A 230,686-nucleotide genomic window follows, 5' to 3' on the forward strand; every position below is an offset into this window, starting at 1 on the left:
CGCCTTATGGGTCTGCTGTTGTAGATACTGTATCTGTTCGCTGATTTTGCCTACATTGGTTTCTCCAATTCGGTCCAGACCAGGATGAATCTCTGCAATCTGGTCAAGCAATGGTTGATATAGATCGGCGAACGCTTGTTGAACTCTCCCAAACTGTTCATCCACCTGGAAGGTCTCCTGCAGTGCCAGCCATTGCTTCTTCCTATCTTCCATATGATATTGAACGTCCTGGAAAGAAAGACCGTACTGCTCCATATGTTTGCGATGAACATCTTCCAAAATGGTAAAGGACAAGCGCGGCAGCAAAATAGGCATCTGCAATCCGAACTGCCGGAACGCTTCACGCGTCAATCCCCAATAGGCAATCTCCCCCTGACCCAAAATAACAGCCGCTACAGGCAATATGGAGTCTTGCATCAATGGCCGTGTCAATACATTGTTGCTAAACCGCTCGGGATGTTCAGCCAACTCCTGAAGCAGTCGCTCTTCTGTAAACGAAACCAGACCTTTACGGTCGCTGTACAAGCCGTCTTTCAACATCAGAAGCAACCGTGCCCCATCATGTATGTAAAACAGATTGGCCCCATCTTCCGCGACTTCAGCTGGCATGGCATATCCGGCTTGTTCCAACGCGGAGGCACCTTGTGCATATGCTTGCCGTAAGGTCCCATTTTCACGAATCAAACGCTCAAATACAGGCTGCTCAAGCCTGCGCAAGTCTGGATCTGCGGCATCCATCAGAACAAGTCCAGTGCTGCCAAACAAGGCTGAAATTAATCGGGCAAATGCATCACTTAGGTTCGAGCTGGATTGATGTATCTCGGTAATCAGCTTCATTAAACCTGGTTTGTGTATTGTATCCGGTAACAACTGCTCCACCTGCTCCAGCACAGTCATCCATTGTTCCGTTTCCACACGGACATAACTCACGGAATCCCTGCCTGCAAACCGCCCTTGTAACTTGATCTTCTTCATGTCCCCGCTGGCGTCAGGCAAGTATGTGTGGTTCACTTCATCCCAGTCATGGTCTTCTCCTGCAATCCAAAAAACGGGAACGACTGGCCGTTGTAGCCTGTTCTCCGCTTCCCGCGCAGCTGCAACCACACTTGCTGCTTTGTAAATTACAAACAACGGACCTGTAAGCAGGCCGCTTTGCTGTCCTCCCGTAACAACCAACGCATCTTGTTCCGCGAGACGAGTGATGGACTCATGTACTGCACTATGATCGTTCACCCGCTTATTATATATACGTAGATATTCTGCCAGGCTTTGACGGGGTATGCGTGTGTTTTCCGATTGGTCCAGCCACTCGGCACGTGTATGCAGCCCCGATTCCCAGCGTATATCATATTCGTAAAGGCCACGCGCAGCATCCCTTGAACAGACATAGTCTTCTGCAAGTCGCGTTCCGCTGCGGAGTGCCTCGGTCATACCTTTCATGAGGTCTGCCTCCTATCTGCTTCAAAGAGCCTTTCTTGATTGTACCGAATGAGTGCCCTCTTCGTCAAAAGAAAGTGCATCAAAAAATAAAAAACCACCGAACAAAGTCGGCGGTTTGATATTTATGGATAAGTCCAAATGAAAATTGTACTTTTTATACGTAAGGTTCTGCAACCCAGTGACCTTTGGAAACCTCAATCAATTGAGCATTCTGCAGGTTGTAAGGATCATTTGCAGGACCACCAGATCCATTTTTATTTGCTTGTTCTTCCGGCAGCAGAATGCGACGTTTGCTCGCTTCTACTTCCGGATCAGGTACAGGGATCGCAGACAGCAATGTTTTGGTGTAAGGGTGAATCGGATTAGCATACAGTTCTTCACTTTCTGCCAACTCCACCACTTTACCCATGTACATTACAGCTACACGGTCACTGATATGCTTAACCATGGACAAGTCATGCGCAATGAACAGGTATGTCAAGCCGAGGCGCTGCTGAAGTTCTTCCAGCAAATTAACGACCTGAGCCTGAATGGACACGTCCAATGCAGATAATGGCTCATCACAGATGATGAATTTAGGGTCTACAGCCAATGCACGGGCAATCCCGATCCGTTGTCTTTGACCACCTGAGAATTCATGTGGATAACGGAGTGCATGGCTAGGATTCAGACCTACAAGATCAAGCAGTTCTTCAACACGTCTCTTCCGCTCTGTCCGGCTTGACGCCAGACCATGAATATCGAGGGATTCACCGATAATATCCATAACATTGAAACGTGGATTCAAAGACGCATATGGATCCTGGAAAATCATTTGCATATCTTTACGCATTTCTTTCATTTTGCGTGGGGACAGCTTATAGATATCTGTTCCGTTAAAGTTAACGTTTCCGCCTGTTGGCTCATAAAGGCGAAGAATCGTACGGCCAGTTGTGGATTTACCACAGCCAGACTCCCCTACAACTCCAAGTGTTTCGCCTTCAAAAATATCAAAGCTAACATCATTAACCGCTTTGAGAATGTTGCCTTTACCCAAATTGAAGTATTGTTTCAGGTTCTTCACTTGAACCAGCGGCTTGTTGGCACCTTTGATAATACCAACTGGAGTAGGCTTTTCTTTCTTAGGCTCGTCCAGACGAGGAAGAGCATTCAGCAATTTAATTGTGTAAGGATGCTGAGGGTTACTGAAGATTTCAGCAGTTGTCCCTGTTTCAACAACTTCGCCTTCCTTCATAACGACAACACGGTCACACATTCCTGCAACTACTCCAAGGTCATGCGTGATAAGCATGATCGAAGTTCCCAGCTTTTGCTGCATGTCCTTCATCACATCCAAGATTTGTGCCTGGATCGTTACGTCGAGTGCAGTTGTTGGTTCATCCGCAATCAGAAGGGATGGACGGCATGCCAGGGCAATCGCAATCATAGCACGCTGACGCATACCACCGGAAAATTGGTGCGGATAATGGTTCATACGTGCTTCCGCATTTTTGATGCCTACAAGTTCAAGCATTTCCAATGCACTTTTTTCAGCTTCTTTTTTGGACATATTCTGATGCTTGCGCAATACTTCGGTAATTTGTTTACCAATTTTGATGGTAGGATTCAAAGAAGTCATTGGATCCTGGAAGATCATGCCGATATCTTTACCACGGATGGCTTCCATCTGTTTATCTGTCTTATTCAGCAGGTCCTGCCCGTGAAAAGTAATTTCTCCGCTTTTGACCTTCGAAGGCGGGGAGGGAATCAATTTCATGATGGTTTGGGCAGTAACACTCTTACCACTACCAGATTCACCTACGATCCCCAGCGTCTCTCCTTTGCCAAGTTCAAAACTCACATTTTTAACGGCATCAAATTCACCAGAACGCGTTGTAAATGACACACTCAGATCTTTGACTGTTAAAATCGGCTCCATAATCCCACCTCCTATTTCTATTTACGTAATTTCGGATCAAGCGCGTCGCGCAAGCCGTCACCAAGCAAGTTAAATGCGAGCATTGTCATAACCATCAGACCTGCAGGGAACCACATCCGCCAAGGATACAGCGTCCAGCCTGTTAAAGCGTCATTGATCATTGACCCAAGTGAAGATCTTGGTGCCGAAACACCCAAGCCCAGGAAGCTCAGAAACGCTTCTGCAAAGATGGCATTTGGAATTGACAACGTCAATGTAACGAGAATGGGTCCGACAGCATTTGGCAACAAATGACGGAAAAGCTGACGTCCTGTGCTTGCGCCCATGGAACGAGCCGCAAGAATAAAGTCTCTGTTTTTGAGTTGCATAATCTCACCACGTACAATCCAGGACATGCTGATCCAGCCTGTAATGGTAAGGGCGATAATAATGGTCGTTAAACTTGGCTCCAATACAACCAGCAACAGGATAACAACGAGCATGTAAGGCAGGGAGTACAAGATCTCGGAGAACTTGTTCATGATACCATCAACACGTCCACCGTAGAAGCCCATAATTGCCCCATAAATTACACCGATGACAAGGTCAATTAAAGCAGCGGCTAAACCTACAGTAAGAGACACACGTGCACCTACCCAGGTTCTTACCCATACATCACGACCCAATTCATCTGTTCCAAACCAGTGTTCAGCACTCGGTGCAGCGTTGGCATTCAATAGATCATTGGAATAATAATTATAGCTTGAGAATAACGAAGTTGGACCAATCATTGAGAAAATGACAACAAGGACTAGAACAGCCAAACTAATCATAGCGGCCTTGTTGGTTGCAAGTCTGTACATAGCGTCTTTGAATAGCGATACACTCTCTTGCGATTTCAACGCTGCCTGACTATCCAGGCCTGTGTTCGCTGTTTCTTTATTGTTGTTATTCGTGCCAGACAACGTTATGCCCCCTTCCGGCTTTCTAGCTTAATTCTAGGATCGATCAAAACGTAAGCAATATCTGTCAGGAAACGTGCAAGCATCAAGAGGATACCATAGAAAATTGTAATCCCCATAATCATCGTATAATCACGATTCGTAATACTCTCTACGAATACTTTACCAATTCCACCAATATTAAAGATCTGCTCAATAACTACGGAACCTGTAATAATATTCGCTGTCATCGGACCAACATAAGTAACGACTGGCAGAATTCCGTTCCGTAAAACGTGTTTAAACATGATAGCAGGCCATTTCAAACCTTTGGCTTTGGCTGTCTTGATGTAGTCTGCATGCAACACTTCCAACATGCTTGAACGCGTCAAACGCGCGATAAAGGCAATTGGAGATGCGGACAGGGCTGCAACCGGAAGCACATAGTCGAGTGGACCATCGAAGCCCATAACGTTAAACCAGCCGAACTTAAAGGCGAAGACGTATTGGAGCAACGAAGCGAGCAAGAAGCTCGGAACTGCAATACCAATAACAGCTAAAATCATTGTTACATCATCAATCAGCTTGCGATGGTAAACTGCGGCAAGAAGTCCCAGCAGAACACCCACAATAATTGAGATAATGATCGCAAAGATTCCCAGCTTCAATGATGCTGTAAACGTTTGAGTGATCATGTCAGATACATCCTGATTCAGGTATTTCATCGAAACCCCGAAATCACCTTTGATGATTCCGCCCATATACTTCAGGTATTGTTCATACATCGGTTTGTCTAAACCATACTTCACTTCCAAAAGTGCCCGAATTTCGGGTGATACTTTTTTCTCGGATGTAAAAGGGTCACCCGGAATGGCCTTCATCAGGAAGAAGGTTGCTGATGCGAGTATGAAAAGTGATAGCAGCATAAATAGCAGTTTTTTCAAAACGTACTTAACCAACCCTTGCACACCTCCACAAACAATATTTTGTATACAAATCGATTGTAGATTTAGACAGAAATAAAGTCCAATCCATTTATCGGAAATTTCAAGAATTATAAGGAAAATCGGTGTACATACAAAAAAATCGGGATATATATGGAATTCCACATATATATCCCGAAGCAATCATATTAGACTTCAGAACAACTTATTTCTCTTCCAGATATGCACGAGTGAAGTCAATAGCTCCACTGAAATCAAGTTGTACGCCTTTCAGATAAGGCTTAGTCAAAGATACGTTAGTGTAGTAGTAGATCGGCAATACGCCCATTTCGTCTTGAACCAGAATTTTCTCAGCATCAGCAAATGCAGCCATACGTGTTGCTGGATCAGCAGATTTTACAGTTTCTTTAACATCTTTGTCATACTGTTCGTTGCTGAATTTGGAATCATTGTTTGTGTTTCCAGTAGTCCACATTTCCAAGAAGTTGTACGGATCGTTATAGTCAGCAGACCAGCCCGCACGAGCGATTTGGAAGTTTTGGTTTTGACGGTTCTCAAGGAATACGCCCCACTCTTGGTTTTCCGTTTTCACGTCAACACCAAGGTTCTTCTTCCACATGTCAGCAACAGCAAGCGCGATTTTCGCATGATTGTCACTAGTGTTGTAGATCAAAGTTACTGCAGGCAACGTTGTGTAGCCTTCTTCTTTCATACCTTCAGCAAGCAATTTTTTAGCTTCGTCCACATTTTCAGTGAAGTAGTCGTCTTTGTGCTCATCACGGAACTCGCCGTTTTCACCGCGGATACCTGGAGGTACAAAGCCGAATGCAGGAATTTGTCCACCTTGTGTTACTTTATCAACGATCAACTGACGCTCGATAGACATTGCAAATGCTTTACGAATTTTAGCGTTGTTGAATGGAGCTTCATTAACGTTGAACTGGTAGTAGTACGTACTTGCAATACCAGTAGCTTTAAACTCGTCCGGCAATTCTGCTTTTACAGAAGGAATTTGGTCTGTTGGAATCTCACCATTTGGATTACCTGTGTAGTCCAGTTGTCCAGACTTATAAGCTTGCAGTTCGGAAGCACTGCTGCTTGTCAAAGACATGTTGATTTCAGACAACTTGATATCGGAAGCTGCATGGTAGCCTTCGTTTTTCTTAACAACGATTTTTTGACCTTTAGCGTACTGATCCATTGTGAATGGTCCGTTAACGATCATATTTTTGTAATCAGTGAAGAATTTATCATTGGTATCAGCAGACTTGTGTACTGGGTAGTACGTGTAGAATGCTGTCAGACCCAAGAAGTAAGGTGTTGGGTTTTCCAACGTTACTTCCAGCGTGTGCTCGTCAGTAGCTTTAACACCTACTTGAGAGAAATCTGTGATTTTAGTACCTTTATATTTTTCGTCTTTGCTCAGGTTGTAACCCTCAGCACCTTTGATGTAGTACAATTGGTAAGCATATGGAGAAGCTGTTTCCGGTTTCAAAGCGCGTTCCCAAGAACGTACAAAGTCTTCGGCAGTGATTGCATCACCGTTGCTCCATTTTGCTTCAGGGTCCAGGTTAAACGTGTATTTCAGACCATCTGGAGAAATTACCCAGTCTTTTGCAACGCCCGGAGCTTCTTTACCATCAGCGTCGATACGAACAAGACCTTCATACAAGAATTTCAGAACCGTGTTGGTTTGGCTGTCTTTAGCTTGAGCCGGGTCCAACGTAGGAGGTTCAGCTGTCAGGTTAATTTTCAGCACTTGATCTTTCGCAAGACCATTGCTCTCGCCTGCAGAACCAGTATCGGTGTTACCTGTGCCTTCGTTTTTCGATCCGCACGCTGCAAGTACGGTACCGAACGCCAAAATTAGCGTCAAAAGGACTAATAGACTTTTCCTTTTCATCTAACACTTTCCCCCTAAATTGATATGGTTTATGTTTATAGATTATACAACCACCGGTCAAAAAAATCTACATTACTTTTTCAGAAAGTAATGTTTTTTTCAGTATTCGACAAAATCGACACATTTTTTAGCCCTCTTGCGTTATGTATCCTCACATCTGTTTCATGAAGTATCTAAATAATCCAAATATAGTAAACAAAATGTACCCAAAACTCATCATTACAAAAGCCATGCGCCAAACGGCCCGGAACATTCTACCCCCATCGACCTTTCCTTTTAGGCGATTTTGAGCCCCTCCGATAAATCCAAGGGCTATTAGTATGAGTATAAGCGTTAAATAAAATCCGAAATTCGAATCAAATGTTAAGTTGAATAACGCCGAAACGGAGAAAATAAGAAATACGGTTGTCACATCCATCGCGGATCGTAACGCTGCTCGCTTATCTTTCTTCCACCCGTACATGATCCAGTAAACAAGTAAAAACGGAAAAAACGGCAGTATGCTCAGCACAATAAAAAATCCCATCAACTCACTCCTTCCGGTTGCATGCCTTCAATCAGATGAAGCAGTAATTCATGCATCGGAGCAGTCAAACCACACCGACGTGCCATGCTTACAATTTGCCCGTTAATGGATCGGACCTCTGTCTGTCTTCCATTCAAAACATCCGATAACATGGAGGAAGTATTTGAGGCAGTAGAATGACAGACAGAGAGGATTTGCTCCCATACATCCACGTCCAAAACGATTCCGCTTGCTTCATATGTCATCATTGCCTCGTCATATAGCTGACGCATCAACACGATCCGTTCCTTCTTCGTGATTAACTCACCGTTGGGTATACGCCACAGGGCAGTAAGAGGGTTAATGACAGCGTTAATCAAAAGTTTTCTGTATATCAGCTTATCGATTTCATTCGACACTGTACAGTCAAATCCTGCCTGCTGCAAAAGTCCCGTTAAATGAATTAACTCATTCTGATCCGCCGGAGTTTGAGATGCAGGACATACATTTGCACTTTTGCCCAACCAAGTCTCTCCCCTGCCTGCCCTGATGACCCTATCTTGCTCACGTTTTGCACCCTCTGTGGTTATGACACTCCATATATTGCAATGCGGCATACTCCATTGTAAGTCCTCCAAATGCCCCATACCGTTTTGAAAACATGCTATATTCAGGGGCTTGGTCTTCAAGGCCTTTATTTCACGAATGACATCATGTACCGCCGTCTGCTTCACCATTAAAAGCAGCCATTCCCCAGGTAACTGTTCAGGTTGTGCTTGTCTTCGGGATAAGGCTTTAATCTCATCGGCTTGAATCAGGCTAGGAGGAATCTGTTTGATTCTTCCCCCCTCGATCACTTTAAAGCCTTCTCTATTCAGTTTCTCTGCCTGTTCAGCCGTTCTGGTCCAGAATCGAACCTCGTAACCAGCAGCAAGAAGTTTCCCTCCATATAAAAGACCCAGCGACCCTGCTCCTACAACGTCAATGATCATGCAGCATCCCTACCTCTGCTCAAAAAGTTCTTTCATATATAATAGAACAAAAACAGCAAACAAAAAACCCGTCATCCCTGCCGTTATATAACGAAGGTGTGACGGGCTTGATCTAAACAGAGAATCAAACACATTTTTTTGTTATTCAATTCGTTCCAGGTTTCCGTTGGCATCCATTTTGAATCTTGTTTTGAGTTCTTCTTCCTCTTCCGTCAAAAATGCAAGTCTGCGAGCGCGATCCATAATCTGAATCAGCGCTTTATAATCGTCGTTCACCACACGATAGTCTGTCTGCACTTCATTTACTTCCTTGGACAGCCGATCATTTTCGCAGCGGAGTTCATGAAGTTCATCCTCTTTTTCCCGCAGCTCCTTCTCAAGCATCTTAAGCTGGCGACTATTCTCCTGGGCTGTCCCCTTCCATTGACGCAAGAAACGAATTACGGCATCAATGGAAAGAGAGTCTTCCGAGATTCCATCTGTCTTGTACAGATTATCCTCTGTATCCAGTGTGGACAATGCTGCCACCTGTGGTCCAAGCAAAGCTGGCTGCTTGCGAAGATAGCTCCGTTTTTGACGTTGAGCCTTGGCATTGCTAATAGCAGACTCATACTTCTTACGAACACAACTGTTCCAGCGAAAACCGCAAGCGGCTGAAGTTCTGCCTATTTTTTCGCCTACCTCTTCAAAAGCAGCCAGTTGTGTGCTCCCTTCCCGAATATGACGCAAAGTAACCTCTGCCAAAATCAAATCGTCCTCTGTACTCCAAGCATCCTGTCTCACTGCAGTCATGCTATAATACCCTCCTAACAACATCCTAAAATAACCGTCCCCATGACCGATTTCCGGCCTGTGAATTAGGTATAAAAGCTGCTTCATTCATTCTTATGCCTCTCATAGAGTTCATAGAATTGATTTCATACTAAAATGTATTTCCACATTTAAGTCTACTCATACGTGACATATGCAAAACAGGCCATACTTTAATTCATTTCAACAAAAAAAGAATTCGCTTTCATATCCAATTTTGTTTACACCTTTTTCCTTTCCCGGTATAATGTTGTGTAGACAATCTATGATCGTACATAGGAGAGGAGGACTTACCGTGGCGCGCATGTTTCGGGTACTCGGGTTCTTCACGCTTGCGATTGGCCTGATGGCTTTTGCGGGAGACCTAGTCGAAATGGCTTTGCTTTTTTTCCTGCAGACTGCGTTTTTTGTCATTTTGGGATATTTGAAATTTACCGAACGAACGTACATATTGCTCTTCTGGGGTTATATGATCGTGACATTCACAGGGTTCAGCTACTGGACCGTATTCCAAATGGATTTGCCGCTCTAATCCGCCAGCAGCATCAAAGCGATCCGGCTACAGTCGGATTGCTTTTTTGTTATTCCAGATTAAATGATTGTTCTTTTATGTTATGTAACCACTAAGGATATTTCACATATTTGTTTCATATATTGTCTGAAAGAGATAGCCTGTACCTGAGATATTAACCGAGAGGAGAATGATTGGTGAAACACCGATACGGCATTCCTGCCTTCATCGTATGTATTATATTATTTATCCAACTGCCATCGACATATGCCTATGGAGAGTCTTCACCTCAGGATACTCATGAGATATTGCAAAAAAGTCTATCCATCGTTGAAATCGATCATGAAATCGAGCGGATTGGAGAAAGACAAAAACAGCTGGATGAACAGCGCCAAGCGTTGTCCTTACAGCTTCAGGAACAGGAAGAACAGATACATATTCAGCAAGATCGGGCAGGTGCTGTGGTAAGGTCCTACTATACTGGAGAGCGAGACAGTCTCTTGATGACTGTACTCGGAGCAAGATCTTTCAAAGACCTGTTTATTCTATTCGACTACTATCAGATCATCATGGGAAGGGATCAGGCTGTACTGGACAAGTACCAGGATCGATACCGCAGCTTGCAACAAACGTCCTCACAGATTAGTCAGACCCGTTCAGAATTGTCTGAACTAAAAATCAATCTTCAGCATCAACGGGAACGTGTACTTGTATTGCAGAAAGAGGTAGATGGAAAAGTAGCCGCCAGCGGGGATGCTGCGGTCATGCAAAAATTGATGGATGAGCTAACCAGCTATTGGGAGAATATCGGCATATATGAGGTCAAGCGCTACTTCAAAGCATTGGCAGCTGCCATGCAGAACCTGCCACAGTTCATTCAGGAGCAGAACGGAGGAATCTCAACTACCGGAAAGACGTACACGATTCGAATTGGGCAAGATGAACTAAACACGTTTCTGCGTTCCCAGAATCCCATCTTTGAAGACTTCGCCTTTGAGTTTGAAAAGGATCGAATTACGGCCTCTGGTCAGCGTGATCAGCTGCAATTAAGTATTGAAGGCCATTATACGGTAGAGAATGAACCGCAAAACTCCATTCGTTTTCATGTAGATAAACTTGTATTTAATCAGTTGGAACTACCCGATACTACACGCCATATGCTGGAGCGGGAATTCGATCTCGGATTTTACCCACAGAAAATTCTATCCTTTGTTAAAGCCACAGAGGTATCCACAAGTGAAGGTATACTTGAAGTGAAGCTCGCCATTTCATTTTGACGAGATCTGCAAGGCAATAATGCTTTTTACGTATTGATTAGCCGTAATCTCACCCACGAGAAGTTGTTGGATCTTCTTTTGAAAAGCAGAAGTCAGTATAAGGCTTTCCGTCATTACAGCCTGTGAAGATTCAGCTGGAAACCAGGATTTCACATCAGTCGTATCATATTTCGTTATTAGTTTCTGTGACTCAAGATCTAGTTCCTGTTGCTTTGCGGGTAAATACTTAGCCTGTTGGTACCACTCCGATTGCACGGAAGAGGAAGTCATACCTTCAATCCAGCGGCTGGCCTCTTCCGCCTCAAGTGAGCCAGCTGCGATAACAAGACTTCTTGATCTTAGAGGTTCCAACGCACTGAATGCTATCCTGTCTGTTGAAGCCTTTTCTCCTGCCACGCCTTGATTTCCACTCAACAAACGGGACAGCAACGTGACTAGCATAGGAGCACCCGTTTGCTCACCAGAAGCAGAGATCGTCGGATTTGTTGATTCTACCGTAATATGCGACTGGATTTGGTCCAGTAGCTGTATGATCTGTTGGTACGCCTCCGTTTGCGAAGAAGTTTGCGCTTTCTTAATTCTGTTGGGGGCCATGCCTGGCTCAAACTGATTCAGCCACGCACTTACCGCATGAAGATCATTTAAGTTTATTCTTATCAAATCCGTTCCATCTTGCGTTGCCTGTTGTACAAGTTTGATCCACTGGTCCTTGTTTTCGGGTAAACCTGCCAAGCCAGCTTCGTCCAGGAATGGAGAGCGAGCTGCGAGTACGTAGGCGTCAAAGTCAAACGGCATACCCCATTGGTAACCATTCCACTCTGTCATTTCTCTCAAGCCGACCACGGTTTCTCCCAAAGACTTGGACAGCGTTGTACCATTTAACGGATACAGATGTCCTTTTTTGGCATGATATTGAACTTCCGCACTATCCAGAAGAATGATATCCCCGCTCTCCCCTACCGAAAATTGATTATCAAGCACTCGTTTATATGTATTTGGCTCCAAATTACGAAGACTTATTTCCACATGTTGAGAAGCTGCTGCTTCATTAGCCAATCTTTCAAACGACTGGAAGTCTGTCTTTGACATGGAGACTACAATCTCTAGTGGGGCATGTTGGTCCTCGCTGCGCGATGATGTGTTGGGAAATGCATCTTTCTCCTGGTCTCGTTCCTGATTCAGCTGTGAACCTCTAAAGTCAAAACTGGGAGACAGAATCGTTAACGAAAGCAGCAGTACTGCGAACAAAATAACCTGGTGCCCACGCTTCATTAACTTCTCCTCCTTGCTCCCTAATTTTTTCCTGCAACACTCATTGTAACAAATAAGTAGTGCTCTTGTCCTATCCTGCCAAAAAACAGTTTTCCGATATTTTGCATACTTCGAGCATATCGAGTTCTGTGCAATAACTGATTTTTATTTTTTCAGCAAAAAAACCGGCTCCAAGAGCCGGTTCTTTAGAAACATTTTCCGGGAAATAAACTCTTCTCAACCTTACAATAAATCCGCTGCAAGCTGAGCCAATTTGGAGCGTTCTCCTTTTTCCAGCATAATGTGTCCGCTGATTCCCTCCTGCTTGAATCGCTCCACAATATACGTCAGACCATTACTTGCTGAATCCAGGTAAGGATGGTCAATTTGCTCAGGGTCACCCATCAGAATAATTTTACTGCCCTCACCGACCCTTGATACAATGGTCTTCACTTCATGACGAGACAGGTTTTGGGCTTCATCAATAATGATGAACTGTCCTGGAATGGACCGTCCACGAATATAGGTCAAGGCTTCAACCTGAATACTGCCAAGCCCCATCAAAATTTTATCAATGTCGCCTGCTTTTTTGGTATCAAACAAAAATTCCAGATTATCATAAATCGGTTGCATCCACGGTCGGAGTTTTTCTTCCTTCTCCCCAGGAAGATAACCAATATCTTTTCCCATCGGAACGACAGGACGGGCGATCAATAATTTTTTGTACTTGTGATCATCCTCCACCTTAAGCAAACCTGCAGCAAGCGCCAGCAAAGTTTTCCCTGTTCCCGCCTTTCCTGTAATCGTAACAAGGGGAATATCATCATTCAGCAGCAGCTCCAGGGCCATTCGCTGTTGCGCATTACGTGCGCCAATGCCCCACACATTATCATTGCTCAGGAAAAGCGGCTCCAGTTTCGTCCCCTCTGTATTCACTTTGAGCAAAGCCGATTTATTAGTTCCCATCTCATCCTTGAGAATTACAAATTCATTCGGGTAAAGTGAATAAGACAACTGTAATGGTTTGATTGGCAGAAAACGATATGTGTAAAACTCATCAATAACCGAAGGGTGGACTTTCAGGGCCGTATAGCCCGGGTACAACTCACTCAGTCCTGCGGTCCGATCTGATAAGTAATCCTGCGTAAACAGCCCAAGTACATCCGCTTTGATACGAACAAGTACATCCTTGCTGACCAGTACAACCTGACGTTCAACGATCTCTTTTTCATTTTCCTCAATTTGATAATTTAAGGCCACGGCCAAAATTCGATTATCATTCGATACCTCACCAAACATTTCCTGAACTTTCACAAAGCTGCGATGATTCAGTTCCACTTTCAGATTGCCTCCATTAGCCAAAGGTACACCACTGTGCAAATGTCCTAATTCACGCAATCCATCAAGAAGTCTCGATACATTACGGGCATTCCGGCCAATTTCATCGGCATTCCTTTTTTTGGAGTCGATCTCCTCCAGTACAACCGCGGGAATGATTACCTCATGTTCTTCAAAGGCAAATATGGCATTGGGGTCATGCAGAAGCACGTTGGTATCCAATACAAAAATCTTTTTCATTCAATCCCCTCCAAAGCGGCGTCGTTAAAGGCATGGGCTAGAACGTGAACTCAGGAATGCCAGATTATACAATTGTATCACCATGCATGGGCAGTCCTTTTTTCTTTCCCGAGTTCGTTTTTGATCGTGTGATCTTCAGCAGCGGCATGGACAATCATGCTCCCATACATAAATGTATTCGACTAGGACAAAATAATTGTCAACCATTCTGAAAAACTCCAAGAAAGGATGAACATTTATGAAAATATGGGTGTGCACGCTGCTTATGATCTTTATACTTACAGGCTGCAACACAACTCGTAACGCTTCGCCGAATCAGGGGACACATGCGAAAGGATACGGAGGAAATGTAACAACTCGGCAAGATCAACGGAAAGGATCTCACATGCTCAATACACAGGCAGATCGGATGCACCCTTCTGCTGTGGACCACCTGACCGAAAATACAGGTGAGGTTCATGAGAAAAACGTCATGGACAACACCCAGGCTGGGCGGATGCCAAACGAAAAAAGGGTCACCCACCTCAAAACACTTGCCAAGCAAGTGGAAGGTGTCAAAGATGCCAACTGTGTCATCCTTGGCAATACAGCCGTCGTTGGCATTGATGTGGATGGTGAACTGGAACGTGCACAAGTCGGTACGATCAAATATGCTGTAGCCGAAGCCCTTCGCAAAGATCCGGAAGGTTTGGATTCCATTGTAACCGCAGATGCCGATGTTACCGAACGTATTAAGGAAGTTGGTGAACATATTCGTCAAGGACACCCGATATCCGGCTTTGCTTCAGAGCTCGCCGACATGGTGGGACGAATTATCCCTCAACTGCCGAAAGATGTCAAAGTCCGTCAAAATCCAGATGAACATAAGCAACAAATGCAGCAGCTGCATTCATCTGACAAAAGACAACAAAAAGCCCAGTGATCTCTCACTAGGCTTTTTTCATGGCAGTAAACACCTGCTCATCTAATTTCTCAGCAGCACGCTGATCATATATTTTGACATATTGCGGCACAGAGGACAGTTGGGCTCCATAAAAAAGGGCATTCCTTACCGCCTCAATGGAAATGTCGAAGCAGCACATGTTAAAGGGAACATCCTGTAACGGATTTTGTCGTACCGAAGCACGTCCGTTTACAGCATACACCATTTCTTCTCCAAATATGGTGACGGTAATAGCCGGATTCTCAATCATATTGTTCACGAGACGTGAACGATGATCAATCGCCACACGAAGGGTGGAAGCATTCTCCGCATAGATCCAGGAGATTGCCGTTGATGTCGGACCTCCAGATTCAATGTCCACGGTGCTCAGGAGCACAAATGTTTCGTTCTTGAATTGCTGTAGAAGAGATTCAGTCAATTGTGTGACGGCTTCGGACATCCAACCAGCCCCCTAATCTTCTTTATGCAATTCTTGATGCGTTATTGATGTTATTATAACATACCACCAATCTTGCTTCCAATCCCAAAAGAAAAACGATATTACTCCGCTGATGGAGAAGTTGTTACTTTACCTGATAGGGTATCCTGCAACGCCTGCTTGGCGTTAGCCAATTCCGTTTCGTTGATATATACATATGGACTTCTCCACTCTCCGGTTACTGGTGTGTAATGTACATCCGATTTGGAAATATTCCAGTAAGTAGCAATAAAGTTTTTCATCTGCTCCGATTCAACGTCTGTCGTCATATTTTTATCAACCGCGCCAATCACTTTGCTAATCTTCGTAACACCGCCCAGTGATTTCAACTGATCCAGCATGGAATTCAGCACTTGGTTCTGACGTTTGTTGCGGTCAAAGTCATTGGACTCGGCTGTTTTCGGATTACAGTTCGATTTACGGTAACGAACGAAATCGAGTGCTTCTTTGCCATCCAGATGCTGCGCTCCGGTCACCAGATTAATATCCGTGCCATCGGCTGTATCTTTGTAACACATGTTTTTGTCCACGGTCACATCCACGCCACCTACGGCATTGACAGCATCACGAAATGCCTGGAAATTCAGAACGGTGGTATAGTTGATATCCACATCCAGATATTTACCCATCATTTCTTTCATTTGATCTTCTGCATTCTTGCCAGAGGTTTTTTCCTGCGCTTTAAATTTTGGATAATAAGAGTTCAATTTATTCGCCTTGTACCCATCCAGCTGAATACGTGTATCCCGAGGTAATGATACTATAGTTGCCGACTTGGTTTCCGGATTCAGTGCAGCTACCATGACCACATCGGAGAGATACGTGCCTGTTTCAGGACGGTTATCTGTACCTAGCAACAACATCGTAATGGGTTTGGTTTTGGCTGACATACCAGGTGGTACCGGCTTGTCGATGCCTGTATCAGCTACCTGATTATATACCCAATAGATATATCCCCCGCCTACCAAAATAGCAATAGCCAATAAACTTAAAACCAGTCTGCCAAAGGTTCGCATCCGTTTCTTCTTCTTTGGTTGCTTACCCTTTCCATTCTTCGATCCAGAAGCACCGGATGAAGCAGGTGCCTGTCTCCGTGGAGGCAGTCCATTCGAATTTGAGTTCATATCTTCAACACCTTTATCACATCTGTTTTGGCCTATATATAAGACAACCGCTTTCCCTAAGGAAAACGGATGGTCTATACAAGGACAGAGTTTATGAGTTTCGAGCGGCAGCTTCTGCCTTTTTCTTTTGACGACCTTCAATGAAATAGCGCACTCGCACTAACAGCATCAAACCGACAGCGACCAACAAACATTGAATGATGGGCAGTTTGTCGATCTGAAAAATAAGAAGCATGAATGTGCCCATCGCCATCAATACATAGAGAACGATTTCCTTACCAAGCGGCAATTTCTGACGTACCCGAAACACCTTGTTATATACGTAAGTAATCAATACAAAGATGACGATGTAGGCTACGATCGGGTTTGATGCGAACCATGCTTGCATGCACAGCCAACTCCTTTCGTGTTCATGCTAGATATAAGTTAATTGGTTGATGGAGCACACCAACAACATTAATTACAAAGCTCTGCATGTGACCGTTTCGGATTCGGATCGTTCTTTTGGTCGCTGTTATCCCCAGATTTTTTTGATCCATTTCTTAATGGTAAAATCCGGGGATAAAGGCGAACGCTTCGCTCCTACAGAATCGATTCCGTATCCTCCACTACTTTAGTGGGTTGTAATCAACGCCGATGGTGCATATGTGTTCCATCAAACGTTAACTTATATATTTTATTTTGTTGTAATTAGGCTTTAGAAGCCATTTTACGTTGTTTCTCTGCACGTTCACGCTCGGATTTGTTCAGGATCTTCTTACGAAGACGAATAGATTTCGGTGTAATCTCACAATATTCATCTTCATTCAGATATTCAAGCGCCTGTTCCAACGAGAAGATAATCGGAGTTTTAATTTTAACCGTGTCATCTTTACCGGAAGAACGAACGTTAGTCAGTTGTTTTTCTTTGCAGATGTTGACAACGATATCATTGTCTCGTGTATGCTCACCAACGATCATACCTTCGTAAATTTCTGTTCCAGGCTCCAGGAAGAGCGTACCACGATCCTCAACGCCCATCATTCCATAGAACGTAGATGTACCCGTTTCAGTTGAGATCAGTACACCTTGGTGACGTCCACCCACTTGACCGGATACTACTGGAGCGTAGCTGTCAAATGCATGGTTCATTACGCCATAACCACGAGTCAATGTCAGGAAGTTGGTGCTGTATCCAATCAGACCACGTGCAGGAATCAGGAACTCCAGACGTACTTGACCGCTACCTGTGTTGATCATGTTAACCATCTCTGCTTTACGTGCGCCCAGGCTCTCCATTACGGAACCCATGCTCTCTTCAGGGATATCAATCAACAAGCGCTCAACAGGTTCCATTTTCTTACCGTCAACTTCTTTGATGATAACTTCTGGTTTGGATACTTGAAGCTCATATCCTTCACGACGCATATTTTCAATCAGGATACCCAAGTGAAGCTCACCACGTCCGGAAACGATAAATGCATCCGGGCTTTCCGTTTCGTCAACACGAAGGGAAACGTCTGTTTCCAGCTCTTTGAACAAACGCTCACGAAGTTTACGGGAAGTTACCCATTTACCTTCACGGCCTGCGAATGGACTGTTGTTCACGAGGAACGTCATTTGCAATGTAGGCTCATCAATTTTCAGAACTGGCAAAGCTTCAGGTTGGTTAGGGTCAGCGATGGTTTCACCAATGTTGATGTCCTTGATCCCTGCAATGGCAACGATATCGCCTGCTCCTGCTTCTTCTGTCTCAACACGTTTGAGACCTTGGAAACCAAACAGTTTCTCGATACGAGCGGTTTTGCTTTTGCCATCTCGCATAATAACCGTAACGGATTGTCCTTGACGGATTACACCGCGGTTTACACGACCGATCGCAATACGGCCAAGGTATTCATTGTAGTCCATCAAAGTAACGAGGAATTGAAGTGGTTCTTCAACATTCTCAGTAGGGTGTGGGATGTGGCTGACGATGGTATTGTAGATCGCCATCATGTTGTCATCTTGTTTCGCAGGGTCATCTTCCATGCTGGATGTTCCGTTCAATGCGGAAGCGTACACAACAGGGAATTCAAGTTGTTGATCGTTGGCGCCCAGTTCAATGAACAGGTCCAATACTTCATCAATAACCTCAGACGGACGAGCCGCTGGACGATCAATTTTGTTTACGACAACGATTGGTGTCAGGTTGTGCTCCAATGCTTTACGCAATACGAATTTCGTTTGCGGCATGCAGCCCTCGTAAGCATCAACAACGAGCAATACACCGTCAACCATTTTCATGATACGTTCCACTTCACCACCAAAGTCGGCGTGTCCTGGTGTATCCACGATATTGATCAGGTAATCTTTATAGGTAATAGCTGTGTTTTTGGCCAGAATCGTAATACCGCGTTCACGCTCCAAATCGTTGGAGTCCATTGCGCGCTCCTGTACCGTTTCGTGATCACGGAAAGTACCGGATTGCTGGAGCAACTTGTCGACGAGTGTTGTTTTCCCGTGGTCGACGTGGGCAATAATCGCAATATTGCGAATGTGTTCTCTTGAATGCATGGTTTGTATCCATATCCTTTCCAATTTCAATTCTTATCTACTAAACTTCCCGCAATTTCGCAGGTTACTCACCCAAAATAAGCGTCGGTGATATCCCGACGCATGTCTATATCCCTTATATTATAGTTGATCATAGGTAAAAATCAAGATATTTCGCTTGAAAGACCATTGGGAATGTTACCAGCCTCTCCCTCGACGTCCACGACCAAGCAACAACCACATCCCGCCTACAATCAAAAGTACTGCCAGTACGTAGATAATACCCGTGTGAAGCAGTGTAAATCCGAATAAAATTATTGAAAGGATTCCCACGCCCGCTGCAACCGGAAGTACCCATTCAGGTCTTCGGTGATCGACCATTGCATATTCAAGCAAACCAATTGCAATTCCCAGCAAAAATGCAGGCCATAGATTACTCATCAATCCACCGCCCCATGTATTCGTGATTCCGAACAACAGACCATAGACCGTTAACGTGCCTGCTGGAACGAGTGACCATGATGGCGTAAGCCTTGCATAGTATAATGCATGAAGAGCAATACCAGGCAACAATATGAGCAAAGGCCAGAAGTGCCGTCCAATGAAGCCAAACACACCAAGTTTGCCAAGTAAAATAATTAAACCCGCAACTACAATGAAAATCCCAATTGCTTTTTCGTTTCTCATCCTCATCTACAATCACCTCTTATACATTTGGCTATGTACCCCGAAATCTAAACTGAAAGCATTCGATGATGACTGACTGTTTCCAGCCTGCTTCTAGTGTAGCCGATGTGTATGCAAAAAACTACACTTTATGTCGCACTTCGCCTCTCTCCATATCCTTTATTACCCTAAAATGCCTTTGCTATTACTTCTCCAAGGTAGCTCTATTCTTCACAACCGCAGACAACATATGAATACAGCAAAAAACTGCCCTTGAACGGGCAGTTGCCAGCAAAACTTACATTTCACCTGTTTACATCTAACCTACATATTTCGACGAACAAACTTGTGCGCTCCCCCAACCGCGATCACAAGACAGGCCATAGCGGCAGGTAACAAGGTGTGCGCCTCAGCAGCCATGCCGCCAAGCCACTGTCCCAGCTTCGGATCATTCATCACCATCTCACCTGCTGTGAAGGCCAGAATACCCGAACCTGCGAACACCAGAATCGGGAATCGTTTCAACAAACCGACAATTAACCCGCTGCCCCATACCACAATCGGAATACTTATGGCGATACCAATCACCGTCAATGCGAGATCCCCATCCGCTAGAGCAGCAATTGCGAGAACGTTATCCAGACTCATGACAAAGTCAGCAATCAAAATCGTTTGAATGGCTTTCCAGGTCGTAGAAGCTTCCCGAATATGTACTTCATCTTCATTTTGAAGCAGAAGCTTAACGGCAATCCAGAGCAGCAGCAGCCCGCCTGCCGCCTGGATAAAAGGAATACCCAACAACAAAACGGCTGCAAAGGTTAATACACAACGCAAGACAACCGCGCCAAATGCCCCCCACCACACCGCTTTCTTGCGCTGTCGTGCTGGTAAATCCTTGCTTGCTAGTGCGATGACAACCGCATTATCTCCACTTAGAACCAGATTGATCATTAAGATTTCGGTCAACAGCCATAGCGTATCCATGCTTCTCATCCCCCCACTCTAACTTGTATGTCAAAGTTGTCCATGCTATTCTTAAACGTTGAACAAGCTTTCTAAGGTTTGGATAAATAGAAGGAGTGACATCGTATGGAGCTGTTTAGCCCCGCTTTTTGGCTGGCGTTGTTGAACGTTGTATTTATTGATCTAATTCTGGCTGGCGATAATGCCATCGTGATTGGTCTCGCAGCTCGAAATTTGCACCCCTCTGTGCAGAAAAGGGCCATTCTCTACGGAACAGGCGGCGCACTATTGATACGTATTGTGGCCACCGTAATTGTGTTATGGCTGCTGAAAGTGCCTTGGTTGCTTCTTGTGGGGGGATTACTTCTGATCTGGATCGCTTACAAGCTATTGGCAGATCAAGGAGAGGAACATTCGGACATCAAGGCAGGCAGCTCTCTCTGGGTAGCCGTGCGAACAATTGTAATCGCAGATGCAGCCATGGGTCTAGATAATGTTATTGCCGTTGCTGGAGCTGCACAGCAGCATTTGGTACTTGTCATACTTGGACTCCTGATCAGTGTGCCAATTATTGTTTGGGGCAGCACGTTGTTTATCAAATTAATCAACCGTTTCCCTTGGATCATTTACCTTGGCGCCATCGTTCTGGGTTATACGGCTTCCAACATGATTACAGAGGAGCACCGTCTCGTGCCTTTCTTTACCGAACATCCGGCATTGCGGATCTTGTTTATTGTTCTGGTTACGGCTGGTGTTGTGTTTGCCGGATATCGCAAACGCGCAAATAGCAATAAGCCAGGCGGGGAGCGTCAACACTCCTATTCATAAAAGTTAAAAGTCTGCCACTTTAACCATAGGACATATACAAAAGGACTGACCGATAGGAATTCGGCCAGTCCTTTTGTATAAGGGGTAACATAGTCGTTATTATGTCATTCGGTCCTGAAGATGAATGATCAGAACCATTCTTCCTTCATTTCGTTATCCTGATCCTGCTGATTAGTCAGCATAGCGGTTTCACCTGCATGCAAGGTAATCGTTTCTGTTTGCTCCACCGCCTGATCCACCCATTCAGGCAGCTGGCTCATGGTCGCTTCGATTTTATCCACAATGCGCAGATTCGGATTCGTTGTTGGGGATTTCGGTACAAATAGAGTGCAGCAATCCTCATATGGCAGAATCGATATATCATACGTTCCGATCTGTTTAGATAACGTTATAATTTCCTGTTTGTCCATCATGACAAGCGGTCGCAGTAGCGGCAGATCCGTCGCACGTCCAATGACATTCATGCTCGGCAGCGTTTGGCTTGCCACCTGACCTAGGCTATCTCCCGTAATCAGTGCAAGTGCACGCTCGCGTTCAGCCAGCTTGGTCGCGATCCGTAACATCGAGCGCCGCATCAATGTAATGATCAGATTATCCTGTCCCAGTTGGGTAAATGCCGTTTGAATTTCCGTAAATGGAACCAGATGCAGCTTGATTGTGCCCGCATGATCAGCAAGCGCCCGCGCCAAATCAATGACCTTTTCTTTGGCACGCTGGCTTGTGAATGGGTAGCTGTAGAAATGTACACATTCCACTTCAAGCCCTCTACGCATCGAAGACCATGCAGCTACCGGGCTGTCAATGCCACCTGATAATAAGAGCATCGCTTTGCCATTCGTCCCCAAAGGAAATCCACCTACAGCTGGAATGACTTCACTGAAAATATACGTGCCTTGATCCCTGATTTCCACACGCAGTTCTATGTCTGGTTGACGCACATCTACACTTAACTGCTGGAATTTCCGAAGAATCGGAGAACCCACCAGATGATTCATTTCATGCGAAGAATGAGGAAACTCTTTCCACACACGACGTGCATTAACCTTGAATGTGGTACCTTCTTTGAATTCAGACTCTCTCTCATCCATAAAAGCAACAGCCGTCTCCACGATATCATCCGGCCTCGATGGCGTAACTTTAACCGGACTGATCGACATCACTCCGAACACTCGTTTAAGTACAGCAATCAGTTCCGTATGAGATTCGCCGCCCAGATCCACATACAACCGTCCAAATTCCTTCCGCAGACTTGCGCCTGGATAAGGTTTGAGAAGAGAACGAACCTGGGTGATAATCGTTTTTTCGAACCGGGCGCGATTTTTCCCTTTTAACATAAACTCTCCGAAACGGAGAAGCAGCATATCATATTTCATCTAAAATCACATCCGCCTTTCCATCGGGCGCAGCTGCGCCACCATCTGATGTAACGCCTGCTCCAGCAGAGCCACATCTTCTTCTGTATGTTCATCTCCAAGACTAATACGCAATCCGCCAGCAGCACAAGCATTATCCCTGCCCATGGCAAGCAATACCCGGCTGGGTTCAGCTGATCGCGAAGAGCAGGCAGATTGTGTAGAAATGGTCACTCCAAGTTGCTCCAGGGTATGCAGCGCCACTTCTGCCTTCATTCCAGGATAGGAAAAGTGAACAATGTGCGGTGCACCTTCTTTACGGCTATTTAGCACAAGTTCGGGAATCGTATCTATGACCTCCATAATACGGTCTCGCAAAATCGTTGTACGCCGCGCAAAGTCAGCCTGACGTTCCGCTGCGAGACGCATCGCCTTCGCCATACCCACAAGCAAAGGTACATTTTCGGTACCCGCTCTCAACCCCTGCTCCTGTGAGCCCCCTGATAGCAATGGTGTAAGCTCCACCCCACTTCGTACATAAAGGAGACCTGCCCCTTTGGGACCACGAATCTTATGAGCAGACAAACTATACAGATCGGCGCCCCACATCGCAGGTTTAGCCTCAATCTTTCCAAACCCCTGTACACCATCCACATGAAAAAGTACTCTTGGTACTTCCTTCTTGAGACGTTCACCAATGTCCGCAATAGGATGAATCGCTCCGGTTTCATTGTTCACATGCATTAGACTTACAATCACTGTGTCGGGTCTGATCGCATCCATAACCTGTTGGGCGCTCACCAGGCCGTTGGAATCCACGGACAACCAGGTGACATCCCATCCCCATTGCTGCATTTGCTTAAAACTCTCATACACCGAAGCATGTTCCGTTGCAGTAGTAATCATGTGTTTGCCCCGAGATTGATAGCGTAATGCCGCCCCTTTAATGGCAAGGTTATTGCTTTCGGTTGCGCCTGAGGTAAATACGATTTCTTCTGGTTTCACCCCAATAGCTGCAGCACAACCGGTTCGTGCTCGGCGCAATAATTGGTGGGCACGCTCACCATAACCATGAATCGATGAAGGGTTCCCATATTGCGCCTCCATAATCTCGGCCATTGTACGAACGACATCTGGATAAGGAGGCGTCGTTGCTGCATAATCAAAGTATTTCAAACGAGGTTCCCCTCCTAGTCTTCGTTGTGGAATCTACTGTGAGCATTGTATCATGATCTCCGTTCAACACAAAAAGACCAAACAGGAACGGAGCTCATAGGAGCTCTGCTGTTCCCGCGTTTGATCTCTTCCTGCATTACGTTTGTATTTCCATACCTATCGTTTATACCCTAAATTTCGACTGTGCCTTCTCCACCTTGGAGATATAAGCCTGTGTTTCGGAAGGCAGACGGTTGAGTACACTCATCAGTTCAGCGTCACTGGATACGCCGAGGCTCGAAACCCGTCCTGGCCCGGCATTATATGCAGCAAGTGCCATCTTCACCTCGCCACCAAAACGCTGGAGCTGAAGAGAAAGATATTTGGTTCCGCCATCTATATTTTGAGCAGGATCATAAGCGTTGCTTACCCCCAAACCTGCTGCCGTCCCATCCATGAGCTGCATCAATCCTTTGGCACCTGCGGATGATACCACATTCGGATCGAAACCGGATTCTGTATCAATGACAGCTTTAATCAAAGATTCAGGCACACCGTATTTCGCACTCGCTGAAGCAATCAAAGATTCAAAATCCGTTGGTACAGATGCTCCGGAATCCACTAATCCTTTATTTAACAGCGAAGATAAAGAGCCTACATCACTATTTGAAGTTGAAACAGAACTTGCATCCGGGTTATACATGCTACCAAGTTGCAACCATAACAGACCGTCACTGGAACGTTTGGAGAGCGCAGCAGAGTCTACAGTTTCCCCTACGGTATTATTCAAAGAATTTGAATTCGTACCGAGAAGCCCATCCATGACACTGGCAAAATCCACTGTTGAACCAGAAGTTGCATCTGATGCATTCGTTTCGTTAGTACTATTGGACAATTGCAGTTCCAGCAACTGCCGCGACCCGCGCGGATCAATCTGCATGAGTTATACCCACTCCCGTATATTGTAAACGTATATTATGACTTTATTCTACATCGTTTTACATGAAGGTTCCATTGTTTTCAAAAAAATAATTCTTATTTGTATACTTCTTGCATATGTACGAAAAAAACCTTCTTCAATCACCCGTTAACTACGGGGAAAGTAGAAGGCTTAGATCAGGCCATTATTCTCTGTTCAGAATATCTGGTTCGTGCACTTCTTTAGTTTAGTCTTACTTTATTAACGTGCAAACGGAATCATGAAAAAGTAACTGAGTGTTGCCACGGCGCCAAGTCCGATTGACCATGCACCTGCTGTTTTCCGGCCATTCACATAGGCATAATAACCAAGCACCGCCGCAGCAGGACCAAGGACAATGGACCACATGAATAAGGACGCTATGCCAAATGCTAACCCCATATATCCCGAGATTCGACCTGTAGATTTCATTACACCGTCATCTTCATGCTTCACTGGTGTATGATCTTTTCTTTCAGTCGACTCTGTGCGAATGGAACCTGTTGGTGGGGCTACCTCAGCACCATACTCTTCCCTGTGACTTCGTCTTGGATAATCTACACGTTTGCGCTGTTCTTCTTCGAAGGAAGTCGTTTTTTGACGTTGCAACGGATGATCCTCTTTACGGTCATTATTCAATGCAAAGCACCTCCATATGAATGGGAATGACTGCTCATTTGGGTCTGAATGTGTGGCAACATGTGGCAGAAGAAGTACGGGCATGGTCATGATGATCGGAATCAAAGGTCTCTCCGGCAAATTCCTCATGTAAACGGCGAGTGGCATGTTGGTCAATGTCAATCATGATGGCATCGGCCTGGCAGAAATTGTTTTCTCCCCAAAAGTGACAATTCGAAACACTGCATTTTACAATTGGCTTCTCATGGCTCATTTTTTTATCACCTCGACACCTATTGTCCCCGCTGTTCAAATCGACTATTCCCTGCGTAAATACCAGATGATGACATCCTTTTGAGTAATTCAGGATTAAAAATAAAGTAAAAAAAACCGCCACAAGGGCGGTTTTGTCCAATTCGCATATAAGTTGAAAACGTTAATTAAGCGTGATTGCGTTGATTTTGCATCCGACGCTGCGTTAGGTAGTCACTTTCATAAAAGGCCAGATCATCACGCAGTTCTTCATAGGTTTTTGACACCTCAAGAATAACATCCCTTACTGCACGGATTGGCTTATCACGGAAGCGGATTGCATCCTGACCCGTGTAAGCATATCTACCGTCTTCAGAATAACATTCATTTTTGGGATAGAAAAAGCTGTTTACGCATTGGTGATACGTGTTATAGAGAGCCTTTTCGGCAAAATCAACATCAAAATTGGCACGACGCAGCACAACGCCAAGTTTTTCGTAAGAAACTTCAGAAAAAACGAGCAAATGACGAAGATCCGAAAGAAATCCTTTGTAGAAGGTTGTTGATTCCTCTGTCTGATTCTGATCCAGTTCAGGCAAGGCATTTTCATTCAAAAATTGTTCGATCCGATCGATAGCCGGTTTTAACTTTTCCCTAGTTGACTCACATGTTTTCTGTACATTGGCTGCTGACATAAAGGTAGCTCCCCCTTAAATAAGTCCTTACATATAGATCGGCCATAGGGATGTTCTCCCTAGCCTTGAATTCTCAGGTACTATCCTACCATAAAAAGATGACGAGCGGTATCCCTTAATCAGGCTTTCCCTTTCTGCTACTGAACATGCTTGCAGACGGATTCAACCTTATGGTCAGTTGCATAAAAAAATGCCCTTTTCCTAACGATAGATATAACCAGTGACAATGATGAAGTCAGAACACGGTTACGAATGATTGTCAAAATAATTGAGGAGGTTCCATCCCTTATGTCCAGACCGAAATGGGTTAACTGGGCCATCGCCGCTGGGGCGGGCGCACTTGCCCTGACGCTGCTGCTTCCAACGTCCAATCGCCCTGTCCCAACCCCAAGTGCCATGCCTGATTCTCCACACAAAGAGCAAGCAAGCAAGCAACGTCTCAAAGTCCAGGATGTAAAAGCAACCGATTTGCTGACACGTATGGATGCCAAACAGCATCTCAGCATCTTGCTTGAGAAAACCTCCAATATGACTGATTCGCAAATCAAACGCTACATCAACGAATTACAACAAACACATGATCATATTTGCTCCATCGATGTGATGAGTACCGATGGAGCAAACCGACGGCACTTCGAAAAAAAATCAGCAAAAGGAAGCAAGCTGGAACAGCAAAAACTTGAACATTCTCTTACCCTTGCGAAGAAAGCCGTCAGCAAACGTCAAAGTTTCGAATCCTCTTCTTTCCCTCTGGGTAAAGAAAAGTATTTTGTGATGGGACAGCCCTCCAAGGATGGGAAACGAGCGGTCATTGCACTATTTAGCCAGAATGTGCTGAACTCCGTAGAGCAGCATCAACGCAAAAATCTGCGCATGATTCCCTATCCGCGTGAAGGTAAATTCAAAATTGAGTCGGTGCACCCTGATACCCTCAGAGAAATCACAGTGAAAACAGGTCATGATAACGCTAATGCCAGTCACTTTTACGAAAATGAGATTGTCATCCGTTTCCGGCAGGACCCGGGTGAGCGAGACTTACGCATCATTAAATCTGATCTGCGTACTCAATCAGCACGCAAGCTGGGATATACGTATGTTTTCCGGTCTGAAACCATGAATTATGAGCAATTGCATGCTTATTTTGAACGTAAATGGAATCCGTTATATATGGAACCCCACTACTTGTATTTAACCAATGAAACCGTATCTGAACAAACAGATGTAACTGTGCCCAATGATATTTTATTCTCTGACTATCAGTGGAATCTGCCCGCAATTGAGACCAACCGTGGTTGGAATATTACAAAGGGCAACAAGGATGTTATCGTCGCCGTAGTGGACACCGGTGTCGATCTGACCCATCCCGATCTGAAGGGCAAACTGCTGAATGGTTACAATGTCGTCGATCCCGAAAGCAAACCGCTTGACGATGTAGGCCACGGTACACACGTCGCAGGGATTATCGGCGCTGTTGTGAATAACAATGAAGGTGTGGCGGGCATGAGCTGGTACAACAAGGTACTTCCTGTTAAGGTACTGGACAATTCAGGTTCAGGGACAACCTATGCTGTTGCAGAAGGCATCATCTGGGCAGCCGATCATGGAGCCAAAGTCATCAATATGAGTCTAGGCAATTACGCCGACGCCCAATTTCTTCATGATGCGATCAAATACGCGTTTGACCGGGATATCGTTTTGATTGCAGCGACCGGTAACGATAATACAGAGCGACCGGGATACCCTGCAGCTTATCCGGAAGTGTTCGCCGTATCTGCTACAGATCCGGATATGAACAAAGCTTCCTACTCCAACTATGGGGATTACGTAGACGTTACGGCACCAGGTTCCAGCATTGCAAGCACGTATCCGAAAAACCAGTATGCGGCCTTGTCCGGTACGTCAATGGCAAGCCCCCATGTAGCTGCACTTGCGGGTTTGATCCGCTCATTAAATCCGGATCTGACCAACACGGAGGTTATGGATTTGATGCGCCAAAGCGTTATTGACCTTGGCGATCCCGGCCATGACAAATATTATGGATATGGGCAGATCGACGTGTTTAAAGCTTTGGAGGCGGCATCAGGGAATAGCGCACCACTTCAGTTCTGGCCACAGCATGTGAGACAGCAAATGGACAATACGATGAAAAGGTACACCAAATAATGACTGTAAGCTCTCCATATAAAAACAAAAGCAGCTGCGCCCCGGGGCGTATGCTGCTCTTTGGTATATTTACCTATTCCCCCGGGGCACCCGCTGCGACTAGCGTTTGCGAGAAGTTGTGCGGGACTTGCCTGATTTTTTCACGGATTTTTTCTTGGCGTTGTAGCTTGAAATATAACAAGGATCTTCTTCTTTGACTACGACAGGATACATATGATGATGAATTGGCACACAGTGATGTTTTTTGATGACTTCGATGGGGTGAATTACAGGTACGATTTGTGGAATGTAGTAATCTTCAACAACCTGGATCGGGTCACAAACTATCGGGCAAAGCGGCGGACAGAAATGGTTCATTTCAAACCAACTCCCTTTCAAGTGATACTATAACCTATTGCACATGGACCATTGTGGATTGGATGTATGTCCATTTTTGAAAAATTAAATAAGCGGTAGCCTGTCCGCCGTTGCCCCGCCTTTTTGGGGTGTAACATTTTCAATGACCCTGCACAATACACGCAGCCCCTCACATAATAGCTCCTGATTCGTTACCGTAAAGCAAATCCGCAGACTCGCCGTATCCGTTTCCCCTACATAACAGGCGGAACCCGGCAAAAATGAAACACCTGCAGCAAGGGCCTGGCGGTGCAGCTCTCGCATATCCAAACCATCAGGCAATTGAAGCCATAAGTTCAATCCTCCATCAGGCAAAGTCCAGTACATCCCCGGTGGGGCATATTCCTCCAAAACCTCCGAGGCGGCACAAAGACGGGAATATAACTCTTCCCTCAGACGAGCTGTATACGAACTATAATGATGTTGAATATACGATTGCAATGCCTTCTGCGTGAGCAGGGGGCTCCCCAGGTCCGCAGTGGATTTGGCAGCAACAAGCCGGGTGAGCACACTTCCATCTGCAACTGCACAGGCCACACGGCAACCAGGAGACAGCACCTTGCTAAAACTTTTGATATATACCACATGTCCTGTTCCATCCATGGATTTAATCGATGCGGGCGGCGAATCATGGAAATACAGATCAGCGAACGGATCATCCTCCAGGATGAGACAGTGATAACTCTGAGCAAGATTCAGCAGTTGAGCGCGGCGCTGTGCAGTCATCGTAATGCCTGTAGGATTGTGGAATGTGGGAATGGTGTATATCAATTTGGGAGGGTATGTATCACACAAACGGGTTAACAGATCAATGCGCATCCCTTCATCATCCATGGGTACCGTAATTATCTTCGCTCCCCTGCTTGTAAACACATCGATCGCACCGGTGTAGCTTGGTGCCTCCATGTACACCACGTCACCAGGCCCGACGAAGGTCCGGGCGACAAGATCAATTCCTTGTTGGGTCCCGCTTGTAATCAGCATCCGTTCAGGTGGTACTCTAAGCCCTCTTTCTGCAAAATGCCCTGCAAACGTCTGCCGAAGTTCACGGTCTCCCTGAAAAGAGCCGTAAGCCGCCATCCGTTGTGGGTGATCTAAGGAGAGGCGGTAAGCACTGTCGATAATCTCCTGCGTTGGCAACAATTCAGGCTGAATGGCCGACATATGCAGCTCATATTGTACTTGAGGAGACGCGTCAAAATGTCGCCAGAGCTGTGCACGGGGCAAATAATCGACAAGAGCCATCTGCCAGTTCCAGGGTGTGCTTGATTCAGTCCTCGGATGCGTCCGGTGAGTTCTCTCCATGTCTTCTGTTGTCTCCAGCTCCTGTCCTCCGCGTACATAGCATCCTTTTCCTTGAGAACAGGTGATCAGTTGAATGGCTTCCAGTTCGGCATATGCTTTGGACACGGTCACCAGGCTGACGCCCAGATCCGCAGTCATTTTTCGAACAGAGGGAAGACGGGTTCCAGGCTCAATTAGCCCAGACCTTATCCGGTCCGCAAGGGTTAGGGCAATCTGGATATATAATTTGGTGCTGCTCCCCCGTTTCAGTTCAATATGCATACATGTGCCTCCCAACTGTTATGATCCGCATTTTACTGTTATAATGCATTTCGTCTATTATAGTTAATAACATCAGTATAACAGTGAATAACAGGAGATGAGAATAATATGAATATCCCTTGGTCCAAAATGGCACAAAACACCCCTTCCTCTGTCGTTCGCGACATGCTTCAGGCTGCACAGGCACCTGGAATGATTTCGCTTGCCGGAGGTTTACCCGCCCAGACATCGTTCCCTCTTGAGGCCATCCGTGAAGCATATGATAAGGTATTTATGGGCGGCGCAGCGGCTCTTCAATATGCAGAAACGGAAGGTTATCGACCGTTACGTGCCAAGATTGCCGAACGTCTTGAAACCAAGGGCATTCCCGCTTCACCTGATCATATGCTCCTGACCACCGGATCTCAGCAATCCATTGACCTGGTGTGCAGAATTTTGCTTGATCCGGGCGACAGCGTATTGGTTGAATCCCCAACCTACCTGGCTGCCCTTCAAGTGATCCATTCCTATCAGGCGGAAGCGCATGGAGTCGCCTGTGATGATGAAGGCATGTTGCCTGAATCGCTGGAAGAACAGCTTCAGCAGCGTCATCCGAAACTCGTTTACATCAACCCTACTTTCTCCAACCCATCGGGCAAAGTATGGAGTCGTGCCAGACGTCAGCAAGCTGTGGACCTGTGTCGTAAATATGGAGTATTGATTCTGGAAGACGATCCTTATGGGGAAATTCGCTTTAATCCGGAACAGCTGGACGCTCCTGCACTGGCACAACTGGATGCAGAATCCTATGAGGGTCCATCCAATGTCATTTACACCAGCACGTTCTCCAAAACCGTAGCCCCCGGCCTACGCACTGGCTGGATTTTGGCCGCACCCGATGTAGTCAAAATTGCTGCCCGCGCCAAACAGGGTGCAGATCTGCATTCCAGCAGCATCGACCAAAGAGCACTTCATGCACTGCTGGAATCATTTGACTTGGACGGGCATATTCGCAATATCTCACAGGATTATGAACAACGGATGAAAAAATTGACCGCGCTCATGGAAGCAAAATCATGGGAAGGTATCTCCTGGAACTCCCCGCAAGGCGGAATGTTCCTTTGGCTGCAGCTGCCTGAGGGTATGCTGGCAAGCAACCTGTTTACCTATGGAATTCAGGAAAAAGTGTGCATTGTACCAGGTGATTCCTTCTATGCAGGTTCACCGGAGCTGAACCGTATGCGGATCAACTTTACCCATACCGATCCAGACCTGCTGCCTGAAGCTGTAGAGCGTATGGATCGCGCCATTCAACGGTGGCATGCATCATTACAGTCGGACAGTGTAGTGACACTGTAACGAACTGTCATCAACTGTATCATTAGAAACCATTCCTCAGTCACACTGTAGAACAAAAATAAGGCGGCAGACCGAGAAAACTCGGAGTCTGCCGCCTTATTTATATAACCTGATTGAACAGGTATCTTTTGTAGTAGTTGATGATGCGATGGCGTCTTTCTGATCAGCCAGGATCAGATTCAATCACTCTGGTTCTCCTCGACTGATAGTAGACCACACTGTATTGCTGTTGTGTTGTAGTTAGGAAAGCTTACCGTAAGCCGGGTTCTGTGCTCTTCGTGGTTCAGACGGGAACTACCCTCCCACCACAAGCGACAATCATCTATCTAGGCCATACATTGCTGCACAGCTCAAGCGACCAACCTAGACACACCTCGGGCTAAGGCTGCCTTCTCCGAAGAGTCGACTGTGTCCCATTAGGTCTTGCTCCAGATGGGGTTTACCAGGAACGAAGTCACCAGCGTTCCTCGGGGTCTCTTACACCTCGGTTCCATCCTTGCCTGTGCCGGAAAAATCCGGCCATCGGCGGTCCATTTCTGTGGCACTATCCTTCAACTCGCGCTGACTGGACGTTATCCAGCATCCTGCCCTGTGGAGCCCGGACTTTCCTCTCGTGGCAACGAAGGCCACCAGCGATTGTCTGTCAAGCTTTCCGAACAACATTACATAGTATACAGGCATTTGAGTTTACAAACAAGCTTAATTATTTACAGGCAACAACGAACTTACATGTTTTTCTAGATAAACTGAAACACTTCCGTGTTCACCTCAGATGCAGTTACTTGTGTGTCATAACGTTTTTCTTCCAAACGGGAACGCAGCCAGTCCGCAGTTTTGGGCTTCATGATTTTCTCAGCATTATGACCGGCATCAATGATACACATGCCTGCCATCAGTGCATCGTGAGCCGTATGATAATCAATATCCCCGGTCACGATGACATCAGCACCTTTGAAGCGTGCGGGAAGGGTATAACGGCTGCCTGAGCCGCCAAGTACTGCTGCTTTTTTGATCTGCCGGTTGAGATCGCCTACTACCCGAACGTATGGCACATCCAGTTTGGCCTTCACGACCTCCACCAGCTCACCGAGTGTCTTGGGTTGCTTAAGCGGTCCTAAGCGTCCCAGACCCAGCGTACGGCCTTTTAAATCGATTGCATAGAGGTCATAGGCCACTTCCTCATAAGGATGAGCCTTAAGCATGGCTTGAATAACTTTGCTGCGCAGACTTTGCGGTACAAGGGTCTCGATTCGCATTTCCTCTACACGCTCCATCTGTCCCTCTGTTCCGATGAAAGGCTGTGTCCCCTCTCCCGGTACAAAAGTACCTGTGCCTTTCGTATTGAAGCTGCACTTGTTGTATTGACCAATACTGCCAGCACCTGCTTCAAGGATCGCCTGAAGTACCTGCTCATGGTGTGTGCGGGGTACAAATACAGCCAGTTTGAACAATTGATCTGTATGTACATCCTCAAGTGATTCCTTGCTCTCAATTCCGATGGCCTCGGCCATCCAATCATTCATTCCGCCTTCGGCCACATCCAGATTGGTATGGCTAATGTACACCGCAATATCATGCTTAATCAGCTTCTCGTACAGTTTCCCCATGGGTGTGTCGGTATTCAATGATTTGACTGGGCGGAAAATGATAGCATGGTGTGCAATAATCAGATTCGCTCCTATCCGAATGGCCTCGTCTACAACTTCGTTTGTAACATCAAGCGCGATAAGAACGTGCGTAATTTCCTTTTGCAAACTGCCAAGTTGAAGACCAATTCGATCATCCGGCACGGCCAGATGTTTGGGAGCAAGCTGCTCCATCCATTGAATTACCGTTTGACCTTTGGCAAACATGAGAGTACCTCCTTCAAGTTCACAATTAAATGCTCCACCTCAGCTGCCTTGTCCCGTGAAGATTCCTGATCGGATTTGGAGATCGACTGCACAACACTTTCCAGCTTGACGATTTCGCTCTCCCATTTGGCAAAAAACACATCTGTTGGACGGTCTGTTAAATAAGGCCCCATGCGCAGCAGCAAATCGGATGTCAATTCCACTCCGCCTTCAAGCGGACGTGCTCGATACACTTCCTCGTTGGCGATCGGACTGAGGGCTTGCGGCATTGCTGTAATAATCTCGTATACTTTGCCATCTTCTTCAAGCAGCTGCTCTGCAACTACAACCCATTGATGCTCCAACAGCCACCTTCTGAGGATATCCTCACCCACATTAGGTTGCAAAATAAGCAGTTTGACCTCATCAAGTTTGGAAAGACCACGATCCAGAATGGAGGCAATTAGCGCCCCTCCCATACCAGCAATCGTGATAACATCCACTTCTCCTGCTGCGATGACATCCAAGCCATCTCCACGTCGTACTGTAATTTGCTCTTTCAGGCCAGCATCGCTAACTTGCTTGCGTGCAGCTTCGTAAGGACCCGGGTTAACTTCTCCGGCTACTGCACCTTCCGCTTTCCCACTGCGTACGGCCGCTACCGGAAGCAAAGCATGGTCTGAACCAATGTCAGCCAAGCGGCTGCCTTCGGGAATTTGATCATGTATTCGTTGTAATCGATTCGAAAGTTTCATGAAGCACCTACACCATTCATTTAATTTATTGATTTGCATTGAACAACAAAAAGCGATAAAATGAAATCCAATAAAACATTTCAAGGATGAATTACCAAAACTAAGAAATTTAGATGCTCAATTTAAACATAAAGGAGACCCCGCCGCCGCTTAAGCGGCTTGCGGAAAGTCTCCCATAGTGCTGTTATTCGAGGAAATCTTTAAGCCGTTTACTGCGGCTAGGGTGACGCAATTTACGAAGAGCCTTGGCTTCAATTTGACGAATACGCTCACGCGTAACACCAAATACCTTGCCCACTTCTTCCAGCGTTCTTGTACGTCCATCGTCCAGACCAAAACGCAGACGAAGCACGTTCTCTTCACGCTCAGTCAAGGTATCCAGGACATCTTCGAGCTGTTCTTTCAGCAGCTCATAAGCAGCAGCATCCGCCGGAGCCAGTGCTTCCTGATCCTCGATGAAATCACCCAGATGGGAATCATCTTCCTCACCAATCGGTGTTTCCAGGGAAACCGGTTCCTGAGCAATCTTCGTAATCTCACGAACTTTCTCCACACTCAGGTCCATCTCGGCAGCGATCTCTTCCGGTGTCGGTTCACGCCCAAGTTCCTGCAACAGCTGACGGGATACCCGGATCAGCTTATTAATCGTCTCCACCATGTGTACAGGGATACGAATGGTACGCGCCTGGTCCGCAATCGCACGGGTGATCGCCTGGCGAATCCACCATGTTGCATACGTACTGAATTTATAACCCTTTTTGTGGTCGAACTTCTCAACCGCTTTGATCAGACCCATATTACCTTCCTGAATCAGATCCAGGAACAACATGCCACGACCAACATAACGCTTGGCGATACTGACCACGAGACGAAGGTTAGCCTCAGCCAAACGACGTTTCGCTTCTTCATCCCCATTTTCAATCCGTTTCGCCAGTTCTACTTCGTCATCCGCAGACAGCAAAGGTACTCGACCGATTTCTTTGAGATACATCCGAACTGGGTCATTGATTTTGATTCCTGGTGGAAGGCTCAGATCGTCATCAAAGTGGAATTCATCGTCTCCCTCTCTGGTGTTGTTCTCGGAATCTTCACTAGGGCGAAGGGTTACCTCTTCATCATTTTCGTTCACGACATCAATACCCAGGTCGCTCAGTTGCTCATAGAACTCATCCATCTGTTCTGCATCTTGCTCAAATGGGGAGAGCTTCTCTATAATTTCCTTGTAGTTCAACGAAGCTCTTTTCTTGCCTGATTCAATCAATTGATCCTTAACCTGATCCAGCGTCAATTCTGTTTCTAGTTCAGTATGCTGATCATTCGCCATAACTCGACTCCCTCCTCCCTAGAAACATCCAACATTCAGACGTTCACTGTCTCTCTAGGGCAATCATTTCAATTGCAATTTGTGCCGCGCGTACAGAATCACCTGCCCGCTCTGCAGCAATCATTTCTTCTTTTTTCAAATCGTACTCTTTCTTGCGCGGATATTTCAGCACTTCCCTGATGCAATCATCGAGTATTTGAACACTCCATTCACCCGGACCATCCATCATCGAGATTGAACTAACCGTCTTTTCCAGTCGGTCGTCATGCAGTGAAGACATAAAACGGCTTGTATCCGACGGTTTGCCTTGCGCATAATAGGCATATAGATAAGCAGCAATAGCTGCATGATCATCTAAGTTAAAAGCTTCACCAAGATGCTCATTCACGTACTGGGCAGCCTCCTCATCCTGAAGCATCCAGGCCAGCAGTTTGCGTTCAGCAACGTGATAAGCCGGCAACAGATTGGGCGTAGGTACCTGCCTATTTTGTTGCCTACCATTATTCCACCTTTTAGGGTTATTATCCCCATACTGAAGGTTATTTTTCATAGCCTCCCGTTCTTCGTTACACTCCTGCTTCAGTGTTTCAAATGATACATCGACTTCCGCAGCCAGTTCCCGAAGATATACTTCCCGCTCCGTAGGAGAAGACAATGGAGCAATAAGTTTCACCGCTTCCTTGGAGTAAGCGATTTGTCCGCCACCTTCTAGCAGTATATGGTTTTTTTTTAGGTTTATAAGCTTAAATTTTGTAGTCGTTACGGCGCCGTCCACAATCTGGTTTCGGAACCGCTCGCCACCGTGCTTGCGGATAAAATCATCCGGGTCGAGCCCATCCGGTATCAGAGCAATTTTGACGTGCAATCCTGCTTCCTCTAGAATAGGGAAGTTTTTAAGTGCCGCAGCCTGTCCTGCTCGATCACCGTCATAACATACAATGACTTCATCACACATGCCTTTAAGCATCAGTGCCTGATTCTCAGTGAGCGCAGTCCCCATTGCCGCTACACCATTTTGTATATCCTGATCCCAGGCGGAGATAACATCGCCATATCCTTCGAACAATATGGCCTGCCTTTGTTTGCGAATCGCATTTTTGGCATGATGCAGATTGTAGAGAACACGGCTTTTGTTAAATAACCGGGTTTCCGGTGAATTTAGGTACTTTGGTTGCCCGTCTCCCAAAATGCGACCTGCAAATGCAATCGGCTTACCACTCCTGCCATTAATCGGAAACATGACCCTGTCTCGGAAACGGTCAACATACCCCTGACCTTCGTTTCTCGGTGACAGTAAACCACCTTTCTCCATCTCCGCAAGCGGAAATTCGCGCTTTTCCAAAAATTGCACCAAGGTATCCCAGCGATTCGGCGCGTAGCCAATCTGGAACTGGTCAATAAGCTTGTCGCTAAACCCGCGTGAGCGTAAATATTCCATAGCCGCTTTACCATGCTCTGTATTTTTCAATAAGAAATGATACAGCTTCGCGGTAAGCTCATATGCTTCCAATAAACGTTCAGTCTCAGGATTAACATGAGCCGATTCACGCCCTTGCCAGTCACCCATTGAAATGTGGCTTTCTTCTGCCATCGTCTTGACAGCCTCGGGAAAGGATAACCCTTCGATTTCCATCCTGAATTTGATGGCATTTCCACCCGTGCCGCAACCGTAGCAATAGAAAATTTGTTTCTCAGGCGTAACTGTGAACGAAGGCGTCTTCTCCGAATGAAAAGGACAGAGGCCTTTCATGTACTTCCCCTGCTTGGTCAGATGCACAAATCGGCTCACCGTATCGACGATATCATGCTGCTGTAACACCGATTCAATAATAGTTTCGGGTATACCGCCTTGTCCGGTACTCATCTTGGGCCACCTTCATCTCTTAACACGTAAATATTATTCGATAAACTTACACATTCTCCTGCAAATCTTTCAAAAGTTTTGTCAGTTTATGTTGAAACTTTTCCCGATCCTGCTCTGTGAACGGCTTTGGGCCTTTTCCATAATGTCCTCTTTTTCGTGCTTTGGCCGCAGTATGACGGGAATCCAGCATGAAATCAATGTCACGATCATTAAACTCACGACCACGAAATGATAATACATAACAACGTTTGCCAAGTGCGAGCGCCGCCAGTCCATAATCCTGTGTAATGACCACATCGTATGGCTTAATGTGATTGGCAATGTACAGATCGGCACTTTGATCACTTCGATCAACCTGAACAGTGCGCACTCCTTCTCCACCCTGAAGAAAATGGTCAAATGAAGAAACCATCAATACAGGTACGTTGAATCGAAGAGCTGTTTCTGCGATCTCGGCCTTGACCGGGCAAGCATCACCATCCACAACAATGTGGCGTACATTCAACTCACTCAAACCCAGACCACCCGGTTTCATAAAATAGCTGCATATTGTAATATACGACCCAAGCAAGCCAAAATCCTTCTGACGAGTCTATGGAAATCAAAGGCTAAAATACGGAACGGCTGTAAATATAAATTTCTCACAATCCGTTCCGTATATTTATACCCTCATATATCCTTCTTTAATACTGAATTTATGCATTGCCGCAGATCATCTGTCCTTCTGGAGCAAAAATGAACTCCATTACCAAACGAGTTTGGAGAAATCAGCAAATGCTTTCAGATCACGGTCAATGGCTGCAAGCAATGCTAAGCGATTTGCACGGACAGCCTCGTCTTCAGCCATAACCATAACCGAATCAAAGAATATGGTGATCGCTTCCTTCCAAGACGATGCAATCGCGAGCGCTTCAGCAGCAGCATGCTTAGATAGTACCTGTCGGTACTCCTCATTGGTTTGGCTCCATGCCTCATGCAGTTGACGTTCTCCTTCTTCTGTGAAAAGTTCCGAATGTACCGACGCATTGGATGCTTTGGCAGCCAGATTACCTACACGGTTGAAGGATTCTACGGTTGTTTTGAAGGCATCTCCAGTTTGGACAGCTGCCATCAGTGCCTCACCTTTTGGAACGACAGCGCTAATATCATCAAATCCGGAAGAAATCACTGCATCCACCACATCATAACGGACAGTCTCGGACAACAGTTTCTTCACGCGGAGACCAAAGAAGTCCTGCAAATCTTTACGAACCTCTTCATCCGCACGTTTCAACAGGTTCATTTGGGCATGCACTTGAAGTGCAACCCCAAACACGTCGGACAAGGTCAGTGGAAGATTGTGATCCAGCAAAATTTGAACGATACCTGCTGCCTGACGGCGCAGCGCATAAGGGTCCTGAGATCCCGTTGGAATGATATTGATGGAGAAGCAGCCAACGATCGTATCCATTTTATCCGCAGCACTTACAATGGCACCAACGAGCGAAGCAGGAGACTGATCGCCGGCGAAGCGTGGTTGATAGTGCTCAAATACCGCTTTGGCCACGTCTTCTTTCTCACCAGCTTTTCGTGCATAATCCTCACCCATTACTCCTTGCAGTTCAGGGAATTCGCCCACCATAAGTGTAACAAGGTCGAATTTGCAGATATCCGCAGAACGACTCACCGCTTCAGCCACATCAGCAGATACGTGCAGCTTGGCAGCCAAGCCATCCGCAATTTTGCGAATGCGGCGAACCTTATCTCCAACCGTACCGAGCTCTTCCTGGAAGACAATACTCTCCAGCTTCGATAATGCGTCCTTGATCTCCAGTTTCTGGTCTTCCTCGTAAAAGAACTTGGCATCAGACAGACGTGCACGAAGTACCTTTTCGTTTCCTTTTGCAATGACATCCAATGAATCGTTACCGCCGTTACGAACCGTAACGAAGTATGGCAACAATTGTCCATCGTTATCAAGCACAGGGAAATAACGTTGATGCTCGCGCATCGAAGTAATGAGTACTTCTTGAGGAATATTCAAAAATGAAGACTCGAATGTTCCGAACAGCACCGTTGGTGTCTCCACCAGGAACAAGACTTCTTCCAGCAGATCTTCCTTAATCGCAATATCCCATTTCTTCTCGGCAGCCAGTGCCTGGATCTGGGCTACAATCATCTGCTCACGTTCTTTGATATCCGCAATAACGTTCTCGGAACGAAGCACTTCCACATACGAAGCAGGATCTGATATGACCGCCTCTTTCCCGAGAAAACGATGTCCACGTGTTACATTGCCAGACTTTACTCCTGCAACTTCCAACTTAATAACATCGCTGCCCAGCAGAGCGACAATCCAGCGAATCGGACGTACAAATTTGAAATCATACGAAGCCCAGCGCATGAATTTCGGGAACGTCATGGCATGTAGTATAGCCAGCAAACCTTGACCGATTACAGAGGATGTTTCTACACCTTTGCTGCTCTTGGTCGCATAGATATATTCCACGCCGCTCAGTTCCTTGAATGTGAACTGATCCGGTTCAACACCCTGACTACGGGCAAATCCAAGTGCGGCTTTACTCCAGTTACCACTGTCATCCAGTGCAATTTTGCGTGAAGGTCCTTTTACTTCTTCCTCCACGTCCTCCTGTTTCTCGGCAACATCCTTAATCAAAACAGCCAGTCGGCGAGGTGTGGCATAGGCGTTCACTTCACCATAAGCAATACGTGATCCATCCAGCCATTTCACGACACGATCCTGCAGCTGTTCAATTGCTGCTCGCATGAAGCGTGCAGGCACTTCTTCCAGACCAATTTCAAATAACAGATCCTTAGACATGCTCAGCTCCCCCTTTCTTAATCAGCGGGAAGCCGAGCTTCTCACGCTCTTCCACATATGTTGCAGCCACTTGACGGGCCAGATTACGCACACGGGTGATGTATCCGGTACGCTCCGTTACACTGATTGCTCCGCGTGCATCAAGCAAGTTGAACGTATGTGAACATTTCAACACATAGTCATAGGCCGGGAAAACCAGATGCTGAGCCATCGCCTTGTTCGCTTCTTCCTCATGCATGTTGAAGAGAGTAAACAGCATTTTGACATCAGATACTTCAAACGTATATTTGGAATGTTCGAATTCAGGCTGGCGGAACACATCGCCGTATGTAATACCGTCGACCCATTCCAGCTCGAACACATTCTCTTTTTCCTGAATGTATGAAGCAAGACGCTCCATACCATACGTAATCTCAACCGCTACCGGATTCGTCTCGATCCCGCCAACTTGTTGGAAATACGTAAATTGGGTGATTTCCATACCGTCCAGCCATACTTCCCAGCCAAGACCAGCACAGCCGAGGGATGGGTTCTCCCAGTTGTCTTCAACAAACCGAATATCGTGTTTGAGCGGATCAATGCCCAACTGTTTCAGACTTTCCAGGTAAATCTCCTGAATATTGTCCGGAGAAGGCTTGATAATAACCTGGAATTGATGATGCTGATAGAGACGGTTTGGATTTTCTCCGTAACGACCATCCGAAGGACGGCGGGACGGCTCTACATAAGCTACTTTCCAAGGCTCGGGTCCAAGCGAACGCAAAAAGGTCATTGGGTTCATTGTACCTGCCCCTTTTTCCGTATCATATGGTTGGACAATAATACAGTTGTGCTCGGCCCAGAATTGTTGCAGCGTGAGAATCATCTGCTGAAAATTCATAATCATGCTCCTTTTCGATGGTTTGTGATGAACAAGCCCAGAACGGTACAGACACTAAAAAGCCCCCGTCCTACGCCTGTTATACAGACATAGGGACGAGAGCTGTTCCCGCGGTTCCACCCTACTTGGCTAAGATACAAACAGAAAATCCTGTTCATTCAAGCCCACTTTTCCGTGTCCAATCATGCTCCCGAGTGCCATTTCACAGACCGATTCAACCCGGCTCCCACCATCCCCGGCTCGCTCATACAAGATTTAGCAAGTCAACCGACCTGTTCTCTTGAATGTAATAAATCAAGTCTCCTACTTTCTCGTTCAATGCATGTCTCCAAAAGAGAAATTATAGTTCATAATATATAAAAATAAGTACGAAGTCAAGATATATTACTTATTTCACAACAAGACGACTCAAATCCCGTACTTTTCCATTTGATCAAGAAAAGAACGGGATTTCAGATTCAATCCAAGCTGATGATCCATAAAGGCCCGCATAATCTTTTTGATCTCATCTCGAGTGCCTTCACTCACGGATATATTACCAAGTCTTTGCAGATCCAACTGCGCAAACAAACGCAACAGCTTCAATGCCTTTGGGCTCACGGACATCGCCGGAGGGTCGAAGTGTTTGCAAGCACGGCACAGAACGCCTCCAAGCCTTGGACTCACAAATAATTGTTCATCCGGTCGCTCCTGACCACAAGAGATGCAATCATCAAGCTGAGGTCCATATCCGGCTGCCTGTAATATTTTCATTTCATACAAGCTTGTGATGACCACCGGGTCCTTCTCTTCCTTTAACGCCTGGAGACAGGCTTTTAACTGTTTGAACCAGAATGTGCCTGTCTCTTCATCCTGCAACACCCGATCCAGCAGTTCACAAGCATAAGATGCATAGGAAGCCTTAACCAGATCTTCGCGCAGCTCATGGTAAGACTCGATGATCTCACCGGCGTTTAGTGTCCCCAGACCGGTGTTGCGAAAATATACATACTGACCGTACGTAAATGGCTGCACCAGTGCAGCATGTCGGCTTTTGGGCTTTTTTGCACCACGAACGAGTACCCCTACTTTCCCGCCGCTTTCGGTGCAAAGCGTAATGATTTTGTTTCCCTCGCCGTAATCCATGCTGCGGATGACAATCCCTTCCACCCTGTATAGCATGCCTCGTCACCTAACCATTCCCGAATCAGCCAATTATCCTTCGGCTTCTTCATCTTCGATCACTTCCCTTGCCGTATCCGACTCCTGTGCCAACGAGCCACATGCCTGGGCATATAACAGATAGGACTCCAAATCCCCCGTCATTGCAAAAACCTTCCACGAAAAATCTCGCATCGGAATTTCATCCTCTCTTCAGAAATGACGTCTGCTTCTACCAGATAGGATGGAGTCTTGCAAGGTAAACTATGTGTTGCAATTACTGGATAATGAATGTATTATTCGCGGCCAAAGCCAAGATCCCGCAGTACACGCTCCTGGTTTCTCCAATCTTTTTTCACTTTGACCCACAAGTCCATGAAAATTTTGGAACCCAACAGGTTTTGAATATCCTGACGTGCCCGCTTCCCGACTTCCTTGAGCAAAGCACCCTGTTTTCCGATAATGATTCCTTTTTGCGAATCACGCTCCACAAAAATGACGGCTGAAATATAAACGACGCCGTTATCCTGTACTTTCATATCCTCAATCGTTACCGCAATGGAGTGTGGTACTTCTTCGCGCGTCATTTGCAATATTTTCTCCCGAATCAACTCGGCGCAAACGAACTGCTCCGGATGGTCAGTTACCTGGTCGTCTGGGTAGTACTGTGGACCTTCCGGCAAATATTTGCCCAGTTGCTCCAGCAAAGTGCTAACATTGCTGCCAAGCATGGCCGAAACAGGAACGATTTCCGCGAAATCGTGCAGCTTGCGATATTCCTCAATCAAAGGAAGCAAGGCTTCCGGCTCAATTTTATCAATTTTGTTCATGACAAGAATGACAGGCGTCCGCACATTTTTCAATTGTTCAGCAATATAACGATCACCACCACCCATGCCTTCCGAAGCATCAATCAGGAACAAAGCAGCTTCCACTTCTCCGAGGGTATTCAAAGCGGTCTGGTTCATGTAATCGCCGAGCTTGGATTGACGTTTGTGAATCCCAGGTGTATCCAGGAAAACGATTTGTTGTTGTTCCGAAGTATATACACCATGAATTTTATTTCGTGTCGTCTGTGGTTTGTCCGACATGATCGCAATTTTTTGTCCAATGACTTGGTTCATCAGTGTGGATTTACCTACATTGGGACGTCCAATAATGGCTACAAAGCCGGATTTGAATGCTTGTTTTTTCATATGTTCCTCCTCAGGCGCCTAGGCCTGGAATGTATTGGTTTTTACTTTTTGGCAGAGTTCAGATCTGACGGTCCAAAAGCCCATGGCAATAGCTCGGCAACGGTAGTTTCCTGCAGATCACCTTTCATGTTTCCCAGAATGACCTTCATATCCGGATCACACAGTTCGTACATCACTTGACGACATACGCCGCACGGAGCAATCGGGCCGTCCGTATCTCCTACAATTGCAATGGCCTTGAAACTGCGCGGCTGCTGTCCACCGGCAATTGCACTGAACATGGCTGTACGCTCAGCGCAATTACCTGGCGTGTAAGCAGCATTCTCAATATTACAACCATGATGCACATGTCCTTCACTGTCAAGCAAAGCTGCGCCTACACCAAAATGTGAGTAAGGAGTATACGCCTTCGTACGTGCCTTAATTGCTTCCTGCATCAACAAACCATCATCCATAATTAATCTCTCCCTCTGGGGTGTACTATAAAGTTAACTAGTGCATTTACACTGAACACTCCGTTGCCAGAACAACCTTCCGAGCGCTGTTATCCCCAGATTTTTATGATTCACTTTTTTCAAAGTGAAAATCCGGGGATAAAGGCGCACACTTCGTTTCTTCAGGTTTATTCTGACCCCTCCGTTATCGTGTTTGCATCAAGTAACTATACAATTGTGTGTAATTTTAAAACAAAATCAAAGCAAACCCAGCCAGCTCATCACTGGCTTGATGAAAACGATACACCCAATGATGACGGCGAACACCGCAGCCAGTAAAACTGCACCGGCCGCGGTGTCCTTCGCCGCTTTTGCCAGCGGATGTATATGCGGATGCGCGAGATCCACAGCAGCTTCAACTGCTGTATTCATCAGCTCCGTCACAAGAACAAGAAAGACGGCTGTCAGTACAAACATCCAGTCTGTTCTCGAAATCCCGAAAAAAAAGCCGGCTGCACACATCAAAATGGCGACTCCTGTATGAACTCTTACATTCCGCTGAGTCCGCAGCCCGTATACGATTCCTTCCGCAGCATTGCGGAATACCATCCCCCAGGAGCGCCTTTTCATTATCGTGTCAACCCGGCTTGGGCCAATACCGCTTCCTGTTTGCCCATCATTTCGGCTTCGCTGGCTTCGTCCTGATGATCATATCCGAGCAGGTGCAAGAAACCATGAACAAACAGGAACCCGAGCTCACGTTCAAATGAATGCCCATATTCTTCACTCTGTAGAATCGTCCGGGGAACAGAGATAATAATATCTCCCAAAACATCCGGCATTTCTTCCATTTCTTCGTCCTCATCCAGCTCGTAGATAATATCAAGCTCCTCATCCACCGTCTCATTCATCGCAAAAGACAACACATCGGTTGGACGATCAATGCCGCGATAGTCACGGTTCAACTCATGGATCTGTTCATCATCCACAAAAGTCAGAGCTACTTCCCCGTCTGCAACGCCTTCCGCTTCTCCGGCAAGGTTCAGCAGTTGCTCCAGCATTGCAATCATCGGTTCAGTAATTTCTTTATTCTGTTGTTCATTATTCCACGCTAGGTTAAGACTCATTCTTTCATACTCCTGTCTGCTCATATTAGCGAATCAACCCGCCTCTGGCGAGGTTGGTTTCGGTTTCTTCATTTCTTCCGGATATTCGATCCTGGAGTGGAATATGCCCATGACGGTTTCTTTAAGGGTCTTGGCGACGATATCCAGTTCACGCATCGTCAGATCACAATCGTTAAACTGGTGATCGTCCAGCCGACCTTTAATTATTTTTTCAATCATGGATTCCACTTGTTCAACAGTAGGCTTCCGCAAGGAACGGACCGCAGCTTCCACGCTGTCAGCGATGCCAACAATCGCCGACTCTTTGGACTGAGCCTTGGGACCCGGATAACGGAAGTCCTCTTCCGTGAAATCAGGTTCCACTCCAGCTTCCTCCGCCTGACGAAGCGCTTTGTGATAGAAATAATGCAGGAAGGTTGTTCCATGATGCTGCTCGGCAATGTCCCGGATAGGTCTCGGCAACTTGTAGTCCTTCTGCATTTCCACACCATCCCGTGCGTGAGCTACGATAATGGACTTGCTCAGCTTGGGATCAATCGAATCATGCGGATTTTCCATATTGTTCTGATTTTCAATAAAATAAATGGGTCTTTTGGTCTTGCCAATATCATGGTAATAGGAACCTACCCGACATAACAGCCCGTTGGCACCGATCGCCTCTGCTGCGGCTTCTGACAGGTTACCTACCATGACACTGTGATGATACGTGCCCGGTGTCTCCGTTAGCAACTTGCGCAGTAGCGGATGATTCGGATTAGACAGTTCCACCAGTTTCAGCGCAGACAAGATCCCGAATGAGGTTTCGAAAAACGGCATCAGTCCAATAACCAATATGGCAGTCAGTACACCTCCGGCAAACGCAAATCCAATACCATACAACGTTGTTGTCCGGTTCCAGTCACCCGAATCAATTAAAGCGAGCGTGAAGACCGCAATCGACCCGAACAGGCAGACCATAATCGCACCTTTCAGGATGGTAGAGCGCTGACTCGCCCGATGGGTGGCGAAGATCGCAACAAACGATACCAACACCGCGAAGAAACCAAGTTCAAAGTCAAAAATCTGACCCTGATGTGTGTTCAAAATAATGCTCGACAACATGCCAATAATGATCGAGCAGACAAAGGCAAGCGATGTATCCAGCAGCAATGCAATCAACATTGCGCCTACGGCAACAGGTGCAAGAAAGCCTACGTATGAATTCTCACTGGTCTGGAGGATCGCTGTAACATGCATAACCACAATGGTAATAATAAATATAATAACAAGCATCAGCAACTGCGCATTGTTATATTTGAAATGCGTTCCGCTGAACTGCTGAATATACATTAGAATCGCTGCAGACAACAGGCAGGAAAACATAAGTAATCCAAGCTGTGGCCAGTAGTTCACTTCGTTTTTCAGCAAATCATTCTCACCCAGAAGGGTGTACATCTCAGGAGTAATTAACTCCCCTTTGGCTACAAGCGTGTCCCCTTGCTTGATAAAGACCGTTTGCGTATTCTCACGAGCCTGCACTTTGGCTTCCTTCGTTCCCTCTTCATCATAGAAACGATTGGACGTCACCACAAGACGAGCGAGTTCCTGTACAACCTCACGCTGTGTTCGTTTGCTTAGTGAGCTTACACTCACCATCTCGGCCACTTTCGCACGTGCTGTTGTTGCATCGCTAATCTGGTCTGTCATTAATCTGGAGACGATATCCCGGGCAACGGCTTTCATCTCCTGAATATCATCTGAGGTCAGACGTGAGATTTTAATGTATGTCTCTTCCGGGATACGATAGCTTTGCTCCTGTACCACATTTCTGATCTCTTCCAAAAGAGTTTCGGAGTATGTACCCGCTTTCCGGTTGTTGTTGATAAAATTGGCCACAAAGTCCTTCTGACGCTGCGGTATTTCATCACGATAGATGTCAATCTTGTCCTGACTTGAAATCTGATCATCCTGATTCAGTCGATCAATACGGTCAAGCAGAGTCGTCATCAGATTTTCGTTCCGCATTTGCACGATCTGAAACATTGGCTGTACACGTTCTGCCGCTTCTTCTTGCGCTTTCAGTGTAGCTTTCGTATTTGGAATTTGCATGGGCGCAGCAATATCCACTTCGCTCCGTGTGCCTTCCTGAATATCATACCGCTCAGGGAGCAGCTTGGAAGCAAGGCCTACGTAGAAGAGGATCACCAGAAACAAAAACAGAAGATAGCGTGCCCACACGCTATACTTCCATCCTGTAGCTCTATTCTGAAAAGATTTGCCTTTTGACAGTTCCTTCGAGGTCATCGAGACAATCCCTTTCTATTCTTGATTTTCTGCGGCGTGGTTATAGGCAACGATAATTTTCTGGACGAGGGAGTGCCTTACAACATCCTGTTCGGCAAAGTAAACGAATCCAATCTCTTCCACTTGACCCAATATCGTATTTGCCTCCACAAGACCCGACTTTTTGCCGCGGGGTAAATCAATTTGTGTCACATCACCCGTAATGACCATTTTGGAACCAAAACCAAGACGGGTTAGAAACATTTTCATTTGTTCCGGTGTCGTATTTTGGGCTTCATCCAGAATAATGAATGAATCGTCCAGTGTACGTCCCCGCATATAGGCCAGAGGCGCAATTTCAATCAAGCCACGTTCCAGGGCCTTGGCGGTCTGCTCTTGTCCCATAACATCGTATAAAGCATCATACAAGGGACGCAAGTAAGGGTCCACCTTTTCCTGAAGATCACCAGGCAAGAAGCCCAGGCTCTCTCCTGCTTCAACGGCAGGCCTTGTGAGCACGATTCGTTTGACGCTGCCTTCCTTGAGTGCTGCTACAGCCAATACAACCGCCAGATAGGTTTTACCTGTACCGGCAGGACCGATACCAAATACAACATCACGTTTTTTAATTGTAGTTACATAGTGTTTCTGTCCAATCGTTTTAACCCGGATCGGCTTTCCGCGGTATGTCGTTGTAATCTCGCCTTTGAACAGATCCAGAAGCTGGTCTGCACGCAGTTCCTTGGCAAGCTCAATAGCATACTTGACGTCCCTTTCGGTTAACACATACCCGTTACGTACCAATTGCAACAACACATCAAATAATTGTTCAAGTGATTCCACATGCTGTATGCTGCCATGGATCACAATCTCCGCTTCACGGGAAGCAATCTGGGCTGGAATCTCGGATTCAATCAGTTTTAGAAAAATATCTTGGGGTCCAAAAAGAGATTGACCCTCTCCCGCACTTTGGAGGGAGATTTGTATGCTGCGTGTTTGCTCTGACAAATAGCCTCATTCTCCTTGACTATGGACTAACGGAAGTTCTTCCGCAATGCTTTCTTCCACTTCAAATAATACTTTCATATAAACTTTACCATTCTCTTTCTTCTCATGCAAAATTTTTTCACTTAAAATTTTGGTTCCTTTGCCGTTTTTGGCAAATATATCGTTTCTTGCTCCTTCCAGCCCTTTCGTTCTGGCCCATTCAATCGTGTGCTGCTCCTCTTGTTCCGTCGTTTCCAAATCTTTCTCTGTCAGCCATCCCATAGGAAGTGTGAAGGATCGCCAGGTTAGTGGTTTATGATCACTAGCGGTGTCAAATGAGGTGAAAGGCGTACTCCCGTATCCCCAAAGTTGTATCGCCCATTTCCCCAGAACAATGTAAAAACGTTCCTTGCTCTCCCCGGTCATCGTGTTATGTTTCTGAACAAGTGGCACTTCCACCTGATATTCACGCCATACCAGTCCGCGAACTTCGCCTTTGGCTACGATGGTCTTTGTGTTCTCTTCATCCCCCAAAATACCCGATATTAATACTTGCCCTTTTTTGACACGCATGTTCTTCTGGACGACAGGGCGCCCCTGCTCTGCGTAGATTTGCGTGATCACGGCATCCGATTTACTGACCAGATGTCTCGGGTTCAGCAGCGGTTCACGTTTGGGTTGTGCCGACTCCACGACCTGAATGGTGATGGTGGTCCCTTCTTTGGTCACTCCAATCCAGGTTACATCCGGCAGAGCGAGTGCGAGCTGTCTGGAGAGCTTGTCCTGGCTTTGAAGACGGAACCCCCATTGAAATGGGTAGATACCTTCTTTTTTCGCAGCCGCAAGCACTTCATCCGTCGGAATGGTCACATTTCCTTTGACTTCCACATCCCAAACCATGGATGACAAAGCAAACAGAGCTGCTATAAAAAACAGCATACCTCCAAGAAAGAACTTTCTTTTCAACAACCGGGCTGCAAAAAATGGAAATCCGCTCCGATGTGTCACCTTCACCCGGCAGCCTGTCCGTTTCACCAAAGGACGCAGCCTGAAGAAATGCGGTAGCAGAATGTTCATCTCTGCCATGCGTCCGTCATGGGCACGCAGGTCCCACACTTCCAGTCCCTGCTCTGCCACCATGTTGATTAATGCTTCAATATCCCCCCCAGTGACCGTGATACGGACTGCTCCTCGCAGTTTGTACAGACTGGGCTGCTTCATGCGTTCCCCTCCGCTCCATTTATATGAATATCCAGAATCGTTCCTTCAACCGCTACTTCATCCGGCAAAATATTGCGAATCATCAAGTCAAATCCTTTGATCTCCAGTTGACCTTGAGAGAGTGCAAGGACGATGCGATCCGGTGTGAAATGGATGACACCACGATGATTCTCTATATACAATTGCTTTGTGCCGATCAGGGTTAACCGTGGCATATCGTAAAGCACATCCTGCGGCAAATCCAGCACCTCGCTGGTCCATCTGCGCAGCTTGCGGCTGATCCGGGTCATTCGAAGGTCTTCCCCCTTCCTCTACAGTTCAACTTATGCGCAGATTCTTGAAATTATGAAAACTACGGACCGTGTTAGATGCGAAAATAAAAAGAGGCCGAGACAGAAAAAAGCCGTCGTCTGGATTCATGCTCACCAGAGACGGCTTATCACTTATAAAAATGTATAAAGTTACAGTTTGCCTCGTGTTCCAAAAGGCTGTTTAGAGCGCGGAGAACCGAGAACTTCTGCCCACAACACACCCGTACGAATGTCTTCTCGTCGAAGCTGGGACTGCTCAAACTCGCCAGTTGAAACTTCATCCCAACCGGAATCAGACACAACCGGTGTATTGGCAGTAGAAATACGGTCCAGTCGCTCGCGAATTTCGCGTTGCCGTTGCTCCATGACTTTCATCTGTTCTTCAAGGGAATTTTCCATTCCACCCAGAGAACTTTGTCCTCCAAAATCATTATTAACGGAACGGGCAGATGTCGTCGCCGGCTCCGAATAGGGTTGATCATATCGATCATCATACGGATCGTCATCATCGTACCGTTCGTCATACTGCTCGTCATAGCGGGGATCTGGAGGACCCGATGACTGCTGCGGTGCGGTATTCCCACGCGAGCGATTATCCCGGTCCGATTCACCGCTTCCTCCAAATGTTGGCATCCCATTATTAGGACGCTTTTTGTTCGGATCAGCCGACTTGGATACTTTTCCAAGGAAGGAAAAGAGTGCAAAAGCGACGACTGCTACAATATACAGATTGTTAAAAATCCATTCAAATAGGCCCATATGCACTCACCGCCTATCTTCCGTTTTTGGAATCACCCTGATCGTTGGAGTTTGTACTTTCACCAGGTTTTCCTAATGTGTTGCGCATTTGAGTATCCGCTTCAATGTTTTTCAGGTTCATGTAGTCCATTACGCCAATTTTACCACTACGAAGTGCTTCAGACATTGCCAGAGGTACTTGGGATTCAGACTCAACCACACGTGCTCTCATTTCCACTACGCGTGCTTTCATCTCTTGTTCTTGAGCTACGGCCATCGCACGACGCTCTTCCGCTTTTGCTTGTGCGATACGTTTATCAGCTTCTGCCTGTTCCGTTTGCAGGAAGGCACCGATGTTTTTACCTACATCCACGTCCGCGATATCAATGGACAGGATTTCAAAAGCTGTACCTGCATCCAAACCTTTGGACAATACCGTGCGGGAGATCAGATCCGGATTTTCCAGGACGTCTTTATGGGAATTGGAGGAACCGTTCGTACTTACGATACCTTCGCCGACACGGGCAATAATCGTCTCTTCACCCGCACCACCGACGAGACGGTCAATATTGGCACGAACTGTAACCCGCGCTCTTACTTTAACTTCGATACCATCTTTGGCTACCGCAGAAACAATCGGCGTTTCAATAACACGTGGGTTTACACTCATCTGTACGGCTTGCAATACGTCACGACCTGCAAGGTCAATCGCAGCAGCACGTTCAAATTCAAGTGGAATGTTCGCACGTTGCGCAGCAATCAGGGCGTTAACAACACGGTCAACGTTACCACCGGCCAAGAAGTGACTTTCCAGTTGGTTCATTGTCAACTGAAGTCCAGCTTTGGTTGCTTTAATCAGTGGATTTACGATCCGGCTAGGTGTTACACGTCTTAGTCTCATCGCTACCAACGTGATAATACCCACACGTACGCCGGAAGCAAGAGCTGAGATCCAGAGCATTACCGGGAAAAAGCTGAAAAATACGCTCAATACGATAATCGCAACTACCGCAATGAGCAAAACCGTAATCAAGGTTGGTTCCATAGTCAAAATTCCTCCATTTGCAATTTAATTTGTGAAAAAAACGTATTAACAGACCATGTGGTGGAACTTCGCTGCTGTTCATTGATTTACACCACTCCACTCGCAGCTTCTGTAGAATGGTTATGTACATTGCCGAAGCTGAATCAAGCTCCGGCAAAAAGCGGGTTATACCGGCAAAGCCTGTTGAACGACAATCCGGGTACCTTCCGCTTTAATCACAATAATCGGCGTATCAATCGGAATGAAGTCTCCATCAGACACCACATCGACCCGCTCCCCGTTAAACATCGCTGTTCCCGAAGGACGAAGCGGAGTCAGACTAATTCCTTGCAAGCCGATCAACTCTTTGCGTTCTGTTGCAGAAGAGTAACCACGATCAGCAGACAGTTTGTCGCTTAATATGAATCGATTCCATATGCCTCGATCCTTGAACAGGATAACGACGATTGCAATGACCACCAGAGCTGCACCAAAAGCAATACCTAATGATATAAATGCATCACTTGTATCATAAGCAGCTCGCACAACACCAGCCACAAGTGCAATCGATCCCAAAATTCCCAAAATGCCAAAGCTTGGGATAAACATCTCCAGAATCATCATGATCAGTCCGACAGTGAATAATACCCATGTCTCTGCTCCGGCAAAACCGGCAATATAATTCCCTGAGAAATAAAGCACAAAGCACACGATACCAACGATACCAGGCACTCCGAATCCAGGCACAATCAACTCAATAACCACACCGGCTATTCCAAGGAATAGCAGTATCGTCATGATGACAGGATTGGTCAGAAATGTAGATATGTTCTCTGCTGCGGTTCTTTGAACAGTGAACACATCATCCTGATTGTATCCGAGCCAGGCTGCAGCTTCTTCCGGCGTGCTGCTGATATGGTCCGCAAAGCCCACTTTCAGCGCTTCCTCGGCCGAGAGAGCAATAATTTCACCTTTTTCTTTGGTTTTATTAATCTCCGGCATCTCCACGACCATGTTAACATCTGTCATTCCAGCTGCAATTTTGCCGTTACGGCCACTTTTCTCAGCCGCTCCCTGCATTTTGCTCTTCCAGAACGCAACCAGCTTCGGATCGTCCACATGTTTACCCGTGCTGTCCACCATCGCTGCCGCACCGATCATGCTGCCTGGCGACATTACGATCTTATCTGCATTCAAAGCCAGAAAACTTCCGGCCGATGCAGCATCTCCACGAACGAATGCAACGGTTTCAACAGGACTTTCCTTAATCAGGTTACCTAAATCCTCTGCCGTGTCGACACGCCCACCCGGCGTATTAATATCCAGAACGATCAGGCCAGCATTCATCTCTTCTGCTTCCTTGAAGCCGCGTTCCATAAACTTGCCAAGCCCCTGCTCGATTGGTTTATCCACCGGAATGATATATACGGCGCCACTTTTCTCAGCTGCATGCGCTGACGGTGACCCAATCCAGACAGGAATCAGCAGCGTCAGCAGCATCAAGAGCAACAATGGCCCCATAAGCTTCTTCCGGCGCTTTCCCTTCACAATAGTCCCCCCTTTTCCATTAATGTTATACTGTCCAGCTTATGGTATTTATTACGTACAATGCAACATTTCGTTTCAAAATCTTAAAATTATATTTGAAACCCAGACCAATTGCAACAAATAAAATCCATATTCATGTTCATTAACCATTTAAAAGCAATATTTGTGAACGCACAAAGAATAATCCCGCATGTTATTCGCATTAGCTCACTCAACATTCCGTGATCCCTTTCAATCAAACCCATGCTGAATAGTAAAACGGAAACGGAAAAAACACCCCCTGACAAGTCAGGAGGTGTTCATTGATTTGCTTTATTGCAGAAATTGTTGAACTGCTTGATTTACCAGTTTGCCGTCCGCTTTGCCTTTGACTTTCGGCATAAGGGCAGACATGACTTTCCCCATCTCGGCTTTCGAAGAAGCACCGGTTTCCTGGATGGTCTGCTGTACAATAACTTTAATTTCTTCTTCGGTAAGCTGTGCGGGAAGGTACTGACTGAGTATTTCAATTTCCGCTTTTGCATTTGCCGCGAGGTCTTCACGGCCCGCTTTGTCAAATTCTTGGAGGGCATCTTTGCGCTGTTTGATTTCACGACTCAGAATATCAAGCACTTCGTTATCATCCAAATCTCTTTTCAAATCTATTTCAAGATTCTTGATCGTCGAACGAATCAACCGAATGTTGGAGAGCTTGAACTTGTCCTTACTCTTCATCGCTTGCTTCATATCTTCGTTCAATCGTTCGCTAAGATTCATGTAGTTAAAATCCTCCTAAAACTTTCTCTTACGAGCAGCCTCGGACTTTTTCTTGCGCTTTACGCTTGGCTTCTCATAATGCTTACGTTTCTTCACCTCAGCCAATACGCCATCTTTTGCGATGGAACGTTTAAACCGACGAAGTGCAGCATCAATAGTCTCGTTTTTGCGAACTTTAGTTTCAGACACCAGTTTTCCCTCCCTCCGACCAGACCGTCCAAGAGCAATAACACGGTTCATCACCTTTCATTATAGGCGAAAGGTAATAAACGTGTCAACCTTAACGTAATGATCATTTATTTTATGTGAACTTCAACCCCATATTCATGCTTATTCATGCATTATGGACAAGTCCTGAACTAAAGTAACAACGCTCATTTATTTGTGTGAGTCGGACAAGCTGGTCAACACGCCAAGTCGGGTACCGCCAAGCAAATGATAATGCAGATGATGTACGGTTTGTTCCCCGTCCTTGCCGCAGTTATTAATCAGTCGGTAACCTGTCTCTTCCACACCAAGACGTTTGGCCGCTTCCTGCGCAGCCAAATGAATCTCACCAATTAACGGCAGATCTTCTGCAGTTACTTCATTCATGGAAGCAATATGTTTCTTTGGAATAACAAGTACATGGGTCGGTGCAGCGGGCTGGATGTCATGAAAGACAACGACATGGTCATTCTCCAGTACCTTATTGGAGGGAATGCTGCCCTCTACAATTTTGCAAAACAAGCAATCCATTGTTCATACCCTCCTTTGAATTTAAAATTATGTATACCCTTCTATCATACCGGAACTGAAAAGGGACGTCCAATCTAACATGTTCAGTTATCATATTTATAATCACAATAATAGACATAAAAACCTTTCACATCTTAGTGAACTACTGAGCGTACACCAAAGATGAAAAAGGTCATATTTGCATTACACGCATTACTCCATCACGAAACTTTGTTAATAATAAGGCAATAAAGATAAGGCAGCGAGGCCAAACAGAGGAAGTATCAGCCTATTGAAACGTCTGCGACCGTAACCGTAATAAGGGTACGGGTAGCCATAGCCCGGAAAAAAGCCGCGTGCATGAGCAGGATAAGTAACTGGCATCATATTTGGTCCCCAGTTCGCGTGATTAGCCATAGCTTCATGTCCTACGGGAACAGCCAAATAAATCATGTCATCATCCACATTTTCCACAATGCCATCATAATGGGTACCGTCAAGCATTTGTACACACACATAGCGATGCATGTGTTCCTTACATAGTTTCTTCGCTTCCATCTTTTCCACGTTTCATCGCCTCCAGATATGTCTGCTCTTCATCACCCTTTCATGGTATTCAGATCTGGGCGAAATGACACTATATGAATGACAAGAGTTTCAGGATTATGGCCGTTTCTAGGTAAAGTCGTGTACATGATGCACCTGTGAAGGAGGAGTAAACGCTGAAAAATAAAAAAGAAGCACCCCGTTGCAGCTTCCATGTGGAAGCCTGCAATTGCGGATGTCTATCCAGGAGCGTTCCTGATCAGACGTCCGCCGGGGTACTTAACATAAAGTTTGTCGGCTTAACTGTAGTATAACAACAGGATGAACCTGTATCTGTGATCTAACTCACTTAACTGTTTCAACGGAATATATAAATAAAATTCAAACACATATTCCTCAATTCGTTCGTGGAGACCCCATCAGATCCATTTTGTAGGACTGGTTAAAAGCTGGGTTCTTCCTATCAACTCATTCAACCACGGAACACTTCCGTACCTATAATGTTTCCAGCACCACACGAGACCCGGCGCCAGCCTCCCCTGCTGGAATGACTACAAGTTTGCGTGGCAAGCGTGCTCTCAGCTCCGGAACGTGGCTAATGATGCCGACAGCAAGGCGGTCATCATGCAATTTTTCCAGCGATGTAATGACCGTATCCAACAGTTCAGGGTCCAGTGTACCGAACCCTTCGTCCAGGAAGAAGAATTGCAGCGGATACTGGCCACGCAGCTGAATTTGGGCAGATAATGCCAATGCCAGTGACAACGAGGTCAGGAAGGTCTCCCCACCGGACAGGGTGGACACTGGTCGTTTAACTCCACCGTTTGCATCATCACAGATGACAAAGCCACCACCCGAATCCACCTCAAGTGAATAGCGTTGTTTGGTAAGGAAGCGCAGGCGCTGTGAAGCAGCCTGACTCACCTGCATCAGCTGTTCTTCTGCAATATATTCAACAAATGCGTTACCTCTGAAAGCCGCTTGCAGTTTGCTAAGCATCTCCCCTTGACGACTAACCTCCACCCGTTTGTTCTCCAACTCGGTCCAGCGAACATGTCGCTGCTGAACATCCTCCAGATCACGTTCTGCGCGTGCCTTTGCCCGGAGGGCCGCTTCATCCTCTGAACGGGATCGTTGCAGCCGTTCTGTGCAAGCTGACCACTGTTCCTCGGATACAATTGCTCCGCCCAATTTTTGTTCCAGTTCACGAAGTTGGGATGCAAGCTCACGATCACGTTCCCGATGCTGCTGAATTTCCGCTGCCAGTCGCTCAGCTTGTTCGGAAGGAATCGCCGCCTCAACAACGTCCTCTTCCGTAACAAACGGGGATTGCTCCAGCAATTGCCTCCAGCGCTCCTGTGCCTGTTGGAAATGCTCTGCTGCCGAGGCTGCTGCCTGCTGGGCCATGACGTCTTTCTTGGCCGATTCCTGCTTCAACGCATCGGCTTCCTTGAAGCGCTGTGCCGAATCTGCAGCAGCTTTGCGCAGTTCATCCAGTCGTGTCTGGGCAGCAGCAATTAAATCCTCGACCCGTTGCTCGCCAACCCATTGGCGTAAACGTTCTTCCTTCTCCGCAAGCTGTTTGTTGTTGCCTTGCCATTCCGTCTGCCATTGGATCAGCTGTTTGTCCAATTCAACCAGCTTCTGCTGGAGAGACTGTACCAGCTGTTCCTTTTCTTCAAGGAACGTTACACTTTTATTCAACCGTTCCTTGATGTCTTCTGCGCGCGCGTCGCGCTCCTGCATCGCCTGGTGGAGGGCCATAGCCTCCTCCAGAGCGATGCCTGGCAATTCCGCGGCCCAGCGGCCGTGCAATGCGGCAGCGACGGCCTCGCTCTCGGCCAGCCTGCGCTCCGCCTGGGCGAGCCCGGCTTGGCCGGCCTCTTGCGCAGCTGCCGCTTCCATGCGGCGCTGCTGTGCGCCCAAAGCCGCCTGCTGCAACGCGGCGGCTTCCGCTTGCAGCGGCGCTGCGGCAGCGGCCAGCGCCCGCGCGGCTTCGCGCAGTGCGGCGGCACGTCCCGCCCAGTCCGCCGGGGAGCGCCCGTGTGCGGGCGACCCGGCGGACTCCGGCTCCGCAGCCGCAGGCGCGGCCTCGGCTGCGGCCGGAGCTTCGCCGGCCGCGGCGCCAAGCTGCGTCAGCAGGCTGCGACGTTCGTGCAGCTGCTGGCGCAGCCCAAAGCGCAGCTCCTGCAGCTCAGCATGCAGGCTGCGCAGCAGTTCCAGGTCCGCCTCGCCTGCGGGCGGACCTTCTCCCGACGGCGCAGCCGGGAGCGGATGGTGTGCGGAGCCGCACACCGGGCATGGCTCGCCGTCGCGCAGTTCGGCGCGCAAGGCGGAGGAGAGTCGGTGCAACTCCTGCTCTCGCATCGTTCCGCGCAGCTGCTCCTCCGCACTGGCCAGCAGGCTCTGTTCGCGACCAATGTCCTGCTCACAGGCAAGCAAGGCCTCAAGACCCGCTGCCGCCTGCTCGATCAGATGCTGTCGCAGTTCACTCAGACGGCTCTCTTCCGCGGCCGCCATCTTCAGCCTGTCGGCCCCCTGTGCAGCTGCTTGCGTATAGGTTTCCACCTCCGCCTTATTCTGGCGCACTTGCTCCGCTGCAATATCCAGACGGTGCTTCAATTCGAGTGCAGCCTGCAGCTGCCTGCGTTCTTCCGACTTCACTTCATTCGGCTTGAGGCTTTCCTGCAATTCTTCCCGGCGCTTGCGTCCTCGCTGCTGCAGTTCTTTTTCCTTCTCCAGCTGCTGCCCGATGACATTCTGTTCACCCTGTCCTTTGTCCAAAAACTGCTTGAGACGAATACCGTCCTCTCGGAGCCCGTCCCGTTCCCGCTGCAACTCTTTGGCCTGCTCCAACTGTTCCAGCCGAAGAAGCAACTTGGGTTCTTCCTCAGACATCTGTGCACGGGCATTTTCGGCCTTCTCGGCCTCCAGAACAGCTATCCGTTCATGTTCCACCGCTTGCTGATGTGCCATTCCGGCCACGTCCTGACGCAACTTCTGCTGCGCAGCTGCATCTCGCATCGTCTGCAATGAAGGGAGTATCGCATCTGCCGCCCCGGCCTGCTTCAACCGCAGCTCATTGGCCTTGATCTGTGGCTCCAGTGCTTGCAGCTTGCGATGCTCCTCCATACGAGCCTGACGTTCATGGCTTAATTCCCGTACTTTACCGAGCTGTTCGGCTTCCTTCATCGCTTCATCAAGCGCTTGGCGTGACACTTCCGACTGCTTCACTGCAGCTTTTAGAAGGAGCTCCGTTTCCGCCAATGTCTCTTTGCTGGCATTGCCAAGTCCTTGCTGCTCCGCTGCCAGTGACTGATGAACCATATCATTGTCCTTCACCCGTCGGCTGAGCTTGATGGCCAGCTGATCTCCATACTTCTCCAGATGGAACAAACGTTGCAGCATCTGGCGTCGTTCACTGCCTTTCAGCGACAGAAACTCGGCAAACTTCCCTTGCGGAAGAACAACAGCCCGCGTAAAGTCATCCATTTTCAACCCAATGACATCTTCAACGCAGCGATTCACGTCTGCCAGCTTATCAGCCAGCACCTGTTCCTCTCCATTGACGGTCTCAATGAATTTACTGATGGTATTGCTCACCGAAACCTCATTGTTTCGTTTGAAACGACGCTCGACCCGAAACCGTCTTGTTCCCTCTGCCGACACGAGTTCAAAGGTAAATGCAACAGACAAGGAATCCTCGGCATGATTCATGATCCCCTGGGTACCGTTAACCGCTCGTTCCACTTTTCCGTACATCGCCAGCGTAATCGCATCAAGCAAGGAAGATTTACCGCTGCCTGTTGGACCAAAAATGCCGAATAATCCTGTTTCCGTCAGAACGGTAAAATCAATCTCCTGGGTCTCCCGATAACTTTGCAGACCTGCAACTTTCAATAGAATCGGCTTCACTGTCCTTCGACCTCCTCACGCACACCCGGCTCATCCTCATCGACAAGTTCCAGGAACAGTTGTACCAGACTGTCTTCAGGCAATGCTCCACCTGTCTGACGCTGATAAAATTTGCGGAAGAGCTCATGTACCGGAAGCTCGGATCGTTGCTCCAAAAGCCCTGCGGCTGCCATCTCGGGATACACCGGGCGAATATGGATGATCCCGTCATGCGACTTGCGGAGCTGCTGGATTTCTTTCAGGGACATGGCGTCATCCAGCCACACTTCCATATCGATAAAAGCCTGGGGATCGCGTCCTTCATCCAGCCAACGATAGATCTCAGCCAGACCGCCGCGTGCCTTCCAGCGCACAAGTGGACGTCCGGAGGTCAACAGCACTTCTTCCACATTAGCGGCCGCTCCCGGTGCCAGGTCAACCATTGTGACGGACTTGCTCTGCCCCGCTTCGGAGAAACTGTAGGCCAGCGGAGAACCACTATACCGAATCACACCTTCTCCTTTCACCGCCTGCGCACGATGGAGATGCCCCAGCGCTGTATATTGCGCCCCTGTCGACAATGCAGACGGATCAACCGTATACGCGCCTCCAACCTGAATCGGACGCTCCGAATCACTTTCAACCCCACCCAGGACATAAATATGGCTCATAGCCAAATTCACTGTATCTGGACGAAAAGAAGCCGCCAGACGCTGCATCAACATCCCCACCCGGCGGCTGTATGCCTGACGAAGCACATTTTCATCCCCGTCCGTTGTCAACAGTTCATTCAACCGCGCTTCCGAGGGATAGGGCAAAGCGGCAATCTGTGCAGTCTCTCCAGTTCGGTTTGTATGGATAGTTACGACTTCTGAAGTAGGCATGCCTACAAGCGTGATTCCCTGTCTATTCACAAGTGGGGTCACCGAAGCCACTCGCTCCGGCTGATCATGATTTCCGGCAATGACTACAAGTGGTCTCCCATTTTCCGTCAGACGCGCAGCCGCTTCGTAAAACAGCTGTTCCGCCGATGCAGGCGGATTCACAGAGTCATAGACATCTCCGGCCATTAGAATGGCATCTGCTTGCTGCTCATTCGCCAGTCTGACAAGCTCATCCACAAAGTCCTCCTGCTCCCGCAGCCGACTCCGTCCCTCCAACGTTTTACCGAGATGCCAGTCCCCTGTGTGCAAAATACGCATTGTCCGCTCAACCCCTCTCTCCTGTTAAATCAATGTCACGAATCTCATCCAGGCTCTTTATCATTTCATTTTATTTCATAGTTTCACAGCATGTCCGTTATCAAAAAAGTACAGCCATTTCCGGTCGACTTTCCGACCCAGAATATCTTCAATAGCCCGACCATACAGCTCTAGCTGAAAACGATAGTTTTCTGTCAGTTTGTCCAATCCGCCGCGATGCTCCAACACGCGATCTGTCTTGTAATCTAGCAAAACTAGATCGCCATTCACCTCATACAGGCAGTCGATAATCCCCTGTACCAGCACGGTCTCATTTGTAAGAGATGCTTGCATCTTTCCGTCTTCTTCCAACGTCTGCATGCCCGCATTTGGTGAAAGTTCATGGAGCCACTCGGCAGGAGAATGATGGGCAGGAAGTCCATATATAAATGGAATCTCCCGCTTCACCCAATCCGCGCGCAGCAATTCTGCCCCAGGTTCTGTATTGAAGAAATCCGCCAGTTGTTCAGACTCAATAATGTCAGCCTGATGCGGAAGCATGATTTGAAGCTCCACTAACCGTTGAATGGTCTCTTCCACGATTTGCGAATCAACGGGTGATCCATCCAAAGGAAGATGCTGCATCAACGTATGATACACTGTTCCCCGCTCGGCCCCGGTCAATTGTTTCTCCTCCATAAATTGAGGACGACGCAAATGCAATTTAAAGGACGAAGCCTCCTCCGAACCTTGCTCATACATGCCTTCTTTTGGAGTTAACACATCTTTCCTTATCGACTCATTTGTTAACGTCTCGTCTGAGGTTAATCCTTCCCGCATCTCATACATCGCAGATGCCTCAGATTGCTCTAGCATTTCTTCCATGACCTGAACCGACGAATGGCCCTGCATGGCAAGCCATGTTTTCAGCTCGGTAACCGATGTACTCGCAGCCACCTGGGTTGCTGCGTGATGAGCATATGTCCAGGATAACCTTCTATCTACCTCACGTTCGACTTCGTGTATTAGCTGTACACCCTCTTGCGCGCCTGGTGTGCCCCCCTGTTCAATCGGACTATCTCGCAGGATGGCATCTTGTTCATCCTCGTGCATCTCTTTTTCAACTGAGGAAGGTAACAAGTCCACAGGCTGAACTGCTTTTAGGGCAGCAACACGATGTTTCCGTACTTCGGTTATGCCGCCTTCCTCACCATGCACCTGATCCACGAACAGGTCTCGGGATACGTGATCAGCCGAGATGACAGATATATTCCAGCGTGATTCATCATCCACAAGGCAGGCAGCAAACGAATCACTTCCTCCTGCAAGTTCACGTAGCAAAACCGCGTCCGGGTGTCTCATCAGGGATGGACCAATCCAGTCCAAATAACTACGTCCTGCTGCAAGCAGGTAATCAGGCAATATCCGTTCCGGACTGTCCTTAATCTGAGACCAGGCCACTGCCTTTTTAACCACATCTTTCACCGTACCGACCAAAATCATTTTCTCCTTCGGACGGGTCAGAGCCACATAGAGCACCCGCATCTCTTCGGCAAGCAGCTCAAACTGGGCACGACGGCGAATCGCCAGATTCGCCAAGGTTGGATAGGCAACCCGATTCTCACGATCCACAAACCTCGGGCCAAACCCCAGCTCCTTATGCATCAGAAACGGCGAGTTCAGATCCTGCTGATTGAACATCTTGGATATGCCGCCGACAAAAACGATTGGGAATTCCAAGCCCTTACTCCGGTGAATCGTCATGATGCGTACTGCGTTATCCTGCTCTCCCGAACCACCAGCTACGGTCCCGAGATCTCCCCCGTTCTCACGTAATCTGGACACATAGGTCAGGAAGCGAAACAAGCCACGATTGGCCGTTGCCTCCTCATATTGTCGTGCCCGATCATACAGAGCCTTCAGATTGCTTTGACGCTGCATGCCTCCAGGAAGGCCGCCTACCCAGTCCAAATAACCTGTTTCCCTGTACATGCGCCAAATCAGTTCGCTCAGACTGCCTTGTCTGGCTTCAAGCCGCCACTGTTCCAGTTGACGCATAAAGCGAATTAGCTTTTGTTGCAGCTCTGTGCCGGTACCGTTCTCCCCTTCCACATCCTCGCTTATACGTTCAACCGTACTTGCACGTACAGCAGCATCAATGACTCCATCTTCTGCATTCGCTCCCACATCGGGTTCACGCATACGTTCGATGATGTCTGCCTCAACGGATACTGCCGACTCCCGCAGCCCTTGTTCCATTTCTGACCAGACTTCCGGCCATTGCAGCTGGATTGCAGATGAATCAGGGTCTGATGTCTGCCCGGCATGCTGCCTGTAGCCGTTCAACGAGTCAGGGAAACCTCCTGCGGCCGATACAACAGCATCATAGAAAGACTGTCTCTTGCCCCCAAGACGAATCTGAGCCAGTTCCTCTTCATCCAGTCCTACAATCGGCGAACGAAGCACGGAAGCAAGTGGAATATCCTGCCTTGGATTATCCACAATTTGCAGCAGGGACAACATCACTTCAACTTCCGTCGCCTGAAAATACCCTTTGCTCTGCTCTCCTCCAGCAGGAATACCCTGTTGTCTGAATTCCTCGATCATGAGTGGAGCCCACATCAGGGCAGAACGCAGCAAAATGACAATGTCTCCGTAACACGCAGGTCGCATGGATTGAAGGGCTTTATCATAAACATGAAGGGCTGGTTTATCCGTATCTCCGACCATTTCACGAATACGGCGAGCCATGGCCCTAGCTTCCAGTTGAGCGGTTTCGAGCTCGGCACTCTCCAGCTCGGCAGAAGGCAACGCATCCCCATTCTCGTCCGTGCTTTCCATGAGATCAGGTCCTCCGCCTTGACGATCAATCAGCATGAGTTCAGGCGTGTAAGCCTCATCTCCAAGCGTCTCTGCCGGGAAAGTAGCCCCATAAGCAAGCTGCGCCCGTTCATCATAGGCAATCTCGGCGACCCCTTCGTTCATGAGCTGCTTGAATAACATATTGACTGAATGGACTACTTCTGCACGACTACGGAAGTTGCGTGCAAGATCAATGCGTCTTCCTGCCCGCAAAGAAACGCCCTCTCCGACTTCACCCGTAACCGAATTCGATGCATATTGACGGTACTTGTTCAAAAACAGACCAGGTTCAGCCAAACGAAAACGGTAAATGCTCTGTTTTACATCACCGACCATAAAGCGATTCCCCGGATTTTCTCTGGAGATCAATCTGACGATATCTTCCTGTACCGTATTGGTATCCTGATATTCATCCAGCAGCACTTCATCGAAACGTGCCTGGTATTCCATGGCTGCATCTGAAGGCATGGACAATTCAGGCGTAGAATCCTCATGACGCAAAATATGAAGACAGTAATGCTCCAGATCACTGAAATCGACCTGACCGCGCTCCTGTTTGGCTTGTCGATATCGTTCTCCAAATGCACTGACCAGCTTGGACAGTTCCTGCATTAGTGGTGCCGCCTGGTCCAGCTCCTGCCAGAAAGAAAACGCACTTCTTCCAAACAATGACCCTTTCAGATCCGTCACGGCTTTTTTCGCAGCCTCACGCAGTTCCTTGACCTGTTCCTGTAACCCCGGGTCCGTCTGGTCTTTTTTGCAAGGCTTCAGCTTGCCAAAAGCTGCTGGTTGAAACACTTCAGGCAATCTTTCCCACGGTATGATCTCAACAGCTGACAGAAGCTCTTCCACCATCGCCAAATCTTCTTTTAACGTATCTGCATAAGGTTTCGGGCCTTCTGGCTGCATCGATATGCTAATCCCTTGACGCAGCAGACCAGCCGCACCACTGAGGGAAAGAGCGGCATCGCGCAAAATACTCTGAACCCATGCAGAATGACCAAGCGCCTCGACACTTTCCACCTGAAAAGCAGCTGCCATCTCAGCCAGCCAGTGATCTGGCCAGGAATGACTGCGTGAGAAATCATACAAACGCTGCACAAGTCGATGCATGGCATCATCGTTTCGTTCCCCACTGAACCAATCCACCAATTCGCGGAATGTGCTGCCTTCATCTTCTTCGCCGTACTTCTCTTCAAACAGTTCCTCCAACAATTCCTGACGCATTATTTCTGCTTCATTTTCATTTAAAATCCGGAAAGCCGGGTTCAGTGGAATTTGCTGATAGTAACGGCGAATGACTTCCATACAGAATGAATGCAGCGTTGTAATAGACGCCCGTCCAAGCAGAGAAAGTTGTTTGCGCAGATGATCTTCCGCAGGCTGTTCTTCAAGCGCACGTTCCAGCGCTTCCCTAATCCGCTGCTTCATTTCGGCAGCAGCCGCTTTGGTAAACGTAGCGACCAGCAGGCGGTCTACGCTGAATCCCTGGGAAGGGTCTGCAATCTTGCGAATAATCCGTTCAACCAATACGGCTGTCTTTCCTGATCCGGCTGCAGCGGCGACCAGGATGTCTTCCCCGCTCTGCGAGATGGCACTCCACTGGTCATCACTCCAGAAGCTTCCCTCCGGTTTTGGCATATTCGTCATGAGTTTTCCCCTCCCTTTTGGTGAGACAGCATGTCCCAGATTTGCTGTTTGCCTGGTTTGGACAGCAGATTATATTCGTTACCTTCGATAGTTTCATCAAATTGACAGACGGATTTGTACGGACAAAAGGTGCATGCAACCTCCTGCTGGATACGATAAGGTTCAATCGCTACATCCCCATCCGTAATCCGGGTGCCAATCTCGCGTATGTTGCTGCGCACGGAAGCAAGCAACGTATCCCATTGCTCCGGCGTAGCTACAGCTGCACTGCTGTAAAAGCTGCCATCCGCCTTAAGGGCAACCGGAATAATGGCTGAATAGCCCTTGTCCAGGGTATTATCCATTTGAGCGATCGCATCACGGTCCGCCAGCAGCAAGCCTTTCATTTTAAACCGTTTCAACAGTTCTTGTCCTGCCTGCTCCGATGTCATGCCGTTTGCGGATTGCAGCAGCGGGTTATGCACATGGAAATACAATGTACCTCCAGGCATAGCCGATTCTCCAAGCCACTCCTCGGCAGCGCTAAGCAGCACCTCCAGGTACGTGAGCATCTGTAATGACAGGCCATAATACACCTCATGCAGTTTGAGATCAGTCTGGCTGGATTTGTAATCAATGACTCGCAGCAGCAGACCGTTCTCTCCTTCAGCTACATCCACACGGTCAATCCGACCCACGATCTCCATCACGCAGCCGTTTTCCAGTTCAAAACGCAGCGGTGGCAGGGGTTTATCCGGTCCAAAATCAAGCTCCAGCCCAATCGGTTCAAAACTTCCGCGTCTGGACTGCTCACCCAGAATAACCGATGCCCGACTAACAATATCCTTTAACTTGCGGAAAATGTAGCCGTACCGCTTCGTGCTGAGCAGGATTTCTCCCTGCAACTGTGGTGCGATCTGCTCCACGGTGTGCTCCGCTTCCTTTCGGCATTCCTCTGGAGACAGACTGCCCCAACTGCGATTTTCCTCTCGCAAACGTATCGCAAGCTGACTCAAGGCTGCATGGAACAGTTGTCCGATGTCCGGAGCCTGTAAGCGGTATAGTTGGCGCTCTTTCAGCCGCAGTCCATGGGATGCAAAATGGGAGAACGGACATGCCACAAAACGCTCCATTCGCGAGACACTGGTCCTTACCTCTGTGCCATATAATCTGCGGCTGGTAGCGGTACGAAGGGGTAGCGCCCGATTGCGATAAAAGATCGATCCAAGCAGCTGCTCCAGCTGAGGTCTGCTCGTCTCCCGAGAGACATGCCAGTTGTATACCGCCCACCACATTTCAGGAATATCTTCTCCACGACGCCATCTGCGCAATTGTCCAATCAGATAAGAGAGGCTTTGACCCGAATGAATAATGTAAGACCAGTGAGACTCTTCTGAACCCGCAACAGGAGGCTGAGCCAGTAGTGGCTGCTCGTGCAAACCAAACATCTTGCGTATATGCCGAACAATTTCTGAAGGAAGAAGTGCCTTCCCTTCATCATCTGCGACAGGATAACTCAGCCATAACTGCTTGCTCGCCGCTGTCAGGGCCGTATAGATCAGAAAGCGCTCATCCAGCATTTGTCTTGTTGCCCCCGGTCCAAGCCCCAAACCTCTTTCCGTCAACAGCTGTCGTTCCTGCTCGGTTAATACACCATCATCCTGAGGGACAGCGGGCAGTTCACCATCAACCGCACCCAGAATAAATACATACTTGATATCCTGAAGCCGTGTACGATCCATCGACCCAACCAATACCTGATCAAGCGCTGGAGGAACAAGGCCCAATTTCAGTTCGGTCAATCCGGTCTCCATTAACCCGGCAAACAGATCCATATCCAGCCGTTCGGCCCCCATCATATCGACCATTTGGTCCAATAGATCCAGGACAGCACCCCACATTTGGCGATGCTCTCTTGAACGTTCGGGGTCCCCCTGCCCCTTGGCTTCTGCAGACATGTGATCCAGCTTCCAGGGAATCTCGGCATCCTCCAGCAACCTGAAAAGCGCCGCGCATTGATCTTTGGCTGTCTTTGCCTTTAGCATTCGTTTCTCAAAAGCACCCAGTGGATCAACAATCACCGATCGACATTTCTCCATTAAAGAAAGCATCTGTTCCCGTCCCCGACTGGGACCCTCCTGACCGTTGTCTTCCAAGGAGAGGCTGGGTACATACTTCCATGGCTTACCATCTGTCCAGCGATATCCGTGAATCCCGCAAGCCAATATATAATTTTCGAGCTGATCCATATCTTCACGTGTGATGGAGCCATCACGCGGAAGCAGCAGATCCGTTTTGACACAGCGAAATACATCCTCGTAACGCCAGCGGCGACGAACGATATCCAGTGCGGAACGAATAAATTCAGATAGTGGATGATGCAGTTCATTTCTTCTCCGATCCAGAAAAACAGGAACGTCATAGTCTCTGAATAGGGGCTCAGCAATGTCGGCGTATGTATCCAGCTGACGAACGAGTACTGCCATATCCCGATAACGCGCACCTTCATCTTGCGCCAGACGACGCATCTCACGCAGTGCCCCTTCCATCTCCGCCCGACGGTTCTCAGCTGCATAAATTCTGACACCCGCATCACGCCCCTCACTCTTCCACCGAACCCGGCGATCGAATCCAGCTTCCAAGTGAGCGAGTCCAGGACTGCCTTCAAATCTTGGCAAAACTTCCGGTTGAAGCACAGTGGTCTCATGAAGGACACCCAGATCCTCAGCCATGCCTTTGAGGCGCGTGTATGCACTCGCTGTGGGATGGAACAGTTCCAGTTCCTCAGGAAGTGCGCCGTGGTCATAGGCACGATCCAACGTCAGTGTAATCGTCACGGAAGAGGCTTGCATCATCAGTCTTCCAATAACGCTCATTTCCTGCGGGGTAAATCCTTGAAATCCATCGATCCAGATCTGTGCATCTTGCAGCAACGCGCTCTCTGACAACCGCTCTGTCAGTTCAGTCAACGTGTCTTCATCGTCAATATATAGTCCAGTCAGTTCCTTTTCATAATCACGGTATATTAAAAGTAAGTCATGCAGCTTCTCCCCCAGAATCGGTGCAGACGAGGATGAGGTATTCCATGCGGAAAATCCTTCTTCCAGTGAAGTGGGGTTAAGTTCATAACGTTTAAACTCACTGTATAAATCATTTAAGTCTCCTATAAATCCCAGCTGGCTGCCTGATGCTCCAAACAGCTTCAATTCTTCTTTGCGACGCTGGAGCACTTTATAGAGCAACATTTTTTTTCCTTCAGCCCCAATGGGAATACGTGCAGAACCACCTGCCTCCTGCATTACCCGATAGGCCAATCGGCGAAAGCCAAGCACTTCAGCACGCACGGTACCTTTAACAGCCCCTGAAGACACCAATGACTGCTCGGTTCGAAACGTACTTTGTTCCGGGACCAGCAGAATAAGTGGTTTGCCTTGCGGTTCCTTTTGAAGCAAGGATGTGATTTCCTGGGTAATCAGCGCACTCTTGCCGCTGCCTGCCCGGCCAATAATAAAGCGTACAGACATGTTTAATCCTCCAAACCATCACGAACAAGATTTTAATTCCCAGTATAACATATCTGGCTTGGTTCGGAACATACGTTTGCCACTATCAGGTAATTTCATAGACCCTCAGCAGCGCACAACAAAAAGTCCACAGTTTATCCAAACTGTGGACTCTTTGCCTGAATATATATCGATATGTTCGATCCACAATTGAAATCGCACGATTAGTTCTTTTTACTGCGCACTTCAAAAATGGCGAATTTCAGATAATGACCTTCGTCTACACCCAAAATTTGCGGGTGATCCTTGCCAGCTGCTTTCCAGTCAATCAGACGCAGCACTTTGCCTGCATCCTCGGCTGCATCCGCAATCGTTTCCAGGAAGAGGTCTGGACGCATGTGGTAAGAACAGCTTGCCGTTACCAGATACCCTCCCTCGTTCACCAGTTTCATCCCTTGCAGGTTGATGTCTTTATATCCGCGGCATGCACCTTTGACCGCTGATTTCGTTTTGGCAAATGCCGGCGGATCAAGGATGACCACATCGAACGTTTTACCACCGGCTGCAAGCGCTTTGGAAGTATCCACTTTCTGTTCTCCGGCACGCGCACGTGCATTACGGTCATCGAGGCCTTTGACCTGCTCACGTAAGTATTGGAATGCATCCGCAACGACAAATTCGACCCTGTCAGTGAAACCGTTCAGCTCTACGTTGATTCGTGCACTTTCAATCGCATGCTCTGAGATATCAAGGCATGTTACTTTTTTGGCTCCATATTTACAGGCGTTCAACGTGAAGCTGCCTGTGTGTGAGAAACATTCCAGCACCGTTGCCCCGTCCCAATAAGGGAACGTCACTACCTTGCCGCTTTTGTTCACAGGAAGCCATTGCTCCGAACCATCCTGCTCAGTCTGTTGGAGCGTAATGCCACTCTTGTAGCCCCACCCCTTCATAAGAGGTTCGATCGCTGCACGATTCTCGCGCTGGTCGAAGAAGTACCCAGTCTTCTGGCCTTCCACGATATCGACCTTAATGAGCAATCCATTCTCAGTTACCGTGACATGACGCGGGCAATCCCCATATAGAGGTCCCTTCGTCTGCTCCAAACCTTCCAGTTCACGAATGGGAACATCACTGCGTTCATAGATCCCCTCAGGCTGCATCACTTCAACGAGAGCTTGTACGATCGCTTCACGACAACGGTCCATGCCCAGTGTGAGCAACTGTACAACAAGAATACTGCCAAAGCGGTCAACAATCAGACCTGGCAGAAAATCAGCTTCCCCATAAACGAGACGATACGCCTCTCCATCCCGGATAAAACGCTCCCTGTGGCGCAAGCAATCACGAAAACGCGCTGCAAAAAAAGAAGTGTCCATCTGTTCAAATCCCAAAGGCTGATAGGCTACGACTCTAACGGTAATTTGAGATGCTGGGTTATAGTAACCCGTCGCTAAATAGCGACCTTGATGATTCAATACGTTGACCAACTGTCCCGGCTCGGGGTTTCCTTCAACAGAGGCGATTTCATTGTTAAATATCCATGGATGAGCATGTTCAAGCCGCTTTTTGCGACTGCGTTCCAGTGTAACGGATGGCAAGATCGATTCACTTCTTTCATAGTTAGTTGAAAAGATAGGTTTGGTGCAAAGGAGACCGCTGCGGGAATGGATTGGACTTTCGATCGCTGTTGTCTCCAGATTTTTCTGATTCCCTTTCTCAAAAGGGAAAATCCAGAGACAAAGGCGAACGTTTCGCTTCTTCAGTTCCAATTCCATCCCCTCCGCTACGTTTGCAGAATCTCCGTATCTTTCGAATAGGGGGGCGGTAATTGGGGTGACCATTGTCGGGGTGGATCGGACTTTCGATCGCTTTTGCGTCGTACAGATGAATCTCAAATTCCACACTTGCCACTGCAATGACAGAACAACCTTCCGATCGCTGTTACCCTCAGATTTTTTTGATTCCTTTTTCACTATAGGAAAAATCCGAGGAAAAAGGCGAGCGCTTCGCTTCTTCAGTTCCAATTCCATCCCCTCCGCTCCGTTTGCAGAATCTCCGTATCTTTTGAATAGGGGTTCGGTAATTGGGGTGACCGCTTCGGGCATGGATCGGGCTTTTGATCACTGCTGTCTCCAGAATTCCGTTAGCTGTCATGGTTGTCCTTGCTTTCTCATAGGATGAGATAAGGACATGCACGGAAGGAATGATTATCTTATGTTCAGAGACGTTGTGTTGCCCCTGTTATACGGGCTTCTTATCTTTTTTGGCGGGATGAAGCTGATGGAAACCGCCTTGCAACGGATGGCAGGGCCGATGTTGGTTGGCTGGCTGGACCGGGCTACCTCTGCTCCCTGGAAAGGCATGGCTTTCAGCGCAGGTGCCACAGCGGTACTGCAAAGCAGCACTGCTGTCACGGTACTCACCATTGGACTGGCTAATGCCCGATTGATTACGTACGGACGCACACTTGGCATTATCCTCGGCACGAACATCGGGACGTGCCTGACGACGGAACTGGTTGGACTGCAGATCGGGCGTGCTTCCCTGCCTCTGCTTGCCCTGTCCCTGACGGGATGGGCTGTCTTTGTTGTGCTTGGTGAACGCAATCAGGCAGCTCCAGAGCGCATGCGCCGGACTCTGTTCAACATGCAATACAGTTTCCTCGCAGCTGCCGGATTTGCTCTCGTCATGACAGGCATACAAGTAATGCAGTCCATAGCCGTACCGCTGCGAAGCATGGGCGTATTTCAGTGGTTTCTGGACCGCTCAGCCGACAGTTTGTGGTGGGGCTTCCTGGCCGGCGCGTGTCTGACGGCGCTCATTCATAGCAGCGCCGCCGTCATCAGCATGGCGATTACGCTTGCAGCCACAGGGGTATTACCTGTGGAAATCGGCATCGCCATTGTGATCGGGTCCAACGTGGGGACCTGCATCACCGCCGTGATTGCTTCCGCTGGCGGAGCATCCGCAGGCAAATTTGTCGCAGCCTCCCATGTCGTATTAAACATCGCGGGGGCGCTGCTATTTATGCCGCTGATCGGCCAGCTGCATGCAGCTTCGGCCTGGCTGTCAGCGGATAACGGGGCACAGATTGCGCATGCCCAGACCCTTTTTAACGTTACCAGTTCCCTGCTTGCGCTGCCATTCTGTTACTTGCCCATCTGGCACAAAAAACCACCGGTCTCCACCCCAGTGGCGAAGTCACCCGTGGCCTGATGTATTGAACCCTATCGACAAGCTGTAGCCATACGTGCCACAACCAAGAAAATAGGTCTGTTATTTCATTACACGTTAAAGCCCAATTTATTCAGTGCCTCACGTAAAATGTCATCGTTATTATCGTACCCGCTTTGCTGCTGTCTGGACCATGCTTCTTCCGGAGCATACCAATCCACACCTTTGATTTCTTCAATCTGAGGCTGGAGATCGCCGCTTTCCGCTTCAACGAGATAATAATGAACTTCCTTGTCCACTGGACCAAACTCTGCATGCTGGTACGTATAGGCGATGATATCAACCGGCTCTACAATCCGGCCCACCATACCCGTCTCTTCCAGAATCTCGCGCAGAGCCGTTTGTTCGATGGTTTCTCCATCTTCCATTTTGCCCTTGGCAAGAGTCGTTTTGCCATAACGATCTACAATCAATTGAATTTGAAGCTTTCCGTCTTCCCCAGTACGGTACACAACGCCGCCTGCCGAAATTTCCTTTTTGTTCATCTTGCTCTCCCCCAATAACGGAATAGTCTTCATCTTTTTCGGAAAAAGAAGGACCTCATCTCCCGGGTATACGTTCCCCAAGGAAATGAAATCCTTGTTACCAACGCTCGATTACATCGCTGCGGACTTCAGATTTTCTTCCAACACTCGAACCAGCGTTGCCTGGCTCTCATTCACACCTGCCTCGGTCACTTTGACTCGGCACACTTTACCGACCATATCCAGGGATCCATCGAAGACCAGTTGAATGTAGTTGTCACTGTATCCGTGCAGTTTGCCACTACCCTCGCGGCCCTTGGCCTCGCCTTCAGGTATGACATCCAGTACCTGTCCCACAAACTGCTTGGCGTATGCCAGCTGCATTTGCTCCGACAGATCAATCAGTTCATGTACGCGGGCATTTTTGACATCCTCGTCCACCTGATCCTCCATTCTTGCGGCCGGTGTACCGGTCCGTTTGGAGTAAGGGAATACGTGCATCTCGGAAAAACCGATTTTCTTCATCAGCTCATAACCGTTACGGAACATCTCATCCGTTTCACCCGGAAAACCAACAATGACGTCGGTCGTAATCGCTACATCCGGCATCGCTTCCCGAATGCGAAGCATTTTATTATAAAACTCTTCGGTCGTATATTTGCGGCGCATACGCTTCAGCACCGTGTCATCGCCCGCTTGCAGCGGAATATGGAAGTGGCGAACGAGCTTATCGGAACGTTTGATGACATCCAGCATCCGGTCATCAATCTGGCTTGCTTCGATCGAACTGATCCGAATACGCTCCAAACCTTCTACTTTATCCAGATCCCATAGCAGATCCGTCAGATCGTAGTTCTCCATGTCATCCCCGTATCCACCCGTATGAATACCTGTCAGAACAATCTCCTTGTATCCGGCATGCACGAGCTGATGAGCCTGTTGAATGATGCTGTTCGCTTCCCGGCTACGGGAGAGTCCACGCGACCACGGAATAATACAGAATGTGCAGAAGTTATTGCAGCCATCCTGAATTTTCAGGAATGCGCGTGTACGATCAGCAAAATCCGGTACGTCCATCTCTTCAAATACCCGTGTCTTCATAATGTTGCGCACTGCGTTAACAGGCTGTCGGGATTCCTGAATTTCCTTGACATATGGCAAAATTTTGTCCCGATCCTGTGTACCGATGACCAGATCCACACCAGGGATGTCCAGAATCTCTGCCGGAGAAGTCTGCGCGTAGCAGCCGGTTACGGCTACAATCGCATCCGGGTTGCGCCGAATGGCACGACGGATAATTTGACGGCTCTTTTTGTCGCCGGTATTGGTTACTGTACAAGTATTAATCAAGTATACATCCGCTGTCTGTTCGTCGAAGTCTACCTGCTCGTATCCTTCGTTTTTGAACAATTGCCAAATCGCCTCTGTATCATAAAAGTTAACTTTGCAGCCCAAGGTGTAAAACGCCACGGATGGCATAATTACATCCCCCCCATTTCTCCGGATTCATATAACACACAAGTGAGCGCAGCCATTCCAGCTGTCTCTGCCCGCAGAATGCGTTTGCCCAATCCTACGGAAACCGCGCCCGCCTGATCGGCTTCAAGCGTCTCCTTTTCGGAGAATCCACCTTCAGGTCCAACAACGATCAACACTTCGGCCCTTGCATCAGGTGCAAGCTGCTCCACAAACGGCTTCAATGCATCTCTTAATTGCTTGCCGTTTTCTTTTTCATAACAATAACATACCAAATTGTAGGCCTCAAAAGAAGATAGCAGCCCTTTCCAGGAAAGTGGCTGCTCGACGGATGGGATGCGGTTCCGATGACTCTGCTCAGCGGCTTCCTTGGCGATTTTCCGCCACCGATCCAACCGTTTGCCCTCTTTCTTGGCGTCATATTGCACAATCGTACGTTCCGAAAGGAAGGGAACAAAGGAGACAGCCCCAATTTCGGTACATCTCTGGATAACCGTCTCCATCTTGTCGCCTTTCGGCAAACTTTGGGCCACCGTAACACGAATACGTGCTTCATGGTCCATCTCAAGCGGCTCCACAATGGTCGCTGTTACTTGCTGAGCTTCGATGCTTTCAATCTCTACCAAAGCTTCTTTGGAGTTTCCGTCACTGACAATCAGTTTATCTCCAGGTTTACCACGCATCACCTTTCCAATATGGCGCGCATCATCACCCGTGATGACCACGGAATGTTCATTAAACTGTTCTGCAGATACAAAATAACGCTGCATAAGTCTGTCCACCCATTCTATCCTGTTATGATTGAAATTCACCCCGCCTAACGGCAGGCGTGAATCCAATCGCCACAGATGATCATACAACTTTTATGTCCTTCTGACCAGTATTTCAGTCCCATACACTATACGTTTCTAACGATATAAACCGATGATTAACCTTGCCAGATCCACATACATATTCTGGGCAAATTGATATAATGGTTGAATCGTCGCATTTTGCAATGGAGGAATGACAAGGATCAAAAGGAAAATAAATATGGACCATTGCTCTACCCCCTGCAGCTTCCGGCTGATTGAAGGCGGCAGAATATCCTCCAGAATTCGATATCCGTCCAATGGCGGCAACGGAATCAGGTTAAAGAGAAACAGGAAAAAGTTCGTTAGGTTAAATATGGAGAAAAACATGGTAATTGCTGTAAGCAAACGCTCATTTTCAATGCCACCCAGTGCTCCCGAACCAACCAACGAAGCATAGATGATCGTACCGATGATGGCCAGCAGCAAATTGCTTACAGGCCCAGCAACGGATACAATAACACCCATTAGTCTTGGTTTGTCAAAATTGGCCCGATTGACCGGAACCGGACGGGCCCAGCCGAAACCTGCAATAACGAGCAGCAGTACACCGAACAAGTCAAAGTGTACGACCGGATTCAGTGTGACTCGACCTAGAAGCTTGGCCGTCGGATCACCAAACTTGTTGGCAAAATATGCATGAGAGAATTCATGCACGGTAAAAGCGATCAGGATGGTCAACAGGAAAAAGGGAAGCTGATCCAGCGGGTAACGAAAAAATGATTCCAAATTCATCGGTTACCTCTTTCTGGCTACAAACGCGATCCAGTCCTCATCGCGGTGTACCGAACTGATTTCAAAGCCGGATGCAACCAGCGCATCATGCACCACCTGCTCTTTATTTTTCCAGATGCCAGAAGTAATATAAACGCCTCCAGACTCAAGCGCATGATAGACATCATCCACAAACAGCATAATAACCTCGGCCAAAATGTTCGCAACGATGATTTTCACCGGAAGCTTCACGCCTAGCGCAGGGTCCTGACTGCCCAGAACAGAGAGCAAATCGCTTTCTTTAACCGTAATTTGCTGGTTCAATCCATTCAATTCCACGTTCTCCTTGGCACTGGCTACCGCAACCGGATCAAGGTCCAGGGCCAGCACATGCTTGGCCCCAAGCTGAATAGCGCCGATAGCGAGAATGCCTGATCCTGTGCCTACGTCAATAATTTCCTCGCCACCCTGAATGGCCGATTCCAGTGCACGCAAGCAAAGTGAAGTGGTTGGATGTGTTCCCGTACCAAACGCCATGCCTGGATCGAGCTCAATTATTTTCTCATCCGGACCTTGCGGCGTATACTCTTCCCATGTCGGTTTGATGGTCAGACGTTCCGAGACACGCACCGGCTTGAAATATTGTTTCCAGGCATTCGCCCAGTCATTTTCATCCACTGTTCGCATCTCAAAACGTATTTCTCCGGCATCAATATCGAATTCTGAAAGCTGCTCAATCCGAGGACTAACCTCAGATTGCAGGGCCTCCATGTCCGTTCCTTCGGAAAAGTATCCTTTGATCACTGCAAAGCCTTCAGGGATATCATTCAAAGGAAATTCGTACAACTCGCCATACGTCGTATCCCGTTTTTTATTTAAAGTACCGGACTCTTCAATTGAGACCCCTCCAGCACCCGCTTCATGTAAAAAATTCGAAATCATCTCCACAGCTTCTTCTGTGGTATGTATTGTTAGTTCATGCCATAACATACTTCATTTTTCCTCCTCATTTTTCAAACATCCCAACTATTGTACTACACAAGCAAGCAGGTGTACAAAACCGCGCCAGTAAAAGAAACAACAAAAACAGGATACTCGCAGTCTAACTGCTTGAATATCCTGTCTTCAATCGATTTAAACCCTTTAAATTGTTGTTCAGCAAAAACGTCCACCATTCTGAGTAATCATCTCTGCAGCTTGCGGGAGAGATTCACTGGATACAGAAACAATCAACAAAATTTCGTGCCTCGGCCTGTGTGAAGAACCATTTTCTACCTCTTCATATACCTGGCCACCTGACAAGATTTCAGTCTTATCGCTAATGAGCGAAAGTACATTCAACTCACCACTGAATCCTCCGACAATAGCTGTAGGAGAACTGTAACTGGCATCAGGCGTTTCACGATTCGAGGGAGTTGCTTCATTCTGAAGGCTTTCGATACTTAGCTGATTCGGGTGCAGCAATGCCAGAGCTCTCCGTGCAGATTCGGCCTCGGACCAGCTTGTAAACACGGCCTCAATGACCACTGCGGAGCGATCTTCAGTCATGAAGCTCCCGTCCCTGACGTCGATCAGCTGCTTCACTGCGGCGCAGAGCCTCTATATCTTCATGGTCCGCAGCTTCGGCGCTAAATTCCACATCCTCATTTTTGGCGGACTGCATTCGTTTCATCTTTTCTGTTTTCGTCAAAATCTTGCCTGGACGTTCATGTTCTGCCATCGTTATGTTCCTCCTTCAAATTGTAAAAGTCCAACTAAGTGTATTTACACTGGCACTCCGATGACAGAACAACCTTCCGATCGCTGTTATCCCCAGATTTTTTTGATTCCCTCCCTTAAAAGGGAAAATCCAGGGATAGCGTATGCTTCCGAAGTAGCTTTCTTGCGAAAGCTTTCAGGCTAACGCTTCGCTTCTCCAGTTTTTTTCTGTCCTCTCCGTTATCGTGTAAATGTTTTAGGTGAAACTTACATGGATTTTAAAACTAAATCATACCGCCAGCTTGTTCGATAATGGATAGTGCGCGGTGATGCACCGCCTCGTCTACGACGACAGTCAGTAATACATCTCTGCCTGTCGGTCCCTCTTGTCCGCCGTCACTCATACCGCTTGCAGAGGGGTCTGCTGCAGCCATGATTCCGGCACTGGCATTCGTGCCTAGTGCACTAGGCACCCAGGAAGAAAAACTGCCGGAAACACCCGACGTATAGGAAGCCCCACTTGGCCCTACACCTGCATAACGACTGAATCGATTGATTGACAGGTCCTCCACTCGTAATGCCTCCAGTTTTTTGGCTGCCCCTTCCGCTTGCTCCGGGCTATGGAAATAAGCCAAAATATTTTTTTCGGTCATCCGGTTCACCTGCTTCCCTAGTTTTCGGCACATCAGTAACCACTGAATGCTCATGTCTGGTATCTTTCCGCAACCGTGCCCATATTATGCAAAAAAGGACACCCTGCGGAAAAACCGCTGTGGTGTCCTTTTACATTCATGATAAGACTCAGTCTCCACGGAAAGCCCGTTTCACCCGGTCAAAGAAGGATTGCTCGTGTTCATGCGTTTGTTCTCCATCCAGCGCAGCAATTTGACGAAGCAGATCTTTCTGCTCGTCATTCAGCTTGCTTGGTGTAACTACAACCACTTTTACATGCTGGTCGCCTTGCCCCATACCACGCAGACGTGGTACGCCTTTGCCTTTAAGACGGAAATACGTTCCCGTTTGTGTACCGGCAGGTACTTTCAACTTCACTTTCTCGCTCAACGTTGGGATTTCAATCTCATCTCCCAATGCCGCCTGAGCAAACGTGAGCGGAATTTCGCAATAGATATCATCGCCTTCACGCTCAAAGAAATCATGTGATTTCACACGGATGACAATATACAGATCTCCTGCTGGTCCGCCACGCAAACCACCTTCACCTTCACCGGTCATACGCAGTTGAGCGCCATCATCTACACCCGCTGGAATGCGAACATGAATTTTGCGTTGTTTGCGCACTTTACCACTGCCGCTGCACGTTGTACATTTTTCTTTAATGATTTGTCCTGATCCGTTACAGTTCGAACAAGCACGGCGGTTGACCATCCGGCCAAACGGTGTATTCTGGACTACTTCCTGTTGACCGCTACCTTGACAGACGGAACAAGTTTCGGGCTTGGTTCCCGGTTTGGCACCTGAGCCATGACAAGTATCACAGCCTTCAGTGCGTGGAATGGTAATGTCGGTTTCTTTGCCAAATACCGCTTCCTTGAACTCAATCGTCATAGTGTATTGCAGATCGTTCCCCCGTTGCGGAGCATTCGGATCACGTCGTCCACCGCCACCGCCAAAGAACATATCGAAGATGTCGCCAAAGCCGCCGCCGCCAAAATCGCCACCGCCGCCGAATCCGCCCTGATTTGGATCAACATGACCGTATTGGTCATACTGTGCCCGCTTCTGGCCGTCACTGACCACATCATAAGCTTCTTTAACTTCCTTAAACTTGGCTTCCGCGTCAGCAGCCTTGTTTACGTCAGGGTGATACTGACGGGCAAGCTTGCGGTATGCCTTTTTGATTTCCTCGTCGCTGGCATTTTTGCTGACGCCGAGTACCTCATAATAATCACGTTTTTCAGCCACTCTTCCACCCCCATATCATTCACCATATCGCACATCGTGACAAAAGGAAAGCCAAAGCACGGGAGCCCCGGCTATGACTTTCCCCTCGTTCCGAACGTCACCGATGATTAATTCACCAAGAATCGTGAATTAGTTTTGTTTTTTATCTTCATCCACAACTTCGTAATCAGCGTCTACAACGTTGTCACGTTTCGCGGAACCTTGTTGCTCTTCAGCACCTTGAGCTGCTTGCTCTTGAGCTTGTGCTTGCTCGTACAGTTTAACAGACAGTTGTTGAACGATCTCTGTCAGTTCTTCTGTAGCAGCTTTGATGTCTTCCAGGTTATCGGAACCCAGGACGCCTTGCAGTTTTTCTTTTGCCGCGTTGGCTTTTTCAACTTCACCAGCGTCTGCTTTTTCGCCAAGATCTTTAATCGTTTTGTCAACAGAGTAGATCAGTTGATCTGCGCTGTTTTTCGCTTCAACGAGTTCTTTGCGCTTTTTGTCTTCTTCTGCATGCAGCTCAGCGTCTTTCATCATTTGCTCAACTTCAGCATCGCTCAGACCACTGGAAGAAGTGATGGTGATTTTTTGAGTTTTGTTTGTACCTTTGTCTGTTGCAGATACGTTAACGATACCGTTGGCATCAATATCGAAGCTAACTTCGATTTGTGGAACGCCACGTGGCGCTGGAGGAATATCTCCGAGCATGAAACGTCCAAGCGATTTGTTACCCGCTGCCATCTCGCGCTCACCTTGCAGGACGTGAATCTCAACGCTTGGTTGGTTGTCTGCGTAAGTGGAGAATACTTGGGATTTGCTTGTAGGGATCGTTGTATTGCGCTCGATCATTTTAGTGAATACGCCACCCGCTGTTTCGATACCCAGGGACAATGGAGTTACGTCAAGCAATACAACGTCTTTCACGTCACCTGTCAGTACGCCCGCTTGTACAGCAGCACCCAAAGCTACAACTTCATCCGGGTTAACGCCTTTGTGAGGCTCTTTACCAGTCAGCTTTTTGATCGCTTCTTGTACTGCAGGAATACGAGTGGAACCACCAACCAATACGATTTTGTCGATATCGTTAGCAGTCATTCCCGCGTCGCTCAGTGCACGGCGAGTTGGTTCAAGCGTACGCTCAACCAGACCTGCAGAGATTTCTTCGAATTTCGCGCGGCTCAGGTTCAATTCCAAATGTTGAGGAACGCCATCAGCCACAGTGATGAATGGCAGGGAAATCGTTGTAGTCAACACGCCGGAAAGTTCTTTTTTTGCTTTTTCCGCTGCATCTTTCAAACGTTGAACTGCTGCTTTATCTTTACTCAAGTCAATGCCTTGATCTTTTTTGAATTCACTTACGAGATAATCAATAATTACTTGGTCGAAGTCATCGCCACCCAGTTGGTTATCACCGCTGGTCGCTTTAACTTCGAAGAAGCCGTCACCCAGTTCAAGGATGGATACGTCGAATGTACCGCCACCCAAGTCATATACGAGAATCGTTTGGTCTTCGGATTTCTCCATACCGTATGCCAAAGCTGCTGCTGTTGGCTCGTTGACGATACGCAGAACTTCCAGACCTGCGATTTTACCTGCATCTTTGGTTGCTTGACGCTGGCTGTCATTAAAGTAAGCAGGTACCGTGATAACCGCTTGAGTTACCGTTTGACCCAGATACGCTTCAGCATCTGTTTTCAGTTTTTGCAGGATGATTGCAGAGATCTCTTGTGGGGAGTAGTCTTTGCTGTCAATTGTTTCTTTGTGGGATGTACCCATATGACGCTTGATCGAGATGATCGTACGATCCGGATTTGTGATCGCTTGGCGTTTGGCAGTTTCACCAACAACCCGTTCTCCGTCTTTTTTGAAACCTACTACGGATGGTGTGGTACGAGCGCCTTCCGGGTTTGGAATTACGACAGCCTCGCCGCCTTCCATAACCGCTACGCATGAGTTTGTTGTTCCTAAGTCAATACCGATTACTTTACTCATTGGAAAATATCCTCCCTCGACAATTTAAATGGATCAGATTGATCCTTATTTTATTTTTTCACTAGTCGTGCTCTATGTGTGTACAAACCTTTATATTAAGCTTCGCTGGCCTCGTACAATCATGCAGTAAACCCATTGCATTCTGCTACAGAAATTATGAGCTCACTTTAACCATAGCCGGACGAAGCACTTTATCCTTCAGCATGTAGCCTTTTTGGACTTCCTCAACAACGGTACCTTCTTCATACTCGTCGCTTTCCACTTGCATGATCGCTTGGTGGAATTCAGGATTAAACGGTTGTCCTACCGTATCCATTGCAGTCAGACCTTCATTATTCAGCACCGTTTCCAGCTGACGGAAGATCATTTGTATGCCTTTGGAAAAAGATTCAACTTCAGTACCTTCCGGTACAGTAGCCATGGCACGCTCGAAGTTATCAATAACGGGTACCAATTCGTTGACCAGCTTCATCGAAGCGTATTTCGCCAGTTCTTCTTTCTCCTTCTGCGTACGACGACGGAAATTGTCAAAATCAGCTTGCGCACGGACAAAACGCTGTTGTTGTTCCTCTGCTTCTGCCTTCAAACGCGCAATCTCATCTTGCTCCTGATCTGCCATCTCTTCCGCCTGTGCTTCTGCAGCTCCGGCTTCGTTGACAGGTTCCTGTTCCGCTGCTGTAGTCGATTGCTGCTCCTGTTCTTCTGCTGCGAATGATTGCTCCTCTTTCAAGATGTTCACCTCCTTATAAGAATGAAATGCTCTTGGATTCATTCCCTTATTTGAAACGATGCGTTAGCATGGCCGTCAAATCACGGGATAATGTATTTAAAATATGAATGACACGTGCGTAATCCATTCGCGTAGGTCCCAAAATTCCGATAGAGCCCAAAGCTTCTCCATCCAAAGAATAGGATGCCGTTATCAGGCTGCAATTGGCGAAGGCTTCATGATCATTCTCGGTACCAATTCGCACCTGAATACCAGATCCACCCTGCACGGGCATCATCAATTTCATGAGTGTTGGTGTCTCATCCAACAGATCCAATATATCTTTTACTTTTTCAATATCCTTAAATTCAGGTTGGGTCAACATATTGGTTGCACCACTGAGGAACAGACGATTGTCATGTTCATTGTCAAAGGCACTGTTCAGCACCTGCATGACTTCCTCATAACGTGTAATATGCCGTTCCATCTCTTGTCCAAGCTCTGTATAGAGACGAGACTTCAACTTGTAAATCGGCACACCAACCAGCTTACTGTTCAACAAACGAACCACTTTCTCCATCTCGGCAACCGAGATTTCAGGCGGAATCTGAACGGTCTTGTTCTCCACCTGGCCCGTATTCGTTACAATGATTGCAACGGCTTCGCTTTCGTTAAGCGGAAGCAGTTGAAAATGACGAAGTGACGTATGAAAGACTTCCGGTCCAAGCAGGATCGAAGTATAATTCGTCATATGTGACAAAATAACTGAGGCATGCTGAATAACTTGTTCCATCACGTTCAGCTTTTCCGCGAAGAAAGACTTTAAGTCATCCAGTTCTTGCGGTTCCACTTGATTCCAAGGAACCAGATGATCGACATAATATCGATAGCCTTTATGCGAAGGAATGCGACCAGCCGATGTATGTGGCTGTTCCAGAAAACCCATGTCTTCAAGATCTGCCATTTCATTACGGATCGTAGCCGGACTGTATCCAACATCTCCCCTTTTGGAAATGCTTCGGGACCCTACGGGCTCAGCTGAACGGATATAGTCATCCACTATAGCGTTCAGAATCATTCGTTGACGCTCAGTTAACATGGTGAGTATTCCCTCCTTCTGACTGTACTGTCCCATGTCGTTAGCACTCCGGTTAGATGAGTGCTAAGCGGTAATACAAAAATACCAAACTGACGTGATCGTTGTCAAGTGAGTTTGATGAGTACGCTCATCTATTTATAGTATAGACCAATATATGCAAGTCCTAACAACTTTGCTGCACATCTAATCTAATGAATTAAAAAGAACCGCATCTGATTGAGTGTACTGCTCGATCCATGCGGTTCATTATTTATTAGGCGGAAACGTTCAACTCTTTCAATACGGCAATCTCATCACAGCAATCCTGTTTACTGCAATAAACACAGTCGGTCCATACTTTTTCCGGGAAAATCTCCTTTTCCACAACAGCGAAGCCATTTTTCAAGAAAAAAGAGACCTCATATGTCAACGCCATGACCTTGGGAATCTGTTGTTTCTCCGCTTCTTCTACGAGCCGGTCCAGCAGCAGTGAGCCAATGCCCATGCCTTTGTGACCTTCCGAGATGCCGAGGGACCTGACTTCCACCAAATCATTCCCCAGACGGCAAAGGGATCCACATCCTACAACTTCACCATTCACTTCAGCTACAACAAAGTGCTCCAGTTGCCGATGCAGTACTTCTCTTGAACGCGGAAGCATGATTCCACGCTCTGCATAGCCCTTAATCATTTCAAATAATGGTTCAACATCTTCCGGTACGGCTTTTCTGCATATGGCCGACATCCAGCTCTCCTCCTAATAAGAAGCTTTCCAGAGGAAAGCCAACTTCGTAGTTGTATAAATCACACGCTCTGTAAAATCAATATGAATAAATATACAACAGAGCGTATATAATTTCAAGCTACGAATTCAGCGATATCGACCCGATAAACTCGGCAAAAACGTCATTTCCGAACAGGATGCCCTGCTCACTAAGCCTGAAGCCGTCTGGCGTCTTCTCAAGCAGTCCTGCATTCAACATTTTGCTTAAAGGCTTCGCAAACACTTCCTCCATCGACTCCCCGAACTGTTCGCTGAACCGCGATGATGAAGCCCCTTCCAGCATTCTCAGCCCAACCATCAGGTAATCCTCCATCGCCTCAGCACGGCTGATCTCAAAATGATCGAGACGCGGGAGCCCTGCTCTGGAAGCTTCAACATAAGGGTTTATACCTTTAATATTCATATGACGTTCACGGCCCACATACCCATGCGCACCTGCACCCAGACCATAATAGTCCTCATTCCGCCAGTACGTTATATTGTGACGACTCTCGAAGCCAGGTTTGGCAAAGTTACTGATCTCGTATTGTCCGTAGCCCGCTTCTTTCATGCGCTTCATTAATAGAAGATACATTTGCAGCTCGTCATCTTCATGAGGAAGGGGAAGTTGATTTTTCTGATACAACGTATGGAAAAGGGTATTCTCTTCCACCTTCAGACTATATATGGAATAGTGAGGGAGGTCCAGTTCCAGCGCTTTGTCGATACTCTCGTTCAGCATCTCAACCGTCTGGTTTGGCAAACCAAACATGAGGTCAATAGACAAGTTATGCAATCCGGCAGCTCGGGCATTCTCCAGACTGCGGTATACATCATCTGTATTATGAATGCGGCCAATGCCTGTTAGCAGATCATTTTGAAAAGCCTGTACCCCAAAACTGACGCGGTTAACTCCGCCTTCCTTCATGACTGCAAGCTTCTCTGCATCAGTCGTCCCAGGGTTTGCTTCCATCGAAAATTCGATATCGTCTGCCCAGTTCGGGAAGTAGGTCTTAACTGATTTCAGGAATACGGCCATTTCGTCCGGCTTCAGTGCAGTCGGCGTGCCGCCGCCCACAAATATGGTTTTTATCTCTCCCGGCGGATTCGCCTGAACCGTATGTTCCATCTCCCGTTCCAGCGCTTCAAGATATTGCATAACAGGCTGGTCCTTCAATACATAGGAGTTAAAATCGCAATAAAAACATTTATTTGTGCAAAAGGGAATGTGAAGATACACCGCTTGGGGTGCACCTGTTTTCCGGCTGTGTGCTGCCAATGTCATGGCAAGTCCCCCTCTATTTGAAAAAAGGAAAGCCATCCGGCTTCCCTTTCAGCTTGGTTTATTTTTTATTCTGTGTTGTACCCAAATGAATTCTCTTTAATCTAGTTTGAATGAATACACACACTCTGTGTTGTACCTCAAATTAGATTATTTAAACGCATTCTCCAATACACAAAATTTGGTGTCCCTGGAGATTGCGTTCTTAATCATCAATTTTCAGCACCGCCATAAACGCTTCCTGCGGTACCTCTACGTTACCGACCTGCTTCATCCGCTTCTTACCTTCCTTCTGCTTCTCAAGCAGTTTCCGTTTCCGCGAGATGTCACCGCCATAACACTTGGCAAGTACGTTTTTACGCATCGCTTTTACCGTTTCACGAGCTACAACCTTGGTACCTACAGATGCCTGGATCGGCACCTCGAACATTTGCCGTGGAATCAGCTCGCGCAGCTTCTCACAGATAATGCGTCCGCGGTTATACGCACGGTCACGGTGAACGATGAAGGACAAGGCATCGACTTGCTCACCATTGAGCAAGATGTCCATTTTCGCCAAATTGGACTGACGATAACCGGATAGTTCATAGTCAAACGATGCATATCCTTTGGTGCTTGATTTCAACTGGTCGAAGAAGTCATATACAATCTCGGACAACGGGATCTCATACGTAATGGTAACCCGAGTTGTGTCCAGATATTCCATATTCACATATTCACCGCGTTTATTCTGACAAAGCTCCATGATTGTACCCACATAATCATTCGGTACGATTATAGAAGCTTTCACATACGGTTCCTCAACAAAATCAATTCTGCCCACTTCTGGATAGTTGGATGGGTTGTCAATTTGCATGACTTCACCGTTAGTCAACGTCACGTGGTAGATTACACTTGGTGCGGTCGTGATCAACGGAATGTTGAACTCACGTTCAATCCGCTCCTGGATAACATCCATGTGAAGCAGTCCAAGGAATCCGCAACGGAATCCAAAACCGAGTGCACTGGAAGTCTCCGGCTCAAAGCTGAGCGACGCATCGTTCAACTGTAATTTCTCCAACGCTTCACGCAGGTCCACATAATCCGATGTTTCGATCGGATAGAGACCGCAGTAAACCATTGGATTGATTTTACGGTAACCCGGTAAAGGTTCCAATGTTGGATTTTTGGCGTCTGTTACCGTATCACCGACTTGGGTATCACCGACATGCCGGATACCTGCAACAACAAAACCAACATCACCCACGTTCAGCTCGTCCACAATAGTCATGCGTGGTTTAAACGCGCCCACTTCGATAACTTCAAATGATTTTCCCGTTGCCATCATTTTGATTTTGGAACCGGACTTGATTTTACCATCAATGACACGGATATATACGATGACACCTTTGTATGGGTCATAGTGCGAGTCAAAAATCAGCGCTTTTAATGGCTGGTCCGGATCCCCCTGTGGTGCAGGCACACTTTGTACCACTTGCTCCAGAATCTCTTTGATCCCGATGCCCGCTTTGGCTGAAGCCAGTACCGCATTGCTTGTGTCCAATCCAATGACATCTTCCACTTCCTGCTTCACCCGATCAGGATCAGCGCTCGGAAGGTCGATCTTGTTGATGACCGGTAAAATTTCGAGATCATTATCTAATGCCAGGTACACGTTAGCCAGTGTCTGGGCTTCAATCCCCTGGGCCGCATCCACAACCAGCAGAGCACCTTCACATGCTGCAAGGCTGCGGGACACTTCATACGTGAAGTCTACGTGTCCAGGTGTATCAATCAGATTCAAAAGATACTCTTCGCCGTCATCGGCTTTGTAAGTCAGCGCTACCGCCTGCAGCTTGATCGTAATACCACGCTCACGTTCAAGTTCCATTTGGTCCAATACTTGTTCTTGCATTTCCCGTGTAGTAAGCGCACCTGTGTACTCCAAGATCCGGTCCGCAAGTGTTGATTTGCCGTGATCTATATGTGCAATAATTGAAAAGTTACGAATTTTACGTTGTCTTGCCCGAATGTCAGTCATTCCTTACCCCCAGAAACAGCCTAGTGTCAATCACTTCATTATAACAGTTGATGCAAGGAGCATCAATCCCGCGTTTCCTCAACTTTATCATAACCGTTACAACGGCAATCTCCCAAGGGTTTAGTTTGCCTGTATTTCAGGGCGTTTTATTCAGCTACACCGCTAAATAAGGAAACGACCCACTTCATTCCGTTATGGGACAGATTTTGGAGAAGCCCTGCCGTTTTGTCGGCAAGCACGTCGACAGGAGCTTTATTCTGTTCTGCACCAAGTACCTGGCTCGGAGAGAGAACAGGTACAACAGGCGCTTCCTTGACCTCCTGTTGTACAGGCTTGACTGGAACAGATTCGGCTGTCGGTGACACAGCTGTTTTTACAACTGCCGGGCTGCCTCCCGAATCATTACCCATATGAAAGTTGCTGCCAGCCAGTTGCATTCCGAACAGAACACCCAGCAGCATTAATACGCAGATGGAAAATAATCTTTTACCGAATCTGGACACCATCTTCGCCTCCTGTCTTTATTTCTAGTTCTTACATATTAAAATGAATTAGCTCCCTTTTGACGTTTTAACTGCGCTCGCTTTGTCCACTTTCTGTTCCTCCCAATACACTTGCGCAATCATGTCGGCAAGCACTTTTGAGGTTCGTTCCAATTCAGCAGCTGTATTGTCGATGCCACCAATTTCGATCAGAATGCTATTGGGTGAGAGCGTCTGGTTATATTCGCCATTGTTTGCCCCGCCGCCATCCTTACCCCAGACGCCCCGAGACACCCCTGGATACTTCGCTTCCAGTTTCTTATGAATTTTGGCCGCAAAGGCTTCATTCTGCTGCCAGTTTGGATTTTCATGTCCAATGATAAAATATACTTTGGCGTAGCCCAACTTATTAATAGTTGTTGTGGTTTTATTATGACGTTGTGAGTCACGGTGAATATCAATCAGATACGTAAGATCTTCATTTTGAGCCAGCGCAGCTTTTACGGTCTGACGGGAATATTTATAAGAATAGTTCCAGTTGTAATCCTTAACTTTCGTAGGATAATCTTCTTTGGCATGTTCCACTCCGATCCCCAGCTTTTCGAGACTGTCAGACAAGTAGGTACCTACTTGAAAAACGTTTCCTGTAGATTTACCAGAGGACGGATTGTCACTCTTCGTGCCAAGAAGCGGATTATACCCTTCACGCGGATGAGAATGGTAGACAAGCACTGCCTTTTTTCCTGTCGTCGGTGTGCTTGGATCATCCTTCTCGCCACTCTTCGGTGGCGGATCTTCCTTCACTTCGCCATCACCAGACCCCTGCGGATCAGATGGCTCGGTATGATCTTGACCTGGAGGAACATGCTGTTCGCCGCCCGACTTCCCTCCACCTGCTGATGCAGTATCCGTGAGTCCAGGACCCGGCTGGTAGTCTTCCGGCGCTTCCCCTTTTTCATTTCCCGAACCAGGTCGCAGCAATACGGGCTGATTCGAACCCATACCCGGCATTTCTCTAGCAATCAGGCTCTTCGGGTCCTGCGGATTCACATTCGTCAGCAACTGGAATACAAAGGAAGTCAGGTTCTCACCGGAAAACGCAGAGGTCTGTTCCTTCTGGGTGAGGTGAGGCATTTCCATGCCAAGCATGTCCACAAAAAAACGGCTTGATACAGCGCCCGCAAATCCTTTCATGGAGGAAACCGGTGAGTTATTCAAACGTTTTTCTGCCATTCCCCCTAGACCGAGTATTACAAAAAACAAGGCAGATATGATCATAAGCAACAACAACGTACGGCCCATGGCCAGCACGTGCAGACATCTTTTTTTCCATTTACCAATATTCCAGGCCAATATTTTGTTCATGCCTCTGTCTCCTTCCCTGCTGGACAACGCTTATACTTCAACTCTATGAGCCTGCCAGATTTGATAGAACAGGAAAAAGAAGATTGCACCCCAAAAAAAAGAAAGTCCGATAGATTCGAACCTTCTTCTTAAGAGTTTCAGACATATAAAATTCAATATCAAACCTAAATCAATGGGTGTAGGCAGCTACATTCTCAGCATTAACCGCATCATGGAGCGCAGCGTTCAGTCCTGTTGCAATAATGTTGGCAATATCCTCGACAAATTCATCGATTTCCTTGGGGGTAACGATCAGATCATGTCCCAGTGGTTCCAACACCTCTTTTACCAAGCTGAGGCGGTCATTCTCGCTTATGTCGTCCAGCATGCCCATAATCTGTTTCGTCTGATCCGTCTCCTGCCGAAAATGGGTACGCATCATTTCGATAACGTTATTCACGATGGTCGATGCATAACATACCGTAGGCACCCCAATCGCAATGCAGGGTACACCCAATATCTCCCGTGTCAATCCGCGTCGCTTGTTACCGATGCCTGAGCCAGGATGGATACCGATGTCCGCGACCTGAATCGTTGTGTTGACACGCTCCAGGGAACGTGAAGCCAAGGCATCAATGGCAATGATCGCATCCGGCTTGGTACGGTCCACGATCGCCTGCACGATGTCACTGGACTCGATGCCTGTTGTACCCAGCACCCCCGGGGCAATCGCACTGACTTCCCGATAGCCAGGGGCCACCTGATCCGGTACCAATTCAAAATACTGACGGGTAACCATCAGATTTTCTACCACCAACGGACCGAGGGAATCTGGTGTTACGTTTAGGTTGCCGAGTCCCACAATCAGTATCTTGGACGTCTTGTTAATGCCCGCCTTGGCCAAAAAATCTTCCATTTCCCGTGTGAATTCTGCTGCAACCCGCTCCTGAAGCTCGGTATCCCCGTTACGAAGCGAGGGGACCTCCAATGTGACGTAGTGCCCTTTCACACGCCCAATGGCTGTGGCAGCAGCATCATTCAGCACATCAATACGCGTAATGGTGATCCCGTCTTTTTGATCCACATCTTCCCGCAGCCCGGGAATCGTCTGTTTCTGTTTACCCTGAGCCATTTCCTTGGAGTCAATGGCCAAGTCTGTACGAATTGTATAGTTTTGCAAATCCAGTGTCATCTGTCCCTGCCTCCCTTACCGCATTTGAGCATATTGTGTGGGAAAATGATGTGCTTTATGCAGCACTGTCGAACTTCATAGGAAAATTGGTTGCAATTTGCATGCTAGCGTGCTAGAATATTTTAAGTTGTGAAACGTTTGTATTCATGCAAATGCCTTACAGGAGGTGAATGTAATGCCAAACATCAAATCCGCTGTTAAACGCGTAAAAACGAGCGACAAGCGCCGCGCACTCAACGCTTCCCAGAAATCTGCACTCCGTACAGCTGTTAAAGCTGCTGATGCTGCTCTGGTAAGTAACGAAGTTGATACTGCAAAAGCTGCGATTCAAGCTGCTTCCAAAAAGCTGGACAAGGCTGTAACTAAAGGTCTGGTTCATAAAAATGCTGCAGCCCGCAAAAAGTCTCGCTTGGCGAAAAAACTGAACGCTCTTTCCGCACAAGCGTAAGAAGCGTTACTTATACGATCTAATGGAAAAATCCTGAACAGCACGAGCTTTCAGGATTTTTTAGTATCTGATTCTATAAGCAATCAAATAAAGCGGCCTCTCATTCGAAGATCTCACCATCAACGAATGAGAGGCCGTTTTGTTGTATCGTTTGCCTTTTATGCCCCAAGCCTTAACAGGAACAGCTCAAGTCCCAGCACTTTATCCACTGCGCCCGTCTTCATCTGATAATCCAGCTCACTGAGATGGCTCAGAATCAGCCTCAACCGTTCGGCCTGAAATTTGCGAGCCTGTTCACCAGCAATTTTGACAGCATACGGATGCAGACCAAGCTGGCTGGCAATTTGCTGTTGGGAATAACTCTGCTGCCCCAACTCTTTCACTTGGATCATGATCCGAAACTGACGGGCGATCAACGCTGCAATTTTGATAGGTTCTTCACGCTGTTTGAGCAACTCATAAAAGAGACCCAAAGCCTTCTCCAGGCGCAAGTTAGCCAGCTCCTCCACCAGTGCAAACACATTCTGCTCGGTGCTTCGCGCCACCAATGACTCAATATCCGCGCGTTTGATTGTACCCCCGTTGCCCGCAAACAAACATAATTTGTCCACTTCCGCAGATAATGTCTGCAGACCTGTCCCTGCATAACTTACAAGCGTATCCGCTGCTCCAGCCTCAAATGATACATCCCGCTGCTTGGCCAGCTTCAGAATCCAATGAATCAGCTCCTCACCACTTAACGGAGCGAATGCCAGTACAACCGCTTGTTTCTTGGCTGCCTTCACAAGTTTTTTACGCTCATCCAGCTTATCCCCTTGAGCCAGAAAAACAATAATACTATAATCTGCCGGATTGTCCATATATGTAAGCAGTCGGTCAATCTGGTGATCAATCTTGGAATCCTTGCCAGCTGTGAACAGATTGGCATCACGAACGATAATAAGTTTACGCGGGACAAGAAAAGGAACCGTCTCCGCTTCTTCAATAACCACCTCCACAGCTGTTTCAGACAGATCATACGGAATGATCGCAAATTCACGGTGCTCTTCTTCAATCACCTGTTGTTTTAGCATATCCGTAAATTGCTGTATCTGGTACTTCTCCGTTCCGTACAGCACATATATCGGAGCCGTTTCTCCGTTACGTATTGCCTTTGTCGCACTCTTTACATCCATCACGGTGCCCCCTTATCCCTCTTATCCTACCAGAAAACGTGATAGACAACAAAGGGGCCTTACATCCGATTAACGGATATAAGGCCCCTGTCCTACATCTATATAAACGCGGACACCAACGATTCTAGAAAAGGCTGGTGCGCGGTCATACGACGTCAGTTGTTCCAACTGAGATAGGACGTTTTGGTTCATTCCATTATATTCTTGTCATACCTGGAGTGTTCGGCAAATCTATAGGGTAAACATCTGATATACAGCCTATTTGCCAGAAGTTCCGTTAGAAGCAGTAGACACATTAAACGATTTCTTTATAGTTGTCCCATTTTGATCTGTCTCATAACTGAATACGGTACTGTCATTGGACCAGCTTGCAGATTTCAGTGTGCCCTCCATATTGCGCTGTTCAACCAGATTGAGTTCATCCGTGTCAGCGGCAGATTTGGAGTAGATGCTGATTTGGTCACCGATCAGCATGACCAGGTAGGTTCCATCCGGTGATTTCCATTCTTTTGGAGCCGTGGTGGTCGCTGCACCCTGATCTGTGGCGGCAAATCCTTTATTCCCGCCAGACGCATCCATTCCCGTCTCCGAATCCGGTGTCGTCGTTGCACTCTCTGTCGGATCTTCTACCTTCAGATCAGGCATATCCTGAGAAGTGAATACTTCCGAATCACTTGGTTCCGGCTCTGTTGTTTTACGGTCCTCAGAAACTGCCGGAGGTACGGTCCCAGCTGTAGGATCCTGGTTTTTCTGTTGATTTGCATTCTTTGAGCTATCCCCGGACTTGGAACTTGAAGGGGTATCTTTTGTTTCACTGCTCTTGTTCGATTCTGAACCAACAGCTGGCTGCTTAGGAGTGATGTCTTCCTTGCTTTCAGGCTCTTTCACCTGTTCCGAGCCATCGGCTTCAGGAGCAGCATCCTGGGCTTGCTCATCTTCAATCGACGACTGGTTATCTGAACGGTCAGCCCCCATACTGTCATTGCTCTCTGGGGAAGGAGATCCTTCATTGTTGATCTCTCTGCTCAGCGGATTTTGATCCGTGTTCCCGCTTTCTTGGCTACTTCCTGTGCTCATCATCATTTCAGCATTTTCTATCTTCTCTGGCTGATATCCGAAGATTGCAACGCCCAGAACAACAGCTGCGGCAGCAGCACCCACGGACATTCGGCCTGCCATGGAATTGAGCCATTTTTGCTTCGGTTTTCGCTCACTTGATCGCTGTAAATTCTCAAATGCAGCAGGGACAGGACTCATTTCCTGTAATGTACTGCTCTGTTCCCTCTTCGCTTCGTCGATTGCATCCAGTTGCGGCATAATGGCATCAACCAGACTGAATCTCGGGGTTACCTGCGGCAAATCTTCCAGTTCTCTGGAGAGAGCTCTGAGCAAACTAAAATTTTCGGCGCACTCCGGACACTTCGCCACATGCTGTAGCATCTGCTCGGTTTCCGCCTCGCCCAGATCATGATCCAGATACCGGTGCATCCATTCCACCACCTCTTCGCATTTCATCCTGTCACACCACCTTTCTGATACTCCTGTAGTAGATTTTGTAATTGCTGTCTGGCTCTAAATAAATAAGATTTAACCGTATTTAACGGAAGATCAAGGCAATCCGCAATTTCGTTATAGGATAAGTCCTGCAAATATCTTAGAACAATAACGGTACGATGATGCTCAGGCAGCTTGTTGATCGCATCCTGAATATCCTTTGCCACATATGTGGACATGACTTCGAATTCAACATCCTGATTGTCCTGAAAAACCATCTCATGCTCGTCAATGGAGACGGAGGGCTTGGTTCTTCTGAATTTATCAATACAGATATTCGTGACGATGCGCTGGACCCACGTCTTAAACTGGGCCTTTTCCTCATACGAATTAATCTTGGTGTAAATTCGGATCAACGCTTCCTGAGCAGCATCCAAAGCGTCCTGTTCATTATTTAGAATGTAATATGCGGTCCGATAAACATGCTGTTCAATGTCCCGCAATAGGGTAATTAGAGCGTCGCGATCGCCCGATTGAGCGGCTCTGATGAGTTCCGGCTCTACCACAAAGGATCCCCCTCTCCCTGCAACCTTACAGACGTGACCATCAATAAAATTGTTGCAAAGTTAAGTATTTTTTTTATATTGCCATAACAAAATAACGGCTTATGTATTAGGGCCGCTGAAATCTTCTCTTAGAATAACAGAAATTGCATAACGAGTCACCAAGCCAATCTCAAAAGTCATTCCATTACTTACACGACTCAATTTAATTACAATGGCATACATTATAGCTAACAACATTTGTGGCATTGAAAATTAGAAAAATTCAAGTTTTGTTCAAATTTTGTCCGAATTTAAGCTCATTTTAATGTAATTTTCATGAAAATAGTTTATTGTAAATTTACATTCATAACACGAGGTGATGAGCATGCCAGCTCTTGCAAAAATTCAAGCGTTAAAAGAACAAATGCCCAAAGAATATCAAAGCATATCCCATTTTGTGGAACATGCACTGCAGTCTATTGATACCCTGGTTGAGGAACATCGAAAATATACCGCTGCACAAGCATTGTACGGCGATAAAATCGTCGGGTCGGAAGAACGCTTGTACAGGGAAACCGTCTTGGACGTAAGAGCACAGCTCCTGCTTACGCTTGAGAAAACCGTAGAGGATCTGTTGCATAAAGGCGACAAACATTGGAGTAAACATTTCAAAGACGGCGTTGAATAATTCTTTTATTTCCAAAAGTTTAAAAAATGGCCCGCTTTCCGGTATTCTCCCCGAGGAGTTTAACGGAAAGCGGGCTTTTGGTTTCATTCTACGAGCAAATGATACACTTCATACATAAAATTAATAAATGACAATCAGTTTTCCTCCAACAAAACCTAAAGCACGTATACCTGCCGAGCTGCCATATACCCACACTTCAATCTTCCCCTTCGAACTCATCTCCTGGCTTATACTTGTTGGATCTCCCCAGGCCAAACGAGCCTGTGTTGTAGTCATCCCCAAGTCTACTTCCCCAGCGATAATCTTATTCCACGTGGATTGGGACCATTTATATTTCTGATAAGGATCATTTGCGAAGAATTGATTGGTATCTGACAGCATCTCCGTCACCTTAGCTGCAGTACCTCCTGCATAAGCAACAACCGTTTTTCCTTTGGCATTACGGAATACAACAGAGTAGCTCTTATCTCCAGAGTCAGACTTCTCAATCTTAATGTCTGTTATGGTCACTTTGCTGAAACGTCGTCCAAGATCCGTATAATCATTGATCCAATAGGACTTACCAATCAACCGACTAAGGCTGCCCAGTTCTTTTTTCTTGATTAAAGCGAATGTATCCTTCGATTCAACATTAATGGATGACTTTCCAACCAAAACTTTTGCCTGTTTTAACTCTGAATCCCATTGAACTTGAATTCCCGCCGTTTGACTTAACAGATTCGCAGGAAATACTGTTTGTCCGCCAAAGGTTTGCACTTTACCTTTCATCTCGAGATCCTTGTTGTTAAAGCGTGCAATTGCACTTCCTTTTTTCAAAGTTATTTTTTCGTCTCCGAATTGAATCTCAAAAGATGAACCTTTAACATCAACTTTAGCTCCCAGTGTCTTAAAAACGGACTGCACTGGTAAATATACAGTTCCGTCCAACAATGTAGCGCCTGTCAACTTTTGCTGTGATTCAACGTTCAGTTGAAGGCTCGAAGTCAGATCACCTATCTTTAAAGTTATTTGGGTTGTCCCCATACCGCTAACCTTTAGTTTCCCGCCTTGAATTTGTGCCACTTGAGGTTGCTCTACTATAATTTCTTCCGGCAAAGGTGTGCGCTTGGTTTTGAACCCGTTGCTATAGTTCTCCTGAACAGTAAGTGTAATCTCATCTCCAATAACTGCTTCTTTGGAAGATGCAGTCAATGTTACTTTATTTAAAGTAGGAGCTACGAGCGGGGTTATTTTCCCATTGTTATAAATGACCCAAGATCCGTCTTGTAACTGGGCATATAATTCATCCAGATCATACGAATGTACAAGCCTATTCACATTAGTTAATCCTGGCAATTGTTCTGACTTGTATTTGGCGGTTCGATCATAACTCCATACGGTCCCATCATTCTTCACCGTGAGCAGCTTATGTGTACTTCCCCACCAGATCATGGATTGCACATCACTAGCAATAGTTACCTGTTCGTCCTCGTACAACACACTTACAATAACAACAGATCCATCGTTCTTCAATACTGCTGCATAAGCGCTGTTTAGTGCGATAGCTTTACCATTAGGTACATTGCCTGCTTTGCGCACTTTGTTTCGATAGTCGGCGTAATACACGTCTCCAGACGAAGATAATGCGCTATAAAAATATTCCCGACTTCCCACATATGGCCCAACATCAATGATGGATTCCAAGCCTTTAATTGGTTCCCCTTTAGTATGAAGTGTTCCATCTTGAAGAAGAACCAACCCATGTCCATATACCTTCACTATTCCATTGTATTGGTTAAACTCTGGTTTATCTGCATTATCCTTATCCCATTGAATGACCTGCCCGTTCGCATTCCAGCCGAAAATCGAGTGGGTGTCGGCGTTGGAGATACCGATCAGGTTTCGACTTTGCGTCCAGATACCACTGGTGCTCCCTTTGGACCAGATGGTACCATTGTCCAGCATATAGTTATTCCGATCCAGCACGGAAATGATTGAACCGTTTGAGCTGGATGCTGCAATCGCAGAGGACTGGCCCACCAGCAAACCAATAAATAGAAGTCCAACCCACAACGCTACTGTTATTCTGATCCATTTAAATCTATTCTTCCGTGTAACATTGCCGTTCTGTTGTGCTGTTTTTACAAGCTCCATTTTTTCTTGATTCCCTTCTCATTATGTAATGTTGCTATCTCTAGCCCCTCAAACCTGAGCCTACATAATATTCGGTAAAAATAACCATTATCCTGCACTGTACAAAAATTCATCAATCTTCCCTGATCAATTTGTAGCGCACATCAATCTTCCCATCTTTGATCTTCATCTGAACCTCACCCATTTGGTCTGTTCGATAGATATCCGCACCCGTGGCCTCCAGCCGTCCAAGCACTCCCGGATTGGGATGACCGTATGTATTATTAACGCCAGCGGATATTACGGCGGTTTTGGCATTCCAGTACTGTAACCACGCTTCTGTGGACGAGGTTTTGCTGCCATGGTGGGCAATTTTTAATACATCAATGGAGACAGGCATACTAATATTGGCCTCCTGTTCCTCCCCCGAATGATGTGTAAACAACTCCTGAACAGAATCATCTGCTAGTGCAGCGTCTGCATCATGCTGTCCGAACGAGGCTGCGAGCGATCCATCCTGAATCATAAAGAGCAGATCCTGCTCAGCTGCGGCATCCATGTCACCCGTGAACAACAAGGAGGCACCGGCCATCTCCAGCAAAAAGACAACCGAGTCATGATTCTGATGCTCAGACACGGGTAATCGATCTCCCACATCCATTGTTTTCTCCAGATCCGGATATACAAAACGCAGATTGGTTTCTCCATCCGGTGCATAGGACATTCCTTGTCGGATCGCATATAAGGGAATCTCCTTTTCTATAGCGGTGTCCAGCAATTTCTCAAAATTGTCGGTTCCGCTGGTTGTCCCATTGAACATGAATCGTTCCACCGGAATCTGTTCGAGCACGGCCTGTAATCCTCCTGCATGATCCTGATCGGCATGGGTGACAATCACGGCATCCAGCCGATGAATGCCCCGCTTTTTCAATAAGGGAACCACGACCTTGGCCCCTACTTCATATGGATCACGCCGTGTTCTCCAGGATTGGTCAGGCTTCCCGAATCGAACCGTACCTCCACCATCGACCAAAATATGTTTACCTCCCGGTGTTGTAATTAATGTACTGTCTCCCTGTCCGATATCCAGAAATTGCACCATTCCCGCCCCCGCAGGCTGCGGTGTCTGGTATGCCCACCATAAACCGGCCACAAAACTTAGAGCCAGCAGCGCACACATCCATTTGTGGAACGAACCCATACGTTCACCGGAGTAAAACCCTGCCCCGCGCACTGCAAAAGCACTGGTATATTCCGGCCAGGCAATGCTTGCACTTAATGTCGTCATCGAACCAGGACTAGCTTCAAGCCTACCTGTTCTTCTGTCATGTGATGATGATAAAGTAGATCGTGAAGACAACCCTAGAGCCCCTCTAGGCACTCCCCCAACATATCGACGATCCAGCGGAGCTGTGTCCTCTTCCACCCCCTGGTTAATCGACTGCTGCTCACCGCGTCCCCGATGAAAGACACGCAAAAGCGCGTAGAGAACAGTATAATATGCTGCAATCCACAGTAGCGAAGGTGTAGCCCAGATCAGCACAAAACCAGGCAAACTGTTCATCCACTCCACACTTGCAAAAGTCAGTTTATTTAGCAGAATGGCAATCCACGCCAAGGGTTTAGCCAAAGGTAACCAGAGAAACGATACAATCAAGGCAATCGTCCCAAGCGGCAGAACAATAGCGCTGATTAAGGATACAAGCAGGAAGTTTGCGACAAAAGAAAGCAGCGAGAACTGGTTGAAATACAGAATCGTTACCGGAAAAGAAATGAGTTGTGCCGTCACCGTTACGGAGGCTGTTGCTGCAAGCGCTTTGGGCCAACTGCTAAATAACCGATTAATCAATGGCATGTAAATCATCAGTCCGGCTGTTACAAGAAAAGATAGCTGGAAGCTGACACTTAGCAAAAAGTAGGGATTCCACCACATCATTAACAATGCCGCTGCACTGATCATCTGCAATCCGTCCCTGGCTAGGCCGCGCCGCGCCATGTACAAACCAATCATGGACATGATGCCGGCACGAATGACCGATGGCGAACCGCCGGACAACAGTACATATGCAGGGATTAACAGCAGCACAATGGTGAGCGATGTTTCTCGGGTTAACCTGAGCCAGGATAAAAGGAGCAGCAGTGATGCCACATACACCGCGACATGTGTACCTGAAATCGCTAATATATGAGTTAAGCCCAGCTGCGAAAATTGACCGTAGGTATCCGGATCGATATCACTTGCCATGCCGATAATCAGACCTTTCATATAGCCCCCATGTGGCTCAGGAAATATCTGATCAACCGCCGTACCAAGCTTATGCCTGATGATGTCATTCCACCGCAGTATATTGAATTTCTCCCAGCCTTCGGGTGAGATGGTTGTTACCGAGCTGGCACCCTTCACTTTAAACAACCAGTGGATGTGAAGAGTTCTTAAGTAATTTCGATAATCAAAACCACCAAAGTTTCGGGCTTCGCCGGGAAGGGAAAGCGAACCGGTCAGCTTCACTGAATCTCCTCGTTTCCAGCCTGCCGCTACTTGCTGTTCCTCTTCCTCGGCCAGACGAACTTGGACCATCAGACGTTCTTTCAAGTTAGGCTCAGTTCGCGTTTCCGACGCTGGTGCCGATGTTGTATCAGATTGCTGGAGCATGGAGGTAATCTGCATTTCAAAATCGGCCCGATCCCCATCTATGCGTACATCCGACATCAGGGTTCCTTCAAATGTAGCTGCATAACCATCCAAATCCTCGGCAGCCGTATGTGTGATCTCGGGCAGACTGCTCCGATTCCTTGCATCATTCCATTCCCAGTGCATGGCCCCGCCAAGGAGTGCCCCAATCAGCAGCAAGGTGGACCAACCTCGTATATCAATCATTCGCAGCAACAACGGCAGACAGGCCAGCGCGCCGATCATTCCCACGATCAGGGACCATCCAGATAACGCACATGCTATCCCGCTACCGCATAACCAGCAGACTGTAAATACCAGCAAAGGTCTGCCTTTCATTCTCCCACCTCCTTCGAGTCATTCGTAAGAACGCAGAAAAACCCCCGGCAGCTGTGACAGCAACCGGAGGTTCTTCCCCGCGAATTTGAATATTATGTTGGTGTTCTAGTCACTTACCGTCATCATCGTCTCACGGGGAGGCTGATAACTTTCCAGTCTGCGAAACGTGATGCCTTTTTGCTTCATCATATTGGTGACCTTGCCTGTATCCTTGGGATATGGGCGATGAAAGACAATTTCTGTAATGCCGCTATTTGCGAGCATATTGGAGCAAGTCCAGCAAGGTTCATCCGTTACATATACAGAAGAGCCTTCACGGTCAATCCGGTCCGTGAACAAAAGCAGATTTTGCTCTGCATGAATGGTTCGAATGCAGCGTTGCTTTTTGACCATTTCCTTCTGACCGTCGGTTACCACGAGTTCATACTCTTCGGAGATCATGCATCCTGCTTCAGAGCAATCCGGAACTCCCATCGGTGCACCGTTGTAAGCTGTTCCAAGCAGCTTTTTCCCCTGGACTAGCACGGCGCCAACATGACGGCGTGAACAGCGGGAACGGGTTGAGACCATATAGGCGATGTCCATAAAATACGTATCCCAGTCTTTGCGTACGTCTGCAGTACTCATGTCCGTTTCCCTCCCGTCCGATACAAGCTGATTCATAAAAATGTACATCTAGACTCTCTGCGTACAGAAAACCTTCCGATTGCGGTTATGTCATTTTCAAGTTCAACTTCTATCATCCTATTTATTATTATCTGATCTGCACATAAGGAGCCATTTTCTCCAGCATCTTCATACCGATTCCTTTCACTTTGGTCAGATCGCTGACTTTGGTAAAAGATCCATGCGAATTACGATAGTCAATAATAGCTTGTGCCTTTTTCTCCCCAATTCCGGGAAGTTCCATAAGCTTGGCAGCAGGTGCAGTATTGACATCAATTTTGCCATTGTCTGTAGCTTCACTGCTCACTAATGCTTGATTATTGTCATGCGGAACAGCGGATGCATCCGATTTCACTTCTGTCCCCGCAGTAGAAGCATTCGTTGGGTTGCTTGCAACGGCCTGATCAGCCTCTTTCCCCATTGCAGCATCAACCTGATTTTGCTCTACGGAAGTCACAGCTGCTGGTGACTGTTGCTGGTTTGTATCGGCTGTGCTGTTCGTTTGTTTCTGAACCGAAGTAGCCGACTGTACAGCAGCGGTTTGCTGCTCTATCGTCGGCTTCTCGGCGGCGAGCTGTATAGGTTCCCAGCCAGAAGGTGGCTGTTCACTTTTGCCCGACCATAATATCAGTATGCTTCCAACCACCGCAGCAGCAATGGTCAGCCCCTTATTCCATCTCATCCTTCCACACCTCTCCCTAATTCAAAATAATCTATTCTGAACACGGGCGGTGCTTCCGAACCGTTGGACTTGCCTTATAGACCAAGCAGTACATTTTTCATGTCATGTCACACAGGTTCTGACGCATACACTAGAGGGAAAGAACTGCGCCATCACCGTAAAGCATGAAAGGAGGCCTGAACAATGAAGGTTGGATTTATCGGAACCGGCAGCATGGGCAGCCTGCTGATCTATGCCTTGATTCAATCCGGTGCACTCGAGCCCCGGCAGATCAGCGCAAGCAATCGAACACCTTCCAAAGTACGGCAGCTATCCCTCCGTTACCCTGGTCTGCATGAATCACAGAGCAACAGGGAAACCGTCATCCGAAGCAATATCATCTTCCTGTGTGTGAAGCCACTTGAATTCAAACATGTTATCGACGACATCCTGCCTGTCGTAAATCCCAATCATATGGTCGTCTCGATCACCAGTCCCGTGCAGCTGCGACATCTGGAATCTTCACTTCCTTGCAAAGTCTCCAAAGTTATCCCGAGTGTTACGCACCAGGTCGGCAGCGGAGCATCCCTGTGTATACACGGTGAACGAATGACCACCCAAGACCGCGCTGTACTGGAGGGGCTGCTAAGTCATATCGGTAGACCCTTTCAAGTGGATGAAGCTTGTACCCGAATCACATCCGACTTCTCCAGCTGCGGACCTGCATTCATATCGTTCTTTCTGGAGCAATGGATTGAAAGTGCCGTCAAGCTAACAGGTATCAAACGAGCTGATGCCTGCGCTCTTGCTGGCGAAATGCTTCTGGGAACAGGCAAGCTGCTCACCGAAGGCGGATACACCCCGCAAGAGCTTCAAGCTCGTGTGGCTGTACCTGGCGGCATCACCGCACAGGCACTTGCCCTGCTGAAAGTTAGTCTGAATGGTGTTTTTGACAGCCTGATTCATACGACGCATGACAAATATGATGAAGATTTGTTGAAGCTGGATGAACTATTCAAAGCCGGTGAGATTAACCGGCAACAATATTAACGAGTTTGCCTGGAACGGCAATGACCTTGCGAATGGTCTTGCCTTCCAGTGCCTGTTTCACAGGTGCCAGTTCCATCGTAAAGTCCTGCATGCCCTGTGCATCCAGATCCTTCGCGATCGTAGCACGGGTTACAATTTTGCCATTCACCTGAACAACAATTTCGACTTCTGCATCCACTGTCATGGACTCGTCATACTCAGGCCAAGCTACGTAAGAGATTCCACCTTCATGACCGAGACGGCTCCACAGTTCCTCCGCCATATGTGGTGCCAGCGGTGACAACAGCTGTACAAAATTCTCCATGGCTTCACGCGGCAGCGTATCTGCTTTGTACGCATCGTTGATGAAGATCATCAGCTGACTGATGGCTGTGTTGAAGCGCAAATGTTCCAGATCATCGGTAACCTTTTTAATCGTTTTGTGCGCAGTCCGCTTGAACTCATCCGTACCACCATCTGCTGTAATCTTGTCATTGACCGCACCTGTATCTTCATTGATGAACAGACGCCATACACGTGACAGGAAGCGGTGCATGCCTTCAACCCCGTTAGCGTTCCACGGTTTTGTCGCTTCCAATGGTCCCATGAACATTTCATACAAACGCAATGTATCTGCACCGAATTCATTGACGATCTCATCCGGGTTAATGACATTACCACGGGATTTACTCATCTTCTCATTATTGGTTCCGAGGATCATACCTTGATTCACCAGTTTGTGGAAAGGCTCTTTGGTATGCACCACACCTAGATCATACAGCACTTTATGCCAGAAACGAGCGTACAGCAAGTGAAGCACCGCATGCTCTGCTCCCCCAATGTACAGATCAACTGGCAGCCACTGCTGCTGTTTCTCTTGAGAGATCAGTTCCTTGTCATTGTGCGGATCGATAAAGCGCAGGTAATACCAGCAGCTGCCCGCCCATTGCGGCATCGTGTTTGTCTCACGGCGTGCTTTCATTCCCGTTTCCGGATCTACCGTATTAACCCATTCCGTAACGTTTGCCAGTGGCGACTCTCCAGTACCCGAAGGTTTGATCTGATCGATATCAGGCAGCAGCAAAGGAAGTTGATCCTCCGGCACTGTCTTCATCGTCCCATCTTCCAGATGCAGAATCGGGATTGGCTCACCCCAATAACGCTGACGGCTGAACAACCAATCGCGCAGACGGTAAGTTGTTTTGCCTTGTCCCTTGCCGTTCTCTTCCAACCAGGCAATCATCTTCGCAATCGCTTCTTCGTTGTTCAATCCGTTCAGGAACTCGGAGTTCACATGCGGACCGTCTCCGGAATACGCTTCTTGTGTCACGTCGCCACCCTGTACCACCTCGATGATATCCAGACCAAACTGTTTTGCAAACTCCCAGTCACGAGTGTCATGACCCGGAACGGCCATAATTGCCCCTGTACCATAGCCAGCCAGTACATAATCGGCAATCCAGATAGGCACCTTCGCTCCGTTTACCGGATTGATTGCATAAGTTCCTGTAAACACACCCGTTTTATCTTTAGCCAAATCGGTGCGTTCCAGATCGCTCTTGCGAGAAGCCTGTTCCTGATATGCTTTGACTACTTCACGCTGTTCTGCCGTTGTAATGACTTCCACCAGCTCATGCTCAGGTGCCAATACAGCATAACTTGCGCCGAACAACGTATCTGCACGTGTTGTAAACACGTTGATCACTTCTTCATGACCCTCAATGGAAAAAGTAACTTCCGCCCCGGTCGATTTGCCGATCCAGTTGCGCTGCATATCCTTGATGCTTTCCGACCAGTCCAGTTCTTCCAGGTCTTCCAGCAAACGTTCTGCATATTCCGTAATTCTCAATACCCATTGGCGCATCGGTTTACGAACGACCGGATGTCCACCGCGCTCACTCTTGCCGTCGATAACCTCTTCATTCGCCAGGACTGTACCCAAAGCCTCGCACCAGTTAACAGGTACTTCATCTACATAAGCCAGGCCTTTATTGTACAGCTGGATGAAGATCCATTGCGTCCATTTGTAGTAGTCTGGGTCTGTCGTGCTGATCTCCCGATCCCAGTCATACGAGAATCCGAGGGATTTGATCTGACGACGGAAATTGTCAATGTTGCGGAATGTAATCTCTCGCGGATGTTCGCCCGTATCCAGGGCGTGCTGCTCGGCAGGCAAACCAAAGGCGTCCCAACCCATCGGATGCAACACATTGTATCCTCTCATACGTTTGAAGCGTGAAACGATATCCGTTGCCGTGTACCCTTCCGGGTGACCTACGTGCAGACCTGAACCGGATGGATATGGAAACATATCCAATGCATAAAACTTCGGTTTAGCCGGGTCCTCACCCGTTTTAAACGTTTTATTCGCATCCCAGTACTGCTGCCAGCTTTTCTCCATGACTTGTGGCTGATAGCCGTGTTTTGGCTGTTGATTCTCACTCATCTATTGTTCCTCCTCTGGTTATTCGCTTTTATTGCAACAAAAAAACCTCAGCATCCCGTAGCGTTTGCAGCGCTAGGGACGAGAGGTTGAATTCCCGTGGTACCACCCTAGTTAGCGGACGAACGTGCTTCGTCATCCACTCCCTTTGGACCTGTAACGGCGGTTAACCGATGCGGATTTCCATTCCTGAACCCGAGTGTTGCTCCGGTCGGTCACAGGATGGTGTAATCACCGCATTTCTCCAAGGCGAGTTCGTGAAATACTGTCAACCGACTTGCACCAACCGCCGGCTCTCTGTCATGTACAGGACTCACTACTGATCCTTATCATCGAAATATGTATACAATATCGGGACCATTATATAAAAAAACAGCATTAAAGTCAATATTACACTGTCTTTTGCCTATAAATGGCGCTATTCATCAGCATACACCTCAGGATAACCGAAATCGCTGAATTCCTTCCTCCAGGTTATCGATTGCCCATTGAATATGATCCTGATTATCATATTGGCGATAAGGACATTCGATTCTGAGGGCCAGATCAAAATACAGATCATACAACCTTCTTCTTTTCCGTTCGCGATCCGTTGTAACTGCGCTTCCATAGCCTTTGAGAAATCCCGGTGTATTATTAAAATGACTGAAGTAATGCTCCATCAGAGGATCTGCCCAAAGCGAGCGTTCAAAATCAATAATCGCCGTAATTTTCCCTGCTTCCACAAATACGTTGCCATCCCACAAATCCCAATGCACCAGCACAGGTTCCTTAACATCATCCAGTACTTCCGATTTCTCCTGAATCAAACGCTCCAGTTCCTCATAACCAATGGAAAATTCCACACCCGCTTCTTTGCCATCTGCAAGCATGTCATCCATCAGGCTTAGAAAAGCTTCTTTCCATGTGGCATACTTCGGTTTCTTTACGGAAAAGTAACCAAACTTCTCGCCTTTAATCTCATTCATTCGGCGATTGTATGCACCCAGCTGCTGCTCAATAGATTCCTGTTCTTCCACATTGTATTGATCCTTGACTTTGTTATAGGGCGTTCCAGGCATATATTCCATAATAAAATATTCGGCCGGTACCAGGGTCAGGGAAGGATCATAGGCCAATACCCGAGGAACGGGTACATCCTGAAGCTTTTTCGCGAGTCGAAGTGCCTCTACCTCAGCAACCATGACATGCTGCTCACAGCGCATCAGCTTGATGTCATTAGAAGGAGCTATTTTGAGTACTACCTTCTGTCCGTCATTCAGTGTAATAAAGTAAGCGTGGTTTGCCCAGCCGTCGACCATTTCCTTATAAGCTTTGATAGCGGTGTTAAAGTGATGCTTCACAATCCTGTCTAGCTGGTCGGCAGTCAGCCTCGTTTTGTATGTACTTTCCATTTTGCACCTCACCTGAACTTTTAATTTTCGGATTAATTTTACTAGGGCATAATCTTCAAACTCAAATATGGCAAACCCAGTATGGCTGCCCGTGTCCAAAAAGCCTTGGAGTACCCAGAATTTATCCTAGCAAGTGGCCAAACGTTTTTCTAAGGAACCGAGGATGTCCTATTTGGCCACCAGACCTTCTTTTTCAATCGTAAGGAACTCCAGACGCGTTATTTTCTAAAAACCTCCTAAAAAACGCTACAAAAGGACCCTAATTTTGTTATAACGTGTCTCAGGTTCCTTAGCTTTCGGAAGGCGCTTCCCCCCTTAATAAGCCGTCTCAGATTCGTTAGCGCTCCACCCTCTGCGTCAAAGCAAACCCTTCGTAACTAGGAACACGACCACAGATAGCGCTGATACGAAGGACCTCAAGGAGAAGGGCTAACCTGCTTTGACGGTATCTTGATCGTTTGCTTGCCCGTTTAGGCCTCGGTTTAAAGATACACTTTAGAAAACTCTCTCCATTCAACTATTATGGCTACCATTTACCTAGACTGACAATACCCATTGTTACAAAAAACTTTTATTTTTCTTACAGTGTTAACGCTGTAAACAGAGATTCAAAATACATAAGAAAAACTGCCCTTATGCATTATAAGGACAGTTCTACATCTTCATTCTATTTCACGGCTACATAGAACAGACGCTGTGCGCCTTCTTTTGCCTCTTCCCACTCAAAATCAGCATATACACGGACATCTCTGAAACCAGCCTTTGTCAGCTCCAGCTTCATCCAGTCCGGATCATACGCACGCTGAACATGAACCTCTTCAAACCGTTGGTACATATCCTTGCCGCTCTCAGCCACTCGGGAAAATATACTCAGATGATGCTCAATCTCACACCGAACATGATCCATATCACAGGTCCAAATATACGATATGGAGCGTTCATCCAATACAAAAGGCTGCTCCTCTTCGTATCGAATAAGGGTGTTCGGATGATGCACATCGAACAGGAACGTGCCCTCCGGCTTCAGCATCTCGTATGTACGCTGGAATGTACGAACAACGTCCTCTTTTTCAAGCAGATAATTGACACAATCACAGAACGATATAACCGAGTCCACGGGCTCCGGTACTCTCCAGTCTCGCATGTCCTGCTGCACCCAGCGAACACTGCCTTCCCGATACAAGCGGTGACCTTGAGGCGTAGCCTCCATTTTACTGCGTGCGACAGACAGCATGTCTGCTGACAGGTCAATACCTGTAACTTCGAAGCCGGAGTTCACCAGCGGGATCGTAATTGAGCCCGTTCCGCAGCCGAGTTCAGCTACACTTTTCGGCATGCCATGCCGTTCCCAAGCTGTTCTCGCAAACCTTATCCAATCCGGATAAGGCATATCCTCCATTAATTCATCGTAAACATAAGCAAATTTCCGGTAAGACATGTCAGGCACCGCACTTTCAATTTTCATTTTCCAATCCCCATTTGAACAAAAGAAAAAGCAGGGGCGTCCGGAGTTCACCCAGCCTTGCCCTGCTTTACTTGTGGATTCAAGTTTATTCTTGATCCATGATACCTGTTGCTTACTTGTCTTCGCTCTGATCCTGCGGTGCAGACTCTGTTAGATAGGTCCAGCTTTCCTTCTGCGTCACCAGACCATCCTTCATCAGTTTGCCCAAAGCACGCTTAAAAGCGGATTTGCTGATACCAAATCGCTGCTTGATGATATCCGGCGGGGTTGCATCCGAATAAGGCATGCCACCTGTAGGACGTTCTTTCATGAAAGCGAGCAGCTTGTCTGCATCTTCATTGCGACCCACCTCTTTGAGAGGAGACATTGCCAGATTGACACGACCGTCTTCACGCACCAGTGTCACCCGGCATTTCACTTTTTCACCAAGGCGCAGCAGGCGGCTCCGTTCCGAGGAATGGATCATGCCAATGGCACCAAAACCAAGCACTCCGCCTTCCACGAGTACAAAAGTACCCATCTGCAACGGCTTATACACCGTAGCTTCAACCCATTCGTTCACCCAAGAGGTTGGCGCATGGAAGGACAATGGCGCAAGCTCACGTTCCCCAGCCAATTTCGCCCGCAGACGTCCTTGCTTGTCATGCTCCATAATAACAAAAACTTCATCGCCCATATGGGGACGCAACTCTTCCAATTCAGGCAATTCACGAATCGGGAGCAGCAATTGCCGCCCAAGCCCCATCTCGAGGAAACATCCGAGGCGTGGATGAATATCCGCCACAACCAGTCGTCCCATTTCGCCGAGTGTGAGATACGGTTTTTTCATGGTTGCTGCCAAACGGTCTTCTGTGTCAAAGAACAGAAATACCTCCAGCACTTCTCCAATTTTAACGTCCCGTGTGAGTTCCGTATAGTGAAGCAGTACATCTTCCGATCCTGTCGTCAAAAAGTAGCCAAACGGAGACACTTCACGTGAAACCGGCAGGTTGACGACTGTTCCAGCGATCAAACTCATACCGTTTCCACCACTTTGGCGTCAGACCACAGGCGCTCAATGTTATAGTATTCCCGCTCGTCGCGGTGGAAGATATGAACAACGACATCCCCCATATCCATCAATACCCAACGCGCAGAATCCATGCCCTCAATGCCTTTGATATTCACGCCGGCTGCATGAGCCTGTTTGCGAATTTCCGTTGCAATCGCCTGTACCTGTGTATCGGAATTCCCGTGACAGATAACAAAATAGTCTGCTACCAGCGAGATACCAACCAGATCCAGTGCCACAATGTTGGATGCCTTTTTATCGTCAGCGGCAGCAACCGCCATATTCATAAGTTCCTTCGATGATACTGTCATGAACCAACCTCCATAATCTATAAATGTGCAATCAAGTCATTTCGCGACAACATGGTCAAAGGATAAATGACACGGCGCTGTGAGATCAGCAAGCTGATCGTTGAATCAAAACCGGCAATTAAACCTTCTTCCAGACTATGCCCAGCCTGTTCACGAATATGATCTACCCCCGGGAAGTCTCTTCCCGGTTCAATATAATCCGCCAGACATACCACTTTATCCAGCAGGCTCATGCCCACCCGACCCGAGGTATGCCAGCGAATGGCATTAATAATCTCGGCATCATCAATGCCGTAATCACGCTCAGCAACAAAGGCCCCCACTTCGGAATGCCAGAGCTGCTTGTCATGCTGCAAAAGTTCTTCGTTCAATCCATTGTCACGAATGACCGCTTCCATCTCGGCTACGGGCCAATACTTGGCCACATCATGCAATATGGCTGCCAGATCTGCTTTTACAGGATCAGCACCGTATTGGTTAGCCAGCATAACGGCCGACTCCATGACACCCAAGGTGTGCTTCCAGCGCTTCTCCGGCATTTGGCCGGAAACAGCTCGGATTAGTTCCTCACGGCTTAGTTCCATATAAACCGCTCCTTACAATGTATTGATGAACCGCATCGGGAATCATGAAGCGCACGGAATGCCCCTTGGCAAGACGTCTGCGTACTGCTGTGGATGATATATCCACCAGGGGCATCTCTGCCAGCAGAACCCGATCCTGTAACGCATCCGGAAGGTCATCCAGATGTAACTGGAACCCCGGCCGTCCCACACCGATGAAGGTTAAGCCTTCGGCGAGTTCTTCGATCTGTTCCCATTTGGGAAGATAGTTCACCATATCCGCCCCGACAATGAAGTAGAATTCATGCTCGGGATAGCGGCGCCACAGCTCCTTCATCGTATCGATGGTATAAGACACACCACCAAGCTCCATCTCAATGGCAAGCACCTCATATTGCTGCACTTCCTTCACCGCAGCTTCCGTCATATCGAGACGCTGCTGTCCCGATGCTCCGGCTCCGCGTTTGTGAGGTGGAACATGGGAAGGCATGAACCAGATCGCATCCAGTGCATGTGAATCCCTTGCTGCTTCCGCTGCCAGCAGGTGCCCCATGTGGATCGGATCAAACGTACCACCCATGATGCCGATCTTCACCCGCGTCACCCTCCCTTACCTAGGTAGTTCGATTTGTTTGTTGTCACGCGATTCTTTGTACAGAATGATGGTACTTCCGATGATTTGCACCAGCTCGCTGCCTGTTTCACGGGCAACCTCTTCAGCAATCTCGTTTTTGTCATCCAGACAGTTGTTCAGCACTTGTACTTTCATCAATTCACGCTTCTCGATTGCATCTTCGATATGACGGAACAGATGCTCATTAGTGCCCCCTTTACCAATTTGAAATACAGGGGTCAGATGATGTGCTTGTGAACGCAAAAAGCGCTTTTGTTTACCGTTTAACATGAATACTCCATACTCCTTATGGTGAGCAAACCTCAGCAACAGTACAATGTCTGTCCGGGGATTGACCGTTCAAATTATATTTTTACATTCATAAAACGAACTAACAAAGTTTACACAGTGTGACTACGATTGCAGTACCATCTTACGATCGCTGTTATCCCCAGATTTCTTCATTTCATTTTTATAAAGGGAAAATCCGGTGATAAAGGCGAGCACTTCATTTCTTCAGATTGGTTCTGCACTTTTCGTCATCGTGTAATCTTATTTTCATTTTACAATATCAAAAACTGTCTAATACAGCTCGTCTCATCGTCTCCACGGGAGCCGGAATGCCGAGCCAGTGTTCGAATGCTACGGCGCCCTGGTATATAAACATGCCCAGACCACCATGCACGGTGCATCCACGCTGCCTTGCCTCGCGAAGCAGGCGTGTTTCCAGCGGATTGTAGATGAGGTCACTCACTGCTGCATCTGCTCGAATGAGTGCAGGATCAACAGGTATGTCATCTACATGCGGATGCATGCCTGCAGCTGTCGTATTAATGACAATATCAGCCGAGGCGAGAACCTGGGCAGCTTCTTCCATGCCACTGCCTGTGATCTCTCCAAGTCCATGAGCACACAGATCAGAAGCAAGGGCAACGGCTCTGTCGGCAGTTCGGTTCAGTATACTGATCCGTTCAGGCTTCTCTAAAGCAAGCGCATATATCACGCCTCTTGCTGCACCTCCTGCCCCAAGAACAGCGATACGCTTGCCCGCAAGTTCCGGAACAGCTTCTTCCTTCAAGGAACGCACATAACCAATACCATCCGTATTATACCCTGTCAGCTTGCCCTCTTCATTGACAATAGTGTTCACCGCTCCAATCAGGCGTGCACTTTCATCAATCACATCCAGATACTTCATGACCTGTTCTTTGTGGGGAATCGTTACATTCACACCACGGTATCCCAGCGCCACGATACCTCGAATGGCTGATTCCAGCTGCTCGGGACGAACATGCAATGGCATATACATTCCGTTCACTCCTGCAGCCTGAAGAGCCGCATTATGCATTGCAGGCGATTTGGAGTGCGCAATGGGATCGCCCATTACACCAAGCAAGACAGGAAGTGAGGGATTGGCATTTTTTTGTTCTGACATACTTCCGCCTCCGATCTGATGAACATGCTTCTAAGATTACATTAGATCAAGGAAGGACGGATCAGTACACGAATACCTTTTGGAGCATGAACTGCAACAAGCGCCCCATTCTCACCGTTAACCTTAATCCAGCCCAGACCGGAAATGAATATATCCGACTGACTGCCACGTTTGATACGGAATTCATGTCTTGTCCATTCAGGCATGTCCGCTGCATCTTCACGCGTTGGTGGAGACAACAATTCACCCAGATGGCCACGATACAAGTCGTCTGCACGTTCAAGCTTCGTCCGGTGAATATCAAGCGCAGTGCTGATAAAACAAGTGAAGGACTGGCGATCCCCTTCTACAAAGTCAAATCGAGCCATGCCGCCAAAGAACAGCGTCTGACCAGAATTCAACTGATAAACGGCAGGTTTAAGCGGTTTTTCCGGCATAATGGCAGCCAGATCCTTACGGGATACAATTTCGCTGAAACGCCATGGGTATACAATACCCGGCGTATCAATAATAGCTTTTCCATCATCCAGCGGAATATTAACCATATCCAGCGTCGTTCCCGGATAACGGGAGGTCGTAAGTTCCTGCTCCAGATCGCTGTAGTCACGGATCAGACGGTTAATCAATGTCGATTTGCCCACATTAGTACCGCCAACCACATATACGTCACGATCTCCGCGATACGTCCCGACTAGCTCAAGCAGTCGGTCGAAGCCCTGATTTTGCTTTGCGCTGCATAGAACGACATCCACTGTACGCAAACCTTGTTCTTTGGCCTGCTTCTGCACCCAGTTACGAACCTTGTTCCAGTTGGTTACTTTGGGGAGCAGGTCCGTTTTGTTCACGGCAAGCAATACTGGATTGTTACCTACGAAACGCTGCAAACCGGAGATGATACTGCCATCAAAGTCAAACAGATCAACGATATGGATGACAAGTGCATCCTTATCCCCGATTTTGCTCAGCAGGGCCAGGAATTCGTCCTGATCCACTGTAACGGATGATGACTCATTGTAATTTTTGATACGGAAACAACGCTGGCAAATGACCGGTTCACGATCCAACGCTTTCTCAGGGATGAAGCCTGGTAATTCAGGGTTTTCCGTTTGCAGATGCACGCCGCATCCGCTGCATCTTACGGCAATATTGCCGTTATGCGGTTCTGTCATTTCTTATTTTCCTCCTCAAGCCATAAGCCTTTCTTGCGCAAACTCGTTAGAGCAATCCGTTCCACGCGCCGATTGAAGCGGGTCATGAAGCCTTCATCTCCAATGGAAATCGGCAACACCAGAACCGTATAGAGTCCCAGCCGATTACCTCCAAAGACATCCGTAAGCATCTGATCGCCTACTACAATCGTTTTTTCTGGAGTTAACTCCATCATTTTCATTGCTCTACGAAACGGAACATTCGATGGTTTGCGTGCACTATGCACAAACTGGATATCCAGTGGCGTCGCAAACAGGGATACACGATTCAAATTGTTATTGGACACAATCATGAGCTGGAAACCAGCCTCTTTCACACGTGCGAACCACTCGATCAGTTCGGGCGTAGCGTCAGGGGCTTTGGCCCCAACGAGTGTATTGTCCAGATCAGTTATAATTCCACGGTAGCCTTGAGCGTATAGCTCTTCCAGATTAATGTCAAAAACCGTGTCTACACGCAGCTTGGGCATTAACATTTCAAACAAAGAAGTCACCTCAGTTTCATACGACACACTATATCACAAATCCGTCTTTCCTGAAAATGCATACAGCCCTGATGGGATGGGGAAAAAGGAAAAACGGGACAGGCGACATCTATGCCCGTTCCGCTTTGAGTTCCTTACGCAGCTTCGAAGCTGTCTGGTATACTGCTTTCCAGTCATCTGCTGTTACAGACGCTGGACTATAGCGAGTCTGTTCAAACTTCGCAAGAAGTTCATGAAAAGTCGCTGCTGCAGCCGGTTTTGCCTTGCTCCAGCGGGTTACCGATTCACGAAGTGTTTCGTGCCCGCTCCGGGTTAGCCCTTTCCGTCTCGCATAACGAATCCAGCGCTCGGTCTCCGCCACAACCTTTTGTTCAGGAGTAAGCGGACCGCCTGTCCGAAGACGAAGCACAAAGAATCGAAGCGAGAAACGATTACGCCAGAACATGTAAGCAACCCATAATACGATGATGGCTCCCGCAACCCAGATCACAAAAGCCGGGATGCTGGATGCAGCCTTTTCAGGTGAAGGAGTCGGCTCTTCTTCTTGTACCGGTTCCTCTTCAGGTTGTTCTTCAGGCTCATCTACGGGTTGTACATCCGGTTGTTCCGTGAGCAGCGGCATGTCAAAGCCCGGCGTCGCTTCCACCGGAATCCAGCCATACTCGCCAAAATAAACTTCAGCCCAGGAATGCGCATCTGCATTCGTAACGGTGTAGGTCGTCTCGATCTCGGCTCCCGGTTGGCGCGGAGCCTGCATATCGGAATTCAGCGACAGCTGACCAGGCGCGTAACCTTTCACCCAGCGGGCGGGAATACCCTCGGAGCGCGCCATCATCACCAGCGCAGTTGAGAAGTAATCACAATACCCTTCACGAATGTCAAATAAAAACCCTTCAACAAAGTCACTGCTTACTTTTCGGGATAAATCCGGATTGTTCGTGTAATCAAAATTTTGTTGTAAATAGTTTTGCAGTAATGCCACTTTTTCATACGGTGTATTTGCGGATGCTGTAATTTCGGTGGCCAGGTCCGTTACCCGATCAGGGAATCGGGATGGGAGCTGCAGGTACATATCATCTGCCGGATTGCTCGAATACAGATCATCAAAAGACTTTGTCCGGAGTTCGTCCTCCACAATGACTGGAGCTTCGGATACGAGCGTATATGTCTTCGGATATTGCGGTTGCTGACGGTCTGTTACGACATGCAGCTCTGCCTGTTCCGGATTCCATAACATCCGGTCCGAATTGGCCTCTCCATTAACTGAAGTGACTTCAGCAATGGAATAGGCTCCGAAGAGGATAGGATACACATTGTCATTCAACATGGTTACTTTTTGAGTGACTTGCTTGGTCTCCACGTTGCCGGATTCGTCATTCTTCAGAACCTGTCCTGCCTCAACATCCTCTGTCCCTCTTCGTCCCCGATCATCCCAACCTGTTCCTGTATATTCGGCACGCGTCTCACCGCGCCAGTAGCTGCGCTCATTGGTAGTGACGGACATGACAGGTGTGTAGTCAAAGTTAAATCCTCCGCCCAGCTTATTGTCTTCCCTGCTGTATCCCGACTCGGTCGCTGCCGGAATGTCCAGTGTTCCGTTGCCCGCCTGACTTGCCGAACTTCCGGTATAATTACGCCATGCGGTATACGGGTCAGTCAAGGTTGGAGGGATTTCCGGCATGTTTACACTAGCTACGATAATCAAAGAAAATATGATGGCAATGTTGGCCAGTATTTTATAAGGATATCGGATAATTCGCTTCCACCCTTGTGGATATTGCAGTTGGAAATTACGGAAGTGCTGGCATACCAGCCATCCCATTCCCGCAAACATTACCCAGGCGATTTCAATCCAGAGTGGAACCTGGGTGAAGGAGTCAAGAATTCCCATCGAAATAATGTTAATGCCCAGAAAAACGAGAATGCGTGGTGTTGTGGTCACCAGACGAAGGGCTGCTTCAAGCATCACCCATGCACACAGGGAGAACCAGATGTATGGAGTCAGGTGCAGTATAAACTGCTCTGTACGCTCCATTAATGTGCCGTAAGGAATGTAAACCGCGTAATCGATTAATGTCTTATGCAAAATATAACCAATGACAACAGCCTTGATTATGGTTCGAATCATCATTTTGAAGGGGAGTATAATTTCCAGTAAACTGACCGCTGCAAGCGTCCATAGCACCAATGAAGTTGTTTCGGTATACCAGGTTTCCTGTGTAAATGAAATCCACTGCATCCCAATCAGGAATATCCATAGCAACGAAGCTGCATGATACCAGGATCTTTTTCCCGCTGCCAGCTCTTTGCCTTTAGTACTCATACACTACCTCCCCCCATAACCGTTGGAAGCTCCTGTAGATGGGAAACCGTGAAGGATCTGGTTCCTCTTCCGCGCAGCATGGCATTCCATTCAGCACTCCGGCGGGATTCACTGGTGTCCGTCAGAATATGGCACGGGGTCATCCCCCGCGTATCCGCCCATCGCAGCAGTTCCAATACCTTTTCATCCTTCTGGGGAGAAATCACTACAAAATAAGCGCCCTGAGGCAGCTGACGCGTCATTTTCTCCACACCTGGCAGCAGCCGATTGTCCTGGCCGTTATATTGGATATCCACCAGATGATGCATCATCTTTTGCCGTTCCAGCAGACTTTCGCTTGGTGCAAAAAATGCAGTATTCTCCGACAGTGTCAGCAATCCCATACCCATTCTTTCTCTTGAGCCATACTCCAGCAGGGAAGCAGCCGTGGATACAGCCAGTTCAAAGGCCTCACCGTGTTCGTAGCTGCCTGCAAGCGCATCAAGCACCAGAATCGTTTTCGGTACAGACTCATGTTCAAATTCCTTGGACTTCCACGCTCCCGTCTTCGCAGTAGCGTTCCAGTGGATGCGGGAAAGACGGTCTCCGTACACATAATCACGCACGCCATTGATCTGGGTCGTTTCCCTTCGCGAGCGGGTTAGAGCCGTCTGCGGACCCGATAACCGTGATTTGCGGTCATACAGCTGCCAGTATGGAATAAATACCGTTCGTGGCAACACCCGAAACTCTCCTTTGGCCTTGAATGTTCCTCGATGTTCGATCAGTCCAAAGATGTCTTCGCTGGCACATTCCGTCTCTGAAAAGACATACTTCCCCCGCTCCAGCGGTGGGGTTTGAAATGATAAATTCCCATACCCTCGCATGTTCGGGATCAGGCTTTCTTTGAAAGACCAGGATTCGCCGTTATGCCGATGCAGCATTTCTCGCACTACGACATAAGGAAGTGGCAAAAATCCCGGAATGTTCAGACTTAATTGCACCTGTACCTGGTCACCTGCATGCAGCAATTCTTCATGATCCTGACCGGAAGAGAGCTTGCGCACGCCTTGGACACGCCTTACTCCGCCAAACCCGGCAATCGCCAGATAAAGACAAAGCAGGGTCACCATGGACAGCAGCATCAGGGAGGTCTTCCCACCCTGGAACAAAACATAAGCCAAACAGCACATCCACACCGCCGCGATGCTCCAAACGCGGGGGTGGCGGATTCCCCTTCTGACTGTACTCAAAAGCGGCTTCATCAATTATTGTCCCATGGAGACGGGCACACGAACCTGCTGAAGAACGGAATTCAGTACGGCTTCAGAGCTCATGCTGTCCAGTCTCGATTCGGGACGCAACACGATCCGATGGGAGATAACGTAAGGCGCCATCGTTTTCACGTCATCCGGAAGCACGTAATCACGTTCCTGCAAAAAGGCAAAAGCCTTCACGGCCATCATGAATGAAATGGCTGCCCGCGGGCTGGCGCCCAGCAATACGGATGGGTGGGAGCGAGTTTGGCGAACCACATCAAGCAAATAATCCATCACCGGATCGCCGATGAACACTTCCTTGATCTCCTGCTGAATCACAGAAATCTGATCCATATGGGTTACGGATTCAAGCCGGTCAACAGGCTGACCCGACTGATGCTGTTTCAAAAGCATTTTCTCGATATCCTTGTCTGGGTAACCCAGACTTATTTTCAACATGAACCGGTCGAGCTGCGCTTCCGGCAATGTATACGTCCCTTCAAAATCGATTGGATTCTGGGTTGCGCAGAGCATAAATGGATGGGGCAGATCATATGTATCGCCGTCTACGGTTACACTGCGCTCCTCCATGACTTCCAGCAATGCGGACTGCGTTTTCGTTGTGGCCCGGTTAATCTCGTCTGCCAGCAAAATGTTGGTCATGACCGGACCCGGACGGAAGTAAAAGCGCTCATCACGCGGGTGGAACACGGAAACTCCCGTAATGTCACTTGGTAAGATATCAGGATTACATTGAATACGACGGTACTCACCACGCATGGACTTGGATAATGCTTTAACCAATTGCGTCTTGCCTGTTCCCGGTACGTCTTCAATTAGAACGTGTCCGCCTGCAAGCAAAGCTGTGAGCAAAAGTTGAATTTCAAAGGATTTCCCCATTATGCAAGATTCCAGATTAGAACGAACAGCTGAAATGATTTGGATCGACTCTTTGCGCACAGGCATGTGGTCTAACCTCCTAAAAAAGCATACAGATTTCCTTTTATTGTACATGATCCACGGTCGCGAGTACACTCGAAGGAACTCAACATTTGTTTCCAGCCGTCAGATTCACCGCAGTTCTCGCATGATTACGACAAAAAGAGGCCCGGATAGAAGTTATCCGAAGCCTCTGCTGACTACTATCTATAACGGCTGCCCCTGCATGCCTGATTACCCTTTGGGTCGAACGACCAATGCCGCGAGAAACGAAAAAATAATCGCTGACGAAATCCCGGCGGCAGTCAGATCAAATATTCCGGTAATGACACCGATCCAGCCTTCTTTCTCCAGTTCCGTCAATGCCCCGTGCACGAGGGAGTTACCAAAACTGGTAATGGGGATGGATGCCCCCGCACCTGCAAATTTGACAAGTGGATCATACAAGCCAAACGCATCTGCCACAGCACCGGCAACAACAAGTGTACTCATCGTGTGAGCAGGAGTCAGTTTGACACCATCCATCAGCAGCTGTCCCACGACACATATCAACCCACCAACAATAAATGCCCATAAAAACTGCATTCCTTACCCCTCCTTTTCTATGGCTACAGCATGAGCAATACAAGGAATGCTCTCGCCCTGCTGGTATGAAAGCGGAGATAACAACGCACCGGTAGCAACAACGAGCACCTTCTTGAGCTCACCCTTTTGCATCCGATTCAGGATGTGACCATAGGTCACGCTCGCCGAACAACCGCAGCCGCTTCCTCCGGCCACAACCTGAGGCTGCTTCTCCAGGTCATAAATCATCAGACCGCAGTCATTGAACACGGTCTGTTCCATCGGTATGCCCTCTTTGTGCAAAAGCTCCTTAACAATCGGTAATCCAACCGAGGCAAGATCCCCCGTAACAATGAGATCGTAATATCCAGGTTCAAGCCCTGTATCACGAAAATGGGAAACAATGGTGTCCGCCGCCGCTGGAGCCATGGCTGCCCCCATGTTAAACGGGTCCTTGATGCCCATATCCATGACTCTGCCAATAGTTGCACGGGTCACAACAGGGCCATCACCCGTTCGGGATACCACGCTGCATCCTGAGCCAGTTACGGTATACTGGGCATAAGGCGGTTTCTGAGAGCCATATTCCGTGGGGTAACGGAACTGTTTCTCAACCGTACAGTTATGACTGACCGTGCCAGCGAGTACATAGTCTCCGCCACCAGAATCCACAATAAGGGAAGCCAGAGCCAGTGTCTCCATGGAAGTGGAACAGGCACCAAAGACGCCGAGATAAGGAACGCCCAGTTTACGAGCCGAAAATGAACTGCTGATAATCTGGTTCATCAGATCCCCTCCGACAAAAAACTGAAGCTCTTCCTTTGTAATATTCGCATTGATTAATGCCATTTGAGTCGCCTGTTCGAGCAGCTTGCGCTCTGCCTTTTCCCAGGTTTTCTCCCCTAACTCCAGGTTATCGTACACGTAGTCGAAATCGGATGCCAAGGGACCTTGTCCTTCATCGGGACCGACTACAGTTGCTCTGCCGATAATGCGCGGACGATTCTCAAACTGCCAGGATTGACGGCCGATTCGTTTCATAGATGCCCACCTCCGAATCCAAGACAGGCATAGACGATGCCTACAATAAACGCTGCCACTACACCAAAAACGATAACTGAGCCGGCGAGTTTAAACATGTTGGCCCCCACACCCAGCACCAATCCCTCAGCGCGATGCTCCAGCGCAGCCGAACACATCGAGTTGGCAAATCCGGTAACCGGTACCGCTGTTCCTGCCCCGGCCCATTGGGCAATTTTATCGTAGACCCCAAGGCAGGTCAGGATAACCGAAATGAGGATCATAACCGCAACGGTTGGACTGGCAGCTTCCTTGGATGTCATATGGAACGCGGCCATAAAAGCTTCCTGGATCGCCTGTCCAATGACGCACACGAATCCGCCAACGAAGAAAGCTTTGATACAGTTCGCCCAGATTGGACGGGCAGGCTCATGTTTTTTGGCGACTTTTTTATATTCCTGTTCGCTGATGGACAGGGATGAAGATTTTTTCCCATTACCTGACTTCTCTTGAGCTGGCAAGATTTAGAACCTCCCTTGAAATCAAAATGAGTCAACAGCTAATGACGACTTGTACTGTGTGTAACCCTATATTCATTGTTTGTTAATGTTGGGAAGGTTATGTATCCGGCGAATGACAGCATTTGTTTCCAGCTCCATGAAGTAGCCGAATCCAGATGAGTTACGCAGCCGGTTCAGAACTGTGATTCATTTATAAATAAAGCAGAACAATCACGAGCAGAATAAAAAGAACGATACAAAGGATGGTTTCATTGCCTTCATTTGGCGGCCTCATTTGTTTCCCAACTCCCTCCTGTTGTCAGGCAAGTGAAATAATGCAGGGAAAGCAGACACTTCCTCACTACATGCATATTCAATACAACTGCTTTGGGACAATGAATTGTGCGGATTTTGGGACGTGGAGAAAATGATATGAAGAGGAACCTCTTATGCCTTAGATACGTGACATAACCATGGACAATTACTAGCGCAAGGTTCATACTATAGTGTGACCAGTGGTTAAATAAATCGTTCTTCTCTTTCTGAAGAACAACCGTCCGGCAGCCGTTCTGCTGAGACTGATCTACATACAAGCAGAGGAGTTGTCGACACATGAATCAAAAAACGATGGAAATGTTTCGCACGTTAACGGAATTCCCTTCCGTTTCCGGGTTTGAACGCGAGCTTCGCGGATGGATGAAGGAGCAAATGTCTCCTTATACGGATGAATTTGTCCAAGATCGCTTGGGCAGCCTTTTTGGAGTACTCCGGGGCGAGAAGTCCGGTCCCAAAGTTATGGTTGCGGGTCACTTCGATGAAGTTGGCTTCATGACTACAGGCATTACGGAAACAGGCATGATCAGATTCCGTCCACTCGGTGGATGGTGGAGTCAGGCTGTACTGTCCCAGCGTCTTCAGATCATCACTCCGGATCGCCGGATTACAGGGGTTGTCGGTTCAACACCTACACACTTGCTGGATGATTCCCAACGCAATAAACCGGTTGATCTTAGCCATATGTACTTGGATATTGGTGCGGATAACCGTGCAGAAGCAGAGTCTTGGGGCATTCACCCCGGTATGCAGATCGTACCGATCTGTGAATTCACACCGATGGCCAATCCGAAGAAAATTATGGCGAAGGCCTGGGATAACCGTTACGGGGTAGGACTTGCACTTGAGTTAGTTGAAGCACTACACAAGGAAACATTGCCAAATACGCTCTACTGCGGTGCAACGGTCCAAGAGGAATTGGGACTCCGCGGTGCACGCACTGCTGCCAACCTGATTGAACCAGATATCTTCTTTGCACTGGATTGCAGTGCGGCAAATGATATGACAGGAGATAAGCAGTCTTTTGGGCATATCGGGCAGGGCGCTTTGCTGCGAATCTTCGACCCGGGCATGTTCACCCACCGCGGCATCGTGGAATATGTTCAAGATACCGCTTCTTCCAATCAGATCAAAATGCAATATTTCATCTCTCCCGGTGGTACGGATGCCGGAGCGGTTCATATGAGTGGTATTGGTGTACCTTCAACGGTAATTGGGATCTGTGCCCGTTACATTCATACCTCTTCTTCCATCATTCACACGGATGACTATGATGCAGCCAAAGAGCTGCTCGTGAAACTGGTGAAGGGTCTGGATCAGACCACACTAAATACGATTATTGAAAATGCGTAATTGTGGATTCTAGGGTGAAGCTTGAGCTACATGCACTTCATAGCTTAACCTTCATTGAAATGAATATATGAATTTAAGAGATATCCTGATACATCAGGATATCTCTTTTTTGGGTTCAACTAGTTTAATAGCTAGAACATATATAGAAAAGAATCATAAGATATTACTACAAGAGAAGAACTAAAAAAACAAGCGGGGGACCTTTTTATGGCAATGAGAAGGAACGGAAAATCGAATAAAGGTTCCACCAAAACAAATGCTGCCAACACCCTTCTCAATGGCAACCTTAAAGGAAAGAACCTGGAAATTATCGTCGCAGCCTTGCTGGTGAGCGGGAAATTAAGAGTGGATGCCGTTACGTTGTTTAGAGAAGCAACATTGGTGGTCGAGTTGACCGGAAAATATAAAACGCTGCAAAATATGACATCAACTAACACGGATAAGCTGGTCGATTTCATGAACCAGAATGGAGATATGACTTTGGATGACGTGATGCAAGCTTTCCAGAAAAGAATGAATTCCTAGATATTATGAAATGAGGTTGGAATGATGTCTGACTTTGACGGAACCGGCTTTGCCGAACTGATAATTGTAGTTATCCTTGTAATGTTGTTTGTATTTGGTTCAACAGATATTGAAGGTTTGTCGAGTACACCCACAAAGAGCTGAACCACATGACCCTCTCCATATTGATTACAGCCATGGATATGAACAAAAGAAATACCAGTCCTGCAAGAGGACTGGTATTTTTGAGATTTCACAGAAATAAAGGGGAGAATGCAATCCAGGCCAAAATGAGAGCCAGTACAATGCAGACATTTTCCACAACGGTCCCATGTTTGGTTCCTGTACTCATCAGATTGGCCCGTATACGCCACTTGAGCGGTGGGAAAGGACGAATCCCGCGATTCGTCAATGAATCAGCTAATAAGTGCATGGCGTACGCCGTACCTCCAGCTACCCAAATCTCTGGTCCCTGCTGATGCGTAGTGCTATAGAGCAATCCAGCCCATACGACGGTTCCATAAAGGGTATGTGTTAAACCTCTGTGGGTTAACGTCGTGCACAGCATTAACAAACTGCCCGTGATCAGATTCCAGGGTGCGAATGCATGACCATAGATGACGAGTCCCAATCCGATCGCAAACATCAACACTTTGCGCAGGGAACGGGATGGTAGGAAAGATACCATTGCAATCAGAATGGCGAGCAGCAGATTCCATGGTTTTGCCTGTACATAGAAGTACACAAATACGGCGACTGGTAGCAGGATTGTCTGTAATAACCGGATGAGGCTGTTCGGCAATGCCTTTGATACCAATAGCGAATTGGGCTCATCAATGTCTGGCAGCAGCGAACCGATCAGGGCCACGGTAACCGCTGGTGCAGTAACGGGCATGCCAGCCAATTGCAAAACAGAGAGGGACACTGTGGTCCCGATAATCAGGTGGGATCTTCCCATCATGGTGCAAAAACTTCCTTTCAAAGAAATAGGGAACATAAACCGCCCACTTCCGATATTACAACGAAAATAAAACAAGAACAATAGTTCGCATTTCTCATATATTTAACTTTTAGTCTCTATACCCTTCTGATATGCATTGATATTTATACATACTTAAAAAAAGTTTCCGTGACAGGGATCACACTTTTTAATTTGTGATGCCTCTATCCTTATTAGTGAAATTAATCACATTTTCTGTCAGCATTAGACGTTATACTTCAAATATAAACCACTAAAAATGATGGTATTGTAAAGTGTCCATTCAAGGAGGCATACACACATGAACGGAAATAAGGAAAAATTAGTCATCATCGGTAACGGTATGGCAGGCATCAGTACAGTTGAACAAATTTTAAAATTGAGCTCACGGTTCGACATTACGGTCTTTGGTACTGAACCCTATCCCAATTACAACCGGATTATGCTGTCCTATGTGCTGGAAGGCAGCAAAACAATTGATGATATTGTGCTCAATGATCTGCATTGGTATGAGGATTATGGTATTACCCTCCATACAGGTACAACCGTAACACGGATTGATTCCGAGACCCATGAAGTCGTTACTGCAGAAGGCCAACGCTTCCCTTACGACAAAATCATCATCGCAACCGGCTCCAGTTCCTTCATTCTTCCCGTACCCGGTCATGACAAACAAGGGGTTGTTGGGTTCAGGGATATAGCCGATTGTAACGTCATGCTGGAAGCTGCGAAACAGTACAAAAAAGCGGCTGTCATTGGGGGCGGGCTTCTAGGCCTGGAAGCTGCCAAAGGGTTGGTACAGCTAGGGATGGAAGTCACAGTTGTGCATTTGATGCAGGATCTGATGGAACGCCAGCTTGATCCGCAGGCGTCCGCGATGTTAAAAGCCGAACTTGAACGTCAGGGCATCCGGTTCAAGATGGGTGCACAAACCGCAGAACTGCTTGGTGGCGAACGGGTAGAAGGTATTCGTTTTGCCGATGACTCCGTGCTGAACACCGATTTTGTTGTTATGGCCGTAGGCATCAAACCCAACACGGATGTAGCTCGTGAAAGCGGCATGGAAGTTAACCGGGGCATTGTGGTGAACGACTATATGCAAACTTCACTGGAGAACGTGTATTCCGTCGGGGAATGTACTGAACATCGCGGTGTATGTTACGGCCTTGTTGCCCCACTATTCGAACAAGGCATGATTCTGGCCAAACATATATGCGGCGTGGAGACCGCTCCTTATGAAGGTTCTGTTGTATCCACCAAATTGAAAATTTCGGGCGTGGACGTCTTTTCGACCGGTGAATTCATCGACAGTCCCGAACATACGGTCATTGCGCATAAGGATGACTGGAAACGCACGTACAAAAAAATTCTTCTTCGGGATAATATCTTAGTTGGTGCCGTACTCTTTGGTGACATTACGGATTCTGCAGAATTACAGAAGTTGATCAAACAACAAGCCGAAATGACCGATGAATTGTATGCTTCACTGATGGGTACAGGCTGTGGCGGGCACAAAAAGGCTGCCTCCGTGGAAACCATGGCAGAAGACGAAATTGTCTGCGGATGTAACGGAGTAACCAAAGGAACCATTGTCGATGCCATTACGAATCAAGGATTAACCAGCGTAGACGAAATTAAAGCCTGTACGGGTGCAACCCGCTCCTGCGGCGGCTGTAAACCGGTTGTTGAACAAATTTTGCAATATGTGCTTGGAGACAGCTTCACAACAGGTGCCAAACAGGGAATCTGTGGTTGCACCTCCCTCAATCGGGATGAAATTGTATCCGAGATTAAACAAAAAGGATTGCAAACGACCAAAGAGGTCATGAATGTGCTGGGATGGAGCCAGCCCGAAGGATGTTCCAAATGCCGCCCGGCCATTAACTATTACCTTGGCATGATTGCACCAGATACCCATGTGGATGAAAAGGAGTCCCGTTTTGTCAACGAACGCATGAACGCCAATATTCAAAAAGATGGCACATATACCGTTGTACCGCGCATGTATGGCGGGGTCACAACACCGGAAGACTTGAAACGCATTGCTGACATTTCGGTCAAATACGATGTAAAAGCCGTCAAAGTAACAGGAGGTCAGCGTCTGGACCTGATTGGAGTCAAAAAAGAAGATCTGCCCAACGTGTGGGCTGAGCTGGATATGCCTTCAGGCTACGCATACGCCAAGTCACTGAGAACGGTCAAAACATGCGTCGGTTCACAATTTTGCCGCTTCGGCACACAGGATTCCATGGCGATGGGCGCTCTGCTCGAGCGCAAGTTCGAACGTCTGGATCTGCCTGCCAAGTTCAAATATGCCGTGAACGGTTGTCCTCGTAACTGTGCGGAGTCGTGTACGAAAGATATCGGTATCGTAGGTAATGACGGCGGCTGGGAAATATTTATTGGCGGTAACGGTGGCATCAAGGCCAGACTCGCTGACTCCCTGTGCAAGGTGAAGACTGATGAAGAATTAGTTGAGCTTTGCGGAGCAATCATGCAGCATTATCGGGAGACAGCCAATTACCTGGAGCGGACTTCCGAATGGGTGGAACGTCTGGGTCTGGAGCAGATTCGAGCCGTTGTGGTCGATGATGTGAAAGAGCGCAAGGCACTTATGGGACGAATCGAATTCGCTCTTGAGCAAGTGGAAGACCCTTGGAAAAAAGCACTGCGTAACGAGGAAGGCCAGAACAAACTATTCCATGGCATAGAAGTGACAGCTCGACCATAGCCCCCTTTCTCGGCCATTATGATTTATCTTAATTGATTCTGTAAGGTAATTTGAAAATGAAGGAGTTGTTCATATGACAACACAGCAATCTGCCATCTACTATCCTGCCGGAGAGATTGAAGAATTCCTGCCTCAGATTGGCAGAGTCGTTGAGGTCAAAGGCCAATCACTGGCCGTATTTCGGACTTCTGATGGCACCATCTTCGCCGCAGAAAATCGTAGTCCCCATCCCAAAGGTGGACCGCTGGCAGAAGGGATGGTCTCCGGGTATGATCTGTACGATCCACTGTATGATTGGAAAATCGATCTGAACACAGGTCTTGTGCAGGCCCCCGATCAGGGCCAAGTGCGGATGTATCCTGTGAAAATCGAGAACGGGCAGGTTTGGATCGCTATATAGCTATATATTTTCACTGTCAACGATAGATGCACCAAATGGAGGAAATCGTCATGTATACACCCAATGTTGAAGGCATTATTGAAGCTGCAGTAAAAAAACGGGATCAAATGAATGCCAGCCTGCCACGTTACATGGTTGCAGCCTTGATGGCTGGTGCTTATGTAGGTCTTGGCATCATTCTGATATTCAGTATCGGTGCCCCGCTGCTTGCTGCTCAGTCACCACTGCAAATGATGCTGATGGGCATGTCTTTTGGACTCGCCCTCACACTCGTTATCTTTGCCGGATCCGAACTGTTCACAGGTAATAACATGTTTTTCACCATGAGCACGCTGGCAGGCCGGACTACCGTTCGGGATACGCTCAAAAACTGGGGACTTGTCTTCCTTGGCAACCTGATCGGTGCTGTTCTGCTCAGTCTGCTCATTGTGGGCAGTGGTCTCTTCAAGACGGCTACACCGGAACATCTGCTGTTTGTCGTTTCTGCCAAAAAGATGGCCGCTCCCGTTAGCGAATTGTTCTTCCGTGGCATTCTCTGTAACTGGCTAGTCTGTCTGGCGATCTGGATGGCAGCCCGCTCGAAAGAGGATATTGCCAAACTTGTCCTCATCTGGTGGTGTCTGTACGCTTTTATCGCCAGTGGTTATGAACATAGTGTCGCCAATATGACCTTGTTATCCTTGTCCTGGCTGCTGCCAAACCACCCGGATACGATTACTCTGGCAGGCTGGATGCATAACATGATTCCGGTCACGCTCGGTAATATTATCGGAGGAGCTCTATTTGTCGGCATGGCCTATTGGTTTGTTTCGCCTGTGAGAAAAAAGGATAGATCGCCTACGATATAGTTCACTTTCGTTAATCGTCTTTTTGCAGGAACTCAGATGTATACCATTTCACCACCATTCTTCCTTCGACTTATCTTCAAAGGGACATGGTGGTTTTTTCTATTTAGCCATTTTTACCTTTCATGTATACATCGTTAATCCACGGTTAATATAACTGGAGTATACTCGGTGCATACCCAACTAAAAAGGATGATCGCATACATGGGAATTCATACGTACTTCAGGTCTCTAAACGATCTCGAACGCATTATCCGCACGCCTGGCAAATTCAAGTTTGAAGAACACAGTGTATCCGCACACTCCTGGAAAGTTGTGCAGTACGCCAAAACGCTCGCCGATATTGAAGAACAACACGGCGTCAGCATCGATTGGAAGAAGTTATACGAAATCACCAGCAGCCATGATTATGGCGAAATCTTCATCGGTGATATTAAAACACCGGTCAAGCATTACTCTCTGGAGCTGCGTTCGATGCTGCAACAAGTGGAAGAAGGCATGGTTGAGCATTTTATTAACGAAAATATTCCTGAAGAATTCCAGCCGATTTTCCGCAGACAGCTGCGTGAAGGCAAAGATAACTCTGTCGAAGGACTTATTCTGGAAGTGGCCGACAAAATGGATCAGGTGTACGAAGCGTTTGCTGAACTGCAACGTGGCAACACCGAAAAGGAATTTATCGTGATGTACCGATATGCCCTGATCAAAATCAAAAATATTGACCTCCACTGTGTACACTATTTTCTCCAGCATATTCTCCCCGACATCATTGAGGAAGGCAACCGTTCCCCATTTGATATCCGCCAAATCACGGAAGAGGCCTTGTCCCAATAATCAGCTCCAGTCATCGTGGTTCTTCAAGGGCCATGGACAGGGCTTTTTTTCGTTATTGTAACTGTTGGCGATACTCGCTAGGATACAGTCCTGTCTTGTTTTTGAAAATACGGCTGAAATAATGAGAATCACTGTATCCTACCGCTTTACCTACTGTCTTGATATCCATATCTTCAAAGGCCGCGAGCATGCGTTTTGCTTCGTTGATTCGAAGTCCTGTCATATATTTGAGCGGTGTTTCGCCCGTTACTTTTTTGAAGCACTTTCCCAGGTAATCCACACTGAAATGCATCTGTCCTGCCATATCCTGCAACGTGATTTCGTGCATATAGTTCTGTTTCAGATACCGTTTGACAGCCTCTGCAATATCTTCCGGCTTTACCTGTTCGTCCTGCACCGCGCTGACATGGGCCAGCGAGTCTCCTGCGCTGCCGAGTTTTAATTCCATCGCGTCCAGCAGCGTCCGGAGTTGCTGCTCCGTGAGTGGTTTGAGGAGATAATCCTCCACTTTATAATGGATCGCCTGACGTGCATATTCAAACTCATGGTGGCCGCTCAGGATTACAATCTTGACATGGGGGTAGGCAAAATACAGATGTTTTGCCAGTTCCAGCCCATTCATAACAGGCATCTGAATATCGGTAACAACCAGGTCAGGCACCATTTGTTCAATTAGCTGTAATGCTTCCTGTCCGTTCCTCGCTTCACCAATCACCTCGAAACGTGTGCTGAGCTCTCTGAATTTACGCGATACATTGCGGCGAATCAATGCCTCGTCCTCGACAATAATAGTTCTATACGTCATCGTCATGGATTGAACGGTGCTCCTTTCGAATGGAACCTCCAATGGTAATGCTCACTCCACCAGAAAACTTGTTTACAATATGAATACGAGCTGCGGCGCCATACCATAACTTCAGTCTGATCCAAATGTTCCGGAGGCCCATCCCGCCCATCTCCAGCTCAGGCATGCGCTCCCATTCCTGTGATTTCTTCATGTATTGCTGTATGGCGCTAAGCGCCTCGGGTTCCATACCAGGTCCGTTATCTTCTACTGTTATTTGCCATGCCTTTGCTATCATGTCCAGTTCTCCAATGATATGTATCCTCCAGGGTGGCGTATCCCCAAGTCCATACTTCATGACATTTTCCAATAGAGGCTGAATCAGAAGCATCGGAACCTGAATGTCTTTCATTGCGTCAGGGATACGAAATTCATAGACCAGATCATCTTCAAACCGGATTTTCATACACTCCAGGTATCGTTCGCAATAGTCGATTTCTTTGGATAATGGGACGCCGTTTTTGTTCGGAGCCGAGATATAACGCAGCATGGAAGCAATATGACCACAGAACGCAACAATCTGTCCATTCATGCCTTCTTCCGCCATAATACTGATGTTCGTAATGTTGTTATACAGAAAGTGAGGATTCATCTGGGACTGCAAGGCCAGCAATCTGGCATCGGTCTCCTGTGATTTGATGGCCATCATATCCTGAAAAGACTGTACAAGCTGTTGATTCAGTCTGATAAATGTATCATTCAGTTCATCCATCTCGCGGATGGAACCCGGGCGATCCAGCTTAAACAACTGACCCGAGTCCTCACCTGTGGTTAGATCATGCACACCAGTTTTCTGAATAATACGCTGCAAACGATGGAGCGGCAAAGTGACACGCTTCGAGATCAGGTAGGAGAGAAGCAGAATAAGCATCAATGTACCCAAAGTAGCCCCCATAAACAGAAGAGCCATGCGATTCAGATTTGCAAAAAGGGACTGCTTGGACTGCATAACGACAACAGTCCATCCTGTCTCCTGTGAGGTGGTGTATGTCATCATCTGTTTCGAATTCCCATACGGATCAGCAATTTCCTGCATCGTTCCTGATGCCTCGTCACCATTACGAACTCTCTCTACAACGTAGGCGCTGTTTTCAATCAACTCTCGATCATCAGAAGCAAAAGGATATAATAGTGTATTGCGCTCGTCCATCACATAAATCCGAAGATCACCCTGACCACCCTGGACTTCATTCAAATGCTGGAACAAGGTACCCGCATCCTGCAGAATCTCAACTACTCCCTGACTGACGTAATTCCCGTCTTTGTATACGCGAGTGAGAGAGATATACGGATTCCCGGACTTCCCCTCCTCTGTAGGCATAGGCAGACTTCCCCCATCCAACAGCCGGATGACCCGCCAGCCGCTCCTCTCCCACGTTTCCTCGTACCATGGTCGTTGAGTGAGGTCTACCGACATTTGACCGTTAAAAGCCCCTGCCCCCAACATTTTTCCATTCATGTCATAGATATTCGCCTGTTTCGCCGTGTTCGAGCTGCTAATAATCGCCAGAATGACATCAATCAATGTCGTTGTATCCTTGTAAAATGCCGGATCACTCCCCAGTGTCTGTTCACTGTCCTCCGCTGGAGACAAATAATGACTGAAATGTTCTTTCACCAGATTGGAATACACAATATTCATGGAGAAATTGTTCATTTTAACAATCTCTTGGTCCAGATTGCCTACCATCGATACCCCCAGTTGCTTCTGCTGCTCCTCACTACGATTACGGATATCGCTTGCGAGAAAAACATACAGAAGGCCTGCCACAATGAGCGAAAAGATTATAAACACCGCAGAGTAATAGGCAAACAGACTTTGCTGAAGCGTTCTAAAGCGATAACGAACCATCTCACACCTCATCCTCTTGACTTAAGTCTATTGCGTCATTCGAAAATGTCCACTCAACAGAACGCTTTTGTCTATTGAGCACATTCGTCGTTCACAGTAAAGTTATCCACATAAGAATACGCTTACATCAAGCGTTTCGGCAAGTGTCAATTATTCTTTTTATTCTGGGAGGTTCAATCATGAGAAAACGATTTCTATTTACCTTCGCAAGTGTGCTGCTGCTCTCCACCCTGCTGCTTGCCGGATGCAACTCCGGTAAAAATGCGGACGGCAATGGCAAGGTAACACTCACCTTCGGAACAAGCCAGTCTGGTATTCCACGTACAGGGATCATGCAGACGATGGCTAAGGAGTATGAGCAGGAAACTGGCGTCAAAATTGACTTTCAGGTGGTACCTGACGCCCAGTGGCGTGACTTGATCAAGGTGAAGCTCGCCTCCGGTGAAGCTCCTGATATTTTCAACGTTGATGTGGACCCGCTTAGCATGCCTGCCAACGTAAGGCCGGAAGAAAACGCGATTGATCTGACCAAGGAAGAATTTACGGGTCGCATGTCGGAGGAGATTTTACCAACAGTCAGTCACAAGGACAAGGTATATGGCGTTTCTTTTGCACCAACAAAAATCTGGTATGTGTACTATAACAAACGCATCTTTGAAGAGCTTGGCATTGAGCCGCCAACTTCATATGCAGAATTCAAGGCGATCAGCCAGAAAATCAAGGAAAAAGACATCATCCCTTTCTATCAGGCACCTGCCAGTGGATGGTATCAAGTTCTGCCTTTGTTCGAAACGGGGCCTAACTATGAGCAGTCTGCGCCGGGAACGTATGAGAAGCTGAACAACAATGAGATGAAAGTCGAAGATTTGACGCAGCTCAAGACGGTCATTGAACAGTTGAAAGAATTTGCGGACCTCGGCTATTTCGGCAAGGATTTCCTATCCAATACCGTTGAAGCGGGAATCGAGGCCTTCGGTCAGGAGAAAGCAGCAATGCTGCTGCGGGTACCAGGTACGGAGAAGGAAGTTTCCGAGGCTTATCCGGCGATGGCGGACAATATGGGATTCTTCGTCATGCCATGGGGAGACAACCAGACCATTGGTGTGAACCCGGGTGGTTCAGCAGCCATGTTTGGCAACAAAAACAGCAAACATCCTGAGGAAGTACTGAAATTCTTCCGCTGGATTACGGAGCATGATCATCTGCAGCGTGTCTTTGATGAAGGTGAAGGCAATCTGACGATCTGCTGGCCAGAAATCGAACCGAAGCTGACGCAGGATTATATCGATTATGAGAAAAATCATGAAAAGGGTACGGTGATGCAGGCAGCCGTGAAGTACATTGATCCGCAATGGATGGATATCGGCAAGGATCTTTCGGGCATGTTCGCCGGAGCAATGACCCCGGATCAAATAATGCAGAATATTGATAAACGCCGGGCCGAGCAAGCCAAAGTGCTGAAGGATGAAGCGTGGCAATAACAGCGTATATGCCGGGTAACCTATAATATAAGGCTGACCAGCGTTGCATACAACGGGCATCGCCCGCTCATGGATGTTGGCAGGAAGGACAGGTGTAACGGATTATGAATGCGAACAAGATCTATCCCTGGTATTTCTCATCCGGAGCGATTGTATTATATCTACTGTTCATCGTCGCTCCCGCCCTGCTGGGCATCTACTATTCCTTCACCGACTGGAACAGCTACAGTTCGGAGAAGAACTTTATAGGCCTGGAACATTTCCGCACCATTCTGGCGGGTGATCCAACGTATTTACTTTTTATTAAGAATACAGTACTTTTTACCCTCATTACCTCCATCGCCAAGACGGTACTGGGTCTCTTCCTTGCCCTGCTGCTAGTCAGCGGTGTAAAGGCCGCCAATCTGCATCGGATGATCATTTTTTCACCCCAGGTGCTGTCATTCCTGATCGTCGGCCTGGTATTCAAAAGCCTGCTAGATCCCAACAACGGGTTCGTTAACGTGACGCTGCGTTCGCTCGGTCTGGACGTTCTGGCCCAGAACTGGCTGGGCTCACTGACCTGGGCCATGCCATCCATCATGGCGGTGGATACGTGGAAAGGGATGGGGTACATCATGGTCCTGTTCATCGCCGGACTGCTCGCCATTCCTCGTGATTATTATGAAGCGGCATCCATTGATGGTGCCGGCTTCGGGCAGAAGCTGTTTCGGATCACCATTCCGATGCTGATGCCTACAATCACGATCGCCACGGTGCTTAATATTACGTACGGGCTGCGGGTATTCGATGCCGTATACGTGCTGACTAACGGTGGGCCAGGCAACGCTACAGATGTGATTAACACAGCGGTGTATTCCTCTTTTGCGAAAGGCTATTGGGGACTCGGCAGTGCGTTATCCACGATTCTGTTTGTCATTATGGCGATCATCTCCTTCTTCATCATCCGCTTGATGAACCGAAAGGTGGAATTCTAGATGCGAGTGAAAAAACAGCTGGTTTCCATCGGATTAAATGTACTCGCCTGGCTGCTTAGCCTGGTGGTATTGATTCCTTTTGTCGTCATTGTCCTGAATTCATTCAAGTCCGATGCTGAAGCCAAAGTACTAAAACTGACCCTACCTGAGAAGTTTGTCTTTGAAAATTATAAAATCGTCTATGAACAGGGACATTTGGGAGGTTCCTTTTTCAACAGTCTGCTGCATTCAACGGCTTCTTCTCTGCTGCTCGTGTTTGTGGTCGCGTTCTCGGCCTTTACATTGTCGCGCAATCATTCGAAGTTCAGTCAGTTCCTGTACTTCTTCCTGATTCTCGGCATCACACTGCCGCTCAATTACATCCCTTTAATGGAAGTGATGAAATCCCTGGGCATGATTAATTCGCATGTGGGCATGATTCTGCTGTACACAGCGATGGGCATTCCGATCTCGCTATTCATCACGTATGCGTTTGTATCCAATATTCCAAAAGAACTGGATGAGGCAGCCATAATGGACGGGTGCAACGGGATCAAGCTGTTTCTCAGAATTATCGTGCCTCTGTTAACCTCTGTACTGGTGACGGTGTTTGTTCTTAATTTCCTGAGTGTCTGGAATGAATTTACCGCCCCGCTCTACATGCTCAATACCGTCGAGATGTGGCCGATGACACTGGCTGTATATAACTTCTTCGGACAGTTCAGTGCTCAGTGGAATCTGGTGAGCGCGGATATCGTGCTTACTTCCCTGCCTGTGTTGATTGTGTTCCTGATTGGGCAAAAATATATTGTCGGCGGCCTCACTTCCGGGGCAGTGAAGGGATAAGATCACTTGAATGACGATATCCCAAACCTTTTTTATAAAAAACTGCTGACTTCACAGTCAAAAAGCCCTTGTCTGCAAAGCATGTGTGTCTGGTTCTTCAACCAGACCGTTCACCTGCTTCGGACGAGGGCTTTCGCTGTGGAGATCTTTAACCGTCACACATTCATTCTGAATTAATCGTGCGCCAAACCGACAGAATCGGGCGGAGCGATGTCGGTGTCTTGCTCCAACGACTTGATCATTTTCAAACGGGATGTAATAAGCGCGATCAAAATAACGAAGAGACCCGCAATGATGAACAGCAGGGCAATGCCTCTTCCCGGCCCTGTTCCAATGATCTGACCAATGGAAGACGCCAGCGCTCCACCCTCCATCATCAGTGGATTAAACACATGGTCAGCCAGAAATCCAGCCAAACTGTATGCTATCACGAACCCGAGCTGTGACAGAATACCAATAATGCCCCATACCCTACCCTGTTTTTCGTTGGCAATATTGTTTCGTACCAGCACATCTGCGCTCATGTTGACAAACGGCAGTGAAGACAGAAATAGAAAGCCTGCGAAAATAATAAAATAAATGTTGGTGGATACACCCAGAAGTGAGAAGGACAAGCCGCACAAAATCAGCCCCATCACAAGCACACTTGCGTATTTCTTCGTCATTGTAAAAATACCGATACACAAGCTGCTGATCAGCATGCCGATAGCGCTCACGGACTGAAACGTTCCAAGTGTCTTCGCATCCGTAAAGGACAGCAGCATCGGGCCAATAAGTGTCTCCAGGAATCCCAGATAGAAGGTGACCAGAGAAATAATCATGACAAGCAGCAGTACTCCCTTGTTGGTTACAACTTCCCTCCAGCCCTCCTGAATATCAGTCATCCAGTTTTTGTCTTCTTTATTCTCTCGCTCAACCTTCATGCTCTTCCGAATGACCAGCACAGCCAAAATAGCAACCAGGAATGTCAGAATGTTAATGACCAGAATAACTTCAATGGTTGTTATACTAAGCAGAATACCCGCAATGATCGGTGAAAAGAGAAACTTCGAGGATTCAGCCAGCTGCACCAGCCCGCTTCCTTTGGAGAACTGATCTTTATCCAGCAAGTCGGTGGCAGAGGCCTTATATGCCGGGCTTTGCAGTGCGGAAAACACAGAACTAAAGGCCACTCCCACATAGATATGCCATAACTGGATATCACCCGTAAGCATAATCGACAGAATGAAAATCAAACCCGCCGCCGATCCCAGGTCGCCGATGATCATCATGGTTCGACGGTCGAACCGATCAGCCAGCACACCTCCAATCGGTCGAAGCAGGATGTTCGGCAGAAACGTGAACAAGGTGATCAGCGCAACACTTGTTGCGGTATTCGTTTTTTCGAAGGCATATACCCCCAGCGAGAAGGCTGTAAGACCAATCCCGATCATGGAGATAAGCTGACCGAACCATACAACCAGAAATTTCCGAAATGATTTTTGAACGGTATGTTCCATGGATAGCACTCCTTTCTTGGTTAAGCTTGATGTGGAAAATAAAGACGGGTGACGTAGGCAAAGCTTCCTTTTTCTGCTCCCAGAACACGTTCCATAATATGCGTGAAGGCTTCAACCTTTTGTTGGAGTTCTTCCTCCTCCCATTGAAAGATGCCTCGATCCAGCAAAAATTGGGACGATACGAGCAGAAATTCGATGGATTCCTTGGGGCTAGGTGTATGAAACACCCCTTCCTGAATGCCCTGCTCCACCACTTCAGCCAAGATCGGACTTAACCGAATTACCGTCTCCACGAGACTCTTTTGGTGCATCTCCACATTATGGACACTGTGCAATTGCTCGATGAGATCATGCTTTCTGTCGTCAGGCTGATTCTGTGCCATCATGATTCGAAAAATTTTGTCATGGGCGTTCAGTTTGGGATCGGATACCACGCGCTTGGCTGATGCCTCGCCGCTGAGAATAAAACGCATGACGATGGCATTCATAACCTCTTCCTTGGACTGAAAATAATAATAAAATGTGCCCTTGGCAATGTTGCACGCCTGGAGAATATCCATCACCGTTGCTTTGGTATATCCCTTGGTCACGAACAGAATCTCGGCCGCATCCAAAATCTCGTTTCTTCGTTCTTCCGGGTTTTTTATCACTCTCATATCCTGGCCTCCGATACGTTCGACCGACTGTCGGTCTATTGTAGTCATGAAGTACTTTTTTAGAACCCCATTTCAGTCAACCATTTCGCCAGATGGCTTTCCCTTGCTTTCAGATCCTGACGTTCTCTTGCATATTTTCCGATATTTTTGTCTGCAACCAGTTTGCCGTCCATCATAAACAGCACACGTTCCGATCTGGCAGCAACTTTGACATCATGGGTTACGAGCAAAATGGTTGTACCTGCTGCATTAATATCGCCCAGAATATCCATAATTTCATACGTCGATTTGGAATTCAGCGCCCCTGTCGGTTCATCTCCGAATAGAATATCCGGATTATTAATAAGCGCACGGCAGATGGCAATCCGCTGCAGCTGTCCTCCAGAGGCTTGGGTGATGTTATGCTGGGCCAGCCCGTCAATCCCCATTTTTTTCATCAGTGACATCGCCCGTGTATTGATCGTTTCTCTGCTGCTGTTCTTGGCGAGATATGCGGACAGTACGATATTGTCCAACAGATTCAGATTCTTGAGCAGATGAATATTTTGAAAAATGAACCCCATCTTGGTCAGACGCAGACTTGCCAGGTCTCTCTCCTGAAATGCGGATATTTTTTTGCCATTAAAATAGACGCTGCCCGCACTAATCTGATCCATGCCGCTGATGTTGTACAATAACGTGGACTTGCCTGAGCCGGACGGGCCCATGACGGAAACAAACTCTCCCTTTTTTAATTGAAGGTTGATATCTTTCAGGATGCTATGTTCTTCATTCTCGCCGATCGCTACGGATTTATTCACTTCTTTGGCTTCAACTATCGTTGTCATCGTTAATCCTCCCTATTCCACAATCATTTTGGATATGCTAGTTTCCTTGATCGATTGTATGCTGATCCATGCTGTCAGTACGATCGTGCCTGCAAGCAGCAATGGGCACAAAATATAAGCCTGCAGCGGGTTAACAACAAAAACAATATTCGAAGCACTAAACGTCGACATGATGCCACTGACCAGTAGCGGACCCAGTGTATTGGATAATATCGTTCCAGCAACAACCCCAACAATCAATATGACAAGTGACATCACGACATACTTCAACTTGATCTTGGACAAGGCAAAGCCAAGACTTCTTAATACAGCAATGTCATTGTTGTCCTTGGCTACTAACATCTGAAGGAACAGAGATGTAATCAAAATGGATATGAAGACACCGATGACCAAGGCCAGCATTGTAACCAATTTCAATTGCTGGATGGTTCCTCCGAGCGTCTGATCCAGATATCCTTGAAGATCCGTTACTTTGGCTGGAGAGAAGGACGTCTCATACTCAGCTATTTTGGCAGCCATTTCCCCGCGATCTTTCAGATCCAGACTGACCACGTACCACAAAACGCTATCCTTGTTGTAGGGCAACAAAGCTTTCGCCGTTTTCCCACCATTCGTAACGTCCTGGTATATGCCACTGACCGTCATCACCTGGTCCTTGCCATTAACCAGCAGGGTAAGCTGCTCACCTGTCTTCAGACCCAGCTCGCCGCTGTTTGCATCTGATAGCGCTATTTCATTCTCGGTTGTTGGCGCATTCCCGCTAACATAGGACAATGGAAAAATACTGAAATCCCCGGTTTCCACACTCAGATTGTCATAACTTCCTTCTGCATTCCGAACCTTGAACTGGCTCGTTACCAATGGGGAATACGTTTTGATATCATTATCATTTTGGATCTGGGCAACCAGACTGGCATAACGCTGCTCTACATCGTCTGTGTGCCTCAAGTCAATGCGAATATCGCTTTGTCCAACACCCATATAGGAAATAAAGCTTGGCGCCTGTAAAGTGTTCAGGAAGTTGACCGGCACAATCATGATAAATGAACTGACCACAAAGACGAATAATAACAATCGGAACATCTTTATTCGCTGTATGACTTCCTTCAGACCTAGAAAGACGGGTACGGAAGACCAGCGATTGCGGGACAAACTAAGCCGATTCCGAATGAGCTGAGTGTCTCCCAGGCTTCCGGTACGGAGAGCATCCACCGCGGAGATGGAACGAAAACGCCGCAGTACCGTTCGACAGAACAGAACCACCATTGTGAATATCAATCCGGCTGCCACTAAAGGAATTGCAAAATGCAGCAGGGTTGCAGGCGCTTTTCCCATATACAACATAATGTTTGAAACGAATAGTCTGTTAACCCCGAGCGATGCAATGTAACCCAGCACGGAAGCTAATCCGGCCATAAAAATATACTTCATCAGATACAGTCTCTTGATATCCTTCTCGGCGATACCAATCGCTTTCATGACACTGATCTCACGATAATCCTCTTCGATGGTCGCCAGCATCGTGAATCGGATGCAGAGCATCGCGATCAGGATCAGCACAAGACTGACCAGAATAATGACGGCTGCAATAACTCCGTCGGTCATGGCATTCAATACCTGGAACAGCCCGTAGGTTACAACTGGCCCGGCATTGGGAAGCCCGGCATTTTGGTAAGCCTGGGTGAAATCTCCCGTCTGTCCGGGATCAGTCAACCGAAACTCAATGAGATACTCCATCTCCCCGATGCTCTGCTTCAGTTCCTGCAAATTCCCTGAACTCACAATAAAACGTTTGGAGTGGACAACCGACGGATTCATCTGAGCATCACGGACAAAATCAACAATCGTATAGGAACGCTCAAACTGTCCATTACCTACCCGGACCTGATCACCCACATTCAATTTGTTTTGCTGCATGTAATATACCGGTACTGCGATCTCGCCGTCGTTAACCTGTATAATCTCACTGTTCAGATTCAACAAGTAGTCAAAACCCTGATTCTGTGTAACAAAATCAATGTCCATAACGCTGTTTTTTTCAGACTCTGCTCCGAGAAACAGGTTAGAGCCGTCAATGTTGACCATCTCCACAATCTGATGCTGCTGGGCCATGGCATTTTCCTCGGCCCACGTGTTCACTTTGGCCTGATCGAGCTCTCCGGCATGCATTTGTACAAAGTGTGGTGTTTTGGATTCAGAGAACAGATATTGGATGGAACTTGTCAGTTCCATAATCATTCGTGAACCCGAAGATACCAGCAAGGCGGCTAACAGTACAAAAATAAACAGTGCAGCGGTAATCCCTTTCTTTCTTGTCAAGTCGTTTCTCAGCATTCGTAGCAACATAAACGAACATGGCTCCTCTCATCTACATGTCGTTCCTATTCATCTGGAGTCAAATCATTCTGGACAAATATTATTTCAAATACATGTTTGATAACTAGAGGTTATGAGAAGTTGATTTGTTCAAAAATTTTTAAAAATAGGTATCACTCTCCCTGCTTTTCATTTTGGAACGATTTTTTTCTCAATATGTACATTGGTGTAGATAATCAGATTATATATTCACTTAAATATTTGTCAATTAACATATTTTTTTCTATTTTTTTCTGATTGTTATCATCATCCATAATTACGAAATATTCCTGATGTCCAATATCATTTTATAAAAAAATTGACATCCATTCGTTTTGTAACTATTATAGTTACAACGGTGGTGATCATCCATGAAACAAATCAGCAGTCGCTTTTCCATTGCAGTTCATACGCTGTCCCTGGTCGCTGTTGTGCCCAATGAGTGCACTGGAGATTATATCGCCAAAAGCGTGAATACGAATCCCGTGATTATTCGGCGGATCATGTCCAAGCTGAAACAGGCCGGCCTGATTGAGGTTAGACCCGGTGTCGGCGGTGCTTCCTTGTTGAAGGACCCGGCGGACATTACCCTTTTGGATATATATCGAGCTCTTGAGGTCGTCGAGGATGGGGAGTTGTTCAACTTCCACAAACATCCGAATCCGAATTGTCCGGTTGGCAGCATGATCGAACAAACCTTGCGTGCCGAACTTATTGAGGCTCAGACAGCCATGGAGCAGCGCTTGAATCGTGTAACGATACAACAGATGATGGATCAGGTTCACGTCTCTGAATAAAAAAGCTCATTACGAGCTTTTTTTAAACCTTTCGTTGTAATCACACCTGTTATAACATCTACGATTACATCCATTCGTGTAGATTGACATTTCAGATTAGTGTCGATACAAAACACACCCCATAGGAGGAAATATCAATGAAAATTTTAGTTACGGGAGCAACAGGTCATTTGGGTTCACTCGTCGTAGACGCTTTGTTAAAAACGGTATCCGCTGGGGATCTGGCCGTAAGTGTACGGAGCCCGGAGAAAGCGGAAGCTCTTCGTGCTCAGGGCGTTGACGTTCGTCACGGTGATTTCGATCAACCGGAAACATTGGAAAAAGCGTTTGCTGGCGTGGACCGTTTGCTGCTCATTTCCACTGATGGTGACAATGAAACACGTATTCGCCAACATCAGACTGCCGTGGACGCTGCCCAGAAAGCAGGCGTTGGATTCATCGCTTATACCAGCGTTGTGAATGCGGAGAAAAACACCCTTTCGCTGGCTGAAGTACATCGCGCCACAGAACAGGCTATCCGCGAATCCGGCATTCCTTATTCCTTCCTGCGTAACAACTGGTACCTGGAAAATGAAGCAGGCAGTGTTCAAGCAGCTTCCCAGGGCGCACCTTGGGTGCATGCAACGAACGCCAGCCAAGTCGGCTGGGCTACTCGCAGCGATTATGCTCATGCTGCTGCTGCTGTTCTTGCTGGGGAGAAACATGAAAATACCGTATATGAGCTGTCCGGCAAATTGCGTACTCAGGCTGACCTGGCTGCCATTGTTGGTGAAGTGCTGGGACAGGAGATCAACGTACAAAACGTGGACGATGCCGCTTACGCGGATATCATGAAAGGTGCAGGTCTGCCTGACTTTGTAGTCTCCATGCTCGTAGATATGCAAAGTGCCATCCGTGAAGGTGCACTGGCTGTAGCAAGCGACACATTGGAGAAATTACTTGGCCGTCCGGCTCAACCATTGAGCGAAGGTGTTAAAGCGATTTTGGGCAAGTAAGTTTTGGGTACGAAAACTCTCCAGTTTCGAACTCTCTCTCTGTATACATAGAGGAGAAGTAATGGAAATCAAAAAGGGACACATCAACGAATGTTGAATGTGTCCCTTTTTGTGCAGTTAAGAACTGTAACGCTATCTGGAAGCTGAACAGATCACTTATACAAGTGCATGTCTTCAAACCCACTGAAAGCGGAAGCCGACCTGAACGTGTCAGGGCATGGCATCTTGAATGTACAAGTAAGCGAGCACTAACGAACCGGAGACGTCTTATTCAGGGATTTGAAGTGTATACAGAAAACTAAGAAACCTGAGACACGCTATATCAGAATAAACAGCCGTTTACAGCGTTTTTGTCAGGAAATTCAGGAAATAACGTGTCTGAGGTTCCTTACTTTTTAGAAAGAGTATCTGAAGGCGAAATAAGACGTCCTGAGTTCCTTAGAAAAGGGTCTACTAGCTGGCTTGGACTTCGAGACAGTGATTATTGCTGGATGTAACGTGCCGGGATATGATCGGCCAGCCAAATATTTTCGTTTCCATGATAAAAGAGTATTCCGTCTTTGGCCGCTTGATTGGCATTAATTTTCAGTATTACAGGCTGGTCATCACGTCTTTTTCCCACCTGTTTGGCGGTATCGATATCTGCGGACAGATGTACATACTGCCTTTGTCGCGGTTGTAAGCCTTGTTCCATAATGGAAGCGACCGACCGCAATGGCGTACCATGATAGAGTATCCCCGGTGGATCGGCAGGTGTTTTGGAAATCTTTTGCGGAGTCGAATGACCATATAATGCCCGGATGCGGCCAGAACGGATCTCATGTCTCTTTTTCTCCGAGGCCTGAATCATCTGCTCCAGATCGGCTTCCGTGACTTCCTTCCACTGTGGACTTTCATGTAAAGCCACTAACAATTGGGGAATCTCCACCCAGCCTTCTTCGTCCAGCTCTAACTCATATTCCCAAGGGGCGTGACGCAAGGCGTAAGAAAGTTCCTTGCTTAATTTCATCAGATCCATTGCGATCATCTCCCCGATTTACGAATTCTCTTTTATCTCTCCGGTTGTACTGCCGCCAAAATCTCCTGAATGTTGCGAGCCAGCCCTTCATCGTCTTCCTGATTGAACTGGCGATGTCCATCAATTCCGCGATGAATAATCGTGTTCATCACAGGATGAACTTCACGATCAGAAGCCACCCGAATCAGGTCATCCGCAAAATCCACAGCCTGCTGCTCACTGTAGTTAAACGGCTTAATCAGCATCCGGATGCTCAATGCATGAGCCTGCGGCTCCCCTAGTTGATCCCGATGGGTAATGCCATATACAGCGCCAAATCCAAAAGCAGCAATCACCTGACGCTCCAGTTCCGTTGTCTGTTCCAAAGGCGTACCAGTCAGTTCACAAATTTTGCCCACCATCTGCTCCAGCTCTGAAGCCGCCGCAGCCAAAATTACATCGTTAATATCTTCAGCGTTGATAAAATCAGTCATGTTGTATTTCTCCATTTCTGAGCCGTATTGGATCCATTCTCTCAGACTCTATGAGAACATTGTATCGAAGTTTGGGTGTTCGTTTCAAATCCATTTGCAAATCCACAATCGATGTTTCAGGTTACTTGTAAATGAGAAGGCTATTTATGTGTAGTACAGCTGGGTAGATTTTCATATGCGTAACTATTAATCCCGGCGTGATTCATCGTTTGGCGCAGCTCCGAGACAAACTCCATAAAGTACACTTCAGGACTACGACTTCCGGCATAATACTGTAGGTCATAATCGTAGTTTAACCTCGAATACACATCATGAAGATCGTCAACCAGTACCTTTTTCATATCCTCTTTGGAAATGGCTGGGTCAATAGCGCACTCGTTGACTAGCGTCTGTAGTGTCTCCTGGAGAGCTTGCTGATCGTATGACGGGTTAGACAACAGATGCTGCAAATCATACAAGTCTTTGAACCGTGGCCTCACTATCGTTTGATGTAGCTTCCATGCAATTTGAATGGAGAGTGGTACGGTGTGAGGAACCACAAAAGCTTCTCCAACCATGGGTTGGTACAGTAGAGCAACAGACTTCTCATTCAAGTCGAGGTTAAAGGATATATCCAGATGCAGCTCATCCTCATACATATCTTCTTTCCTTGGTTCACTATCAATATAAAAGGCAAGCTCCGTGTTCACCGTGGGAAAATCATCCGCCATCGCGTAGTCTATTCTGCGCCAAAAGGTATTCTCCCGAAAGCTTCGGAATACGATACCGTCATTCAGATCCATCTCAGTTACCCGAATCATCCAATCTGTAAAAATTTCATTGGCTTCATCCTCGCTCTCAATTCGACCTGCATACAAAAAATCAATATCATCAACATACCGAATACTTGGATTCTCCAAATACTGTCTGGTTAACAAGCTACCTTTTAATATAAATGGGTCATCTACTAGAGTGGCACGTTTCAATAAGGCTTCTAACACCACAATGAATCTCTCATCCTCATTTAAGAGGTGCATTTTTATGTTTTTTCCAGACAACCGTTCTCCTCCTCTATTCATCGTACTCAACATCCGGTTAGATCCATCCACGATCCAATTCTTCCCGGCTATCGTAGATGCACAGTTCATATTGCTGTTTTAACAGTTCGATCTTGTTCATATGCAGAATGGCATGAATCTTTTCAACTCTACGATAAAAATGTTCTGCACTTTCATATTCTCGGACCGTTACGAATCTAACTTTTCCATTCGCATTCAACGAGTTCCGTGAGATATGTCCACCCGAGTCGGCGCATAGCTGCTTCAACTTAACCACATCATCAACATACACTTTACCGTGCCATTCGAAATAAGGCTTGGACTGTGGCAGCAAAGGCTGATCAAAATATGTCTCTTCTTTTGCGGGAATTTCCACTTTGGTCCGAACCACCGTGAATCCATTAACCCGGAATTTCGTGATAACCTCTTCAATAACATCCTTTACTTCTTCATAATCCGTGCTATGTACAATGCCTGTGATCATCGGTTGATTGATATATTCACCTTGGTCCAAGACGATTAACACGGGCTTCACGTTCTCTTCATTACAGATGTTGATAAAAGTTTCCTTCTCATTCTGCTTCAGATCACTCATGGTTACATGATATTCAAATTCCATCGGGTCACTTCCTAACTAGTTTTGGTCATCTATCAAAAGCTAGCTCTATCTTATCATCTTCTGATAATCGTTCAGCCACATCGTTTAAATCGAATTCTTTCAGATATTATTAATGGACTATAGTCTACAGACATACAGTGAATTGACCACGTACTAACATGAACTAGATTAACCTTATTCATTTAGCATTTCAAAAAATTCTGATATATTATGAGCTACACTTTGTGTCACAGGAGAAAACTCCTCTGACTCTTCATGAAACCAAATAACTACAGTAGGCTCTTCTGTTTCTCTAAAATCTAAACAAATAAAATCTCCTGAAAAAAGCGCTGCAATAGGAACTACATTCATTCCCACTAAATCTTCATTATCAGTTAATCTATCACCTATTTGTGTAATAGTAACTTCAATATCATACCATCCATTAATAGGATCAGACTCACTGTCATTCAATATACAAAGAAATTTCTCAATTATATATTCACGCTGATTATAACTAAACTTATTCGCGATTGGCACAGCTCCATTATTTCCCTTCATAAAACTCCTATAAGTTTCAGGAAATGAAACTCTCAAGCTTCGCTCAACTACATCTAATAATTTATCGGTTGGCAATGGAAAGACAATCGTATTAGCATCCAATCTCACCTTTTTCACTCCCTATTCATATCTTTTGGCATGCACCCAACCACCTGGGACTCTTCCACCTTGATGATTTATGGAATTATGCATACCAAAAGGACTAATTCCATTCTACCGTCAATTTCAGTTTGTTCCAGGTGGTCGTTTCCCACTTGGAAGTTGTGAATCAAGCCATTGGAACTGTTTAGGATCAGTCTTCTTCCAATAATCTTTAGGCAACTGTAAAATAACAGGTTTGCCATCAATCTTTATGATTAAATCAGCTTTCTCAAAATCGGGATATCTTGTACAAAGCTTCATAGGTACATCAGGTATTTTTTCCAGTTCTTTCGCGCGTTCTCTAATCAACTTAATCTGCTTCTGAGTCAAAGAATCCCCACCCGGTATATTTCTCCATTTCAAAGGGGCATTTGAATTAACTTTCTCCGCGTAAACTGTAGTATAGTCATCTAATACTTCATCAAACTTCTTATTACCTGACAAGAAATTGTCAATGTTTTGTAAATGGGGTGGTTTACTTCCACAATCTTTTTTCCAATTACCACCATTATATCAACTTGCCTGACGCTCTGTTTTCAGAAAAAAAGGAGAAAACGAGGAAAACAAAAAACAGGTCAATCATGGTGGTATATGACCATAATCACCTGTTCAATGTAAAGGAACAGCATTATTTAAGTTATAAAATTCATGCATTTGATGTGCGTACAAACATATTTAGTAAAACTTCATATGGGGCTGATAAGGGTTAAGTCTGATTGAGCATTGCTACCCATTCCACTCGGCACTGCAGCCAATCCTCTTAGCCACTTACTTCACATTTTTCTAACATCCATTTCTTTGCTTCATCTGATTTCAACAAAATTGGTTTCTCCAACGTACCAATATTAATACTTTTAATATGAGCTTCTTCTACACCTTTAATATTTTTCAAAGTCACTCCGCTTAATAAAGTTTCTTCAAACGTCGCTACACTTATATCTATATTTTCTAGTGTTGCCCAACTAAAATCCGTTAAGTAAAACGATACATTAATCAAATTACAATCTACTAAATATGCATTTCTAAATATTGCTTCCCAACAATCACCTTTACTAAATCTACTGTTTTTAACGACGCAACCGGAAAAATTTGTATATCTTAGATCTGATTTATAAAAATCACATTTATCTAAATATGCATTTTTAAATGATGACGAGGCTAATAATGATGTGTGAAAATCGATATTTTCCAGTTTGAGATCATCAAAAGTACACTCTATTAAATATGCTTGTTCAAGCAATATATGGGATAAATCAAAACTTCTTAAGTCCACTTCATCTAACTTTAACATTTCCCCTTCTTTACCAATTGTCTCAACCCATTTTTTATGCAAATCAAACTTCCTATTAAGATTTCCTTCCATTTTCCCACCCCTTCAAGGATACCATATTATTTTATCTGTTACTCCTTCTTCATCAATTGCTTTCTTGAGTTGTTCAACATGCTTAGGCTCCATTTTTCTCGTGTCAATAATTACATTGTTCCCATTATCAAATTCTTTTTGCAGCTTTTTCATACCTTGTTTGATAGTAAAGGCACCCTTTTTGGGATTTGTTATAGGAACTCCATTGTCACTACTTGGGTATGATTCAAAGCTTTTCACGTCCCACTTTAAACCTGAAGAAGTATCAATAAACTCTGCTCCATTTTCTGCTTGTGGATCACGTATTAGCTTTCCTACTTGACCTCTTTCTTCTACTGCTAATCCAACTTCCCTTTCCCTTATATTTTTAGGTTCTATTTTCCCATTACTTGCTGGATCTCGAGCTAAGTCTTCCAACTCCTTCTGAGTTCTACCGCCCGTATAATTTCCATCCTTATCATAAAGGTTAGGTTTGTTACCTTTACCCGTCGCCTCAGTACCTTCCAGTTTATCCTTCGGTTTGTTTGTATTCTCCTCTGGTTTCTCCGGTTCGGATGATTTAGGCGGTTTCGTATCGGCTTGCGGTTTACCTTCGTCCTTTTTCTTAGATGGAGATGGCTTCCACGTATTCACTTCATTCGGCGTTTCATTTTTTTCTGGTTTCGTCTTCGATGTCATGCTATTTTTCGGTGTTGTCGTTGCATTAGGTTCATTCGTTTTCGAAGAAGGTGTACTATCCGAATTTTGTTTCGGTTTCGACGGGTTCCCTACAGGTTTGGAGGTCGATCCTGTTTCACTGTTTGCTGACTTGCCATTCCCCGAAGCAGCCTCACCCGTTTTGTTCGTCTTATTATTGCTCCAATGACTTCCTCCGCCAGAAACAGCATGCATCATCTGGCTTTTTTCCCATTGTTTTTTGAAAAAACTCTTCACTTTGGGCATCATAGTCTTAAATGCATTGTTGCTAGTTTTGGGCGACATTGTTCCTTTTGCCTGCGGGATGGGCCGTCCGAGGCCTGCATAGCCACCTGCTGAACCTCCTCTGCGATTCATACCAAATTGCGTATCCATCCCTTTTTGCATGGCGTCTTGTTGGTTATATCCATCAAGTAGTTCAGCTAATTCTTCATTGCTCATCGTCGTACGTTTGATTCTTCAGGATAAAAACTTCTTTTCTTCGAGACTTAGCTCTTGAGTCTCCCAATAGTCATAACTGCCCAGTTCCTCTACCGTGATATGAGGCCTACCTATATTGAAGGTGATATTCGCAAAATGGGGACCTACGAAAAGAATATTGTATTCCTCCGGGTTTTCCATCACTTTGTTGAAATATTCCAGCGAACTTCTCAGGTCCTGATCCGCCTGTTGTTTCGTCCACTTTGCCTCGTTCTCCTGCTGTTGCAGTTCAATCAAAACATTCGTAAGTCGGTCCAGCAAATTCGGCACTGAAGGCTTGAAGGAGCCCAGCTTAGAAGCGCCTCGATGAGCCCTGTGGCGGCAACGGTGGTTCCGACCAATCCACCTGGTATCATAACTGTAACGGCACAGTTGTGAATGATTTCAAAAAAACTGTAAGAAAACAAACATTATAATAAAACAGGTTAATCATGGTGGTATCTGTCCATAATCAACCTGCTTGATGTAACGGTATAGCTTTATTTAGGGTATAAAATTAAAACAGTTGATGTGCGTACAACCGAAATGGAGAAATCTTAAATCTTAATACGGGAATTACATGGGTCGTATGTGTTATTAGTTGAATGATGGGTTCATTCAGCACTGGTTAGCTCCCAAACCTCAATCCATATAATCTATGACATTCAATATTGTATCTCTCAACGCAATATAGTTCGTTCCTTCATAAGGCAATATTTCCTCGTATATTTTTGCAAATGATTTTTTCAACTCTGATTCTTCAATCTCAGGAATTTCACTTTCCATCATTTCTACTAATTCCAGAAACATACTTAATTTCAGGGAAAAATCAGGTTCAGCAGCTCCTCTCGCCTCAACAAAATGAATGCCATCAGAAATAATATGCTTACTAGCATTTACAAGAATGAATCCAACCATCTCATCAGTTTGCAGAACAAAAGAAAAATTCCCAGTCATACTCACTAAAACAACTCGCTCCGATTTATTCCATTTCTCTGAATAAGAAATTATCTTATCCTCTTTAGTATAATATTCTGTTATATGGGACAATTTATTGCTGAAATTTTTCTTTACTCTTAATTTGATGCTTCCGCTTTTTACTTCAAACTGTTTTATATCCGATTCTTCTTTGATAACATTTATGGGTTCTGTTAGCTTTATTACAGCTCCAGAAAAATTCAAATCATCTTTATTAAATAAAATAGTATCCGCATCAGACCATAACCAATCAAAACTTCCATATGAGGTTTTTTTTAGTTCTTCTATTTCTTTGTAATCTTTCGCCTTACCAATCCAGATAATTTGACTGGATAAGTACCATCTTATTTCTTCATTAATATCGCTTAAATTGTGATCAATTATCACTTTCATAGTTTTCATGGTATTATTTGAGTTGCAGGCGGCATAGTTCCTCCACTAGGAGTGGGAATATTTCCATTTACTATTGAGTCATGTGTGACGGGCATACCAGGATCTGTCGGTTTTCCACCAAATATAGCAGCACCACTTTCACCTCTCGCCCCATCTGGTCCATAACTAGTAATTACATTCCCTTTGGAACTGCCTTTGCTCTCAACTATTACCACATTATCCCCTTTCCTATATATTAAGTTTTGAGAATTGTTTCCTGAAACATATACTGCGTCAGGTTTTGATAAAATCTCTAGCTCTTTCTCTTTTCCAAGTCTACCATGATAGTTACTTGCATATTTAACTTTTCCGTCCTTGGCTTTAGCACTAATATCGAATGCAGATTTAGCCTGCTTTTCAAACCCTTTAGGTACGCCTTTACCTTTACCCGTCCCCTCAGCCTCTGATTCACTTTTTTGTCTTTCGTCCTCTTCCCTTTTACGTTTTTCCTCCTCTTTTTTCTTTTTATCATCTTTACCTTTTCCTTTTTTCTTCGATGAATCTTGTTTCCACTGATTATGATTGTTGGGAATCTGATTATCTTTCTTGTTAGTGCTAGATGAATTTGTTCCTTCACTCTCGCTCGACTTTTTCCCTGTACCTGTATTTGATCCTGCAGTATCCGGTTCTCCGGATGTTTGGGTCTTCTTACTGGTATTCGGAGTCGGATCCTCTATCTTTCGACTACTTGATGGCCCTGTTTCTTCACCATTGTCAGGCTTCTTCCCTGTACCTGGACTCGATGCAGTAGCATCCGTTTCACCTGACGATTGCGACTTCTTACTGCTGCTCGGGGTCTGATTCGGTTTATAGCCATTGCTGGAGGAACTTGTTCCTGCCCCATCGCTTGACTTATTCCCAGCGTTCGAGCTTGTTTTCCCTCCGGAACCCACTTCCCCGGCATTACCCGACTCTTTGGGCTTGTTTTTTCCCAAGTTGCCCCAAGGCTGAAACCGGATGACCTGGCTCTCTTTATAATAATCGCTGACGGCTTTAACAATCACATCTTTTGACTTTTTCACAAATGTCTTTGTTTAACGTTCGTACTGTATCCTTCAAAACTTTCCCCAGCTGCTCACAGCTACAATTCTATGCTCTGATAATGAACAGCTTGAATGACCTGTTTTGTGCACTCCCAGCGATAGTGCCCTGCTTTGTCTGAGGGTTAAGGTAAGGTACAGAAAAATCTAGGTTAAATTTTACTTATTACTTCTTTAATTCGAATAGATAGATCTCTCTTCTCATCTTCTGTTAATTGTTCACCTAATCATTTAAATCAAATTCTTCCAAATCATTTTCAAATTCTAAAATCTGTTCGTTTTCCTTAATTTCATATTTAATTAGTATTTCAACAAGTATAGTTTTTACCACGATATTTTCACTAAGTTCGTGAGAATTTATATTGTTTTATTTATTTCTGTTTGGTCCAATGAATTTCACACCAGATATAAAATAAGCCTATTCCTCCGTAGAAATGTCCAAGTTGGAATAGGCTGGCAGGCTATGATTTTCGTTCATTGTTCATACTGCAATTTATTCGATAGGCCCCATAAATTGAGTGATTAAATAAATATGCTCAATAAGTTTAACTTTGCTTAAACTCTCAATTCTTTCATATCCACCAAGTCCAAGAATTGGAACATATCCGAAACATTCATCAAATTTTATTTCACCATATTTTTCAATTGCTTCAGTAAAAGGTAACCAATCTAGCTCTTCTTCTAAAAAACTCTCATCGTTTATATCTTCAAAGAAGAAATCAAATCCAGCAGCTATTACATTTACCGTACCTTTCCGATAATTAAGTAGGTTTAAGTATCTTCCTTTTTCCCAAACAATTAGATCTCCCATAGATGTAGTAAACAATGGAATTGAATCCTCATGTCTAACGTACAGGTCTACTAATATTCCCTTGAAATCATCAGGATTTATTATTTTTAAATAACCATTCAGGATACTTCCAAAGCCATATTCACTCCAAATATCGGTAATTTCTGTAGGAATTAATCCTTTATAATTTTCGATAACTGCATCCGATGCTTTCTCTTCTAACACAAAAAACTGGAACGCAGTTGGCTTATCTGACATACAAGTCACCTCAGTACTTTAATTTAATATTTAGAAAGGTTGATTCTCTTTCTTCTTTGGTCATGGTACTTGCAATTTCCCTAATTTGTTTATCTAACTCACGTATTCTTGATTTCCATTGTGAGCCAATTGATGAGTTAACTCTTTTGTCGCCCACTCCTCCAATTTTTTCAGGCTTTCCACCTGCAATTTGATCTGGATTATGGAGAGCAGCTTGTTCCTTCAACCACTCTTCTGCTTTTTTATTCGCCTCTTCCCTGGATAAACCTTGCTTACGTAATTCAGTAACTTTTTCCTTCAATGCTTCCTGTCGAGCCAGTTTTTGAGCGGCATCCCCTTCTAATGCCCTACCGTCCCTCAGATATCTATCACGGTTCTGTATAAACTCTTCAACCGTTAGGGAATTAATCCCTTCTTCTTGGGCCTTCAATTGTCTTTCAAATTCTATTTTGTCATGTTTAGGATTTATCTTAAATTTAATTTCAACTTCGGATATCCTCGGAACATCAACTCCGCCCGATCCTTTACCAGCTTCTTGATTGTAGTTCGGTTTAGCATCATCCTGATTATCTTGTTGCTTGGGTGGCTTATTGTTGTCTTTTGGCTTCGCACTTGAACCGTCTGTGTCCTTATTCGAAGAGCTTGGTTTTGAGCCTGCTGGTTTTTCAGGCACGGCGGTTGAACCGGGTTTTACCGTCAGCTTCGGAGTTTCGGGTGCTGTCTTGGGAGGTTTCCCGGCATTGGAAGCTACTTCCTCACCGCTAGATTTCCATAAAGTGCTTGAACTTGGTTTTTTCGAATCATGATTCGATAAGAAGCCTTTATCCTTCTCATAAGCTTGCATGGCCGCCTGGTCGCTATACGGGCCTCCAGATATGCTAGATAGTGCTGTCTGAAGATCACTAATTTTGATCACACAAACGAGATCTCTCCAGTTTCCATAAATGTAATAACCACACCTTTAGGTAATCGATGTAACAACTACAGCCATTTCATGAAACTAATAACAAAAACTCACTCCTGACTCATTTTTCGAGTAGGAGTAAGCCTTTAAAATTCATCATATGGAAAATTATTTTAATAACTTTCTAGAACTAAAATAATCAATTAATATTTTATGTTATTTTATCCTGAAACGGGCCATTCTTTTGTCTGACTCCTAATTATGCTAGATACGAACCACTGGGTAGACTTTACTTTCAGTTTAGTCTAGACATACCTTTTAGATATATATATATATATTCAATTTTCACATTCTACTTACTTCTTCAAACCACTCGTCGAAAACCTCACTTGCACTTTTTGATAGATTGGTGAATTTTAAATCATAAGAATAAGTAGCCTCTAATTTATTCTTAATCACATCATAGGTTAGTTTCATTTCTGTCGGCATTTCACGATTATATTTTTCAAACAAATTAATTATTTTTAGCAGGTCTTCGTTTCCTATTCTTAGCAATGCATACTGCCTTTCCTCAGAAACATCAATTTCACTATATATTTCATTGACTTTGTGCTTTTCAACAAAAACATCATTTATCTTATAAAATACATCCATTCCATATTCGCCTAATTCATGGTAGCAACAAATATAGATAACATCTGCGCGTTTATCAACGTACTCTAAGCAGATTGAAACGATATCAGATTGTAACTCTGAAAAATAATCCTCAAATATTTTCCCCAATTAATTAACCTCCTAGTTTTTAATATTAGTAGTTTTTATTTTTCCATCAATAGAATACTTCACTTCAAAAATTGATGGGCGTAAAGCATCTCCATCATATTTAATGTTTACTTCGACCTTCACTTTTTTCCCTGCTTTAATTGCTTTAGCCCATTCATTTTCTAGAACTTTATACTTACTTAAATTCACATTACTTAATTGTGAAACAAGGTTATCAATCTCTGGTGAACCACAAAATCTATCCCCTGCCAAATGACCTGCATGGTCGCCTGGCTCTTTGCCTGGTGTATTTGCATCATGCGGTAATCTGCTATCCCTTTCAGTTAATTTTAAATCGTCAGCTGTAAATTTTTCAAGCCTTCCCTCACTGTCAGTTTTATATAAATATTCATATTCACCTGTTTTATATGTTGCATTTGGCTTTAGCTTTCCCTCTTCCATATGACTTCCATCACGTATAATATCATCAACTTGACTACCAACATTCCCCGTCCCCTCAGGACCTTCTTGATTGTCCTTCGGTTTAACATCATCATCATTTGCCTTTGGCTGTGGCGGCTTAGTGTCTTCTTTTGGCTTAGACACATCTTTATCCTTCGTTGAAGACGGCTTCCAGGTATTCACTTCATTCGGTGTTTTATTGTTAACCGGATTCGATTTCGAACTTTCTGGCTTCGGTGTTGCATCTTTCGGCTTCGCACTTGAACCGTCTTTGTCCTTATTCGAAGAGTTTGGTTTTGAGCCTCCTGGTTTCTCAGGCCCGGCGGTTGAGCCGGGTTTTACCGTCGGCTCCGGAGTTTCGGGCGCAGTCTTGGGCGGTTTCCCGGCATCGGAACCTACTCCATCTTCATCAATGGTTTTCCATAAGGTGCCTGAACTTGGTTTTTTCGAATCATGATTCGATAAGAAGCCCCCCGGGACAATACCAACCCTCTGACTCTCTTCCCATTTTTTCAGGATAAATGACTTCGCTGTGGCTAACCCGTTACCCATGCTCGTTTTCTTACTTGCCGCTTCCGCACTCTGGATGTTTCTCATCATCTGGCTAGCTGCTGAATTCATTCAACCCTGGGTTCTTAGACATACTCTTGGCGCTATACATGCCGTCCATTACCTTCTATACCCGCTATCTTTTAAAAAATCATCTTCTAAATAAGGTTAATACTATTTTAACAATTTCCACCATTTAATGAGCTTACTATACGCTCTCTCAGAGTTTTTAGTGCTATAAAAAAACACCATAATATGAGTAGATTGCTCATATTATAGTGCTCGGTATGATTATTAAATAATATTCAAACACTACAGTGTTTCCACAAACTATTTTACAGAATCATCTGAATCTTTTCCTCATTTTTTTTGTTTCTAAATCTGCTTGTCTGATTGGTACAGGGAGTCTACTTTCCTTATTAATTAACGCTAATGTAAGGTCTGTAGCAGTATCGATATTTATCCAATTACCACAGGAGACGAAAATGGGCTTTACACTTTTATGTGTTCGTAATGCTCTCCCATAGATTTTGTGATTTATCACAATATCAGAGAAAGCCCCTTCTTCTTCATCGGGCATAATAAAATCAACCCCTTCAATTTTCAAGTAGCTTTTTGCAATACCTATTGTTGGTTTATTAAGATAGAAAGAAGCATGTGTCGCAATTCCCATATTTCGAGGATGCAAGTATCCATTCCCATCAAACATTATAATATCCGGATCTTTTTCTAAAAAAACAAATGTATTCATAATTAAAGGTAACTCTCTAAATGATAAATATCCGGGTATATACGGTACCTCGATTTCCGCTTTCAAAAACTTTGTCTCAACTACCTCTTTGCTAAAAAGATCAACGACACATATACAACATACTGCAAGTGTCTTTTCATTTTCCTCCCAGTATGCTAAATCGATTCCTGCAATTAATCGTATCTCATTCATACTAAAACTATTCTCCAACTTTATATTTCGAGACAAATCATTTTGCATTTTCTTGAATATTTCTATTGTGTTATTTTCCATCTTGCTCAGCCCATGCGTCATACTTATCTATCATTTCTTTTTCAAAAACACTCGGCTCAGTTTTTTCTGTTATTAATTGTCCTTCTACATCCCACTCTTTGTATGTTAGCTTAAAACCGTACTTGCATTCTGCAACTGATTTTATATTACCATCCTCATACCAACAAACAGATTTACCATGTACAGCGCCCTTAATCATTTGTTGAAAACTCTCAATTTTGCCGTCTTTATAAAATTCCACATAATCTCCCTCCGCCACACCATTCTTATAATAACTGTAATAAACCAAATTACCATTTTTATATCTTTCATATAAAAGACCTGATATTGGATTACCACCATCCTCTATAGGTTTATCAAATACTTCTTGCCCATGCTTACCAGAAAAACAAACCTCTCCTGCAAATTCTATCCCTTCTAACAACACTTCTTCTATGGAAAGAAGATTATAATCCAACATTTTCAAATTGCCTCTTTTCTTGTTGACTAAATACTGTTCTATTCAACGTATATTCAATAAAAATAAAAAAAACATCAACAGCATTGCATCAGATACATGATGATCTACTAGACCACCTTGTACTAAAGTACAAGGAATTATCTAGGCGATTGAAAGTCATACTTTACACTCAAATGAACTGAAATATTCGCTTGCTAAAGCAATCTCAAGTTCGTGACTGAAACTCACTCTTCAATCTTAAATACTTCGTCGATTTTATCGTTTCCTTGCTCTTTCATGTATTCTTGACCATTTCTTACGTTTCTGCTCCTACTGTTCTACAAAAATACTCGGGTGCCCATAAATGTTTTAGATACGGAAAAATTTCACTTGAGACCGAGATAGGTGGACTCATTAACAACAGATGAATATGTTCCTTCCCTACACTTCCCTGCAAGATGCCTATCCCTCTTCTTCACATTCTTGGAGAAACAACTCACGTGTTTTTATCGCCAGAGGACCTTTCAATACCTTATATCGATATTTAGTCAGCCAGATTACATGATACTTGATCTCATACACTGCGCGGCTGTTCCTTTTAGTATCCTTCCATACTCTCACCTCTGTAGTGAAAGTATTTCTAGATTTTTTTAAGGCTAAAGCGGTTACCGTCTAAATACAGTGGATTTAGACCTCACCCTTGGAAATTAAAAATCTTTCCCCCAAGTCTAAAACACAAAAAATGAATTATCACAATTATTCATCTTATTTTAATATGGTTTATAAATCTTTATTTTACATCGATCCAACCATAGACCCTTTTTTTATTTCCAGTCGGTGTCGCGCTGCATAATTACAATCCGTCTAAATCTGAGATAACGTTAAATCCTTTTAAAATATAATTGCAATGTGGGCACGTTTTAAAAGGTATATCCATTACAGGTTTTGTTGCACCTCCAGGTCTTATAACATATATGATTAGATCTTTAATACTAGAATTTGGATTAGCTAATAAAGCCTCATTAGCAGCATATACCTCAGCATGAGATCCTGAGCCATGTGTAAATTGGCTATATGAATCATATACATCTTTTGGCATATTTTTTATTCTTTCTTCAATAATTGGATGTAGATCTTTTGGTATATCTCCCTTTACGTCATTAATTGCTATATAAAACTTACCTGTATTCTTATCATATGAACCTGCAACTGCTGGACCTAATTGCTTATTCGTAAGCCCACTGTCTTTTAGCCTTTGAGCTTCTTCTATAACGTACTCCTTAAGATTTGCAACTTCTCTTGGTGTAAAATTCGATTTAATTCTATCTTGAGCATTTTCATCCTTCTCATCAGGACCTTCTTGATTGTCCTTCGGTTTAACATCATCATCATTTGCCTTTGGCTGTGGCGGCTTAGTGTCTTCTTTTGGCTTAGACACATCTTTATCCTTCGTTGAAGACGGCTTCCAGGTATTCACTTCATTCGGTGTTTTATTGTTAACCGGATTCGATTTCGAACTTTCTGGCTTCGGTGTTGCATCTTTCGGCTTCGCACTTGAACCGTCTTTGTCCTTATTCGAAGAGCTTGGTTTTGAGCCTGCTGGTTTCTCAGGCCCGGCGGTTGAGCCAGGTTTTACCGTCGGCTCCGGAGTTTCGGGCGCAGTCTTGGGAGGTTTCCCGGCATTGGAACCGACTCCATCTTCACCACTGGTTTTCCATAAGGTGCCTGAACTTGGTTTTTTCGAATCATGATTCGATAAGAAGCCCCCCGGGACAATACCAACCCTCTGACTCTCTTCCCATTTTTTCTGAATAAATGACTTCGCTGTGGCTAACCCGTTACCTACACTCGTCTTCTTACTCGCCGCTTCCGCATGCTGGATATTTCTCATCACCTGGCTGGTTGCTGAGTTCATTCCTGGGCTCTTAGACATACTCTTGGCGCTGTACATGCCGTCCACGACCATTTGCACGCCCATATTGACTTGATTCCATTTGAGCGTAGTCACCATCATCTTGGCATATGAATCTGGAACAGGCTCTCCTGTAAAGGGGTGAATCCCCAGCTCAAAAGCCTTGATCTGCAGTTGGTATATATCCTGCACGGGTTCCACGGGATGTGGATCCTGTCTGAGCGTGGCATAATCCAGGATTCCTTGATCCTTCTCATACGCTTGCATGGCCGCCTGGTCGATAACCCCATTTTCGCCCACCGGCCTCCATATATGCCAGAACGAATCATACACCATACGATAGCCTTTTTCCTTGGGCTCCTGATTTGCCTGTTGCAGTTGATACACCCATTTTTTCTTAACCGGTTCTGAAATCTGATGGACGAATGTACTAATCTCCTGATGTTGCTGATGCAGTTTCTTAATAAAATCTGGAAATGACGTCGCCGTAGACAATTCGCGAGCTGCTGTCAGCACCTTGCCGAGCAAGTTGCGCTTGGCATCCTGCTCATCTTGGACGAATTGCTTGAACCCGGCTTTCAATCGATCTAGCAAGCTAAGCGCCGAAGGCTTGAATGAACCCACTTTCGGTACCCCCGAGATCACACCCGCTGCTACCGCAGCAATACCTACACCTTGAGCATCTATTGGAATCAGTGGCGGCCCTGGATTAGGAAGTTAAAATTGCCACTTAATCGCCAATAAACTAATCCATTTAGTAATTATTCTATTATTAAAAAGACTTATTCCAAATGGTATGTATATTGGAATAAGTCTTTAAATTTTTTTATTAATAAATCGAACTTTACTCTTCAATAGAAATATTAAGGACAACTCTTCTTGGGCTTAATAATGACATTTCATGCTGACAGATCCATTTTTGAGACTCATTTATACCTTCAATACTATCACCGTCTACAAAAATATCACCATTCTCAAAAATATAATTCCCATATCCATACAATAAACCGGCTATATTAGAAGGAGTAATATTTTTAAATCGACATTGTAAATCTGGTAAACCAAAACACGAAAGTCCCACTGTATCCATAACCATCTCTTCATTTGTTTGATCCAATTTAAAAAATCTTACATTTAATCCCCCATTTAGATGTTCTCCTTTTTCAAACCGTTTAATGTATGACTTAGGATCAGATATCTTTTGACTATAAATCCAATTTATAGCTACACAGTTTGAATATTTTAATATAGTTGCTAAAACATTATTGAACAACTCAAATCTTCTTTGATAAGCCAATCCGGAAGCAAAAACATCAGAAAGAGTGCAACTGTACTTAACCTTACTTACAACATCATTCAATTCAACAAAATCCCATGTTTGCTGTGAGGATAGGGTAATCTTTTTTTGATCTACATTTATATATTTTGTGTTTAATATACATTGAGCATTTAAAATTAAACCTTCCTGAATTTCTGTTTGGTATTCAGAAAAATTAAAAATCACAACATCGGCATTATCATTATCGTTATTTAATTTGTAATTTTGACTTAAGTCCATCATTATTTTTTCAATGTGAAATAATGGAACCTCTTCAAACAATAGTTCAACAGAGTATGTTGCACCTTTATGATTTTCTATTTTTTGTGTCATTACGACTCCTTCCTCCAAACAAATGATAAATTTTTAATATATTATTATGATGATATTTACACATAACCGCTCATTATAACTTCTACTCCTTTATTATTTACCAGCAGTTCTCTGAGTGAAGGAGCTATTAAAACTGTATCTTCAATATCAAGATTCCCAAATCCAACCATATATAATCCAAATCCATATTTACCATTTAGATATATCAGAACATTTCCCCCCTCATCGTCTCCAATGGCTAGCGAATCAGGAATATATTTTTGAATTTTGTGTGCTTCATTCATTTCTATACAGCCAGAAGGGCTCCAAATTCGAATATACATCAATTTATTAACGTTTATCTCCAATTCAGTTGCAATTTTAGACATTTCTTCATACTCTTTTGGAACTATCATATCAGAAAATTTTTGGAGCCTCCTAATATCTTCTTCACTTGCTGGTGGTTCTTTTACTTCTACATGAAAGTTACTACTCATCTCTTCAAAAATATTCATCTAGATCTATCCTCCTATATGGAACTTTAAGTTTATCCAACATTTTATACTGCTGTTCCAATATTTTTTCAATAGTTTTTCTCGTAAAACCAATTTCTTTGAAATCTTTAACTATATTAATTAATTCCTCTTGTAACGTAGAACTCCATTTCCCCTTACCTTCAGCAACACGCTCATCCCTTCTATTATTTTGTAGATTGGTGAGGGTTGTGTGTGGATGTCCTTTACCTGTTTCAAGGGTTACCGTTGGTGCTTCTTTATAATCATATCCATACTGTGTTAGATTTTCCTTTGCCCATTCTCCTTGTAGTCCATGATGTGATTCAAGTCGTCCTCCATTAGGACCTTTTCCTCTTGGTTTAGGAGCAGCATTCTTGTGTGTTTTATTAAATAAAATAAAATTCTGTTCAATACTAGTTTGGCTATCTTGACCCGTCCCCTCAGGACCTTCTTGATTTTCCTTCGGTTTAGCATCATTCTGATTATCTTGTTGCTTGGGCGGCTTAGTGTCTTCTTTTGGCTTAGACACATCTTTATCCTTCGTTGAAGACGGCTTCCAGATATTCACTTCATTCGGTGTTTTATTGTTAACCGGATTCGATTTCGAACTTTCTGGCTTCGGTGTTGCATCTTTCGGCTTCGCACTTGAACCGTCTGTGTCCTTATTCGAAGAGCTTGGTTTTGAGCCTGCTGGTTTGTCAGCCCCGGCGGTTGAACCGGGTTTTATCGTCGGCTTCGGAGTTTCGGGTGCAGTCTTGGGAGGTTTCCCGGCAATGGAACTGACTCCAGCCTCACCGCTGGTTCTCCATAAGGTGCCTGAACTTGGTTTTTTCGAATCATGATTCGATGAGAAGCCCCCCGGCACAATACCGACCCGCTGACTCTCTTCCCATTTTTTCTGGATAAATGACTTCGCCGTGGCTAACCCGTTACCTACACTTGTCTTCTTACTCGCCGCTTCCGCATGCTGGATATTTCTCATCACCTGGCTAGTTGCGGAGTTCATTCCTAGGCTCTTAGACGTACTCTTGCCACTATACACGCTGCCCACGACCATTTGCACGCCCATAATGACTTGATTCCATTTGAGCGTAGTCACCATCATCTTGGCATAGGAATCTGGAACAGGCTCTCCTGTGAGGGGTGAATCCCCAGCTCACACGCCTTGAGCTGCGTTAAAACAGGATTATATATTATTTGATATAACAACGAACAATACCGCAATACAGGCCGATAGCTTGTATTGCGGTATTGTTCGTTGTTTAGTTATCTACTATCTCAAAAAAAAGTGAAAGACCCTAATTCAATCAACTGTAGCATCCAATCATCGTAACGCAATAATTCTCATTTTATAGATTTTTACGTTGTACCTCTTCAAACCATTCATCGGCAAAATCATCAGCCGATTTTATTTCATCATTTGTGTGCACTAAATCATATTTGTATTCAGCCTGAAATTTCCCACTAGTAGCATCATAAATTAATTTCATCTCCGTTGGCATGTCTTTTTCATATTCATTGCACAATTCTTCAATTTTCCCGATATTATCATTGATAATTTTCAATACCATAAACTGTCGTTCCGTGGACACATCATAACTTTCGTCCGCATCTTCCAATGCATCATTTACCTTATGAGACTCTAAATACTTATTATTAATTAAATAAAAGAAACTGCTCGATATCATATCGTCTTCACATGAAGCATAAATATATACTTTATCGGTTCGATCTTCAACATACTCCATACATATAGATACCATATCTGCTTGCAATTCACTAAATCTTCCTTCGAAATCTTTCATAACTACATTTCACTCCCTTAAAAATTCTTAAATTCTGCACTTCCTGGCTTACCATCAATAGTGTATTTCACTATAAATTTGTCTGGGCGCATATTATTACCTGAATAAACTATTTCAATTTCAACAGTTACCTTTTTAGGAGGTTTCTCTTTCAGAGCAACAGCCCATTTATTTTCAAGTTTCTTAAATTTTTTCTGATTTACCTCTGATAATTGCGAAACTAAATTATCGACTTTAGGTGATCCTCCAAACCTATCACCTGCTAAGTGACCTGCCTCATCTTTTCCTTTTATTTTTCCTGGTGTATTTCTGCTGTGAGATAATCTGCCAGTTCTCTTAGTTAATTGTAAGCTGTCCGTTTCAAACTTAGTAATTCTACTATTCCCATCTGTTTCATAAAAATAATCATACTCGCCAGTTTTATAGCTAATATTAGGCTTTAACTTGTTTTTTCTTCCGTTTGTATACTGTTCGTTTTCACCTACTAATGTTTTATCGTTACTTATTGAATATTCTTTACCCGTCCCCTCAGTGCCTTCCAGTTTATCCTTCGGTTTGTTTGTATTCTCCTCTGGTTTCTCCGGTTTGGATGATTTAGGCGGTTTCGTATCGCCTTGCGGTTTGCCTTCGTCCTTTTTCTTCGTTGAAGATGGCTTCCAGGTATTCACTTCATTAGGCGTTTCATTTTTTTCTGGTTTCGTCTTTGGTGTCGTGCTTGGTTTCGACGTTGTCGTTGAATTTCCTTCATTCTTTTTCGAAGAAGTTGAACTACCCGAACTTGTTTTCGACTTCGGCGGGTTCTCTACAGGCTTAGAGGTTGATCCTCCCCCACTGTTTGCTGTCTTTCCATTCCCCGAAGCCGTCTCACCTGTTTTGTTCGTCTTATTATTGCTCCAATGACTTCCTCCACCAGATACGATTCGCATCTTCTGACTTTCTTCCCAATACTTTTTCACAAAGCTCTTCACTTTGGGCACTAAGGGCGAAGACGGGCTCGTGCTCACTTTGGGCGGCGTTGCTCCACTTGCCTGCGGGATAGACCGGACCGGGCCTACAAGACCACCTGCCGAACCTCTCTTGTTCTTAAAATTAACTTGAGTATTCCGTTACATCAAACAGGTTAATTATGGTCAGATACTACCGTAATTGGCCTGTTTTTTGTTATCTTTGTTTTCTTGCGTTTTTTTAAATTTACTCCCAACTATAGAATAATCCGCACCGATAGAAAGGATGGAATGGAAATAAATATCATTATTTGAATAAATACCACTGTAATTAAGAGTATCGGCTAAAGCCAAGGGTTTACATGTCATCCCTAACTTAACTGAACCTTTCAGTGATTGTTATTATGAAGAAAAAACTCTGCCTTTGGTTAAACTATAGGGTGGATACGATCAACATGATGCGATGCTAAATTACAAGCTATTGTTTCTGGAGAAGGAAAAGCTTCATCGTTTTCTCCTAAATGACTCATAATATCAAACAATACACCCCGATCATTCATGCTTAAGCCGTAGCATTTTCGAAGCATGTGAGGATAGGGAATGTAGTATTGATTTCGTTGGAATTGAACGTTAAAGTTATGCCATTCCATATCTACCGCCCATTCAATCAATCTTTCTTGAATACTCTCTGGCATTGGAACTACGTTCTCTCTGAAAGAATTTTCTTAGGTGAGAGAAAACCCGATTTCCCGAAACGTCACTCCTTACTGTTCTATGTCAAACTGGTCGTCACCAGGTTTATTGACTTGCACAGTAACTATCACGGCAAACAGCCAGATTGTTGCATACAATTTACAGATAAGCCCTGACAATATGAATAGTCGATCTATCCATCCAAGAGGGTGCGATGGTTTAGACAATTATCTATCGGTGCGGCGTATGCTAAAGTTGCATAACATTTTGAAAATCCTATGAGAAAACGAACATAACAAAAAAACATATCAATTATGGTGGTATCTGACCATAATTGATCTGTTCAATGTAACGGAATAGCGTCATTTAGGTTATAAAATTAAAGCATTTTATGAGCGTACAACAGATATGAAGAAATCTTTATACGGGTATTTCATGAGTTATATGTGTTATCGGTTTAATGATGCGTTCATTCGACACTGGGTAGCCCCACACAACAAAAATTAACTGTGTTACACCCCTTAATAATCCAACTATTCTTCTATCTCATCGTGTAGCTTTTCTAAAAACCCCCCAAAATCCTTAGCAAGGAAATACATATTGCCTAAATCTTCAGGGTCTTCATCATGAATCCAAAAATAAACATCTCCAAAATGCTTTTCAGTAAGACCTAAGCAAATCTGATTACCACCAGAATCATCTGCAATCGGAATAAATCCTGCGTCTAATATATCATCAAATATATCAACTTTTTTGTCTAAATTATCGTACATTTCACCAATACCATAGAAAATATTTACCATACCAATGCCTTGCTCTTTAGAGATAGTAAAGTAATAGGGTTTAGGATATCCCCCATTGTATTTCAATAAAAATTCTCGATATTGTTGGGGAAGTTGAACTCCGTTTATTCTTTCAAAGTCTTGAAGTCTAGATTCTGTTAAAACCTCATTACTTCCTTGAATCTCCAATTTTAATCTCCTCCTGTTCCATTTACAATGGACTGCCCGCCCATATGCTTAAATTCGTCGTGTACATCTTTTTCAACTAGTACCATTGTCTTGCCATCTTCCATATGGTGCCATGTGTACCCTTCTGGCGGTTTATTTTTTTCAGGTACAGATGGATTAGATGTTTTACTAAGCCCTGCCTCTTTATTTGCCGCCTCATAATCTTTCGGATAATTTTTAGGCTGTGCATACTCTATTTTTACTGGCTTTACATCTGGATGATAATACTTAGAAAAATCAGGGTATCCATTTGGGTAACTTACCGATACTCCTTTTTTATTGGTGTACGTCCAGACTCCTTTTTCATCAATAGAAATGTGTCCACCTTTAGCATACCACTTTTCAGGAATACGAGCATATTTGGGTTTTGTCGCCATTATTTCTTCTGTGAAATCTGACAGTTCTAATTTCCCTGTCTTTTTACCCGTCCCCTCAGGACCTTCTTGATTTTCCTTAGGTTTAGCATCATTTTCCTTTGGCTGTAAAGGCTTAGTGTCTTCTTTTGGCTTAGAAAGATCTTTATCATTCGTTGAAGATGGTTTCCAGGTATTCACTTCATTCGGTGTTTTATTGTTAACCGGATTCGATTTCGAACTTTCTGGCTTCGGTGTTGCATCTTTCGGCTTCGCACTTGAACCGTCTTTGTCCTTATTCGAAGAGTTCGGTTTTGAGCCTCCTGGTTTCTCAGGCACGGCGGTTGAACCGGGTTTTACCGTCGGCTCCGGAGTTTCGGGCGCAGTCTTGGGAGGTTTCCCGGCATTGGAACCGACTCCATCTTCACCGCTGGTTTTCCATAAGGTGCCTGAACTTGGTTTTTTCGAATCATGATTCGATAAGAAGCCCCCCGGGACAATACCAACCCTCTGACTCTCTTCCCATTTTTTCTGAATAAATGACTTCGCTGTGGCTAACCCGTTACCTACACTCGTCTTCTTACTCGCCGCTTCCGCATTCTGGATGTTTCTCATCATCTGGCTGGTTGCCGAGTTCATCGCTGGGCTCTTAGACATACTCTTGCCACTGTACATGCTGCCCACGACCATTTGCACGCCCATACCGACTTGATTCCATTTGAGCATAGTGATCATCATCTGGGCATAGGAATCTGAAACGGGTTCACCTGTAAAGGGGTGAATCCCCAACTCAAACGCCTTAATCTGCAGTTGGTATATATCCTGCACAGGTTCCACGGGATGTGGGTCCTGTTTCAGCGTGGCATAATCCAGGCTACCTTTATCCTTCTCATACGCTTGCATGGCGGCATGGTCGCTATCCCCATTTTCGCCCACGGGCTTCCATATTTTCCATTCGTAATCATATGCCATACGGTAGCCCTTTTCCATGTTCGCCTGCTGTTGTTGATACACCCACTTTTTCTTAATCGGTTCAGAAATCTGATGGACGAACGTACTAATCTCCTGATGTTGCTGATGCAGTTTCTTAATAAAGTCTGGAAACGACGTCGCCGTAGACAATTCACGTGCTGCTGTCAGCACCTTGCCCAGTAAGTTGCGCTTGGCATCCTGCTCATCTTGCACGAATTGGGTGAACCCGGCTTTCAATCGATCTAGCAAGCTAAGCGCCGAAGGCTTGAATGACCCCACTTTCGGTACACCCGAGATCACACCCGCTGCTACGGCAGCAATACCTACGCCTTGAACTATCGCACTTACAGCTCCGCCAAGGGCACCCACGATGGGAATCATAGCGGTAATGGCTAACGCTGTGCCAAATAAGGACGCTTCCTTCATGCTCGTTGTGGATGCCTGCACAGTGGCTTCCGTCTTGGCAGCCAGCGCCGCAGCCTGAGCCGCTTCGTATTGCTCCAGTGGAATCAGTGGAGGCTCTGGCTCCGGAGGTAAATCAGCGACGTGCACAGGTGCCTTGTTGCTGCCCTCCTGCTGAATCTGGGCTGCGCGTACATCGGCCTGTCCATCCAGTATGAAGCTGCTCCCTCCGCCCATCAGCCAGATCGCTTCTGGCGAAGAACCCTGAATCTGTCCAGCTTCCAGCGCAATGTTGCCTCCCTGAATCGAAAGGTTACCAGGACTGGACAATACCACGCCCTGATCGTTAAGGGTGATCGTCAGACCTGATCCTGCCTGCACCTTCACCTCCTCAGGCGACATGCCGACCGAAGGCCCGGCAGGATGACCCATAACCTTATGATCCGTGCCACCTCCAACAGAACGTTTGCCTTCCGGAACGGAATGGCGAATATACGCCCCGGATTCCAGACTCTCGGGGAAATACAGTTCTACGGTATCCCCGATCTCTGGCATCATGTACAGCCCGCTATGTCCTTCCGCTGCATAGGTTGGTGCTACTGGATATGGGCATGAGGCACCTTGCATCATTAGGCCATCGTCCATAGGCAATTTGATTTGTACGTGATCCTGTATCACCCGGACAACTTCTCCGTACAGGGACAGACCGATCAGATCTGAAAGCTCACATCTCGGTGTACGCATCTGCTCTTCCAACATCATACGGTAGGAGGTCATCAGAAGACCTGATTCCAGACGCGATATAGCTTCAACGACCGTGAGCTCCCTGCCGTCAGGAAATTCAACCTTGTCACCCAGCGCATAGGTTTCGGCACTGTCCATCGTATACTGTAGAATACCCTGATTACCCTTGGGACTTCGGATCACATATTTCTCCTCAACCTCTGAACCATACCATCGCATTTCTCCCAGCTCTTTCCGGACACGATAGGATTGATCTTGTGGCCATTTCCATAACCTTCCTGTCGGTAGACCAAAAAAGATCTTGGGTGAGGCAGCCGTCACTTCGGGAACTAAGAACGTGCCAAACCGGGATGCGAGCCTTCGCAGAAACATCCAGTCGGTTTCTTTATATTGTAAAACAAGTCCGCTTAATTGGGTATTCCCCGTTACCTGATCTATAACGTCAGAATATCGGTATGGTTTCATAATGAATCGGACAAGCTCTCCAAATGTCCAACCCCTGTTTTGGAAGGCCCGTTCTGCAATATGAATATCCATCTGATATGTATTAGATAACGCTTCGATCTCAAATCGATATATTCCTCCAGACAGATGAACCTTAAGAGACGTCATGACACCATGGAAGAGACGTCTTACAGACTTTCCTGCTTCATCAACTTGCCTGAGCACAATCGGTTCCCCTTCAGCCTGAATGCGAAGGATACCCGGACCATCTTCTTCAGGAATGACTCCACTGACGTACAACTTCGCGTGCTCGTTCACCTGACGTGTAATGCGTACTTCTTCCAACCATTGGGCCTTATATGGCCAATACAGGCGAAGTTGTTCGTATCCAATACGATCTTGTAGAACCTTTGTCAATTCGTCCATGGCTAGAAGTCCAATTGCTGCCCGTCATCTTCAATCACGATATCTCCACCATACAGACACTTATGCGTACATTGACTGAGCAGGGCTGCTTTCCCTTCTACCTCGGTATCTCCCTTGCCATGCAGCCAGGGCATGGTCAAAACGGGCGTACACGGGGCTTTCTTGACTCCATAAATATCAACCATTGTACTGGTCTCTACAGCAGGATTCAGTAGATTGGAGCAGTTGCCGAAAGAACCGATATGTATGCCGGGAATGTAATCCTCGACCGTCATTTGTGCCTTGCCTTTAATATAAACCCCATGACTGAATGGAATTTTCAAACGTGTTCGTTGTGTGCCGCAGTTGCATTTCAAAATTGCGCCAGCAACGACATAGCTTTTAGGTGCATCTCCAGCACTTTGAATCTGCGTGTCTAATTCTTGTTTTAGCGCCATCTTACTCTCTCCCTTCTAAGCTGTTAGCTCCTGTTCCAGCTTCACCAGTCGAACACCTGTGATATCCCGACGCAGAATACTCTCTGCCAATGCAAGATTCACGATCATGACCGTTTCGCGCAGGTCCACTAATTGGAACAAAGGGACCTCTACCATTTCTCGTCTAAGAACGATCTGTTCCAAACTGCCGTCTATGCGCCGCTTTGTATGAGGTGACAGCACATTTGCAAGTTCTGGCGGATGAATCGCCCAATATGTTTCCTGGGTCATACGCTCCCTGTCCGTAAGGACAGCCGCCCTGCGCTTCAGGCGGGGCTGATATAGCGTTAACACTTCAAGTAAACGATCTGATACGAGCGGAATCGGATGTTCCATATAATCCGTATAATCCACATGAACTCCACCGCGGACATTCAAGCTGATCGCCCTAAGATCGATGTTGGAATCCTGAAAAGCCTGACTCCATACCCTTCGCTGAAGTTCACCTACGGGCTCAGTCTCAGCGCGATGAATCCATCTCAAATCTGCCATTAAGCGAAAGTATTGGATAACCCTGTCCTCCCTTCGACATTGTCAAAAATCGCCCCTTCAATATTGGCATTACTCCACAGTGTATCTACCAGATTAGCTCCGCTGAAGTTGGCACCTCGAAGGTCAGCCCCTCTAAAATCTGCTCCTTTCAGGTTTGAATTCTTGAAGTTAACTGCATCATACCCAGGTCCCTGTACAAGTCCCTCTGGGCGTCCCATATCTCCAACTACACCTCTGAATACAGCCCCTTGTAGGGAGCAACCACTGAAATCCGCTCCATAAATAAGACTATTTGAGAAGTTCACCCCTTCCATTTCACAATTCCGCCAGCGTGTGCCCACAAGCATGCAACGTTGAAAATCGGTCAATTTCAAATCTATATTCTCAAATCTGCTGAAACGAAAGTCCAAGTCGCTGCACTCCATTTCCGCCATACTCAGTCCTTGAAAATACGCATACATGACAGCAATACCATTGCTTTCCTCCAGTTCCTCGCCAATTTCTTCAATGCTTCGCTCTCTCTGATCCAATCGGAATACGCATTCGCTCGCATCAAGATACTCCCCTACACGTACTTCGAAGTTATGTTCAAGTTTCATTTGCAAATGCAATTCCATGTCTTCTAGCAAATAGCCGCATCGTCGGATGAAATAGACGAGATACCGGTTCACCAAAGGTACCTGCTGCAACCGAATACCTTCCAGTTCCACAGCCGTCACGGCACCTTGATAAGAAGCTAAAGTCTGTTTCAATCTTTCGATCATCCGTTCTACACATTCATAGGCCCATTGTGCAGAATAGAACGCTCGAACTGGCCTGCGGTCCAGCAACCACGACGAATCACAAGCCTCAACCAGCACATTCATCGCCCCACCCAGTACTTCCGTTCGCAATATAGAGTACTGGATGTAGGCGATTTTCTCTTTTGTCCTAACCTCTTGAGCAAGCGCAACTTCTTTAATAAACTCTCTGAAATGTTCCATATATTCTGCCGTCAATTCGGTTGATCTGCTCTCTAATGTACGCCTTAAATCCTCCATCAGCCTGACTCGCTCTGGCTCCACCTGATCGGCATAAAAGTGCTTCAACGAATCCTTTCGGTTCATTTGCTCCCCCCTCCCTCGACTACAAATACATATGTTTAGTTGGATTTCACCTCAGAACCACTCATCTGTGCCTGCCCATCCAATCGGAATGTCCCCCCTCCACCTTCAAGAAGTAACTGAGAACCGGCAGACAATATCATTTTCTTTCCTGCTTTCAGGGAAAGGCTGCCCCCTGCAGACATTGTGACTTGCTGGTTGCCCTTGATTTGAATGCCCTCATCTCCACTCAATCGGATAAACACTTCTCCTTCTTTTCCAGTGATAACAATGGAGTCTGGTGTCAGTCTAATCTCCTTGCCATGGGGTGTGCGAAAAATTTTGTGATCCGGATTGTTCAATTGGTTCGTTCCCGTCACCTGTGTATCTAGTCTGGGCGCTGGCGTAGCATACGCCTCTTCTTCATGCTGAGTTGGAAAATACACCGCCACCGGATCACCAATTTCTGGCATCACGTACCATCCGGTCCGCCCCTCAGAAATATAGGGAGACTGATACAGTAGCCATAGTCCATTCTCCGCTTCCTGTTCTTTATCACAATTCAGTTGTACTCTGACATGTCCGCCATGTACCGCAAATATGCGTCCCATTAATGAGCTTCCAGCAATCAGTGGATTGTAGTACGTCTTCTGTCGCAATCCTTTGTGAAGACTTAGCACGTATTTATGCTTTAAAATACCTCCGGCAAGTTCCGTATAAGCTTCCGTAAGATACAGACTTCTGCCTCGGAATGAGATATGGTGTCCCAGTTCCATAACTTGATCTGTCTCCACTTCGTATACAATGAAGTCACTTTCATTCACATTAACGGTCTCGTTCTCCGTGAAGTACATGAACGGAGTCATATTTTTGTGGACGGTATAACGTGTATTATCCAGCTCAATCGAGTTACCATGCTCATATACGCCGAAATAAAATTTGGGGCTGTCGAATTGAGCCGCAGGCATCAGACTCGTGTGAAATCGGGAAGCCAGTCTTCTGAGAAATGCCCAGTCTGTTTCCTGATATTGCACGGCAACCTTGCCAATCTTGGCTCCCCCGGTCCCCTCATCAATCACGTCCAGTCCCGGATAATCCTGATCCAGCTCCTTTAACAATTCAGGGAGCGTCATCTGGATGTTTTGAAACGTACGGGTTCGCTTTTTGACATCCATCAGGTACGTATGTGAGATTGCTTCAACCTGGAGCGTATATACGCCCCTCACAACCTGCACTTCTACAGATAAAGGAATGCCTTTGAATAGCGGACTTTTGTTCCCCTCCTCGTCCTTTTGCCACACTTCAATCGGGGTATTCTTATCCGTAACATCCACATAACGATCTTTCCATTCCTCGGATACCATACCTTTGAAAACAAGGCGGGTGTGCTCATTCATCTTTTTGCGGATTGTCAATTCTTGCAGATGTACTAGCTCATAAGGTTCAATAATCAGATTTTCATACGTCAGGCTCATGGACTCAGCTCCTCTCTAATTCATTTCGACAATGAGTGTATCCAGAAGTGTACCACCGGGTTCCATCCAATTTCTCTTCTCATCGTCCGTACAGTTAAAACCATAAACAAGGACTTTCTGATCTAAAATGGTGAACACCATATGGTTATAAATTTGATCATTCAACCCCTGAACAGCGAATTGGCAGTAACCCGTGGAAAGACCAGCATCCGTCACTCGAACACCGTGTTTTTTCCATTCTCGTACAGGTTGAGTTGCACGAATCACGTCAGCCATCGATTCCGTAAAGGAATTCAACTCTTCCGGAGCAAGACGATGATCCAATGTCTTGAACGTAAAGTTGACCGTTCCCGAATCATTGGTATAGATCCATTCAGGACGATGGGACGACGGATATTTTAACTGAGCTTCTCTTTCTGTCACCAAACGAAATGTGCGGGGAAGAGATACTGTAACCTTTCCCTCGTATAGCTCCGTTCTTCTCAGATGTATCGTTTCCTGTTCAAGGTGTATCATGGTTATTGGCTCGAATGGTTTAACTTCACTTGATTCAGCAGAGGCTTCAACATCTCTAGTCTCTGTTCCCTGATGAGGTTCACCGTTCAATGTTTTGCCATATAACATCGGGATGATTTTGCGATCCATATGTTCCATAAACGAATTCCATCCTCCCATTCTCTTGAAAATTTCAATCCACAATCATACGATGTGGTCCACCCACCGGCATACCCGAACGTCCCGTTCCCCGACCTGCATTCGCCAGTATACGATCCAGATATCGATGAATCTGCGCATTATCGTATTCTCTGTACTCCAGTCCCAATCGACTGGCAATGTGATGCAAAATGACGCTACGTGCAACCGTTCCTTCATTGAGACACATCATGGCGAAGACCAGATCCTGGGGATCAGAGGTCCCCGTTCGAAGCAACCTCTCGGCATAATCCTTCATGACAACCGGAGATAAGGTGCTTGCTCCCTCGGCTGCATAAGGAACATGAATGACATGCAGCGTATTGAACTCCGTTGCCAAGTCGGCAAAGGTCTGATAGTCCCGCCGCAGCCGCGCCCCTTCCTTCAGCTTGAATCGAGCCAGCTCCAACTCTCTCGATGTGCACGTTGTCTCTTCATCCAAGAGCAGTTCCGAATGGCTTATCGTCATGTCACTCACGGTCTCCTCCGCGGTAAACCGAAGCTTCAGCACATTGACCCTTCCCGTAGCTTGGTATGCCAGTTCCATAGGCTCTGTCAGCATATAAAGCCTTCCTTTATACAGCACCATCCCAGGAGCGACGACCAATTTGTCCGGGAACACGTCTACCTCTGCACCTGCAAGAATGCCATCTGCATAACCGCGATAGTACAGTTCGATGAAGTCTCTGGGGAAATCACGTAGTCCCTCCAACATGGATGTTTTCAGAATTCTTCCCTTGTTAAAATGCGGATACGAATATGTGAACATGAGCGGTGTTCCCCCTTTCTGCTCGTGGTCCTCACTTCATTCCGTCAAAGAAGTCCAGTTCCGACAAGTCTGTCTCAAACGGAAGCAGCTTCTGCGATCCCAGATACAGCCGTTCATTTCTGCGAGCTACAGGCAACACATGGAAGCCCCAATGACGATCATCCGGAAAGACAAAAAACTTCGTCTCTCCATTCACGATGGAATCCGTATCATCTTGCGGAATTTTATCTCCATATCGATCTCGAATGTCTTCGTAGAGTACCTCTTTATAGAAATCCGGGCGGTTCGCATATACGAATTTTTGTCTCAGCTGGCCATCGCTTCCGCTAAGGTACAACTCCACTTCTGCCGTCTCGAATGGCCGGGAAATGCTACCGGGAATACCATCACTCCGATCCAGACTGCTGATCAGCATTTTTTCCCGTCCATTATGCGTGTAGGCACTTACGGTATACGGAATTACAGCGGCATCATGCGTGATATCGGCTTGAACGCTTCCTGTTTTGCGGGCACTCAGATAACGAATCGCCCCTCGAAGGCAGGCAAGTTTAAGATCAGGCACACGCCCTTCCGCAGGTTTTTGCCGAAACTCAATGCTTCTGCCTGGAACGAACTCTTTCAATGCTTCCCGAAATACATCAATACGGCAGGACTGACCTGTCAACTTGATAATTGAGTACTGGTTCATCCGTCCCTGACGGTAGAAATCATCCAAAAACTTGCGGACTACCTCATAGATATCAGCCTTAATCAGCTGGGTAATTTCCTTGATATTGAACACCACATCGGGGAACTCATATTCATCCTTCAACTCCCCATTCCGCTCTACCGAGAGGAACCAACGCTCCATGGTGGTGATCTGCAGATCACTGTCCCCATCGCCCTCCATCTCCGAGTGGAATCGGTTACGTAAGATGCCTGTTTTGCGGAAAAATTGTTGCTTCATCTCTTCTGCGATTTCCCACAGGAAGTAGAAGTTTCCTCTTACCCGCAAATACTCATCCCGTGAACGGTTCTCTCGACGCGCAAACGCAGTCGGGATGATGTGTTCTGCCTCCTCATAGCGCTGCTCCAGCTTCTGATAAACGGACTTCACACCCTCTTCGTCCACCTGACGGAACACATCCGCACCAGGTGCCTCAATCAGACTATCAATATCCGTCACCTGACGGCGTCCGCTATAGTAGTCGGCGAATACAATTTTCATGAATTGCATAATACGATAGGTGATGTTGTGACCTCCGAAGTTCGTGTCCCCATTTTCGTAGGTCGTATGGATATCGAGCTTGTACGCCATATGTCCGTCCTCGATCGTAAAGGCACAGGAAGACAAATCGGTCGTTCCACCTCCACAATCAATCACGAGCGCATGGTACGTCTGCCCTTCCATGAAAGCACCACGTTCCATGCCGTCAGCAAGGGTGTTATAGAGCACAGCCATTCCCTCATCCAGCGCATACGTCTGCTCAATCCGATAATCCGGAAGCATCTCTCCGAACATCTGCAAAAACTGTGTTTTCATCTTCACGGGACTGGTAAAATGCACATGCCGAAACTTGCACTTGAACTGATGCTCTGCCGTTCGGATGATGTAGTTCATGTACGCACGCAGCAGATCCATACGAGAAACCATGGCTGCATTGCCATGAACATCGACAATTTCTTCCATTTTGTTGTAATTGTTCACCCAGCGCTTCATGCTGCGGAAGACACTCGCCCGGCTGCTGTACCCTCCCCGACGCATGCTTCGCAGCGCTTCATAGCCGAACTCGTAACGAATGTTTGCTGGATCCGAGCACTCCGCCACACCGATTGCCGTAGGAAGGACCTCGATCCAGTCCGTATCTTTGTATGTAGGATCGGGAAAAGAAACGTAGTTGATGGCATCCATACGGACTCGTCCATTCAGCAAATCCTGGCTGCTCGGCGCCTGAATATAACCGTTATGCAAATAGGCGCCTGCCGTCGTATTGGAGGTGCCAAAATCAATTGCAAGCACTGCTTCTGTCGGTTCAAGCTCCCGGATGTCCAGATCTGCCAGTGGGATTTGAGTATATTGAATATGAACCGGTGGAAGCGGTCTGCTGGAATAATAGGTCTGATATAAATACTCCGAGTCGCGTTTACGGAAAAAGAGAAGACTGTACTGTCTGTTTCCCGATCTCTTCCAGGTCGCCCCACTTCCTGCCGTCAAATAAAAGGTTCCCGATACGGAGTCGTCCTTAACCAGGTTGAAGATGCCACACAGCTCCATGCTCTCATTGACTAAAAGTACGTTGGATTCGGTTAATCCACCCGGTGCCGTGACCACATATCGATCCAGCTTGTCCACGTTCAATCCTTCGTACAGAATCAGCCGGGCTGGTACACTAATGCCTCCATCACTGCTCATGGGCGCCGTCATATGACGAGAAATAGCCTTTTGTATCCGCTCGAATCCACCTTCAACAGACTGATCGATCCACAATACATCGTCCGCTCCCAGAAATTTTAAAATAATCCGAATCAGTTCTTCCCGCTCCGTCCGAGGGCCCAATCCCTCAATTAACCGTTCCTTGTAACAAATGTTCCGTAATTGGAATGTGGTCATGTCCATCAATTCTTCGCGCGTATAACGCATGGTTCCTCTGGAACGTTCCCTGCTCGTGGCGTCAGGATACAATCGGTATGAATAGCCGTTCATCTATACTTCCTCCTTACAACTGCTGGTGCTGCTTAATATAGGGCAATCCCGTCCTGTATCATCGTATAGTCCACATCCAGAATGCCAAAATGATGCCCCCAGTATATTTCCGTGTCGAAACGAACCGGCAGAAAGAGTTCAAGAATCAGTTCCAGCTTCTCCTTCGCTTCCGTACGTTCCACCTGACCAATATACAAAAGCAATTCATCCTTTTCCTCACAATTGGCATAAAGGGTTGAACGCGGGAACATTCGAACAAGGGTATCCCTCAGCAGATGAACTGCCTCTCCCGTATCATACAAACGGAGCATATTGCAGGCGATCACTTCCTGCTCCTCCTGCCCGAACAACTCCAGTCGCCGTCGAACCCGATCCCCGTACACACCCGAATGCATATCCTTCAGAATGAAGCGAATATAATACTCCCTCTTGTTCATACCCTGCATCAAATCCATATCCGCCAGAAAATGAATAACCAGATCAAAGAGTGCTTCCCGCAACTCCACCTGCTCTTCATTATTGATATCGAACAGGTCCCGGAAAATATCAAAAAAGCGATAATACGGATTGACTTCAACCGTACCTTCCACGCCTGAAGCATTCAGGTTTGTCTGGCTAAGTTCCATATAAGGCGAATATACACGTGCTGGCACAAAGGTTACGTCGCGCAGATCGGTTCCATCACGTTTAGCTCGAATAATCAGATCCCAGATGTAATTCATGCTGTACTCACACCCATTCCCCTTCGCAGCGATATTCAGGGAAAGCCAACTGGATCTCGGATACCAGAAAGCTCAGCAAATCATCCAGAAAAATAGCCTGCCCTGGCTGAATTCCGTGTTTGCTGAACCTTAAAATCATTCGATGTTTATCTGCCTCAACACGGACATGATCGCTAACAAATCCATTAAGCGGGTACGTGATGCCCAAGGTGGGGCCAGGTGGCACCACTTTCACATCTTCCAGTTCCAATCCCTCCGCTGCCTGAAAAGCATGAGCCATGCGGGCAATCTCCCCTTTGGATCGCACAGAGCGTCCTTCCTGACGCGCATATTTACCGGCAAACCCTTCCCGTTTGTTGTTGGAAAACAGCGGAAAGTCCATTCTACCGATTCGGGTTGCAACGGGGCCGGCTATTTTCAGTACCGTCCATGAATCGGATTTCTCCAGCGGAGATACGATGGTGATATCTTCTTCCGATCTTTTGATATACCGAATATGCGATTCGTCTCCATCCACTAAATATCCGTGCTCAGTCCCTGTTTTGCGGAGCGGCAACACATGTTCATAATTGATGCGGTCCGAAGCCGGGACAGGGAATCCACCTGTTTTCATCTCAAGCTTCTGAATATTCCAAAGGGGGATCATATTCGTTCTTTTGTATGACTCAAACTCCTCCAAATGGATTGAAAGTTCTTTGACCACATGCTGTTTGTCCCATGCAGCTCCATCGTCCGAACCCACTAGAACACAATCAACGAATTTGAACACATAGGGTGCATTAATCGATTTCCATGGCAGACTGTTCTTACGAAATACCCGGTACAGTTCTTCAATTTTGGAGATATACGCTGTACTTGATTTCAACCGAACCGTTATGGCATGTCTGCCTTCGCTCGTTACAATCTCCCCGCGAAATGTCCGATTACTTTTCAGCAGAGATTGGAGCTCCTGTTGCCCACATTCCATGTAGAACGTAAATAAATTCATCTCTTCCTTACGTGCCAGCGCTTCTGAAGCCTCGCTCAAATAAACAGTCTGGGGTGCAGCATCCTCCGGAAGAATCGGATACAGAAATTCATGAATGGGGTCCAAATCTTCCCGCGGACATAATGTGACATATACATCGTGGCGTTCCTCCAGCGGTACCACCTCGTCAAACACCCGTTGCTCGATCTGTTTGTTTAGTGTCTCCTGATACTCCACAAGATTAAGAAAAACGCCTGTCATGAGGTCTTTGAGCATGCGGCGTTGTTCCAGATCCTCCATCTTGTTTAGACGGTCACGAATAATATCTTTCATCACGAATCCCCTCCTTCCGTGGCTTCCTGTTCATTCACTTCAGCCTCGGTGGTGTCGGTGCTTTCTTTAGCCTTTGAGGCTGAATTAATGCTAGCATTGCTTGTCGTTTTCCCTGAAGAAGAACCGGAGCCGGAAGCATCCACAGTCCTACTTCCGTCCGAAGTGGCATTACCCGCGGAAGAAGTGCTCCCCGCTGAATTGCCTGTGCTCATTCCTCCCGCATTCTCGGTCCAATCCGAGTTCAAACCAGACGTATCCATTGTTCCTAATCCTGCCGCATCCTGCGTAAGTTCTGCCGCCGGTACAGGTGGATTCAGTTTCTCATCCAGCTTATTTATTTTCCGCTCCATAGCCAGCACGCGTTCCAACATATCGATCTCCTGATAAATTTCCTGTGCCGAAGCATAGGCCTCCATGGCACCACTATAGTCTCCGGCTTCATTGAAGCGGTCACCCTTCTGTTCCAGCGTATCAGCTTGAAGTTGCCGGGATTGCCGCTTGATATCTGCACGTTTGGTCTCGGCCGTCTCCAGTTGCGTAGCAATTTCCTTCAGCGCATCCTTGTAAGCTGTCTCCGTAGCGGCTGTTCTGGCCCTTTTATACAAAATGATCGCTCCACTGTAATCTCCGTTCTGGAGTTTCAGATCGCCCTCGGTGATCCAGTCTTGCACTTGCTGGAAGGTGGTCATCTGCTCCAGGCGCTCCTGAATAACTTCCCGGTTGAACATGCTATAGGATTCAGACAATTCCAATGCTTTGGTGTAACTCGCGGTTGCTTTGGTAATGTCGCCTTCTTTCAGGTGAGCTTCCCCATCAACCAGCGTCTGGGCAGCAGCCATCTTCGCGGTCAACAGCTTTTTATGTATAGGGTCCTTGATTTTGATGGAATTATTGCGTGCAAGGCTGTAGTCCGAGACCGCCTTGGCATACTCTTGTTCCTTGACGTACTGGTCTGCGGTCTGTTCATATTGCAGCATATCTACGACCAATTCAGCTTTTTTGGCTGCGCTTTTCACCGCGTAGAATATGCCGGCTCCACCAAAAATCAGGAGCATAACCAGCATGATGGCAATCCGCTTAATCCATTTCTTACGGTTCTTGGGCTCTTCATGAAAAATCTTGTTCACATATATGGCTGCCGCACTATAATTCTCGATACGGGTACGCTGCTTGCTAAGCATTACTTCTTCAAGCGTATCCGCCAGTGTCTGCGGGTCATTGGCACCTTCAACCGCATCAATCATCTCGGCATCCTGAACACCTTCCCATAATCCAGGGGTGCAGAGCACAAGCACATCGCCATCGGCCAGCTTAATCTTATCCGATACATACGGTCTGATCATGCCAGGTTTGCCCGCGTATTCGTTCAGATTGCCGCGTTCATCATGCTGATCCACACGATCTTCTGCAATCTGGCCTTCGGCTGCCAACTGGGCAGCAACGCTATGATCCTTGCTTTTTAGTGCAAGCCGATTTCCACGAAAATGATACAAACGGCTGTGTCCGGCAGATGCCCACACCATACGTGTATAATCTGTCACAACAATGACGAATCCCGCTTTGAGCCTGACTCGGCGGCTTTCATACTGAAGCCACTCATGTGCAATCTTGATATACTCTGTTAGTCTCCGTTTGGACATGGTTGGCTTTTCCAAAAAGGATTCCAGAATGGTCTGCACTGTGATCTGTGCGCTATTCACTTCCGTATCCGTATCCAAACCATCTGCAATGACATAACAGGCCCAATCTTCCAGCTCAACGCAGCCGTAGAAATCCCGATTTTTCAGGAAAGATCCCGCTTCCGAGACAAAAGCCGTCTTGAATTCACTGTTCTCCTTCCTCATCCGTCTCCCCATTTCCCTTCCCTGTGCGTTGCCTGATCCGTTACCATCCTTGCTCCAAAATGATAATCGTGGCATTATCCTGATGCACGAGCTGTTTTTCTTCAATCAAATCAATGATGGTCTGGGCTGCATCAAATGGCGACATGTCTTTCGCCAGTATAGTCTCCAGTTCCATCTCAGTAAGGGAGTTGTATACCCCGTCACTGCATAACACAATCTTGTCCGCCGGTTGCAGTGCAAACGGCTCGTCCGCGATTTCCATTTGTTTAAAATGGTCGTACCCCAAATAGTTGACCAGCCTTTTGCGCTGCGGATTATCCAACGCCTCCTGCTCCGATATTTCTCCAGACATATACTGTTCTTCGAGTTGAGTTTCCAGCGTATGTTTATGATTGATAGCAAGTAGCTCACCTTTGCGAAATACGGCCAAAATACTGTCTCCTACCGCGCCCCAATATAGCTCTCTGCCCTTGATCATGGCTGATACCAACGTTGTTCCGCCCGGAACGCCAAGCAAGTTACGAAGAATCGCCTGGTTTGCCGCATGGGAAGAAGCATCCCAAAACTCCTCTGGATCAGGAAACCGCTCCAACTCTTCAAACTCACGGATAAATGTTTCTACGGCAGTGGTACTGGCTACTTTCCCTCCAGATAATCCGCTAATTCCATCGGCAAGTACTGCAAGTACACCATAAGGCTCCACGGCGCAGGCAAAATAATCATCCTGCTCACTGCGAGCACCAATGGTCTGTCCATTCCCGATCTGAACACCTACTGGCCTATCGTCACGTTGCCTTACCGGAATCCGGCTTCGGACGAATAACAACAACCAGATCGACAAACAGCCTGCTGCCAGAACCCAATAAGGCGTTAGCTCCTTGTCGTTCCACAAGATCATGAAGGTATTCACTGTTGCTCCCATTCAAAATGCACACCACATAATGGGATGAAAATGAATTTGCTGCGTCCTAATTGAATGACGTCGTAGGCAGCCAGTTCCACCGGAGAATAGACCGCTTCATTGTTGTGATAGGCAAGGCCGGAAGCATCGCCGGGCAGCAGATAGAAATTCCGTTTTTTTGGATCATATACAATCACCGCATGATTACGCCTTGAAATCGTGTTATCCCCTAGGATGCGAACATGCATCTCTTCCGAACGTCCAATAAAGTTCTTTTCAGCCATTATTCGATAATCCTGGCCCATCTGCGGACCTTCGATACACACCATCCATCCCGTTACCGGTTCAATTCCTGTCGTTTCCCCCAGGTATGGCATCGTTCTGTCATCCTCTGCCGTGCGAGGCGCGCGTGGGATTGCTCCCGCTGCTTCACTATTGCCGGAAGCCGGTGACTCGACGGCCAGATTGCAATATGGACACGTGTTTCCGTGCCGTCTCGTGCTGAACATATGTCCGTTTCCACATCTTGTCAGACTCATTTCTTTTCATTCCCCCGTAGCTTGTATAATGGTACGCCAACGTTATTTCACCAAAATTCGGGTATTGGCAATATAAATTAAGTCCCCTGCCTCAATCAGGCTGGGTTCTTCGATTTCCAATTTGGATGATCTGCTTTGATTTCCCTTACGTACACCTACGCCGCTGGCCGAGTCAATATCCTCGATAAACCATTGGCCCGAGGCTTTGTTCAGCACAGCATGTTGCGGACTGATGAGGGAAGCATATGGAGTATCGGACAGATCAATGTCCGCCTCACTGTTCTTCGAACTTTTTCCGATCAATACACTCGTCTCACCCTGAATGTACCATTCCTTCACACTTGTACCGTCGTCGTCCAACAGCACGAGTTTCACAACACGTGAAGACAGCTTCTTCTTTTCCCCCTTGGTGGCAGGTATGTATTTAAAAAATAGGTATGCTCCCCCGGAGAGGACTACAATAATTCCAGTTATCCACTGGGCACCCATGTCCCGGTTAATGATGAATATGTAATACAGCACGGCTAACGAAATCATGGCGACGCATACGTCAAGCCCTATCGTCATTACCGACCTTCCTCGTCTCACTTCCATAACCTCCGCCTGAACCGGCACGATCCATTACAGGCCACCGGTTTACTTTTTTCGAACTCCGAAATATCGGTCAAACATGGCGGACATATCCATTCCTTTATTGGGATCGGCTTTGCCACTGTTTGAGCTTTCCTTGCCTTTGGGGCTATAGCCAAAAAATTGTTCAAACTGTTCCTGCATTCGTGATGGATCAGACCATACCTTCTCGGTATTCATAGGTCCATTTTTTGTATGTCCACTCTTTTCTCGTGCAGTACTGGATGATGCTCCTTTTGCCGCTCCTGGATTCCCTGTAGATCGAGGTTGTTGATTGTATGCTGCCCGTAACTCGGGATTTCCGAGTGTGCTGTAGGCCTCATGTACTTGCTTGAAACGCGCCTCTGCCTGTGGATCTCCCCCATTAACATCCGGGTGAAATTTTTTCGCCAATTGACGATAAGCCTTCTTGATCTGCTCCGGAGAAGCTTCACGTTCCACACCAAGCACGGCATAATAATCTTTCATGGTATTCGTTCCTGCCTCCCTGCCGTATTCGGGCGTAAATAAAGATTAAGGGGCACCAGGGCCCCTTAACATGACAGCGTTATTCTGAGCCAGTCATAACTGACCCGGAATATTAGTTGCCCCCTTTTATACCGGGAAGCCGCCTTCGATTTTAGTGAATTCAGTTTTGTCTTTTTTCTGTTTGATGAACAGGCTGAATTCACCCACGCCTTCGGTATCTCCGAAACGCTCTGTGTAATCCACAACGAACGCATTAGGCATGTAAATTTTGCGTACCACTTGATCCGCTGCAACCACTTCCAGGGTTACTTTACGGTAGCAATCCGCTTTTTCAGCTGGAACGAGGGACCACAGAGCAAGTTTCATCGTGTCATCTGCATTGTCACCGTCTGTTGCTGTAATAATTTTGCCACTGATGCGAAGTGTTGCGCCTACATCTGTGGATCTAGCGTTGGAATCATCTGGTGTATCCGTGTCATACACAACTGTACGGATATTATCCATTCCCAATTCGATTGTTTCTGCGCCTTCTACTTTCAATACAAAACCCATTAATAAAAACCTCCTTAAAATTAGGAAAAAATGTGCCCGGTATGCTCTCCATCTGGGGAGAGGTACCGGAATATATGTATAAGGTCAGCCATAAAGGCTGCCTTTAACACCAAAATAAATGTCTATAATTCGTTGTTTAAAGAATTATATTCAAAATTCAAAACTTGGAATTACTCCAGCCTCTTACACTTTCATCGCGCTGGTGCCTTTGGTGATCATGACCTCCAGGTTCTTCACGTTGCCGTTGAATACCAGGTCAATGTGGCACATATTGCTCTTCTCATCGATGATAAAGCTCATGTCGTCGCCTTCCTGAATGATCGAATTGATCGACCCTCGGGTTCCCAGCCACCGGCTCTTCTGACTGCTCGGATTGTTGCTGAAGAATTTGACGATATTTTCATGCTTGAAATCACCCGTCTGGAAACGGAGCAAGCGCTCAATGTAAGTACTTACGAGTGTTTTATACAAGGAATCAAAGCCATCTTCGGACATCGCCATGCTTCTCGCTTTGTATACCGTGATCCGCTTGATATCACTATCCTGAATTTGGGCATTTTCCGATGAGAAAATAAATCCAAAGTTTTTCCGGTTAATCGAATCCTTGATAGTGTTCGTAAATCCGGAGATTTCTTTGGTCATCGTAGTTACTACACGCAGACTGTTATCGCCTGCTTCAATATCAAAACGCACACCTGGATAATCCCGGTTCACGGTTTTGAATGCGCCTCGTAGGTACTCAGGGCACTGATATGCAGCCACAATTCCGGCAGATACATAAGACGCACCGACATACACACCTTCAATCCACAGCTTCAGAATGTCTTCTTTCTCCTTGGAAAGCTCCACACCATTCTCCGTCTGGAGCATACGACTGTCGATAACAACACCCGATTTCTCTTTCGGAATGATGGTGAAATTCGGAGCACTTGGAATGGCGAATTCGCTGTAGTCCTTGCGAGTTAATACCGCGCATTTATCAATATATTTATCGATGCCTGCGGTAGCCATGCTGCTGAATGTAGTCTCTTCTCCAGATTCAAAGCTGAAGAATACTTGTACTTTGTAGTCTTTAACGACTTGCAGGAGCATGGACAAGGATTCCATACTGTTTCCGTCTTGTTTAACGACTTTCTCGTTACCACGGAAACGGGCACGACTGACTTGAACTTGTCCCGTATTCTCCAGTTCAACGGAAGGAACAATACCGAACCAAATGGTGTCGGTAAAATCATTCTTCGCATTGACTGTGTTGAGATAGGTCTCCAGCCGCGGAATGTTACTGCTCTTAACAAGCATATCCAGCTTGGCATTGGCAATCAGCATGGAAGGCAGCATGCCTTTGTTTTTGGTCGCATATTGATCAAAGAACATTTTGACACCCAAAATTTTCTCTACCAGCGGTTTTACGGTTTTCACAAAGTCATCCTTGGCGTTCTTGTAAAATTCCAGGTATGTATTGTAATTCTGTACTTCAACTGCCGTATCGACATCCGTCTGAACCGCAGGAAGTGGGCAGAATGTACGAACGACCAGATCCTGTACATACGGTGAAGGTGCCTCGGAGAGTGAATCATAATCTTCGGCAAACACCTGAGTCAAATCTGTGCTTGTCGACTCATCCAGGAGCATCAACTCGTTGTTATCACTCTTTGGAGCTTCGATAATTTTCAATTCTCCGCTCTCACCAATCGTGAGTTGTCCTACCTGAATCGCTTCGGAAGAAGTTTCTTCTTGAGCACGGCCCAGCAACAAGCGGGTTTTGATATCTTCGATGGCCAGTGGCAGCATTGCCATAACATTGTTATAGTTCCGGCTGGCATCTTCAAACATGACATTAAGTTTATCCCCGATATCCAACTTCTTCGGGTCCCCGTCATCCAGCTTCTCATGCTGGCCATACATGTAATGAATTTCTTTCCGTACCTGCCGAATGTCATCCATAACCTTTTTCGGTGAAATCATATCCAGCAAATTTTCAAACTTGAAATCTACATTCGTAATCCCCTGACTACGTTTGGTATCGATCAGGGTAAAGAGCATTCTCAGGAAGTCATTGCTATGATCAATTTTGATCTCAGAGATTGCTTCATCCGGAATCCCTTCCGGTTTTTTAAGCGTATACATGACTTTCTGGTTTACCGCATTGAAAAAGGAATACACACTGGGAGAAAACTTGTCCAAAAACTCATCGAAGTTTCGTACAAGCAAGTGTTCGTTGATCTCCTTGATCTTGTCATCATTCAAACTGTCGATCCCTTTTACGTCACCGACAATCGTAATCAAATCCATTTTCTCAGGATTGATCTCTTCAAAAAGCATCGTTCGGTTCGTTTGATTAATAATATCCATTCAGGCAACATCCCCCTAATGATGGTTCATTTGGGCGAATGCTTCCCCCCCTCCATCAATTTTTGACACTCCGCACATCTCTATCAGCCTTCAGTCATGATCCAGGAGAATCAACATCCCCAGCACACACAAGACCAATAGAACGAGCTGTCAACATACGACTGGAACTTATGTACCAGATTATGCCGTTTGCTTTGGAGATTTATGGAATTCATCTTAATCATCAGCGATATGTTTTGTCAACAATCTCCAATATAGGTCTAAAAGCTCATTTTATAACCTTCTATATACCTATAGAACTAATTTCTAGAATTCACTTCAATTCCTTACGAATCATGCCGATGATATAGAATATCCTATAATTTGGATGATGTTCAATGATTTAAGACTAGTGGAGTTTTCCCCCTAATTAAGAGTAAAAAGACTTAAAGTATGCGGTGTTGCATTATTATTAACAAACAAAAACTACGCATAACGGCCTTATATCGTGAATAAGCAAAAGTTTTAAAAAAAGTTTTAGTATTTCCAAAAAATGAACTCAAGTTTTCAAACCAGAAAGGAGATTCGAAGCCTCACATGATATTAATTAAATGCAAAAAAATACTGCTCTCCCTATTGGTGATTAGCGTTTTAATTCCAGCATGGGACATTGGGAGCTTGTACGCGGAATCCTCTGTCAAGACCCACGCGTATGAAGGGCTTGATGCCATGTTTGTCCTGGATGTTAGCTACTCCATGAATGAGACCGACAAAGATCGCATCGCTGAAGAAGTTATACATATGTTTATGGATATGAGTAGTGGACCTAAGACTCGATTGGGATTCGTAGCTTATAATGATCAAATCACTTCATCCGTACCCCTAATGGATATATCATCCTCTGGGGCACGAAATAACCTTCGTAGTCGTGTTGACGGCTTAACACGCTCAGGGTATACCGATCTTGGACTCGGCTTGCGCCGAGGTGCGAGCTTGCTTGAACAGTCCCAGACGGACAAACGAAAGCCATTTATGATTTTGCTCTCTGACGGCGAGACGGATTTGCGTGGTTCGTCGGGCAGAACACCAGCTGATTCTTCCAAAGATGTAGACAAGGTGATTGAGATGGCTCAAAAAGCTAATTATCCCATCTATACCGTCGGACTAAACCGCGATGGTACAGTTAACCCCGCTGAACTGGAGCGGATAGCTCAGGAGACGGGTGGATCTTCCTTTATCACGGGAAGTGCGGACGACTTGCCTGAAATTTTCAACCGGATTTTTGCAGATCAGATTCAATCTGTTCTTGTATCTGTGGCGGCAGTAACAGCAACAGGGGCAATGCAGGAAGTAACTGTGGACATTCCCAATTCAAGCATGGCGGATGCTAACATTATCATGCTCTCGGATCATGCTGTCTCTGAAGCTCAGCTGTATTATCAGTCGAGCAATGTCAGCTTCATCCGATCTGATAAATATGCTTTAATGAAGATCATTCGTCCGGTCAAAGGACAGTTCAAGCTGAAATTCAAGGGGCGCAGCGGAGATTTGGTGAAGATCAATCTACTTGGTAACTACAACGTGTCTGCGGTTGCAAATATGGCAACGGAGCAGCCTGTTAAGGGGAAAAGCATCACATTTGAAGCCTCTCTCTACGATCAGGCCGTGAACCCTAAACCCATTCAGGATTTGAATGTTTACAAGGGACTTGAAGCAGAACTCATTGTGACCCCGTCTGATGGCAAAACAGAGCGTATCCCTTTGGCCAATACGGGCAGCGGGTTTAAGGGGAACTACACTTTTCCAAAATCGGGTATATACACATGGGGTCTTCGGATTGATGGTCCTGACTTTTATCGGGAGATCACCCCCGTTGAAGTAGATATTACGAATCAGGCCCCCATAGCAACCGGGGAGTCCATGGTGTTATCCAAAGACGATAGCAATACAGAGGCTGATCTAAGCAAATATTTTAAGGATGCCAATAATGATCCATTAACGTATGCCCTCGCAAAAGGTGGGAGTGAGCGCAAACTCGGAGATGCTGTTATTGAAGGCAATATACTTCGCTGGTCTTCGCTTCACACCGGTAGTTCATCCATCAAGGTGACCGCAACGGATTCCGAAGGCGCTAGTGTAACCGCAGACATCCAGTTGCAAATTCATTCTTTACGCGAAAAGATATTGCTATATACGGGACTCGGTCTCCTCGCAGCCGGGGGAATCTTCGCCCTGTATTGGTTTGTGCTGAAGCCAAAACCTGTATTTCGCGGAAGACTGGAAGGATACTTCTTGGCCACTGCAAACGGAGAAGATATTCCCGTGACGAATTGGCCACTGACTTCATTAGAGCGACGAAAAGTAAGTCTCAGTGAACTGTTTGATCGTATGGACATTGGGGTTAAGGTACCGGAGTCAGGACGAATCTGGCTGGAAGCTGGTAAAAAAGAAACGTTATTGGTTCGGCATGACACGAACTGCACAGTCGTTCGGGGACGAACACCCGTGAAGCCCAGACATACAGAAGCTCTGGAGTATAATGAAAAGTTGTATATTACGTTTGAGGATGGAGTCACGGAGATTGAAATTCGATACAAAGCCATCAAACCAAGTACCAATATCTATGTAGGACAAAAGAAAGATCCACAGCAGGCCATGGGGTAATCGGAGTGTTGAAGAGAGCTAATCCACTAACAGAAAATGATTCCTGTACTCAACAGGAATCATTTTTTTATCCCCTTATTATCTCTAATATGCAAGTGTATAGCTATTATAGAGATTTTCTACCAGACGTCTGTCTAACACTCCCCTTCCAGCTCCGCATCTGTCCAATGAAGCTGAACACCCTGCCGAATCAGCTGTGCCTGATAGGACTGAAGATGCTCATCTGTCTCTCTTACTGCTGTCGGTTCTACCTGATTGGCAATCGCATATGCCGCAAGGGTACCGGATGCCTCACCAATATTCCATTCGGTGGGATGCAGACGGTAACAGCCGTTCGCGATCTGGGTCATGGAAATATTTTTGCAGGCTGGAAGCAGGTTCTTCATCCGCACCGGGATCAGCGAGCCCAAGGGAATCTCATAGGGATGATTAGGAATATAAAAGGTCCGCTGACTCACGGTTGTGGGATGGAGATCCAGATGATAGCTGCCTACCCCTACGCTGTCCTTGTAACGTTTTGCTCCCTTTGCCCCACGCAATTCCTTGCTCACGTCCTGTTCGGTTACGGTATACAGGCCGCGGATTCGACGTGATTCCCGAATATACGGAGCTTTTGCGAGACCATCATCCGTGCCCAGCACATCTCCGCGCAACCGTACGCCGGGGTAGCCCCGTCCTCCATCGAGGCGGGGAGCCTCCGTTTGAAGCCAATACACCAAAGAGAGCGTAAGCTGCCTTGCGCTATCCAGATGTTGTTGCCTTTCCTCTGGGGATACCCCGATCAGGGGACCAGCATAATAATCGTTCAGCGCCCAGTTAAGCAGTGTAACTTCACCGTCGTTCAACGGTTCTGACCATAGTTCGGGATCAACGATCCGACGATAATCCCATAAGGAGACAACACCCTGTTCATTCGGGAACATCGTGAACTCTTTCAGCTTGGAGGTATCATTGGCATCTGAAGCATACCAGCTCAGGATCGGATACGATGAGAACGAGGGAACATACTGACGCCAGTAGTCATATTCCCGAGGACGGGAAATCGTGAAGTTTCCATCGTGTACATAATCCACCGCCGCCACATGGGTAATCGACTGCATATCTAGCGGGTCCGCTTCTTCCAGGGCATGAGGCTCACCCGTCTCACGCCTAGATTCTGCTCCGCTTACATGCTCCACTCCGGCAAGGGGCAGCAGATCGCTGCATTCTGTGGCATCCAGATAATAGGCCCCCCGGAGCTTAATCAATCCTCCCGTTCGCCCTTCCTGCACAGTCACGCCAGTCACCCGATCACCTGCTGTATCCACATGAACGGGTACGGTATGATAGAGCACTTCAATCCGTCCAGTATTCACATAGGGAGCAAGCATCTCGTGCAGAACCGCAAGTGCTACCTTGGGCTCATGCGTCAAACGGCTGACCCAGCCATTGCCAGGGTTCAGAATGGGATTACACCTAGCGGATTCTGTAAGCGGGTAATTCCGTCTGTAATAATCCCTGACTCTGCTGCGAAACTCACGGTACGAAGCAGTGCAGCCGGATTGTTCAATCCAGCGGTGCTCATCCGGTGGCACTGCTTGTGAGGTCAATTGACCACCAAGCCAGTCCGTCTCTTCCGTCAAAAGAACCCGCTGACCCGCTTTGGCTGCGGCCAGTGCAGCTGCCGTCCCGCCAAGTCCGCCACCGATAATAACAACATCAGTGCATTTTTCCTGCTCCATAGCCATGCGCTTTCTCCTCCTTGTCACTGCCTCCGAGTCAGGCTGATCCGTCTTGCTACAGCCGCTCCATAGCCAGTCTTGCCGCCCCGAAGCAACCAGCCCGGTTGCCAAGTTCAGCAGCTACAATCCGGTCTGCCAGCCCTTCACGGTGCAGCTTGTTGGTAAGCCGATGCCACCATATGGCATGGTCATGAATCACTCCACCACCGAGGATAATCAACTCGGGATCCATCGATGCACTGATATTGGCCATAACCAGCGCCAAGTCGGCAGTGTATTGCTCCAGAACGATGAGCGCAGCTGCTTCTCCCCTTCCTGCGGCTGCCATGATTTCACGGCCATGAGTATACGTGCTCTCCGTCTGTTCCAGTGCAATCCGCTGCAGCGCACTGCCAGAGACATATTGCTCCACACAACCCTGTTTGCCACAATTGCAAGGATGCCCTCCAGGTACGAGTACGCTGTGTCCCCAGTCCCCACCGCGCCAGCCAGCCCCGCGCAGCAGTCGACCTTGACACATGTTGGCACCTCCAACACCGGTGCCAAGAGTCAGCATCACCAGGCTTTGCTTGTCACGTCCTGCCCCAAGCCACGCCTCGCCAAGCAACGCGGCATTGGCATCGTTATCCGCAACTGCAGGCAATCCGAACGTTTCCTTCGCCCATTGCGTAAGCGGCATGCCCTGCCAGCCGGGTAAATTGTCAGTGGCGAAGATCACTTCCCCCGTAGTTACATTCACCCTGCCCGCTGAAGCGATGCCCACGGCCTCCACCTCGGCACATCTTGCCAGCAGCTCACTCAACAGCTCATTCAACTGACCAAGTATGCCTTTCCGGCCCTGACATGCCTCTGTTTCCCGTTCCATTTCCGCGAGAACCATTCCAGCTTCATTAACTACAAGCCCTTTGATTTCCGTGCCTCCGATATCCACACCAATGACCTGCCGCAGCTGCTTCTCCCCCATTCAGATACATGGTTCAATAAATACGGTCAATTACCGCCCTTGCTGTCCATTCCTTCATCCTTTTGCTCTCTTCCACATGCAGTCCCTCCAACCCCTGGCAGAGAAGATCGATAATGAACAACTGGGATATTTTGGCCCCGACGGACCCACCTTCGAGCGGAGATTCCTTCCCGGCAGTCAAAAGTACGATATCTGCAATGGAAGCAACAGGGGATTTTGCATAATTCGTCATGGCAATAACCTTTGCTCCGTTCTGCTTGGCCTTCATCAGCATATCATTCGTATCCAGCGTGCTCCCCGACACACTGATTCCAAAAGCAACATCACCTTCCCCCATCGTCACCGCCATCATGGACTGAATATGGCTGTCGGAATTGGCTTCCACACGCCGACCGATGCGCAAGAAGCGGTTTTTGGCATCGAGGGCCGTGATCCCTGAAGAGCCCACGCCAAAGAACTGTACATGTCGTGCCTGATCAAGGCACTGTACAGCCTGCTTCAGTTGTTCTCGATCCAGCATCCCCTGAGTCGACTGAAGCACACCTACCATGGAAGCATATAATTGGTCCGCAACATCACTCTCTTCACCCCCGCTTTCCGGAAGGTTCTGCCGTTTTGGCAGCCCCTGGGCCAACATCAGCTTGAAATCCTGGTAACCTTTAAACCCGATTTTACGACAGAAGCGCATCACCGTAGTCTCTCCCGTCCCAGCAAAATCAGCCAGCTCCGTCACGGATAGATAGATCAGGTTATCCGGATGCTCCACGACGCAACGAGCTACCTTCTGCTCCGACTTGGTCATTGAAGGGTAATACGTATTAATTCGATCGTTCATTTCCATCGTTTCTCATCCTCGCTTTTGTCGTCACTGCCGCAAACCGCCGGGTAATCAGCTGGGGCCGTGTTATCGCGGAGCCTACCACAACAGCGTAGGCCCCCAGTTCCAGCGCCTTTTCCACCTGGGAAGGCTGACTGATTCGGCCTTCAGCAATGACCGGAATCTTCAGACGCTGGGCAGCTAGCTTCAGCAGCTCCAGATTCGGTCCATCCTGCTGCCGGGAGTAAGGGGTGTAACCGGAAAGTGTAGTTGAGACACAACTAACTCCTAGCGATTCAGCATATACCGCCTCCTCCAGAATGGAGATGTCTGCCATGGAAACCGTTCCGCTGTCGTTCAGAAAGCCTGTAATTTGCTCAAGCGTATCATTCTCCGGCCGCTTCTGCCGGGTCGCATCCAATGCAATGATGTCTGCACCAGCCTCCAGCAGCTCGTCGATTTCTCTCATCGTGGGGGTGATATATACAGCAGAATCCGGGTAATTGCGCTTCACAATACCGATGACTGGCAGCGATACGGCTTGTTTGATGGCCCGCACATCCGCAGCACCGTTCGCCCGAATCCCGGCTGCCCCGCCTTCTTCAGCCGCTGCAGCCATCCGCGCCATGTACACCGCGCCGTGCAGCGGCTCATCCGGCAGCGCCTGACAGGAAACAATCAGCCCCTGATGCAGTTTCTCCAGGACCATTTTTTTCAGGCTTCCCACCTTCTCTCTCATCATCTAATTCTTCAGCCCAGGGGCGGCAGGAACAAACCGTACAGAGAGCCCAACTTCGAACATCCGGTTCCACGGCATGTAACAATTGGTAATCTCTACACTCCCAGAAGAACTGTCTATTCGTACAGCAAGCTCCTGACGCAGCCGTTCCTCTACTCGGGTAGCGATACGGCCGTGTGGCCCATCCAGCAGATATTTGCCATACCCCATCTCCTGCACCGGGCCATTACTCAGTTCTCCCCGCACAACTGAACAATAGCAGACATCTTCGGCATACCGCAGCGCCAGAAAATCAAGATGTTCTTGTGTACGCCCATAGATCAGATAGATCATGGCCTGCGAGATGACGGTCCCGAGCGAATTGGAACTGGTATTCCAGGCCGCATATCCGGCAAGATCGAATAACATGTCTTTTTGCCGCAGCATCTTGACCAGCTTCTGATCACCGCCATTGGCGTACCCGACATCCGCAACTGCAGTCGGTTTCCCCTTGCATCGGAGCAGATAATCCCCGTATTCAATTAATTCCATCAGGTTCCGGTACACATCATAACTGTAAAAAGAATGCTGCTGCGATACCGCCTCTGCCATCGTCTCACCCGGTGTACTGATCAGCAGAATCAGATCCGCTTCATCTGCACTTGATGCAATGAGCCCGCCTGCGGCCAGAATCTGATACTTCAGGGTCTCATAGAAAAATCGATCCTCGAACAGCGGCGTAACAAACGCTCCCTGCACAGACGACAAGCGGGGATACACAAGCGGCATTCGGCCGCGGGTCTTGTTCATCATCCGGGTAAGCAGTACGCAGCCCACTTCGTCTGCTCCTGGATACATATAGACCTTAAGCTCCAGATCCAGAGCAGTAATGCTTGCCCGGACCTTCTCTTGATCCTTCGCCGTATGACCATAAGGCGCTGAATCATCCTGCGGAACAATCATGAAATCGATAATTCCTTCCTTTACCAGAGCCATCACCTGTTGGTTCGCTGCAATATTGATCGCCCTTCGCCGAAGGTAATCCTCCAGCACCTTGGCTGGCAGCCGGGTATCAATATCATTCAGTTCGGCGATCTCCTCGTCAGTCGCAATCCCCAGTTCCAGCCGATGGCTGATGAAACCCTTGCGGAAGATTTCCCGCCCCCAATCCGCATAATAGTCCGGTTCTTCATCCGACAGGGAATATTGCGGACAGCGCATAATCAGTTGGAACGCGTATAAGGTCAGCTGAGGATGACGTTCCTTGATTCCCCTAAGTCGCTCCAGACGTTCGGTCAGTTCTTCCGGCTTCAGCTCATGCAGTCTCGATGGAATAATACCGCCATATAGAAGTGTATCCAGCGCGACAACAGCACCGTCTGCCCCTGTACAGCTTTCCTCGAACCAGGACCAGAGCTGGTCCACATCACCAGGGCGTTTCTTGAGTCCCATCTTTTCCAAGGGTGGACGTTCCACTGTGAATTCTGTCCCATGGGCCAATAAATAAGGGAAATTATAATTGCAAGGCCGTTCATCCAACGGGACAAGTGCTAGCTTATACTGCTTTGGCATGAATGTGATCACCCTTTCTGTGCTTGGGGTCCGGTCATCTTCGTATCTCGTTGGCTCTATCCTTTAATCGCACCTGCAATGCCTTCCATGTAGTATTTCTGTGTGAAGAGAAACACAATGATAATGGGCAGCACCGAAATCATCGTTCCGGCGGCAATCCAGCCAAAGTTATATGAGAACTGACCGTTCAGATACGTAAGTGCTGCTGCCAGCGGATATTTCTGCGGATCATCCAGCACTACAATCGGCCACAGGAAATTGTTCCAGAATGCCATAACCTCCAGCAAGCCGATGACGGCAATGCCCGGTTTGACCAGTGGCATGACGAGCTGTACGAAGATACGAAACTCGGAGGCTCCATCCATTTTGCCAGAATCCCTGATATCCACCGGTATGCCCAAGAAAGTCTGCCGCATCAGAAAGATGTTGAACACCGACACCGCAGCTGGAAGCACCACCCCAAGAAACGTATTGCCCAGATTGAAGGCCTGTATGGTCAAATAATGCACAATCATGGCCGTTGCCGACGGAATAACCATGGTCGAGATCAGCAGCGTAAATACCAGATTCCTTCCCTTGAACCGGAAAACCGCCAGCGGATATGCCGTCAGACAGGACAAAACAATGTTGAAAACCACACCAAGCAGGGTGATGACTACGGTATTCATAATGTAGCGCGGAAACTCCATGAACTCCCACACCTGCACATAGTTGTCGAATGCGATGAACGTAGGCAGGATCGCTGGCGGATTGGCGAACACATTGCGACCCGGCATAAGCGATACACTAAGCAGCCACAGGAAAGGACCCATCATGAACAAGGCAAGCAGGATTAACAGCACATAGGTGATCACATAGCGAAGACATGTTTTCATTTTTTTAGACGAAAGTGTACTCAGAATCAATAGGAATTCACCCCGCCTTTCCGGTTCAGACGGAACACCAGCACGCTAAGCGCCCCTACTAACACACTGACAATCAATCCAAGTGCCGAGGCATAACCAAAGTTAAACTGCTCCAGCCCTTTTTGAAAAATATAAACACTTGAGGTCAACGTGGATGTTCCCGGTCCGCCTTTGGTCAAAATATAGACCTCGTCGAACACGCGGATCGCCCCCATTACCGAGATTAAGGTACAAAACAGAATATGCGGCCGCAACAAGGGAATGGTTACGTGAACAATCATTCTCAGCGGCCCGGCCCCATCCACCCGGGCTGCTTCATACAGATCAGCAGGAATGCCCTGAAGTCCTGCCAGATACAGCATCATGTAGTAGCCCAGGCCTTTCCACATGGTGATGAACATCAAAACATACAACGCCGTACTGCTCGTAGAGAGCCATGAGACCTGCTCGCTGAGAACGCCTGCCTTCAGCAGAAGATAATTGACCACGCCATTATTGCCCAAGAGCCAGCTCCAGATCAGCGCCACGGCAACCATTGAGGTTACAACCGGTATATAGTAGGCAGCCCGAAACATTTTGACACCCGGAATCCGGCTGTTGACCAGAATCGCCATTAAGATGGAGAGGAGTTGAATCACGGGTACAATCAGCACATACACCAGCGAATTCCACAGCGAAACCAGAAAGTTGTGATCTTTGAATGCACGAGTGAAGTTATCCAGTCCTACGTAATGCGTCTCCGTAATAACAGAATAATCGGTGAATGAGAGCGGTATCCCGTAAATAATCGGCCAAAAGGTAAACACCGCCAAAAACAATAAGCCTGGTGCCATAAACGCCCATGCGGTAAAAGATTCGGATCGAATCGCCTTATACACCCCGTTATGCCTCCCTCTCCTCAAGGATCGAGGGGAGAACGAACTCCCCCACCACAAGCTTTTCCGCGATTGTTTAAGAGCCCTGGCTCAGGATATTGTTCACTTCATTCTCCACAGCATTCAGTGTCTCTTTAATGTCTGCTCCATTCATCAGAATTTCCTGCAGCCCCCGCGTCAGTGCGGAGTTGATATCTGCAGCACTCGGGACACCGACCATATAATCCGTCGCTTTGTCGAGACTCTGGGAAGAAGCGACCTTTGCTTCCGCTTCCAGCGAACCGTTGGATTCCGTAAAGAACGGATCTTGAATGGAGGCTTTGCTCGACGGCAATGTGTTGGCTACCTTGGAGAAGGCAGTCTGATTCTCGGAATTGGTAATAAAAGCGGCAAATTCTACAGCCTGCTCGGGATTCTTGGACTTCTGCGGCACAACGAGGTTCATGGAGTTGGAGAGTCGCAAGTTGGCTTTGCCCGTTGGAAGCGGTACAGCAATCGTATTCTTGTAAACATCCGGCGCAGACTTCTTAATGAAATTGATAAAGGTTGGCCCCGACAATTGGAAAGCGACCTGCTCGCCGGAAAAGTATTGGATCTGCTTGCTAAATTCCGCATCCTCCTTCAGTACCACACCTTCGGCCATCAAATCTCGCATTTGGGCGATCATCGCCTCAGCTTCCGGCGTGTTGAAAGCAGCGGCAGTTTTATCCTCATTCAGAATCGGGATGCCATCGATCGGGAACAACTTGGAGACCAGCTGCTGCGCATATCCCGCAACTCCAGTCTTCTCATGAACCTGACGGCCCCACTCAACCAGCTCCTCCCGAGTCTGGGGTGGATTCGCCGGGTCAAGGCCCGCTTGCTGCACCAGCTTGGTATTCATGAACAGCACTTCCGTACCTGTGTACCAGGGAAGCGCGTAAGCCTTGCCATTCAAGATCGTGGAATTATAAATGCCTTCAAAATAACTCTTCGCTTCCTCATCTGTGAGGTATTCGCTCAGATTCAGCAGGGCTCCCTTGCTTCCCAACTGACTGGCAAATTCGGTGTTCAGATTCACCACATCAGGGCTGTTGCCGCTGGCCGTACTGGTCAACAAACGCTGCGAAATCGCATCATAAGGGTAGTCCTTCCACTCCACCGTCACACCAGGATGACTGCTCTCATACTTAGCAATCAGATCATTAAAGTAATCATTGAAGGTGGGTTGCAGTGCAATGGTCCAAAACTCCAGAGTGACAGGCTCTCCAGTCGTAGCACCTTTGTCGACTTCTGTGCCTGTTCCCCCAGCGCTTGTCGGACTTGGCGTACCCGCCGTATTGCCATTCCCTCCGCAGGCGGCAAGCAGCATCGACATCATAACGACGAACAGCAAAGATACTGTGAAACCCTTTTTGTTGGTGGTCACGCAACATTCCCCCTCAGTTTGGTGTAAGACGGGAGCCAGCGCTTGCGTCCGATGTCCTGACTTATCACTCCATCTTTCCAATGGAGTATATGCAGCATCAGGAATGAGAATGAAGTATTTTTCCATAAAATAATTAAAAAAAGAAATAATTTTTCTTTTGCGGGCGCCAAACTGAATATCTTTATAAATTGAACTAAAGAATATTTACATGTGCCACCCCGATGCCAGAACAACCTTCCGATCGCTGTCGTCATGCTAAATAAGAGCACAGAAAAAAGCCAGTCCGCCCCTCGCAAGGAAGATGAACTGGCTTGTTTCTTGTATTATATACGCGACATACGCTCATTAAGTGTAACTGTTCGTTTCGGCATAAAAGGCTTAACCCTTAAGCCGTCTCATCCTTATTCTGAGGCTCCAGGGCATAGACCTGGGTATGTTCATTTTCGGACAAAGTCCAATCCACCGTGCCCGGTTTACGCAATGTCCACATCCAGGCTTGAACCTGCAACGACCTTCTGACCCAAGCCAGAGAAGCACAGCGCTTCTCGGAGCGGACCGTCAAACCCCAGTGAATCACACGCGCGAGCCACGGGCTCACATACTCATTATGCTTACGTACAGATGGCAGTTCGTCCCGGAACAACCGCTGCTTTACATCCATCGGCGGTTGTCCGCATGTCCAATAATGAAGCAGTGCCGCCAGGCTGTAGATGTCTGACATCGGTCCCTGATTGGATTTCTCCGAGTAAAATTCAAGCGGCGAATATCCTGCGGAAGTAAAGATCGCCTGTTTGTCTCCCGTTTGCATGGGCCAGCGAGCTGCCGAACCAAAGTCCAGAAGCTTGGGTGTCCCATCCTCCATCACCATAATGTTGGAGGGCTTCACGTCCCGATGGAGAATTCCCTGTTTGTGAATATAGTCCAGTGTGTCCACGAGCGGAAGCAACGTCTTCGTAATAAAGGCTGCATCCAGCGCGTGATTGCGCTCGTTCAGATATTCCGTCAGGGTCACTCCTGTGCAATATTCCATCACAAGATAACCCGTGTCATTTGCTTCAAAGTGATCCACATACGGAACAATATGAGGATGATTCAGCGTAGATAACAGATCTCCTTCTACCATGAAAGCAGCAAGAAGCTCCTGATACTGTCCACCAAATCCTCTCGAAGAACAGAATACCCGCCGTTTGTCTGAGTGACGGGCGGCCAGTCTTTGCGGGAAAAATTCCTTGATCGCAACTTTTACACCTGTATTCTTGTCTCTACCTGCATATACGATGGCAAGCTCGCTGCACGCCAGTACTTGTCTTACCTGATATGTATCATTCAAAATAACATTGCGTTGCAACGCTATTTTGGAGTTATCTTTTCTCATAACAGACCTCTTTTCAACCTTGTCGATCGGAAGACTTGTCGCATGTTGCATCATTCAGTTCCAACCGGACAGGCGTTTCATCGCCAACCATCTATATAAACCAAATGATGCAGATTGAATCACATCCATGCGCACAACATAAAAATGGCTATACAATGCAGTATACTAGAGTTATCCCTTATTGAAATCCCCAATCTTAAACGGAACCGGATACACTCATCTACTATTATGACAGACAGGGCGGTTAATTTGGGTTTATTCTGACTGGTAAAAAATTCCGCCCCATCCTTTACTACTTTTTAATAATTCTTCTGTAAAAACTGTTGGATTTCCTCATTCATGTGGATCAACACATCCTGGGACGGGAAATGACCAGTATCATATTTGACTGCTTTTACATTCGAGATAATTTTCTGAGCACGTTCGATTACCTTGTCTGCCGGGAAAAAGACATCCTTCTCCCCCACGAGTAATAGAGTTGGTGACGTATAGTTAACCAGCTCTTCCCGCTCTGTTAGCTTGGGCATATCCTGTTCCAGACTGACGTGTTTGAAGATTTTCCCGATAATTGTTCTATCTATTTCTTTCATACAGCTGCATGACATGGTATCCGCGATCTTTTGCAGAGAAGTTGGAGAAGAAGTCATTCTGTACGTAACGAGCGGCAGCACGATATCCTGAGCCATTTTGATTTTGGAGCCCATGGCCAATCCAGCGGGTGCTACCAAAACGGAACATGCAATTCGGTCCGGAATGTAGGTCGCCAGTCTTAGGATGATTCCTCCTCCGAAGGAAGGACCGATAAACGCACTTTTTTCGATCTTGTAGTGGTCCAGCAAGTCAGAAACCCACATAGCCAGACTATCAAACCTTGCCGAAATCCGCGTTTCCTCACTGTACCCTGGATGACCGATCGTATCGGGTGCAATAATCCGGTATTCTTTGAATAGCGAAGTAAACCAGGATAACGTCATCGGATTCACACAATTCCCGCCTTGGAGAATAAATAACGGCTTGCCATGTTCAGGACCGGTTAATAAAACATGCGTCTGTCCAAAACGTGTCTCTACGTATTCTCGTGTGAAACCTTCGCCCAATTGATCAACATACGCTTCATATTCCTCAAGTATGCTGTTCTTGCCTTCTTCACTTCTATAAATGGAACTCATGTCTGCCTCCTGCAAAGTGTACTCAATTCAACATTTCTATGGACACGATGGTCCATAAAGATAAAAGAGCCTGCTGATGACAGGCTCCTCCCGATATGTGTAACGTATCATATTGAACTGATTATAGAATGGAAACTGGAAATTGTAAACATCGTTTCTCATAGAAAATTAATAATGAAGCAAACGTAGCGAAAAAGGGTTATTTCCGGCCGTAATCCGCCTTGATTTCGCCCCATTGTTTAGTCTGCCATTTCAGTACTTTATTGTTGTACGTATGGGTCCGCAACCACTGCTCGGCTCGGTCAATCATTAACCAGATTTCTTCGGTTGAGGCATCCCGTGCCAGCGTAGTGGATACCGCTTTTTGCTTCAACCATTTCATCGCATTGACGGAGTCCGTATAAACCGTTTTGTTACTGCCCTCTTTTTTGAGATGAGCCAGGGCATGTACAATGGCGAGAAATTCACCCAGATTATTCGTGCCCTTGGCAATCGGTCCAACGGAGAAAATTATCTCCCCCGTGCGCGTGTCCACCCCTTTATACTCCACAGGGCCCGGATTTCCGCGCGTACCTACGTCAACAGATATGCTGTCATAGTCAATTTCCGCGGATGTTTCCATGCCTGAGCTTCTTCCGCTGCTGCCAGACTTGGTCTTCGAAGAAGTGCCCGATCCACCGGCACCTGTCCCCCAGTTTCCTTTCCATCCGGCACGATATGCCTCTTCGGCAGCAGCTTTCGATTCATACGATTTATATTTTGCTCCGGTAAAATGATCGGTCTGTGCTTTGCATTCTGCCCATGTGCTGTATACGCCAGGCTGCTTTCCTGCCCAGACGACATAGTATTTCTGTTTGGCCATCCTTAACCGCTCCTTCGTTTGTTGCATTCAATTTCTTATTGTAAACGATCAGGAGGGGGGATTGAAAGAAGCGTGTTTATCTTCTTCCTACAGCTAATACCTCAATTTCTTCAACATATCTAATGCTACTTCCAAAAGCTTGCTTTGGTTATGTGAGATTTGCATTTCAATAAGTTGTTGACACCTAAGGTTCTGTAAATCCGATAACTTATCCATTATTTGCTCCAGCAACATGAATGACTGCGCGCTCACTTCCAGACTGGAATCACCGATAAATGGAATGATGCTCTCTATATGTACGATGTAATTCAGATTCTCAAGAGCGTATAGCAATGTGCCTCTGCTTCCTGATGTCTTGGGGTCTGTGATGACTTCAATTAACGGTTCAACTGCTCGATCATCTCCAATGTCCATTAAAGCGATAGCAATTGTGTTGCGTAGTATGGTGTTGTCCGTAGATTTCAGGAGTTCAATCAAGAAAGCGAATTGCGTTGTATCCTTCTTTTCACCAATATATGCTATCTGTTTAATGACCCCTTCCATATCTCCTTGGGAAAGATGCTTTTGTATCATGTTTGTATACATTGTACGTTGTATCACTCCTCATTTTGTTAGATGAAAGCTCTCCATAATAATATCGGCCATTTCCTTATTTTAGGATGTAGTATAATGGTCTTATAATGTCGGGACTATTTACCTCATCCACCTCTCTTGTCCTAAGCCATTTGTATATTCACTTCCAGATCAAGAACAGCCTAAGAAAAACATCATATGACTTGCTACAGAAAGGAATACAGCCAATGGACTGGATATGGAAATCCATCTTGCTTGTACTGATCGGCATGATTCTGCTGCGGGTTGCTGGACGTAAATCGATCTCGCAGATGAGTGTCGCCGCGACGGTCATCATGATCTCGATCGGAACGACGATTGTACAGCCTGTCGCGAACCATGAGTTTGGCAAAGCGATCGGATCGGCATCGGTTTTTATCCTCACATTACTTATCGTTGAACAATTACAATTAAAATTCAATGGATTTGAAAAGCTGATGAGTGGAAAAGCGAAGGTCGTCGTGGAAGATGGGAAGTTGAATCTACCGAATCTGAAACGTATGCGCTTTACGGTGGATCAACTGGAGATGCAACTGAGGGAAGAAGGGATTACAAGTTTTGCCGATCTGGAAACAGCCACGATGGAACCAAACGAACAGCTCGGCTACGTACTCAAGCGACATGCGCGTCCGGTGACCATAGGTGATCTTGAAGCTCTCCTGAAGAAAGGCACGTGGCCCATGGAGTCCAAGGAACTGTTCCAAGAGGTTATTCAGGATGAACATTCGCATCCAATCGATTCGAAGATACAGTAAATGTAAATGAAATAGAAAAATATAAAGAAGAGGGCTTAGCGGATTGACCCTTATCTACCTCAAATACATCCTAAAAAGACACCTGAAGGAATTGGTCAGGTGTCTTTTTAGGTGGAGTAACCTACGATCAGTTCTTCGTCCCTGCTACGGAAGTTACAATTACTGTAAGCAGTATGCAGAATGATACGTATCAGCTCGATGCACTCAGCCTGTTAAAACGGAAAAATACGTTTGATGGATGCAAGGTAAAGTTAGTGTGGAACAGCTGATTAAAGCTTTATAAACCAATATTGAAATCCGGGCTTGACATTAGTTTGATAACAAACTATATTACACATATGAAAACAAGAGACGCTATATCACTCATATCCAAAATTAAAGAGAAGGTCAACCGCTTCATTATATCCGAGATGGCTCAGCAGGGAATTCAGGATCTGGCCACTTCCCATGGGGATATTATCTATGCCCTGTACAACAATTCCCGAATGACCATGGCCGAAATCGCCAAAAAAATTGGCAAGGATAAATCCACGGTAACAGCGCTTGTCGACAAGTTGGTTCGAAACGGTTATGTCGTCAAAGAGCGCGATGCAACAGATTCACGGGTTGTTCATGTGGCCTTGACTGCAAAAGGCGAAGAATTAAAGCCAGTCTTTGAAGATATTTCGCAGCGCATGCTGAATTCGTTTTATGCGGATGTTACGGAAGGGGAGAAAAAGGAACTGCTCCGGATTTTGATGAAAATTCATGGCAACTTCTAATTTTTTTTGGACTAATAGTTTGATATAAAACTAATATTCAGGAGGTATTTTCTATGATCGACTTCACTCAATTGCTGCCCAAACATAAGGTTAAAACGTTAGGAGAACATGATCTGTATCTTGAAATATTTGAAGGTGATCTGGTTACCCTCTCGGAAAACCCAATAAAAAGGCCCCACCTCCTGTTTGTTCATGGCGCATATACAGGCAGCTGGATGTGGAGCAAGTATATCCCCCACTTCGTTGAACAAGGCTGGACCTGCTACGTCATGAATCTGAGAAGTCATTACAAAAGCCGGGTAATGGACATGACGAAGATTACGTTTGATAATTACCTGGAGGATATACAGGAAGTTCTGGCGGAGTTCGACGAGCCCCCTGTTCTTATCGGCTTCAGCATGGGCGGAATACTCAGTCAGAAGATTGCAGAGACGAATGCTTTAACTGGATTGGTCGTCATTGATTCCAGTGTCAGCCAGGAAATTCATCATTTGATGCCCTATCCCAAGAGTGATCAAATTACACCTGACATCATCATTCCTCCCCCAGCTCGCGAGGAGCAAAGCAGTATCGACGAAACTGCGGAAGACATTGCTTTCCAGCGTAAATATCTCCAGATGGAGTCATCGCAGGCATTTCTCACGTTCTCCACGGCATCCGGCTTAAGCGGCGGTGTATCCATCAATGGCGATTTAATTACATGTCCAAGTCTGGTCATCAAAGCCGTAGAATCCGATGACGAAGAGCGGAGAGGTCAACTGACGGCAGAACAGCTAGGCGCTGAATATGCAGGGCTGTGGAATACTACACATACCGGATTGCTGGTTGGCCAGCGATATATGGAGGTTGTGGAGATCATCCTCCAATGGTTGAATCGGGGGAAATAAAATCAACCCTGAGCACAAAAAGCCGCCCATCGTCTAGTAGCAACTCCAATCATACGTTGTGTCTACGATTTGGATTGCAGTTCGAGTCATGGGCGACTTGAATGTTCTTATTTAGGCGCTTTTCTTTTTGCAAATATACATGACTGCCATAAGAACGAACCACACAGGGGTAACCAATAGCGCTACACGCGTATCCTCAGCCAATGCCAGTATCACCAGCACAAATACCAAAAACGCCAGAATCAAGTAGTTGGAAAACGGATACAGCGGCAACCTGAAGCGACTGCGACCCGCCAGTTCCGGTCGGGTACGGCGGTATCGGAGATGACAGATGACCATGATGCCCCAGACGAAGATGAAGCACACTGTCGACACACTGGTGATTAGCGTAAATACACCCTCTGGCATGATATAGTTCAGCACAATTGCGATTAGAATAACGATTGTGGAGAAAAACAACGCATTGGAAGGAACCTTCCTGTTATTCAATCGTGTAAACGACTTGGGTGCGTTGCGATCCTTCGCCATGGAGAACACCATACGACTTGTACTGAAAATGGCGCTGTTACAAGCCGAAGCAGCAGACGTAAGCACCACAAAATTAACAATGCCGGCAGCTGCCGCAATACCTACGGCTGCGAACACCTGAACAAATGGACTTTCACTAGGCACAATGGCGTTCCATGGGTAGATGCTCATAATAATCAGCAGTGCGCCAACATAAAAGAGCAGTACACGGATGGGAATCTGGTTAATCGCTCTCGGAATAACCTTCTCCGGATTCTCGGTTTCCCCTGCAGTCAGTCCCACCAGTTCCATGCCTACAAAGGCGAATACAACCATCTGGAATGAAATCAGGAATCCATGCATTCCGTTCGGAAACCATCCCCCATAACTCCACAGATTGGTGAAACTCGCAGGACCCTGATCCGTCGTAAACCCTTTGAAGATCATATATAGACCAACAACGATGAGTGCGAGAATGGCTACTACTTTAATCAGAGCAAACCAGAATTCCATTTCACCAAACAGCTTGACCGTCGCCAGATTCATGATCAGCAAAATGACCAGCGCAATCAATCCGGGCATCCACTGCGGAACGTTCGGAAACCAGAATTGCGTATACAAACCAACAGCCGTAATGTCAGCCATGGCAATGGAGATCCAGCAGAACCAGTAGGTCCAGCCTGTAATAAATGCCGCCATATTTCCCAGGTAATCACGCACAAAATCGACAAAAGAATGATACTGCAGGTTGCTTAGCAACAATTCCCCCAACGCACGCATAATGAGGAATAGCACAACCCCTGTAATGATATAGGCCAGCAAAATGGATGGACCTGTCAGTTGTATCGTTTTGCCTGCTCCGAGAAACAGACCTGTACCGATCGCACCTCCAATCGCCATCAATTGCACATGCCTGTTCTTCAATCCCCGTGTTAAAGTTTCTTCTTGCATGGTAACCACTCACTCTCTTTCTGTACATGCTCTCTACGATGCCCAACTTGTATACAACTCATCATATAATAATCTGAAGAGAATACCTATCCCTCTTTTAGGATTATGAATGGGAATCTCTTTGCGTGTTTTCTTCAGGGGGCGCAAATGCATATGTATTTCGTTTTCGATACAAGGTTGACTTTCTGCATCCCGTTTTTTATGCTGAAAAAAGCAACTCATCCGCAGACAAGTCGCTTCCTATACACTCTATTTTATCCATACCACCTTGTAACTTGTGATCTCATTGCTTCGCCTTATAAAACTCGTGATACAGTTTCATCAGCGCCCTTTTCTCTATCCGTGATACGTAGGAGCGTGAGATGCCAAGTTCCTTGGCAATCTCGCGTTGGGTACGCTCTTCCCCTCCTGCCTCCAGGCCAAATCGGCCAATCACAACTTCCTTCTCCCGATCATCCAAGATATCGAGATTGCGGTAAATCTTACTTTTTTCAATCTTGAGTTGCACCTTATCTACAACGTCGTCGGCTTCTGTTCCGAGGATATCAATAAGAGTGATTTCATTGCCCTCTTTGTCCGTTCCTATCGGATCGTGAAGGGATACGTCTTTACGTGTTTTCTTCAGTGAGCGCAAATGCATAAGTATTTCGTTTTCGATACACCGGGCAGCAAACGTAGCGAGTTTGGTCCCTTTGCCTTGTTGAAAACTTTCGATCGCCTTAATCAAACCAATCGTTCCGATGGAAATCAGGTCTTCCTGGTCTTCGCCAGTATTGTCAAATTTCTTGACGATATGCGCAACGAGGCGCAGATTGTGTTCGATAAGCAAATTACGGGAATGTGCATTGCCTTCAGCCATGAGGCGTAAATGCTTGGCTTCATCATCCTCAGCCAATGGCTGGGGAAATGCATTATTTTTGACATACGAGACGAGTAACGTTAACTCTTTGATGAACAGGGCAATTGCGGTAAACAATCCGGGCACAGATGACACCTCCTGCAGTTTTACAACGATCTGGCCTGAGCACATGTGGGAACAGGGTCGATTTATTGTATGTAGGCAGGGGCCCATAAGTGCACGTACACTTGAAAAAGGAAATGGACTCGTGATGATTTCATACACTCACTGAAACGATGGAGCCCACCTTTTGAAGCAGTAGGAATTCTTTCTCGACACTTTCGATAAAATATTTTTTCTCGCCGAATATAACGACATCACTTTCAGATAATTGAACTTCGCTTTTGAAATAGATAAAATTATCCGTTTCTCTGAATGCACCTTTGTAGTAAAACATGTCATCGACCCCCTCATAGCCCCAGCCCTCAAGCGAGGCAATAGTGTTAGTGTTAGCCGTGCTCTTTTTTCTAAAGAACCCAGGACGCCTTATTGGGACACCAAGCCCTTTTTTTCAAACGTAAGGAACACCAGACACGTTATTCCCAAAAATTATCATAAAAACGCTACAAACGGACCCCAATTCCGAAATAACGTGTCTCAGATTCCTTAGCCCACTGTAGGCGCTTCAAACCCTTAAATAACGTGTCTCAGATTCGGCAGCACTCACCCCTGTGTGAAACTATCAGACTATTAAAAATGTCAAAATGTTGGTTTCCATTTAAACAGAAAATAAAGAAAATTTCCACCTCTTATCTTCTACGCATGTCTGAAAGATACGTTCAATTGTCTCTGAGCGCATATACGAACAAGGACGAACTCTTGGGTCACAGGCAGAGGTTTAGGAATCGCACGTAGTAGATTCAAAAAAGGAAGACTCTCTTCAACATGCTCTCAGCAACACTAGAGCCTGTCATTCATGGATGGGAGAAACAAGAACCAAGCCGATGGCTTAACTCACGTACCAAAAACCTCAGCTCTGTATACTACAGAACTGAGGCTGACAGTCATTAACGACATTAACGACATGAAGGCCTGTGACTACTTAAAGATGCGTTGAGAGAATTGATACAACCCGCTGTTCCAGACAGACGGCTCGTGCCCACCCACATCCTGATACCAGGTATGCGGAATGTTCATGCTGCCCAAGCCGTTTTTGAAATTCTGGCTGACCCACAACAGACCGTCACTCGCTCCACAGGATATCCATAACAATTTGAGTTTACTTACTACTTGTCCCGGATTGGTGACCAGCTCCGACACTTGCTTGGTATTCGGTGCTGCGGAGAAAGCTCCTACCCAGGCGAAGGTATCCAGGTTCTTCAACCCAAAATTGAGGGATTGCCCGCCACCCATAGACAGACCTGCCAATGCACGACTATTCTGATTTTTGTAAACTGGATAATTTGCTTCGATATGAGGAATCAGATCCTTGAGCAAGTCCTGTTCAAATCTCTCAAATGCAGCCACTTTATCCGGGGCAAAAATGTCACCGACCGGGCGATCATCCTTCATGGCGCGACCATTGGGGAATACCACGATCATCTGTGACAGCTTGCCTTCGGAATACAGGTTGTCCAGAATATTTTTTGGTTTCATAGCGTTAACCCACTCATACTCATCCCCGCCAATACCATGCAAAAGATACAGAACATTATACTTTTTATTCGGAGAATACCCAGGCGGTGTGTACACCATAGCCTTGCGTGAGTTGCCAACGGTAGTGGAATAATATGAGATGAGATTCATATTTCCGTGTGGGATGTTGTTACGGTATGCATCATAACCGGGCGGTGCAGGTACAACCGCACTTGCAGTCAAGCTATTTTCATTTGTGTCGTTCGAGACACTCGCAGTTCCACTTCCAATTTCCTGAAGTGCGGCGGTGGTCACCCCTTCCTTCGATTCAGTGGCAAAAGCCATCGTTGGCACGAGTAATGCAGCAGCTATGGAAAGATTTAAAATGACAGACAAGCGTTTTTTCATCTCATCACTTCTCCTGTTCAACTTTATTTTGGTGCATGCAAACAAATTATCAAGCTGGCCTTTCACAAAATAGTATATTGAAAGCCCTTACATAATTAACGTGAACTTCACCCCCTTTCCGTATATATGGGTCTGTTCCCTTAACTGCCTCTTGAACGAAATGAGATGCTACATTTTCATTTGTACAATCCATTCTATTATAACGCATTAAATAACTTATAAAGTATTTAAATACTTAATTTTCCATTGCATTTCCTTTAAAAAGTATAGCTCTTTGGGAAGTTATTCTAAACATCTGAAGGTGAGCATGCAAACGTTGAGATGTGCGAATCCAAATAAAAGCCTCAATTCTCCGTGTTCAGCGGGAGAATTGAGGCTTTCTGACTGTCTTTTCATTTGGTTGGGGTCGTTTATGCAACCTCTGCGATCTTTGGCAAGCGTGTTTTGCGTTCCATTGTCACACTAAGGATTAATCCAAGCAATCCAAATGCTGCAATGACGGCTGCGTACAACGGTACCGAGATGAGCCCCGTATGCGTAATTGCAAACCCGCCTAGATACGCACCGCCTGCGTTGCCCAGATTGAAGGCCGAATGACTCGACGTAGTCGCCAGCAGCGGTGCTTCGCGGGTCATATTCATGATTCGAATTTGTAAGCCTGGCATAATACCAAATGCCGCAACGCCCCAACAGAATATGGTCATTACCGCGAGATACGGATTGTCCAGCGTCAGCGTTAATGCGGCCAACAGAATTGCCAGTATACCGAAGTTAACCATCAGGGAAGGCATCAGCCTCCAGTCCGCCAGACGGCCACCAAGCATATTACCCAATGTAACACCGACACCGAACAGTACCAGAATCCAGGTCACGCTCTGCTCGGCAAAACCACTAATATCGACAAGCATCGGCGTAATGTAGGTGAACACAGCGAACAAACTTCCACAGCCGAGCGCACCAATCAACAATATCAATAACACTTGGGGGCGAACCAGATTCCGGAATTGCTGACCCAAGTTTGCTGGTGGTCCCTGTTGGATCACCGGAATGAAACGAATGATACCCATCAATGAGATGATGCCCAGAATGGTAATGGCTCCAAACGATGACCTCCACCCAAGCTGTTGCCCGATGAATGTACCAAACGGCACACCAATAATGTTGGCAATCGTTAATCCAGCCAGTACGACGGATACCGCCCCTGCCCTTCTCTCCGGTGCAACCAATCGTGTTGCCATCAGCGATCCTACACCCAGAAACGTACCGTGAGCAAATGCCGTCAGAATACGTGCCGAGATAAGCAGCCCATAAGTTGGAGCAATAACAGACAACGCGTTACCGATGATAAAAATACACATCAGCAGCACCAGCAGTTTTTTCTGCGGAATCTTGTGAGTGAACACGGTAAGTACAGGTGCACCTACCGCCACACCAAGCGCGTAACCCGTGATTAGCTGCCCTGCTTGGGGGATGCTTACATTCAAATCCGCGGCCACATTCGGCAGAAGGCCCATAATAATAAACTCCGTCATGCCGATGGCAAAAGCCCCTACCGTCAGGCATAAAAGGGATAAGGGAAACGCCCCTCGTTTGGCAGATTTCGTAACTTCCGATTCCATTTGAGTTGATTCTGTCTTACGCATATGATGTTCTCTTCTCCTGTCTCTTCTATCTTGTTTCTGCCTTTAACCACAGTGCCTCTGTCAATTCGTCCAGCGTATCTCGCATGGCCAACTTCTCTCGCCAGTGTGACGGAATGCCGCTTAATCCATAATACGCTCCGGCGATTTGCCCATATACCGCTCCCGTGGTGTCCGCATCATCACCCAGATTCACCGCCAATAACGCACCCTCTTCAAAGGTCGAAGATTGATGGAAAGCCCATAACGCCGCTTCAAGTGAACGAACGACATATCCGCTCCCCTGAATTTCAGGTGGTACTTTATAGCGGTATGATCCTTGGACAACTTCTGCAATCGCTGGTGAAAAAGCTTTCTCTTGCCTCCACTGACAGCAGGCATCAGGCCGCAACATGGTATCCTTGTCCGCTCCGCGCAGTCCCGCAACCATGATTGCCGCCAGCACTTCGCATGCTTCCACACTTTCAACTGCGGCATGTGTCGTTCTGGAGCTCAACCCTGCATACAACAACGCCTGATCCGGCTGATTGGCATATGCCATGGCTACAGGTGCGAGCCGCATGATGGAACCATTCCCCGCAGTCATCGGGTTGGTTGAACCACTATACGCTTCACCTGTTGCTGCAAACCGATCAAGGGCATTGCGAGTAGCCCCGCCAATATCAAAGCAGGTTCCCGTACTGCTCATATAGCCGACCTGATACCAATTCGTATACCGTCTCATCTGGTCCTCGGGATCAAAGCACTCTTTTCTGACCAAGCTTTCAGCCAGACAAAGGGCCATCGACGTATCATCCGTCCATTGTCCGGGAGCCAGATCGAATACACCTCCGCCCACAATATCGGTAACAGGCTCAAACGTGCCGGGACTGCTGAATTCCACTGTTGTTCCCAGTGCATCCCCTGCCGCAAGCCCAATTAAACAACCTTGAAAACGATCCTTTAGCAGCATCGTCCATCCCCCTCCTCTACAATTCAACTCTCAAATAACTTCTTCTTCCATTCTCCCACATGGTCCGATATGGCGTAAAGAAGTGTTTAATACGCAAGCTGATTGCAAATGAACTTTAACCGTATGTTGAGTTGCCTTTCTTTCAACCTGATAGACATACGGCCAAGAAGCCGGGAGGAACCTATGCCTGTCGCATCGTTCCTTCCGGCTCTTTTCAATTGATGATTTATTCAAATGTTTTAATAAAATTTTTCTGATCCTTTGTAAATACATACCCACGACGTTCGTAAAATCGGTGAGCCGGGATTCGACTTGGATGAGATAGTAGTTTAATCCCGGCGTACCCGTTATTCTTTCCCCATTGCTCAAGAGACGCTATCAACAGGCTGCCCGTACCCTGATCTCCCTTATCTTTCTTTCTTGCATTCGATAACCCCTCATTCGCCGTTCAGTTTTCCACTCATTATCGAAGCACGCTTACTCATTCTTGATGGAATGAATAGAGGCATAGACCATAGGCAGGAAGCCTTCAGATGGTTCCCCAACAGGTGCATGGATATGGAATACGAAGCCAGTTCCATCCAGCTCTTTTACGATAACATATTCTGATTTCTTATCGTTTTGAGCCATCATGAACAATCTTGCATCTTTCATCGGGCCATTGCTAAGCTTTTCCTTGTTTAATTGCTTCACTTTTCCAGTCTCAGACAACTCTTCCTTGGCATCCATCTTTAGATCATCCAGTTTATAATTCGAAGGCAGCTTTTCAATCTCCACCTCATAATCCGGATCAATCTTCATGGTCAATTCATGATCATCCGCATCAAATGTCATCGGTTCAAACACATATAATGAGTACCCTTTGCCTTGAGCCAGTGTAACCGGGCGCTTTTCGGTCATGCCTTCTACGGTTACTTCCAGCTGAGACGTCTTCGGACGATCCGACGTAATATTACCGCCTGTATCTGAACCGTTACTGTCCTCTTTCGTCTCGATCTTGGCAATTTCCGTAAGCACCAGCTGTTTGATCGTTGTATCGCCTTCAATGGCTTTTTCTACATATTTGAATCGAACGGAATCCTCATCGTCAATGTCATCCAAAAACTTCTGTACATCTTCACCCACCTGGAAAGACATCGGTTCCTCATTCACACGAATTTCAACCGTGTGCGAATCTGCCCAACCGGTCAAAATGCCTTTGGCTTCGATCATAGCACTTTCCTCAGGCTGCTGTTCAGGTGCCGGTGTCTGTACTTCTGTATTATTCGCGGGTGGCTGAGCAGCAGGGCTACTGTTGCCACAGGCCACAAGCGAGAATCCCATAACCAAAACAAGTAATGATGCACTAATATTCATCGTATTTCGCATATGAACACCTCCGTTAGCTTATACGCCATGATGCTTGTCCATGTTGCCTGACTTTGTTAACTTGACAGCTTAGTATTACTTACACGGCTGACCAGTCGCTTAATCATGCAAAGTGCTCAACACCTTTTTGATACCATGAATATTCAGCCGGCTTGTTCCATTTGCACAAGCTTTGCGTTGGCTACATTGAAAGCTTTCGTCTGCTTGTTGAACTGCTGCCGTAACTCAGCAACTTTGGCATATTGGCTGTTCCGTTCCCGAATCGCACGCTTGATCTTGACCAGATTGGGCTCCACGCTGCCCCTCATTAGTGAATATAACAGCTCGTCCGCGTCAAGACTCTGCCTGTAGGAGGCGACAAACGCTGCAAACGACGCAGCTCTTTGCTCATATTGGTCCAATACCGTGTGGGCCTGAGCCAGATTCTCTTCCTTTTCAAAGGATAATTGATCCAGTGAAGTCCGAAGCTCCTCCATCTGTCCTTTCGTCCTGTCCATGACCACTTCTGCTTGATCCAGCAGTGTTCTTCGCTCGGAAATATGTTTGTCTGCCTGATCCAGCAGGGACTCAAGATCACTGTTTCTGTTCTTTCCTTTATTCAAAATCGATGTATACAATTCCATGTCTTCCCGTTCATGGCGGGCAAGCTCCTTCAGACTCTGATTCATCTCCTGATCAGTAACAATCAGTTGATTGACTTGATTTGCCGCCGGTTCCTGCGGTTGACCGCAAGCACTGACAAGCAGAGCCAGCAATATGCTGACTCCGGTCAGAGCTATCTTTTTTCTTCTAAGCACCTCGGGGTGCCCCCTCTCTTGCAACTGCTAAGTTGTTGTTATTATAAGCGAGTATCTCCGCTAAAATTGGCTATCCAATGCGCACTCGGATCGTAGACCTCGAACTCATAGCCCCGATCTTCAAGCAATTCCAGTATGCGCGGCAACGCCTGTACCGTTTGCTCGCGCTCATGCATCAGAATCACTTCCTTATCCCGATGCACACTGTTGCTGACCCGTTTCACAATTTTGTCCGGCTGACCTGGAAGATTCCAATCGAGGGAGTCGGTGGTCCAATCCCACATTTTGAATCCCGCCGCAGCAATATCACCCCTGAAGGATTCCCCAATCTGAGGACTGCTGCCGTATGGAGCACGAATCAGATGCGGTGTAAAACCGATCAGGTCCTGGACCATCTTCTGCTCCTTCTTGAATTCCTTCACAAAATTGGCGGAGCTTCCGCTCTTGTACAGTTTGTTATAGTTATGTGTCATGCTGTGAAGACCCGGATAACTGCCCTCTTTGACAAGCCGCTCCACGGCTTCCTTATGCTGATTCAACTGACGCCCAATCATGAAAAACGTTGCCTTCGCCTCATGCTGCTTCAAAATATCCAGTAATTGTCCTGTATATTCACTAGGACCATCATCAAACGTTATGTATGCCAGCTTGCGAACTTGACCCAGGAACCGTGCAGGTTCTTCTTTGGCTTCAGGAGTCATTTCAATCATCCCAAGCTTGGTTGGCTGTTCAATTACAGCTACTGGAGGGGGTGTTACATAATCCTTGATCCAGTGCGTTATGCCAATGAATGCATATGTTAAACCGATAATGAGCAGTGCCAGAAGCGCCAGCGCAGCACTCAGTCTCCCATACCGGATTCTTCTTCGTCCATGCGTCTTGGTTCGGCTTGTTCTATGCGGGATGCCGCCACTCTCTCCCGCTCTCTGTTGTTGAACTCTCACTTCCAGGCCACTTCCTTACCTTCATTTTTTTCCCGATTATTGGTACATTATATCGTTTCATGTCTCTATATAGAAGATTAATAGAAAAATAGTCTGGGAGAATGACAGAATAGTTACAAGCCCGGTTACAATCTACTTATCTATTTCTTCTCTTTATCTTTTCCTGGGGGCATATTGTCCTGTATAATAAGTTGATTTACGCCATTTGACTTCAAGAAGGAGCTACACCCATGACTAGCTTGAACCGTGCCGGCAGATCGATCTTTCTGCTATTCTTTGTCGGCATTATTGCCATTTCGTTTTCTTCCATCTTTGTACGTTGGTCCACAGCAGATGTCGCTGTCATTGCGATGTACCGACTGTTCCTCACAAATCTGCTGATGCTTCCTTTAGTGTGGAAATACCGGCATGAGATGATGCGTTTGAACTTCAGACAGTGGGTTTTGCTGCTCTCATCCGGCGTGATGCTGGCACTGCATTTCCTGCTCTGGATGGGATCGCTACGGCTCACGAGTGTAGCCAGTTCGACGGTCATTCTCGCTTTGGAACCTATATTGATCCTCGCCGGTTCGGTCTGGCTGTTCAAAGCCAAAATCAACCGCATGATGATCATCGGCATGGGCATCGCCCTGCTCGGATCCATCGCTATTGGAGCCGGAGATTTCCAGTTGGCAGGCACAGCGCTGCGAGGGGATATTCTTTCTTTGCTCGGCACGATCGCTGTGGCAGTACATATGCTGCTTGGACAATTTTTGCGTGCCGGTCTGAGTGCGTTCTCCTATAACTTTTGGGTATTTTTCGTAGCTGCCTGTACGCTTGCGGTATATAATCTGGTTAATGGTCACCCGTTTGGCGGTTATTCGGCTTCCGAGTGGGGAATTTTCCTGTTGCTCGCGATCGTGCCAACGATCTTTGGGCATTATCTCTTCAACTGGCTGCTTCAATATATGAATGCCACGACCGTATCGATGGGGGTTCTGGGGGAACCTGTATTTTCCTCCCTACTGGCCTGGATGCTCCTCGGTGAATCGCTCAATGCATTGCAGATGTCTGCCGGAGTTGTCATCATTTTCGGGGTATGGATCTTCATTCGGTATGGCAAAATCAAACCTCAGATTGCTCCTACTGAAGACCGTATCGTAGGGAACACACCTGCTAAACCAACTGTTGTGTGAAGTAAACTGGGCAATGCTGTATGAGTTGAACTATTCATTTACACTTTAACGGAGAGGACAGAAAGAACCTGAAAAAGCGGAGCGGTCGACTTTATCACCGGATTTTCCCCTTTGTAAAAGGGGATTCTTAAAAAAATCTGGAGATAACAGCGATTGGAAGGTTATTCTGTCATCGGAGCGGACTGTGTAAAATCTTTAGTTCAACTTATATAAATAAAACGGATGCATTCCAAAATAATCTCATTCCTTATAAGGCGGTGTACTGTTATGAAAAATATTGTATCCATGCGCTGGCTGCTCGCCAGAATGTACGAACCAGATGTTGTCATTGCGGATTGCCGTTTCCTGCTCGGTCAAACGAATGCCGGAAGAGAGGCTTATGAGGCTGGTCATATTCCGGGGGCAGTCTATCTCGATCTAGAACAGGATCTTTCCTCTCCGGTGTCAGCCCATGGCGGACGTCACCCCCTGCCTGATCCAGCTGCATTGGCAAGCCGCCTCTCCAAAGCTGGCTTTGGGTCGAATAGCCGCATCATTGCTTATGATGATCAAGGTGGCATGAACGCCTCACGGCTATGGTGGTTGCTGCGTTATATGGGACATGAACATGTGTATGTAATGGATGAAAGCTTCACTGCTTGGCAAAATGCGAAATTCCCTGTTACGACGGATGTACCGGTACAGATTCCCTCTTCGTTCGAGTGGAACCTACAGCCGCTGCTGCTGGCAAGTGTAGAGGATGTGCAGCAGGCTTCTGTAAGCGGCAGCGCCGTGCTCATCGACTCTCGCGATGCCCGCCGCTATTCCGGGCTGGAGGAACCGATTGATGCCAAGGCCGGACATATTCCGGGCGCAGTGAACTATTTTTGGAAAGACGTGCTTGGTCCGGATGGTCGCTGGTCTGGTGTTGACGCATTGGAGGAACGGTTCGCGAAGCTCGATAAGGATGGGGAGATTATCGTCTACTGCGGCTCCGGCGTCTCTGCTTGCCCGAATGTGATTGCGCTGGAAGAAGCGGGATATACGAATGTGAGATTGTACTCCGGAAGCTGGAGCGACTGGATTAGTTACGAGGAGAATCCGGTGGCTACCGGGGAAAAATAACGTATAGTACAAGTGATAAAAAGCCCGCGCAGAGCGCGGGTTCTTTTTGTTAGGGCTTGGGTGATTTACCCTCGGTACATTAGTGTTCTGAAATATTCCGAAACAATTAAAGGATGAAGAGGCACTCTCAATTCATTTCACGGCTGTCGCTATCATCCGGAACAAATTCCATAATGTCTCCCGGCTGACAGTCTAAGATTTCGCAGATCGCTTCCAAGGTAGAGAAGCGGATCGCCTTCACTTTCCCCGTTTTCAGATTGGACAGATTGACATTTGAGATCCCAACCTTATCTGCCAGGTCATTCAATTTCATTTTTTTGTCGGCCAGAACTCGGTCGAGACGTATAATAATCGGCACTGTCATCAGTCTCCATTCTCATAAAGTCGAATCATGCTCTTCCTGCAGAAGAACGCCATATTTGAAAATCTCGGAGACGAACAGCACTAGTATGCCGATGATAATTCCGATTAAAGAGATACCGCCCAGATTAATTGAGAAGATACGAGTAACGAACAGGCAGATCAGAATGTTGAGAACGAGCTTCGCCAGCAAAGAATACAGGATAACGACTATTCCCAGCTTTTTCAGACGGGTGGCATTCGCCTGATTAAACGGGCTGCTTCCGCTAAGTATGCTACCTATTATATTACGAATCTGACCAATCGAGTAGATGTAAGTAATGAAGATAAGCGTAGTGTTGGTCAAACTGACGACCAGATAAGCAGTCTTGGCATCGAACATATCGGGATTGATCGGTTGAAAATAAGTGAAAGGCACCATAACGCTATTCGTCAGCGTATCCGATAAAGGTACTGAAAAGAACCAGTGCGCGATTCCTTTCTCTGCAGAAAACAGTTCCTGAGGTTTTAATCCAATCCAGAGTTTGAAACAGACCAACGCAATGAGCAGCCCGATTCCTCCCCAGTATCCGATCATAAGTGCAATGTGCATTCTTTTGAGTCCAGGTTTGGCTTTAAATTCAATTCCGTTCATACGCAATCTCCTTTTCTTGTGAACTTACAATATATACTAAATGATAAGTTTACGAAAAACAATAACTATTTAATGATAAACATTAATTATCAGTCAAAGAGCGGCTCAAAACTGTTTGATAAATGGCAGAGTTTATGAATGTGAAGCTGTATTCCGGGAGCTGGAGCGACTGGATTAGTTATGAGGAGAATTCGGTGGCGACGGGGGAAGAGTAAGGGGCGAGAGGCCGCGTCGGACGCGGTTTTTTTGGGGGGTTATGATAGGTTGCTGTTTGAGGACCTGTTGCCGCCCACTTTTGGCTTTTCTGTCAACAGCTTGCAAACAATCGTTGGTTGCAAATGGTTGTAAGTGCCTGAGCCAGCCACAGCGGGCGGTCGCATCAGGTTGCTCTTGAATGCTTTCCCCCTTGTCTCAGTCCGTTCAGACCAGGAACGGTGAATCCTTTCGTGTGGAGCAAGTGCAAGATCGTCATACGGAGCGATTTGGTAACAACGTAGTAAAACTTGCTCCGCCAAACTTTCGTCACGACTTTCCTTCGCTGCGATTGCTATGACAAGCGGCAATCAACCGGAGCAAAGATGCACCCAAGTGATTGCCGCGATAATGCGATTTTTCGATTTAAGGTGTCCGTCAAACATAAATCGCTAGCTCTTCGGACAGGTTTTTCGAACCCGTTAATTTACAGATGAGATCCGCCACTTGCATCAATTAATTGACCAGTGACCCAACGGCTGTCCGACGAGGCCAGAAAGGCAGCAATATCTGCAACATCTTCAGGCTCCCCCCACCTTTTAAAGGTTGAAAGACCAGCGGCAGATTTCTGTCCATTGGGATTTTGCAACGTCCCGGCATTCATCTCTGTATTAATGATACCAGGCTGGATGGCATTCACCGTAATATTACGGCTCCCAAGCTGTTGAGCCAAGATGTGCGTAAGCGTGTCGACTGCACCCTTCGACATGCTGTAGGCGAAAACACTGGGGGAGGCCACACGTGTTACAAACGAAGAGATATTGATAATATGGCCTCCATCTCTCAGACGTGGTAAAGCTTGTTGGGTAACAAAAAGCAGTGCCTTGACATTAATGTTCATGACCTCGTTGAAAGATTCTTCCGTCGTCTCTTCAAAGGTTACAACTTGTCCGATTCCAGCATTATTCACAAGAATGTCAAAACGATTATCACCTGTACGTTCCTGAAGGGCTTCATCCAAAGCCACATATAAATCATGAATGCCGTTAAGGGTACTTAAGTCAGCACCGATCGCGAATGCGGCACCTCCATTTTGCTCTATCTGATGAACAACTTCCTCTGCTTCATTTTGTCTTTTTCCATAGTGTACTGCAACTACTGCGCCCTCCTGCGCTAGACGCAACGCAATACCACGACCAATTCCCCGGCTTGCACCGGTTACTAAAGCGATTTTACCCTTCAACTTACTCATGCCTTCATCTCCTTGTTTGGAATTCATGGTCAATTATATTGCAAGGTGACATTTGAAATGTTGCTCTCTCATTCGGAATTCATGTTATCGTCAATAGCCTACGGGAAGCTAAAACTGTTCCCCCAGAGCGACTGGCTCAGTTGAAGAAGCGAAGCGTTCGCCTTCATCTCCGGATTTTTCCTTTTGGAGAAGGGAATCCAGAAAATCTGGGGATAACAGCGATCGGAAGATGGTACTGCAATCGGAGTGGTCTAGTGTAAAGTTTATAGCTTACATAGATTAAAAAAACAAACTATTTTCACAATAAAAAGATAATAGTAGCCCTATCGAGTCTTGCAAAAAAAGTAGACCAGACTTGAGGCTAGCATTCCTCCCAACATTAGTCCAGCTCCCACTACCCTCCAAAGACTGATGATAAACTCATCTTGCATTGTTATATTTTACTCGGTAGATAATTTATAGCTAAAGGAGAATAATCAATTGAAAATTGTATTACGCATCACCATTTATCTGATCGTTTTTGTGTTTATCGTGGGAGGAACAGGAGCCATCGGATTTATCAACACAATGAATTCCGGAATGTCAGTTTACGATAAAACTGCGCCTTCATTAACGAATGTACAAATACCAAAATATGACGCTAGTAAACCAACAGTGGCTGTACTATTGGAGAACGAAGTGACAGAGGTGTTCGACTTCCTCGTTCCTTACGAGATGTTTGCGATGACAGAAGCTTACAATGTGTATGGTGTTGCTCCTGACCGTAAAATCAAATCCCTTACTGGGGGACTTGATGTTATCCCACATTATTCATTCGATGAGATGGACACGATGTTAGGTAAAAGTCCAGACATTATCGTCATTCCATTTATGCCGATTTTGAACGATAAAAAGTATGCTCCTGTTCGTGAATGGATTCAAAAGCATTCGGGTAATCAGACGATTTTACTCTCTATTTGTAACGGAGCAGAAAACCTGGCAGATACTGGATTGTTGAATGGTAAATCAGCTGCTACACATTGGGGCGACATTAATCGACTTATCAAAAAATATCCAGAAATTCACTGGGTGAAGGATCAACGTTACGTTGCGCAAGGAAATATCGTATCTTCCGCGGGTCTGACATCAGGAATTGATGCCACGTTGTATGTCATCTCCCAGCAGCTGGGTGATGCGGCTGCAAAAAAAATAGCAGACGATATGAACTATCCTTCTTATAATTATGTGATAAATCCAAATATGAAGCCCTTTAGTGCCGGACTTAGTGATATCACATACGTATTAAATAATGCCTATCAATGGAACAAAGTCAAAGCAGGCGTACTCCTGTACAATGGCGCAGATGAACTGGATTTGTCTGCTGCATTTGATACGTACGGTGCCTCCGGCACGACAAGGACACTTACGATATCCAATAAAAATGAACCCATCGTAACGAAACATGGTCTGAACCTGGTCGCGCGTTATCAAACACCAAACGTACCAAAGCTCGCTAAAATGATTGTCGTTGGTCCCGATGCTGAGGCTATAGCTGCCGAGGACATTAAGCAATGGAATAACAGTGACAATGGTGCGGAGTTACTGTTCCTGCACCGTGATATGGCAGAGCGATTTGCGATGGACCCTGCATTTGAGGATTTGGCAAAACAGGAAGATATCCAAACTGCGAAATTTGCAGCTAAGCGTCTTGAATATCGTGCCACAGACCACCTGAAGCTGGAAGGCAAACCTTTCTCCTTTGAAGCGTTTGGTCTACCTATTTTACTTGGCATACTAGCTTTAATAATTGCCTCATTTATTGATAGACGTTTCTTCGGTAGGAAACAAGGCTAGCTCAAGCTATATACAGGAAACTGGAGTGATGGGATCAGCTATGAGGAGAATCCAGTAGTTACCGGAGAAGAATAAGCGCATTAAACAAAGTAATGGCCCGCGAAGGACGCGGGCTACTTGGTGTTCTATGCCTTATATTGGGGAATACCGATGTATTGGCCATATATCGACTAATTTTAGAAACTAAGCGTTCTCAAAATATTTGAAAAATCCAACCGTTTCACCAGGTATCCATAAAAGCTAGAGTTGAAATGGAAAAACATCTGTATATTCACATTTCAATCTCCCCCTAACTAAAAGCAGGTCAACCAGATATCTCTTAACCGTTATCGTGAGTCTGCTCTCTCCTCACCTTCTAACTAATATTGTACGTCAATCATCAACTGTATTTAATCGATGACTCTATCCAATCAGTCAGAGAGGCCACAACCTCATCTAAAAAACGATTCACTGTCTCTTGATTGTTTGAGGACTGGTGATACCCTACAGACAATGTAAGCTGATTATTGTATGTATTCGCACCCAATGCAAAATGAGGCGAATATATAATAGGCGGGATCATATATGCATCCACTACTTCCTGATCTCCAAAGTAAATCGTATTAGCACTCAGCATGCCAAAATTGGTTATGCATGGGGTTGCCTTCTTCGATTCTATAGCTGTCATAGATTGCTGCTGCAACCATTGATAGCTTGCATTGAATCCATACGTTGATAACATCTCCATTCCAAGGGCAGGCTGGATACCAAACAAGTCCGATTTCGCATGCCCCAAAGCTACGACTACTTTCTCCAGTGTCTGATCAAACGGTTCATGCTCTTGAGGAAGTATAGCAATATAAGCCATACCTGACAGATTGGATACCGGATCCATTACATTGTCTTCTAGATACCGCCGCAAATTAACCGTTAAGCTAATTTCCTTTGTTTCCTCCTCTTTATCATAGTCAACTACTTTAAAAAGTCCGCGATAAAAAGCAGTCACTAGAAGATCGTTAATTGTGACTGCTTTTTGCTTTGAAATATTTCTCAGTTCTATAAAAAGTTCTTTATCTAATCTTCGCATTGATACATGGGGAAATTCGTTCGATCCTGGTTGAGATGGAACCCCCCAAGTTGGCTCTGGCATGTCCTTAGGGTTAAGAATCGTTTGGTAATCAACTATACCCACTGCATCAAATAATCGCTGCTGACTTCTTTCTCCAGTGTACGGACAAGAAAATTCGGCCTTTGAGCCTACATTTAATTGAGAATATACTTCAGAGAGAAGCAAAAGATACTCTTTGAAGCCCGCAGCATCGCAGCAAGCATGAAAGATTTTGATGCACAGCACATCCGACGATCCACGGAATAATGCAGCTCTCATTGCAGGCCCACTCTCAAAATCATTTTTTTCCACTATATATGATGCAACTGCTTCGTCTAAGCTTTCTTCCAACGAACCTAGACGGAATTCAGCTGATACCGCCATTTCTGCCTTCTCCCAATAAGGTCGGACAGGATCTTCTACAAATCGGCATGCGAGGATGGGCTGTAAACCAACCGTAATTTGTATAGCTTCGTTTAAAAGATTAGGATCCAACCTTCCCTCGAACTTCAAAACATAGGAGATTTGCTGGTTTCCAATGAAAGATCGATAAATGTAGTTCATCATATCTTGTGCCTCTACAGGGAAAACTTCTTTATGCTCTAACGTGTTATCCATAGTTTCCTCCTTAGATATATGTTCCTCTATTCTTTTAAATCATTTACTCTTTGATTTGGACAAACTCATTTGGGACGTTACGAATATAATTACCAATAATTGAAATTGTTGTTGGGACTATCTTTTCAAAAGCTAAATGAAGACTTCTAACATAAGGTCGTAATTCAGGGTGTTTCACCAAATCGGAATGAAAATAATCCTTCCAATTCGGATCGTGTTTTTGATTAACTTGTTTCAGTAAGTCAAATGTTTTTTCGCAATCATTAAGAAAAAGCAACAATGCTTCGTCCCCAATAGTTGAAACTCCAGCTTTCAGTTCCGGCCAATAACTCTGTTCTGACTCCCTCATATACGGAATCCATGTATAGAACTGATCGATTTCCTTATCCGAATGATCATAGAGCACCCAGAACATAAAAACTGCGCGCTGACCTAAAGTAAGTTTCTTATAGACCTCAAATTTGTTTAATGGAGCCTCACCACTATGCATTTCATGAACCGTCGGTAAAATAACCGCTCTAAACAGTTCCTCATCATCAAAATTTTCCCATTCTTTCCGTTCCAACGTAACTAACATACCCATTCCCCACTTTCATAATTAATAAGTAGACTCTTCTTCAAGATTAACAACTTGTGCAATTAACTAGACAACGATGTTTTGTTCCGGAGACTCCAGATAAGCGGTTAAACCTGCAATTGTAGGATAGTTATAGATATAATAAATATTTACATCCACATGATACTGATTCCGTATTTTCGAAGCTAACTGTAGTCCCAAAAGCGAATGACCGCCCAATTCAAAGAAATTATCATGAATCCCAACTGCCTCGATACCCAGTAGTTCTCCAAAAATAGCCTCAAGAGATCTTTCGATATCATTAGATGGGGCTTCGTAGGCTGTAACCAGGTCTGGCCGAGAATGCTTGGCTTCCTTTTCCATTTCCTTCGAGTTTGCTTTTTGAAGAGGTTCTAATGAGACCCACTTTTTATATCTGTTATTCAAATCAGTTGCCGAAATATCTAGCTCCACAACTCCACTTACGGCAAAGGAGTGCTCAAAGCAATCAATACCTTCTTCGTGCGTCAATACAGACGGCTCCAAGCGTGCGTATACAGCATCAGGTAGATAATTCCGAATCTGCCCCCACTCAATAACCCAAGAATCCCAGCATTGTACAACCCAATTCTGCTCGTCCATTCGATTCTGTCTAGTAAGGTAAGCTTTGGCATAGTTTGAAACAGTCGCAATTTGAATAAAACCATCCCCACCGAGCACTGAGCCTAACGAATTCAGCATAATACGGAAATCAAGGGGTTTATTATGAAAATAACGTTCCATCACAATTAAGCTAAATACGACATTATCAAAATGTTCCTCCCAAGTATCCTTACTGGTACTTGCTATGGATCGAACCCTCTTTGCATTTGAAGCCCCTGGAGCATGGATAATTCCTGTTATCGTGCCTACTTGAGCTTGAACAGACGTCAGTAATGTGTCAACTTCCTCCATATTCCCAATCCTACCTATATACTGTGCGCCATTCTCAACTAGTGAGACTGCATGTTGAATTCTCTGACTTATCGGATCATCATCACCTTTTTCCAGCAGCCATTTGTTCCAATCCGCTTGCTCCGGAAAATTGCTCTCCTCAAGTATAAGTACCTTCGCCCCGATATTGCGTACCATGTGTTCGGATATGAGGTAACCTATGCCTTCCAATGCTCCAAATACAAGATAAATACCATCGCTCCGCAGTGTGTTATATCGTGGCGCGTCCTTCTCTACTTTCAGAGACTCATATTTCCGAACAAAACGCTTCTCTCCTCGGTAAGCGCATACAAGTTCGTTGGTTGGATGTTCGATTTCTTTTCGAACTGCCACTACGGTTTGATTGCGCTGCTTAGAAGATGGTTCCGATTCTAAGACAGACAGATCGATAAGCCGGCAAACAAAATTGTCATACGCCTGCTGCACAACAAGTAACAAACCATAAATCGTGCTTGCATCTACACAAAGCGTTTCATTACCCAACACGTCAAACGCATTATTAGTTAATGCAATAAGTTCTACTTTTTTAGTAAGCAATCGTTCATCAATGGCTTGAACGAGTTGTAGCAACGCGAAGAATCCATTGCTCTGGGCATTGATTAATGTTTTGAGATTAGGTTCACTTTCGTAGGAAGCTGTGTCCAGCCCCCATGCAAAAATAATGCTGTCTGGTAAAAGATCCGATTCGTGCAAAACGGTCAGCATTCTGCGAAAGTCATCCGGTTCCGTAGGGTTAAGAACGAAAGATAACTCTTCCGTTTGCTTGTACCGTTTGCCAATTGTCACTTTAATCGTTGTTCCAGGCTCCTTCTCATATGAAGAAGCGATGGCATCACCTACCTCAAATTTATCAAGGAAAATCATACGAACTTTAGCTTCCTGAGGTTTATGAATGAAGGATAATGATGACGTTCTCCATGACGGCAAATAGTACCAGTCACTCATGTCATCCAATTTTTTGAAATAATCATCATGCTGAGCTGCAAGCTGCTCGGTTGGAGATGCTGCAGGCTCAACCCAATATCTTGTTCGTTCAAATGGATATGTTGGTAACGGAACGCGACGAGGCGACCTACGCTCCCAGCGTACTGACCAATCGATCTCTCTGCCTTTAATCCATGCCTCAAGCTCAGGATCCTGCCATAAGAAACTCTCATTAGACTGTACATCTCTAGCATCAAGTAACAATCCAGGTTCCCTCTCTCGCAAGATAAAAACGGCTTCCTCAATGGTTCTAGCTCGTAGAGCTCTTCGGTGTGAAAATGAACGCCGACCACATTGAAGCGTGTAAGCGACGTTCTCGATTGAAAGTTCGGGATGGTTTCCTAAATAATCGGCTAAGTTGACTGTCACACGCTCCAAAGCTTCTTGAGAACGTGCTGATAAAAGAAGTGTGTGCTGCTCTACATCTTGTATTGTAGCTGGCTGAGCTGATACTGCAGGAGCTTCTTCCACAATAACGTGGCAGTTAGTCCCACCAATCCCCATGGAGCTTACTCCTGCACGTAATGGTCCTGACTCCATTTCCCAATCCATTAACGTTGAATTAACAAAGAAAGGGCTACTCTCAAAGTCGATCTTTGGATTAGGGCTCTTATAATGGAGGCTTGGCGGCAGTTGTCTATTTTGTAGCGATAGAATCGTTTTAATCAATCCAGCGATACCGGCTGCTGAGTTCAAATGGCCAATATTCGTTTTTACAGATCCAATCGGACAGAATGCTTGACGGTCTGTACCGTAACGAAAAGCTTGGCTTAAAGCAGCAATCTCAATAGGGTCGCCCAAAGCAGTTCCCGTACCATGGGCCTCAACATAGTTAATTTGGTCTGGAGAAAGCCCGGATACCGCAAGCGCCTCAACGATGACTTTACTTTGCCCTTCAACGCTTGGGGCGGTATACCCAACTTTATTTGATCCATCATTATTTATCGCTGACCCTTTAATAACTGCATGAATGCTGTCTCCGTCTCTGATTGCATCTGCCAGTCTCTTCAATACAACGACTCCGCAGCCGTCTCCCCAAATTGTCCCCCCTGCGTCAGCGTCAAAGGCTCGGCAATGTCCATCTTGGGATTGAATACCATCACTCATATAGGTATACCCATTCCGGAACGGAAGAGAAATTGAGACGCCTCCAGCAATCGCCATATCACACTCACCTAGAAGTAAACTTTGGCGTGATAGATGAATGGCAACTAAAGAAGTAGAGCATGCTGTATTAATATTGATGCTTGGCCCTCGTAAATTTAGCTTATAAGCAACCCTTGTAGGCAGGAAGTCTTTATCATTACCTATCATAATCTGCTCTTGACTGATCGATTTTAAGTACTCGGGGTTTTTCCCAAGCACTTCAAATAAATACGTATTCATGCCAACACCTGCGAAGATGCCGATGTCACCATCATATTTCTCCGGATCATAGCCTGCATGTTCAAGTCCTTCCCAGCATCCTTCCAGAAAAATACGGTGCTGCGGATCCATACTTTTGGCTTCATTCGGACTAATTCCAAAAAATCCGGCATCGAAAATGTCGTGATCTTCCATAATTGAAGCAGCCTTGACGTAGTTAGGATCGTTCAATCGATCTCTTGAAACACCTCTTTCCAACAGTTCCTCATCTGTAAAAAACGATACTGCCTCCTTACCACTTCTAAGGAGCTCCCAGAACTGCTCTAGTCCTTTGGCCTGTGGAAACGAGCAGGACATGCCGATCACGGCGATATCAAGAGCAAGTTGATCATCTGTATCATCTATTCTACTATCCATGTATATTCTCCCTCCCTAACTTTTCACTTTGTTCTGGCCTGACTCATCTTCATTAAGATTTCCCGTTGTCTTTTCGCTTTTTGTTTACTTCTGTCAAATGGATTTACCGTTTCGGTTTTACTCAAATAACGAGTTAGGGATTCCACAGTTGGATATTTGAACATGTCAACGGTGGTAATCTCTCTATTTAAGACATCCTTCAATTTAATTGCAGCCGTAACAAGCAACATTGAGTGACCACCGAGATCAAAGAAATTGTCTCCTGGATTAATATCATCAAGCTGTAAAACTTCGCGATACACCGCCATGATCTGCTGCTTGATTTGTGTATCTGTTTCATCTACCTTGCTATTAGAAGCCGTTGGATATACATCTAGCGCATGAGCAGCAAGCGAGTGCATATCAATCTTCCCATGAACAGTTAGGGGCATCGCATCCATCTGCACGAAATATGCAGGTACCATATATTCTGGTAGCATGCCCTTCAAATATTGTTTAATCGATTCGGTAGAGAGAATATCTGCTTCCTTTGCACATATAAAGGCGAGCAACTGCATGTTACCTGACATATCTTTCTTTGGGCTAACCATGACATGCGCTTCTTTGACTTGTTCATATGAGGATAAAACTGCTTCAATCTCCCCAAGTTCAATCCGATGTCCTCTTATTTTCACCTGCCTATCCATTCGGCCTAAATATTCAATGTTCCCATCCGGAAGCCATCTTGCCAAATCTCCAGTTCTGTACATTTTTGTTCCGAGTACGAATGGATTTGGAACGAACTTGGCATCCGTTAATTCGGCATTATTTACATAACCGCGAGCAACACTCACCCCTGCAATGCAAAGCTCGCCTGGAATCCCTACAGGTTGTAGCCGATTATGCGAATTAAGGATATATAGACTCGTGTTATCAATAGGTCTACCAATTGGAATTCTCAAAAGTGAGTCTGATACAGTGCAATCATAATATGAAACATCGATGGTAGCCTCAGTTGGACCATATAAATTCATCAATCTAGTCCCATAAGCCTGATGTAATGTCTGATGAAACAGCTTTGCCTGAGCACCGGTCAACGCTTCTCCACTTACAAACACTTGTCTCAGATGCGACAGTTTGTTGATGGATGAGAATCCAGTGATATATTGAAGAAAATTGTTTAACATTGAAGGGACGAAATGCATCACAGTAATGCCCTGTTCCTCAATAGCCTGAGCAATTAAATGCGGGTCCTTCTCAGCTCCAGCGTCCAACATGTAGAGCTTGCCGCCTTCTAACGACCACCAGAATAACTCCCACACTGAAACATCAAATGTAAACGGAGTTTTTTGAAGTATCGTATCATTACTGGTTAAACAATATACCTTTTGCATCCATTTCAATCGGTTTATAACTGAACGGTGTTCGATCATGACACCCTTTGGTTTGCCAGTCGAGCCAGAGGTATATATGATATAAGCCAGATCGTTAGGCTTATTAATATTATTCAACTCTTCATCACCCATGCTTAACAACACATTTTCGTCATACAAAATGCGTTCTCCTGTGAAACTAAATTCGCAAGCTAAGGGTTCAAGCATAAGCAATACAGAGGCTTCACTGTTACTCAATATATATTCAATTCGTTCTGCAGGATAATCAGGATCTATTGGCAAGTAAGCCCCTCCGGCCTTAAGAATCCCATACAGTGCAATCATTAATTCCGAGGATCTCTTAGCTGCCACAGCTACGATCGTGCCACGTTTTACTCCAGCCTTCTTCAGCACTCTCGCCATTTGGTTCGAACGTTTATGCAGTTCTTTATAGGTTAAAGAACGCGATTTACAGGAAACAGCTGTTTGATCGGGGAAAAGCTTAACCTTCTCCTTGAATAGTTGATGAATGCATTTATCGTCCGGATAGTTACTTTCCGTATCATTCCATTCGCTTAGAAGTAAGCTTCTCTCAGCCTCAGAGAGAAAATCGACCTCGCCAACAATTTTATCGCTTCCGGTAGTCATTTCATGAAGTAACTGTTCGTAATGACCGGCCATCTGTTCGATTGTCGACTCATTAAAAAGATCCGGATTATACTTGATAAAGATAGAATAACGGTTGTCGATATAATAAACCTCAAAGGAGATATCAAACTCGCCCTCCTGGTGGATTTCATGAATAGGCTCCAACATGAGCAGGCTGTTCTCATTGAACGACTCTTCTCCATTTTGAAGCAGATCTTCTGGCTTTAGCCAGTTTTGAAATACAAATGCAGCTTGAACGATGGGAGCGTCTCCACGGTTCGTTTTCCCCCGTATCTCTTTCACAACCTCTGCAAAAGGATAATTCCCGTGTTCAAGAGCGTCGTACGTTTTAGATTGAACCTGCTTCACAAAATCTCCGAATTGAAGTTCCGAGGTAACCTCACTACGGATCATAACGATGTTGGCAAAATAACCAATGACGTCATTGAATTGCTTCTCCTGTCGGCCTCGGAGTGCCGTTCCGACTGCTATATCTGTTTGCCCGGTATAATGGTGCAGCAGCATTTTAAAAGTGCTAAGCATAAAAATGTATGGGGAAACCTTTTCCTTCGCACTACCCTGATGAACGTTCTGCGTCAGTGCTTCATCTAACCTTTGAATGTACGTTTTCCCCTGGAAGTTGGAAGTTTCCGGCCGTGGACGATCATAAGGTAATTGAAGCGTAGGCGTTTCACCTGATAGTTGAGTTCTCCAGTAGGTTTGTTGACGCTGCCCAGTCTCACTACCAAGAAAATTCTGCTGCCAATCTACAAAAGCCTTATACGTTACTTCAGGTCCAGCAAGCTCCATCGAATCACCATTTAAAGCCTTGGCATACAACAGCAATAGCTCTTTTAGAAGTACCATTAATGAACTTCCATCGAATACAATGTGATGCACATTGATAAACAGAATATGTTCATCTTCTGTTTTGGTCAGTAAACATACACGAAGAAGTGGTCCTTTTTCTAGTTGGAAAGGCTCCCGCGATTTTTGAATCAAATATGCCTTGAGTTCCTCCTCAGACAAATGCGAAACATGTTCTGTTTCATAGAGAAACCGGTTCTCAGGGTAAATGGCATGAACCGCTTCAGTCCCATTCATTTCAATTACAGCTCTCAAGAGCAGGTGACGGTTAACAATCCCATTTACAGCTTTATGCAATGCATCCGAATCCATTTTCTGTTTGATTCTGAAGGCATGAGGCAAGTTATACGCATAGCTTGACGGAGCGAGCTGTTGAATAAGCCATATGCCCAATTGACCTGACGATAGAGGGAACCTAAGGGGTTCCTCTGGACTAACATTCGCCATTTCGAAGTCTGGTTGTAGGCAATCTTGAGGTCCAGACGGAGTGTTTTTATGGATGTACTCCGCTATTTCTTGAACCGATCTATAGTTGAGGAGCTCCTTATAAGACATCTCAACTCCAAACTCCTCTTTCACCCCGTTCATAAGCGACATACCACTTATCGAATCCAGGCCGTAACCGAACAAATCTTGTTTATCATCGATCCGATCAACAGTTATGCGTAATATGGACGATACCAGTTTCAACAGACGCTCACCGGTTCCCTCGCTTGGAATCCCTGAGGAACCAGGTTCTGCATGTTCAATTCCTGAAGAACTGGAATCAATCCGTACTACCGTGTTTGAAACATATCCAGACGGAGATGCCTTCGCATCTGACACCCAATAGCTCTCCTTTGCAAAAGGGTACGTAGGCATAGACACTCGGCTGTAATGATCATTCGAAAACAGCACCTCATAATCCAATTTATATCCTTGAATAAATAACTCAGCTACAACTTCCAAGTTATCTATGTATTCACGCACGTCATCCGAGATCAGACAATTGCGAATACATTGGTTACCGATCCGTCTAAGGGAAGGCCGTTCACGGGTTGCAATCGTTTCCGACTTGGTGGCGACAAATAATCGAGGAGATGTGACACCTTCAAGCCACTGGGAAAGTGTACTTCTCAACTCATCCTCATTCCTTACGATAAGAGCAAGCCTGTTGGAAAGATGTTTTCTCCCCACAAGGAGTGTGAAGCTCATATGGCTACAATATTTAGTTCCCGGTTTTTCACAATAAGAAACGATCTGTTCAGCTTGTTCTCGTAATTGCTCCTCTGTCGCTGCTGATAGCACAATCAAATGAGCAGGCTTACGAATTGGTTTTGTCTCCCTTTCCGGCGCCTCCTCAAGTACGATATGTGCATTCGTTCCACTGAAGCCAAATGAACTGACTGCTCCCAATCGACGCGCTCCCAACGATGGTGATTCCCAATGTTGAAGACGCGTGTTGACATAGAACGGACTCCCGGCCAAGTCAATATTGGGGTTATGCTTTTCAAAATGCAAGGACGGTGGGATTTGTCTGTTTTTCAAAGATAACAATACCTTGATAAACCCTGCGATACCCGCCACAGATGTGGTATGTCCAATATTAGTTTTAATTGAACCGATAGCGCAGTACTCTCGCTGGTCCGTGTATGCTCGAAATGCCTTAGTAAGTGCTTGATGTTCAATAGGGTCACCAAGCTTTGTACCCGTTCCATGTGCCTCTACCAGCTCTATTGCTGACGGGTCAATACCAAACGTATCATAGACATCGCGCTGTAACCTTTCTTGCGCAAGAGCGCTCGGTGCTGTAATCCCGTTCGTTGCACCATCCTGATTCATACCAGAGCCTCGGATTACACCATAAATATGGTCGCCATCTGCCATAGCAGCCTCAAGTTTCTTCAAAACAACCACTGCAACACCTTCGCCTGGAACAAAACCATCCGCACGTTCATCAAAAGTACGGCAGCGACCGGATTGAGAAAACATACCCGCACGGTTAGCAGAAATATAGAAACCAGGCGTCGTTTGTATGAATACCCCTCCGGCTAAGGCCATCTCTGTTTCTCCGCTCCAAAGTCCTTGGCAGGCGAGATGAATCGCTACCAATGAGCTGGAGCAAGCGGTATCTACCGTAATTGCTGGCCCACGTAAATTTAAATGATAAGAAATCCTTGCTGGAATGATCGATGCAGAATTTCCCCACATGGCTTGCGGTGGCGCATCTGGACCAATCAACCTGTCGTAATCTGCTCCGTTATAACCGACATACACCCCACAGGATCTACCTTGTATCTGTGTTCCAGCATAGCCTGCGTCCTCAAGAGCTTTGTAAGACTCCTCTAAGAAGAAACGCTGTTGTGGATCCATATAGGAAGCTTCCGCACCTGAAATGTTGAAAAACAAAGGGTCGAACCGATCAATATTGTCCAAGAAGCTACCATAATCACAGTAATCCCCAGACATATATTCTTCCAGATTCCAACGGGTTACTTTTTCGACTAGATCATGGCCCTCAGCAAGATGTTCCCACAATTGTTCCAGTGTTTCCGATTTGGCGAATCGTCCACTCATCCCGATTACAGCAATGGGTTCTTTCGAGTGCACACCACCCTGACTAGCCCCTTTGTTGCTTACTCCCGATGATGAGCGCTGTTCATCAATCCCCTTTTCATGTCGATCGACATCTTCAAGTACACTGTGATTAACTTCGTCAGACATGAGTTCTGTCTCTGTAAATCTATCATCTGCTTGGTAAAGAGAAAGAAGCCGCTCATTATACCGTGTGACGATATAAGCAGCTAAGCCGAGAACAGAGCTATAATCGAACAGGCAAGTCGTCTCTAGATCAATTTGCAAATACTCATTCAACTGTTGAATGAATTGAACACCCGTGATAGAGTCCAAACCATAATCCGTGAACGGTCTTTCAGGATCAATCAACTGCTCCTTGATATGTAACGTTTCCGTTAATTTTCCGATTATTGTGTCAACTACTCGGATCTCAAGGTAGGAGTCATCTTGCTTTGATACCATTGATTTTTGAGTTGGTGAGGTTCTGTTCACATTCAGTTGAAGAGATGGAGAAGATTCCTCAACCCGATTTCTGGTCTCGGCTTCTGTCCCAGTCTTCAAGTGACCATGGACTGGCTCACTAATTCGTATCATACCGTCACTTGCAGCAATGACAAGATGAGCTTCGCTCTGGAGCGAATGGCGAACGATTCGATAGCCTTCGCTTTCAAGTATAGCTGTCCATCTTTCCGGCATTTCTGAGGTCGAAACGGGGGCATTCTTATAAATCACCAGCCAGCCATTTCTCTTTAAGAGCTTCTTGGCATTCCGAACCGCACTTTTGATGCTGCCTTTGGCAAGATAAGTACTACCCGCTATTATCAAATCATATTCACCTTTTGAAAATCCTTGTTCAGATGGATCAGAATCGATAGTGAAGGTTCTACAAATTAAATAAGGAAAACTTGAGTTATTATTCTCTATAGCTTGATGTATATAAGCTTGCGAGATATCAGTAAGACTATATTCCTCAATAAAATCCCGGTAATGGTCAATGTTCTGGAGAACAGTACGACTCACCTCCCCACTACTCGCGCCGATCTCCAGAATCTTTAAGCGGTTTGTGGCATCACGCTTAATTCTCTCTCCGATGTAAGCAGCAACAGACCTTGCAAGAATCTTATTGCTATAAATCGCTTCATCCACTGATTCATTCATCTGCTCGGTCTCCTTTTAATTTCATAGTTATCGAACTCCTTTTTTATGTTGCTCATCTCACGTCTCTAGGCATCATTCTTCTGTTTAGACTTGTAGAGCCGTAATAGCATCTCCGTAGATTTGTTCCACATATCGAGAAAAACTGAGAATTGTGGGATTCTCGATCAGAGCGAGCGGAGTCATCTCAATTCCATACGTACGGTTTACCAGAGTCACTAGCTCAGTCAATAGGATCGGATCGAAACCATACTCATACAAATCAACATCGACATGTATTTCCTCAAGTCCAACTTGTAACAGCACCGATGCATGTTTGAGCATGAAGGCTTGCAAATTTTTCAACATAGGAGTGGAT

The 230,686-nt window shown here is 46.3% G+C and carries 201 protein-coding genes, 1 other RNA gene, 3 pseudogenes and 1 other annotated feature (2 of these 206 only partly in view); of the genes and pseudogenes, 29 read left to right on the plus strand and 176 right to left on the minus strand.

What is annotated here, in order from left to right:
* The 8 genes from bshC to JNUCC31_RS04805 all read right to left on the minus strand — a co-directional run.
* A protein-coding gene (bshC, locus tag JNUCC31_RS04770) for a bacillithiol biosynthesis cysteine-adding enzyme BshC (protein ID WP_192268971.1) crosses the window boundary here: on the minus strand, window positions 1-1,440 show its 5' portion. The gene continues 192 nt to the left of window position 1, outside the view; the window shows 1,440 of its 1,632 coding nt (coding positions 1-1,440); its start codon is at window positions 1,438-1,440; its stop codon lies off the left edge, out of view.
* A gap of 154 nt (window positions 1,441-1,594) precedes the next feature.
* On the minus strand, window positions 1,595-3,358 hold the full coding sequence (locus JNUCC31_RS04775; RefSeq protein WP_192268972.1) for an ABC transporter ATP-binding protein: 1,764 nt from the start codon (window positions 3,356-3,358) through the stop codon (window positions 1,595-1,597).
* Between the two features lie 17 nt (window positions 3,359-3,375).
* Window positions 3,376-4,257: an ABC transporter permease gene (locus JNUCC31_RS04780; RefSeq protein WP_416234422.1), complete on the minus strand. Its 882-nt coding sequence runs from the start codon at window positions 4,255-4,257 to the stop codon at window positions 3,376-3,378.
* Window positions 4,258-4,304: 47 nt separating this feature from the next.
* On the minus strand, window positions 4,305-5,237 hold the full coding sequence (locus JNUCC31_RS04785) for an ABC transporter permease (protein ID WP_192268976.1): 933 nt from the start codon (window positions 5,235-5,237) through the stop codon (window positions 4,305-4,307).
* Window positions 5,238-5,427: 190 nt separating this feature from the next.
* On the minus strand, window positions 5,428-7,125 hold the full coding sequence (locus tag JNUCC31_RS04790) for a peptide ABC transporter substrate-binding protein (protein ID WP_192268978.1): 1,698 nt from the start codon (window positions 7,123-7,125) through the stop codon (window positions 5,428-5,430).
* 151 nt (window positions 7,126-7,276) lie between these two features.
* Entirely contained in the window at window positions 7,277-7,651 is a 375-nt protein-coding gene (locus tag JNUCC31_RS04795) for a DUF3397 domain-containing protein (protein ID WP_192268980.1), read from the minus strand.
* Window positions 7,651-8,622, minus strand: a complete 972-nt coding sequence (locus JNUCC31_RS04800) for a ketopantoate reductase family protein (protein WP_192268982.1) — start codon at window positions 8,620-8,622, stop codon at window positions 7,651-7,653. The genes JNUCC31_RS04795 and JNUCC31_RS04800 overlap by 1 nt, the downstream gene beginning before the upstream one ends.
* Window positions 8,623-8,763: 141 nt before the next feature.
* A complete protein-coding gene (locus tag JNUCC31_RS04805; protein WP_192268984.1) occupies window positions 8,764-9,414 on the minus strand; it encodes an RsfA family transcriptional regulator in 651 nt (216 codons plus the stop codon).
* Between the two features lie 313 nt (window positions 9,415-9,727).
* Here JNUCC31_RS04805 and JNUCC31_RS04810 point away from each other — a divergent pair, with 313 nt between their 5' ends.
* Window positions 9,728-9,964, plus strand: coding sequence for a DUF2626 domain-containing protein (locus JNUCC31_RS04810; protein ID WP_053781237.1), 237 nt, complete (start codon window positions 9,728-9,730; stop codon window positions 9,962-9,964).
* 176 nt (window positions 9,965-10,140) lie between these two features.
* Entirely contained in the window at window positions 10,141-11,220 is a 1,080-nt protein-coding gene (locus tag JNUCC31_RS04815) for a coiled-coil domain-containing protein (RefSeq protein WP_192268986.1), read from the plus strand.
* On the opposite strand, the gene JNUCC31_RS04820 is transcribed toward JNUCC31_RS04815, so the two are convergent.
* Entirely contained in the window at window positions 11,212-12,492 is a 1,281-nt protein-coding gene (locus tag JNUCC31_RS04820; RefSeq protein WP_192268988.1) for an extracellular solute-binding protein, read from the minus strand. The two genes, JNUCC31_RS04815 and JNUCC31_RS04820, sit on opposite strands and share 9 nt — an antisense overlap.
* Before the next feature lie 222 nt (window positions 12,493-12,714).
* A complete protein-coding gene (locus tag JNUCC31_RS04825) occupies window positions 12,715-14,049 on the minus strand; it encodes a PhoH family protein (protein ID WP_192268990.1) in 1,335 nt (444 codons plus the stop codon).
* A gap of 238 nt (window positions 14,050-14,287) precedes the next feature.
* Here JNUCC31_RS04825 and JNUCC31_RS04830 point away from each other — a divergent pair, with 238 nt between their 5' ends.
* A complete protein-coding gene (locus JNUCC31_RS04830; protein WP_192268992.1) occupies window positions 14,288-14,971 on the plus strand; it encodes a YhcN/YlaJ family sporulation lipoprotein in 684 nt (227 codons plus the stop codon).
* A gap of 7 nt (window positions 14,972-14,978) precedes the next feature.
* On the opposite strand, the gene JNUCC31_RS04835 is transcribed toward JNUCC31_RS04830, so the two are convergent.
* The 6 genes from JNUCC31_RS04835 to JNUCC31_RS04860 form a co-directional block, all read right to left on the minus strand.
* Window positions 14,979-15,431, minus strand: a complete 453-nt coding sequence (locus JNUCC31_RS04835) for a pyridoxamine 5'-phosphate oxidase family protein (RefSeq protein ID WP_062326444.1) — start codon at window positions 15,429-15,431, stop codon at window positions 14,979-14,981.
* A gap of 101 nt (window positions 15,432-15,532) precedes the next feature.
* Window positions 15,533-16,594 (minus strand): LCP family protein, encoded by a 1,062-nt coding sequence (locus JNUCC31_RS04840; RefSeq protein WP_192268994.1) that lies wholly within the window; start codon window positions 16,592-16,594, stop codon window positions 15,533-15,535.
* Window positions 16,595-16,685: 91 nt separating this feature from the next.
* Window positions 16,686-16,982 (minus strand): YlaH-like family protein, encoded by a 297-nt coding sequence (locus JNUCC31_RS04845; RefSeq protein WP_062326448.1) that lies wholly within the window; start codon window positions 16,980-16,982, stop codon window positions 16,686-16,688.
* Between the two features lie 302 nt (window positions 16,983-17,284).
* Entirely contained in the window at window positions 17,285-19,129 is a 1,845-nt protein-coding gene (gene typA / locus JNUCC31_RS04850) for a translational GTPase TypA (protein ID WP_192268996.1), read from the minus strand.
* Between the two features lie 177 nt (window positions 19,130-19,306).
* Window positions 19,307-19,801, minus strand: coding sequence for a hypothetical protein (locus JNUCC31_RS04855; RefSeq protein WP_192268999.1), 495 nt, complete (start codon window positions 19,799-19,801; stop codon window positions 19,307-19,309).
* A 297-nt stretch (window positions 19,802-20,098) separates the two neighbouring features.
* The gene (locus JNUCC31_RS04860) at window positions 20,099-20,758 is read right to left on the minus strand and encodes a TerC family protein (protein ID WP_192269001.1); all 660 of its coding nucleotides are present in this window, start codon (window positions 20,756-20,758) and stop codon (window positions 20,099-20,101) included.
* 105 nt (window positions 20,759-20,863) lie between these two features.
* Between JNUCC31_RS04860 and JNUCC31_RS04865 the strand changes: the two genes are divergently transcribed.
* A complete protein-coding gene (locus JNUCC31_RS04865; RefSeq protein ID WP_192269003.1) occupies window positions 20,864-21,565 on the plus strand; it encodes a TerC family protein in 702 nt (233 codons plus the stop codon).
* Between the two features lie 128 nt (window positions 21,566-21,693).
* On the opposite strand, the gene thiI is transcribed toward JNUCC31_RS04865, so the two are convergent.
* The 6 genes from thiI to JNUCC31_RS04895 all read right to left on the minus strand — a co-directional run bounded on the left by thiI (window position 21,694) and on the right by JNUCC31_RS04895 (window position 26,595).
* The gene (gene thiI / locus JNUCC31_RS04870) at window positions 21,694-22,938 is read right to left on the minus strand and encodes a tRNA uracil 4-sulfurtransferase ThiI (RefSeq protein ID WP_192269005.1); all 1,245 of its coding nucleotides are present in this window, start codon (window positions 22,936-22,938) and stop codon (window positions 21,694-21,696) included.
* 6 nt (window positions 22,939-22,944) lie between these two features.
* Window positions 22,945-24,093: a cysteine desulfurase family protein gene (locus tag JNUCC31_RS04875; RefSeq protein ID WP_192269007.1), complete on the minus strand. Its 1,149-nt coding sequence runs from the start codon at window positions 24,091-24,093 to the stop codon at window positions 22,945-22,947.
* Window positions 24,094-24,256: 163 nt separating this feature from the next.
* Window positions 24,257-25,012, minus strand: a complete 756-nt coding sequence (locus JNUCC31_RS04880) for a lytic transglycosylase domain-containing protein (RefSeq protein WP_228469514.1) — start codon at window positions 25,010-25,012, stop codon at window positions 24,257-24,259.
* Between the two features lie 240 nt (window positions 25,013-25,252).
* The gene (locus tag JNUCC31_RS04885) at window positions 25,253-25,669 is read right to left on the minus strand and encodes a hypothetical protein (protein WP_416234368.1); all 417 of its coding nucleotides are present in this window, start codon (window positions 25,667-25,669) and stop codon (window positions 25,253-25,255) included.
* Between the two features lie 34 nt (window positions 25,670-25,703).
* Window positions 25,704-25,922: a DUF1540 domain-containing protein gene (locus tag JNUCC31_RS04890; RefSeq protein ID WP_082704288.1), complete on the minus strand. Its 219-nt coding sequence runs from the start codon at window positions 25,920-25,922 to the stop codon at window positions 25,704-25,706.
* A gap of 166 nt (window positions 25,923-26,088) precedes the next feature.
* On the minus strand, window positions 26,089-26,595 hold the full coding sequence (locus tag JNUCC31_RS04895; protein WP_062326464.1) for a YpuI family protein: 507 nt from the start codon (window positions 26,593-26,595) through the stop codon (window positions 26,089-26,091).
* A gap of 288 nt (window positions 26,596-26,883) precedes the next feature.
* Between JNUCC31_RS04895 and JNUCC31_RS04900 the strand changes: the two genes are divergently transcribed.
* Window positions 26,884-28,758 carry a S8 family peptidase gene (locus tag JNUCC31_RS04900; protein WP_192269009.1) on the plus strand — a complete coding sequence of 625 codons (1,875 nt, stop codon included), beginning with the start codon at window positions 26,884-26,886 and terminating at the stop codon, window positions 28,756-28,758.
* A 99-nt stretch (window positions 28,759-28,857) separates the two neighbouring features.
* On the opposite strand, the gene JNUCC31_RS04905 is transcribed toward JNUCC31_RS04900, so the two are convergent.
* A complete protein-coding gene (locus JNUCC31_RS04905; RefSeq protein ID WP_192269011.1) occupies window positions 28,858-29,115 on the minus strand; it encodes a hypothetical protein in 258 nt (85 codons plus the stop codon).
* Window positions 29,116-29,199: 84 nt separating this feature from the next.
* On the minus strand, window positions 29,200-30,720 hold the full coding sequence (gene pdxR, locus JNUCC31_RS04910) for a MocR-like pyridoxine biosynthesis transcription factor PdxR (RefSeq protein WP_192269013.1): 1,521 nt from the start codon (window positions 30,718-30,720) through the stop codon (window positions 29,200-29,202).
* Window positions 30,721-30,828: 108 nt separating this feature from the next.
* Here pdxR and JNUCC31_RS04915 point away from each other — a divergent pair, with 108 nt between their 5' ends.
* The gene (locus tag JNUCC31_RS04915) at window positions 30,829-32,058 is read left to right on the plus strand and encodes an aminotransferase-like domain-containing protein (protein ID WP_192269015.1); all 1,230 of its coding nucleotides are present in this window, start codon (window positions 30,829-30,831) and stop codon (window positions 32,056-32,058) included.
* Between the two features lie 241 nt (window positions 32,059-32,299).
* Here JNUCC31_RS04915 and rnpB read toward each other — a convergent pair.
* The 30 genes from rnpB to JNUCC31_RS05065 form a co-directional block, all read right to left on the minus strand.
* Window positions 32,300-32,710, minus strand: an RNA gene (gene rnpB, locus JNUCC31_RS04920) — RNase P RNA component class A.
* Window positions 32,711-32,795: 85 nt separating this feature from the next.
* Window positions 32,796-33,911, minus strand: coding sequence for a Nif3-like dinuclear metal center hexameric protein (locus tag JNUCC31_RS04925; RefSeq protein ID WP_192269017.1), 1,116 nt, complete (start codon window positions 33,909-33,911; stop codon window positions 32,796-32,798).
* Window positions 33,887-34,645: a tRNA (adenine(22)-N(1))-methyltransferase gene (locus JNUCC31_RS04930; protein WP_192269019.1), complete on the minus strand. Its 759-nt coding sequence runs from the start codon at window positions 34,643-34,645 to the stop codon at window positions 33,887-33,889. Before JNUCC31_RS04930 ends, JNUCC31_RS04925 begins: the two co-directional genes overlap by 25 nt.
* 184 nt (window positions 34,646-34,829) lie before the next feature.
* Window positions 34,830-35,969: an RNA polymerase sigma factor RpoD gene (rpoD, locus tag JNUCC31_RS04935; protein WP_024628459.1), complete on the minus strand. Its 1,140-nt coding sequence runs from the start codon at window positions 35,967-35,969 to the stop codon at window positions 34,830-34,832.
* A 43-nt stretch (window positions 35,970-36,012) separates the two neighbouring features.
* Window positions 36,013-37,833, minus strand: a complete 1,821-nt coding sequence (gene dnaG, locus JNUCC31_RS04940; protein WP_192269021.1) for a DNA primase — start codon at window positions 37,831-37,833, stop codon at window positions 36,013-36,015.
* Between the two features lie 46 nt (window positions 37,834-37,879).
* Window positions 37,880-38,368, minus strand: a complete 489-nt coding sequence (locus tag JNUCC31_RS04945) for a YaiI/YqxD family protein (protein WP_192272752.1) — start codon at window positions 38,366-38,368, stop codon at window positions 37,880-37,882.
* Window positions 38,369-38,578: 210 nt separating this feature from the next.
* Window positions 38,579-40,654 carry a glycine--tRNA ligase subunit beta gene (glyS, locus tag JNUCC31_RS04950; RefSeq protein WP_192269023.1) on the minus strand — a complete coding sequence of 692 codons (2,076 nt, stop codon included), beginning with the start codon at window positions 40,652-40,654 and terminating at the stop codon, window positions 38,579-38,581.
* Entirely contained in the window at window positions 40,647-41,534 is an 888-nt protein-coding gene (gene glyQ / locus JNUCC31_RS04955; RefSeq protein ID WP_192269025.1) for a glycine--tRNA ligase subunit alpha, read from the minus strand. The genes glyS and glyQ overlap by 8 nt, the downstream gene beginning before the upstream one ends.
* Before the next feature lie 408 nt (window positions 41,535-41,942).
* Complete coding sequence (gene recO / locus JNUCC31_RS04960) at window positions 41,943-42,695, minus strand: DNA repair protein RecO (protein WP_024628464.1); 753 nt, start codon at window positions 42,693-42,695, stop codon at window positions 41,943-41,945.
* Between the two features lie 33 nt (window positions 42,696-42,728).
* A complete protein-coding gene (locus JNUCC31_RS04965; RefSeq protein WP_192269028.1) occupies window positions 42,729-42,869 on the minus strand; it encodes a YqzL family protein in 141 nt (46 codons plus the stop codon).
* Window positions 42,870-42,970: 101 nt separating this feature from the next.
* Window positions 42,971-43,870 (minus strand): GTPase Era, encoded by a 900-nt coding sequence (gene era, locus JNUCC31_RS04970; protein ID WP_062326484.1) that lies wholly within the window; start codon window positions 43,868-43,870, stop codon window positions 42,971-42,973.
* A 41-nt stretch (window positions 43,871-43,911) separates the two neighbouring features.
* Complete coding sequence (locus tag JNUCC31_RS04975; RefSeq protein WP_192269030.1) at window positions 43,912-44,325, minus strand: cytidine deaminase; 414 nt, start codon at window positions 44,323-44,325, stop codon at window positions 43,912-43,914.
* Between the two features lie 237 nt (window positions 44,326-44,562).
* Window positions 44,563-44,934: a diacylglycerol kinase family protein gene (locus JNUCC31_RS04980; protein WP_024628467.1), complete on the minus strand. Its 372-nt coding sequence runs from the start codon at window positions 44,932-44,934 to the stop codon at window positions 44,563-44,565.
* On the minus strand, window positions 44,934-45,431 hold the full coding sequence (gene ybeY / locus JNUCC31_RS04985) for an rRNA maturation RNase YbeY (RefSeq protein ID WP_192269032.1): 498 nt from the start codon (window positions 45,429-45,431) through the stop codon (window positions 44,934-44,936). The genes JNUCC31_RS04980 and ybeY overlap by 1 nt, the downstream gene beginning before the upstream one ends.
* Before the next feature lie 33 nt (window positions 45,432-45,464).
* Window positions 45,465-47,714: an HD family phosphohydrolase gene (locus JNUCC31_RS04990; RefSeq protein ID WP_192269035.1), complete on the minus strand. Its 2,250-nt coding sequence runs from the start codon at window positions 47,712-47,714 to the stop codon at window positions 45,465-45,467.
* A 15-nt stretch (window positions 47,715-47,729) separates the two neighbouring features.
* Window positions 47,730-48,701 (minus strand): PhoH family protein, encoded by a 972-nt coding sequence (locus JNUCC31_RS04995; RefSeq protein WP_192269037.1) that lies wholly within the window; start codon window positions 48,699-48,701, stop codon window positions 47,730-47,732.
* Between the two features lie 6 nt (window positions 48,702-48,707).
* Window positions 48,708-49,901, minus strand: a complete 1,194-nt coding sequence (yqfD, locus tag JNUCC31_RS05000) for a sporulation protein YqfD (protein ID WP_192269039.1) — start codon at window positions 49,899-49,901, stop codon at window positions 48,708-48,710.
* Entirely contained in the window at window positions 49,898-50,191 is a 294-nt protein-coding gene (gene yqfC, locus JNUCC31_RS05005) for a sporulation protein YqfC (protein WP_192269041.1), read from the minus strand. Before yqfC ends, yqfD begins: the two co-directional genes overlap by 4 nt.
* Window positions 50,192-50,362: 171 nt before the next feature.
* A complete protein-coding gene (locus JNUCC31_RS05010) occupies window positions 50,363-50,971 on the minus strand; it encodes a hypothetical protein (protein WP_192269043.1) in 609 nt (202 codons plus the stop codon).
* A 13-nt stretch (window positions 50,972-50,984) separates the two neighbouring features.
* Entirely contained in the window at window positions 50,985-51,995 is a 1,011-nt protein-coding gene (floA, locus tag JNUCC31_RS05015; protein ID WP_192269045.1) for a flotillin-like protein FloA, read from the minus strand.
* Between the two features lie 165 nt (window positions 51,996-52,160).
* Window positions 52,161-53,474, minus strand: coding sequence for an NfeD family protein (locus JNUCC31_RS05020; protein WP_416234423.1), 1,314 nt, complete (start codon window positions 53,472-53,474; stop codon window positions 52,161-52,163).
* 360 nt (window positions 53,475-53,834) lie between these two features.
* On the minus strand, window positions 53,835-54,278 hold the full coding sequence (locus JNUCC31_RS05025) for a GatB/YqeY domain-containing protein (protein WP_062326501.1): 444 nt from the start codon (window positions 54,276-54,278) through the stop codon (window positions 53,835-53,837).
* A gap of 15 nt (window positions 54,279-54,293) precedes the next feature.
* Window positions 54,294-54,467: a 30S ribosomal protein S21 gene (rpsU, locus tag JNUCC31_RS05030; RefSeq protein WP_005547957.1), complete on the minus strand. Its 174-nt coding sequence runs from the start codon at window positions 54,465-54,467 to the stop codon at window positions 54,294-54,296.
* 189 nt (window positions 54,468-54,656) lie between these two features.
* Window positions 54,657-55,016 carry a histidine triad nucleotide-binding protein gene (locus tag JNUCC31_RS05035; protein WP_192269047.1) on the minus strand — a complete coding sequence of 120 codons (360 nt, stop codon included), beginning with the start codon at window positions 55,014-55,016 and terminating at the stop codon, window positions 54,657-54,659.
* Between the two features lie 213 nt (window positions 55,017-55,229).
* Window positions 55,230-55,553, minus strand: coding sequence for a hypothetical protein (locus JNUCC31_RS05040; protein ID WP_192272756.1), 324 nt, complete (start codon window positions 55,551-55,553; stop codon window positions 55,230-55,232).
* A 483-nt stretch (window positions 55,554-56,036) separates the two neighbouring features.
* Window positions 56,037-59,456 carry an AAA family ATPase gene (locus tag JNUCC31_RS05045; protein ID WP_192269049.1) on the minus strand — a complete coding sequence of 1,140 codons (3,420 nt, stop codon included), beginning with the start codon at window positions 59,454-59,456 and terminating at the stop codon, window positions 56,037-56,039.
* Entirely contained in the window at window positions 59,453-60,637 is a 1,185-nt protein-coding gene (locus JNUCC31_RS05050) for an exonuclease SbcCD subunit D (protein ID WP_192269051.1), read from the minus strand. Before JNUCC31_RS05050 ends, JNUCC31_RS05045 begins: the two co-directional genes overlap by 4 nt.
* 75 nt (window positions 60,638-60,712) lie before the next feature.
* Window positions 60,713-65,128 carry a helicase-exonuclease AddAB subunit AddA gene (gene addA, locus JNUCC31_RS05055; protein WP_192269053.1) on the minus strand — a complete coding sequence of 1,472 codons (4,416 nt, stop codon included), beginning with the start codon at window positions 65,126-65,128 and terminating at the stop codon, window positions 60,713-60,715.
* Window positions 65,125-68,631: a helicase-exonuclease AddAB subunit AddB gene (addB, locus tag JNUCC31_RS05060; RefSeq protein WP_192269055.1), complete on the minus strand. Its 3,507-nt coding sequence runs from the start codon at window positions 68,629-68,631 to the stop codon at window positions 65,125-65,127. Before addB ends, addA begins: the two co-directional genes overlap by 4 nt.
* A 203-nt stretch (window positions 68,632-68,834) precedes the next feature.
* Window positions 68,835-70,211 (minus strand): class I SAM-dependent rRNA methyltransferase, encoded by a 1,377-nt coding sequence (locus JNUCC31_RS05065; protein WP_192272758.1) that lies wholly within the window; start codon window positions 70,209-70,211, stop codon window positions 68,835-68,837.
* Between the two features lie 616 nt (window positions 70,212-70,827).
* On the opposite strand from JNUCC31_RS05065, the gene JNUCC31_RS05070 reads away from it, so the two are divergent.
* Window positions 70,828-71,829 carry a Na/Pi cotransporter family protein gene (locus JNUCC31_RS05070; protein WP_192272760.1) on the plus strand — a complete coding sequence of 334 codons (1,002 nt, stop codon included), beginning with the start codon at window positions 70,828-70,830 and terminating at the stop codon, window positions 71,827-71,829.
* A 68-nt stretch (window positions 71,830-71,897) separates the two neighbouring features.
* On the opposite strand, the gene JNUCC31_RS05075 is transcribed toward JNUCC31_RS05070, so the two are convergent.
* The 18 genes from JNUCC31_RS05075 to gpr all read right to left on the minus strand — a co-directional run bounded on the left by JNUCC31_RS05075 (window position 71,898) and on the right by gpr (window position 89,817).
* Window positions 71,898-72,332, minus strand: coding sequence for an NUDIX hydrolase (locus tag JNUCC31_RS05075; RefSeq protein WP_192269058.1), 435 nt, complete (start codon window positions 72,330-72,332; stop codon window positions 71,898-71,900).
* Between the two features lie 111 nt (window positions 72,333-72,443).
* Window positions 72,444-73,790, minus strand: coding sequence for a tRNA (N(6)-L-threonylcarbamoyladenosine(37)-C(2))-methylthiotransferase MtaB (mtaB, locus tag JNUCC31_RS05080; protein WP_192269060.1), 1,347 nt, complete (start codon window positions 73,788-73,790; stop codon window positions 72,444-72,446).
* Between the two features lie 2 nt (window positions 73,791-73,792).
* Window positions 73,793-74,557: a 16S rRNA (uracil(1498)-N(3))-methyltransferase gene (locus JNUCC31_RS05085; protein ID WP_192269062.1), complete on the minus strand. Its 765-nt coding sequence runs from the start codon at window positions 74,555-74,557 to the stop codon at window positions 73,793-73,795.
* Between the two features lie 138 nt (window positions 74,558-74,695).
* On the minus strand, window positions 74,696-75,373 hold the full coding sequence (locus tag JNUCC31_RS05090; protein ID WP_192269064.1) for a site-2 protease family protein: 678 nt from the start codon (window positions 75,371-75,373) through the stop codon (window positions 74,696-74,698).
* Window positions 75,374-75,376: 3 nt separating this feature from the next.
* Window positions 75,377-76,342: a 50S ribosomal protein L11 methyltransferase gene (gene prmA, locus JNUCC31_RS05095; RefSeq protein WP_192269066.1), complete on the minus strand. Its 966-nt coding sequence runs from the start codon at window positions 76,340-76,342 to the stop codon at window positions 75,377-75,379.
* Between the two features lie 165 nt (window positions 76,343-76,507).
* Window positions 76,508-76,900 (minus strand): hypothetical protein, encoded by a 393-nt coding sequence (locus JNUCC31_RS05100; RefSeq protein WP_192269068.1) that lies wholly within the window; start codon window positions 76,898-76,900, stop codon window positions 76,508-76,510.
* Window positions 76,893-77,072 (minus strand): YfhD family protein, encoded by a 180-nt coding sequence (locus JNUCC31_RS05105; protein ID WP_017687220.1) that lies wholly within the window; start codon window positions 77,070-77,072, stop codon window positions 76,893-76,895. The genes JNUCC31_RS05100 and JNUCC31_RS05105 overlap by 8 nt, the downstream gene beginning before the upstream one ends.
* 262 nt (window positions 77,073-77,334) lie before the next feature.
* Window positions 77,335-77,703 carry a hypothetical protein gene (locus JNUCC31_RS05110; RefSeq protein ID WP_062328680.1) on the minus strand — a complete coding sequence of 123 codons (369 nt, stop codon included), beginning with the start codon at window positions 77,701-77,703 and terminating at the stop codon, window positions 77,335-77,337.
* Between the two features lie 148 nt (window positions 77,704-77,851).
* Window positions 77,852-78,973, minus strand: a complete 1,122-nt coding sequence (gene dnaJ, locus JNUCC31_RS05115; RefSeq protein ID WP_192269070.1) for a molecular chaperone DnaJ — start codon at window positions 78,971-78,973, stop codon at window positions 77,852-77,854.
* Window positions 78,974-79,102: 129 nt separating this feature from the next.
* Window positions 79,103-80,947 carry a molecular chaperone DnaK gene (gene dnaK / locus JNUCC31_RS05120; RefSeq protein WP_192269072.1) on the minus strand — a complete coding sequence of 615 codons (1,845 nt, stop codon included), beginning with the start codon at window positions 80,945-80,947 and terminating at the stop codon, window positions 79,103-79,105.
* 154 nt (window positions 80,948-81,101) lie between these two features.
* Window positions 81,102-81,677: a nucleotide exchange factor GrpE gene (gene grpE, locus JNUCC31_RS05125; protein WP_192269074.1), complete on the minus strand. Its 576-nt coding sequence runs from the start codon at window positions 81,675-81,677 to the stop codon at window positions 81,102-81,104.
* A 46-nt stretch (window positions 81,678-81,723) separates the two neighbouring features.
* Entirely contained in the window at window positions 81,724-82,755 is a 1,032-nt protein-coding gene (hrcA, locus tag JNUCC31_RS05130; RefSeq protein ID WP_192269076.1) for a heat-inducible transcriptional repressor HrcA, read from the minus strand.
* 253 nt (window positions 82,756-83,008) lie between these two features.
* Window positions 83,009-83,479 (minus strand): N-acetyltransferase, encoded by a 471-nt coding sequence (locus tag JNUCC31_RS05135; protein WP_192269078.1) that lies wholly within the window; start codon window positions 83,477-83,479, stop codon window positions 83,009-83,011.
* Window positions 83,480-83,597: 118 nt separating this feature from the next.
* Complete coding sequence (gene hemW / locus JNUCC31_RS05140) at window positions 83,598-84,782, minus strand: radical SAM family heme chaperone HemW (RefSeq protein ID WP_192269080.1); 1,185 nt, start codon at window positions 84,780-84,782, stop codon at window positions 83,598-83,600.
* A 202-nt stretch (window positions 84,783-84,984) separates the two neighbouring features.
* Window positions 84,985-86,799, minus strand: coding sequence for a translation elongation factor 4 (gene lepA, locus JNUCC31_RS05145; RefSeq protein WP_192269082.1), 1,815 nt, complete (start codon window positions 86,797-86,799; stop codon window positions 84,985-84,987).
* A 146-nt stretch (window positions 86,800-86,945) separates the two neighbouring features.
* Window positions 86,946-87,305 (minus strand): hypothetical protein, encoded by a 360-nt coding sequence (locus JNUCC31_RS05150; protein WP_192269085.1) that lies wholly within the window; start codon window positions 87,303-87,305, stop codon window positions 86,946-86,948.
* 45 nt (window positions 87,306-87,350) lie between these two features.
* Window positions 87,351-88,646 carry a stage II sporulation protein P gene (locus tag JNUCC31_RS05155; protein ID WP_192269087.1) on the minus strand — a complete coding sequence of 432 codons (1,296 nt, stop codon included), beginning with the start codon at window positions 88,644-88,646 and terminating at the stop codon, window positions 87,351-87,353.
* Window positions 88,647-88,815: 169 nt separating this feature from the next.
* Entirely contained in the window at window positions 88,816-89,817 is a 1,002-nt protein-coding gene (gene gpr, locus JNUCC31_RS05160; protein WP_192269089.1) for a GPR endopeptidase, read from the minus strand.
* Window positions 89,818-89,992: 175 nt separating this feature from the next.
* Between gpr and rpsT the strand changes: the two genes are divergently transcribed.
* The gene (gene rpsT / locus JNUCC31_RS05165; RefSeq protein WP_024628504.1) at window positions 89,993-90,265 is read left to right on the plus strand and encodes a 30S ribosomal protein S20; all 273 of its coding nucleotides are present in this window, start codon (window positions 89,993-89,995) and stop codon (window positions 90,263-90,265) included.
* 158 nt (window positions 90,266-90,423) lie between these two features.
* Here the strand turns inward: rpsT and holA are convergent, their stop codons facing one another.
* The 3 genes from holA to JNUCC31_RS05180 form a co-directional block, all read right to left on the minus strand.
* On the minus strand, window positions 90,424-91,440 hold the full coding sequence (gene holA, locus JNUCC31_RS05170; protein ID WP_192269091.1) for a DNA polymerase III subunit delta: 1,017 nt from the start codon (window positions 91,438-91,440) through the stop codon (window positions 90,424-90,426).
* Between the two features lie 258 nt (window positions 91,441-91,698).
* Window positions 91,699-92,955, minus strand: coding sequence for an anti-sigma factor family protein (locus tag JNUCC31_RS05175; protein ID WP_192269093.1), 1,257 nt, complete (start codon window positions 92,953-92,955; stop codon window positions 91,699-91,701).
* Window positions 92,952-93,500 carry an RNA polymerase sigma factor gene (locus tag JNUCC31_RS05180; protein ID WP_095289827.1) on the minus strand — a complete coding sequence of 183 codons (549 nt, stop codon included), beginning with the start codon at window positions 93,498-93,500 and terminating at the stop codon, window positions 92,952-92,954. The genes JNUCC31_RS05175 and JNUCC31_RS05180 overlap by 4 nt, the downstream gene beginning before the upstream one ends.
* A 364-nt stretch (window positions 93,501-93,864) precedes the next feature.
* Between JNUCC31_RS05180 and JNUCC31_RS05185 the strand changes: the two genes are divergently transcribed.
* Entirely contained in the window at window positions 93,865-94,167 is a 303-nt protein-coding gene (locus JNUCC31_RS05185; protein ID WP_053781298.1) for a hypothetical protein, read from the plus strand.
* Window positions 94,168-94,287: 120 nt separating this feature from the next.
* Here the strand turns inward: JNUCC31_RS05185 and JNUCC31_RS05190 are convergent, their stop codons facing one another.
* From JNUCC31_RS05190 to JNUCC31_RS33120, 4 genes are all read right to left on the minus strand, one after another.
* On the minus strand, window positions 94,288-96,300 hold the full coding sequence (locus JNUCC31_RS05190) for a copper amine oxidase N-terminal domain-containing protein (RefSeq protein ID WP_192269094.1): 2,013 nt from the start codon (window positions 96,298-96,300) through the stop codon (window positions 94,288-94,290).
* A 112-nt stretch (window positions 96,301-96,412) separates the two neighbouring features.
* The gene (locus tag JNUCC31_RS05195; RefSeq protein WP_192269095.1) at window positions 96,413-99,289 is read right to left on the minus strand and encodes a ComEC/Rec2 family competence protein; all 2,877 of its coding nucleotides are present in this window, start codon (window positions 99,287-99,289) and stop codon (window positions 96,413-96,415) included.
* 105 nt (window positions 99,290-99,394) lie between these two features.
* Window positions 99,395-99,916: a deoxycytidylate deaminase gene (locus JNUCC31_RS05200; protein ID WP_192269096.1), complete on the minus strand. Its 522-nt coding sequence runs from the start codon at window positions 99,914-99,916 to the stop codon at window positions 99,395-99,397.
* 127 nt (window positions 99,917-100,043) lie between these two features.
* Window positions 100,044-100,637 carry a ComEA family DNA-binding protein gene (locus tag JNUCC31_RS33120; protein ID WP_228469515.1) on the minus strand — a complete coding sequence of 198 codons (594 nt, stop codon included), beginning with the start codon at window positions 100,635-100,637 and terminating at the stop codon, window positions 100,044-100,046.
* Between the two features lie 183 nt (window positions 100,638-100,820).
* On the opposite strand from JNUCC31_RS33120, the gene comER reads away from it, so the two are divergent.
* Entirely contained in the window at window positions 100,821-101,666 is an 846-nt protein-coding gene (gene comER, locus JNUCC31_RS05210) for a late competence protein ComER (RefSeq protein ID WP_192269097.1), read from the plus strand.
* Here comER and leuS read toward each other — a convergent pair.
* The 17 genes from leuS to spoVAC all read right to left on the minus strand — a co-directional run bounded on the left by leuS (window position 101,647) and on the right by spoVAC (window position 119,218).
* Window positions 101,647-104,091: a leucine--tRNA ligase gene (gene leuS, locus JNUCC31_RS05215; RefSeq protein WP_192269098.1), complete on the minus strand. Its 2,445-nt coding sequence runs from the start codon at window positions 104,089-104,091 to the stop codon at window positions 101,647-101,649. The genes comER and leuS overlap by 20 nt on opposite strands.
* 71 nt (window positions 104,092-104,162) lie before the next feature.
* Window positions 104,163-104,430: a binding site (T-box leader), on the minus strand.
* A gap of 95 nt (window positions 104,431-104,525) precedes the next feature.
* Window positions 104,526-105,482, minus strand: coding sequence for an aminoglycoside phosphotransferase family protein (locus JNUCC31_RS05220; protein ID WP_192269099.1), 957 nt, complete (start codon window positions 105,480-105,482; stop codon window positions 104,526-104,528).
* 667 nt (window positions 105,483-106,149) lie between these two features.
* A complete protein-coding gene (locus JNUCC31_RS05225; RefSeq protein WP_228469516.1) occupies window positions 106,150-106,947 on the minus strand; it encodes a class I SAM-dependent DNA methyltransferase in 798 nt (265 codons plus the stop codon).
* 112 nt (window positions 106,948-107,059) lie between these two features.
* The gene (locus JNUCC31_RS05230; RefSeq protein WP_192269100.1) at window positions 107,060-107,965 is read right to left on the minus strand and encodes a CvfB family protein; all 906 of its coding nucleotides are present in this window, start codon (window positions 107,963-107,965) and stop codon (window positions 107,060-107,062) included.
* Window positions 107,962-108,309: a ribosome silencing factor gene (rsfS, locus tag JNUCC31_RS05235; RefSeq protein WP_192269103.1), complete on the minus strand. Its 348-nt coding sequence runs from the start codon at window positions 108,307-108,309 to the stop codon at window positions 107,962-107,964. Before rsfS ends, JNUCC31_RS05230 begins: the two co-directional genes overlap by 4 nt.
* A gap of 17 nt (window positions 108,310-108,326) precedes the next feature.
* Window positions 108,327-108,893 (minus strand): bis(5'-nucleosyl)-tetraphosphatase (symmetrical) YqeK, encoded by a 567-nt coding sequence (gene yqeK / locus JNUCC31_RS05240; RefSeq protein WP_192269106.1) that lies wholly within the window; start codon window positions 108,891-108,893, stop codon window positions 108,327-108,329.
* Window positions 108,877-109,467 (minus strand): nicotinate-nucleotide adenylyltransferase, encoded by a 591-nt coding sequence (locus JNUCC31_RS05245; RefSeq protein WP_192269108.1) that lies wholly within the window; start codon window positions 109,465-109,467, stop codon window positions 108,877-108,879. The genes yqeK and JNUCC31_RS05245 overlap by 17 nt, the downstream gene beginning before the upstream one ends.
* A 15-nt stretch (window positions 109,468-109,482) precedes the next feature.
* The gene (gene yhbY / locus JNUCC31_RS05250) at window positions 109,483-109,776 is read right to left on the minus strand and encodes a ribosome assembly RNA-binding protein YhbY (RefSeq protein WP_062328768.1); all 294 of its coding nucleotides are present in this window, start codon (window positions 109,774-109,776) and stop codon (window positions 109,483-109,485) included.
* A gap of 280 nt (window positions 109,777-110,056) precedes the next feature.
* Window positions 110,057-110,920: a shikimate dehydrogenase gene (gene aroE / locus JNUCC31_RS05255; protein WP_192269111.1), complete on the minus strand. Its 864-nt coding sequence runs from the start codon at window positions 110,918-110,920 to the stop codon at window positions 110,057-110,059.
* A 41-nt stretch (window positions 110,921-110,961) separates the two neighbouring features.
* Window positions 110,962-112,089 carry a ribosome biogenesis GTPase YqeH gene (gene yqeH / locus JNUCC31_RS05260; protein ID WP_192269113.1) on the minus strand — a complete coding sequence of 376 codons (1,128 nt, stop codon included), beginning with the start codon at window positions 112,087-112,089 and terminating at the stop codon, window positions 110,962-110,964.
* Window positions 112,086-112,613 carry a YqeG family HAD IIIA-type phosphatase gene (locus tag JNUCC31_RS05265; protein WP_192269116.1) on the minus strand — a complete coding sequence of 176 codons (528 nt, stop codon included), beginning with the start codon at window positions 112,611-112,613 and terminating at the stop codon, window positions 112,086-112,088. Before JNUCC31_RS05265 ends, yqeH begins: the two co-directional genes overlap by 4 nt.
* Window positions 112,614-112,722: 109 nt before the next feature.
* Window positions 112,723-114,936 (minus strand): DUF4129 domain-containing transglutaminase family protein, encoded by a 2,214-nt coding sequence (locus JNUCC31_RS05270; RefSeq protein WP_192269118.1) that lies wholly within the window; start codon window positions 114,934-114,936, stop codon window positions 112,723-112,725.
* Window positions 114,933-116,180, minus strand: a complete 1,248-nt coding sequence (locus JNUCC31_RS05275) for a DUF58 domain-containing protein (RefSeq protein ID WP_192269122.1) — start codon at window positions 116,178-116,180, stop codon at window positions 114,933-114,935. Before JNUCC31_RS05275 ends, JNUCC31_RS05270 begins: the two co-directional genes overlap by 4 nt.
* A 3-nt stretch (window positions 116,181-116,183) precedes the next feature.
* The gene (locus JNUCC31_RS05280; RefSeq protein ID WP_192269125.1) at window positions 116,184-117,140 is read right to left on the minus strand and encodes an AAA family ATPase; all 957 of its coding nucleotides are present in this window, start codon (window positions 117,138-117,140) and stop codon (window positions 116,184-116,186) included.
* A gap of 207 nt (window positions 117,141-117,347) precedes the next feature.
* On the minus strand, window positions 117,348-117,698 hold the full coding sequence (gene spoVAE / locus JNUCC31_RS05285) for a stage V sporulation protein AE (protein ID WP_053781314.1): 351 nt from the start codon (window positions 117,696-117,698) through the stop codon (window positions 117,348-117,350).
* A gap of 3 nt (window positions 117,699-117,701) precedes the next feature.
* Complete coding sequence (gene spoVAD / locus JNUCC31_RS05290; RefSeq protein WP_192269129.1) at window positions 117,702-118,718, minus strand: stage V sporulation protein AD; 1,017 nt, start codon at window positions 118,716-118,718, stop codon at window positions 117,702-117,704.
* On the minus strand, window positions 118,715-119,218 hold the full coding sequence (gene spoVAC, locus JNUCC31_RS05295) for a stage V sporulation protein AC (protein ID WP_416234371.1): 504 nt from the start codon (window positions 119,216-119,218) through the stop codon (window positions 118,715-118,717). Before spoVAC ends, spoVAD begins: the two co-directional genes overlap by 4 nt.
* A 591-nt stretch (window positions 119,219-119,809) precedes the next feature.
* Here spoVAC and JNUCC31_RS05300 point away from each other — a divergent pair.
* Complete coding sequence (locus tag JNUCC31_RS05300; protein WP_192269132.1) at window positions 119,810-120,883, plus strand: M42 family metallopeptidase; 1,074 nt, start codon at window positions 119,810-119,812, stop codon at window positions 120,881-120,883.
* Window positions 120,884-121,090: 207 nt separating this feature from the next.
* Window positions 121,091-121,408: a hypothetical protein gene (locus tag JNUCC31_RS05305; protein WP_192269135.1), complete on the plus strand. Its 318-nt coding sequence runs from the start codon at window positions 121,091-121,093 to the stop codon at window positions 121,406-121,408.
* Between the two features lie 232 nt (window positions 121,409-121,640).
* Here the strand turns inward: JNUCC31_RS05305 and JNUCC31_RS05310 are convergent, their stop codons facing one another.
* The gene (locus tag JNUCC31_RS05310) at window positions 121,641-122,348 is read right to left on the minus strand and encodes a metal-dependent hydrolase (protein ID WP_192269138.1); all 708 of its coding nucleotides are present in this window, start codon (window positions 122,346-122,348) and stop codon (window positions 121,641-121,643) included.
* 319 nt (window positions 122,349-122,667) lie between these two features.
* On the opposite strand from JNUCC31_RS05310, the gene nirB reads away from it, so the two are divergent.
* The 4 genes from nirB (at window position 122,668) to JNUCC31_RS05330 (ending at window position 127,176) form a co-directional block, all read left to right on the plus strand.
* Entirely contained in the window at window positions 122,668-125,097 is a 2,430-nt protein-coding gene (gene nirB, locus JNUCC31_RS05315) for a nitrite reductase large subunit NirB (protein WP_192269140.1), read from the plus strand.
* Window positions 125,098-125,170: 73 nt separating this feature from the next.
* Window positions 125,171-125,497 (plus strand): nitrite reductase small subunit NirD, encoded by a 327-nt coding sequence (gene nirD, locus JNUCC31_RS05320; RefSeq protein ID WP_192269142.1) that lies wholly within the window; start codon window positions 125,171-125,173, stop codon window positions 125,495-125,497.
* Window positions 125,498-125,547: 50 nt separating this feature from the next.
* Window positions 125,548-126,345, plus strand: coding sequence for a formate/nitrite transporter family protein (locus tag JNUCC31_RS05325; protein WP_192269144.1), 798 nt, complete (start codon window positions 125,548-125,550; stop codon window positions 126,343-126,345).
* A gap of 201 nt (window positions 126,346-126,546) precedes the next feature.
* Window positions 126,547-127,176, plus strand: a complete 630-nt coding sequence (locus JNUCC31_RS05330; protein WP_192269146.1) for a YfbR-like 5'-deoxynucleotidase — start codon at window positions 126,547-126,549, stop codon at window positions 127,174-127,176.
* Window positions 127,177-127,228: 52 nt separating this feature from the next.
* Here the strand turns inward: JNUCC31_RS05330 and JNUCC31_RS05335 are convergent, their stop codons facing one another.
* The gene (locus tag JNUCC31_RS05335) at window positions 127,229-127,987 is read right to left on the minus strand and encodes a response regulator transcription factor (RefSeq protein WP_192269148.1); all 759 of its coding nucleotides are present in this window, start codon (window positions 127,985-127,987) and stop codon (window positions 127,229-127,231) included.
* Window positions 127,971-129,872, minus strand: a complete 1,902-nt coding sequence (locus JNUCC31_RS05340) for a cache domain-containing sensor histidine kinase (protein WP_192269150.1) — start codon at window positions 129,870-129,872, stop codon at window positions 127,971-127,973. Before JNUCC31_RS05340 ends, JNUCC31_RS05335 begins: the two co-directional genes overlap by 17 nt.
* Before the next feature lie 179 nt (window positions 129,873-130,051).
* Here JNUCC31_RS05340 and JNUCC31_RS05345 point away from each other — a divergent pair, with 179 nt between their 5' ends.
* The 3 genes from JNUCC31_RS05345 (at window position 130,052) to JNUCC31_RS05355 (ending at window position 133,155) form a co-directional block, all read left to right on the plus strand.
* Entirely contained in the window at window positions 130,052-131,353 is a 1,302-nt protein-coding gene (locus tag JNUCC31_RS05345; protein ID WP_192269152.1) for an ABC transporter substrate-binding protein, read from the plus strand.
* Between the two features lie 104 nt (window positions 131,354-131,457).
* A complete protein-coding gene (locus tag JNUCC31_RS05350) occupies window positions 131,458-132,330 on the plus strand; it encodes a carbohydrate ABC transporter permease (protein WP_192269155.1) in 873 nt (290 codons plus the stop codon).
* Window positions 132,331-133,155 (plus strand): carbohydrate ABC transporter permease, encoded by an 825-nt coding sequence (locus JNUCC31_RS05355; protein ID WP_192269158.1) that lies wholly within the window; start codon window positions 132,331-132,333, stop codon window positions 133,153-133,155.
* A gap of 173 nt (window positions 133,156-133,328) precedes the next feature.
* Here the strand turns inward: JNUCC31_RS05355 and JNUCC31_RS05360 are convergent, their stop codons facing one another.
* Genes JNUCC31_RS05360 through JNUCC31_RS05375 form a run of 4 tightly spaced genes read right to left on the minus strand, consistent with a single transcriptional unit; the run spans window position 133,329 to window position 138,483 of the window.
* Window positions 133,329-134,654, minus strand: coding sequence for an MFS transporter (locus JNUCC31_RS05360; RefSeq protein WP_192269162.1), 1,326 nt, complete (start codon window positions 134,652-134,654; stop codon window positions 133,329-133,331).
* Window positions 134,655-134,674: 20 nt separating this feature from the next.
* Window positions 134,675-135,310, minus strand: a complete 636-nt coding sequence (locus JNUCC31_RS05365) for a TetR/AcrR family transcriptional regulator (protein ID WP_192269165.1) — start codon at window positions 135,308-135,310, stop codon at window positions 134,675-134,677.
* 59 nt (window positions 135,311-135,369) lie between these two features.
* The gene (locus JNUCC31_RS05370; protein WP_192269168.1) at window positions 135,370-136,137 is read right to left on the minus strand and encodes an ABC transporter ATP-binding protein; all 768 of its coding nucleotides are present in this window, start codon (window positions 136,135-136,137) and stop codon (window positions 135,370-135,372) included.
* Between the two features lie 12 nt (window positions 136,138-136,149).
* Window positions 136,150-138,483, minus strand: a complete 2,334-nt coding sequence (locus JNUCC31_RS05375) for an ABC transporter permease (RefSeq protein ID WP_192269171.1) — start codon at window positions 138,481-138,483, stop codon at window positions 136,150-136,152.
* A 380-nt stretch (window positions 138,484-138,863) separates the two neighbouring features.
* Here JNUCC31_RS05375 and JNUCC31_RS05380 point away from each other — a divergent pair, with 380 nt between their 5' ends.
* Complete coding sequence (locus tag JNUCC31_RS05380; RefSeq protein ID WP_192269176.1) at window positions 138,864-139,289, plus strand: Rrf2 family transcriptional regulator; 426 nt, start codon at window positions 138,864-138,866, stop codon at window positions 139,287-139,289.
* A 137-nt stretch (window positions 139,290-139,426) separates the two neighbouring features.
* Window positions 139,427-140,284, plus strand: a complete 858-nt coding sequence (locus tag JNUCC31_RS05385; protein WP_192269179.1) for an SDR family oxidoreductase — start codon at window positions 139,427-139,429, stop codon at window positions 140,282-140,284.
* Between the two features lie 481 nt (window positions 140,285-140,765).
* On the opposite strand, the gene JNUCC31_RS05390 is transcribed toward JNUCC31_RS05385, so the two are convergent.
* The 43 genes from JNUCC31_RS05390 to JNUCC31_RS05600 all read right to left on the minus strand — a co-directional run bounded on the left by JNUCC31_RS05390 (window position 140,766) and on the right by JNUCC31_RS05600 (window position 183,096).
* Window positions 140,766-141,302 carry an RNA 2'-phosphotransferase gene (locus tag JNUCC31_RS05390; protein WP_192269183.1) on the minus strand — a complete coding sequence of 179 codons (537 nt, stop codon included), beginning with the start codon at window positions 141,300-141,302 and terminating at the stop codon, window positions 140,766-140,768.
* Window positions 141,303-141,334: 32 nt separating this feature from the next.
* Complete coding sequence (imm48, locus tag JNUCC31_RS05395) at window positions 141,335-141,775, minus strand: Imm48 family immunity protein (protein WP_192269185.1); 441 nt, start codon at window positions 141,773-141,775, stop codon at window positions 141,335-141,337.
* 140 nt (window positions 141,776-141,915) lie between these two features.
* Window positions 141,916-142,812, minus strand: a complete 897-nt coding sequence (locus JNUCC31_RS05400) for a nucleotidyl transferase AbiEii/AbiGii toxin family protein (protein ID WP_228469518.1) — start codon at window positions 142,810-142,812, stop codon at window positions 141,916-141,918.
* Between the two features lie 37 nt (window positions 142,813-142,849).
* On the minus strand, window positions 142,850-143,431 hold the full coding sequence (locus JNUCC31_RS05405; protein ID WP_192269188.1) for a hypothetical protein: 582 nt from the start codon (window positions 143,429-143,431) through the stop codon (window positions 142,850-142,852).
* A gap of 174 nt (window positions 143,432-143,605) precedes the next feature.
* Window positions 143,606-144,079: an SMI1/KNR4 family protein gene (locus JNUCC31_RS05410; protein WP_192269190.1), complete on the minus strand. Its 474-nt coding sequence runs from the start codon at window positions 144,077-144,079 to the stop codon at window positions 143,606-143,608.
* Between the two features lie 117 nt (window positions 144,080-144,196).
* Complete coding sequence (locus tag JNUCC31_RS05415) at window positions 144,197-144,556, minus strand: hypothetical protein (protein ID WP_228469519.1); 360 nt, start codon at window positions 144,554-144,556, stop codon at window positions 144,197-144,199.
* Window positions 144,557-144,872: 316 nt separating this feature from the next.
* Window positions 144,873-145,475, minus strand: a complete 603-nt coding sequence (locus tag JNUCC31_RS05420) for a pentapeptide repeat-containing protein (RefSeq protein WP_192269195.1) — start codon at window positions 145,473-145,475, stop codon at window positions 144,873-144,875.
* 12 nt (window positions 145,476-145,487) lie between these two features.
* On the minus strand, window positions 145,488-146,612 hold the full coding sequence (locus tag JNUCC31_RS05425; RefSeq protein WP_192269197.1) for a hypothetical protein: 1,125 nt from the start codon (window positions 146,610-146,612) through the stop codon (window positions 145,488-145,490).
* A gap of 18 nt (window positions 146,613-146,630) precedes the next feature.
* Window positions 146,631-146,921, minus strand: a complete 291-nt coding sequence (locus JNUCC31_RS05430; protein WP_192269200.1) for a hypothetical protein — start codon at window positions 146,919-146,921, stop codon at window positions 146,631-146,633.
* Window positions 146,922-147,272: 351 nt separating this feature from the next.
* A complete protein-coding gene (locus tag JNUCC31_RS05435) occupies window positions 147,273-148,010 on the minus strand; it encodes a hypothetical protein (protein ID WP_228469520.1) in 738 nt (245 codons plus the stop codon).
* On the minus strand, window positions 148,007-149,062 hold the full coding sequence (locus tag JNUCC31_RS05440; protein WP_192269206.1) for a hypothetical protein: 1,056 nt from the start codon (window positions 149,060-149,062) through the stop codon (window positions 148,007-148,009). The genes JNUCC31_RS05435 and JNUCC31_RS05440 overlap by 4 nt, the downstream gene beginning before the upstream one ends.
* A 511-nt stretch (window positions 149,063-149,573) precedes the next feature.
* A complete protein-coding gene (locus JNUCC31_RS05445; protein ID WP_192269209.1) occupies window positions 149,574-150,128 on the minus strand; it encodes a T6SS immunity protein Tdi1 domain-containing protein in 555 nt (184 codons plus the stop codon).
* Between the two features lie 10 nt (window positions 150,129-150,138).
* On the minus strand, window positions 150,139-151,044 hold the full coding sequence (locus JNUCC31_RS05450) for a polymorphic toxin type 15 domain-containing protein (protein ID WP_228469521.1): 906 nt from the start codon (window positions 151,042-151,044) through the stop codon (window positions 150,139-150,141).
* A gap of 333 nt (window positions 151,045-151,377) precedes the next feature.
* Entirely contained in the window at window positions 151,378-151,815 is a 438-nt protein-coding gene (locus JNUCC31_RS05455; RefSeq protein ID WP_192269212.1) for a DUF600 domain-containing protein, read from the minus strand.
* Between the two features lie 12 nt (window positions 151,816-151,827).
* Window positions 151,828-152,856: a DNA/RNA non-specific endonuclease gene (locus tag JNUCC31_RS33125; RefSeq protein ID WP_228469522.1), complete on the minus strand. Its 1,029-nt coding sequence runs from the start codon at window positions 152,854-152,856 to the stop codon at window positions 151,828-151,830.
* Between the two features lie 292 nt (window positions 152,857-153,148).
* A complete protein-coding gene (locus tag JNUCC31_RS05465; protein ID WP_228469523.1) occupies window positions 153,149-153,829 on the minus strand; it encodes an endonuclease V in 681 nt (226 codons plus the stop codon).
* The gene (locus JNUCC31_RS05470) at window positions 153,819-154,289 is read right to left on the minus strand and encodes a toxin-antitoxin system YwqK family antitoxin (RefSeq protein ID WP_192269218.1); all 471 of its coding nucleotides are present in this window, start codon (window positions 154,287-154,289) and stop codon (window positions 153,819-153,821) included. Before JNUCC31_RS05470 ends, JNUCC31_RS05465 begins: the two co-directional genes overlap by 11 nt.
* Window positions 154,290-154,730: 441 nt before the next feature.
* Entirely contained in the window at window positions 154,731-154,889 is a 159-nt protein-coding gene (locus JNUCC31_RS34025) for a transposase (protein WP_416234372.1), read from the minus strand.
* Window positions 154,890-155,121: 232 nt separating this feature from the next.
* Window positions 155,122-156,804 (minus strand): YwqJ-related putative deaminase, encoded by a 1,683-nt coding sequence (locus JNUCC31_RS33130; RefSeq protein WP_228469524.1) that lies wholly within the window; start codon window positions 156,802-156,804, stop codon window positions 155,122-155,124.
* A gap of 220 nt (window positions 156,805-157,024) precedes the next feature.
* Window positions 157,025-157,831 carry a DUF4261 domain-containing protein gene (locus tag JNUCC31_RS05485; RefSeq protein WP_192269221.1) on the minus strand — a complete coding sequence of 269 codons (807 nt, stop codon included), beginning with the start codon at window positions 157,829-157,831 and terminating at the stop codon, window positions 157,025-157,027.
* Window positions 157,832-157,887: 56 nt separating this feature from the next.
* Window positions 157,888-158,325, minus strand: coding sequence for an SMI1/KNR4 family protein (locus JNUCC31_RS05490; protein ID WP_192269224.1), 438 nt, complete (start codon window positions 158,323-158,325; stop codon window positions 157,888-157,890).
* A complete protein-coding gene (locus tag JNUCC31_RS05495) occupies window positions 158,312-159,430 on the minus strand; it encodes a hypothetical protein (RefSeq protein ID WP_228469525.1) in 1,119 nt (372 codons plus the stop codon). Before JNUCC31_RS05495 ends, JNUCC31_RS05490 begins: the two co-directional genes overlap by 14 nt.
* 244 nt (window positions 159,431-159,674) lie before the next feature.
* Complete coding sequence (locus JNUCC31_RS05500; RefSeq protein WP_192269227.1) at window positions 159,675-160,130, minus strand: immunity protein YezG family protein; 456 nt, start codon at window positions 160,128-160,130, stop codon at window positions 159,675-159,677.
* Window positions 160,131-160,147: 17 nt separating this feature from the next.
* Entirely contained in the window at window positions 160,148-161,086 is a 939-nt protein-coding gene (locus tag JNUCC31_RS33135; protein WP_228469526.1) for a DNA/RNA non-specific endonuclease, read from the minus strand.
* Window positions 161,087-161,502: 416 nt separating this feature from the next.
* Window positions 161,503-161,769, minus strand: coding sequence for a helix-turn-helix domain-containing protein (locus JNUCC31_RS05510; RefSeq protein ID WP_192269230.1), 267 nt, complete (start codon window positions 161,767-161,769; stop codon window positions 161,503-161,505).
* A gap of 531 nt (window positions 161,770-162,300) precedes the next feature.
* Window positions 162,301-162,738, minus strand: a complete 438-nt coding sequence (locus tag JNUCC31_RS05515; RefSeq protein ID WP_192269233.1) for an SMI1/KNR4 family protein — start codon at window positions 162,736-162,738, stop codon at window positions 162,301-162,303.
* A gap of 2 nt (window positions 162,739-162,740) precedes the next feature.
* On the minus strand, window positions 162,741-166,118 hold the full coding sequence (locus JNUCC31_RS33140) for an HNH endonuclease (protein ID WP_228469527.1): 3,378 nt from the start codon (window positions 166,116-166,118) through the stop codon (window positions 162,741-162,743).
* 2 nt (window positions 166,119-166,120) lie between these two features.
* Window positions 166,121-166,555 carry a DUF4280 domain-containing protein gene (locus JNUCC31_RS05525; protein ID WP_192269236.1) on the minus strand — a complete coding sequence of 145 codons (435 nt, stop codon included), beginning with the start codon at window positions 166,553-166,555 and terminating at the stop codon, window positions 166,121-166,123.
* A 15-nt stretch (window positions 166,556-166,570) separates the two neighbouring features.
* Entirely contained in the window at window positions 166,571-167,086 is a 516-nt protein-coding gene (locus JNUCC31_RS05530; protein WP_228469528.1) for a hypothetical protein, read from the minus strand.
* Window positions 167,086-168,192: a pentapeptide repeat-containing protein gene (locus JNUCC31_RS05535; protein ID WP_192269242.1), complete on the minus strand. Its 1,107-nt coding sequence runs from the start codon at window positions 168,190-168,192 to the stop codon at window positions 167,086-167,088. The genes JNUCC31_RS05530 and JNUCC31_RS05535 overlap by 1 nt, the downstream gene beginning before the upstream one ends.
* 35 nt (window positions 168,193-168,227) lie before the next feature.
* Window positions 168,228-169,643, minus strand: a complete 1,416-nt coding sequence (locus JNUCC31_RS05540; RefSeq protein ID WP_062835598.1) for a phage baseplate assembly protein V — start codon at window positions 169,641-169,643, stop codon at window positions 168,228-168,230.
* Window positions 169,644-169,658: 15 nt separating this feature from the next.
* Window positions 169,659-170,297 carry a hypothetical protein gene (locus tag JNUCC31_RS05545; protein ID WP_192269246.1) on the minus strand — a complete coding sequence of 213 codons (639 nt, stop codon included), beginning with the start codon at window positions 170,295-170,297 and terminating at the stop codon, window positions 169,659-169,661.
* Between the two features lie 34 nt (window positions 170,298-170,331).
* Window positions 170,332-171,105 (minus strand): DNA and RNA helicase, encoded by a 774-nt coding sequence (locus JNUCC31_RS05550; RefSeq protein ID WP_192269249.1) that lies wholly within the window; start codon window positions 171,103-171,105, stop codon window positions 170,332-170,334.
* A 31-nt stretch (window positions 171,106-171,136) separates the two neighbouring features.
* A complete protein-coding gene (locus JNUCC31_RS05555; protein WP_192269252.1) occupies window positions 171,137-173,788 on the minus strand; it encodes a molecular chaperone in 2,652 nt (883 codons plus the stop codon).
* A 32-nt stretch (window positions 173,789-173,820) separates the two neighbouring features.
* The gene (locus tag JNUCC31_RS05560; RefSeq protein ID WP_192269255.1) at window positions 173,821-174,510 is read right to left on the minus strand and encodes an iron-dependent peroxidase; all 690 of its coding nucleotides are present in this window, start codon (window positions 174,508-174,510) and stop codon (window positions 173,821-173,823) included.
* A 7-nt stretch (window positions 174,511-174,517) separates the two neighbouring features.
* Window positions 174,518-175,810 (minus strand): normocyte-binding protein, encoded by a 1,293-nt coding sequence (locus JNUCC31_RS05565; protein WP_192269256.1) that lies wholly within the window; start codon window positions 175,808-175,810, stop codon window positions 174,518-174,520.
* Window positions 175,810-177,729, minus strand: a complete 1,920-nt coding sequence (locus JNUCC31_RS05570) for a SpoIIE family protein phosphatase (RefSeq protein WP_228469529.1) — start codon at window positions 177,727-177,729, stop codon at window positions 175,810-175,812. The genes JNUCC31_RS05565 and JNUCC31_RS05570 overlap by 1 nt, the downstream gene beginning before the upstream one ends.
* Window positions 177,695-178,576, minus strand: a complete 882-nt coding sequence (locus JNUCC31_RS05575) for a PP2C family protein-serine/threonine phosphatase (RefSeq protein WP_228469530.1) — start codon at window positions 178,574-178,576, stop codon at window positions 177,695-177,697. Before JNUCC31_RS05575 ends, JNUCC31_RS05570 begins: the two co-directional genes overlap by 35 nt.
* Entirely contained in the window at window positions 178,561-179,094 is a 534-nt protein-coding gene (locus JNUCC31_RS05580; RefSeq protein ID WP_133385623.1) for an FHA domain-containing protein, read from the minus strand. The genes JNUCC31_RS05575 and JNUCC31_RS05580 overlap by 16 nt, the downstream gene beginning before the upstream one ends.
* A gap of 42 nt (window positions 179,095-179,136) precedes the next feature.
* Window positions 179,137-179,661 carry an FHA domain-containing protein gene (locus tag JNUCC31_RS05585; protein ID WP_228469531.1) on the minus strand — a complete coding sequence of 175 codons (525 nt, stop codon included), beginning with the start codon at window positions 179,659-179,661 and terminating at the stop codon, window positions 179,137-179,139.
* A gap of 69 nt (window positions 179,662-179,730) precedes the next feature.
* A complete protein-coding gene (locus JNUCC31_RS05590) occupies window positions 179,731-180,192 on the minus strand; it encodes a J domain-containing protein (RefSeq protein ID WP_192269266.1) in 462 nt (153 codons plus the stop codon).
* Between the two features lie 126 nt (window positions 180,193-180,318).
* Window positions 180,319-180,744, minus strand: coding sequence for a hypothetical protein (locus JNUCC31_RS05595; RefSeq protein ID WP_056695746.1), 426 nt, complete (start codon window positions 180,742-180,744; stop codon window positions 180,319-180,321).
* Window positions 180,745-180,927: 183 nt separating this feature from the next.
* Window positions 180,928-183,096, minus strand: a complete 2,169-nt coding sequence (locus JNUCC31_RS05600) for a hypothetical protein (RefSeq protein ID WP_062835607.1) — start codon at window positions 183,094-183,096, stop codon at window positions 180,928-180,930.
* Between the two features lie 576 nt (window positions 183,097-183,672).
* Here JNUCC31_RS05600 and JNUCC31_RS05605 point away from each other — a divergent pair.
* Window positions 183,673-185,739: a VWA domain-containing protein gene (locus JNUCC31_RS05605; protein WP_192269269.1), complete on the plus strand. Its 2,067-nt coding sequence runs from the start codon at window positions 183,673-183,675 to the stop codon at window positions 185,737-185,739.
* Between the two features lie 134 nt (window positions 185,740-185,873).
* Here the strand turns inward: JNUCC31_RS05605 and JNUCC31_RS05610 are convergent, their stop codons facing one another.
* The 12 genes from JNUCC31_RS05610 to JNUCC31_RS05665 all read right to left on the minus strand — a co-directional run bounded on the left by JNUCC31_RS05610 (window position 185,874) and on the right by JNUCC31_RS05665 (window position 198,698).
* Entirely contained in the window at window positions 185,874-187,460 is a 1,587-nt protein-coding gene (locus JNUCC31_RS05610) for an FAD-dependent oxidoreductase (RefSeq protein ID WP_192272781.1), read from the minus strand.
* A gap of 55 nt (window positions 187,461-187,515) precedes the next feature.
* A complete protein-coding gene (locus JNUCC31_RS05615) occupies window positions 187,516-188,424 on the minus strand; it encodes an ROK family protein (protein ID WP_192269272.1) in 909 nt (302 codons plus the stop codon).
* Window positions 188,425-188,437: 13 nt separating this feature from the next.
* Entirely contained in the window at window positions 188,438-189,265 is an 828-nt protein-coding gene (locus JNUCC31_RS05620) for a MurR/RpiR family transcriptional regulator (RefSeq protein ID WP_192269275.1), read from the minus strand.
* Entirely contained in the window at window positions 189,243-189,950 is a 708-nt protein-coding gene (locus tag JNUCC31_RS05625; protein WP_228469688.1) for an N-acetylmannosamine-6-phosphate 2-epimerase, read from the minus strand. Before JNUCC31_RS05625 ends, JNUCC31_RS05620 begins: the two co-directional genes overlap by 23 nt.
* 33 nt (window positions 189,951-189,983) lie before the next feature.
* The gene (locus tag JNUCC31_RS05630) at window positions 189,984-191,531 is read right to left on the minus strand and encodes a DUF4127 family protein (protein ID WP_192269278.1); all 1,548 of its coding nucleotides are present in this window, start codon (window positions 191,529-191,531) and stop codon (window positions 189,984-189,986) included.
* Between the two features lie 56 nt (window positions 191,532-191,587).
* The gene (locus JNUCC31_RS05635; protein ID WP_192272785.1) at window positions 191,588-192,406 is read right to left on the minus strand and encodes a carbohydrate ABC transporter permease; all 819 of its coding nucleotides are present in this window, start codon (window positions 192,404-192,406) and stop codon (window positions 191,588-191,590) included.
* 26 nt (window positions 192,407-192,432) lie between these two features.
* Window positions 192,433-193,314, minus strand: a complete 882-nt coding sequence (locus JNUCC31_RS05640; RefSeq protein WP_192269281.1) for a carbohydrate ABC transporter permease — start codon at window positions 193,312-193,314, stop codon at window positions 192,433-192,435.
* Between the two features lie 73 nt (window positions 193,315-193,387).
* Window positions 193,388-194,719: an ABC transporter substrate-binding protein gene (locus tag JNUCC31_RS05645; protein ID WP_228469532.1), complete on the minus strand. Its 1,332-nt coding sequence runs from the start codon at window positions 194,717-194,719 to the stop codon at window positions 193,388-193,390.
* Between the two features lie 385 nt (window positions 194,720-195,104).
* On the minus strand, window positions 195,105-196,094 hold the full coding sequence (locus JNUCC31_RS05650; protein WP_192269284.1) for a serine/threonine protein kinase: 990 nt from the start codon (window positions 196,092-196,094) through the stop codon (window positions 195,105-195,107).
* 299 nt (window positions 196,095-196,393) lie between these two features.
* Complete coding sequence (locus JNUCC31_RS05655; protein WP_192269287.1) at window positions 196,394-197,263, minus strand: alpha/beta fold hydrolase; 870 nt, start codon at window positions 197,261-197,263, stop codon at window positions 196,394-196,396.
* Between the two features lie 199 nt (window positions 197,264-197,462).
* On the minus strand, window positions 197,463-198,125 hold the full coding sequence (gene rnhA, locus JNUCC31_RS05660; RefSeq protein ID WP_192269290.1) for a ribonuclease H: 663 nt from the start codon (window positions 198,123-198,125) through the stop codon (window positions 197,463-197,465).
* Between the two features lie 93 nt (window positions 198,126-198,218).
* The gene (locus JNUCC31_RS05665; RefSeq protein WP_228469533.1) at window positions 198,219-198,698 is read right to left on the minus strand and encodes a HEAT repeat domain-containing protein; all 480 of its coding nucleotides are present in this window, start codon (window positions 198,696-198,698) and stop codon (window positions 198,219-198,221) included.
* Window positions 198,699-198,925: 227 nt separating this feature from the next.
* Here JNUCC31_RS05665 and JNUCC31_RS05670 point away from each other — a divergent pair, with 227 nt between their 5' ends.
* The 3 genes from JNUCC31_RS05670 (at window position 198,926) to JNUCC31_RS05680 (ending at window position 201,140) form a co-directional block, all read left to right on the plus strand.
* Complete coding sequence (locus JNUCC31_RS05670) at window positions 198,926-199,492, plus strand: DUF421 domain-containing protein (RefSeq protein ID WP_192269296.1); 567 nt, start codon at window positions 198,926-198,928, stop codon at window positions 199,490-199,492.
* Between the two features lie 338 nt (window positions 199,493-199,830).
* On the plus strand, window positions 199,831-200,253 hold the full coding sequence (locus JNUCC31_RS05675; RefSeq protein ID WP_192272789.1) for a MarR family winged helix-turn-helix transcriptional regulator: 423 nt from the start codon (window positions 199,831-199,833) through the stop codon (window positions 200,251-200,253).
* 53 nt (window positions 200,254-200,306) lie between these two features.
* Window positions 200,307-201,140 (plus strand): alpha/beta hydrolase family protein, encoded by an 834-nt coding sequence (locus JNUCC31_RS05680; protein WP_192269299.1) that lies wholly within the window; start codon window positions 200,307-200,309, stop codon window positions 201,138-201,140.
* Window positions 201,141-201,251: 111 nt separating this feature from the next.
* Here the strand turns inward: JNUCC31_RS05680 and JNUCC31_RS05685 are convergent, their stop codons facing one another.
* The 10 genes and pseudogenes from JNUCC31_RS05685 to JNUCC31_RS05730 all read right to left on the minus strand — a co-directional run bounded on the left by JNUCC31_RS05685 (window position 201,252) and on the right by JNUCC31_RS05730 (window position 211,180).
* The gene (locus JNUCC31_RS05685; protein WP_192269303.1) at window positions 201,252-202,598 is read right to left on the minus strand and encodes an amino acid permease; all 1,347 of its coding nucleotides are present in this window, start codon (window positions 202,596-202,598) and stop codon (window positions 201,252-201,254) included.
* Window positions 202,599-202,881: 283 nt separating this feature from the next.
* Window positions 202,882-203,583, minus strand: coding sequence for an RNA polymerase sporulation sigma factor SigK (sigK, locus tag JNUCC31_RS05690; RefSeq protein ID WP_064636235.1), 702 nt, complete (start codon window positions 203,581-203,583; stop codon window positions 202,882-202,884).
* Between the two features lie 130 nt (window positions 203,584-203,713).
* Window positions 203,714-203,893 (minus strand): hypothetical protein, encoded by a 180-nt coding sequence (locus tag JNUCC31_RS05695; protein ID WP_192269306.1) that lies wholly within the window; start codon window positions 203,891-203,893, stop codon window positions 203,714-203,716.
* Window positions 203,894-204,534: 641 nt separating this feature from the next.
* Window positions 204,535-205,479 (minus strand): alpha/beta hydrolase, encoded by a 945-nt coding sequence (locus JNUCC31_RS05700; RefSeq protein WP_192269309.1) that lies wholly within the window; start codon window positions 205,477-205,479, stop codon window positions 204,535-204,537.
* 410 nt (window positions 205,480-205,889) lie between these two features.
* Complete coding sequence (locus JNUCC31_RS05705) at window positions 205,890-207,098, minus strand: MFS transporter (RefSeq protein ID WP_192272791.1); 1,209 nt, start codon at window positions 207,096-207,098, stop codon at window positions 205,890-205,892.
* 49 nt (window positions 207,099-207,147) lie between these two features.
* On the minus strand, window positions 207,148-208,071 hold the full coding sequence (locus JNUCC31_RS05710; protein WP_192269312.1) for an ADP-ribosylglycohydrolase family protein: 924 nt from the start codon (window positions 208,069-208,071) through the stop codon (window positions 207,148-207,150).
* Between the two features lie 226 nt (window positions 208,072-208,297).
* A pseudogene (locus JNUCC31_RS05715) lies at window positions 208,298-208,459 on the minus strand (GNAT family N-acetyltransferase); the annotation flags it as partial.
* 89 nt (window positions 208,460-208,548) lie between these two features.
* Window positions 208,549-209,439, minus strand: coding sequence for a hypothetical protein (locus JNUCC31_RS05720; RefSeq protein WP_192269315.1), 891 nt, complete (start codon window positions 209,437-209,439; stop codon window positions 208,549-208,551).
* Between the two features lie 143 nt (window positions 209,440-209,582).
* Window positions 209,583-210,236 (minus strand): YkyA family protein, encoded by a 654-nt coding sequence (locus JNUCC31_RS05725; RefSeq protein ID WP_192269318.1) that lies wholly within the window; start codon window positions 210,234-210,236, stop codon window positions 209,583-209,585.
* Between the two features lie 41 nt (window positions 210,237-210,277).
* Complete coding sequence (locus tag JNUCC31_RS05730; RefSeq protein WP_228469534.1) at window positions 210,278-211,180, minus strand: polysaccharide deacetylase family protein; 903 nt, start codon at window positions 211,178-211,180, stop codon at window positions 210,278-210,280.
* Between the two features lie 230 nt (window positions 211,181-211,410).
* Here JNUCC31_RS05730 and JNUCC31_RS05735 point away from each other — a divergent pair, with 230 nt between their 5' ends.
* Together JNUCC31_RS05735 and JNUCC31_RS05740 are read left to right on the plus strand one after the other, a co-directional pair.
* Window positions 211,411-212,355, plus strand: a complete 945-nt coding sequence (locus tag JNUCC31_RS05735) for a DMT family transporter (protein WP_192269321.1) — start codon at window positions 211,411-211,413, stop codon at window positions 212,353-212,355.
* 267 nt (window positions 212,356-212,622) lie between these two features.
* Window positions 212,623-213,459, plus strand: a complete 837-nt coding sequence (locus tag JNUCC31_RS05740; RefSeq protein WP_192269325.1) for a sulfurtransferase — start codon at window positions 212,623-212,625, stop codon at window positions 213,457-213,459.
* Window positions 213,460-213,586: 127 nt separating this feature from the next.
* Here the strand turns inward: JNUCC31_RS05740 and JNUCC31_RS05745 are convergent, their stop codons facing one another.
* A complete protein-coding gene (locus JNUCC31_RS05745; protein ID WP_192269328.1) occupies window positions 213,587-213,817 on the minus strand; it encodes a helix-turn-helix domain-containing protein in 231 nt (76 codons plus the stop codon).
* Window positions 213,818-213,835: 18 nt separating this feature from the next.
* Window positions 213,836-214,453, minus strand: coding sequence for a DUF2975 domain-containing protein (locus JNUCC31_RS05750; protein ID WP_192269331.1), 618 nt, complete (start codon window positions 214,451-214,453; stop codon window positions 213,836-213,838).
* 125 nt (window positions 214,454-214,578) lie between these two features.
* Between JNUCC31_RS05750 and JNUCC31_RS33145 the strand changes: the two are divergent.
* Window positions 214,579-214,668: pseudogene (locus tag JNUCC31_RS33145) on the plus strand (sulfurtransferase); the annotation flags it as partial.
* Window positions 214,669-215,132: 464 nt separating this feature from the next.
* Here JNUCC31_RS33145 and JNUCC31_RS05755 read toward each other — a convergent pair.
* Window positions 215,133-215,897, minus strand: a complete 765-nt coding sequence (locus JNUCC31_RS05755; RefSeq protein WP_192269334.1) for an SDR family oxidoreductase — start codon at window positions 215,895-215,897, stop codon at window positions 215,133-215,135.
* A 480-nt stretch (window positions 215,898-216,377) separates the two neighbouring features.
* On the opposite strand from JNUCC31_RS05755, the gene JNUCC31_RS05760 reads away from it, so the two are divergent.
* Window positions 216,378-217,730: a DJ-1/PfpI family protein gene (locus tag JNUCC31_RS05760; protein WP_192269338.1), complete on the plus strand. Its 1,353-nt coding sequence runs from the start codon at window positions 216,378-216,380 to the stop codon at window positions 217,728-217,730.
* 379 nt (window positions 217,731-218,109) lie between these two features.
* Here the strand turns inward: JNUCC31_RS05760 and JNUCC31_RS05765 are convergent, their stop codons facing one another.
* From JNUCC31_RS05765 to JNUCC31_RS05785, 5 genes and pseudogenes are all read right to left on the minus strand, one after another.
* The gene (locus JNUCC31_RS05765; RefSeq protein WP_192269343.1) at window positions 218,110-219,435 is read right to left on the minus strand and encodes a hypothetical protein; all 1,326 of its coding nucleotides are present in this window, start codon (window positions 219,433-219,435) and stop codon (window positions 218,110-218,112) included.
* Between the two features lie 43 nt (window positions 219,436-219,478).
* Complete coding sequence (locus JNUCC31_RS05770; protein ID WP_192269346.1) at window positions 219,479-220,012, minus strand: hypothetical protein; 534 nt, start codon at window positions 220,010-220,012, stop codon at window positions 219,479-219,481.
* A gap of 66 nt (window positions 220,013-220,078) precedes the next feature.
* Window positions 220,079-223,750, minus strand: a complete 3,672-nt coding sequence (locus tag JNUCC31_RS05775; RefSeq protein WP_192269349.1) for a type I polyketide synthase — start codon at window positions 223,748-223,750, stop codon at window positions 220,079-220,081.
* A 23-nt stretch (window positions 223,751-223,773) separates the two neighbouring features.
* Window positions 223,774-230,331: a non-ribosomal peptide synthetase gene (locus tag JNUCC31_RS05780; RefSeq protein WP_192269352.1), complete on the minus strand. Its 6,558-nt coding sequence runs from the start codon at window positions 230,329-230,331 to the stop codon at window positions 223,774-223,776.
* A gap of 138 nt (window positions 230,332-230,469) precedes the next feature.
* Window positions 230,470-230,686, minus strand: a pseudogene (locus JNUCC31_RS05785) (SDR family NAD(P)-dependent oxidoreductase) (its annotated part continues 7,892 nt past the right edge of the window); the annotation flags it as partial.

Origin of the sequence: Paenibacillus sp. JNUCC-31, assembly GCF_014844075.1 — a bacterium.
Taxonomy (GTDB): Bacteria; Bacillota; Bacilli; order Paenibacillales; family Paenibacillaceae; genus Paenibacillus.

Excerpts from the sequence above, each read along its gene's own strand:
- JNUCC31_RS04915 (WP_192269015.1), top strand. The coding sequence starts at position 30,829 with ATGAATATCCCTTGGTCCAAAATGGCACAAAACACCCCTTCCTCTGTC.
- JNUCC31_RS33125 (WP_228469522.1), bottom strand. The coding sequence starts at position 152,856 with ATGATGAGAAACATCCAGAGTGCGGAAGCGGCAAGTAAGAAAACGAGC.
- JNUCC31_RS33120 (WP_228469515.1), bottom strand. The coding sequence starts at position 100,637 with ATGAGATGGAATAAGGGGCTGACCATTGCTGCTGCGGTGGTTGGAAGC.
- JNUCC31_RS05655 (WP_192269287.1), bottom strand. The coding sequence starts at position 197,263 with ATGAGTTCCATTTATAGAAGTGAAGAAGGCAAGAACAGCATACTTGAG.
- JNUCC31_RS05685 (WP_192269303.1), bottom strand. The coding sequence starts at position 202,598 with ATGCAAGAAGAAACTTTAACACGGGGATTGAAGAACAGGCATGTGCAA.
- JNUCC31_RS05580 (WP_133385623.1), bottom strand. The coding sequence starts at position 179,094 with ATGAGTCTGACAAGATGTGGAAACGGACATATGTTCAGCACGAGACGG.
- ybeY (WP_192269032.1), bottom strand. The coding sequence starts at position 45,431 with ATGAGTCTTAACCTAGCGTGGAATAATGAACAACAGAATAAAGAAATT.
- JNUCC31_RS04930 (WP_192269019.1), bottom strand. The coding sequence starts at position 34,645 with ATGAAACTTTCGAATCGATTACAACGAATACATGATCAAATTCCCGAA.
- holA (WP_192269091.1), bottom strand. The coding sequence starts at position 91,440 with ATGGATGTAAAGAGTGCGACAAAGGCAATACGTAACGGAGAAACGGCT.
- JNUCC31_RS05525 (WP_192269236.1), bottom strand. The coding sequence starts at position 166,555 with ATGGCGCTAAAACAAGAATTAGACACGCAGATTCAAAGTGCTGGAGAT.
- JNUCC31_RS33140 (WP_228469527.1), bottom strand. The coding sequence starts at position 166,118 with ATGGACGAATTGACAAAGGTTCTACAAGATCGTATTGGATACGAACAA.
- JNUCC31_RS05775 (WP_192269349.1), bottom strand. The coding sequence starts at position 223,750 with ATGGATAGTAGAATAGATGATACAGATGATCAACTTGCTCTTGATATC.
- JNUCC31_RS05035 (WP_192269047.1), bottom strand. The coding sequence starts at position 55,016 with ATGGATTGCTTGTTTTGCAAAATTGTAGAGGGCAGCATTCCCTCCAAT.
- nirD (WP_192269142.1), top strand. The coding sequence starts at position 125,171 with ATGACAACACAGCAATCTGCCATCTACTATCCTGCCGGAGAGATTGAA.
- JNUCC31_RS05200 (WP_192269096.1), bottom strand. The coding sequence starts at position 99,916 with ATGAGTACTGCAGACGTACGCAAAGACTGGGATACGTATTTTATGGAC.
- JNUCC31_RS04990 (WP_192269035.1), bottom strand. The coding sequence starts at position 47,714 with ATGACCTCGAAGGAACTGTCAAAAGGCAAATCTTTTCAGAATAGAGCT.
- JNUCC31_RS05085 (WP_192269062.1), bottom strand. The coding sequence starts at position 74,557 with ATGCAGCGTTATTTTGTATCTGCAGAACAGTTTAATGAACATTCCGTG.
- JNUCC31_RS04790 (WP_192268978.1), bottom strand. The coding sequence starts at position 7,125 with ATGAAAAGGAAAAGTCTATTAGTCCTTTTGACGCTAATTTTGGCGTTC.
- JNUCC31_RS05360 (WP_192269162.1), bottom strand. The coding sequence starts at position 134,654 with ATGGAACATACCGTTCAAAAATCATTTCGGAAATTTCTGGTTGTATGG.
- JNUCC31_RS04905 (WP_192269011.1), bottom strand. The coding sequence starts at position 29,115 with ATGAACCATTTCTGTCCGCCGCTTTGCCCGATAGTTTGTGACCCGATC.
- JNUCC31_RS05425 (WP_192269197.1), bottom strand. The coding sequence starts at position 146,612 with ATGAGCAATGAAGAATTAGCTGAACTACTTGATGGATATAACCAACAA.
- JNUCC31_RS05495 (WP_228469525.1), bottom strand. The coding sequence starts at position 159,430 with ATGATGGTGACTACGCTCAAATGGAATCAAGTCATTATGGGCGTGCAA.
- JNUCC31_RS05150 (WP_192269085.1), bottom strand. The coding sequence starts at position 87,305 with ATGGTGTCCAGATTCGGTAAAAGATTATTTTCCATCTGCGTATTAATG.
- JNUCC31_RS04980 (WP_024628467.1), bottom strand. The coding sequence starts at position 44,934 with ATGAAAAGGCGCTCCTGGGGGATGGTATTCCGCAATGCTGCGGAAGGA.
- JNUCC31_RS04880 (WP_228469514.1), bottom strand. The coding sequence starts at position 25,012 with ATGCAGATTGATCCGCGCGGGTCGCGGCAGTTGCTGGAACTGCAATTG.
- JNUCC31_RS05310 (WP_192269138.1), bottom strand. The coding sequence starts at position 122,348 with ATGATGGGAAGATCCCACCTGATTATCGGGACCACAGTGTCCCTCTCT.
- JNUCC31_RS05020 (WP_416234423.1), bottom strand. The coding sequence starts at position 53,474 with ATGCTGCTGACGCTGCTGATTCCTGTCTGGATTGGGTCACCGTCAGCG.
- JNUCC31_RS05185 (WP_053781298.1), top strand. The coding sequence starts at position 93,865 with ATGCCAGCTCTTGCAAAAATTCAAGCGTTAAAAGAACAAATGCCCAAA.
- JNUCC31_RS05770 (WP_192269346.1), bottom strand. The coding sequence starts at position 220,012 with ATGTTAGTTACGTTGGAACGGAAAGAATGGGAAAATTTTGATGATGAG.
- JNUCC31_RS04900 (WP_192269009.1), top strand. The coding sequence starts at position 26,884 with ATGTCCAGACCGAAATGGGTTAACTGGGCCATCGCCGCTGGGGCGGGC.
- JNUCC31_RS04865 (WP_192269003.1), top strand. The coding sequence starts at position 20,864 with ATGGAGCTGTTTAGCCCCGCTTTTTGGCTGGCGTTGTTGAACGTTGTA.
- JNUCC31_RS05175 (WP_192269093.1), bottom strand. The coding sequence starts at position 92,955 with ATGAAATGCGAAGAGGTGGTGGAATGGATGCACCGGTATCTGGATCAT.
- JNUCC31_RS05220 (WP_192269099.1), bottom strand. The coding sequence starts at position 105,482 with ATGGAAAGTACATACAAAACGAGGCTGACTGCCGACCAGCTAGACAGG.
- JNUCC31_RS04975 (WP_192269030.1), bottom strand. The coding sequence starts at position 44,325 with ATGGATGATGGTTTGTTGATGCAGGAAGCAATTAAGGCACGTACGAAG.
- JNUCC31_RS05135 (WP_192269078.1), bottom strand. The coding sequence starts at position 83,479 with ATGTCGGCCATATGCAGAAAAGCCGTACCGGAAGATGTTGAACCATTA.
- JNUCC31_RS05335 (WP_192269148.1), bottom strand. The coding sequence starts at position 127,987 with ATGACGATGACGTATAGAACTATTATTGTCGAGGACGAGGCATTGATT.
- JNUCC31_RS05530 (WP_228469528.1), bottom strand. The coding sequence starts at position 167,086 with ATGGCAGATTTGAGATGGATTCATCGCGCTGAGACTGAGCCCGTAGGT.
- rnhA (WP_192269290.1), bottom strand. The coding sequence starts at position 198,125 with ATGGCCAAACAGAAATACTATGTCGTCTGGGCAGGAAAGCAGCCTGGC.
- JNUCC31_RS05325 (WP_192269144.1), top strand. The coding sequence starts at position 125,548 with ATGTATACACCCAATGTTGAAGGCATTATTGAAGCTGCAGTAAAAAAA.
- spoVAD (WP_192269129.1), bottom strand. The coding sequence starts at position 118,718 with ATGAAACGAATCGGCCGTCAATCCTGGCAGTTTGAGAATCGTCCGCGC.
- JNUCC31_RS05370 (WP_192269168.1), bottom strand. The coding sequence starts at position 136,137 with ATGACAACGATAGTTGAAGCCAAAGAAGTGAATAAATCCGTAGCGATC.
- JNUCC31_RS05755 (WP_192269334.1), bottom strand. The coding sequence starts at position 215,897 with ATGAGTAAGTTGAAGGGTAAAATCGCTTTAGTAACCGGTGCAAGCCGG.
- JNUCC31_RS05350 (WP_192269155.1), top strand. The coding sequence starts at position 131,458 with ATGAATGCGAACAAGATCTATCCCTGGTATTTCTCATCCGGAGCGATT.
- JNUCC31_RS05695 (WP_192269306.1), bottom strand. The coding sequence starts at position 203,893 with ATGTTTTACTACAAAGGTGCATTCAGAGAAACGGATAATTTTATCTAT.
- JNUCC31_RS05710 (WP_192269312.1), bottom strand. The coding sequence starts at position 208,071 with ATGCTGCTAAAGGATCGTTTTCAAGGTTGTTTAATTGGGCTTGCGGCA.
- JNUCC31_RS04860 (WP_192269001.1), bottom strand. The coding sequence starts at position 20,758 with ATGGATACGCTATGGCTGTTGACCGAAATCTTAATGATCAATCTGGTT.
- JNUCC31_RS05610 (WP_192272781.1), bottom strand. The coding sequence starts at position 187,460 with ATGGAGCAGGAAAAATGCACTGATGTTGTTATTATCGGTGGCGGACTT.
- JNUCC31_RS05555 (WP_192269252.1), bottom strand. The coding sequence starts at position 173,788 with ATGAACGGCTATTCATACCGATTGTATCCTGACGCCACGAGCAGGGAA.
- JNUCC31_RS05420 (WP_192269195.1), bottom strand. The coding sequence starts at position 145,475 with ATGGAAGGAAATCTTAATAGGAAGTTTGATTTGCATAAAAAATGGGTT.
- JNUCC31_RS05615 (WP_192269272.1), bottom strand. The coding sequence starts at position 188,424 with ATGGGGGAGAAGCAGCTGCGGCAGGTCATTGGTGTGGATATCGGAGGC.
- JNUCC31_RS04895 (WP_062326464.1), bottom strand. The coding sequence starts at position 26,595 with ATGTCAGCAGCCAATGTACAGAAAACATGTGAGTCAACTAGGGAAAAG.
- addA (WP_192269053.1), bottom strand. The coding sequence starts at position 65,128 with ATGACGAATATGCCAAAACCGGAGGGAAGCTTCTGGAGTGATGACCAG.
- JNUCC31_RS04795 (WP_192268980.1), bottom strand. The coding sequence starts at position 7,651 with ATGGGATTTTTTATTGTGCTGAGCATACTGCCGTTTTTTCCGTTTTTA.
- JNUCC31_RS05780 (WP_192269352.1), bottom strand. The coding sequence starts at position 230,331 with ATGAATGAATCAGTGGATGAAGCGATTTATAGCAATAAGATTCTTGCA.
- typA (WP_192268996.1), bottom strand. The coding sequence starts at position 19,129 with ATGCATTCAAGAGAACACATTCGCAATATTGCGATTATTGCCCACGTC.
- JNUCC31_RS05570 (WP_228469529.1), bottom strand. The coding sequence starts at position 177,729 with ATGCCACGATTATCATTTTGGAGCAAGGATGGTAACGGATCAGGCAAC.
- JNUCC31_RS05650 (WP_192269284.1), bottom strand. The coding sequence starts at position 196,094 with ATGAGAAAAGATAACTCCAAAATAGCGTTGCAACGCAATGTTATTTTG.
- JNUCC31_RS05635 (WP_192272785.1), bottom strand. The coding sequence starts at position 192,406 with ATGAAAACATGTCTTCGCTATGTGATCACCTATGTGCTGTTAATCCTG.
- JNUCC31_RS05435 (WP_228469520.1), bottom strand. The coding sequence starts at position 148,010 with ATGAAAACTATGAAAGTGATAATTGATCACAATTTAAGCGATATTAAT.
- rsfS (WP_192269103.1), bottom strand. The coding sequence starts at position 108,309 with ATGACAGTATCATCGAAGGAACTTATGAATATGGCGGTTGCTGCCGCT.
- JNUCC31_RS05040 (WP_192272756.1), bottom strand. The coding sequence starts at position 55,553 with ATGGAAGCGAAGAAACTATGTAAGGAACACATGCATCGCTATGTGTGT.
- JNUCC31_RS05340 (WP_192269150.1), bottom strand. The coding sequence starts at position 129,872 with ATGGTTCGTTATCGCTTTAGAACGCTTCAGCAAAGTCTGTTTGCCTAT.
- JNUCC31_RS05110 (WP_062328680.1), bottom strand. The coding sequence starts at position 77,703 with ATGACCGAAAAAAATATTTTGGCTTATTTCCATAGCCCGGAGCAAGCG.
- JNUCC31_RS05375 (WP_192269171.1), bottom strand. The coding sequence starts at position 138,483 with ATGTTGCTACGAATGCTGAGAAACGACTTGACAAGAAAGAAAGGGATT.
- JNUCC31_RS05155 (WP_192269087.1), bottom strand. The coding sequence starts at position 88,646 with ATGAACAAAATATTGGCCTGGAATATTGGTAAATGGAAAAAAAGATGT.
- lepA (WP_192269082.1), bottom strand. The coding sequence starts at position 86,799 with ATGACTGACATTCGGGCAAGACAACGTAAAATTCGTAACTTTTCAATT.
- JNUCC31_RS05105 (WP_017687220.1), bottom strand. The coding sequence starts at position 77,072 with ATGGCAGAACATGAACGTCCAGGCAAGATTTTGACGAAAACAGAAAAG.
- dnaK (WP_192269072.1), bottom strand. The coding sequence starts at position 80,947 with ATGAGTAAAGTAATCGGTATTGACTTAGGAACAACAAACTCATGCGTA.
- JNUCC31_RS05510 (WP_192269230.1), bottom strand. The coding sequence starts at position 161,769 with ATGCCAGAGAGTATTCAAGAAAGATTGATTGAATGGGCGGTAGATATG.
- JNUCC31_RS05075 (WP_192269058.1), bottom strand. The coding sequence starts at position 72,332 with ATGAACAAAAAGGAAATTTCGGCAGGCGGCGTTGTGTACCGTACTGGG.
- aroE (WP_192269111.1), bottom strand. The coding sequence starts at position 110,920 with ATGTCAGAACAAAAAAATGCCAATCCCTCACTTCCTGTCTTGCTTGGT.
- pdxR (WP_192269013.1), bottom strand. The coding sequence starts at position 30,720 with ATGCATATTGAACTGAAACGGGGGAGCAGCACCAAATTATATATCCAG.
- JNUCC31_RS05625 (WP_228469688.1), bottom strand. The coding sequence starts at position 189,950 with ATGGTCCTGGAGAAACTGCATCAGGGGCTGATTGTTTCCTGTCAGGCG.
- JNUCC31_RS05385 (WP_192269179.1), top strand. The coding sequence starts at position 139,427 with ATGAAAATTTTAGTTACGGGAGCAACAGGTCATTTGGGTTCACTCGTC.
- JNUCC31_RS04830 (WP_192268992.1), top strand. The coding sequence starts at position 14,288 with ATGAAAATATGGGTGTGCACGCTGCTTATGATCTTTATACTTACAGGC.
- glyQ (WP_192269025.1), bottom strand. The coding sequence starts at position 41,534 with ATGAATTTTCAGCAGATGATTCTCACGCTGCAACAATTCTGGGCCGAG.
- JNUCC31_RS05575 (WP_228469530.1), bottom strand. The coding sequence starts at position 178,576 with ATGGGAGCAACAGTGAATACCTTCATGATCTTGTGGAACGACAAGGAG.
- JNUCC31_RS05535 (WP_192269242.1), bottom strand. The coding sequence starts at position 168,192 with ATGAACCGAAAGGATTCGTTGAAGCACTTTTATGCCGATCAGGTGGAG.
- JNUCC31_RS05670 (WP_192269296.1), top strand. The coding sequence starts at position 198,926 with ATGGACTGGATATGGAAATCCATCTTGCTTGTACTGATCGGCATGATT.
- recO (WP_024628464.1), bottom strand. The coding sequence starts at position 42,695 with ATGCTATACAGGGTGGAAGGGATTGTCATCCGCAGCATGGATTACGGC.
- JNUCC31_RS05565 (WP_192269256.1), bottom strand. The coding sequence starts at position 175,810 with ATGAAAGATATTATTCGTGACCGTCTAAACAAGATGGAGGATCTGGAA.
- JNUCC31_RS05330 (WP_192269146.1), top strand. The coding sequence starts at position 126,547 with ATGGGAATTCATACGTACTTCAGGTCTCTAAACGATCTCGAACGCATT.
- JNUCC31_RS05600 (WP_062835607.1), bottom strand. The coding sequence starts at position 183,096 with ATGGATATTATTAATCAAACGAACCGAACGATGCTTTTTGAAGAGATC.
- JNUCC31_RS05665 (WP_228469533.1), bottom strand. The coding sequence starts at position 198,698 with ATGATACAAAAGCATCTTTCCCAAGGAGATATGGAAGGGGTCATTAAA.
- JNUCC31_RS05765 (WP_192269343.1), bottom strand. The coding sequence starts at position 219,435 with ATGGATAACACGTTAGAGCATAAAGAAGTTTTCCCTGTAGAGGCACAA.
- rpsT (WP_024628504.1), top strand. The coding sequence starts at position 89,993 with ATGCCAAACATCAAATCCGCTGTTAAACGCGTAAAAACGAGCGACAAG.
- JNUCC31_RS05490 (WP_192269224.1), bottom strand. The coding sequence starts at position 158,325 with ATGAATATTTTTGAAGAGATGAGTAGTAACTTTCATGTAGAAGTAAAA.
- JNUCC31_RS05500 (WP_192269227.1), bottom strand. The coding sequence starts at position 160,130 with ATGAAAGATTTCGAAGGAAGATTTAGTGAATTGCAAGCAGATATGGTA.
- JNUCC31_RS04855 (WP_192268999.1), bottom strand. The coding sequence starts at position 19,801 with ATGAGGATGAGAAACGAAAAAGCAATTGGGATTTTCATTGTAGTTGCG.
- era (WP_062326484.1), bottom strand. The coding sequence starts at position 43,870 with ATGAAAAAACAAGCATTCAAATCCGGCTTTGTAGCCATTATTGGACGT.
- nirB (WP_192269140.1), top strand. The coding sequence starts at position 122,668 with ATGAACGGAAATAAGGAAAAATTAGTCATCATCGGTAACGGTATGGCA.
- JNUCC31_RS05705 (WP_192272791.1), bottom strand. The coding sequence starts at position 207,098 with ATGGAATCGGAAGTTACGAAATCTGCCAAACGAGGGGCGTTTCCCTTA.
- JNUCC31_RS05630 (WP_192269278.1), bottom strand. The coding sequence starts at position 191,531 with ATGCCAAAGCAGTATAAGCTAGCACTTGTCCCGTTGGATGAACGGCCT.
- JNUCC31_RS05750 (WP_192269331.1), bottom strand. The coding sequence starts at position 214,453 with ATGAACGGAATTGAATTTAAAGCCAAACCTGGACTCAAAAGAATGCAC.
- JNUCC31_RS05190 (WP_192269094.1), bottom strand. The coding sequence starts at position 96,300 with ATGGAGCTTGTAAAAACAGCACAACAGAACGGCAATGTTACACGGAAG.
- JNUCC31_RS05545 (WP_192269246.1), bottom strand. The coding sequence starts at position 170,297 with ATGGAACATATGGATCGCAAAATCATCCCGATGTTATATGGCAAAACA.
- JNUCC31_RS04820 (WP_192268988.1), bottom strand. The coding sequence starts at position 12,492 with ATGAAGCGTGGGCACCAGGTTATTTTGTTCGCAGTACTGCTGCTTTCG.
- JNUCC31_RS04840 (WP_192268994.1), bottom strand. The coding sequence starts at position 16,594 with ATGAACTCAAATTCGAATGGACTGCCTCCACGGAGACAGGCACCTGCT.
- JNUCC31_RS05270 (WP_192269118.1), bottom strand. The coding sequence starts at position 114,936 with ATGAGTACTAAAGGCAAAGAGCTGGCAGCGGGAAAAAGATCCTGGTAT.
- JNUCC31_RS05345 (WP_192269152.1), top strand. The coding sequence starts at position 130,052 with ATGAGAAAACGATTTCTATTTACCTTCGCAAGTGTGCTGCTGCTCTCC.
- JNUCC31_RS05275 (WP_192269122.1), bottom strand. The coding sequence starts at position 116,180 with ATGAAGCCGCTTTTGAGTACAGTCAGAAGGGGAATCCGCCACCCCCGC.
- JNUCC31_RS05355 (WP_192269158.1), top strand. The coding sequence starts at position 132,331 with ATGCGAGTGAAAAAACAGCTGGTTTCCATCGGATTAAATGTACTCGCC.
- JNUCC31_RS05280 (WP_192269125.1), bottom strand. The coding sequence starts at position 117,140 with ATGCCTGTGCGCAAAGAGTCGATCCAAATCATTTCAGCTGTTCGTTCT.
- JNUCC31_RS05470 (WP_192269218.1), bottom strand. The coding sequence starts at position 154,289 with ATGTTGGATTATAATCTTCTTTCCATAGAAGAAGTGTTGTTAGAAGGG.
- JNUCC31_RS05590 (WP_192269266.1), bottom strand. The coding sequence starts at position 180,192 with ATGAAAGATTATTATGCCGTGCTTGGTGTGGAACGTGAAGCTTCTCCG.
- JNUCC31_RS04965 (WP_192269028.1), bottom strand. The coding sequence starts at position 42,869 with ATGCGAGATTTTTCGTGGAAGGTTTTTGCAATGACGGGGGATTTGGAG.
- mtaB (WP_192269060.1), bottom strand. The coding sequence starts at position 73,790 with ATGCCATCCGTGGCGTTTTACACCTTGGGCTGCAAAGTTAACTTTTAT.
- glyS (WP_192269023.1), bottom strand. The coding sequence starts at position 40,654 with ATGTCTAAGGATCTGTTATTTGAAATTGGTCTGGAAGAAGTGCCTGCA.
- yhbY (WP_062328768.1), bottom strand. The coding sequence starts at position 109,776 with ATGTTAAACGGTAAACAAAAGCGCTTTTTGCGTTCACAAGCACATCAT.
- JNUCC31_RS05230 (WP_192269100.1), bottom strand. The coding sequence starts at position 107,965 with ATGAGTTTGATCGCTGGAACAGTCGTCAACCTGCCGGTTTCACGTGAA.
- gpr (WP_192269089.1), bottom strand. The coding sequence starts at position 89,817 with ATGACACTGGATTTGCAAAACTATACAATTCGTACAGACTTGGCCATT.
- JNUCC31_RS04800 (WP_192268982.1), bottom strand. The coding sequence starts at position 8,622 with ATGATCATTGACGTTGTAGGAGCAGGGTCGCTGGGTCTTTTATATGGA.
- JNUCC31_RS05540 (WP_062835598.1), bottom strand. The coding sequence starts at position 169,643 with ATGAGCCTGACGTATGAAAATCTGATTATTGAACCTTATGAGCTAGTA.
- JNUCC31_RS04775 (WP_192268972.1), bottom strand. The coding sequence starts at position 3,358 with ATGGAGCCGATTTTAACAGTCAAAGATCTGAGTGTGTCATTTACAACG.
- JNUCC31_RS04825 (WP_192268990.1), bottom strand. The coding sequence starts at position 14,049 with ATGAAAAAGATTTTTGTATTGGATACCAACGTGCTTCTGCATGACCCC.
- comER (WP_192269097.1), top strand. The coding sequence starts at position 100,821 with ATGAAGGTTGGATTTATCGGAACCGGCAGCATGGGCAGCCTGCTGATC.
- yqfD (WP_192269039.1), bottom strand. The coding sequence starts at position 49,901 with ATGAAGCAGCCCAGTCTGTACAAACTGCGAGGAGCAGTCCGTATCACG.
- JNUCC31_RS05735 (WP_192269321.1), top strand. The coding sequence starts at position 211,411 with ATGACTAGCTTGAACCGTGCCGGCAGATCGATCTTTCTGCTATTCTTT.
- JNUCC31_RS05680 (WP_192269299.1), top strand. The coding sequence starts at position 200,307 with ATGATCGACTTCACTCAATTGCTGCCCAAACATAAGGTTAAAACGTTA.
- spoVAE (WP_053781314.1), bottom strand. The coding sequence starts at position 117,698 with ATGCAGTTTTTATGGGCATTTATTGTTGGTGGGTTGATATGTGTCGTG.
- JNUCC31_RS05585 (WP_228469531.1), bottom strand. The coding sequence starts at position 179,661 with ATGACGATAGGGCTTGACGTATGCGTCGCCATGATTTCGTTAGCCGTG.
- JNUCC31_RS05100 (WP_192269068.1), bottom strand. The coding sequence starts at position 76,900 with ATGACTGAAGATCGCTCCGCAGTGGTCATTGAGGCCGTGTTTACAAGC.
- JNUCC31_RS05305 (WP_192269135.1), top strand. The coding sequence starts at position 121,091 with ATGGCAATGAGAAGGAACGGAAAATCGAATAAAGGTTCCACCAAAACA.
- JNUCC31_RS05740 (WP_192269325.1), top strand. The coding sequence starts at position 212,623 with ATGAAAAATATTGTATCCATGCGCTGGCTGCTCGCCAGAATGTACGAA.
- prmA (WP_192269066.1), bottom strand. The coding sequence starts at position 76,342 with ATGTTATGGCATGAACTAACAATACATACCACAGAAGAAGCTGTGGAG.
- JNUCC31_RS05405 (WP_192269188.1), bottom strand. The coding sequence starts at position 143,431 with ATGGAATTTGAATATCATGTAACCATGAGTGATCTGAAGCAGAATGAG.
- JNUCC31_RS05090 (WP_192269064.1), bottom strand. The coding sequence starts at position 75,373 with ATGAATTTGGAATCATTTTTTCGTTACCCGCTGGATCAGCTTCCCTTT.
- addB (WP_192269055.1), bottom strand. The coding sequence starts at position 68,631 with ATGTCTGTACGCTTTATTATTGGCCGGGCAGGCAGCGGCAAGAGTGCG.
- JNUCC31_RS05050 (WP_192269051.1), bottom strand. The coding sequence starts at position 60,637 with ATGCGTATTTTGCACACAGGGGACTGGCATCTCGGTAAAACGTTGGAG.
- floA (WP_192269045.1), bottom strand. The coding sequence starts at position 51,995 with ATGGAACCAACCTTGATTACGGTTTTGCTCATTGCGGTAGTTGCGATT.
- hemW (WP_192269080.1), bottom strand. The coding sequence starts at position 84,782 with ATGACATTGGCAGCACACAGCCGGAAAACAGGTGCACCCCAAGCGGTG.
- JNUCC31_RS04945 (WP_192272752.1), bottom strand. The coding sequence starts at position 38,368 with ATGAAACCGGGTGGTCTGGGTTTGAGTGAGTTGAATGTACGCCACATT.
- JNUCC31_RS05300 (WP_192269132.1), top strand. The coding sequence starts at position 119,810 with ATGAATCAAAAAACGATGGAAATGTTTCGCACGTTAACGGAATTCCCT.
- JNUCC31_RS05675 (WP_192272789.1), top strand. The coding sequence starts at position 199,831 with ATGAAAACAAGAGACGCTATATCACTCATATCCAAAATTAAAGAGAAG.
- JNUCC31_RS05700 (WP_192269309.1), bottom strand. The coding sequence starts at position 205,479 with ATGAAAAAACGCTTGTCTGTCATTTTAAATCTTTCCATAGCTGCTGCA.
- hrcA (WP_192269076.1), bottom strand. The coding sequence starts at position 82,755 with ATGTTAACTGAGCGTCAACGAATGATTCTGAACGCTATAGTGGATGAC.
- JNUCC31_RS05560 (WP_192269255.1), bottom strand. The coding sequence starts at position 174,510 with ATGAATTACATCTGGGATCTGATTATTCGAGCTAAACGTGATGGAACC.
- JNUCC31_RS04925 (WP_192269017.1), bottom strand. The coding sequence starts at position 33,911 with ATGTTTGCCAAAGGTCAAACGGTAATTCAATGGATGGAGCAGCTTGCT.
- JNUCC31_RS05465 (WP_228469523.1), bottom strand. The coding sequence starts at position 153,829 with ATGGAAAATAACACAATAGAAATATTCAAGAAAATGCAAAATGATTTG.
- rpoD (WP_024628459.1), bottom strand. The coding sequence starts at position 35,969 with ATGGCGAATGATCAGCATACTGAACTAGAAACAGAATTGACGCTGGAT.
- JNUCC31_RS05070 (WP_192272760.1), top strand. The coding sequence starts at position 70,828 with ATGTTCAGAGACGTTGTGTTGCCCCTGTTATACGGGCTTCTTATCTTT.
- JNUCC31_RS05195 (WP_192269095.1), bottom strand. The coding sequence starts at position 99,289 with ATGAAAGGCAGACCTTTGCTGGTATTTACAGTCTGCTGGTTATGCGGT.
- leuS (WP_192269098.1), bottom strand. The coding sequence starts at position 104,091 with ATGAGTGAGAATCAACAGCCAAAACACGGCTATCAGCCACAAGTCATG.
- dnaG (WP_192269021.1), bottom strand. The coding sequence starts at position 37,833 with ATGAGTACCGGACAAGGCGGTATACCCGAAACTATTATTGAATCGGTG.
- JNUCC31_RS05605 (WP_192269269.1), top strand. The coding sequence starts at position 183,673 with ATGATATTAATTAAATGCAAAAAAATACTGCTCTCCCTATTGGTGATT.
- yqeK (WP_192269106.1), bottom strand. The coding sequence starts at position 108,893 with ATGGAACTAAGCCGTGAGGAACTAATCCGAGCTGTTTCCGGCCAAATG.
- JNUCC31_RS05365 (WP_192269165.1), bottom strand. The coding sequence starts at position 135,310 with ATGAGAGTGATAAAAAACCCGGAAGAACGAAGAAACGAGATTTTGGAT.
- imm48 (WP_192269185.1), bottom strand. The coding sequence starts at position 141,775 with ATGACTGATTTTATCAACGCTGAAGATATTAACGATGTAATTTTGGCT.
- thiI (WP_192269005.1), bottom strand. The coding sequence starts at position 22,938 with ATGAAATATGATATGCTGCTTCTCCGTTTCGGAGAGTTTATGTTAAAA.
- JNUCC31_RS04805 (WP_192268984.1), bottom strand. The coding sequence starts at position 9,414 with ATGACTGCAGTGAGACAGGATGCTTGGAGTACAGAGGACGATTTGATT.
- JNUCC31_RS05595 (WP_056695746.1), bottom strand. The coding sequence starts at position 180,744 with ATGGGTTTTGTATTGAAAGTAGAAGGCGCAGAAACAATCGAATTGGGA.
- JNUCC31_RS05010 (WP_192269043.1), bottom strand. The coding sequence starts at position 50,971 with ATGGGCCTATTTGAATGGATTTTTAACAATCTGTATATTGTAGCAGTC.
- yqeH (WP_192269113.1), bottom strand. The coding sequence starts at position 112,089 with ATGACAGAACCGCATAACGGCAATATTGCCGTAAGATGCAGCGGATGC.
- JNUCC31_RS05025 (WP_062326501.1), bottom strand. The coding sequence starts at position 54,278 with ATGAATCTTAGCGAACGATTGAACGAAGATATGAAGCAAGCGATGAAG.
- JNUCC31_RS05380 (WP_192269176.1), top strand. The coding sequence starts at position 138,864 with ATGAAACAAATCAGCAGTCGCTTTTCCATTGCAGTTCATACGCTGTCC.
- JNUCC31_RS05720 (WP_192269315.1), bottom strand. The coding sequence starts at position 209,439 with ATGCGAAATACGATGAATATTAGTGCATCATTACTTGTTTTGGTTATG.
- JNUCC31_RS05445 (WP_192269209.1), bottom strand. The coding sequence starts at position 150,128 with ATGTCAGATAAGCCAACTGCGTTCCAGTTTTTTGTGTTAGAAGAGAAA.
- JNUCC31_RS05550 (WP_192269249.1), bottom strand. The coding sequence starts at position 171,105 with ATGTTCACATATTCGTATCCGCATTTTAACAAGGGAAGAATTCTGAAA.
- JNUCC31_RS04835 (WP_062326444.1), bottom strand. The coding sequence starts at position 15,431 with ATGTCCGAAGCCGTCACACAATTGACTGAATCTCTTCTACAGCAATTC.
- JNUCC31_RS05390 (WP_192269183.1), bottom strand. The coding sequence starts at position 141,302 with ATGGATCTGATGAAATTAAGCAAGGAACTTTCTTACGCCTTGCGTCAC.
- JNUCC31_RS05485 (WP_192269221.1), bottom strand. The coding sequence starts at position 157,831 with ATGACACAAAAAATAGAAAATCATAAAGGTGCAACATACTCTGTTGAA.
- JNUCC31_RS04890 (WP_082704288.1), bottom strand. The coding sequence starts at position 25,922 with ATGAGCCATGAGAAGCCAATTGTAAAATGCAGTGTTTCGAATTGTCAC.
- JNUCC31_RS04845 (WP_062326448.1), bottom strand. The coding sequence starts at position 16,982 with ATGCAAGCATGGTTCGCATCAAACCCGATCGTAGCCTACATCGTCATC.
- JNUCC31_RS05225 (WP_228469516.1), bottom strand. The coding sequence starts at position 106,947 with ATGAAAATTGAAAGTGCGGTGCCTGACATGTCTTACCGGAAATTTGCT.
- yqfC (WP_192269041.1), bottom strand. The coding sequence starts at position 50,191 with ATGACCCGGATCAGCCGCAAGCTGCGCAGATGGACCAGCGAGGTGCTG.
- JNUCC31_RS05620 (WP_192269275.1), bottom strand. The coding sequence starts at position 189,265 with ATGGAAATGAACGATCGAATTAATACGTATTACCCTTCAATGACCAAG.